Genomic DNA, 230,686 nt, shown 5'->3' on the forward strand with positions numbered 1-230,686 from the left:
GACGTCGGGCTGGCCGAGGACATTCAGCTCACCCTCGTTGACCGCGTCGGTGTAGAACTTCGGGAGGGCGTCGTTGACGGCCTCCTCCAGCACAGCACCACGCCCGAACCGCTGGTCGATGACCCGGGCCGGGATCTTGCCCTTGCGGAAGCCCTTCACCGTGACCTGCTGGTTGATCTTCTTGTACGCCGCGTCGAGGCTGTCCTTGAGCTCCTCGAAGGGCACCTCGACAGTGAGCCGAACCCGAGTCGGGTTCAGGGTCTCCACGGCGCTCTTCACGGTTCGGTCTCCTTGGTGGCTGATTCTGGGGTTCTGCTGCGTCCGCCGCACTGCGGCGGCCCAGCGGATCGGCCCGGTTCTTCAGAGACTCTTCAGACACACAGGCACGCAGTCTGCATAGTAACCGCAAGCAGGAAGAGCCCCACAATGTGATCAAGCGTGGTGGTCGGGGTGGCCGGATTCGAACCGACGACCTTCCGCTCCCAAAGCGGACGCGCTACCAAGCTGCGCCACACCCCGTCGGTGCGACACGTAGGGTACATGCCCACGGACCTCGCGTCCGTCTTCCGGAGGGCGCACGCCGGACCGGTTCCCTCGAAACAGTCCTTATGGGTGTCCGGCCTTCGGGCGGCGGCCCCTTATGGATGGCGCGATTGAATGGCGTGCGCGGACGGTGTGGCGCATACCGCGCGCCGGCCGGGCGCCGGGCACCACTGATGTGCGACCGACGGCCGGGACCCGCTACGATGCTGTTCGTGCCGCGGTCGTACGACCTGCGGCGCGCGCTGTGCGGGCGTAGCTCAATGGTAGAGCCCTAGTCTTCCAAACTAGCTACGCGGGTTCGATTCCCGTCGCCCGCTCCATATGACTCGGGGCCGGGTCAGAGGCATCTCCTCTGACCCGGCCCCGAGTCATTGCCGGTCCGCGATCCGACCCCTGCCGACTCATACGGCCACGTTCCGACGTCCGGGCCGTTCGCACCGCGCGGGCTCCACCTCGACGCCCCGCACCACGCCCGCCCGTGTCCCGGAGCGGCCGGGCTTCCGGCCGGCGAGCCGGTCGGGCCGTCAGAAGGTGATCTGGCTGACGGTGTCGGCTATGGAGTTGAGGAATCGATTCACCGATGGAGCGATGTTGGTGGAGGCCAGGAAGAAGCCGAAGAGCACCGCGACGATCGCAGGTCCGGCCTTGAGCGAGCCGCCGCGGATCAGCACCACGAGGATGACCGCCAACAGCACAACCACAGATAGTGAAATGGCCACAACTGATCACACCCTCGGTCGGTCCGCCTTGCTCTCATGCCCTGCCACGCGGAGACGACACCGCCGCTCACCACGCTCGAACCATCGTGCCATCAACCTCCGCGTGGGTGTGGGCCGGTGACCCATCATCGTCGTCGGATTCTCGCCAATCGCACGCCCCGCGCGCCGGGGCGTGCGCGGCTCCGGCGCTCGGCGTGTCGCAGCGCATTCGCGGGGGAATTCCGCTGCCACGCCCCGATGTTCGGGGCATTTACGCGCGCCGGACAGAGGGAATGCGCATCGCTCGCGCCGTGAAATGAACCGGCGGGCCCAGAGCGAAACGACACGGGGCCTGGGGGGACCATGGATTGACCGTATGACCCCTTTTGTATCGATCAATTGGGGCATAACGCACGGCCGTTGGTATTTACGGCTTCGAATGCGCGCCCGCTCACCAGGTTTTACCCATCGCATTACGCGGCGTCGGGGCGACGCGCGAGTTCCCGGCACCGTCCGGATAGCGGAGATCGCCACTCCCCCCGGCCGGAAAGGCCGGACCCCGGCCAGGAACGCCGGCTCCCCCACTGGCCGACACGCCGTGCCCGACCGGTGGGCGGCCGGCCGGCCCGGACGCCGACCCGCCCTCGGCGTCCACCAGGCGAGACGCGCGCCGCCGACCGGCCTACGCCTGATCCAGGCCCGGCCGTCCGCACACCGTCGCGCACCCCCTCGGGCCCGGGCCGACAGTTGCTCAGTAAACCGTTTGGTAAACTAATTACTGACGATTCCTTGACGATCCCTTGACCCATGCGCCGACAGCCAGGCGCCCCGACGCTTCGATCCAGACGGAGGAACGAGCCCATCGGACACGCGGAAACCCTCATAGCCATGGGCGGCGCCTTCCTCGCCGCCGCCGTACTCGCCCGGCTGGGCAGCCGAATCGAGCTGCCCACGATCCCCCTGTTCATCCTGGCCGGGATCCTTCTCGGCCCGCACACTCCTGGCTTTGTGCTGGTCTCCGACCCGCACGACCTGGAAATGCTCTCGGCCCTCGGGCTGGTACTGCTGCTCTTCTATCTGGGCCTCGAATTCCATCTGGACGACCTCAAGGCGGGTGGCCGGAAGATGGCCCTCGCCGGCGGTACGTATCTGGCGCTGAACGTCGGCGCGGGCCTGGGCTTCGGCTTCGCACTCGGCTGGGGCACGTCCGAGGCGCTGGTGCTGGCCGGGGTGCTCGGCATCTCGTCGTCCGCGATCGTCACCAAGGTCCTGGTGGACCTGGGCCGTATCGGCAATCCGGAGACCAAGCCGATTCTCGGCATCATCGTGGTCGAGGACATCTTCCTGGCGCTCTATCTCGCCGCGCTCCAGCCGATCCTGTCGGGCGCGGACAGCCTCTCGGCGGCTCTGGCGGACGGCGGAAAGGCATTCGGCTTCCTGCTGCTGCTCGCGCTCGCCGCGCGCTTCGGCACCCGGCTGGTCGGCCGGCTGATGTCCACCAAGGATGACGAGCTGCTGGTCATCTCCTTCCTCGGTGTGGCGGTCTTTGTGGCCGGTGTGTCGGAGTGGTTCGGAGTCGCGGACGCCATCGGCGCGTTCATGGTCGGCCTGATGCTCGGCAGTACGTCGTCGGGCGACCGCATCCGCAAGCTGGTCCACCCGCTGCGGGACGCCTTCGGCGCGATCTTCTTCTTCGCCTTCGGAGTGTCGATCAATCCGGGTGATCTGCCGACCGTGCTGTGGCCGGTGCTCGCCGCGGTCGCCGTGACACTGCTGATGAACGTCGTCGCCGGTCTCGCCGCCGCTCGTGTCTTCGGCTTCGGCGCGGGTCCCGCGGCGAACATCTCGACCACCCTGCTGGCGCGCGGCGAGTTCGCCCTGATTCTCGCCACGATGGCGGCGGGAGCGGCTCTGGACCAGCGGCTCGCTCCGTTCATCGCCGGGTATGTGCTGGTGCTCGCGGTCCTCGGACCGCTGGCCGCCGGGCGGTCGCACTGGCTGGCGCGAGTGCTGCCCGGCGGCAGGCGCGACGGTGACGGGCCGCCTCCGGACGGGGCGGGACCCGTACGCGAGCCGGCCTCAGCCACCGGCTGAGGGCCCGGGAAGCTCCGCGCCCGGCCCCTTCGTCTCGCACTCGAACCACACCGTCTTGCCGCCGCCCGGCTGCGGTCGCACGCCCCACCGGTCGGTGACGGCGTCGACCAGCAGCAGGCCCCGGCCGTCCTCGGCCAGGTCGTCCGGGTCCTGGCCCATGGTGAGCTGCGGCAGCCGCGGCTCCCTGTCCGTCACCTCGACACGCAGGGAGCCCGGCTGCCGCAGGATCAGTACGGAGCAGCCACGGCCCGGCACATGGCGCACGACGTTGGCGAGCAGTTCGGTCAGTGCCAACTCGGCCGCGTCGCAGAGCTCCTCCAGATTCCAGACGGAGAGATACGTACGCACGATGCGGCGCAGATGCCGGGCCGAGTGCTCACCTACGGTGAAGCTCATGCCGTAACAGGTGGGCGGGCACTCTCCGCTGTTCAGCACGTCGACTCCAGCGTGATGGGGACGGGTTGTCGTATTCACCCACCAAGAGTGCAACGGTATGACTACGCTCGGCTACGAACTACAGGCAACGCTCCGTAACGTTGGAGGCCGTCGTGTCAACCATCCGCGACCTGGACCCGAGCGCGTCACCGCTCGACTACTTCGGCGCCGAGCTTCGCCGCCTGCGCGAAGCCGCCAACCTCAATCAGAAGCAGTTAGGCGCGATCATCTACTGCACCGGCTCGCTGATCGGCCAGATCGAGACGGCTCGCAAGGTGCCGACCAGGCAGTTCTCGGAGCGCGTGGACGCGGCGCTGGGCACGGGAGGCACGCTGAGCCGGCTGGTGCCGCTGGTGCTCCGTAGCCAACTGCCGCCCTGGTTCCAGCAGTACGCGGAGATGGAGGCGCGGGCGTCCTACATCAGCGCCTTTCAAGCCCAGTTGGTATACGGCCTGCTCCAGACCGAGGAGTATGCACGAGCCGTTATCAGCGCCCTGACGACGGACAAACTCGAAGAACGAGTCGCGGCCCGGCTGGAACGGCAGCGCATTCTCAAGCGGGACAACCCTCCCCTGGTATGGGCGGTCCTGAGTGAAGCGGTGCTGTGCCAGGAGATCGGCGGTCGGGAGGTAATGCGGAACCAACTCGCCCACCTGTTGTCCCTCCGGGACGCTCAGTGGGTGCAGATCCAGGTGCTGCCGTTCTCGGCCGGCGCGCACGCCGGGCTGATGGGCTCCTTCAATGTGCTGCGCTTCGATGACGACCCGGACATCGCCTACACCGAGGGATACGAATCCGGGCATCCAACGGCCAATCCACAAGAAGTCAAGGCTCGTTCACTCCGTTACGATCATTTGCAGGCCGCCGCACTCTCCGTGGGGGACTCGGCGGCATTGATCGCCCGCGTAATGGAGGAACGCTATGGAGAGCAACCCGAACCCGACGGGCGCACGCTGGCGTAAGTCGAGCTACAGCGGAGACACCGGCGGCCAGTGCATGGAGTGCGCGCCGATCGGTGACGCCGCCTGGCGTAAGTCGAGCTACAGCGGAGACACCGGCGGCGACTGCATCGAATGCGCGCCGATCGGTGACGCCGCCTGGCGTAAGTCGAGCCACAGCAGCGACACCGGCGGTAATTGCATCGAGGTCGCCGCCTGCACCGCCGCCGTCGCCGTACGCGACTCGAAGGACCCCGAGGGGCCGGTCTTCGCGGTCGCTGCGGGCGCCTTCACCACCTTCGTCACAGCCGCCGCATCCGGCGAGCTGATCCCGACTCCTGCTTAGAGCTGTTCGTGGCACAGCCCCTTTTCCGGCCCCCGGGCCGGAAGAGGGGTCCCGACGCATAAGCGTCGCCAGGGCCGCCGCTCATGGTTGATTTATTCGCTTTTCAGCCGCGTTGAGTCACCCTTGATGGATGCCATGCCAACACGGGGCAGAGACGGACGCGAACGCGCCTCGCACCGGCTCGGTGATGACCGACGACGGTGTGCGTCTGCACTATCTGGAAGCCGGGGCCGGGCCTGATCTGCTGCTCGTGCCGGGCTGGTCGCTCACCGCGGAGCTGTGGTGTCACCAGATCGCGGAGTTCTCGCGCACGCACCATGTCGTCGCGGTGGACCACCGCGGACAGGGGCGGTCGGAGAAGCCGCCGTACGGATACCGCGTAGCTCGGCTGGCCGCCGACATGCGCGATGTCATCGGCGCGCTGGATCTCTCGGACATCACCTGGATCGGCCACTCCATGGGCTCGGCCGTCTCCTGGGCGTACTGGGAACTCTTTCGCGGGCATCGGCTGCGCCGCATGGTCGTGATCGACCAGCCCGCCGTCGTGGCCGCCCCACCGCACTGGCCGGACGGGCTCGCCGAGAAACTCGGCGTCATCTTCCGGGTGGGCGACTTCGCGGACCTCACCTCCCGCCTGGCGGGACCGGACGCGGAAGCCGCCACGGCCGCCGTGATCGCCTCGCTGGCGACTCCGCTCCTGCCCGACGCGGACCGGGCATGGATCGTCGAGCAGAGCATGCTCATGCCCCGGGAGGCGGCCAGGGCGCTGGTCTTCGACAACGGGGTGCAGGACTGGCGGGGGCTGCTGCCGCGGATCTCCGTTCCGGCGCTGGTCATCGGCGGTGACGCCAGCCTGTTCCCGGCCTCCGCGATGCAGGAGGTCGCCGCCCTCATCCCGTCGAGCACGCTGCGGATCCTGTCGGCGGAGGAGCGCGGAAGCCATCTGTCGTTCTACGAGAATCCGCCGGTGGTCAACGGCGCGATCCGGTCGTTCCTGCGGGAGTCGGCGTAGCCCGATGGTGTCCGGGGCCCCTGCCGCCGCCCGCGCCGGAGGCCCTCAGCCCTCGCGGCAGATCAGCAGCAGCGCCCGGTCGTCGTTCACGTCCTTGGCGACCGCTTCGATCAGATGCCAGGCCGCCCCCTCGAAGCCCGGAGAGACATAGCGGTCGGCTTCGCCGGTGAGGCGGTCGATGCCCTCCGCGATGTCCCGGCCCGGCGCCTCGACCAGACCGTCCGTGAAGAGCATCAGGACATCGCCGGGCCGCAGCGCGCCCTTCACCGGGTCGAACTGAGCGCCGTCGTAGACGCCGAGAAGAGGCCCCTCGCCGGATTTCTCCTCCCAGCGACCGCTGCCCGCGTGAAGCTGGAGCGCGGGCAGATGCCCCGCCGAGAGCAGCTCGTAGTCGCCCGAGTCGAGATCGAGGACAAGGTGGATGGAGGTGGCGAAGCCCTCGTCCCAGTCCTGGCGGAGCAGATAACCATTCGCGGCCGGAAGGAAGCCGTGGGACGGGAGCGAGCCGAGGAGGCCGCCGAAGGCGCCGGACAGCAGCAGGGCGCGTGAGCCCGCGTCCATGCCCTTGCCGGAGACATCGGTGAGGACGACTTCGAGCGTGCGCCCGCCGTTCGTACGGGCCGCGACCACGAAGTCGCCGGAGAAGGACTGGCCGCCGGCCGGACGCAGCGCCATCTCGTGGTGCCAGCCCTTGGGCAGCCGGGGCAGAGCGCTCTGCACGCGGATGCGTTCGCGCAGGTCGAAGAGCATCGTCCCGCCGCGCCGCCAGGGCACCCCGACCCGGGCCCGGAATTGCGCGATCAGCAGTCCGAAGAGGCCGCAGGCCGCCACGACCAGCACCGTGCCGGGGGTGACCCGGCCCGAGCCGTCCGCGTACGGGCCGAGGACTATCGACTCGACGATGAGCGCGGCGGCCCCGGCCGCGTACAGGCCGAGCAGGCTCGCCGGCCGCAGCAGCAGACCGCCCGCCACGATCGGCAGGACCAGCGCGGAGGGCGAGCACCAGACGGGGATGGCGATGGTGGTGAAGGCGATGGCGGGGATGGTGAGCAGCAGACCGACGAACGCGATCCAGTCGGAGCCGTCACCCCGGAAGTAGTCGACACCGGATTTGCGCACGGCGTTACGGACCCGGTGCAGCGTCCTGCGCATCCGGGCCGAAGAGGACTCCGCTCGCGCGACACCGGCCATTGTTGTGGACCCTATCGATCCACCGGCCCGTCGTGCAGGGGGACCCCCATGACATTGCGTTCGAAATCGGGTCGCCTGATCGACGTCCCCCCTGGTACTGATGGCGCATGACGACTGAACCGCGCGTGCTGCGCGCAGCCGAATGGGACCGCTGGTACGGGGCGTTGGAGCTCGCGTTCGGTGGGGTCTCCGACTCGGAGGGGGTGCGCGCGCTGTGGCGGTCTCTGACCGAATATGAGCGGTCCATCGGCATCTGGGAGGGTGACGACTGTGTCGGCACGGCCGGTGCGTTCAGCTTCCGGCTCTCGGTGCCCGGCGGAGCGCTGGTGCCCGCGGCCGGTGTGACCATGGTGAGCGTGGCGCCCACACACCGGCGGCGCGGTGTGCTCACCTCGATGATGCGGCGCCAGCTCGACGACGTCCGGGAGCTGGGCGAGCCGCTGGCCGTGCTGACGGCGTCCGAGCCGGCGATCTACGGACGGTTCGGCTACGGCATCGCCTCCCAGCAGCTCTCCGTCGAGATCGAGACGGCGTCGGCGCGGATCGAGCTGCCCGACGGCGTGGACGAGGTACGTCTCCGGCGGGTGGACCCGGACGATCCGGCCGTACGCGCGGCGTGCGAGGCGCTGTTCGCCGCCGAGGTCGCGGCGCGGCCGGGGATGCCCGCCCGCTCCCCCGGCTGGGACAGGCTGCCCGTGGTCGACAGCGGTCTGGAGAAGGACGGCATGTCGCGGCTCCAGTGTGTGCTGGCGGAGCGGGACGGCGAGACCGTCGGATACACGCACTTCCGCAACAAGCCGGAGTGGAGTCTGTCGGGTCCCCGGGGCACGATCGAGCTGCGGGACGTCTACGCGCCGGACCCGGTGGCGTACGCGGCGCTCTGGCACTTCCTCTTCGGCATCGATCTGACGACGACGATCCGGGCCCGCAACCGGCCCGCTGACGATCCGTTCCTGCATCTCGTCACCGATGTCCGGCGGTGCAATGTGCGGCTGCGTGACGCACTGCATCTGCGGCCGGTGGAGGTGGGGGCGGCGCTGGAGGCCCGTACGTACCGGACGCCGGTGGATGTGGTGTTCGAGGTCGAGGACAGCTTCTGCCCCTGGAACGAGGGCCGTTGGCGGCTGATCGGGGACGCCAAGGGCGCGTCCTGCGAGCGCACCCGGGACACGGCCGATCTGGCTCTCTCCGTCCGGGAGCTGGGCGCCGCCTATCTGGGCGGGGTGACCCTGGCGGCGCTGGCGCGCGCCGGGCGGGTGAGGGAGCTGCGGCCCGGTGCGCTGGCGGAGGCGTCCACCGCCTTCGCGTCGGACATCGCGCCCTGGCTGCCTCACGGCTTCTGAGGCCGGTACCCCTCACTCCCCGGACGGGGCGGCTGGCATCCTGGGCACCAGAACAGATTGCGGGCGGCGAGCGGTGCGGTGCGGATCCCGGCGCCGCACAGCAGGCACGGCATCAGCGCCCGGCGGTACACATAGACCTCACCGCCGTGGTCGTCGACGCGCGGCGGGCGGCCCATCGCCTCCGGGGTGTGCTCGGGACGGACGGTGTCGATGCGGTTGTTCCGTACGCCCTCACGCATCAGCGCCACCAGGTCCGTCCAGACCGCGTCCCACTCGGCGCGGGTGAGGTCCCTGCCCGCGCGGTACGGGTCGATGCCGTGCCGGAAGAGCACCTCGGCGCGGTAGACATTGCCGACTCCGGCGATGACCTTCTGGTCCATGAGCAGGGCGGCGACGGTGGTACGGGAGCGGGATATCCGGGCCCATGCCTTCTCGCCGTCGTCCCCGGGCCGGAGCGGGTCCGGGCCCAGGCGGTCGTGTATCGCCCGCTTCTCCGGCTCGGTGATCAGCGCGCAGGTGGTGGGGCCGCGCAGATCCATGTACGCCGCCTCGCCGGTGAGCCGCAGCCGGACGGTGTCCACCGGCGGCGGCGCGGGCGCGCCACCGAAGCCGACCTTGCCGAAGAGGCCGAGATGGATATGGATCCAGCCGGTGTCCGCGAAGCCGAGGAAGAGATGCTTGCCATGGGCGTCGACGGCGGTGAGCACCTGTCCGTCGAGCAGGGCCGCGCTGTCGGAGAACTTGCCCTGCGGGCTGCTGACCCGTACCGGCCGGCCGCCGAAACGGTCGAGATGGTCCTCGGCGAGGCGGTGGATCGTATGCCCCTCGGGCACGGGGTCTCCTGATGGCGGGAACGGCGGGGCGGTACGGCCCGGCCCGGGACATGCCGGACGGGACATGGCCCTGCCGCCGGGGCGGGCCCGGCGGCAGGAGGCCCGGCGGCAGGGAGGAACAGGCGGCCTCAGCCCTGCTGGGGGTGGTGGGCCGGGACGGGCGGCAGCTCGTGGGTGGCCTCGTAGGCAGAGAGCATGCCGATCCGGCGCGCGTGGCGCTCCGCGCCCGAGTACGGCGTCTTGAGGAAGACCTCGATGAAGGAGACCGCCTCGTCGCGGGTGTGCATCCGGCTGCCGACGGAGATGACGTTCGCGTTGTTGTGCTCCCGGCCGAGCGCGGCGGTGTCCTCGTTCCAGGCGAGAATCGCCCGGACGCCCTTGACCTTGTTGGCGGCGATCTGCTCGCCGTTGCCGGAACCGCCGATCACGATACCGAGGGCCTCCGGGTCCGCGGCCGTACGCTCGGCGGCGCGCAGGCAGAACGGCGGATAGTCGTCGTCGGCGTCATAGATGTGGGGACCGCAGTCGACGGGCTCGTGGCCATGGGCGGTGAGCCACTCGACCAGGTGGTTCTTGAGTTCGAAGCCGGCATGGTCGGAACCGAGATACACGCGCATGTTCCGAGTGTGGCACGCGTGTCGCTGGGTAGCGGCCAGCGGGGTCGGGCGGTCGCACGCGGACGTTCGACACCCGAGCGGACCGCGGACGTAAGGATTCCTGCATGACCTCCCTGCCCAGCCCCACAAAGGAAGACGGAAAGCCCGGCGAGCCTGGCGGTCCACCATCGCCCGGGGGACTCCAGGCCGGGCTGAAGAACCGTCACCTCTCCATGATCGCGATCGGTGGTGTGATCGGCGCCGGTCTGTTCGTCGGCTCCGGATCCGGTATCGCCGCCGCGGGTCCCGCCATCCTGCTGTCCTACGCGCTGGTCGGCCTGATGGTCGTGCTGGTGATGCGGATGCTGGGCGAGATGGCCGCGGCGCGGCCCACCTCCGGGTCCTTCTCCGCCTACGCGGACCGCGCGCTGGGCCATTGGGCCGGATTCTCGATCGGCTGGCTGTACTGGTTCTTCTGGGTGGTGGTGCTGGCGGTCGAGGCGACCGCGGGCGCGGTGATCCTGGAGAGCTGGGTCCCGGCCGTGCCGCAGTGGGGATGGGCGCTGATCGTGATGGTCGTGCTGACGGCCACCAACCTGGTGTCCGTCGCCTCCTACGGCGAGTTCGAGTTCTGGTTCGCCGGGATCAAGGTGGTGGCGATCGGGGCCTTTGTCGTCATCGGTCTGCTGGCCGTGTTCGGCGTGCTGCCCGGCTCGGACAATCCGGGGGCGGGCTTCGCGCATCTCACGGACTCCGGCGGTTTCCTGCCGAAGGGGCCGGGCGCGATCCTGACCGGCGTGCTGATGGTCGTCTTCTCGTTCATGGGCAGTGAGATCGTCACGCTCGCCGCCGGCGAGTCGAGTGACCCGCAGCGGGCCGTCTCCAAGGCGACCAACAGTGTGATCTGGCGGATCGCGGTCTTCTATCTGGGCTCGGTCTTCGTGGTGCTGACGCTGCTGCCCTGGGACGACCCGTCGATCGTCAAGGACGGCTCGTATGTCGCGGCGCTGAACTCGATCGGCATCCCGCACGCCGGGCAGGTCATGAATGTGATCGTGCTGACGGCCGTCCTGTCCTGTCTGAACTCCGGCCTGTACACCGCGTCCCGGATGGCCTTCTCGCTCGGCCGGCGCGGTGACGCGCCGGGGGCGTTCGCCCGGACGAACGCGCGGGGCGTGCCGCGCGCCGCGATCCTGTCGTCCGTCCTCTTCGGCTTTGTCGCCGTCTTCTTCAACTACGAATGGCCCGACACGGTGTTCGCCTTCCTGCTGAACTCGTCGGGCGCGGTGGCGCTGTTCGTCTGGCTGGTCATCTGCTGCACCCAGCTCAGGATGCGCGGGATCATCCAGCGCGAGACGCCGGAGAAGCTGGTCGTGAGGATGTGGCTCTTCCCCTATCTGACCTGGGCGACGATCGCGATGATCTCGTTCGTCCTGGTGTACATGCTCACCGATGACACCGGTCGGGACCAGGTGCTGCTGTCGCTGCTGGTGGCGGCGGTCGTGGTGGCGGTCGCGCTGGTGCGGGACTCGCTGCGGCGACGGAGCGCGTGAAGAAGCCGGGGACATCACCGGAACGGGACCACCGGGCCCGGCTCGCGGAGTAATTTCGATGGCTCGGACCGGGCCGTGGATACGTGAGCCGGACAAGCCCGCTGGGGGAACCATGCAGGTGGTCTTAGTTTCGAACTTCTGTTTCCACTGTGTGGATGTCGCCGAGTTCACCGGCGCGCAGCAGGTCGCCGACCGGATGTCGACCCTGGTCGGCACGCCCTGCCCGCTCTGCGAAGCGCTCATCCGGCACGGCGAGATCGATATCGCGGTGGACAGCCAGGAGCTCGACCTCATCGAGGACAAGAGGTCCCTCTGGAACACGCCGGACCGGACGGTGCGCGGCTACGAGGGCTTCGCCCGGAACGAAGCGCGGCCGGAGCGTTCCTCCAGTGCCGTGGCGAGGAAGCTGCTGGGCCAGGTGTCGGACTCCGCGACGGCGCGGCGACGGGAACTCTGCGCAGCCGGCACCCGGGCCGTACTGGCGATGGCGGCCGACCATCTGGGTGACCTGACCATGACGGAGGCTCCGGAGCGCGCCAGGAACGCCCTGCGGGCCATCGCGTGGTACGGCGATACCGACACGGCCGCCGCGGCGGCGATCCGACTGGGCATGTTCGAACAGTCCGACGGACATCTTGACGAGGCCCTGCGTCTCTTCCGGAGAGCGGCCGAGACCGCCGACGGAGCGTTGCGGCCCCTCGCCCATTGCTCTCTCGGCGCGATGCTGGACCACCTCGGTGACACGGAAGGAGCGAAGGACGCCTTCCGCCGCTGTGTGGAGTGCGGCGAGAGTTCCTCGCTGGCCGAGGCGGCCTACCGGCTGGGCACTCTGCTCCGGCTGACGGACCCCTCGGAGGCGCGTGCGGTCTATGACGTGGCGGTGCGGACGGGCCGCAGGCCGTACGCGGCCTCGGCGGCCGTGAACATCGGAGTGATCGAGGAGGACGAGGGAAATCAGCGGGAGGCCAAGCGGAGGTGGACCTACGCCTTCGCCCATGGCGAGCCGCTGGAGCGGACGGTCGCCGCGTTCAATCTGGCCCGGACCTGGGAGGCGGAGGGCAGGATCCGGAAGGCGCGGACGTACTACCTCATCGCCGTGGACTCCCCCGAGCCGGAGACGGCGCGCCGGGCCAGGGAGTATCTGGCGGAGCGGGGCTGAGCGTCAGCGCCTGTCTCCAGGCCGCGGTCTCCGGCCCGGACGGATTCGGAGGCCCGCGTCACCCGCGCGGCGGTCTTTCCTCGGTGATCACACGAACGGCCTTGTCGGCGGCCTGCACCGTCCACCCGTCGTCGTGCACAGCCAGGACCGTACCGGGCACTCCGCCACGGGGGACCACGCCGGAAAACACCGGCTCCACATGGCGGATGATGCCTTCCCCGTCCGGCAGACGTACCGTCGCACGGCTGGTCAAGACGTTGAGAGCCGCCACCTTGCGGCTGATCACCGCCGCCGGCTCGGTGAAATCGATGATCTGCTCTTCCGCGCTGAACGCCGGCACATAGGAGGCGCCGGCGGACTCCTGGGGGATGCCGGGCTCCCCTCTGAGTGCTTTGTCGGTGCCCTCTTCGATGACCTCGGTGAACATGTCGAGCCAGCCGGCCATGAGCGCCGGCCCGCTGAGATTTTCCGGCAGAGGCCGCTCACGCTGGCTGAGGACGGCACCCGTGTCGAAGTCGGCCTCGGTCCTGTGAAGGGTCGCGCCGATGGTCTCGGCCCCTTCGTACACAAGCCGCATCGGATTCGGCCCCCGGCCGACAGGAAGTACCGAAGGGTGCAGGTTCACCGCGCCACAGGCGGGGATGTCCAGGATTTCCCGCGGTATCAGACGCGCGAACGCCGCGGAGATCACCAGATCAGGAGCCAGCGCACGGATCAGCGGCGCCGCCACCGTCCGCAACATGTCCGTGGCCAGCAGGCTCACGCCCTTCCCCAGACCGCTCGCCAGGTCGCTCCCGCCGTAACGGCCCGCGCCGCCCGGGAGCGTGACGACCAGTGCGATCTGGTGATCATGCCGTTCTGCCCAACTGGCCAATAGCTGATAGTTGGGCAAAAACGAAGTAAAAACAATCACTCGTGCATTTCGACTCGACATGCGACTACTCTGCCACGTCGCCCCAAAGCCCCATATGGCGGCCCTGACCTGCGGAAACAGCGTCTCAGCCGGTCAACTGGCTCCGGGCGGCGCCAACGATGCCGTCCTCAAGCCAGGACAGCCACTGCACGCAGGCGTCGGCCATCTGCAGCACCACGGGACCGTGGACGTCCGTCAGCAGCCCGCGCAGCGCGGCGCCGCGCTCGTCCGAACCAGGATGGCCGGACAGCCGCATGCCCTGCGGAATGTCGTCGATCTCGTTGCGCACCCGGGTGATCAGATGGTCGATCGCGAAGAAGAAGAACGGCCCGGCCACGGCGAGATACCGAGCGATCTGCTCGTCGGGGCCGTCCGCCAGAGCCCGCAGCAGAAGCAGCAGGCCGGTCTCGTCGGCCTGGAACTCCTGCTCACGGGTGCGGTGCAGCCACTCACCGGTCCGGTGCTGGGCCGGCGTCGCCAGATGGCCTTCGAGCAGATGGGCGAACTCGTGCGCGACCACGAACCGCTCGGTGGCCTCGGTCAGCGCCCGGGCCATCCCGGCGGAGTCGGAGTGCGGCGGCTGCCGGCCGCCCTGGGCCGCGTCCCCCTGGAACAGATAAGCGAGTACCGAGCGAGCCATCGCGCGCTCAGCCGTCCGTCTGCGCTCGCGCACGGCCGGGGTCGCGGCCTCCAGCGTGATCCCGCCGTCCTTTTCCCGGGTGAAGAGTCCCAGCGAGGCCGCGAACGCCTTGCTCATCTCCAGCACCAGCAGGGAGAATCCGGCGTTGACCAGGATCAGGGTGCCGCCGTGCACCGCGCGGGCCCGGGCGTTGAACGATTCGTGCGGATATGTCGTGACGAGGACGGGCTCCGGCAGCGGAATGCCGGCCTCGGCCAGGGTGTGCTGGAAGTCCGACGAGATCCGCGCGTAGAGATCCGCCGCTCCGGACGCGTGCGCCTCCCCGCCGTCGGGGCCGCGCGGGCCCGCCCGGCCCTCCGCGCGCAGCAGGTCCGCGTATTGCGCGCGAAGCGTGTCCCGGGCCATACGGTCAGCTTTGCCCTAGCTTTCGGTACGCCAGGTGCCGGTGCGCTCGTCCCAGTACACGCGGACCCTGGCCGGCTCCCCGCGCCGGGCGCCGGCGATCTCCTCGCCGATGTCGAGCCGCTCCAGGGCGCGCAGCGCCTCGTCCGACGCGTCCGTCGGCAGATAGAGGGACGCCTGGAGCTTCGGGTCGAGGTCCTGGACGATGAGCAGTTCCCGGTGCCGCTCGCCCGGCGGGACGCGCTTGGCCTCGGCGCCCCGGAACACCTCGCGAAGCCAGCCCCGGACCGCCGTATAGGTGTCCTCGGCGGCCTTCTGGGCCAGCGTCTGCGCGAACGGGACAAGCGCCGAGGTCACCACGGCGGTGGCGATGATCTCGCCGAGGGCGTGCCCGGAGCTGCCCGGTATGCCGGGCCCGCTTCCCACGGGCGTATCAGCGCCGCGCTCCGGGGTGGAGAGTGGATCCGTGCTCATTCGGCCGCCCATTCCCTCGTACGGTCCGTCGGATCATACCGTCGGCGCGGGGGCCCCGAGATGCGATGCGGGACATCGCCAGCCAGGCTGGTGAGCGTGAGCGACGGCGGATACAGCAGCGAGAGTACGGCTCTGCTTCTCATCGACCCGTACAACGATTTCCTGTCCGAGGGCGGCAAATTGTGGCCGGTCGTCAAGGAGACGGCGGAGGGGGTGGGGCTGCTCGACCATATGCGGCAGGTGCTGGGCGCGACCCGTCGCCGGGGCATCCGCACGATCGTCGTACCGCACCACCGCACGGAGCCGCAGGACTACACCACCTGGCGGCATCTGTCGCCGACCCAGCGCAATGTGGTCAGGAGCCAGACCTTCGCCCGGGGAAGCTGGGGCGGTGAGTTCCATCCGGATTTCACGCCGGTCGAGGGTGAGCTGGTGGCCCGGGAACACTGGGGGTCGAGCGGATTCGCCCACACCGATCTCGATCTGCTGCTCACACAGCACGGCATCTCACACATCGCGCTCATGGGGATGAGAGCGAACACGTGCGTGGACACCACGGCCCGGTACGGGCAGGAGCTCGGCTATCACGTGACTTTGATCAGGGACGCCATCGCCTCCTTCTCCTGGGACGAGCTGCACGCGACCTTCGAGGTGAACGCGCCCGCCTACGCGCACGCGATTCTCTCCACCGGCGAATTCCTCGCGGAGCTGCCGGCGGCGGCCGGTGCGACGTCCGCACCGGCCGGCTGAGGCGCGGGACAGCCGGTGTCAGCCGCGGCGTCCGACGAGCTTCCAGGCGGCGGGCAGCGCGCCCATCGCCAGCGCGGCCTTCAGGGCGTCGCCGAGCAGGAAGGGCACCAGGCCCGCGCTGATCGCGGCGCCCGCGGAGAGGCCGGCGGACAGCGCCAGATACGGGACGCCGATCGCGTAGACGAGGGCGGAGCCCAGCACCATCGTGGCCGCCGTGCGCGGTACGGATCGGTCGCCGCCGCGCCGGGCCAGCGCGCCCACCACGGTGGCGGCGAGCAGCATGCCGAGGACATAGCCGAAGGACGCGCCGCCGGGGCCTGAGGACCCCGCGGAGAACCACGGCACCCCGGCCATGCCGACCAGGGTGTAGACGGCGAGCGAGAGGAAGCCCCGGCGGGCACCGAGGGCCGTGCCGACCAGCAGCGCCGCGAAGGTCTGCCCGGTGACCGGGACCGGAGAGCCGGGGACCGGTACGGAAATCTGCGCCGCTATGCCGGTGAGGACGGCGCCACCGAGGACCAGGGCCATGTCCCGGGTGCGGGTGGCGGGGAGCAGATCGGCGAGGACCGCTCCGGTACGGGGGGCTGCGGCAGCAGTGCTCATCAGGGACTCCGCGGTCGTGAGGGCAGTTCGGGACAGCCCGACGTTAACCCACCCGTCCAGGCCGGATCACCGTCAGTCGCCCACAAAGCGGAGGTCAGGGCGTTGTCGGAGGTGTCCACAAAAAGAACCGGCTCCTGTTGCTGTTAGCATGCACTTGCATAAGATGTGCAACAAGAGGGTCGGAGGGCTCGGACATATGGCCATGTACACGCTTCCTGAACTTCCGTACGACTACGCGGCGCTCGAACCGGTCATCAATCCGCAGATCATCGAGCTGCATCACGACAAGCACCACGCGGCCTATGTGAAGGGCGCGAACGACACTCTCGAACAGCTCGCGGAGGCACGCGACAACGAGTCCTGGGGCGCGATCAACGGCCTGGAGAAGAGCCTCGCGTTCCATCTCTCCGGCCATATCCTGCACTCGATCTACTGGCACAACATGACCGGTGACGGCGGCGGCGAGCCGCTCGCGGCGGACGGTGTCGGCGAGCTGGCGGACGCCATCGCGGCCTCCTTCGGCTCCTTCGCCGGATTCAGGGCCCAGCTCACCAAGGCCGCCGCGACCACCCAGGGCTCCGGCTGGGGGGTGCTCGCCTACGAACCGGTCAGCGCGCGGCTGATCGTCGAGCAGATCTATGACCACCAGGGCAATGTCGGCCAGGGATCGGTCCCGATCCTGGTCTTCGACGCCTGGGAGCACGCCTTCTACCTCCAGTACAAGAACCAGAAGGTCGACTTCGTCGAGGCGATGTGGCGCGTCGTCAACTGGCAGGACGTGGCCAGGCGCTACACGGCCGCCAAGGAGCGGGCGAACAATCTGCTGCTCGCTCCCTGAGCGCCGTCCACAGACGTCCGGTTCGTGATCGTCTTCTCACCCTTCACGTGCGGACGGAACAACGAGGGGCCCCCGCGAGAACATGACTCGCGGGGGCCCCTCCTTGACGGTCGGGTCACATCGGAAGGCGCGGATCAGTCGAAGATCGGGCCCTGGGTCCTGGTGCGCTTGATCTCGTAGAAGCCCGGGATGGACGCGACCAGCAGGGTGCCGTCCCAGAGCTTCGCCGCGTCCTCGCCCTTGGGCGCGGGGGTGACGACCGGACCGAAGAAGGCGACCTGCTCGCCGTCAGCGCCGGGGACGGCGATGACGGGAGTGCCGACCTCCTGGCCGACCTTGTCGATGCCCTCCTTGTGGGAGGCGCGCAGCTCGGTGTCGTACGCGTCCGAGTCGGCGTACTCGATCAGGTCGGCCGGCAGCCCGACCTCGTCCAGAGCGGCGGAGATCGCCTCGCGGGTGGGGCCCTCGCCGCCGTTGTGGAAGCGGGTCCCGAGCGCGGTGTAGAGCTTGCCGACGACCTCGTCCCCGTACTTCTGCTGAGCGGCGACCACCACACGGACCGGGGCCCAGGCCTTGTTCGCGAGCATGTCGCGGTATTCCTCGGGAAGCTCGTCGATCCGGTTCTCATTGAGGACGGCCAGGCTCATGACATGCCAGCGCACCTCGATGTCACGGAGCTTCTCCACTTCGAGGACCCAGCGGGAGGTCATCCACGCCCAGGGGCACAGCGGGTCGAACCAGAAGTCGACGGGGGTCTTCTCGGACATGTCTCTCCTCATGACGGGCAGCGAACGCACCTCAGAGTGAAAACGCACCGGCCGCCGCAGGCATTCCCGGCTGCTGTACGCCGGTGGCACATGGGAGGATCGTTCCTGTTTCGAACGAGCCACGAAGGAGTGACCGTGCCCGGTGAGAATCTGTCCCGCGACGAGGCCCGCGAGCGGGCCGGCCTGCTGTCCGTAGACGGGTACGAGATCGCACTCGACCTGCGCTCGGCGGTCGGTGAGGCGTCGGACGGGCCGCGGACCTTCCGCTCGGTGACCACGATCCGGTTCCGCTCCGTCCGGACGGGAGCGGCCACCTTCGCCGATCTGATCGCGCCGAGCGTGTCCGCCGTGACGCTGAACGGCCGGAAGCTGGACCCGGCGGTGGTGTTCGACGGCTCGCGTATCGCGCTGGACGACCTCCAGGCGGAGAACGTGCTGGTCGTGGACGCGCAGTGCGCGTACAGCCGGACCGGCGAGGGCATGCACCGCTTTGTCGACCCGGAGGACGGCGAGGTCTATCTCTACACGCAGTACGAGCCGGCCGACGCGCGCCGGGTCTTCGCCAACTTCGAGCAGCCGGATCTGAAGGCGCCGTACCGCTTCGAGGTGACCGCGCCCGAGGGCTGGCGGGTCTGGAGCAACGGCGAGGGAACACTGGCCGAGGGGGTCTGGCGGTTCGCGGAGACCAAGCCGATCTCGACGTACATCACGGCCGTCGCCGCCGGTCCTTACCACTACGTCACCGACTCCTACCGCCGTACGTTCGACGACGGCACGGTGCTGGAGATCCCGCTCGGCGCGATGTGCCGCAAGGGTCTCGCCCGGTACTTCGACGCGGACGACGTCTTCCTGATCACCAAGCAGGGGCTGGACTTCTTCCACGACCACTTCGACTACCCGTACCCCTTCGGGAAGTACGACCAGGCGTTCGTGCCCGAGTACAACCTGGGCGCGATGGAGAACCCGGGCCTGGTGACCTTCCGCGAGGAGTACATCTTCCGCGGCAATGTGACACAGGCGTCCTACGAGCGCCGCGCGAACGTCATCCTGCACGAGATGGCGCACATGTGGTTCGGCGACCTCGTCACCATGGGCTGGTGGGACGACCTGTGGCTGAAGGAGTCCTTCGCCGACTTCATGGGCACCTTCTCGCTGGCGGAGGCCACCCGCTTCACCAACGGCTGGATCACCTTCGCCAACAACCGCAAGTCCTGGGCCTACCGCGCCGACCAGTTGCCGTCCACCCATCCGATCACCGCGGACATCCGTGATCTGGAGGACGCCAAGCTGAACTTCGACGGCATCACGTACGCCAAGGGCGCCTCGGTGCTCAAGCAGCTCGTCGCCTACGTCGGCCGGGACGCGTTCCTGGAGGGCGCCCGGCGCTACTTCAAGCGGCACGCGTACGGGAACACCAGCCTCGGCGATCTGCTCTCCGTACTGGAGGAGACGTCCGGGCGGGACATGGCGGGCTGGTCGCGGTCCTGGCTCCAGACCGCGGGGGTCAACTCCCTGACCCCGCAGGTGCTTTACGATGCCCAGGACCGGATCACCGAGCTGGCCGTGGTGCAGGACGCGCCCGAGTCGCATCCGGAACTGCGCCCGCACCGGGTGGCCGTCGGGCTGTACCGGCGCGAGGCCGGCGGCGACCTCGTACGGTACGCACGGGCCGAGACCGATGTGAACGGGCCGCGCACGGTGGTGACCGAGCTGGCCGGAGCGGAACGGCCGGAGCTGGTCCTCGTCAACGACGACGACCTGACGTATTGCAAGATCCGCTTCGACGCGGGCTCGCTGGACACCCTGCGCGCGCGTCTCGGCGATCTGGCCGACCCGCTCGCCCGCGCGCTGTGCTGGTCGGCGCTGTGGAACCTGACCCGGGACGCGCTGATGCCGGCCAGGGACTTCATCGGTCTGGTGCTCACTCACGGCGGCCGCGAGACGGACATCGGTGTGCTCCAGATGCTGCACGCCTGGGCACGGTCGGCGCTCACCCACTACGCGGCGCCGACGTGGCGCGAGGAGGGCGGGCGGCTGCTGGCCGAGGGAGCCCTGCGCGAGCTGCGGAACGCCGAGCCGGGCAGCCAGCACCAGCTCACCTGGGCCCGCTTCTTCGCCGCGGTCGCGTCGGCCGAGGCGGACTTCCAGCTTCTGGAGGGCCTGCTCGGAGGTACGGCGAAAATCGACGGCCTGGAGGTCGACCAGGAGCTGCGCTGGGCCTTCCTGGAGCCGCTGGCCGCGCACGGGATCGCGGACGAGTCCGTCATCGGGGCCGAACTGGCCCGGGACGACACCGCGTCGGGCAAGCGCCATCAGGTGCGCTGTCTGGCGGCCCGGCCGTCGGCGGCGGTCAAGGCACAGGCGTGGGCGCAGGTCGTCGAGTCGGACTCGCTGTCGAACGCGCTGGTCGAGGCGACGATCGCCGGGTTCGTCCAGCCCGGTCAGCGGGAACTGCTCGCTCCGTACGCCTCCGCGTACTTCGAGGTGATCGAGCGGGTGTGGGCGGACCGCTCGATCCAGATCGGCATGCACGTGGTGCGCGGGCTGTTCCCCGTGTTCCAGGACGGCCGGCCGACGCTGGACGCCACCGAGGCGTGGCTGGCCGCGCACCCGGACGCCGCTCCGGCGCTGCGCAGGCTGGTGCTGGAGGCCGGGGACGACCTGGCGCGCGCCGTGCGCGCGCAGGAGTGCGACGCGCCGGTGGCCGGCTGACGGACCGTCCGGAAGGAAGGTCCCTGATCGGCAGTCGAACGCCCGTACTTTAGGGCGAACATGTCCACATTTGTCGACAGATTTGTAACAGCGGGTTAGAGAGAGGACACAGGACGGGGAGACCCCGGGACATGAACAACAACACTCCCGTCACCCCCCGTCCCCTCAGCCACCTCTCCAACAACGCTCAGCGCCGTGTGCTCTCGCTCGCACAACTGCGCGAGCACGGTGTGTCGGCGTCCCGCGCCGCCGCGCAGTGCGGTGCCGACGGCCCCTGGCAGCAGTTGCTGCCGGGGGTCTATCTGTTGCATCAGGGGTCACCGACCAGCGAGGAGCGGCTGCACGCGGCGCTGCTGTACGCGGCCCGGCCCGGCACGGAGGGCGGCGGAGAGGTGCCGGAGCAGCCGGGCCCCGGGCCGTCCTCGTACGGCGGTGTGATGATCACCGGTCTGGCGGCACTGGCGCTGTACGGATTCACCTCCGCCCCCACGCTCCGCTCCCTGGACCAGATCGACGTACTCGTACCGCGCACCCGGCGGCTGCGCTCCGCCGGGTGCGCCCGACTGATCCGCGCCCACGCGCTGCCCCGCCCGGAGCAGATCACCGGCGTCCCGGTCGCACCGGCGCCCCGCGCGGTGGCCGACGCGCTCGCGGAGGTGTCCGACCCGGACCTCGTACGGGCGCTGCTGGCCGAGGCGGTGAGCGGCGGCCACTGCGAGCCGGCCGACCTGGTGCGGGAGTTGACCCAGGCCAGGCTGCTGGCGCGGCCGAACGTGGTGGACGCGGTGAACTCGCTGCTCACCGAGGGCCGGGCGCTGTCCGAAGGACGGCTGTACGAGATGGTCAGGACGTACGAACTGGCAGAACCGCTCTGGAACGTGGATCTGCGGCTGGCGGAAGGACCGCATCTCGGCGGGGTGGACGCCTACTGGCCGGAGCAGGCGGTCGCCGTCGAACTGGACACCAGGGCACCTCGGGAGGGCGCCGCCGGAACGGCCGGTGAGGACGCGGTGTGGTCGGAGTGCGTGCGCAAGCGCGAGCGGCTGGAGCGGCTGGGCATCACCGTCGTCCACCTCACCCCCAGAAAGCTCCGCGAGGCGCTGGAGCAGCAGGCGACCGTGGTCCGGACGGCGCTGCTGGCGGCGGGTGACCGGGATCCGGCGGCGTATGTGGTGATCCTGCCGAGATGACGGCACGGAGATGAGGTCCCGTCAGCGGCGGTGGGAGCGGCGCCGGTGACGGGAGGGGGCCGATCAGCGGGCTGGTGAGCGGGGCCGCCGGTCCGCGCTGGACCGCGCCGGACTGCGCCGTTACGCGCTGGACCGGGGTGGCGGCGCCTTTCGCCGGTATCGGCTGTTTGATCCCCTGTGGCGCAAGTCGAGCGGTGGCGGATGTCCGCCATGACTGGATCACGCCCCGGGCAGCACTCCACAAAACCCTGTCACTTAGGTAAAGCTGAGCGGTCATCCGGTATCGACATCCGGACTGTTCCTTTCACAAAACAGGGATGCTGATGACCCCCGAATCCGATAGCTCCATATCCGGGCCGAGACGCGTGGCCAGGGTCGCCGCGGCGGCCGGTCTGGTGGCCGCGCTTATAGCCTCCGGCGTGGTACCCGCCTTCGCCGCCACGGGCGCTGACGACCCGGCCGCTCCTGCCGCCGTCAAGACGTCGACCGACAAGCTCGGCGCGGCCGACGCGGACGCGCTCGCCAAGGCCAAGGCCGAGGGCGAGAAAAGCATCACCATGATGGTCGCCACCGCTCCCGGTGCGACCGAGCAGGTCGCCGGCCAGCTCGACGCCGTCGAGGGCGCCACGGTCGGCAAGACGTACGACAAGCTCGGCTATGTGCGGGCCACGCTTCCCACCGCCAGGGCGGACGCCGCCATCAAGGCGGCCCAGAAGCTCTCCGCCGTCCACGGCATCGATCTCAAGCAGGAGATCAAGCTGGACGACCCGACGCCCGCGGCGGACACCGTCCAGCACGGCAAGGGCTCCCAGGGCTCCGGCGCCGAGAAGTTCCCGGCGCCGGGCAAGAAGACCCCGGCGAAGAACCCGTACAACCCGTCCTTCGAGACCGGTGCGGTCGACTTCGTCAAGCAGCACCCCAAGGCCGACGGCCGCGGTGTCACCATCGGCATCCTGGACTCGGGCGTCGACCTGGGCCACCCGGCCCTCCAGAAGACCACCGGCGGCGAGCGCAAGATCGTCGACTGGGTGACGGCCACCGACCCGGTGTCCGACGCCGACGGCACCTGGCGGCGGATGGACGTCGGTGTGTCCGGCCCGTCCTTCACGGCGGACGGCCGCACCTGGACGGCGCCCGCGGGCTCGTACAAGTACCGCGCGTTCGCCGAATCCGCCACCCTCGGCGGCGACATGGCGGGCGACCTCAACCGCGACGGTGACACCACCGACGTCTGGGGCCTGCTCTACGACCCGGCCAAGGGCACCGTCCGCGTCGACCTGGACAACGACGGCGACTTCGGCGACGAGGTCGCGATGAAGCCGTACAAGGACAACTTCCAGATCGGCTACTTCGGCAAGGACAACCCGGCCACCCCGGTGGTCGAGCGCATCCCGTTCGTCGTCGAGATCCGCAAGGACGTCGTCTACAACGCGGCCGGCGCCACGTCCGACTTCGTCAACATCGGCGTCATCCAGGGCGAGCACGGCACGCACGTCGCCGGTATCACCGCCGCCAACGGCCTCTTCGGCGGCAAGATGAACGGTGCCGCGCCCGGCGCCAAGCTGGTGTCCTCCCGCGCGTGCAGCTGGAGCGGCGGCTGCACCAACATCGCGCTCACCGAGGGCATGATCGATCTCGTCGCCAACCGCGGCGTGGACATCGTCAACATGTCCATCGGCGGACTGCCGCCGCTCAACGACGGCAACAACGCCCGCTCCGAGCTGTACACCCGGCTCATCGACACCTACGGCGTCCAGCTCGTGATCTCGGCCGGCAACGACGGCCCCGGCACCAACACCATCAGTGACCCGGCCCTGGCCGACAAGGTCATCTCGGTCGGCGCCTCGATCTCGAAGGACACCTGGGCCGCCAACTACGGCTCCGGTGTGCGGACGAAGTACGCGATGATGCCGTTCTCCGCCCGCGGCCCCCGCGAGGACGGCGGCTTCGCGCCGACCATCACCGCGCCCGGCGCGGCCATCAACAGCACGCAGACCTGGATCCCCGGCGCTCCGGTCGCCGAGGCGGGCTACCAGCTTCCGCCCGGCTACTCCATGCTCCAGGGCACCTCGATGGCCTCTCCGCAGGCCGCGGGCGCGAGCGCGCTGCTGATCTCGGCCGCCAAGCAGAAGCGGATCGACCTCACCCCGGCCGGCCTGCGGACGGCGCTCACCAGCACCGCCGAGCGGATCCCCGGTGTGCAGGCGCACGAGCAGGGCGCGGGTCTGATCGACGTCGTGGCCGCGTGGAAGTCCATCGAGCACGGCGCGACGGCCCACGAGTACACGGTCAAGGCCCCGGTCGACACCGCGATCGATGAGTTCCTGAAGACCCCGGGCTTCGGCACCGGGCTGTACGACCGTGAGGGCGGCCTCCAGGCCGGCAAGAGCCGGACCTACGACGTCACCATCACCCGCACCACCGGCTCCAGGGGCGCGGTGGAACACCGGCTGGACTGGAAGTACAACGACGGCACCTTCCGGCTGCTCGGCAGCGACAGGATCAAGCTGCCGCTGAACCAGCCGGTCACCGTCACCGTGCAGGCCAGGCCCGGTTCCGCCGGTGTCCACAGCGCCATCCTGGAGGCGGACGACCGCCGTACGGAGGGCGTGGACAAGCAGATCCTCACCACCGTGGTCGTCTCGAAGGAGCTGGCGAAGCCCGCGTTCTCGACCTCCGCGTCGGGTTCGGTGCAGCGCAACAGCTCGACGTCGTACTTCGTCACGGTGCCGCAGGGCTCGAAGACGCTGGAGGTGGCGCTGGGCGGGCTCGCCCGGGGCAGCCAGACCCGCTTCATCTCCATCCACCCGTACGGCGTGCAGATGGAGGACAGCTCGACGCCCTTCTGCTACCCGAACTACGAGAACCCGAGCAACACGTGCCGCCCGGATCTGCGCTCGTACACCGCGCCGCAGCCGGGTGTCTGGGAGATCGAGGTCGAGGCGCGCCGTACGTCGCCGCTGCTCGACAACCCGTACAAGCTGGACGTGACGCTGCTGGGCACCACCTTCGACCCGGCGGTCACCACGCTCCCCGCGGCGAAGATCGGTACCCCCGCCCCGGTCTCGTGGAAGGTCACCAACGACTTCGGCGCGATCGACGGCAAGGTCAGCGGCGGTTCGCTGGGCTCGGCGAAGGTCGAGCGCCCGACGATCGGTGACGGCGAGCAGCAGCAGACCACCCTCACGCTCGGCGCGGGTGTCGAGCGTCTGGACGTCGCCATCGGCGGCAGCGCCGACACGGGCGCCGACCTGGACCTGCTGGTCGCGCGGGACGGTGTGGTCGTCGGCCAGTCGACGAGTGCCTCCGCCGAGGAGGCCGTCAGCCTGACCAACCCGCCGGCCGGTACGTACACCATCATCGTCGACGGCTACTCGGTCCCGGCCGGGACCACCGCCTACGACTACCGCGATGTGTACTACTCGGCCTCGCTCGGTTCCATCAGGACCGACGCGTCGCAGACGGTGAAGCTCGCCAGCGGTGCCTCGGCGCAGATCTCGGCCGAGGTGCTGGTGGCCGCGGCGGCGCCGGCGGGCCGGCAGTTCTTCGGCGAGGTGCAGTTGCTGAACGCGCGCGGCACGGCCGCGGGCACCGGCAGCGTCATCATCCAGAGCGTCACGCCGTAACCGTCCCGGAGCGACGGGCGGCGGCTGACGAGTAACGCGCAACACGAGGGGCGGGTGTCCGTGAGGGCGCCCGCCCTTCGGCGTACGTTCCCGGGGTGGCCCGGGCGGTCCCCCGCGCCGTCCCGGGGCGTTCCCGTCCCGTTCCCGTCCCGTTCCCCGGACAATGGATTGGACAAAGCGGTCCTGGTGGCACGCATCATGGAGCGGCGACCGCCGGGCGGTCGCACGCTCACCCCGCGACACGCGCACGTACAGACGGAGGAGTCCCCGTGAAGGTCGGAATCGTCGGAGCCACCGGTCAGGTCGGCACAGTCATGCGCAGGATCCTGGCCGAACGGAGCTTCCCCGTCACCGAGCTCCGGCTCTTCGCCTCCGCCCGCTCCGCCGGTTCCGTCATCGAGTGGCAGTCCACTGCGGTCACCGTCGAGGACGCGTCCACGGCCGACTACTCCGGGCTCGACATCGTGCTCTTCTCGGCCGGCGGCGCCACCTCGAAGGCCCTCGCCGAGAAGGTCGCCGCGCAGGGCGCCGTCGTGATCGACAACTCCTCCGCCTGGCGCCGGGACCCCGAGGTCCCCCTGGTCGTCTCCGAGGTCAACGCGCACGCGATCACGGACCGGCCCAAGGGCATCATCGCCAACCCGAACTGCACCACGATGGCCGCCATGCCCGTGCTGCGTCCGCTGCACGAGGAGGCGGGGCTGACCGCGCTGGTCGCCACCACCTACCAGGCCGTCTCCGGCTCCGGCCTGGCCGGCGTCGCCGAGCTGCACGGCCAGGCCCAGAAGGTGATCGCCGACGCCGACAAGCTCACCCACGACGGCGCGGCCGTCGACTTCCCCGAGCCCGCCGTCTACCAGCGCCCCATCGCCTTCAATGTGGTGCCTCTCGCGGGCAACCTGGTCGACGACGGCTCGTTCGAGACCGACGAGGAGCAGAAGCTCCGCAACGAGTCCCGCAAGATCCTGGAGATCCCGGAGCTCAAGGTCTCCGGGACCTGTGTCCGGGTGCCGGTCTTCTCCGGCCACTCGCTCCAGGTCAACGCCCGCTTCGAGCGGCCCCTCAGCGTCGAGCGCGCCTACGAGCTGCTGAAGGACGCCCCCGGCGTGGAACTCTCCGAGATCCCCACTCCGCTCCAGGCCGCCGGCCGGGATGCCTCGTACGTGGGCCGGATCAGGGCCGACGAGACGGTGGAGCACGGCCTGGCGCTGTTCCTCTCCAGTGACAACCTCCGCAAGGGCGCCGCGCTCAACGCCGTCCAGATCGCGGAGCTGGTCGCGGCCGAGCTGACGGGCTGAGCCCTCCCGCCGACGGCAGAGCGGAAGAGGGCGGGCGCCCCGGACGTGGTGTCCGGAACGCCCGCCCTCCTCCGCTGTTCACCCGCTCACAGCGCCAGATGCCGTCGCAGGGCCGCGTCGAGTTCGGTCATCCGCTGCCGGGGCACCACTCCGATCCGTTGCAGCACCCGGTCCGGCGACACCGCGCGGACCTGCTCGCACTGCGCCTTGGAGTCCTTGGCGAGCCGGCATTCGTCCGCGGACAGGGCGACCTGGAAGGGAAAGACCCGGGAGGTGTTCGAGGTGACGGGGACGACGGTCAGCACGCCCCGGCCGCTCCGCTCGACCGTGCGGTTGGCCGCGTCGTTGGAGACGATCACGGCGGGCCGGGCCTTGTTCGCCTCGCTCCCGCGCACCGGCTCGAAGTCGATCAGGTAGATGTCACCTCTGCGCATCGAGTCCGTCTCCCGCGGCCCGCTCCCAGAGCGCCGCGTCCTCGCTCGTGTGCCACTCCTCGAACGCCGCCGCGTAGTCCGTCTCCAGTTGCGAGGCGCGCAGCAGCTCGATCGCGGCGTGTATCACCGCGGACCGCGACTCCGCCTCGGACGCGGCCGCGTACTGGTCGACAAAGGCGACGTCCTCCTGCGGCAGGCTCACACTGATCTTCATACTCCCTATGCTACCCGGGTAGGAACAGGGGTGCTACCCGGTGCGATATTGCGTCCTCACGCGGGACACCGACGTGGAAGGATGACCAGAAACGTCACATACCGAGGAGATGACCCGGGTGCCTGGCACAAATCTGACCCGCGAAGAGGCGCAGCGGCGTGCGCGCCTTCTCACCGTGGACTCGTACGAGATCGACCTCGATCTCAGCGGCGCGCAGGAGGGCGGTACCTACCGGTCCGTGACCACGGTGCGCTTCGAGAGCACGGAGGCCGGGGCGGAGACCTTCATCGATCTGGTGGCTCCCACCGTGCACGAGGTCGTGCTGAACGGCTCGCCGCTGGACGCCGCCGCCGTCTTCCAGGACTCGCGGATCGCGCTGGCCGGGCTGCACCAGGGCCCGAACGAGCTGACGGTCGTCGCGGAGTGCGCGTACACCAACACCGGTGAGGGCCTGCACCGCTTTGTCGACCCGGTCGACGAACAGGCGTACCTGTACACCCAGTTCGAGGTGCCGGACGCGCGGCGCGTCTTCGCGTCCTTCGAGCAGCCGGACCTGAAGGCGACCTTCCGGTTCACCGTGAAGGCCCCCGACGGCTGGACCGTCGTCTCCAACTCGCCGACGCCGGAGCCCAAGGACAATGTCTGGAGCTTCGAGCCGACCCCGCGCATCTCGTCGTACATCACCGCGCTGATCGTCGGTCCGTACCACTCGGTGCACAGCTCCTACGAGAAGGACGGGCAGTCCGTGCCGCTGGGCATCTACTGCCGTCCTTCGCTCGCCGAGTACCTCGACTCGGACGCGATCTTCGAGGTCACCCGGCTGGGCTTCGACTGGTTCCAGGAGAAGTTCGACTACGCCTATCCCTTCGCCAAGTACGACCAGCTCTTCGTGCCGGAGTTCAACGCGGGCGCGATGGAGAACGCCGGCGCGGTGACCCTTCGCGACCAGTACGTCTTCCGCTCGAAGGTGACGGACGCGGCGTACGAGACGCGGGCCGAGACGATCCTGCACGAGCTGGCCCACATGTGGTTCGGCGACCTGGTCACCATGGAGTGGTGGAACGACCTGTGGCTGAACGAGTCGTTCGCCACGTACACCTCGATCGCCTGCCTGTCCGACGCGCCGGGCTCGCGGTGGCCGCACTCCTGGACGACGTTCGCCAACTCCATGAAGACCTGGGCGTACCGGCAGGACCAGCTTCCGTCGACGCACCCGATCATGGCCGACATCCGTGACCTCGACGACGTGCTGGTCAACTTCGACGGCATCACCTACGCCAAGGGCGCGTCCGTACTGAAGCAGCTTGTCGCCTATGTCGGGAAGGACGAGTTCTTCCGGGGCGTGCAGGCGTACTTCAAGGCGCACGCCTTCGGCAACACCCGGCTGGCCGATCTGCTGGGCGCGCTGGAGGAGACCTCCGGTCGCGATCTGAAGACCTGGTCGAAGGCGTGGCTGGAGACGGCGGGCATCAATGTCCTGCGCCCGGAGATCGAGCTGGACGAGTCGGGCCGGGTGACGTCGTTCGCCGTCCGGCAGGAGGCGCCCGCGCTGCCCGCGGGCGCGAAGGGCACGCCGGTGCTGCGTCCGCACCGGATCGCGATCGGCTGCTACGACCTCGACGAGAACGGCAAGCTGGTCCGTACGAGCCGGATCGAGCTGGACGTGGCCGGGGAGCTCACCGAGGTGCCGTTCCCGGCGAACACTCCGCGCCCCGCGGTCGTCCTGCTCAACGACGACGACCTGTCGTACGCGAAGGTCCGCCTGGACGAGGAGTCGCTGCGGGTCGTCACCGAGCACCTCGGGGACTTCACGGAGTCGCTGCCGCGCGCGCTGTGCTGGGCGTCGGCCTGGGACATGGTGCGGGACGGCGAGCTGGCGACCCGTGACTATCTGGAGCTGGTGCTGTCCGGCATCGCCAAGGAGTCGGACATCGGCGTCGTGCAGTCGCTGCACCGCCAGGTGAAGCTGGCGCTCGACCTGTACGCGGCGCCGGAGTGGCGCGAGACCGGGCTGACCCGGTGGACGGACGCCACGCTGGCGCATCTCCGGGCGGCCGATCCGGCCGGGGACCACCAGCTCGCGTGGGCGCGGGCGTTCGCCGCGACGGCGCGCACGCCGCAGCAGCTCGACCTGTTGCAGGGACTGCTGGACGGCACGGAGTCGGTCGAGGGCCTGGCCGTCGACACCGAGCTGCGCTGGGCCTTTGTCCACCGGCTCGCCTCGATCGGCCTGCACGACGAGGAGGAGATCGCGGCGGAGTACGAGCGGGACAAGACGGCGGCGGGCGAGCGCCACGCGGCCTCGGCCCGCGCGGCACGTCCCTCGGCGGAGGCCAAGGCGGAGGCGTGGGCGTCCGTGGTGGAGAGCGACAAGCTGCCGAACGCCCTTCAGGAGGCGGTGATCGGCGGCTTCGTCCAGACCGACCAGCGTGAGCTGCTCGCTCCGTACACGGAGAAGTACTTCGCGGTGGTGGGCGACGTCTGGGAGTCGCGCTCGCACGAGATGGCGCAGCAGATCGCGGTCGGGCTCTACCCGTCGCTCCAGGTCTCACGGGAGACGCTGGAGGCGACGGACGCGTGGCTGGCCTCGGCGGGACCGAACGCGGCGCTTCGGCGGCTGATGTCCGAGGCGCGCTCGGGTGTCGAGCGGGCGCTGAAGGCGCAGGCGGCGGACGCGGCGGCAGCGGACGCGTAACGGCGGTGGGGGGAGGGACCGGGCACGGCCCGCTCCCTCCCCGGCCCTGCCGCCGTCGCCCTGCCGCTTGCCCGGCGGGCCGGAGCCGGACGCACAGAAGCGCCGCGCGGCATCATCTGCCGTGCGGCGCCTCCGGAAGACCGGCGAGATCCGAGCGGGAGGCTCTGGGTCAGACCTGCTTGCGGGACTTGTCGAGCGCGATCACCAGACCGGCGATGACCCCGAAGAGCACCAGCGGCACCGCCACATACAGACCGAGGGTCTCGGCCACACTCAGGCCCGGACCCGGGTCGTCGCCGTCGTCACGGGTCAGCGCGAGCGCCGGGGACGTCATGAGCAGCATCATCAGCGTCGTACCGGCCGCCAGGGCACCGGCGCGCAGAGCGTTCTTCTTGTCCACGGTACAAACGTAGCGAACGCCTAGGCGGGCCGCGCGCGCGGGGGTGCCGTCGGCGGTCTCAGCACATCCATCAGCGCGTGCAGCCGGGGCGAGGCCGCCAGTTGCTCCAGGGTCATAGGCCGCCCCTCGGCGTCCGCGACGGGCAGCCGCCAATTGGGGTACTGGTCCCAGGTGCCCGGCAGGTTCTGCGGCCTGCGGTCACCGACCGCGTCCGGCAGCCAGACACCGACCATGCGCGCCGGAGTGCGCAGCAGGAAGCGGTAGACCGCGCGGATCTCCTCCTCCTCGCCGCCCCCGGACAGCAGGCCCAGGCGGGCGAGGCAGTCGAGCCATTCGGTGACCTCGCGCCGCACCTCGGCCTGTTCCTGCTCCAGCGGGTGGGTGAGCAGGCCGAGCCGGTGGCGCAGTCCCACATGCTCACCGGTGAGTCTGGCGGCGGTGGACGGCAGATCGTGGGTGGTGGCGGTGGCCACACAGCCCTCGCGCCAGCTCTCCGGAGGCAGCGGACGGCCCGTACCGGCCCAGTCGCGCTCGAACCAGAGCACGGACGTGCCGAGCACCCCGCGCCGCTCCAGCGCCTCACGCACACCGGGCTCGACGGTGCCCAGATCCTCGCCTATGACGACCGCGCCCGCGCGGTGCGCCTCCAGGGCCAGCACGGCGAGCATCGCCTCGGCGTCGTATCGGACATATGTGCCACGAGTGGGTGCCTGTCCCTCGGGCACCCACCAGAGCCGGAACAGGCCCATCACATGATCGATCCGCAGCGCTCCCGCGTTGCGCAGCAGCCCCTGGAGCAGACCCCGGTATGGGGCGAAGCCGGACGCGGCCAGCACATCGGGGCGCCAGGGCGGCAGGCCCCAGTCCTGGCCCAGCGCGTTGAAGGCGTCCGGCGGGGCGCCGACCGACATGCCGGCGGCGAAGGCGTCCTGCTGCGCCCAGGCGTCGGCGCCGTCGGGATGGACTCCGACGGCGAGGTCGTGGACGATCCCGACGGCCATCCCGCTGTCCTCGGCCGCCCGGGACGCGGCGGCCAGTTGCCCGTCCGTCAGCCAGACGAGCCGGCAGTGGAAGTCGATCCGGTCGAGCAGTTCACGGCGAGCCGCCGCCGTCTCGTCGGAACGCGGGTCGCGCAGCCCCTCCGGCCAGTCGCGCCAGCGCGGGCCGTGCACCTCGGCGAGGGCGTACCAGGTGGCGTGGTCCTCCAGGGCCCGGCCCTGCGCGGCCAGGAAGTCGCAGTACTCGGCCCGGCGGCCGGGCCCGAGCGGGACCCCCGCCAGGATGTCGAGGGCGGCGCGCTTCAGCTCCCACACGGCGTCCCGGTCGATCAGCGCGCCCTTGTCGAGGACGGACTCCCGGAGGGCGGCGGCCTGTTCCACGAGCGCGTCGAGCCGCGCGCGGTCGGGTCCGAGGACGTACGCGTACTCGGGCACGGCCTCGATCCTCAGATGGACCGGGTCCGGGAAGCGGCGCGAGGAGGGCCGGTACGGCGAGGGGTCGGTCGGGGCGCCGGGCACCGCCGCGTGCAGCGGGTTGATCTGGACGAAGCCGGCTCCGAGGGCCCGGCCCGACCAGGTGGCCAGCTCGGCGAGGTCTCCGAGGTCGCCCATGCCCCAGGAACGCCCGGAGAGCAGGGAGTAGAGCTGCACCAGAAAGCCGTGGGTGCGGGCGGGCGGCGCGGGCAGCCGGCCGGGCGCGACGACCAGCGTGGCGAGGGCGGTACGGCCGTCGGGGGCGCGGGCCTCCAGCCGGTGCACGCCCGGCGGCAGCAGTGTCCAGGTGGAAACGGCGGAGGCCGGCCGGTCGGAGCGCCCGGCGGCCACTGCCGCCGCGGCGGAGCCGGCGGCCGGCAGGTCCAGCGACTCGCCCTGTTCCGTCGCCAGTCGGAGCGTCGTACCGGTCGGGAGGGCGGCCAGGGCGGGCGGCAGCTCGGCGGCCTCGGCGCCGTGGGCGCTCCACAGCACCAGGGTCGGGGGCAGCAGACGGCTCGCCGCGGCTGACTCGGCGCGGCTCAGCGCCTCATCCACCGACGCGGGGGTGGAGGCGTCGACGCCCAGCGCGGCGAGCACCGAGACGACCGTGTCGTCGGGGACCAGGACGGTGACGTCCGGCGAGGGGGCGTACGAGGTGGCGACACCGTGCAGCTCGGCGAGCCTGGCCAGGCTCATTCAGACTCCAGGGGACTCCGTGCCGCCGGCCGTACCGGGCGCGGTCGGCTCACTGGTCAGCGGGGCGGTGTCGGCGAGCGGGGGCTCGCTGGTGAGAGGGGCGGCGTCGGCGAGCGGCGGCTCACTGGTCAACGGCCCGCCGCCGGCCTCGGCGAGGGGAGGCTCGCTGGTCAGCGGGGCGGGCTCCGTCTGTTTGGAGAGGGCGGAGAAGAGAAGCTGGGCCGATGCGGCCATGGCGGCGCCTCCAATGGACGGGAAACAGGACACAGCAGCCCTACCCAGCGGGCACGGGCGCAGACGCGTACTTCCGGTAAACGTGTGTCGAGTCACGATCCATTTCCCGTAAGGGAGTTGAAGTTACTACCTATCACAACGCTCAAATGCGACACAACGGCCACGCACGTTGACACGTTCACCACGGGGGTGGTGGGCTCATGCCGCTCCGTGAGCGCCCGTTGGGGCGCTCCGCGGGACTCCGGCGGGACCAGGAAGCACGAGGGGAGCAGGGCGTGCAGCTCGGGCGCAGAAAAGGGACCGCGACCGCCGTCATGGTCGCGGTGATCGGCGGACTCCTGGGCACCGCTCCCGGTGCGTCGGCCGCGCCCGGCGACCCCGGGACCCCGGCGGCCACCACGCCCGACCGGGAGGGCCGGCCGGCGGTGCCCGCGGTCTGGCCGAGGCCGCAGACGATCCGCGCGGCCGGCAGCGCGGTGCCGCTCGGCGACGAGGTGACCGTCGTCACGGACGCGGGCGCCGACGCGTACGCGGTGCGGGAGCTGACCGAGCTGCTGCGCGGGGCCGGTGTCCGGACGGTGCGCGAAGTGTCGTCCGCCGCCCTCGCCGGGGGCGCGCCCGCCGGTACCGGACCGGTGGTGCTGGCCGGTGGCACCCGCGCGCAGGACGCGCTGCGCGCCCTCGGCGCACCCCAACGCGCCGACCTTCCCTCCGGCGGCTACCGGATCGCGGTGGGCGCCGTGGGCGGCCGGGACACCGTGGCGCTGGACGGCGTCGGCGACGACGGCCTCTTCCACGCCGCGCAGACCCTGCGCCAGCTCGTCGTACCGCGGGGAGGGCGGGCGGACCGCCCCACCGTCCCCGGAGTGCTCGTGCGCGACTGGCCGGGCACGGCCGTGCGCGGTACGGCGGAGGGCTTCTACGGCCGGCCCTGGGACCAGCGTGACCGGCTCTCGCAGCTCGACTTCATGGGGCGCACCAAGCAGAACCGCTATCTGTACGCGCCCGGCGACGACCCGTTCCGGCAGGCGCGCTGGCGCGACCCCTATCCCGCCGCGCAGCGGGCCGGCTTCCGTGAGCTGGCCGAGCGCGCGCGCCGCAATCATGTGACGCTCGCCTGGGCCGTGGCCCCCGCGCAGGCCATGTGCATGGCCTCGGACAAGGACCTCAGGGACCTCACCCGCAAGATCGACGCGATGTGGGCGCTGGGGGTGCGCGCCGTGCAGCTCCAGTTCCAGGACGTCAGCTACAGCGAATGGCACTGCCGGCAGGACGAGGAGACCTTCGGTTCCGGGCCGGAGGCGGCCGCGAAGGCGCAGGCCCGGGTGGCCAACGCGGTGGCGGCCCATCTCGCGGACCGGCACGCCGGGGCCGAACCGCTGACGGTGATGCCCACCGAGTACTACCAGGACGGCGTGACGGACTACCGCGAGGCCCTCGCCGGCGCGCTCGACCAGCGCGTCCAGGTGGCGTGGACGGGTGTCGGGGTCGTACCGCGCACCATCACGGGCCGGGAACTGGCCGGCGCGCGCGCCGCCTTCGGCCACCCGCTGGTCACCATGGACAACTATCCGGTCAACGACTACGAGCAGGGCCGGATCTTCCTCGGCCCGTACACCGGCCGGGAACCGGCGGTCGCCGGCGGGTCCGTCGCGCTGCTCGCCAACGCGATGGAGCAGCCGTCCGCGTCCCGCATCCCGCTGTTCACGGCGGCGGACTACGCCTGGAATCCGCGTGGCTACCGGCCGCAGGAGTCCTGGCGGGCGGCGATCGACGATCTGGCGGGCGAGGACGCCGGGGCCCGGGAGGCGCTGCGCGCGCTCGCCGGCAATGACGCGTCGTCCCTCCTCGACGCCTCGGAGTCCGCGTATCTGAAACCGCTGTTGAAGGACTTCTGGGAGTCCCGTTCGACCACGGACGCGCGGGCCAGGAGCGCGGCGGCGAGCAGGCTCAGGGCCGCCTTCACGGTGATGCGGGAGGCGCCGGGGCGGCTCGCGGGCACCGCCGGGGGCCGGCTCGACGACGAGGTGCGGCCGTGGCTCGACCAGCTCGCGCGCTACGGCGAGGCGGGCGAGCTGGCGGTCGACATGCTGCGGGCCCAGGAGCGTGGCGACGGGGCGACGGCCTGGCGGGCCTCGCTGGATCTGGAGCCGCTGCGCAAGGCCGCCGCGGCGAGCCGGGTCACGGTCGGCAAGGGGACGCTGGCCCCCTTCCTCGACCGGGCCGTCAGGGAGTCCTCGGCCTGGACGGGCGCGGACCGCGTCCGGGGCGAGGCCGTCACCGAGGACGCGCGGACGTACACCATGAATCTGGCCAGGGCCCGTCCCGTCGAGGCCGTGAACACGATGACCGAGCCCGGCACCGGCGCCGGCTCGGTCGTCGAGGCGCATGTCCCCGGCGAGGGCTGGCGCACGCTGGGCCCGCTCTCGATGAGCGGCTGGACCGAGTCGGACGCGAAGGGGCTGCTCCTCGACGCGGTACGGGTCGTCTGGCCGGGGGCGGGACACGGGGCCGGTGTGGTGGGACCGGGCGGCTCCGCGCCGGCCGTGCGCCATGTCGTGCCGTGGTTCGCCGACGAACCGCAGGCCCGCCTCGATCTGGTGCGCGACGAGGCGAACGCCCAGATCGGCGGCGAGCCGCAGCGGGTCCAGGCACGGCTGGCCGCGCAGCGCCCGGGCGAGGTGCGCGGCGCGCTCACCGCGAAGGCGCCGTCCGGGATCCGGGTGAGGGTGCCCAAGCAGACCACACTGCCGCGCGGCGCTCGCACAGATGTTCCCGTCGAGGTCAGTGTCCCCGCGGGCACACCGGCCGGAACGTACGAGGTGCCGCTCACCTTCGGCGGCGAGGAACGCACCCTGACCGTACGGGCGTCGCCCCGCACCGGCGGTCCCGACCTGGCCCGTACGGGGATCGCCGCGTCCTCCGGCGACGAGACCCCGGACTTCCCCGCGTCCGCCGCGGCCGACGGCGATCCGGCCAGCCGCTGGTCCTCGCCCGTCGAGGACGGCGCCTGGTGGCAGCTCGAACTGGCGCGGCCCGCGAGGATCGGCCAGGTGGTGCTGCACTGGCAGGAGGCGTACGCGAGCCGCTACCGCGTCCAGGTCTCGGCCGACGGGCGCACCTGGCGGACCGCCGCGACGGTCGACGAGGGCAGGGGCGGGCGCGAGGAGATCGGGATGGACGCGAAGGACGCCCGTTTCATCCGGGTCCAGGGCGACGCGCGCGCCACCCAGTACGGCTATTCGCTGTTCTCGGTGGAGGTCTACGCCGTCGCGGAGTGAGCCGCGGGCGGGGGTGCGGTGCGGGCACGCCGACGCACCCCCCGGTCCCGGCCCGGCCGGGACCCCGGAGGACGACAAAGGCCCGGATCCTCAGGCGGAAATGCCGTCGATCCGAGCCATCGCGTCCTCCGCGCCGTACGGTTGGAGATACGGCAGCCAGCGCGGGTCCCGGTGTCCGGTCCCGATGATCCGCCAGGCCAGCCCGGAGGGCGGGGCCGGCTGCTGGTTCAGCCGCCAGCCCAGCTCCCGGAGATGCCGGTCGGCCTTGACGTGGTTGCAGCGGCGACAGGCCGCCACCACGTTCTCCCACGCGTGCTGCCCGCCACGGCTGCGCGGAATGACGTGGTCGACGCTGGTTGCGACGCCACCGCAGTACATACAGCGACCACCGTCGCGGGCGAAGAGCGCGCGTCGGGTCAGCGGAACGGGCCCCCGGTAGGGGACCCGCACGAAGCGCTTCAGCCGTACGACGCTGGGTGCTGGAATGACACGGGTGGCGCTGTGCATGAAGGCGCCGGATTCCTCGAGGCTGGTGGCCTTGTTCTCCAGGACGAGGACGAGCGCGCGGCGGAGCGGTACGACGCCGAGCGGCTCGTACGACGCGTTGAGGACCAGGACATGCGGCACGGATGCCTCCTATAACGCCGGCGGCGCGTGGCTCGCGCCGGGACGATCTGCTCCAGTCTCTCCTCATGCCTGGTCGAAACGCCACCACGTCCGGGTAACGGGCTCGGAGTGTTTTCGACCACACAGGGGCGCTTCCAAGGTTTGAAAGGGGTTGAGAGCGGCTGACGGGAGGATTGAGCCCGGTTTCAGGGGCCCGTACGGCTGCCCTGGGAAGACGTGAGGAGGGTCTCTCGCCGGAACGGAGCGCCGGAACGCGCGCACTGCCCCGTTAGTGTGGTTGGTCCGCCCCGATGCCTGGAGGTCTCCGCCGTGTCCTGGTCCGCCCCGCCGGCCGCAGCCCCGCCGTCCGACCCCGCCACGCTCGACGAAGCGGCGAGCCGGGCGAACGACGCCGCGAGCTGGGTGGAGGAGAACTGGTCCGCCTGGCTCGGCACGGGCCTCCGCATGGTGCTGATCCTGGTGATCGCGCTCGTCCTGCGCCATGTGCTCCGCCGCGCCCTGACCAAGCTCATAGAGCGGATGAACCGCAGTGTCCAGGCGGTGGAGGGCACCGCGCTCGGCGGTCTGCTGGTCAACGCCGAGCGGCGCCGGCAGCGGTCGGAGGCCATCGGCTCCGTACTCCGTTCGGTTACTTCTTTCCTGATCCTGGGCACCGCGGCGCTGATGATCCTGGGAGCGCTGAACATCAATCTGGCGCCACTGCTGGCCTCGGCGGGCGTCGCCGGTGTGGCACTGGGCTTCGGCGCCCGCAATCTCGTCACCGACTTCCTGTCCGGCGTCTTCATGATCCTGGAGGACCAGTACGGCGTCGGGGACAGCATCGACGCGGGCGTGGCCTCCGGCGAGGTGATAGAGGTCGGCCTGCGCGTGACGAAGCTGCGCGGCGACAACGGCGAGATCTGGTACGTACGCAATGGCGAGGTGAAGCGGATCGGCAACCTCAGCCAGGGCTGGGCCACGGCGGGCGTCGATGTGATGGTGCGGCCGACGGAGGACCTGGAGAGGATCCGTGCGGTGATCACACAGGTCGCCGAGAAACTGGCCAAGGACGACCCCTGGAACGAGCGCCTGTGGGGCCCGGTCGAGGTGCTCGGCCTGGACGCCGTGCTGCTGGACTCGATGACCGTACGGGTCTCGGCGAAGACGATGCCGGGCCAGGCACTGGGCGTGGAACGCGAGCTGCGCTGGCGGATCAAGCGCGCCTTCGACGAGGCCGGCATCCAGATCGTCGGCGGCCTCCCGCCGGTGCCGGACGAACAGGCCGCCGCCGATCCGACGGCCGGGGTGTCGGCCCCGTCGGCGCTGGCGAACCCGGCGTCCCCGCAGTCCCAGACGGCGTTGCCGCTGGGCCCGCAGAACACCTCGAAGTGACGCCTCGGCGTGGCGCGGTGATGTGATCCGTCGCCGGCCTCCGCGGACAGAACACCTGGGGCGGCAGCGTGTACGCGGGGGCATGGGCGGGCTTGACGACGCTGATGCTGCCGATCAGCGCGAGCAGCCCCTCCGGGACCGCCTCCGCCTCGGACGACTCAAGGACGGCCGCGCGCTCTGATCAGCCCGATCGGGCACAGGTTGCGCCCGGGGACCGGCCGGCTGCGGCGGCGTGCACGACGAGCGTGTGGTTCAGCTCTGCGGCCGCGCCCGGTCCCATGCCGCGTAGTAGGTGAGGGTGTCCTCCAGGATTCCGGGATGGCGCGGCTTCCAGCCGAGCAGGGTGCGGGCTTTCGCGCTGTCGACGAGTTCGTCGCGGTCGGCGCAGCTTTCCAGCATGCCTCCGGCGTCCGCGCTCTGGAAGGTGATGCCGGCGGTGCAGCCGGCGGCGTCCAGGCATGCCTGCTGGACGGAGAGGAGGGTGGGCCGGTGCTCGTCGCCGAGCATGAAGGTCTGGCCGTCGAACGCGCCGGGCTGCCGGAGGACTGCGACATAGGCGGTGGCGAGGTCGTCGACGTGGACCCAGGTGTAGCGCTTGGTGGTGTCGCCGTAGAAGACCGGCTCGCCCGTGCGGGCGGCGATGAACCACTGAGCGGACTTGGAGCTGCGGCCACTGCCGCCGTAGATGAAGGACGGGCGCACCACGGTGTGGGGCAGGCCGCTGTCCTTCAGGTCCTGTTCGGCCTGGGCGCGCAGGTAAAGCGGGTTGCCGGGGTCGGCCGGGGTCTGCTCGTCCCAGACCTCGCCGGTGGTGGTGAGGAAGGTGATGCCGGTGGTGAAGACCAGGTGGCGGCTGCGCCCGGTGCGCTCCCGCGCTTCGCGGAGCGTGCGGAAGAGGAGCCGGTCGCTGCCGAGCGGGTCGTTCATGTCGAGGGCGGCGCACACGACGGCATCCGCCCCCTCCAGGGCCGCCCGGTAGGTCTCGGGGTCGGACATCAGGCCCTCGACGGGGCGGACCTCCTCCACGAGGAGTTCCCTGGCCCGGTCGCCGGTGGCGTCGCGGGTGAGGCCGAGGACGGTGTGGCCCTCCTGGCGCAGGGCGCGGGAGATGTGGAAGCCGGCGTAGCCGGTGGCGCCGAGGACGAGGATCTTCACGGGGATTCCGTTTCTGACGGACGAGGTGCTTGTTCAGGCAAGCAACAGCTTAACTTGCTCAGGCAAGGACATGACACACTGGGAGTATGACGAAGTCCGCAGAGGCGAAGGATTCGGTGCTGTCGGCGCGGGAGGCGGAGGTCTGGCGTGAGCTGGGGCGTCTGGTCCATGCGCTGCCTCGCTTGCTGGAGGAGGACATGTTGCAGGCGACGCGCCTGCCGCTGACGGAGTTTTCCGTCCTCAGCGTGCTGAACGAGGCGCCAGGGCGTCGGCTGCGCATGTCGGAGATCGCGGTGCGGACGGGGCTGACTCCCAGCCGGATCACCCGGCTCGTCACCGCGCTGGCGGCCAAGTCGCTGGTGGCCAAGGAGCGGGACGGCTCCGACGGGCGCGGCAACGTCACCGTCCTCACGGAGGAGGGTCTGGCGTGTTGGGAGAGTGCCCGCTCCGCGCACCAGGCCAGTGCGCGCCGGCGCTTTCTCGACCACCTGCCCGAGGGCTCGGCACCGGCTCTCGCCGACGCTCTGCGTGCCGTGACCGCCTCGCTCATCCCCGACCGCTCGTGCACGGCCGACCAGGGGCGTGACTGACCGCCCGCGGCGCGGCACGGCCCGCGCGAGGCGTGCCGCGCGTCGTCGGCGCGACGAGTACGGGGGCGGTCATGCAGGTCTCCGGGCATACGGGGGGCGGTGGGTGGGCGCGTCACGCGTCTCCGCCGGCCCGTGCGCGGTGAAGGTCAGCCGCGGAAGAAGCGGTCCAGGCGGGACGCGTACCAGGTGGGGTTGTCCTCGCCCAGGGTGTGGCCGCTGCCGGGAGCGATGTCCTGCTCGAAGCGGGAGGGATCGGCCACCCGTGCCACGCTGCCGGCGGTCTGGGCGGCGGGGATGCCGTGCTCGCCGTTGACGGTCAGCACCGGCATGGCCAGTTTGCTCTCGCCCAGGAGAGCGCGGGACTCCTCAATGTCTTCCAGGAGCGTGCCGTAGTGCTGGAAGCCGCCGCGCATACCGCCCGGGGCCTGGAACGCGGCCAGCAGTTCCCGCGTCCAGGACCTGTCCTCGCTCACCGACATCATGTCCCACACAGGGGTGAGGAACGCCTCTTCCCGGCCCTCGGTCTCCCGGGTGGCCAGGTCCACCCGCATGTGGTGGGCGAAGTGGCCGTAGCCACCGGTGGCGGGGTCCAGGTAGTCCTCCAGGCCGTAGCCGGGGATCAGCGCCTCCCCCAGGACGGCCTTCTTCACCAGATCGGGGCGGGAGGCAGCCAGGGCGAAGGCGACCATCATTCCGATGTCCTGCCCCACCAGGTTGACCGGCCCGAGACCGAGCCGCTCAATCAGCTCGGCGATGTCCCGGGCGACGTTGGTCTTGCGGTACCCGCTCTCCGGCTTGCCGGAGAAGCCGAAACCCCGCAGGTCCGGAGCGATGACCCGGTAGCCGGCCGCCGCCAGCAGAGGCATGGTGCTGCGGAACTCCCGCCAGGTGAACGGCCAGCCGTGCAGCAGCACGACGGGTGCCCCGCTGCCGCCGTCCACATAGTGCAGGCGGACCCCGTTCACCTCGGCGTAACGGTGGTTGAAGCCCACGAGGCCGTCGGCTTCCCGGCCGTCGGCGGGCGGGACGGGCGAGATCGGCTCACTGGTCATACGGATCCCTCACAAGGCGGGGCGCACCGTCACAAAAATTCGCACGCCAAGAATTGATTGCTTAGGCAAGAAACAACAGCAGTGTGCATCTTATTGCCGAAGCAAGCAAATGCCTTGACGCCGGGTGCCGGGTGCCGGAGGACCGGACGCGTTCTCCGACTCCGCAACCCCCATGGCGTCCGCCTCCCGCGGGGCCCGGCTTGCCGGTCTCCGCCGCCATCAGAACCCGCGCGCCGGGCACGAAGCTGTCGCACGTCTCGCCCTCGGCACTCCCCCGCCGCCGCTTCCGCCGTCCCGCCGCGCGTGACGTCCCGGTTTCCGGAATACACCCACCGCACCCCCACAGGTAACGCTTTGGTTGCCGCGGGGGTGTGGTGCCCCGGGAGGTATTGACGGCCTCCTGACGCCCGGCCTACTTTCCTCGCACCCGAATAGGAAACTTTCCTAACAGTGTGTCGGGGGGAGCGAGCAGCCGAGAGGCAGGTGGCCACGTCATGACCGGAGCGGGCGGTTCCAGCACTCCGTCGCCGGGGACGCCGCGCGTGCTGCGCGCCATGAACGACCGGGCGGCGCTCGATCTGCTGCTGGCCCACGGACCGCTGTCCCGCACCCGCATAGGGAAGCTGACCGGCCTCTCGAAGCCGACCGCCTCGCAACTGCTGGCCCGGCTGGAGGCGGCCGGACTGGTCGTCGCCACCGGCACCACCACGGGCCGGCCGGGCCCCAACGCGCAGCTCTACGCGGTCAACCCGCATGCCGCGTACGCCGCCGGGCTCGATGTGAACCCGCAGCGGATTCTCGCCGCCGTGGCCGATGTCACCGGGGCCACGGTCGGAGAGTTCGAGCTGCGTACGCCGGGCCGGCGCGCCGGAAGTGTCGTCCAACAGGTTTCGGACGCCCTGGACGGGGCAGTGAAGGCCGCCGGGCTGACACGCCCCGAGGTACGCCGGCTGGTGATCGGTACGCCCGGCGCGTTCGCCCCGTCCACCGGACGCCTGCGGTACGCCTCGCACCTCCCCGGCTGGCACTCCCCCAGCCTGCTCGACGAACTGGCCGCCGCCCTGCCGATGCCCGTCGAGTACGAGAACGACGTGAATCTGGCGGCGGTCGCCGAACAGCGGCTCGGAGCGGCCCGGGGGCACGACGACTTCGTGCTGCTGTGGAACCAGGAGGGCCTGGGCGCCGCCCTGTTCATCGGCGGCCGGCTGCACCGGGGGTTCACCGGCGGCGCCGGTGAGGTCGGCTTTCTGCCGGTCCCCGGGACCCCGCTGGTACGCCAGGTGGTGAAGGCCAACAGCGGCGGCTTCCAGGAGCTGGCGGGCGCTCAGTCCGTGCCCCGGCTCGCCAGATCGCTGGGCATCGAGACCGCGGAGCAGCCGTACGCCGAGGTGGCGGCCGGGCTGCTGGCCCGGGCCGCCGCCGGGCACCAGGAGGACGACCGGCTGGCCGAGCTGCTGCGGCTGTTCGCCCAGCGCGTCGCCACCGGTCTCGCCTCGGTGACCGCCGTACTCGACCCGGAGCTGATCGTCCTCGCGGGCGGGGTGACCGCCGCCGGCGGCGAACCGCTCCGCGCACTCGTCCAGGCGGAACTCGCCGAGCTCGCCGCGGCCAGTCCGAGACTCCTCATCGGCGAGGTGCGACACCACGCCGTCCTGCGAGGCGCCCTCGAAAGCGCCCTCGCCACCACCCGCGACGAGGTCTTCGACACCTCCCGCTAGCCCGCCCCCGTCACCGGACCGCCCGCCCCGCCTCGTACCGCCGTAGCCGCAGCACCGCCGTACCCGCACAACAGCCCCACCGACCCCCAAGCCCCCGGGAGAATCACATGCTCGGAAACCGCCGTCTGACCGCCTCCGCCGTGGCGGTCGCCGCGATATCCGTCCTCGCCACCTCGTGTACCGGCCAGTCCGGCAACGCCGCGTCCGACGACCCGAACGCGAAGACCACGATCACCTTCTGGCACGGCTGGAGTGCCCCGGCCGAGGTGAAGGCGATCCAGGACAACATCGACCGGTTCGAGAAGAGCCACCCGAACATCACGGTGAACGTCGTCGCCAACATCAACGACGACAAGCTCAACCAGGCGCTGCGCGCGGGCGGTTCCAAGGGCCCGGACGTCGTCTCCTCCTTCACCACGTCCAGCGTGGGCAAGTTCTGCTCGTCCGGCGCCTTCGCCGATCTGAAGCCGTTCATCGAGAAGTCGAAGCTGGACCTGGAGAAGACCTTCCCGAAGGTGCTGCTGGAGTACACGCAGTTCGAGGGCAAGCGCTGCGCGCTGCCGCTGCTGAGCGACGCGTACGGGCTGTACTACAACAAGGACGCCTTCAAGAAGGCCGGCATCACGGCGCCGCCGAAGACCATGTCGGAGCTGGCCGAGGACGCCAAGAAGCTGACGAAGACCAAGGGCGACAGCTACGAGCAGGTCGGCTTCATGCCGACCTACCACGGTTACGAGACGGTCGTCGACCACTACATGTCGAGCTGGGACCACGCGTACTTCGACAAGGACGGCAAGTCCAACGTCGCCAAGGACCCCGCCTTCGCCAAGATGTTCACCTTCCAGAAGAAGCTGGTCGACGACCTCGGCGGATACGAGAAGCTGGAGCGGTTCCGGTCCACCTTCGGTGACGAGTGGGGTGCCAAGCACCCGTTCCAGACCGGTCAGGTCGCGATGCAGCTCGACGGTGAGTGGCGGCTCGGGATGGCCGAGGACGCCAAGGTGCCGTTCGAGATCGGCGTGGCGCCGATGCCCGTCGCCGACGACGAGGCCGACAGCTACGGCAAGGGCTTCCTGTCCGGCACGATCATGGGGATCGCACCGCAGAGCACCAAGCAGAACGCGGCGTGGGAGCTGGTGAAGTACATGACCACCGACACCGAGGCGGTCGTCCAGTTCGCCAACGGCATCCGCAATGTGCCGTCCACCTTCGACGCGCTGAAGTCGCCGGACCTGAAGTTCGACCCGCGCTTCAAGACGTTCCTGGAGATCGCGCAGAACCCGAAGTCGAACACCCCGCCCGCGGCCGTCAACGGCTCGGCGTACCAGCTCACGCTCCAGGACTTCGGCTATCAGTACGAGAAGGGCGCCGTGAAGGATCTCCAGGCCGGTCTGGAGAAGACCGCCCGGCAGATCGACCGTGACATCGAGCAGGCCAAGTAGCGGGCCGGGCACCACCCGATGTCCACGTATCCGGAAGGAAACGCGCTCCGCGCGAAGCGCCGCAGGTCGGCGCTGCGCACGGCGGCGTTCATGTCGCCCTGGTTGATCGGCTTCAGCGTCTTCTTCGCGTATCCGCTGATCTCGACCGTCTACTTCTCCTTCATGAAGTACGACGGCTTCAACACCCCGGTCTGGAACGGCCTCGGGAACTGGTCGTACGTCTTCAGCGACTATCCGATGTTCTGGCCCTCGCTGCGCAACACCCTCTGGCTCGTCGTCATCATGGTGGCCTGCCGGGTGCTGTTCGGCCTGGGCATCGGCCTGCTGATCACCAAGATCAAGACCGGTACCGGGATCTTCCGCACCCTCTTCTACCTGCCCTATCTGGCGCCGCCGGTCGCCGCGACGCTCGCCTTCGTCTTCCTGCTCAATCCCGGTACGGGGCCGGTCAACACCATCCTCGGGGAGCTGGGACTGCCGGCACCCGGCTGGTTCAACGACCCGTCCTGGTCCAAGCCGGCCCTCACCGTGCTGGCCGTCTGGGGCATCGGCGACCTGATGGTGATCTTCATGGCCGCGCTGCTCGACGTGCCGAAGGAGCAGTACGAGGCGGCGGAGCTGGACGGCGCCTCCGCCTGGCAGCGCTTCCGTTTTGTGACGCTGCCGAACATCTCGCCCATCGTGATGTTCGCGGTCGTCACCGGCGTCATCTCGGCGATGCAGTACTACGCGCAGCCGCTGGTCGCCGGGAAGGTCGCCTCCGGCATCATCGGCGGCTCCGGCCAGCAGTTCGAGCCCGGCTATCCGGACAAGTCCACGCTCACCCTGCCGCAGCTCGTCTACAACCTCGGCTTCCAGCGCTTCGACTACGGCTCCGCCTGTGTTGTCGCCCTGGTGCTGTTCGTGCTGGCCATGGCCTTCACCGCCCTGCTGATGCGGCGGCGCGGCGGCCTGATCGGAGCGGGTGACTGATATGACGCAGCTTCTCGACCGGGCCGGGACGGCCGCGCCGGCCCAGCCGTCCGGCCGTACGCCCGCCGCCCGCGCGGCGCGCCGCAGGGCGGGGTTGCACTGGATCGGCGTGCACGCCCTGGGGGTGGCGGCGGCGCTCTTCTTCGTCCTGCCCTTCGTCTTCCTCTTCCTGACCTCCGTGATGAGCGACCAGCAGGCGCTCACCCGCGATCTGACCCCCGACAGCTGGGAGTGGGGCAACTACGCCAAGGTCTTCGACACGCCGGGCTTCCTGACGTGGTGGAAGAACACCCTGCTGTACGCGGGCCTCGGGACCGTCCTGTCGGTGGTGTCCTCCATCCCGGTGGCGTACGCCCTCGCCAAGTTCCGCTTCCGGGGCCGGCGGCTGTCGCTGATGCTCGTCATCTCGATGATGATGCTGCCGCCCCAGGTGATCATCATCCCGATGTATCTGTTCTGGGCGAAGCAGCTCGATCTGTCCGGCACGCTCTGGCCGCTGATCATCCCGATGGCGTTCGGCGACGCGTTCTCCATCTTCCTGCTGCGGCAGTTCCTGCTGACCATCCCGGACGAATACCTGGACGCCGCGAAGGTGGACGGCTGCGGCGAGTTCCGTACGCTGATCCGGGTCGTCCTGCCCATGGCGAAGCCGGGGATCGCGGCGGTGGCGCTGTTCCAGTTCTTCTACGCCTGGAACGACTACTTCGGACCGCAGATCTACGCCTCGGAGAACCCGGCCGCCTGGACGCTCAGTTACGGCCTGGAGTCCTTCAAGGGCGCGCACCACACCGACTGGAATCTGACCATGGCCGCGACCGTACTGGTCATGGCCCCCGTGATCCTCGTGTTCTTCTTCGCCCAGAAGGCGTTCGTCGAGGGAGTCACCCTGACCGGAGTGAAGGGCTGAGAAGAATGAAGCTCGCCGTAGTGGGCGGTGGATCCACCTACACCCCCGAACTCATCGACGGGTTCGCCCGGTTGCGGGACACCCTGCCGATCGAGGAACTCGTTCTGGTCGACCCTGCCGCCGACCGCCTGGACCTGGTCGGCGGGCTGGCCCGGCGGATCTTCGCCAAACAGGGCCACCCGGGCCGTATCACCACCACCTCGGACGTGGACGCCGGTGTCGCCGGTGCCGACGCGGTGCTGCTCCAGCTCCGCGTCGGCGGCCAGGCAGCCCGCGAACAGGACGAGACCTGGCCGCTGGAATGCGGCTGCGTCGGCCAGGAGACAACGGGCGCCGGCGGCCTCGCCAAGGCGCTGCGCACCGTACCGGTCGTCCTCGACATCGCCGAGCGGGTGCGCCGCGCCAACCCCGACGCGTGGATCATCGACTTCACCAATCCGGTGGGGATCGTGACCCGGGCGCTGCTCCAGGCCGGCCACCGGGCCGTCGGTCTGTGCAATGTGGCCATCGGCTTCCAGCGCAGATTCGCGAAGCTGCTGGAGGTCGCTCCCTCCGAGGTGTACCTGGAGCATGTGGGGCTGAACCACCTCACCTGGGAGCGCGGGGTACGCCTCGGCGGCCCGGACGGCGCCGACATGCTGCCCAAGCTGCTGGCCGAGCACGGCGACGCCCTCGCGGACGATCTGCACCTGCCGCGTCCCGTGCTGGACCTTCTCGGCGTCGTGCCCTCGTACTATCTGCGCTACTTCTACGCGCACGACGAGGTCGTGCGGGAGCTGAGGACCAAGCCGTCCAGGGCCGCCGAGGTGGCCGCGATGGAGAAGCAGCTCCTGACGATGTACGGCGACCCGGCGCTGGACGAGAAGCCGGAGCTGCTGTCCAAGCGCGGCGGCGCCTTCTACTCGGAGGCGGCGGTGGATCTGGCGGCGTCGCTGCTGCGCGGCGGCGGCAGTGAGATCCAGGTGGTCAACACGTACAACAACGGCACGCTGCCGTTCCTGCCGGACCACGCCGTGATCGAGGTGCAGGCGCGGGTGGACAGGTCCGGCGCGGTGCCGCTGGCGGTGCCCGCGGTCGAGCCGCAGTTCGCCGGTCTGATCGCGCATGTCACGGCGTACGAGGACCTGGCGCTGGAGGCCGCGCTGCACGGCAGTCGCGACCGGGTCTACAAGGCGCTGCTGTCGCACCCGCTGATCGGCCAGTACGAGTACGCCGAGGCGCTCACCGACCGGCTGATCGCGCACAACCGGGAGCATCTCGCGTGGGCGTGAGCGTGGATACGGGCACGGCCGGTCCGGCGGCGGGGCGCGCGAGCGTCCTCGCCGTCGACGCCGGGAACAGCAAGACCGATGTGGCCGTGATCGGCGCCGACGGTTCGGTGCTGGGCACGGCCCGCGGCGGCGGCTTCCAGCCGCCGGTCGTCGGGATCGAGGCGGCCGTCGACGCCCTGGCGGTGGCGGTCGCCGAGGCCGCCCGGGCGGCGGGGCTGCCGGCGCGGGACCTCGTCGGCCATGTGTCGGCCTGTCTCGCCAACGCCGATCTCCCCGTCGAGGAGAGGGAGCTGGCGGCGGCCGTCCAGGCGCGGGGCTGGGGCCGTACCACCGACGTGCGCAACGACACCTTCGCGATACTGCGGGCCGGGCTGCCGAGCGGCGCGGAGCCCCGGGGGGTGGCCGTCGTCTGCGGCGCGGGCATCAACTGCGTGGGTTTGCTGCCGGACGGCCGTACCGCCCGCTTCCCGGCGATCGGCCGGATCTCCGGTGACTGGGGCGGCGGTTCCGGCCTGGCGGAGGAGGCGCTGTGGTTCGCGGCGCGGGCCGAGGACGGCCGCGGTGAGCCGACGGAGCTGGTGCGTACGCTGCCGGGCCACTTCGGTCTGGGCTCGATGTACGAGCTGATCGAGGCGCTGCATCTCGGGCATCTCCCGTATGCCCGCAGGCATGAGCTGACGCCGGTGCTGTTCGCGACGAGCGCGGCCGGCGACGCGGTGGCCCGCTCGGTGGTGGACCGGCTGGCCGAGGAGGTCGTCGCGCTGGCGACGGTCGCGCTCGGCAAGCTCGGGCTGCTCGACGAGGAGGCGCCGGTGCTGCTGGGCGGCAGCGTGCTGGCGGCCCGTCATCCGCAGCTCGACGACCGGATCGCCGAACTGCTGGCGGCCAGGGCGCCCAAGGCCGTCATCGCGGTGGTGACGGCCCCGCCGGTGCTGGGCGCGGCTCTGCTGGGCCTCGACCGGGTGGGCGCGGACACGGCGGCCCACCTCCGGCTGGGCGCGTACTACGCCTGACGCGCCGCCGCCGCCGGCTCCCCCGAAAAGCGGATGCGGAAGGGGGCCGGCGGCGGCACGATCGGTCCATGGCTGACGCACCGGTTGTACCGGACCCACGGGACGCGCCGACACCGGATCCGCAGGACCCGGGGGAGGCACCGGGGCTCCCGGGCCCGCGGAGCGCGCCCGATCCGCTGGCCGAACGCTTCGGGACGGACGGGTTCGTCAAGCTCGAAGGCGCCGTGCCGCCGGAGGTCGCACGGGAGTGCGCCCGGCTGCTGTGGACCGAGACCGGCTGCGACCCGGCGGATCCCGGCACCTGGACGCGGCCGGTGCGCTGGGTCTGGAACATGGCGCAGGAGCCGTTCGACCGGGCCGTCAACACACCGGTTTTGCATGACGCGTTCGACCGGCTGCTCGGGCCGGGACGCTGGACGCCCCGGCACTCGCTCGGTTCGTTCCCGCTGCGCTTCCCGCACGAGGAGGAGCCGGACGACGCGGGCTGGCACATCGAGGGCAGCTATCTGCCCGAGGGCGCGCGCACCTACCACGCCAACCACCGCTCCCGGGACCGCGCGCTGCTGATGCTCTTCCTCTTCAGCGAGGTGAGCGAAAAGGACGCGCCGACCCGGATCCGGGTGGGCTCGCACCACGACATGCCGGCCCTGCTCCGGCCCTACGGGGAGAAGGGCGCCTCGATCATGAGGATCGGTCCGGCGATCGACGCGGCGTCGGCGCACCGTCCTGTGGTGTACGCCACCGGGAGCCCGGGGGACGTCTATCTCTGCCATCCCTTCCTGGTGCACGCGGCGCAGCCGCATCACGGCAGCCGGCCCCGGCTGATGGCGCAGCCGGCGCTGTCTCCCGCCGCCGGATGACTCATACGAAGGTGTACGAACACCCGTGAAGGGGAACCGATCACCGCTTCCCGGCGTATTCATGAGGGGGAGTCCGGACGGCGCCGAGGCGCGCCGGTGCGGGAGCGGCCAGGCATGGTGTAGTTCAGGCATGGTGCGGTTGCCGGGCCCCGCGGCCATACTGCTGGCCCGGGAGTCGTCCACCGGCCCGCCGGGGGCGGGCCGCCGCCGTCAGATGACCCAGGGGGAGGTCACGTGACATATCCGCCGAGTACGCGGGCCACGCCACCACCGGCTCCGGCACACGCTCCGGCGCGGCCAGCCGTGCCGCCGCCGGTTCCGCCGCCCGCGCCGGACGGCGCGTGGACGGAGACCAGGGAGCGGCTTCGCGAGGCGGCGACGACGGAGCCGGGCCGGCTGAGAATCATCGGCGCGGCCCTGGCGCTGCTGGTCGTGGCGTTCGGGGCGGTGACGGCGTGGCAGGCCGCCGACCGGTTCTCCGCCGCGGACGGTGTGGTGAGCCGCAGTCAGCCGCTGAGCGCGGACGCCGCGAACATCTACCGTTCGCTGGCCGACGCGGACACGGCGGCGGCGAGCGGCTTCCTGGCGGGCGCGCAGGAGCCCCGGGAGGTGCAGGACCGGTATCAGAAGGACATCGCCACGGCGTCCAGGCTGCTGATCAAGGCGGCCACCCACACGGACAGTTCCAGCGATTCCGGCAGGCAGATCGCCACGCTCAATGAGCAGCTCCCGCGCTACACCGGTCTGATCGAGCGTGCCCGTGCCAACAACCGGCAGGGGCTGCCGCTGGGCGGCGCCTATCTGCGCTACGCGAACCAGCAGATGTCCACCGAACTGCTGCCGGCGGCCGAGAAGCTGTACCAGGCGGAGACGGCGCGGCTCGCCCGGGACAACGACGACGCGCGGCTGTGGCCGTTCGCCTCGCTGGCGATGGGCGTGCTGGCCTTCGGCGGCCTGTTCTGGGCCCAGCGGCGCACCTACCTCCGGACGAACCGGGTGCTCAACCACGGTCTGCTGGCCGCGACCACCGCGTCCACGGCCCTGCTGCTCTGGCTGGCCGTCGGACAGACAGTCGCGCGGGCGGAGCTGAATGGCGCGCAGGTACACGGGCAGAAGTCCCTCAAGGTCCTCAACGACGCCCGGATCAACTCGCTGAAGGCCCGCGCCAACGAGAATCTCACGCTGGTGGCGCGGGGCGCCGTCCTCACACCGGACGGCAAGCACGACAAGTACGAGACGGACTACACCACGGGCATGGACAGGCTCAGCACGGCGCTCGGCGAGGCGAAGCGGCTCGCCGACGACAGCGCGGGCGGGAAACCGGTCGACGACGCCATCGCCTCGGTCGCGCAGTGGCGGGAGCGGCACGCGTCGGCCAGCAGCACCGACAAGGCCGGTGACTACAACGGCGCGCTGGAGAAGGTCATCGGCGGGGAGAACTCCACCGGCCAGTCGTTCGACCGGGTGGACTCGGCTCTCCAGCAGGCACTCGCGCAGGAGCAGCGGGAGTTCACCAGATCGGCTTCGGACGGCCGCGGCGCGCTGACCGGACTGGCGGTCGGTGCCGGCGTGCTGGCGCTGGTGGGCGCGGTGGGCGCGATCCTCGGCATCGGCCGCAGGCTTTCGGAATACCGGTGAGAGGGGACGGGATGACTTTTATGGACAGGCCCCGCCGGTTCCGCGGGCCCCGCCCGTCCGGCAGGCTCCGTGGCTGGGGCGGGGTGTCGGCGATGGCCGGTGCCTGTGTGCTGACGGCGGCGCTCACCCTGCTCCCGCTGTCCCACGCCGTCGACGCGGGAGGGAGCCGGGACTCGCAGCGGGCGGCCACGGCTCTGCCCGCCAAGGCCGACGAGTGCGAGGACCCGGAAGCCAGTCTCCGGCCCTCCGCGGGCGACGGCCCGACCATCGAGAAGATCAAGAGCCGCGGCCATCTGATCGTCGGTGTCGACCAGAACAGCTACCGCTGGGGCTACCGCAATCCGGCCACCGGCGCCATCGAGGGCTTCGACATCGATCTCGCCCGTGCCGTCGCCGCGAACATACTCGGCGATCCGAACGCCATCAGCTTCCGCGCGATCCCCACCAACCAGCGGGTCGGGGCGCTGGAGAACGACACGGTGGACATCGTCGTCAGGACGATGACGATCAACTGCGACCGGATCAAGCAAGTCGCCTTCTCCACCGCCTACTTCCAGGCGGGTCAGCAGGTGCTCGCCCCCCGGGGCTCGTCGGTCACGGGGTACGACGCGTCGCTCGCCGGGAAGAGAGTGTGCTCCGCCGAGGGTTCCACGGCGTACGAGGCGCTGCTGGTCAACTCGTTCGGCGCGAAGTTCGAGGACGAGCACGACAGGCAGCCCGGCGACGAGGACCGGTTGACGGTGCCCAACCAGCTCGACTGCCTGGTCAGGCTCCAGTTGGGCGAGGTCGACGCGGTGGTGACGGACAACGCCCTCGCGGCCGGCCAGGCGGCGCAGGACCCGGCCGTCGAGCTGCGGGGCGAGCCGTTCACGACCGAGTACTACGGCGTCGCCGTCAAGCTGGGCAACGACGACCTGGTGCGCCGGGTGAATCATGTGCTGGAGAGATATCGCGCGGGCGGGGCCGACAGCCCGTGGATGGAGGCGTACAGGAAGTGGCTGAGGGCGGGGCTGCCCGGGATAACGGGGCCGCCCGCGCCCACGTACAAGGACGGCTGACGTCTTTCGTTCGCCTCAGTGCGGGAGCGGGTCGCGGTGCCGCGGGCCGCGAGGCGGCCGGGGTACCTCGCACCGGGACCACCAGGGCTTTTGCCCAGGGCGGTGATCGCGCGTGCGGGGCGCCGCGACAGGGCAGCCTTTGCCGGGAGGGCGCCGGTCCGCCGGGCCGGCCAGTCCTTCCAGCAGTCTCACGGACAAGAGCGGAGAGGTGATCGATGGGCGCCGCGGGCTCCTTCCCCGACTCGACGAGGAGGCCACCGGGACCGGCCATGGACCGGGACGAGGTGGACCGGGCCCTGGCACGCCTGGAAGCCGAGCACGAGGCGATCGAGACCTCGCTGCTCGCCCTTCAGGACCACGCCGGCCGCAGACTTCTCGAAGGAGCCGAGCTGACCGGGGTCACCAAGGACCGCTGGGCCGCCGCCGAGCGGTCGATCACCCTGCTGTGGACATACTTCGACAGCTACACCGCGGCGCTCACCGGGGCACGGGAGGCGCGTGCCAGGCGCCGCTGGCCGAACCGCGACGATCTGGCGGAGCTGACCGAGACGCTGCGCGGCCACTGCGTGACCGTCGCGGGCGCCGCGGGGCATCCCGCGCCGTCCCTCACCGGACCCGCCAGGCTCTCCGAGCACTTCACGCTCGCTGAGCTGGTGACCAGGATGAACGAGCTGTACGCGGCCTCGCTGGACATGGTCGTGACCGCCGACGCGGTCTGGTCCGCCCTGCCGGCCAGGATCGATCTGCTCTCCGCCGAGCTGCGGCGCACCCGGTCGCTGGCGCAGTCCGTCGGCGTACGGCCCGGAGAGCATCCGGCCGGCGACGACCTGGAGTCGATCACGCGGGAGCTGAGCACGCTGCGCGAACAGGTGATCTCCGACCCGCTGGCCTTCTGGCGTCCGGCGCCCGGCAGTTCGGCGCCGGGCGGCGGCCGTCCCGACACCGAGCGCTACGACCGGGCGGCGCGGGCCCTGGAGGACGTACGGCGGGAGATCGAGGCGGTCCTCGCCGTCCGCCAGGACTCCGAGGAGCGGCTGATGCGGCTGCGCGATGTGCTGTCCCGCGCGGACCGCACCCTCGCCGAGGCGCGGGTGGCGCGCGGTGAGGTACTGGCGAAGATCGCCGCGTCGGAGGTGCCGGCGGTCAGCGGCCCGCCGACCGCGCTCCAGGAGCGGCTGTCGACAGCCGCCGAGTACCGCAGGCATGCCCAGTGGAATCGCCTCTCACCGCTGCTGGAGTCGCTGGAGCGGGACGCCGAGGACGAACTGCTGCGGGCCCGTGAGTCGCTGACGGCGGTCACGGCGCCGCTGGCGGTCCGCGCGGAGCTGCGCGGCCGGCTGGACGCGTACAAGGCCAAGGTCGCCCGGCACGGCATGGCCGAGGACCCGCTGCTGGTCGAGCGGTACGACGCGGCCCGCCGGATGCTGTGGAGCGCGCCCTGCGATCTGCGCGTGGCCGAACAGGCCGTGCTGCGCTATCAGCAGGCCGCGGCGGATGTGCTGGTCCCGCGCGGACGGGGCCCCGCCGACCGTCGGGGAGACGGGTGAGAGCGACAGCACCACGCGCGGCCACGGGGCGCGCGGCCGGAGGAACAGAAGGCGAACGGGGGGACAGATGAGCGGGAACGACGCATGCCGGCGCCCCGGCTGCGAGGGACGTTACGAGGACATGGGCGGCGGTGAGCTGTACTGCGACACCTGCGGTCTGGCGCCCGATGTCGCACCCAACGGCGTGCTGTCCTCGCCGCCCACCGGTGTGGCGGGCGGCGGCAGGGGCGCCGGCGGCCGCTCGGGGCGGAGCGACTCCACGCGGGCTTCCGCAGGCTCGTCGCGCTCGTCGCGTTCCTCGACGTCGCGCCGTTCGGTCTCCGGCCGGCTCTCCCGCGCGGTGTCCGGGCGGCCGTCCTCCCGGCTGGTGTCGGTGCGCAGTTCCGGTTCCGCCACGGCCGCGTCGGGACGCAACCGGCTGGGCGCCGGTCTGGTCTCCGTACCGGATGTGCCGCGTCCGGAGCCGCGGTCCGCGGTGATGGCGCGCCCCGAGGTGCCGGAGCGCAAGCGGTACTGCTCGCGGTCCGACTGCGGGGCTCCGGTGGGCCGCGCCCGCGGTGACCGGGCGGGCCGTACGGAGGGGTTCTGCACCAAGTGCGGACACCCGTACTCGTTCGTACCGAAGCTGCACGCGGGCGACATCGTGCACGGGCAGTACGAAGTCGTCGGCTGCCTCGCGCACGGCGGCCTGGGCTGGGTCTATCTCGCGATCGACCGTGCCGTCTCGGACCGCTGGGTGGTCCTCAAGGGCCTGCTCGACACCGGCGACCAGGACGCCATGGAAGCGGCCATCTCCGAACGCCGCTTCCTCGCCGAGATCGAGCACGCGAACATCGTGCGCATCTACAACTTCGTCGAACACCTCGACCAGCGGACCGGCTCCATGGACGGCTACATCGTCATGGAGTACGTCGGCGGCAAGTCCCTCAAGGACATCGCCAACGACCGCCGGACCGGCGCGGGCAAGCGCGATCCGCTGCCCGTCGAACAGGCGTGCGCGTACGGCATCGAGGCACTGGAGGCGCTCGGCCATCTGCACAGCCGGAATCTCCTGTACTGCGACTTCAAGGTCGACAACGCGATACAGACCGAGGACCAGCTCAAGCTGATCGACATGGGCGCCGTCCGCAGGATGGACGACAGCGAGTCGGCGATCTACGGCACCGTCGGATACCAGGCTCCGGAGGTCGCGGAGACCGGCCCGTCGGTGGCCTCCGATCTGTACACGGTGGCCCGCACCCTGGCGGTGCTGACCTTCGACTTCCAGGGCTATACGAACGTCTTCGCGGATTCGCTCCCGGATCCGGACAACATCGATGTCTTCCGGAGGTACGAGTCCTTCTACCGGCTGCTGGTGCGGGCGACGGACCCGGATCCGGCGCGTCGCTTCTCCTCGGCGCAGGAGATGGCGGAGCAGCTCACGGGCGTGCTGCGGGAGGTCGTCGCGCTCCAGACGGGACGCCCCCGGCCCTCGCTGTCCACGCTGTTCGGTCCCGAACAGCGCGTCACGGACACGGAGCTGTTCGCGGAGCTGACGGAGGACGTGTCGCGGCTGGGCGTCCGCGAACGGCCGGCGGGACGCGGCGGTCTGTTCGGCCGCCGCGGCAGGGCGGTCCCCCCGGCGCTCCCGGCCCGGGCCTCCGGGCCGTACCCGCCCCAGCGGGCCCCCGAGCCGGCGGCCCGTACCGGAGAATCCGCCGTCGCCTCCGTACCGGCCGTGCCCGCGGACGGCGGCCCCCGGCTCGCGGCGCTGGACGTCCGGGCGACCGCGCTGGCCCTGCCCGTTCCGAGAGTCGATCCGAATGACCCGAACGCGGGATTCCTGGCCGGTCTGATGGCTTCCGCCCCCGCCGAACTGGTTTCCGCACTGGCCTCGGCTCCCGCCGACTCGGTGGAGCGAAGACTGCGCGAACTGCGCGCCCGGCTGGAGATGGGAGAACTCGTCACCGCCGTCGCTGCACTGGCCGCCCTGGAGGCCGACCAGCCTGACGACTGGCGGGTCGTCTGGTACCGCGGTGTCGCCTCCCTCGCGACCGGCGACCACGAGAGCGCCGCGCTCTCCTTCGACGCGGTCTACGACGCGTTCCCCGGCGAGCCCGCCCCGAAGCTGGCGCTGGGGCTCTGCGCCGAGGTGCTGGGCCAGCTCGACAACGCCGCCGAGTACTACCACCTCGTATGGACGACCGATCCGAGCTATGTCAGCGCCGCGTTCGGGCTGGCCCGGGTGCGGCTGGCGGCCGGCGACCGGACCGGCGCCGTCAGCACCCTGGAGTCCGTGCCCGAGGCGTCGATCCACTACACGGCGGCGCGGGTCGCGGCCGTGAGAGCCCGGCTGCGGGAGCGCGATCCGCACGCGTCCGCCACCGGCGCGGAGCCCCCGCTGATCGACGATCTGAGGGCGGCGGCGCACCAGGTCTCGGCGCTCCGGCAGTTCGGTCTGGACGCGGTACGGCGTGAACGGTTGTCGGCGGAGGTACTGGGCACGGCTCTGGACTGGGTACTCTCCGGTAGTCCCGGGTCCCCACCCGTACAGACCGCGCTGCTGGGCAGCGAACTGGACGAGCGCGGCCTGCGTTTCGGACTGGAACGCTCGTACCGGGTGCTCGCCCGGCTCGCTCAGCGCGGCGAGGAGAGGATCGAACTGGTGGAGCGCGCAAACCGCTTCCGCCCCCGGACGTGGGTGTGATTGATGTCCCAGATGCACCAGTCGGCCGCTCTGCCGACCTGCCCCAGTTGTGCGGAGCCGCTGGAGTCCGGCGACCTGTTCTGCGGTGCGTGCGGCTATGACCTGTCGGTCGTGCCTCCGCGCCCCGAGGACCAGCCCACCGTGGTCATGAGCAGCGCCGTACGCACGGAACCCGGCGCTCCGGTCGCCGGTGTGGAGTGGCCCGTGGCCGCCGGCGCGGACGCCCCGGAGGCCGCGGCCCCCGTCCATCTGCCCGGCGAACTGCCGGGCGTGGACTCGTCGGGCAAGGAACTGTCCGGGCACGAGGGCGACTTCGAGCTGCCCGCACCGGCGGTGGCCGCCCCCGGGCACCTCCCGGACGCTCCGGCCGGCCAGATCCGGGACGCGCCGGTCCTGGACCCCGCGGGCCCGGCCCCGGCCGGTGTCTCCGCCGATCCGCGCACGACGGACCCGGCGGCGGGACCCGGCGCCAAGCTCTGTGTGGCCTGTCGCGCCGGCCGTGTGGACCTGGACGGCTACTGCGAGAACTGCGGCCACGCCCAGCCGCGCGAGCGCGACCATATGGAGCAGGAGCTCGGCGCGGTGGCCGCGGTCAGCGACCGCGGGCTGCGGCATCACCGCAACGAGGACGCCTTCGCGGTCTCCTCCGCCGCCCTGCCGGACGGTTCGCCCGCCGTGGTCGCCATCGTCTGCGACGGGGTGTCCTCGGCGACCCGCCCCGACGACGCCTCGGCCGCCGCCGCCGCGTCGGCCAACGAGGCCCTGCTGGAGACCCTGCCGCGGGGCACGCATCCGCAGCAGGCCATGCACGAGGCGATCGTTGTCGCCGCCGAGGCCGTCAACCGCCTCGCCCCCGTCGCGAGCAGCACCGCGGACACCGAGCCGCGGCGCCACCGGAACGCTCCCGCGTGCACGATCGTCGGCGCGGTGGTGGCGGGCGGGCTGCTGGTCGTCGGATGGATCGGCGACAGCAGGGCGTACTGGGTGCCCGACGACCGTTCCGCCGCGCCCGCCCGGCTCACCGAGGACGACTCATGGGCCGCGCAGATGGTCGCGGCCGGGCTGATGAACGAGGCGGAGGCATACGCCGACGAGCGCGCCCACGCCATCACGGGCTGGCTCGGCGCCGACGCGTACGAGCTGGAGCCGCACACGGCCTCCTTCAAACCCGACCGCCCCGGCGTGGTGGTGGTGTGCACGGACGGCCTGTGGAACTACGCGGAGGGCGCCGAGGAGATGGCCAGGGCCCTGCCTGCCGACGCCGCCGGGCGTCCGCTGCACGCGGCGCGGGTGCTGGTGGGCCATGCCCTGGACGGCGGGGGCCACGACAACGTAACAGTGGCCGTAGTGCCGTTCGCCGTACCGCCACAAGGGGCAGGATCCGCCTACAGCGCGGCTTGAGTCCCACTCTGATCGTTCTCGACCGTCAATGCCCGTTTCGGGGAGCCTGTTTCACTGTTTCAGCGTTTTGGTGTTTTGGTGTTTTGGTGTTGCACCGTTTTGGTGTTGCACCGTTTCACAGTTTCACTGTCTCTGCCGTGTGGAGCGTCAAGGAGCCGATACAGATGGCGAACTTCTCCAAGTCGAACGTGCCGCAGTTCTCCGTCGACGTCTACCAGAACGAATACCTGCCCGAGGGCGGCCGTGAGGTCAACGCGATCGTCACGGTCACCTCCACCGGAGGGGGCACCACCGGCGGTGTGCCGCTCGTCGGAACATCAGCGGGGCCGCCCGGCCAGGGCTCCCACGCCGCTGTGGTGATCATGGTCGACTGTTCCGGTTCGATGGACTACCCGCCGACGAAGATGCGCAACGCGCGGGACGCCACCGCCGCGGCCGTCGACACCCTGCGCGACGGGGTCGCCTTCGCGATCGTCGGCGGCACGCATCTGGCGAAGGAGGTCTTCCCGGGCAACGGGAGACTCGCGGTGGCCGACGCGGCCACCAGAGCCCAGGCCAAGGAGGCCCTGCGCCGGCTCGGCGCGGGCGGCGGCACGGCGATCGGCACCTGGTTGCGGATGACCGACCGGCTGCTGGCCTCGGCCGATGCCCCCATCCGGCACGGCATCCTGCTGACCGACGGCCGTAACGAGCATGAATCCCCGGAGGACCTGAAGGCGGCGCTCGACGCCTGCGCGGGCCGCTTCACCTGTGACGCCCGGGGCGTCGGCACGGACTGGGAGGTGAAAGAGGTCACCGGCATCGCCTCCGCGCTGCTCGGGACCGCCGACATCGTCGCCGATCCGGCCGGGCTGGCGGCGGACTTCACCCGGATGATGGAGAAGACGATGGGCAAGGAGGTCGCGGATGTGGCACTGCGGCTCTGGACGCCCGTCGGGGCCGAGATCGGCTTTGTGAAGCAGGTGGCGCCCACGGTCGAGGAGTTGACCGGCCGGCGCACGGAGGCGGGGCCGCGGGCCGGCGACTACCCGACCGGTTCCTGGGGCGACGAGTCACGCGACTACCACGTGTGTGTCACGGTCCCGGAGGCCGGAATCGGGCGCGAGATGCTCGCCGCGCGGGTCTCGCTGATACGTCCGGCGCAGGGCGGCGGCTCTCCCGAGGTGCTGTCCCAGGGGCTGGTCCGGGCCGTGTGGACGGACGACATGGCGGCCTCCACCTCGATCAACCCCCAGGTGGCCCACTACACGGGCCAGGCCGAACTCGCGCAGGTCATCCAACAGGGCCTGGACGCCCGCAAGTCGGGTGATTTCGACGGGGCGACCGCGAAACTGGGGCGTGCCGTGCAGCTCGCGGCCTCCTCCGGCAACGCGGATACGGCGAAATTGCTTTCGAAGGTGGTGGACGTGGTCGACGCGGCGGCAGGTACTGTGCGACTGAAGGCGAAGGTGGCGGATGCGGACGAGATGACCCTCGAAACACGCTCCACCAAGACCGTTCGCGTCAAGAAGTAACAGCATCAGCGCTGAGCAGCGGCCTGCGGGCCGGACGAGGAGAGGGGGAAGCGCCGACATGCCGACCTGCCCGAACGGACACCAGTCGGGTTCCGACGACTGGTGCGAGGTCTGCGGCCATCGCATGGCCGGTCCCGGTGCTCCCGCCGGCGCCGTACCGCCGTCTCCCCCGCCACCGCCCGGCTACGGCTACCCGCCGCGCCCCGGCTCCGAGGCCACGGCCCAGGCCGAGCTGTGCCCGCAGTGCCGCACTCCGCGCGAGCCGATGGCGCCGTTCTGCGAGGAGTGCCGCTGGAACTTCCTCACGAACACGGCGACGTCGTACACCCCGCTGGCTCCGCAGCACCCGCTGCCCGGTGGCCCCGGACCGGGCCCCGGTGCTCCTGTCCCCGGGCTCAATCTGCCGCCGGGCTTCCACCAGCGCCAGCCGCCCCGGCCGCCGGACCCGTACGAGTACCAGGGCTCGCGCCCGTCCCAGCTGAACCGGCCCGCCGAACCGCTGGCGCCCGAGGGGCCCTCGGCGCCCTCCCGGCAGAGCCCGCCGCAGCAGGGACAGAACCAGGGCCCGCAGCAGGGGCCGCAGCAGCACGGACCGCTGCCCCCGCGCGCCTTCCTCCAGCAGCCCCCGGCCACGGGGGCACCGCCCGGACCGGCGCGGACCGGCGACGACGACTGGACGCTGCCGCCGCCGTCCCATGCCCAGGCCCCCCGCCATCAGGCCCCGCCGCAGCCTCCTCAGCAGCAGGCGCCGCCCCTGCAGCAGACTCCTCGGCGTCAGGTACCGCCGCAGCAGCAGGACCCGCTGCGTCAGTACCAGGCCCCGGCGGCCTGGACGGCGGTCATCGGTCCCGACCGTGAGTACTTCATGGCGATGATGCAGCGCAGCGGTCCCGAGGCCACCGGGCTGAATCTGCCCGCGTACTCCCCGGAGCAGCGCCTTGAGCTGTCCGGGAACCAGGTCACCATCGGCCGCCGCCGGCACTCCACCGGTGAGTCCCCCGACATCGATCTCTCCGTCCCGCCGGAGGACCCGGGTGTCTCGCACCAGCACGCCGTCCTGGTCCACCAGCCGGACGGAAGCTGGGCCGTGGTCGACCAGAATTCCACCAACGGCACCACGCTCAACGGCGCCGAGGACCCGATACAGCCCTATGTCCCCGTCCCGCTGAAGGACGGCGACCGGGTGCATGTGGGCGCCTGGACGACGATCACGGTCCGCCGGGGCTGAGCGGCCAGACATACGGCCCCTCCGGATCGTCCAGCCAGGCCCACTGCTGGTCACCGGCGATGGTGACGCCGTAGCGCTCCCTCTTCGGGCGCCGTTCGCGTTCCCAGAGGGAGAGCGCCTCGTGCGGGTCCAGGCTGCCCTCGGTCAGCGCGAGCAGGAAACGGAAGAGATCGTTCTCGGCCGCGCGCCTGGGCAGTCCGCCGACGGGCCGCCGGGTCAGGGGACCGCCACCGGGCACCCCGCGCAGTGGCACGAAATACGCGGCGGTGTGCAGAAAGCGTCCCTCGGCACGGTCATGGCGGGCGCCGTCGCCGACCCGTAGAACGATCAGGCCCGTGGCGAGCGGCGCCAGGATCCGGGCCCCGGGGCCGCACTGCGCCAGCCAGCCCCGGGGCACCGACGGCAGCGTGCAGGTCGCGATGATCCGGTCGAACGGCGCGCGCTCCGGGCAGCCGCGCGCGCCGTCGCCCGTCACCACGGCGGGCCGGTAGCCGGCCGCCGCGAGATGCGCCCGGGCCGACTCCGTGATCTCCGGGTCCAGATCGATGGTGGTGACCAGTTCCTCCCCCAGGCGGTGGGAGAGAAGTGCGGCGTTGTAGCCACTGCCCGCACCGATCTCCAGGACCCGGTCCCCGTCGCGCACGTCCAGCTCGGCCAGCATGCGGGCCATCAGGGAGGGCTGGCTGCTGGAGGAGATCAGTTCGCCGTCGCGCACCCGGGTGGCGAGCGGCCCGTCCGCGTACGCCCCCCGCAGCCAGCGCCTGCGCCGCACGGGGTCGGGATCCCCGCCCCACAGCCGGTCGTAGCCACCGGGACGGCTGACGAAGTAGTACGGCACGAAGATATGGCGCGGCACCTCCTCGAACGCGGCCAGCCAGGCCGGATCCTCCAGCGCTCCGCTCGCCGCGATCTCCCGTACCAGCGCGGCGCGCGCCTCCGCGGCGGCCGCTTCGTCCGGCCACTGCGCGTCGTCCCGGTGTGCGCCCATGTCTCCACTGTCCTGGCAGAGCAGCCAGGAAGCGAACCGGTCGCAGCGGGCCGGGTCACCCGCGCGGCCGCGGAGACGGCGCGACAGCCTGGGGTCTTTCGTTACGAGAGGCCCTAGGCCAAAAGTCCTCGGCCGAGGTGTCTGAGACGATGGACGGGTGAAAGAGATTCCGCACGGCACGCTTCAGGAGCAGACCTTCTACGAGCAGGTCGGCGGCGAGGAGACCTTCCGGCGCCTGGTCCACCGGTTCTACCAGGGGGTCGCGGAGGATCCGCTGCTGCGGCCGATGTACCCGGAGGAGGATCTGGGCCCCGCCGAGGAGCGCTTCACCCTCTTCCTGATGCAGTACTGGGGCGGTCCGCGCACCTACAGCGAGAACCGGGGCCATCCCCGGCTGCGGATGCGCCACGCCCCGTTCGCGGTCGACAGCGCCGCGCACGACGCCTGGCTGAAGCACATGCGGGTGGCGGTCGACGAGCTGGGGCTATCGGAGAAGCACGAGCGGCAGCTCTGGGAATACCTCACCTACGCGGCCGCCTCGATGGTGAACACCGCGGGCTGAGCGCGCGGGCGTGCGCCCGCCGCCGCGCCCGCGCTCAGACCGGGGAGACCGTGAGGCCGCCGAGGCCGGCCCGGCGTACCGCGATCGAGCCGTACGGCGTACGCAGCCGGAGCCAGGCCCCGGACTCCAGCAGCGCCAGCGGCTCCTCGGTGGTCGCCGAGGCCGGCACCAGCACCCGTACGGGGCGCAGGAAGCCCAGCGACTGGGCCGCGTGGACGGCCCGCAGCGGCAGCCCGGTGTCGCCGAGGGTCCTGGACCAGATCTCCCGGCCGATCCGGTCGCGCTCCGCCCTGGTCCGGTCGGCCGGCGTCAACCGCTCGTCGCGGGCGCGGAATTCGGCGACCGCGGCGGTCAGCGCACCTCGGACGGCGTCCTCGGCGGGCAGTCCCGGCACCTGCCGCCAGCCACCGCGTGGCGGCAGCACGCCGGCCCACGGCGGACCGGTGACGGCAGCCGGGACAGCCGCGCTGCCCGCGGATTCGTCGACGGATTCGAGGAGTTCACCGGCGGAGACGGTGACGTCCAGGGCGTACGGAACGGCGAGCCGCGCCGTACGGATGGCCAGCACCTCGAAGGACGCCGGCCTGCCGAACACGGCGAGCGCGCCGCCACCGGCCTGGAGCCGAACGGCGGCGGCGCGGTCGTAGTGGATCAGCCGCGCGAGGAAGGCGCCGAGATCGGCCGCCTCCCGCGCGTCGGCGAACTCCAGTGTCTGCACCGGTGCTGTCATGCCGCGAGAGCGTCCTTGTCGTCATCCACGTACTTCTGGAGGAAGGACCGCTCCTCCTGGGTGATCCGGCGCGGCCGCGCCGCTCCCAGGTCGTACGGCACGACAACCGTCGACGCCCGCACATACACCAGTTCGGCGTCCTTGATCTCGTACGCGATGGTCAGCGACGCGGCGCCGATCTTCGTCACCCAGGACTCGACGGTCACCGGCTCGTGCCGGTGGACCAGCGGCCGCTTGTAGTCGATCTCGTGGCGGGCCACCACCGACCCGCCGGAGAAGGACGGCGAGCCGTCCCCGGGCGCCAGCCGGAACATGAAGTCGATGCGGGCCTCCTCCAGATAGCGGAGGAAGACCACATTGTTGACATGCCCGAAGGCGTCCATGTCCGACCAGCGCAGGGGACAGCTGTAGATGTGCCGGGCCATGTCAGCCCCGGGTGAGCTTCTTGTAGGTGGCACGGTGCGGGCGGGCGGCGTCGGCGCCCAGCCGCTCGATCTTGTTCTTCTCGTACGACTCGAAATTGCCCTCGAACCAGAACCACTTGGAGTCGCCCTCGTACGCCAGGATGTGGGTGGCGACGCGGTCGAGGAACCACCGGTCGTGGGAGACGACCACGGCCGCCCCGGGGAACTCCAGCAGCGCGTTCTCCAGCGAGGACAGGGTCTCGACGTCGAGGTCGTTGGTCGGCTCGTCGAGGAGCAGCAGATTGCCGCCCTGCTTGAGCGTCAGCGCCAGGTTGAGCCGGTTGCGCTCACCGCCGGAGAGCACTCCGGCCGGCTTCTGCTGGTCCGGGCCCTTGAAACCGAACGCGGAGACATAGGCACGCGAGGGCATCTCGACCTGGCCGACGTTGATGTAGTCCAGCTCGTCGGAGACGACGGCCCACAGCGTCTTCTTCGGGTCGATGTTCCCGCGGGTCTGGTCGACGTAGCTGATCTTGACCGTGTCGCCGACCTTGATGGTCCCGGAGTCCGGCTCCTCGAAGCCCTGGATCATCTTGAAGAGCGTGGTCTTGCCGGCGCCGTTCGGACCGATGACACCGACGATGCCGTTGCGCGGCAGCGAGAACGACAGGTCGTCGATCAGCACCTTGTCGCCGAACGCCTTGGAGAGGTGCTCGACCTCGACGACCACGCCGCCCAGCCGGGGCCCCGGCGGGATCTGGATCTCCTCGAAGTCCAGCTTGCGCATCTTGTCGGCCTCGGCGGCCATCTCCTCGTAACGCGCCAGCCTGGCCTTGGACTTGGCCTGCCGCCCCTTCGCGTTGGAGCGGACCCATTCGAGCTCTTCCTTGAGCCGCTTGGCGCGCTTGGCGTCCTTCTGGCCCTCGACCTTCAGCCGGGACTGCTTGGCCTCCAGGTAGGTGGAGTAGTTGCCCTCGTAGCCGATGGCACGGCCGCGGTCGAGCTCCAGGATCCAGCCGGCGACGTTGTCCAGGAAGTACCGGTCGTGGGTGACGGCGACGACGGTGCCGGGGTACTTGGCGAGGTGCTGCTCCAGCCACTGCACGGACTCGGCGTCCAGGTGGTTGGTGGGCTCGTCGAGCAGCAGCAGGTCGGGGGCTTCGAGCAGCAGCTTGCAGAGCGCGACGCGGCGGCGCTCACCACCGGAGAGGTTGGTGACGGGCCAGTCGCCGGGCGGGCAGCCCAGGGCGTCCATGGCCTGTTCGAGCTGGGTGTCCAGGTCCCACGCGTTGGCGTGGTCGAGGTCCTCCTGGAGCTTGCCCATCTCGTCCATCAGCGCGTCGGAGTAGTCCGTCGCCATCAGCTCGGCCACTTCGTTGAAGCGGCTGAGCTTGCCCATAATCTCGGCGGCGCCGTCCTGCACGTTCTGCAGCACGGTCTTGGACTCGTCCAGCGGCGGCTCCTGGAGGAGCATGCCGACGGTGTAGCCCGGAGAGAGGAACGCGTCGCCGTTGGACGGCTGTTCCAGGCCCGCCATGATCTTCAGCACGGTGGACTTACCGGCGCCGTTCGGACCCACCACACCGATCTTCGCGCCCGGCAGGAAGCTCAGCGTCACGTCATCGAGGATGACCTTGTCGCCGTGCGCCTTACGCGTCTTGCGCATCGTGTAGATGTACTCAGCCAAGAGAAACCGTCCGGCAATCGAGAAGGGCCAATGTGCGGCTCCGCCGCGTGAGGGCAGATACACCCCATCTTGCCTGACGTCCACCCCTGGGTGGTAACCCGTCTCGTCAGGGGGCTGTGACCTGGGCGTTGGCGACTCGGCCACGTAGTTGATCTGTCACTAGCTGTCGTCTGCGGTCGCTCACGGCCGACCTCGCACGGCCCAGGGACGGCCCAGGAACTCGCCCTGCTGGCCGCCGCTGGCGGGGTCCGCACAGCCCGGTGGATCGCAGATGCTGCCCGGCAGCATCTCTTGCTGTTGATGTCAAGAGTAGATGTCAAGGCGAGCCGCCCCTGCTCAGGCATAGGCCGGAGGCACACCAACCTCGGCCAGCTATCGCACCGTTGGCGAGTTGGGCGAAATGAGAGAATTTTACGCTTCATTGCACTTTTCGCCGCGCAGTCAACAGAAACTAGCGAGTCGAATCGGCCCAATCTGTGAAAATTTCCCACCATGCATCACTCGAACCCATATCCTGACTATCGAATGCAGAGACTGGAGAAGTAGTGACCGACCTTGAGCAAAATCCTGACGCCCCCTATCGAAAGTTGCGGTCGCTGGCTGATAGCGCACCGTCAGAGCTGGCGATATGGAAGGCGGGCAGTGCATGCCTGCATGCACTGCTGCTATCTGTTGCTGTTCGGTATCTGAGGGAGGTACGCAAAGACCCTGACAGGAATTCTGGGAACCCTGGTAGCGAACCAAGAAATTGGGCCAACGTAACAGCTCGATTGATCGAATGGAGCTACCTATACGGCAACCAGACCGCAGTCGGCTCTCTTACTAAGAAGGATGTCGAGGACGCGGTCTCAGCCGCTCAGGATTGGGAAGTTGTTGAGATTGGCCTCCAGGGCGGGCGAGCCGACCGAGTGCGCATCTTTGAGGACAAGCAGGGGTTGGCGATAGACCCTATATCAGATCCCAGCATTGAGGTTGTTGACATGATGCTGGAGAAAATCGATACAGAGAATCCGGAGGAGAATGATAGGGGTCCCAGCCTGGAGCCCGCGTATGCCTTCTTTCGCTCTTTGCAGGGGCGCCGTAACGTGCATGCGCATATACCCCAGTGGATTGGCGGACTATATGTGCAGCACATGAAGAACTACGTTGCCGGCCGCCGCTGGGAGGTACCTACAGATACAGACCTAGGAGGAATCACAGTCGGCGAGGCCATTCCATTGATAGGCACGCTGAAGGGGATGTCACTGCTCCAGCTTTCCCTTTTCAGGGGGGAGCCGACTCCAAATACTGCCTACCTCGGCATGTCTCCGGATACTCTGAAACGGACTCTACGTCGCTATAACCCGAAGAGTTCGGCAATCGATAAGTTTATCGAGATGCTGACTTACGACGGACCTGGAGGGAAAACCGCCTTTTCTTCACCGATCATCCCGTGGGACGGTCAACTACTAATGCCGTTTCCGCTACTGTCGGATGGACTGGAAGAGAGAATGGTCCTTCGCGCTGCGGCATCCAATCCAGCAACTTCCGGGAAACTAGGCGGATCCCTTGGCGATCTGTGCACGAAATGGCGCAGTCGACTTGAGACCGTTCCTGGCGTTCGGGTGGCATCTGAAGTAAAAGTCCTAGCGCAAAATCGTCGAAAAATTGGCGACCTTGACATCGTCACCCTAGACGCAGACAGAAAAACAGGACTGATAGTGGAGGCTAAGTGGCCGATCGATGCACGAGTACTCTCGGAGACTTGGAAGCAAGAAGATGCAATCGATAAGGGTAGGGAGCAGATTCGTCGCCTCAAGCGGGAGATAGCGGACGGGGCAGTGGTCAAACTTCCCCCCGACTGGCCGCCGTTCGATGACATCCAGTGGGAATGGATGGTTGGAACTCCTAGATTCCTTGATTCACGAATAGTCGCAGATGGGGAAATTCGAACTACGAGCCTTAGATTTGTGGAGCAACTCCTTCCAGTCAATTCAACCGGCGAGTTGCTTCAAAAGCTCGACACGTTTCCCTATCCGGTCCAAGGGCGAGAATTTGAACTGGCATGGAAACGCGTCAAGGTGAATGGCACAGAAGTACGATGCAGGGTTATCGAGATATACCATCCGGCCCCAAGCCCACCTGCCGACAGAAAGCGCTCTAAGGGATGGACGTGAGCGCACCGTCCGGCTGCAGCTGCTCCACCCACCACTCACCCCGGCTCCCATCCCGTCCGCCTTCGACCCACACTCCGTGGAGCGGTCGTGGTTCAGGGCGTCAAGGTGGAGCGCGCCACTGTACGAACGACCTTGACGCCCTGGGCCGCGACTGCTCGGCTCTGCCTGGGTCGAAGGTGGTCGGGATGGGAGCCCCACGACGCTCGCCCCGCTCCGGCCGGCACTCGCGAACGGTGCCCCGTCCCATCCCGGAGTCTGAGCGCCCCCGCCGGAGGCATCGTCGTGAAGCCGCGGGCTTGGTTCTCGTCTCATGCCCCCGGGCCTATCCAGTTGTGGGCGCGCGTCGGCGGCGGCAGCGCCGAGCGGGCCGAAGGCAGGAGCGCGGGCGCAGCCAGAGCCGGGAAGGGGACTGTCAAACGATCGGTGTAACTCGGGTTGTTGAGGGTTACTGACGCGCTGCGGAGAGCCGGCCGTCGAAGGTGATGTCGAAGGCGTTCAAGCCTGTCTTCCAGCGCATGGTCCAGCGGGCCTGGCCCTTGCCGGTCGGGTCAAGCGACATGATCGCCATGTAGACGCACTTCAAGGCGGCCTGCTCGTTTGGGAAGTGGCCGCGGGCTTTCACCGCCCGTCGGATCCGCGCGTTCACGGACTCGATCGCGTTCGTGGTGCAGACGATGCGGCGGATCTCCGTGTCGAAGCGGAGGAAGGGAGTGAACTCCTCCCAGGCGTTCTCCCAGAGCCGGACGATCGCCGGATACTTCTTGCCCCACGCGTCGGCGAACTCCGCGAACCGCTCGAGTGCGGCTTCCTCGGTCGCCGCGGTGTAGACGGGCTTGAGTACCTTCGCGATCTTGTCCCAGTCCTGGCGGGCGGCATAGCGGAAGGAGTTCCGCAGCAGGTGGACCACGCAGGTCTGCACGACGGTGCGGGACCAGACGGCCTCGACGGCGTCGGGCAGGCCCTTGAGCCCGTCGCAGACGAGCATGAGAACGTCGTCCACGCCGCGGTTCTTGATCTCGGTGAGGATGTGCATCCAGTGCTTGGCGCCCTCGCCGCCATCACCGGCCCATAGCCCGAGGATGTCCCGCCGGCCCTCGCTCGTGACCGCCAGGGCGACATGGATGGGCCGGTTGGCAACCGCGCCGTCGCGGATCTTCACGTGAATGGCGTCGATGAAGACCACTGGATAGACCGCGTCCAGGGGCCGGTTCTGCCATTCGGCCATGCCTTCGAGGACCTTGTCGGTGATGGTGGAGATCGTCTGACGGGACACCTCGGCGCCATAGACCCCGGACAGGTGAGCCTGGACCTCACCGGTCGTCAGGCCCTTCGCGGCGAGCGAGATGACCATCTCGTCGACGCCGGACAGGCGCTTTTGTCGCTTCTTGACGATCTTCGGCTCGAAGGAGCCCTCGCGGTCACGGGGCACGGCCATCTCGACCGGGCCGACGTCGGTCAGCACGGTTTTGCCACGGGTTCCGTTGCGGCTGTTCCCGCCGTTCTTCCCGGCGGGATCGTGCTTGTCATGGCCGAGGTGGTCGGTGATCTCGCCCTCGGGAGCGGACTCCAGGAGCCGCTTGGTCAGCTGCTGCAGCAGCCCGCCCTCGCCGGTCAGCTGAAGGCCCTCGGCCTGAGCCCGACCCACCAGTTCATCAATCAGTCGGTCGTCCACAGACTTCGGCAGCACGGCCTCAGATGGCTCGGCCGTCTCAATCTCGGTCACGTCGTCGCTGGTCATCGATGCATCTTCCATGATCGGGAGTTACACCGAACGTTTTACAGTCCCAACCCGGGCCCACCGGCAAGCCCATAAGCGTCAAGACCGACCGCTACGGGATCGGCCTGCGCTACCGCGCCCGCTACATCGGCCCGGACGGCACCGAGAAGTCCAAGAGCTTCCCAGACCGGCAGAAGCGCAAGGCTGAGGAGTGGCTGACCCGCACGGAAGCGGACATGGATGCGGGACAGTACATAGACCCGAAGGCCGGGCAGATCGTCTTCCGGGACTACGGCGAGAAGTGGCTGGGCGGGCTGACGACCGATTTGGGCAGTCAGGAAGTCGTGTGCAGGCGAATCCGGTTGCACGCGTTTCCCTACCTGGGCACGCGCCCCATGGGGTCGTTCAAGCCAGAGCACATGCGCACCTGGTTGAACGCTCTGCAATTGGCCGTGCCCAACGGCACCTACCGCCGCGCGATCTACGACTCGGTGTCGTCCCTGTTCAACGCTGCGGTAGACGATGGCGTCATCAAGTCGAACCCCTGCCATGCCCAGTCGGTGAAGCCTCCGACCCCGGAACAGCGGCTGATTGTGCCCTGGACCGAGGACCGCGTGCTGACTGTTCGTTCAGGGATGCCTGACCGGTACGCGGCCACCGTAGACGCCGGCGGGGGTTGCGGTCTGCGGCAGGGGGAGGTGCTGGGTCTCGCGGAAGACAACCTGGACTTCAAGACGGGGTGGGTGCACGTCCGTCAGCAGATCAAGCGCGTTGGCGGCACCCTCGTGTTCGCCCCGCCCAAGCGTGGCAAGCTGCGGGATGCCCCTCTCAGCGACGCGGTGGGAACCGGCTTGCAGGAGCACATGGACTCGTTCCCACCCGTCGCTGTGACTCTGCCGTGGAAGACTCCGAACGGCCCCCTGGTAACACGGAAGCTGGTCTTCACCAGTGCCGTCGGCAAGGCCATCTGGCGGAGCTACTTCGATGACTACGTCTGGAAGCCCGCTCTGGCCCACGCCGGCGTGATCCCGCCCAGGGAGTCAGGGAAGCGCTATGCAGCCGCTCCTGACGACGGAATGCACGCGCTGCGGCACTTCTACGCGTCGGTGGTCCTGGAAGCCGGAGGGAGCATCAAGGCGCTGAGTACCTACCTGGGGCACTCGGACCCCGGGTTCACGCTCCGGATCTACACTCATCTTCTGCCCAGCAGCGATGAAAAGGCCCGAGCCGCTATGTCGTCCGTGTTCCGGCGGGTCCACTCGTTGGAAGACCTCGCGGCGGCGGCCTGACGGCCCACAGACGGCCCACGGCCCCGATTCGGCCCCTACCTGGCGGTTATATCCCAGGTCAGGGGCCGAATTGCGTTCTGGAGCCGCCAGAAACACCCCATCTTGCCTGACGTCCACCCCCCGATGGAAACCAGTACCGCTCACCGGACCACTCCGGGCCACCGGAGACAGCGATGGCCCCCGGCACGCTTCCGCGTCCCGGGGGCCATGGCGGCGCCGTGTCACTCAGCGCCGGGGATCACTCACTCTCCGGAGGTCGCGGCGTTCTTCCTGCGGAGGAAGAAGACCGCGGCGCCGCCGAGGACCACGAGCGCGATCGCGATGCCCGCGATGATCGGCGTGGCGCTGGAGGAACCGGTCTCGGCCAGGTCGCCCGTGCTGCCCGCGGAGGAGCCGCCGGCCGAGGCCGGGCTGGGCGCGGAGGAGGGCTGCTCGGTCGCCGGGGGCGTGCTGCCGGCGGTCTTGCAGTCCAGGACGCCCTTGAAGTTCTGCGAGAACCCGCCGGGGCCGGTGATGGTGAAGTCGTACGCCTCGTCCTCGCCGACCGGGACCGTGATGGTCTCGGAGCCGCCGGGCGCGATCGAGTGCTCGGTGCCCGCGAGTTCGAAGGTGAACTCCTCGTCGCCCTTGTTGCTGGCGGTGATGTCCACGCCGCCCTTGGCGCAGTTCTTCTCGGCGGTGAGCGCCGGGATCGGTCCCTGCTTGGCCCAGTTCGCCGTCGCCGTCGCCGAGACGGTGGAGTCGCTGGAGCCGGCCAGGATCTGCGTCTGGCTCTTGGTCACACCCGCGAAGGCGCGGCCGACCGGGACGGAGGTGGTGGCCTGCACACCGAGCGAGGCGGCGCCGTCGGACGCGCCGCTCGGAACGTCGAAGTACAGCTCCGTGCCGTTGACGGCGGCGGTGACCGGCTTGCCGTCCTTGTCGGTGATCTTGACGCCGCTGGCGGCCGCGTCGGCCGGCGGGGTCACCGTGACGCTGTCGGCGTCGGTGCGGACCGTGACCGGGCCGAGCTTCTCGCCGGCCTTGCCGGAGACCGCGCCGGGCTCCAGGGTGAGCGACGCCTTGGGCTCAGAGGCGTCCTGCGCGCTCTTCTCCAGCCACTCGGCGAGCTTCTCGGCCTGGGCGTCCTTCGCGTCGACGTCGGCGCCGTCCGAGTAGCGCCAGATCGCGACCTGCGTACCCGCGGCGGCCGTCTTCTCGGTGAGCGGACCGGTGCCCGCGGCACTGGCCAGCGCCGAGAGGTCGTCGATCTGCGGGTAAGAGTGCTCAAGGATCCAGCGGATCTTGCCGGCGTTCTTGTTGGCGCCGAGCGAGGTCTGGTCCCAGGGGGTCTCCAGGTACTTCGCCTGCTCCTGCGTCGGGTTGTGGATGTCGATGCAGTACGTCTTCAGCTTGCCGCCGCCGTCGACGGTCATCTCGAACAGCCCGGCGGCCAGTTGCTGGTCCTTGCCGTCCGCGTGGAGGACGGCGCCGTCATAGGTCTTCAGCCCGTCGAGGGTGGCGGCCGCGCCGCCCTGGTGCTGGGGAGCCTCGTCGGCCGCGGCCGCACCGGTGACGCCCAGCGAGCCCATCGCGACCAGGCCCGAGACGAGGACCGCGGAGGTGAAACGGGAGACGCCTCGCCTCCGTACGGATGACGCAGATATCGAAGAAAACACAGAATTCCCCTTCGGGCGAGGGTTCTTTCGCGTGCGGACGCGTGGGGGGTATGCCTCGCCGGCAGACTCAAGTGCCCCGTGAGTACTCGGGAATCCTATGGACGGCGGGAAGCCCCAGTGCCCTCTCATGCGATCAGATAACCGTTCCGAATCGGAATCGTTATCGACACCCGGCCGGTCATCCGGAATACGAGTGGCAATATCGACAAATCTCCTCAACTGCCGGTCAGGTGAGCCCCGTCGGCGCCGCCCGCGCCCGCCCCCCGGCGGGCTCCGGGTCCGGGCGCGCGGCTGCCACCACGTCCGGAACGGCGGGCGGGGACGCGGCCCCGGCGCCGTCCGGTCCACCGCCGGAGACCCCGGCCGGTACGGGAAGCCGCCGCTGGGCCGGGCGCTCCCGCCCCCGAGCCGTCGCCCGCGCCGGGACCCGGGCCGCCTCCCGCACCGGCCCGTCATCCGGCCCCTGGCCCTGCGTGGCGCGCTGATGGCGCTCCGTCAGATGCGGAGTCGCCCTGGCCACACGTCGGAACGCGGAGGTCCCACGGGTCAGATCGTGTCCGATCGCCACCGCGTCGATGTCCACCGACGTGCGGCGCTGACCGCCCCGCTCCTCCTCGCGCACCCGCAACCGCCCGTGCACCACGAGCGGCTCACCGACCGAGACCGACGCGGCCAGATTCGCTCCCAGCGTCCGCCAGGCCCACACCGTGTAGAAGCTCGTCGGGCCGTCCGCCCACTCCCCCTTCTCCCGGTCCCAGCGGCGCGCGGTCACCGCGAATCTGAACCGCGCCACCCCGCCCGTGGCCGACTCCCTGAATTCCACACCTGTTGCGACATTCCCCACCACGGTCACCACGGTGTCGTTCATAACGGCCCTCCCGTCCGGCTGCATTGACTGATCTCATGCTGGACCGGACGGAAAGAATGTGCCGCCGCCTGTGGAATACCCGCGAGTTGTGGAAAAGTCCGTCACCCTCGCGCCTCGGCCCGATCGCGCCGGGGCGCCCTCACATCCGCAGCCTGGAGACGGTCACGTACTGATCCCGCACCTCCCGGTACCGCATGAGCTCGGCCGAGACGGGATCCAGCACTCTCGCCCGCCCACAGCCCGCGGCGGCCTCTCGCAGCCGCCGTTCGGCGTCCTGTCCGTACCGCCGCGCCGGCCCCCGGGCCGCCGCCGCGCAGGACCACTCCACGAGCGGCCCGCCGATGATCCCGGCGAGCATCACCAGCACGGGCGGGAGGAGCCCCGGCTCCAGCACGCCGACGATCTGGCCCACCAGCCAGAGCGCGCCGAAGATCTGAAGCAGCGTCATGCACGCCTGGGTCACCACGGCCGCCGGCCACCAGGCCGGCCGCGGCGGCCGGCCCGGCGTGCCCGCCGCCACCGCCAGCTCGTCCAGCGCCTCCGGCAGCCCCTCGGCGCCCCGTACCGCCGCCTCGCGGACGGCGTGCGCCCAGGGAGCCGGCAGTCCCGCGGTCGCCTCCTCCACCACCGTCCGTACGGCCTGCTCGACCCTCTGCCGGGCCGTCAGCTCCTCCTCCGGGGCGACCGGAGCCCGCGGCTTCCCCAGGCCCGGCATCCGCGTGCTCTCGTACCAGCGCCACAGCCGCAGCCACGGCGTCCCGCACGCCCGCCCCGCGTTCCTGAGCCACGCGCGCTCCGCCGTCTCACCCGCCGCCACCGCGCCGACCGCCCAGGCCAGCCGGTCCGCGAACTGCTCGCGGGAGCGCTCACCGAGACCGGGATGCCCTGTCGCGACATAGGCGGGCCGCAGGCGCCCCGCCGCCGCGTCCACGTCGGCCGAGATCCGCCGCGCCGGCGCGTTCCGCTCCTGTACGAACCGTCCGAGCAGCTCACGCAGCTCCCCCACGCCCTGTCCGCCGAGCGCGGAGAGCGCGAGCACCGTGGCGCCCGGTTCGCCGTGTTCGCCGAGGGCCATGCCGTCCTCGTCGAGCAGCCGGCGCAGATCGTCGAGCACCTGGTCGGCGGCGTCACCCGGCAGCCGGTCGATCTGGTTGAGCACCACAAAGGTGATCTCGGCGTGTCCCGCCAGCGGGCGCAGATAGCGCTCGTGCAGCGCGGCGTCCGCGTACTTCTCCGGATCCACCACCCAGATGACGGCGTCCACCAGCGCGAGCACCCGGTCGACCTCGTCGCGGTGGTGGACGAGGGCCGAGTCGTGATCGGGAAGATCGACCAGGACCAGCCCGTGCAGCTCCTCGTCCCCGTCCCCGCCGGCCAGCGGTTTGCGCCGCAGCCGCCCGGGGACGGCGAGCCGGTCGAGCAGCCCCGCCGCGCCGTCCGACCAGGTGCAGGCGATGGGCGCGGACGTGGTGGGCCTGCGCAGCCCGGTCTCCGAGATCGGCACCCCGGCGAGGGCGTTGAACAGCGTCGACTTACCGCTGCCGGACGCCCCCGCGATGGCGACGACGGTGTGCCGCGTGGACAGCCGCTGGCGGGCGGACGCCTCCTCCAGCACGCGCCCCGCCTCTTCGAGGATGGACCCTTCCAGGCGCGCCCTGGACAGTCCGATCAGCTCGCGCAGCGCTTCGAGGCGTGCCCGCAGCGGGCCGCCGTAGGCACCGCCCTCGGCCGGGCGCGGCTCCGATCCCAGAGCGCTCCCGACGCCGTCCAGCGCGCCGGTCAGCCCCTTCACGCCATGGAGGGCGTCCAGGCCGTCGAGACCGTCCAGCTCCTCCAGGGCGTCCTTCTCACCGGCCCGCCGGGCGATCAGTCCGTCGTCCCAGCCGCCGGCGGACCCTTCGGACGCGCCTGCCCGCTGGGCCCCGTCGGACGACGCCGGCCCCGTCGACGCGGAAGCCCCTATGGCCTTCTTCGAGCCTCTGGCCCCTCCGGCCTTTCCGGCATCGTCGGTCGCACCGGTTTCATCCGTCACAGCGGTCACCTTGGTCGCATCTCCCTCTGCAGTACGGACAGCGCGGCGATCAGTTCGGCCTGCGGTGCCGGGTTCACATCAAGGGCGTCAAGGGGCGCCAGCCGCCGGTCGCGTTCCGCGTTCAGGACGCGATCGATGTATGTGGTCATCAGCTTGCCGCCCCGGTCTCGCAGCCGGAGCGCGCCCTGCGCCCCGATTTGCTCGGCGAGCCGCTCTCCCGCGGCCCGCGCCCGCCGCCCGCCGAGCAGGGCCGCCGCGAGCAGGGCCGCCACCGCCTCGGCGTCCGGCGCGGTGCTCCGCTCCAGTTGGCGCACCTCTTCCTCGGCCATCTCCTCAAGGACACGCCGCAGCCTGCGTACGGCCATCCCGACCCGCTCGGTCACTTCCCTGTCGGAAGCGGACATCTTGAGGCCTCCGGCCGCCGGTTCGCGCCGCCAGGTCTCGTCCACCCGTTCGTCGGCGGCGGCCACCGCGCACTGGAGCAGCGCGCCCAGGCTCTCCACCAGCGAATCGAGCAGTTCCCGCGCCGAGCTGTCGCGCGGATAACCGCGCCACCGGGCCCGCGCGTCCCCGGCGAGCACCCCGCCCCGCTGAAGCTGCCGGCGCAGCCGTTCCGCCTCGGCCGCGTAGCACTCCTCCACCGCGGCCGTCAGCCGCACCGAGGCGGAGTACTGCGCCGCCACCGCCCCGGCCAGCTCCGGCATCCGTACATTCAGCGAGTCGATGACCCCGGCCGCGGTGCGCACGACGGCCTGCTGACGGGCCGCCGGGTCCTGTACCCGGTGGGTCAGCCAGGCCAGCAGCGGCGCGACGGCGGTGGCGGGCAGCAGCCCGCTGCCGCGGCCGGCCGACTCGGGCAGTTCCGGGATGGTGAACCGGGGCACATGCCCCAGGCCCGCTCTGGTCATCAGCGACCCGTACCGCCGCGACACCTCGTCGATCATCTGATGCGGCACCCGGTCGAGCACGGTCACCAGCGAGACGTCGTACTCCTTGGCGGTGCGCAGCAGTCGCCACGGCACCGCGTCCGCGTACCGGGAGGCGGTGGTCACCATGACCCACACATCGGCGGCGCACATCAACTGGGCGGCCAGCAGACGGTTCACCACCACGAGCGAGTCGATGTCGGGGGCGTCGATCAGCGCGAGCCCTCGGGGCAGGGTCGCGGCGGTGTCGATGCGCAGCGCGTTCTCCTCGACGACCTGCGCGCCACGGCCGCCGGGGCTCCGCTCCTCCTCCTGCTGGGGCAGCCACACCCGGGTGAGGTGCGGCAGCACCCGTACCCCGGCGAACCAGTGGTGGTCCTCGGGGTGGCACACCAGGACGGGGGTGCGCGTGGTCGGCCGCAGCACCCCCGCCTCGCTGACCCGCCGCCCGACAAGCGAATTGACGAGCGTGGACTTCCCGGCCCCGGTGGATCCGCCGATGACCGCGAGCAGCGGCGCTTCGGGATCCCGGAGCCGGGGCAGCAGATAGTCGTCGAGCTGCGCGAGCAGCTCAGCCCTCGTCTGCCGAGCACGCGGTGCCCCCGGAAGAGGCAGTGGAAGCCGCACGGCAGCGACACAGTCGCGCAGTGCGGAAAGTGCGTCGATCAGCTGGGGCCGTACGTCCATGGTCACCACATGCGAAGAATGCCCAATTTTGGAGTCTTTTTGAAGCGTATGGACATCTCTGCGCGCCGATTAAGTCACAGGACAGACGGGACGAGTGGGGCACAGGCATAACGAGTGCACAACACCCGGTGCGCTGAAGGCGAAAAGCGATGCACGAATCGCACCTGCCTGCGATTATCGGTTCGCTTCACCGAACCTCCACATCGTGCCACGCACGTGAAGCAACCGGGTCAAGGCGATCGGAGCCCTATCCTTGTCCCGGCAAGGTCGCGGAACCACCCACCCGGGGCTCCAGGTCACCGAGGCCACCATCCGGCCCCCGTAGCTCAGTGGATAGAGCAGGTGCCTTCTAAGCACTTGGCCGCAGGTTCGAGTCCTGCCGGGGGCGCACTTCTACGCGCGATGCGAAACCCTCCCTCCCGGAGGGCTTCGCCGCAGGTCAGAGCGGTCCGGCGGGGCCATCGCCCAGCGGCGCGGACGCCCTGGCCCCACCACTCCGGAAGGGGCCGCTCCGGTTGCGGCCGGCCGCGTACGGCCTCCGGCGGGCGGGTCCTCGCGGGGCCACGGCGTCCTCGCGGGGGCACGAGCCGGGCCGATCTCGGCCCAGCCGGCGCCCGGGGACGGCGGGATGCCGCCCCGCGACAGGTGAGGGGTTTCCGCCGGACGGCCTCCTCCCCGGCGTGTATCCGGTCCACCGGCGCCCGGCCCGCCGGACACGCGGTGGTTCCTGATCCGTGCGGCGGCGCGCCGGGCGCGTGGCGGGAAACCCGTCCCGCGCCGCCTCACACTCACGGCGTTCGGCGCAACCGCGAGGCGGCCCCGCCCCGGACCGGCTCCGCCATCCGCGACCGCGCACCACCGGCGCTTTTCAGGGCGCGGAATGTCCGTGACCGCTCCAGGGAAACCGTGCGGTGTGATCATTCGCCCCCCTTTCCGACGGGCCGGGTGCCCATTTCGGCCAGCGAACAAACACTTGAAAGGCACCTTTTCGGCTCATTATTACGACCGGTTACCGGCGACGGAAACATGACGGTCAACGTCCCGGCGCCTTGAAAGAGACACGGAATCCGGGAAAGCGCACAAGGGCCCCCGTCACCCCGGTCACCCGGCACGTCGAAACACCGGGGAAACCCCTCTGACCAGCCACGCGACCGGCCGCGCACGCCTCGGGGGCCAGCACAGTCGCACTGCCGACCGGTGCCCTCACCCTTTCTGATGAATGCTCATCATTTTACGGACAGGCAGACTAACTTCTCGCATAGTGAAAACGTCTACCGCTCTCCGGCGGAACCAAGAGGGATCGCGGCCGCGATTCCCCGTGATCCCCTCCACCGTATTTTCCGGCGCCACGTCGGCGCCCAATATTCCGGTACGACAACAGAATAAGCATGACAGCAAAAGGCGCTTCACCGCGCCGGCCAGGGTCTGACGAAAGGTGATACACCAATGCGAGCGGAAGCGCTCAACCGAGTCAAGCTGGTGTTCTCTCTGTTCGACGCCGACGGCAACCAATACCTTGAGCCCGAGGATTTCGAGCTCATGGCGAAGCGCGTCATCCAGGCGGCACCCGATGCCGACGACGCGGAGAAAGACGCGATGCTGGCCGCGTTCCGGAAGTACTGGACGACGCTGGCCACCGAACTGGACGCCAATCACGACGGCCGGATCAGCTTCGAGGAGTTCGCCGCCTGCGTCCTCACCCCGGAGCGCTTCGACGAGACGGTCGGCGACTTCGCCGAGTCACTCGCCGCCCTGGGCGACCCGGACGGCGACGGCTTCATCGAACGGCCCCTCTTCGTCGCGCTCATGACGGCCATCGGCTTCGAACTCGCCAATATCCACGCCCTCTTCGACGCCTTCGAACCCACGGATTCAGACCGGATCACGGTGGAGACCTGGGCCTTCGGCATCAAGGAGTACTACCGCCCCGACAAGGCGGGCGTGCCGGGTGACCAACTGGTCGGAGACCTCGCGGCCTGACGACCGGCCGGCAGCGCCCCGGGACGGACACATGTGGTCCCGCCGGTGTGCCTGTCGTCGACGAGCGGACAACAGCCGACGACAGCCACACCGGCGGACACTCCGCCGCGCCGCCAGGCCCGGGCGCCGTCACCCCGCCCTGCGGCCCCATGCCGTGAGTACCGCGAGGGAGAGGTCGTGAAAATCGGGCGAGGCCAGCTCCCGGTACGCGGCCTCGAAGTCGTTGTCGTCCGCCAGTCCTGCGGCCACGACGGCCGGCCGTGACTGCTCCAGATTCAGCCGCCACCACTCCGCCTCGTCGTCGCCGCCATGGACGAGCTGAATGCGGGCGTCGTGCCCGATGTCGACGAGCCCGGCCTTCTCCAGCGGCACCGGAAGCGTGCGGGCCCAGCGGGTGTCCGAACCGACCGACTGCTCAAGGTGCGTACGGAACGCCCGCATGATGGTGCGATAGGCCGGATGCGGGGAGTCCAGAAGCGGGAAGGACGCGGGCTCCTCCACCAGCAGCATCCCGCCCGGCTTGAGCCACTCGACGAGCCGGGCGACCGCCCTGTCCGGGTCGGGCAGATGGATCACCACATACCGGGTGTGGATGAAGTCGAACGATCCGGGTGGGAAGTCCTCCGTGTACATGTCGTGTCGCAGCACCCGGACACCGCGCCCGGCCAGCTCGTCAAGGAATGTGGTGTCCAGATCGGTCACGGTCACCCGGGCATCCTGTTCGGCCAGCCACCGGGCCACCGATCCTCCGCCGCCGCCGACCTCCAGGACCTGGTCCCCCGGCTTCAGCCCGAGCGACGTGAAACGCGAGCGGGTATGCGTGTCCAGGACGGACTGGAGCAGGCCGAGCCGCCGCCGTTCGCTGCTGATCGCGTGGCTGAACATCCCGTCGCGGTAGCGCTCCTGTGTCCACTCCCATCGCTCTCCCGACGGCCGCTTCTCAGGAGTTACGGGTGCGTTCATGCGGTCTCCTCAGCGTCCCGGCGGCAAGGCGGCGGGCCGGACGCGCACGGCGGCGGGCTGGTCGGGACCGGCGCGCCGCGACCCTGCCGAGCCGGTCACGACCACCGGGGGTGGAAGCGGTGTCACGGTGGCAGTCCCGGCCGGGGAACACGCACGTTTCCCCACCAATTGGCCGAATATGGCGATTCCATGGCCCTGGACGCTCTCTTGCGGAACCGGGCCTTCCCCGTCGAGCCGACCGGATGTCCTGAAGCGTGTCCGGGAGCGGCGGCAGGAGCGCGGCCCGTCAGCCGCCGTCGGTCAGCCGTCAGCAGCGCCGTCAGCCCGCCTTCAGCACCGCCCCGACAATGACGGACCGTGCTCCACCTTCACGACGTCGGGCGGCTCTCCGGCCCGGGGATTTTCACACTGATCTCCGCTGCCCAGGAAGGATCGAGTTCGCCGAGGATGGACAGCGCGACCTCCCAGTGCCGCCGGGCGGTCTCGTCGTCACCGGCACGCTCATAGCTGTCACCGAGGCGGCTGTGGCTTCCGGCCCGGTTGTAACTGTCCTCGTGCTCCTCGAAGAGGGCGACGGCCTGCTGGTAATACCGGATGGCCATCTCGTGGTTGCCCAGATGGTCGTGGGCAAATCCCAGGGTGTCCAGGACACGGGCCTCTCCGAGACCGTCGCCCAGCGTGCGATGCAGAACAAGAGCCTGGTGGGCGCGGGTGACGGCGCACTCGCCCTGTCCCGACAAGGTGAGAAACCAGCTAATGGAATTCATCGAGTCGGCCTGTCCGCCGAGATGTCCGACGGACCGGTACAGGTCCAGCGCGGCCTCCGCGTGCCGAAGCGCGGCCACCTGTTTGTTTTTGCGGGTCATCACCCAGCTCAGCGCCCGGTGCGTATGCGCCTGCCCGCGCGCGGATTCCAGCTCCGTGAACAGGCGCAGCGCACGCTCAAGATGACACAGTGCCTGGTCGTATCTGCGCAGCAGTGAATACGCGCGGCCCAGCCCACGATGTGAGTAGGCGCGGGCATTGAGGTCCTCCGACGTGCCCGCCGCTTCCAGGGCTTCACGCTGTACGGCGGCCCATTCGTGCCAGTCACCGCGCAATTCCTGGAAGCGGTCCAGGGAATGGGCCAGTTGCCATGCGTGGTCCGGCAACTCCGCCTCGGCCGCCCGGTGTACGGCCGCCGCCAGGACATGTCGCTCGGCGACGAGCCAGTTCATCGCGGCCGCCTCGGCCGGGAACAGGGCTGGCGGCGGATCCTGGCTGAAGGCACTCTCCGGGTCGATGAGCGCGGCAGCGGCCTTCGCGTGCAGGACGTAGTGGTTCAGTACCCGCCGGGTCGCCGTTCGCCGGGCGGCCTCGGTCTCATGGATACGCGACAACTCGGAGGCATAGGCGTGCAGAAGATCGTGGTAGGTGTACCGGCCCGGCAGGTGTTCGGAGACCAGCCGGGAAGCGGTCAGTTCGCCCAGCGCGACCCGTGCGTCGGAGACCGGCAGGTCCGCGAGCGCAGCCGCCGCCGCGAGGGTGACGTCGGGTCCCGGGCGAAGGGCCAGCAATCGGAACAGCCTGGCGGCCCGTGGCGAGAGTCCGGTGCAGGACCAGGAAAACACCGTGCGCACATCGACAGCGCCGTCAGGTCCGGCGAATCCGTCGAGCGTGCCGTCGGTCTGCCGCAGACGCTCGGCGACAGAGGCCAGGGAAAAGCCCGGGTGTGCCGCGGCCCGCGCCGCCACGATCGCCAGGGCCAGCGGCAGCTTCGCGCAGAGAGCGATGATCTCCAGCACCGCCTCGGGTTCCGCGGCGACACGGCCGGCGCCGAGGCGGCGAACCATAAAGTCCTGTGCGTCGTCCGGAGTGAGCACGTCCAGCGCCAGCGGATAGGCGCCTTCCTGGGCCACCAGGCCGAGCAGTTGATTACGGCTGGTGACCAATACCAGGCAATTGGGGGTGCCGGGGAGCAGCGGCCGTACCTGACGGGCGTCCGCGGCGTTGTCCAGCACCACCAGAAATCTTTTCCCGGCGAGCATGCTGCGATAGAGCGCGGACTGGCCCTCGATGTCGCCCGGTATGCGCTGGGGAGCGACTCCTATCGCGTGCAGAAAGTAGTGCAGCACCTCCTGGGGGCCGAGCGGCGGGCGGGTCGGATCGTAGCCCCGGAGGTCGATATAAAGCTGTCCGTCCGGGAACCGGTCGGACAACAGGTGTGCCAGATGCACTGCCAGAGTCGTCTTACCGATCCCGGCCGTACCTTCGATGGCGCTGATCACCAGGGTCTTTCCGGGACCGTCGTCGCGCCGGCCGACCAGAGCGAGGACGCGGTCCAGCTCGGCCTGCCGGCCCACGAACGACGGTGGGTCGAGCGGTAGCTGGGCCGGTTTCGGCGCCGCCCGGCCGAAGGAGGCCGGAGTGTCGCCCTGGTCGGCGAGATGTCCCGCCGCCGTGCCGGATGCTTCGGCGTGGGTGTCACGCGCGGCGTGGGCGCCCGGCGGGAAACCAAGTCCGCCCACGATCCGCCGGTGTGCCGCGCGCAGCTCCGGGCCTGGCTCGATGCCGAGTTCCTCCAGGAGTTTCTCGCGTATCTCCTCGTACTCCGCGCATGCTTCCGCCTGATGTCCCGCGCCGGCCAGGACCAGCAACTGCTGTGCGCGCAGGGCCTCGTCCAGCGGGCGGTGAGCCACGGCACTCTGCAGTGCGGGAAGCACCCGATGAGGCGCGCCCGCTCGCAGGGCGATGGCCCCGGCTTCACAGAGTGCCGCCGTGATCTCGCGGTCCAGCGAGGCGAACAGCGGATTCCGGCGCACCTCGTCGGGGATGCCCTGGGCGACCGGACCGTGCCAGAGGTCCAGTGCCTGTGTCGCGCGGCGCAGCGCCCGCGTCGGCTCCCCGGCCTGACGAGCCTGTTCCATCAGCCCCCGGAATTTCAGCAGGTCGAGGGTGTCCGCATCCACACGCAGGCAGTAACCGCCGCCGCTGGGGAGAATCCATCGGCCCGTGGCGCGGCGTGGAAGTCCGGGCTGCAACAGCCGGCGCAACTCACCGATGTGCCGGTGCACCACATTGACGGCGCTGTCCGGTGGCCACTGCCCCCAGAGCGCGTCCACGATCTCGGCCACACTGATCGGTGATCCGGCACGGACGAGCAACGCGGCGAGCAGGGCACGCCGCCGTGGCGGCCCCAGCGGGAGCCGCGTCCCGTCGCGGAAACCCTCCAGCGGACCGAGCAGTGTCCAGCGGACGGCATCCGCTGTCAGAGTCTCAGGCACCATCAAAACCTTTGGTCGTCGCGGCGGAACCGGTCCCGGAGACCCCACGCCGCGAGGCATCGCTCCTCGTCGCTGTCCGGACGGCTCCACTCCCCGCCCGGCTCCGCGCGAGAGTCCGCCGCCGCCCCGGCGAAAGCATTTTACGCGACTGAATTGTGCACCATGTTCCTGGGTCGGCACACCGCCTCCCGCTCCACGGTACGACGTCCCGCCTTTCCCCAAGGGCGCCTCCGATCACGGATGGCATTCCCCGAGTCACCGAGCGTTCCGTCGTCCATTCGCCGTCCGCCCGTCGGGAGCAAATGACCGTCGCTCGCCGTGCGGCATTCCGGCGCAATTCATTTCGCCGGTCCGCCCGCCCGTCGCGATGCCTTCAAGGGCAACATCGGGGCGTGGACAGGCAATTCGCTTCCGGAGTTCATCGATCTCCGGCGGCAGGGCGCGGGTCATATCGTCCAGGTCTCGTCCATCGCCGGACTCACCGCGTTTCCCACCCTTGGGATCTACCACGCCTCCAAATGGGCCGTCGAGGGTTTCGCCCAGTCGCTCTCCCAGGAAGTCGCCGGCTTCGGCATCCGCGTCACCCTGGTGGAGCCGGGCCGCTACGCCACCGACTGGGCCGGGTCCTCAGCCGTCCACGCCGAGCGGCTCCCCGCCCACGAAGCGCTGCATGAGGCGATCGCCGCCGCTTACGCCGACACGCTCCCGCCGGGCGACGCGGCCGACACTCGGGACGCGATCCTCCGTATCGTCGACGCCGAAGAGCCGCCCCTGCGGGTCTTCCTGGGCGAGGGGCCGCTTCAGATGATCACCAGCGACTACACCGCGCGGCTTGCCCAGTGGGCCGAGTGGGACGACATCATCCGCGCGGCCACTCAGCGGACCGTCTGACACCGGCGGCGTCCCGGAGACCGGTGACCACCGGTCGAAGCCCGGGCGGGCGGCTCCTGGGAGAGCCCGCTCGCCCGGGCTTCGCGCTCCGGCACCGGGGGCGTGTACGCGGTACGGCGTCCGCCTCCGCGCTCTCGTAGTCTCCGGCGCGCGCTCCGGTACACGGCTCCGGTACACCGCTCCGGTACAGGAAAAACGAGAGCCGGCCGGCTGTCCGCCGGCACATCCAACGCGCTGCTACGAGATGTCCACCACGCGTACCGCCGCGGTGCCGCCGCCGGTCGAGTGCATGACGATGTCGAGCAGATAGCGGTCGCTTCCCGGTGACACCACGGTGCGGGCTCCCGGCCGCAGTCCGGGGCTCAGGGTGACATTTTGTTCGCCCGGCTCCGTGCCGCTGACGGACTCGATGGTGACCGTTTCGGTACCCACGTTCACCAGGGTCACGGCTGCGACCTCGGGGCATCTTCCGCGTGTGACAGCCGAGCAGTTGAAACGGACGTCTCCAAAACCGGCACGGTCGCAGGAGATTTCTGTATCAAAATCAAAGTCCACCGTACACACCTGTCCCACGCGCAGGACCTCGAATTGGGCAGAGGGTGCGGGCGCGTCCCGGAGGCCGCCCGCACCGACAACAATTCCCAGGACGACCCCGGCCAGGGCAGCAGCGGCGAGAAGGCAGAGAACAGGTCTGAACACAGGAAACCTTTGAAAACGTGCGGCCATATACGCAGCACGGCCGAAAAGTCATGCCCGATGTGAAAGTCTCGTCCAGTCAACCAGACGGCAGGAATGAACACTTCACGCAGGCGTATCTCTTCCCTTTGGGGAAGGGGCTCTGCCTGTTGAGGCAAAAAGCCCTCCCGGACCGCCGGACCGTGCCACACAGGACTCGGACACACACGGCCGGTGTGGCGCCGTGGCGGGCGAGCCCTGAACAGTGTTCCGTCCCTCACCGCGAATGGAATCCCTGGCGTGGCGTGGCGGGATATGTCGACGCGGAGGTGGTCGGAGCACGAACACGGACGGATGGCCTGGTCAACCGCTACCTGGACCGGTCAGACGAGCCGCCTCCGTCGATCCGGGGCTGGGCACAGCGCTTCTGCGTGTGATCAATCTGGTGGATCCGCCGAGTCGGCTTCTCACGCCTCGGAATGTGTATCGCGTGTTCCGATCGAGCGCCTGCGCGGCGAAGAAAAAGTCTGTCCGATAGCTCCGGATGCGGAGTGGAGCGGGACGGCTCCACTCCGCCGCCTTCCCGGCGCGGATATCAGCGGCCGGCTCATCACCACAGTTCATAGCTTGAAACTGGCCCGTTCGGCGCATGCTGCCGCAATCCTGTGATTTCTGGGCCAGGAGGGATCTGTACTGCCATGCAAGACTTCGAAGGGCCCGTTTCCCTGGGTGTCGTGGCAAGCGACCCGATCACCAATGCCGGGGTTCGCGCCTATCTGCGTTCACGCACGGACATGTATCTGGTCCCGGAATCCCAGTCCTGGGAGGCGGATGTGATCATAGCGCTGGAAATGGAGGTGACCGAAGAGACACTGCGCCGCATGGAGAGCTCGGTGAAGGAGCGAGCCGAAAGGCATATCGGCATCATGCTCGTCACGGACTCGATCCAGGAGAAACATCTCGTACGAGCCATCGCACTGGGGCTGGTCAGTGTTCTTCCACGCTCTTCTTCGACCCTTGCCCATATCGGCCAGTCCCTGCTGCGCATCAGCGGCGGCGAGGCCGACCTTCCCGCACCCCTTGTGCGTTCTCTCATCCAACAGGTGCAGGCGATCAACGTGAATATTCTTGAGCCTCCTGGGCTGACACCCAGCGGTCTGACCAGAAGAGAGGCCGATGTTCTGCGACTGCTCGCCGACGGATACGACACCGCCGCGATGGCTGAACGGCTGCGCTATTCCGAGCGCACGATAAAAAATATTCTCCGCGGCGTGATAGAGCGTCACAACCTGCGCAACCGGACGCATGCGGTGGCCTATGCCCTGCGCTCCGGAGCTCTCTGATCCGAAGACGATCGGGTGCCAGGGGTGCCAGGGCTACATCGCGGCGGGGGAAGCCGCCGGCAGCAGCGACGCGGTCGGCGTGAGCGCCGGGCTGACCAGGAGGTCCAGGGCCTCGTCCGCGCCGGACGCGACCTGGATGACCACGCGCTCCTCCGGACTGATGAAGCCGTCGGAGACCATGTTGTCCAGAAGCGTCAGCAGCGGATCGAAGAATCCGCCCTGGTTGACCAGCACAAGCGGCTTGTGATGGATGCCGAGCTGATTCCAGGTCGCCACCTCCAGCAGCTCGTCCAGAGTGCCGAGGCCGCCGGGGAGCACCGCGAATCCCGTCGCGAGCCGGTACATCAGCGCCTTGCGTTCGTGCATCGTCTCCACGACGATCACCTCGCTGCGCGACTCGTCCGGCTGCTCGCGTTCGTACAGATGCCGTGGAATGACCCCGGTGACAGGGGCACCCGCGTCCAGGGCGGCGTCCGCGACCGCGCCCATGATGCCGATTCCTCCGGCGCCGTATACCAGTCCTGTCCCCCGCTGTGCGAGCGCGCCGCCGAACTCGGCCGCCAGTCGCAGGTGCTGAGGCCGGGCCCCGGGGCGGGCGCCACAGAACACCCCGACGTGTTCCACCCGCGCCGCCGGCACGGGCCGATGCGTCATTGCCTCTTCACCGGCCGGAACGTCCGTCATACGACCCACCGCTGGTCCCCTCTCGCCGCCATTCCACTTGATCACCACACAACGTATCGGACCGATTACGCTTCGTGAAGAACGGCCCTTCCGGGGCCCGTCCGACGCGTCCCGCCGTCCGGGGGCCCCGGCTGCCGGGTCCGGCGGCGAACCCGGCACGACCGGAGCGCGGCACGCCCGTATCCAGGGAGGCCATGACCGAGGGGGCGGGGCGGCGCGGGCCATGCCCCGGAATGGACGGGGAAAACAAATAAAATACGTACGTTTCCCGCGCATGACCGGAAATACCGAGGGCACACGGCTGCTCGGAGGTTGATAACTATGGTTCCCCTGATACTGGTTCTTCTGCTCGCCCTGATTCTCTTCGGTGCCGGTTTCGCACTGAAGGCATTGTGGTGGATCGCGATCATCGTGCTGGTTGTCTGGCTGATCGGATTCGTCGTGCGCCCGACCTCGGGAGGCGGCAAGCGCGGCCGGTGGTACCGCTGGTAGACCGATCGCGCTGAAAACAGCGGCGAAGTGGGCGGGGCCCGGACGACATCGTCCGGGCCCCGCCCACTTCGTCCACCGGTGTCCCGTGGAGGTGTCCACCGGGTGTCCCGCAGAGACGGCCCCCAAGGCCGGGCAGGTGTCCCCGCCGCTTTCGCCCCGTCTGTTTCGCCGACGAGGCCCGCGCCGTCCCCGGGGTCCCGTACCCTCGCCTCACCGCTCTCCTGCAATCCCCCGATCGAGTGACCACCCACCCCACGAGTGGTTCGAACGCTCCATCACAGCCCACGGACCCCGCCGCGCACGGCTCTCACGTCAGGCTCGAACGTTTGTTCTATGATTCCCTCCGCGTGCCCCGTTACAGGCCCTTGATCAGGTCCGTTGTCCGGGCGCCCCACCAGACCACCGCGCACTTCGGAGGAATCATGCGTCCTGTCCCCGCTCCCACTCGCGTCGTCGCCGGCCATCCCGTGTTCGAGAGCGGCGGCGCGACCGTCCTGGTGGGCGCTCGCCCGGTTGACGCCCTCGGCCGCCGCGCCGGCATGTCATCACGACCGTCACCGAGGTGGGGTGCATGAGTCACGCCACACCCCTGCCGGCACCGCTCCGGACGTGGGCGGAGCGGTTGATCGGACCGCTCCACGCCGTGCACGACGCGTCGCACGCGCGGGAGAACTCACGGGTATGGGGCATCACCGGAGCCCATGACCGGCGCTTCTTCCTCAAGCAGGCACCGACCGCGAAGTTCTACGAACGCGAGACCTTCGGATACCAGTCGGCTGTACCCGCCCTGGGATTCGGCAGCGCCCCACGGCTCGTGGACACCGACGCCCGGCAGTTGGCGCTGCTCCTGACCGCGGTCCCCGGCGCACCCGTCTCACGGCTCGCCCCGGGCGGTGCGCAACGCCGCACGGCGCACCGGCAGCTCGGGGCGCTCCTCCGCCGTCTGCACGGGACGGAGAGGATGCCCGCCTCGGGTGCCAGGGAAGCGGTGGCGGCGGCCGAGCGCACGGCCGCCGACGTGGAGAAACACCTCGCGCGCGCCGGGGACCTCCTGACCGGCGACCGCCGCGCACGCGCGCGCCGCGCGGCGGGGCATGTGCTCGCGCTCACCGACCGGCTGACACCCGGCCATATCCACGGCGACGCCCAGGAACGCAATGTCCTGTGGTCGGGGCAGGCGGCGGTCATCGACTTCGAGCGGTCCCGGTACGCCCCGGCCGTACAGGACTTCGTACGGCTGGCCTGCGGGCCGTGGCAGGAACGCGCCGATCTGCGCGCCGCGTTCTTCCAGGGCTACGGCCGCTCACTGACCGACGCGGAGCGCCAGGTGCTGCCCTCCCTGGCGGCGCTCGACGCCGTGAGCTGTCTGGCGTACGGGCCGGCCAACGGCGACGACGAAGTCACTGAACGCGGCCTGCGCACACTGGCCCGACTGGAGCGGGGGACCTTCGGATGAGCGATCACTGTGTCTGCGTCGTCGAGGAGCGCGACGAGGCCGGCGGATGCCTTGTCCTCGATCTCCGGGGCGGGGCCGGGCGCTGCGGCGCCCACGCCGATCCGCCCCGGCTGCCGGCGTCTCTCACGGAGCAGGTCCGGCCGGGCGGGCGGCTCGAACTCGCCGTACGGACCGGGGATCTCACACCGGAGCTGTGGGAGGACCTGCTCGTCGAGGCCGGCTTCACCGTCGAGGAGATCCTTCCCCTCGGCGGCGGGGCACCGGGAGGGCCCGTTGACGGCCGGCTCATCCGGGCTCGACGGCGCGCGACCCTGCCGCGCCCTCGCGTGACCAGCCGGCCCCGCGGCGCCCGGCCGCCCGCTGCTCATGCCACGATCGGCGTCGGGGTGATCGTGCGGGACGGCGCCGGCCGTATCCTGCTCGGCCTGCACCACGGAGGCACGTGGGAACTGCCCGGGGGCAAGATCGAACCGGGCGAGTCCGTCGGCGCCGCGGCCGTACGCGAACTGCTTGAGGAAACCGGCCTGCGCGCTTCCGAGCAGGACGTGACCGTGTTCGCGATGCTGCACGACACGGTCACGGGCCTGACGCGCGTGACCATGGCGGCCGTACTCACGGTGTACGAAGGCGTTCCTGTGGCGGCCGAGCCGGAACTGGTCGGCGAGTGGCACTGGACCGGCACCGATGAGCTGCCGAGCCCGCTCTTTGTGCCCTCCGCGCAGATCCTGACCGCCTGGCGGCCGGATCTCGACATCGACCATCCACCGGCCCACCTGCTGGGCATCGCCGGTCCTTACGGTCGGGGAGCGGCGCCCGCGTAGCGGCGACCGCCGTGTCGCCGGCCGCACCGCGAGGCCCGGGACCGCCGGGGCCCGGGACCGCCGGGGCCCGGGACCGCCGGGGCCCGGGACCGCCGGGGCCCGGGACCGCCGGGGCCCGGGACCGCCGAAGAACGCGGCGCGTCTCCGACGGTCCCGGGTCTGTCCCGCGAGGACGTCCGGGTCAGGACAGCGTGGCGCTGACCACCAGGACAAAAGCGGCCACGGAGAACAGGGTGCGGATCCGGTGGCAGGCGTTCCAGCGGGACTCGAAGGCCGCGCGCGCGACGCTGTCCGGTGAGGAAGTGGAGGCGGCCAGCGCGTTGTTGAGCGGGACATTGCCGCCGATGGTGATCAGGTGGTTGACGACGGCGCAGACCAGTCCCGCCACCAGGAGCCACCGCTGATTCTCCGAGCGTCCGTCGACGGGCACGGCGAGGGCGGCGGCCGGAAACGCCACGATGGCGAAAAAGGTCAGGAGGAAGACGGGACGGGGCACAAGCTCGTTGATCCTGCGCATGGCCGGTACGAATTGCGCGTCCGTCAGCCGGCCCAGGGCGGGCATTATGCCGACCTGGAAGATAAGGAAGTAGCCCGCGTACAGACCCGTGGAGATCGCGGCGAGAGCGAGCAGCAAAGTGGCCATGCCGAACATCATGGCGCACTACATACCCTGCGTGGACCGGTTCTTGAGCGGTTGTCGATCAGGCCCGGACGATCGATTCCAGGGGGCCGGCTCCCCCGGTGGCCGGGCGTCCGGGGCCCCCAGGAGCCTCCGGTCAGCCCTCCTGCCAGCTCACGCTGCCGACGCCGGAGCCGCCGCCGCAGGTCGCCGACGACCAGCCGGACCAGCCGGGTCGCAGGGTCTGCCAGGCCCCGTAGGCGTCCGGCCACCATCCGCAGACCACAACCGCCCGGAAGGCGACCACCTGCCCGCTGTGGTTGGTGCAGTCCGCCCTGCCGGTCCAGCCGTCCGTGCTGGTCGAGCAGTTGAGGAGTCCGGCCGGGCCGACCCGGTCCGCCGCCTGGACGCTTCCCGTGGCCGGCGACAGCACCACCAGGGAAAGCGCCGCCGACGCGGCCAGGAACGTGCCGGTCAGTCGCTTGTTCATCGTGATCTCCCCATCGTCTCGCGCGTCTTGGCCCGTCTCGTGCGGGTCGAACACCAGAGTGCGGGAGAAAAGACCCATTTGCTGAGCGTCTGGCATGGAGTCGCCACACTCTGAACTGGCACTTGTCACAGTGTGCAGTCGTGTGAGTACATGGAGTGGCGTACGGCTCCGAGGGGATGGCGGGGGTGGTCAGCCGTGGCAGAAGTCTCAGGTTCTGTGCTCAACAGGTCGACGCTGTCGGTGGGCGTGGTGCGGGAGGACGTGGTGGACACGCTCCATCCGCCGGGCCGGCCCATCCGGGGAGTCCGGCAGGTGATGGCGACGCTCACCGCCCTGATCCGCTCCACTCGGCGCGAAATACTCGTCTTCGACGACCCGGGCAGTTGTCTGGGGCAGGCCATCCCGGAGCAGTTCCTCGAGTTCGCGGGGGCCTGTGTGCGCGCGGCGGGCGAGCGGTCCGGCCCGAGCCACAGCGGTGGTGGCGGCGGCAGAGCGCGGGGGCGCCCTTCGGCGATCAGCGTCCGCAGGATCGTGCCCCGGCACGGGCTGGCAGGGCTGCCGTCTCCGCTGCCCCGGCAGTTTCCCGGACGGGTCAGACAGACGGACTCCATTCCGTTCAAGATGGTCCTGGTGGACCGTGCGGTCGCCGCGGTCCCGCTCGATCTCCAACTCCACTACCACGGGGTGTTGCTGATCCGCGATCAGGCGGTCGTCCAGGCATTGGTCCGCACCCATCAGACATGGTGGGAGACGGGTGAGGAGCTTCCCACGGCCATGGTCCCCGCGCCCGGAGTCATGCCGGGACAGCTACGGCCCGTGCTGGAGGCGCTGCTGGCCGGGCTCACCGACGAGGCGGCCGCGACAAGGCTGGGCATGTCCAGCCGGACCTACAGCCGCCGGGTCGGCGACCTGCTCACCGCTCTCGGCACGACAAGCCGCTTCCGGGCGGGCGCGGAAGCGGCTCGTCGTGGCTGGATCTAAGGCGTGCTTCGAAAGTCCCGGCGGGCGCGCGACGGCGGCTGCGTCGCTCGCCACGGCGTCGGAACGCCCCGGGCGCGCTACGACACGATGTCCTTGCGGGAGAACCCCCGGAAGGCCAGCGCGAAGAGCACCACGGCATAGGTCACCGACACGGCTGTGCCCTTCACCATGCCGCCCCACTCCATCTGCGGCTGGAGTGCGTCCGCCCACGCGAACTGCCAGTGCGCGGGGAGGAATTCCCGCCAGGAGCCGAGCGCCGTCACAGCGTCCAGCACATTGCCGATGATCGTCAGACCGACCGCGCCACCGACCGCGCCCAGCGGGGCGTCGGTCTTGGTCGACAACCAGAAAGCGAGCGCAGCGGTGACCAGTTGGGAGACAAAGATGAAGGCGACGATCAGCGCCAGCCGCGGCACGGTGTCGGCGGTGGCCAGAGAGCCACCCGTCGGCAGTTCGAGCGGGCCCCAGCCGTAGGCCGCCGTGCCCGCCGCCAGCGCGACCAGCGGCAGCAGCACCATCGCCGCCGCGCTCATCCCGAGCGCCACCGCCAGTTTGCTCCAGAGCAGCCGGGTCCTCGGCACGGGCGCCGCGAGGAGGTAGCGCAGGGAGGACCAGCTCGCCTCGGAGGCGACGGTGTCCCCGCAGAACAGCGCCACGGGCACCACCAGCAGGAAGCCCGCCGAGACAAAGAGACAGGTGGCGGCGAAGTTGGCGCCGGAAGCGGTCGCGGTGTCCATCAGGCTCAGCCGGTCGTCCCCCTCGCCTCCGGGGGTGCCCCCGATCGCGAAGGCCACGATCAGCACAAAAGGCAGGACGGCCAGTACCGCGCCCATGGCCAGCGTCCGCCTGCGCCTGAGCTGCCGCAGCGCCTCGACCCGCAGCGGCAGGGTGTGCCGCGCCCGGTAGCCGGGGGCCGACTCGGTCAGCGTGCTCATGCGGAGCCTCCGGAGATCAGGGTGAGGAACGCGTCCTCCAGGCGGCGGTGCGGTCCGACACCCGTCAGCGGTACGTCCAGCCGTACCAGCTCGGTGATCAGTGCGCTGGTGCTCGCGCCGTCGAGCTGGACCAGCAGGCCGTCGTCCGTGCGGACGGCGGAGCCGACACCCGTCAGCGCGCCGATCTTCTCGACGACGGGCTCCGGCACCTTCTCGGCGGTGGTGATGAGCAGGGTGTCGCCGGAGCCGGTGATCTGGGCGACCGGACCGGCCTGGACGAGCCGGCCCCGGTGCATGACAACGAGATGTGTACAGGACTGTTCGACCTCGGAGAGGAGGTGGCTGGAGACGATGACGGTCCTGCCGCCGGCCGCGTATCTGATCATCACGTCCCGCATCTCGCGGATCTGGGGCGGGTCGAGACCATTGGTCGGTTCATCGAGGATCAGCAGATCCGGCATACCGAGCATGGCCTGTGCGATGGCCAGCCGCTGCCGCATGCCCTGGGAGTAGGTGCGTACGGCCCGCGCGAGGGCGTCACCGAGGCCGGCGATCTCCAGGGCCTCCTCGATATGGGAGTCCTCGGCGGGCCGGCCGGTCGCCTGCCAGTACAGCTCCAGATTGGCCCGGCCCGACAGATGCGGCAGGAAGCCCGCTCCCTCGACGAACGAACCGACCCGGGAGAGCACCGGCGCGCCCGGCCGGATGGCGTGCCCGAAGACCCTGATCTCCCCCGCGTCGGGGCTGATCAGCCCCATCAGCATGCGCAGGGTGGTGGTCTTGCCGGCACCGTTCGGACCGAGCAGCCCGAGCACCTGTCCCTTTTCGACCCGGAAGGAGAGATCGCGGACCGCATAGCGGTCGGCGGACGCGGAGTAGCGCTTGGTCAGATCCGTGATCTGGAGCGGTACCCCGGCGAGTGCGGGATCGGGCGCGGGTGCGACGGTACGGCGCCGTGCGGTGAGGAGCAGTGCGGCCGCGACCAGTACGCCCATGGCCGGAAGCCCCCAGGTCCACCAGGGCAGCGCGGTGGAGCCGGTGGTGAGAGCGGGCATCGTCGGCACGGTCAGGGCGCCGTCCACGGTGACGTGGTAGGTGGCCGGAGCGACCGGAGAGGCATAGCCGAGGTCGGTGGCGGCGAGGACGACCCGCAGCCGGTGTCCGGCCTCCACGAGGTGGTCCACGGCGGGCATCGTCAGCTCCACGGTCCTGCCCTGTCGCGCGTCCTCGACCCTGACGGGGGTGACGAGTTGCGAGGGCAGCACCTGGCGGCGGCCGTCGGGGCCGACGTCGTAGACCTTGCCGAAGAGCACCGCGTCACCGCTGCTGGAGGTGACGGTCACCCGGACGGTGGGCGAGCCGGTGATCCGCAGCGGTTCACCGAGCGGACGGGAGTCGAAGTGGGCGTTCTGTCCCGGGAAGTCGACGGAGAGCCCGACGCCGAGCGAGGAGAGCTGGGAGAGCCCGCCGGCGACGCCCGGTACGGCGGAGATGGCGGGCGGCGCCGCACCCGCGGGGTTGGCGAAGGCCGCCGTGCCGCCGCTGAGCGGGACGCGGGTGGCGCCGCTCGCCAGGCCGGGATAGCGGTCGCTGCTCGCGCCGCGGAGCTGGGTGCGGCCATCGGTGGAATCGACGCCGCCGGTCCTGCTCACGCGGAACGCGGGCCCGGTGTCCGCGGCCTTGTCGTCCTTGAGATAGCGGTCGAACCACGAGGAGATCCGGCCCTGGACCCGGTCCGCCTCCTGGTCGCCGCCGTCATGGCCGCCGGCCGCCCAGTCGACGTCGACGGGAGCGCCGTTGCCGCTGATCGTCTTCGCCATGGCGTCGGCCTGGCCGAGCGGGAACAGTGAGTCGGACTGACCCTGGACGATCAGGGCGGGCACATCGATACGGCTGCCGACGGCGGACGGGCTGCGCTGTTCCAGCAGCTCACGGGCGGCCGCGTCGGGTCGTCCTGAGACGGCGACCCGCTGGTACATCTCGCACAGCCGCTTCTCGAACGTGGTGCAGCCGCCACCGGTGGAGAAGAAGATCCCGGCCCAGAGCTTTTTGAAGACGCCGTTGGGAAAGAGCGCGTCGGCGAGGTTCCAGTAGGTGATCTGCGGGGCGATCGCGTCGACCCGCTTGTCGTATCCGGCGGCGAGCAGGGAGATGGCGCCGCCGTACGAGGCACCCGTCACGCCCACCCGGGGATCGCCCGTGCCGTCGAGCCGCACCTCGGGGCGGCGGGCCAGCCAGTCGATCATCCGGGAGACGTCCTTGACCTCGTGGTCGGGGTCATTGAGCCCGATCTCACCGGTGGACTTCCCGAAGCCCCGCGCGGACCAGGTCATCACCGCGTATCCGTCACGCGCGAGCTTCTCCGCCTGGGCCCGCACATCGGTCTTGCTGCCGCCGAACCCGTGCCCGATCAGCACGGCGGGCCTGCGTCCGCTGCCCGCCGTGAAATAGGAGGTGTCGATCCGGGCGCCCGGCATCGCCAGCACCTGGTCCTTCCGCTGGACCGTGGGCGCGCCGTCCGAGGCGACGGCGGTCCAGGTGCCCGCCCCGGCGAGCACCAGGACGGCGGCGGTGCCCGCGAGCCAGCGTGTTCTCAGCCGGGACCGCCGGGGGGTTCGGATCTCCATGCTTGAACCCTAAACGGGTAGCGGGCCCGGTAACGCTGACACCAGTCGGAACTCGGGGGCCTCCTCGGGTAGTACGGCATGGCGCCGCCGTACACCAGACGCGGTACGCCGGGCCGCGCGGAGCCGCCGCCTTGATCCGGCCTTGATCCGCCGGGAGAGGTGTTCGCCGGGCCGCTCAGGAGAGCGAGACCTCCGGGTGGTAGAGGTCCAGCCAGACCGCGAGGTCCAGGGTGCGTTCCAGGCCGTAGCGCGAGGCCATGGTGATCTGCGGGATGTGCCGTTCCGCCGCCCGCCTGAGCCTGTCCGGGTCCACCAGCCCGAAGACCGGATGAGAGGGGTCGGCCAGCAGGTCCTTGACGTGTTCCTGGAGGGCGACCGCGTACTTCGGGTCCTGGGTGGAGGGATAGGGGCTCTTCACCCGGTCGTAGACCGACTTCGGCAGGACATCGGCGGTCGCCTCCCGCAGCAGGCTCTTCTCCCTGCCGTCGAAGGACTTCAGGGACCACGGCGCGTTGTACGCGTACTCGACGAGCCGGTGATCGCAGAAGGGCACCCTGACCTCCAGGCCGACCGCCATGCTGGCGCGGTCCTTGCGGTCCAGCAGCACCCGGACGAACCGGGTCAGGTGCAGATAGCAGATCCGGCGCATCCGGTACTCGAAGTCGCTCTCGCCACTGAGGCGTTCGATGTCCGCGACGGCCGTCTTGTAGCTGTCGTTGATAAACCCGGGCAGGTCCATGGCCCTGTTCACCTCCGGCCGCAGCACATCGGCCTCGTCTCCGAAGTACTGGTCGGAGCGCACCAGCCAGGGGAACATGTCGGCCCGTCTGGCCTCCTCGTCGAAGAACTGGAGGTATCCGCCGAAGACTTCGTCGGCCGACTCGCCGGAGAGCGCGACCGTCGAGTGCTCCCGGATGGCCCGGAAGAGCAGATAGAGGGAGGCGTCCATGTCTCCGAGACCCATGGGAAGGTCCCGGGCCCTGATCATGCGGGCCCGGACCTCCGGGTCGGCCAGTTCACTGGAATCGAGCACGATGTCCTGGTGCTCGGTGCCCGAGGCGCGCGCAACGTCATGGACGAAGGGTGTGTCAGGGGTGCCGCGCAGGCCGTCGGCGACGAAGTGCTCCGTCTGGCCGACGAAGTCGACGGCGAAGCTGCGGACGGTCTCCCCGGTCCCGGCCAGTTGCCGGGCCGCCAGCGCGGTCATGGCGGAGGAGTCGAGGCCGCCGGAGAGAAGCGTGCAGCGCGGCACGTCGGAGACGAGCTGACGGTGCACGATGTCTTCCAGCAGCGTGCGCACACGCGCCACCGAGGCCGCCTTGTCATCGGGGTGGGGCCGGGTCTCCAGGGACCAGTAGACGTGCCGGCGCGGGCCGCCTCGGTCCACGGTCACCACGGTGCCCGGCTCCACCTCGTACATGCCGTCCCACACCGCGTTGCCGGGCGTCTTGACGAAGGCGAACACCTCGCGCAGCCCGTCCAGGCCGACACGGGCGCGGGCGAGCGGGTTCGCGAGGATCGCCTTGGGCTCGGAGCCGAAGAGCACTCCGTCGGGGGTCGGGTAGTAGTAGAGCGGCTTGATGCCCATCCGGTCGCGGATCATCACCAGCTTCTGGTCCCTGCCGTCCCAGACGGCGAAGGCGAACATCCCGTTGAGGCGTTCGGCCACGGCCGCGCCCCACTCCAGATAGCCGTGCAGGACGACCTCCGTGTCGGAGTCGGTGAGAAACCGGTGGCCTCGGCCGGTCAGTTCGCGGCGCAGTTCGGTGAAGTTGTACGCCTCGCCCGAGTAGACCAGCGCGACGGTGCCCCGGGGGGTCTCGAAGGTCATCGGCTGCCGGCCGCCCGGCAGGTCGATGATCGCCAGCCGCCGGTGTCCGAGGGCCGCCGGGCCCTCGGTCCAGGTGCCCCGGGCGTCGGGGCCCCGGCAGGCCATCGTCTCCGTCATCGCGTCCAGGGTTTCGGACGCGGCGCGCAAATCACGGTCGAAGGAGATCCATCCAGTGATGCCGCACATATGTGCCCTCCTGCTTCCGATCGGAGGCCGAGGTGCAGGTCGGGGGCCATGGACGGGCAGCGCGTCCACGGGCAGGACGCCGCACCGGGGCGGATCAGTTGTATGTAACATCTATATTACGACAGTGGCTCAAATGACTCATTCTTAGCCAATACCGTTAATGCCACCGAAACATTCGGAATCGGGCAGCACGCCTACATGGACCGGCCGCGCCGAGGAGCCTGCCCGAACCGGTCCGGGTTCGCTCGAACCGGCAAACCGGCACGAACCGCCGCATACCACCGTACGACTACGGCCCGTACGGATGCGAGAAACCGTACGGGCCGTAGTCGGCCTGCCCCACGAGGAGGCGGGAGGGTCAGTGGTTGCGCGGGAAGCCCAGGTCCACGCCCGTGGGGGCCTCCGAAGGGTCCGGCCAGCGGGTGGTGATCACCTTGCCGCGGGTGTAGAAGTGCACGCCGTCGTTGCCGTAGATGTGGTGATCACCGAAGAGCGAGTCCTTCCAGCCGCCGAAGGAGTGGTAGCCGACAGGAACCGGGATCGGCACGTTCACCCCGACCATGCCCGCCTGGATCTCCAACTGGAAGCGGCGGGCGGCACCGCCGTCGCGGGTGAAGATGGCCGTGCCGTTGCCGAACGGCGAGGCGTTGATCAGCGCGACGCCCTCCTCATAGGTGTCCGCGCGCAGCACACACAGCACGGGCCCGAAGATCTCGTCGCGGTACGCGTCGGAGTCGGTGGAGACCTTGTCGAGGAGCGACAGGCCGATCCAGTGGCCGTCCTCGAAGCCGTCGACCGTGTAGCCCGTACCGTCCAGGACGACCTCGGCGCCCTGGGCCGCCGCGCCCGTGACATAGGTGGCGACCTTGTCCCGGTGGGCCCTGGTGATCAGCGGACCCATCTCCGAGGCCGGGTCGTCCCCCGGACCGATCTTGATCTTCTCGGCGCGCTCGCGGATCCTGGCGACCAGCTCGTCGCCGATCGCGCCCACGGCCACGACCGCCGAGATCGCCATGCAGCGCTCACCGGCGGAGCCGTACGCCGCCGAGACGGCCGCGTCCGCGGCGGCGTCCAGGTCGGCGTCCGGCAGCACCAGCATGTGGTTCTTGGCGCCGCCGAGTGCCTGGACCCTCTTGCCGTTGGCGGAGGCCGTCCTGTGGATGTGGCGGGCGATCGGGGTGGAGCCGACGAACGACACCGCCGCCACATCGGGATGCGCGAGCAGCGCGTCCACCGCGGTCCTGTCACCGTGCAGGACATTCAGCACGCCGTCGGGCAGGCCCGCCTCGGCGGCCAGCTCGGCCAGCAGGACCGACGCCGAGGGATCCTTCTCGCTGGGCTTGAGCACAAAGGTGTTTCCGCAGGCGATCGCCAGCGGGAACATCCACATCGGGACCATCGCCGGGAAGTTGAACGGCGTGATACCGGCGACGACTCCGAGCGACTGCCGGATCGCGGACACGTCCACCCGGCCGGAGACCTGCGTGGACAGCTCGCCCTTGAGCTGTGTGGTGATCCCGCAGGCCAGCTCGACGATCTCCAGACCGCGCGCGACCTCACCGAGCGCGTCCGAGTGCACCTTGCCGTGCTCGGCGGTGATCAGCGCGGCGATCTCGTCGCGGTGCGCGTCGAGCAGGGCGCGATAGCGGAAGAGAATGCCGGTGCGCTGGGCGAGGGACGAGGTGCCCCAGGTGGCATAGGCGGCTTTCGCGGCGCCGACGGCCGCGTCGACCTCCGCCTCGGAGGCCAGCGCGACCCGGGTGGTGACGGCGCCCGTCGCCGGGTCGGTGACCGGTCCCCAGTTGCCCGACGCGCCCTCGACGGTCTTGCCACCGATCCAGTGGTTGACGGTCTTCATTGCGTGCTCCTTCACAGATGGCGGCGCCGGGCAGTCACGTGCCGGTCGTACTCCTCGCGGGCCTTGACCGCGGGCGCGCGGCCGGCGGTCTCGGCCACGGGAACATCCCACCACGCCTGGGCCGGAGGCACGCCGGACACAGTGTCTGCCGTTTCGGTCTCCACATAGACACATGTGGGGGCGTCCGCCGCGCGCGTCTCGGCGAGGGCCTCACGCAGGTCACGAATGGTCTTGGCGCGGATCACCCGCATGCCGAGAGACGCCGCGTTGGCGGCCAGGTCGATGGGGAGCGGGGCACCGGTGTACGCGCCGTCGGCGGCCCGGTAGCGGTAGGCGGTGCCGAAGCGTTCCGCGCCGACCGACTCGGAGAGCCCGCCGATGGACGCGTAGCCGTGATTCTGGAGAATCACGACCTTGAGGGGTAGCCGCTCCTGGACGGCCGTGACGATCTCGGTGGGATTCATCAGATACGTACCGTCCCCGACGAGCGCCCAGACGGGCCGGCCGGGGGCCGCGAGCTGGACGCCGATGGCGGCCGGGATCTCGTAACCCATGCAGGAGTAGCCGTACTCGACGTGGTACTGGTCCCGGGCGCGGGTCCGCCACAGCTTGTGGAGATCGCCGGGAAGCGATCCGGCGGCGTTGATGACGATGTCCTCACCGGTGACGAGCGCGTCGAGTGCTCCGAGGACCTGTGCCTGGGTGGGGCGTACGAGATCCTCGTCGTCGACCTCGTCGGCCGTGAACGCGGCCTCGACGCGATACTCCCAGCGCTCCTTGTCCCCGGTGTACTCGGCCACGTACTCCGGTGCGACCTGGTGTCCGGCGAGCCCGGCGGCCAGTCCTTCCAGCGCCGTGCGGGCGTCCCCCACCAGCGGCTGGGCCGCGAGCTTGTGGGCGTCGAAGCCGGTGACATTGACATTGAGGAAGCGGACGGCGGGATGGGCGAAGAGCGTGGCGGACGCGGTCGAGAAATCCGACCAGCGGGTGCCGACGCCGATGACCAGGTCCGCCGTCCTGGCCAGTTCGTCGGCGGTGGCGGTGCCGGTGTGACCGACACCGCCGACATCGCAGGGATGGTCGTACGGCAGCGATCCCTTTCCCGCCTGGGTGGAGGCGACCGGGATACCGGTCGCCCCGGCCAGCGCGGCGAGCGTCTCCTCGGCCGCGCTGTGGTGCACACCACCGCCCGCGACAAGCACGGGCCGGCGCGCCGCGCGCACCAGCCGTACGGCCTCGGCCAGCTCGTACGGATCGGGCGGCTGACGGCGGACGCGCCAGACCCGCTCGGCGAAGAACTCCTCCGGCCAGTCGTGTGCCTCGGTCTGCACGTCCTGGGGCAGCGCGAGCGTCACGGCTCCGGTCTCGGCCGGGTCGGTCAGCACCCGCATCGCGGCGAGCGCGGCCGGGATCAGCGCCTCGGGGCGGGTGACCCGGTCGAAGTACTTCGAGACGGGCCGCAGGGCGTCATTGACGGAGACATCGCCCGCGGAGGGAACTTCGAGCTGCTGGAGGACCGGATCGGCGGGGCGGGTCGCGAAGGTGTCGCCGGGGAGCAGCAGCACCGGGAGGCGGTTGATGGTGGCGAGGGCGGCACCGGTGACGAGATTGGTGGCACCGGGGCCGATGGAGGTGGTCACGGCATGGGTGGACAGGCGGTTGCTCTGGCGGGCGTAGCCGACGGCGGCGTGCACCATCGCTTGTTCGTTGCGGCCCTGCAAGTACGCCATGTCCGCGCGGGATTCGACAAGGGCCTGGCCGATGCCCGCCACATTGCCATGGCCGAAGATGCCCCAGGTGGCGTTGATCAGCCGCTGTCTGCGGCCGTCCCGCTCGGTGTACTGCCGGGACAGGAAACAGATCAGCGCCTGGGCGACGGTGAGGCGGCGCGTGCTCATCGGGGGCCCTCCTCGGCTCCGTACAGCGGCAGGCGCGGGTCGACGGCCTGCCCAGGCCAAGTGTCCCGGATCCAGCCGTGGTCGGGATGGTCGCGGATCAGCCACTCCCGGGACGCGCCGGGTCCCGCCATCACATTGAGGTAGTACATGTCCCGGCCGGGCGCGGCGATGGACGGGCCGTGCCAGCCGTCGGGGATGAGGACGGTGTCACCGCTGCGGACCTCGGCGAGGACGTCCGTACCGCCGGGGCGCGACGGCGAGACCCGGTGGTAGCCGAGGCCGTCGCCGGCGATCTCGAAGTAGTAGATCTCCTCCAGCTCGGACTCCACGCCCGGCTGGTGCTCGTCGTGTTTGTGCGGGGGGTAGGACGACCAGTTTCCGCCGGGCGTGAGCACTTCGACCGCGATGAGCCGGTCGCACTCGAAGACACCGGCGGCGGCGAAGTTGTTGACCTGGCGCGAGCAGCCGCCCGCGCCGCGCAGTTCGACCGGAACCTCCGGCGCGGGGCCGTAGCGAGCGGGGAGTCGTCGCTCGCACTTCGCTCCTGCCAGGGCGAAGCGGCCTCCCGCACCGGAGGCGATCTGTGCATGGGCGTCGCGCGGGAGGTACGCGAAGTCCGTGACTCCGCTGAACACGCTTTCCCTGCCCAGCAGTTCAAAGAAATCGCCGTGCGTGTGCACCGTACAACCGCCGGTGAGCGGGAGTACGATCCACTCGCTGTCGCCGGTGGCCAGCGCGTGGGTACCGCCGGGCGGGAGATCCAGGACGCGCAGACTGCTGTGGGACCAGCCGGCCCGCCGGGGATCGATGTCGAGGGTGTACGGTCCCGCCGCGGCGCTGCCCGCGGGCACATGGCCCTCGTACGGCTCACTCCGCTCACGCTGCTCGTCGTCGGTCGTCATGATGTGTCCGTACCCCCTAGAGCAGACCCACGGCGGTGTCGACGGCTTCCGCCACGTCCCCGCCGACCGGATAGAGCAGCGAGCGGCCCACCACCAGCCCCTGGACGGTGGGCAGTCGCAGCGCCTTGCGCCACTTCTCGTACGCGCCCTCCTGATCGCCCCCGGTCTCGCCGCCCAGCAGGACGGCCGGGAGCGTCGAGGTCTCCAGCACCCGGGCCATATCGTCGGGGTTCCGGGTAACGGGAAGCTTCAGCCAGGTGTACGCCGAGGTACCGGCGAGTCCCGAGGCGATGGCGATCGAGCGCGTCACGGCCTCCGCGCCGAGGTCGGTGCGGAGCCGGCCCTCGACGCGCTGGCAGATGAACGGTTCCACGAAGACCGGGAGACGGCGCTCGGCCATGGCGTCGACGGCGCGGGCCGCGGAGTGCAGCGTGTCCAGGGAGCCCGGGTCGTCGTAGTCGATACGGAGCAGCAGCTTGCCCGCGTCGAAGCCGAGCCGGGTCAGGTCCTCGGGGCGGTGGCCGGTGAAGCGGTCGTCGAGCTCGAAGGCGGCGCCGGCCAGACCGCCCCGGTTCATCGAGCCGACGACGACCCGGTCCTCCAGGGCGCCGAGGAGCAGCAGGTCGTCGAGGATGTCCGCGGAGGCCAGGACCCCGTCCACGCCGGGGCGCGACAGGGCCAGACAGAGCCGCTCCAGCAGATCGAGGCGGTTGGCCATGGCGAGGCGGCGGTCGCCCACGGCGAGGGCGCCCCGGGCCGGATGATCCGCGGCTATGATCATCAGCCGCCCGCCGGAGCGCACCAGGGGCCTGCGGACCCGGCGCGCGGCGGCCTCCGCGACGGCCTCGGGGTGGTGCGTACGCAGCCGGACCAGTTCGGAGACATCGACGCGGGTCATGAGGCGGCCCCGGGAGCCGTCATGGAAGCCCTCGGCGGCTCCTGACCAGGACCGGACGGGACGCTGGGATCCCGCGCCGGCACCGGGCCGCCGGCCAGGACCCGGAGGACCTCGCTGTCGTACGGCATCGCGGAGGAACAGGCCAGCCGGCCGGCCACGATGGCGCCCGCGGCGTTGGCGTACCGCATGACGCGCTCCAGCTCCCAGCCGGCGAGCAGCCCGTGACAGAGGGCGCCGCCGAACGCGTCCCCCGCGCCGAGGCCGTTGACGACCTCGACCGGCACGGGGGGCACTTCGGCCCGGCTGCCGTCGCGGTGGACGGCGAGCACGCCCTTCGGGCCCTGTTTGACGACGGCCAGCTCGACCCCCGCGGCGAGCAGCGCCCGCGCGGCCGCGTGGGGCTCACGCTCTCCGACGGCCACCTCGCACTCGTCGAGATTGCCGACGGCGACGGTGGCGTGGCGCAGCGCCCGCGCGTACCACTCCTTCGGAGCGGCCGGAGCGGCGCCGCCGGAGGCGGGTACGCGGCTCCCGTCAGCGGGAGCGGTGGCGGGGGACGGCCAGAACATGGGGCGCCAGTCGAGATCGAAGACGGTGATTCCGGAGCGGCCACGGGCCTCCAGCGCCGCCAGGGTCGCCGAGCGGCTGGGCTCCGCGCACAGGCCCGTGCCGGTCATCCAGAAGATCCGCGCGGACCGGATCGCGTCCAGATCCAGCTCGTCCGTGCGGATCTCCAGATCCGGGGCCTTGGGCTGCCGGTAGAAGTAGAGCGGGAAGTCGTCCGGAGGGAAGATCTCGCAGAAGGTGACCGGGGTCGGGTACCGCTCGACCGCCGTCACCCAGCGGTCGTCGACCTCGAACTCCCGCAGTGCCTGGTGGAGATAGGTGCCGAAGGCGTCCCGCCCGGTGCGGGTGATGACCGCGGCGCGGCGGCCCAGCCGGGCCGTCGCGACGGCGACATTCGTCGGTGAGCCGCCGAGGAACTTCCCGAAGGTGTCCACCCGCGCCAGGGGGACGCCGCTCTTCAGCGGATAGAGATCCACCCCGATCCGGCCCATGGTGATCACGTCGTACGGCTCGGGCATACGTGTCCCTTCGGTTGGGTGGCCATCCCCAGGTCTAGCCCCGCCGCAGTAACCCTGTCAACGTTTTGTCCTGACATTCGGACCAAGTCTTGACACTCTTTCCGAGCGGCCTGAAAGCTGACGCACATGACCTCCTCTGCACCCGCACCCCACCGCATCCGGGTCGGATCGGCCCCTGATTCCTGGGGCGTGTGGTTTCCCGACGACCCTCTGCAGGTCCCCTGGCAGCGCTTCCTCGACGAGGTCGCCGAGGCCGGTTACGAGTGGATCGAGCTCGGCCCCTACGGCTATCTCCCGACCGATCCCGGCAGGCTGGGCGAGGAGACCGCGCGGCGCGGGCTCAAGGTCTCGGCCGGGACCGTCTTCACCGGGCTCCATCACGGGCCCGCCGTCTGGGAGGAGACCTGGGCGCATGTCGCGGACATCGCGGCGCTCACCCGGGCGATGGGCGCGGACCATCTGGTGGTCATCCCCTCCTTCTGGCGCGACGACAAGACCGGCGAGGTGCTGGAGGACCGGGCCCTCACCCCGGGGCAGTGGCGCGATCTGACCGTCCAGACCGAGCGGCTGGCGCGGGAGGTCCGGGACCGCTACGGGCTGCGGATCGTCGTCCACCCGCACGCCGACACCCATATCGACAGCGAGGAGAACGTCAGCCGCTTCCTCGACGCCACGGATCCCTCGCTGGTCTCGCTCTGTCTGGACACCGGGCATTACGCGTACTGCGGCGGCGACAGCGTCAAGCTGATCGAGACCTATGGCGAACGGATCGGCTATCTCCACCTCAAGCAGGTGGATCCGGAGATCCTCGCCGAGGTGGTCGCGGACGAGGTGCCGTTCGGGCCGGCCGTCGGGCGCGGAGTGATGTGCGAGCCGCCGGCGGGGATCCCGGCGCTGGAGCCGGTGCTGGCGGCAGCGCGGCGGCTGGACGTCGATCTCTTCGCCATCGTCGAGCAGGACATGTATCCCTGTCCGCCCGACAAGCCCTACCCGATCGCCGCGCGTACCCGCCGTTTTCTGCGGAGTTGCGGCGCCTGAACCGGAGGGCCCCGGAGCGGACGGGGCCCCGGACGGCGGGGCTCGGCGGTTTTCCTGGATCCGGGTGACCCGACCCGCCCAGCATCGAACATATGGGCCGCACACGCACCCATGAGTCAATAGGTGAAGTGTCTCGCATGTGTCACAAGAGTCCCTCTACCGTCACGCATATCTCCATTACGCGGGTCTTCCGTCACGGGGGAGCGACAACGTCGGTCTCCCCATCACTCTCCGTCGCACAAGAGGCACAGGCTGGTGATCACCAGCGCTTCGCCACAGCTCCCTCGACGGCCCACAGGCCGCCCCTGCGGCGGGTGCGGGGAGGTGCATTCATGACAGACAAAAGGCTCTGGTCCTACAAGGAGATCGCAGCGCACATCCGCGTACAGCCGGACACGGTCCGCTCGTATCGCAAACACGGGCTGCTCCCACCGCCCGACCATGTGGAGAACGGCAGGCCCTACTGGTACGCGGACACCGTGCGCGCCTGGGTGGCCAAGCGTCCCGGCAACAGAGGCAGCCGGCGCTGACGTCCCGGCGATGACCGGGAGGTGACCATGGGACCGGGCGCGAGGCCCCGTGCCGATCGAACCGATCAAGTACGGGGCCTCCACCCTGCTCCTCCGCGAGGCGGCCGGCGGCCGGCACGGCATGCCGGATCCACCGCCGCCCCGTGACCCGGATGCGCGCTCAGACGCGTGCCCTGTCTCCTCCCGTGACCTCCCCGGGCTTCTCCGTCCCCTGCGTGGCGGGGTACTCCCGCGCGGCCCGTCCCGTGCCGTTCCCTGGGGCGTCGCCCTCGGGGGCCCCGGTGGCCCGGGCGGCCGGCGCCGACTCGCCCTCGCTCAGGCCGAACCGGTCGTGGAAGCGTCGCAGCGGACCAGGGGCCCACCACGTCGCCCTTCCCGTCAGCTTCATCACCGCGGGGACGAGCAGACTGCGCACCACCATCGCGTCCATCAGAACGGCGAGCGCGATACCGAGGCCCAGCATCTTGGTGTTGGTCACCCGCGAGGTGCCGATGCCCACCATGACCACGGCGAGGATCACCGCGGCCGCGGTGATCAGCCCGCCGGTGCGCCGCAGCCCGAAGGCCACCGCCCGCTCATGGTCACCGCCGCGGTCGTACTCCTCCTTGATCCGGGAGAGCAGGAAGACCCCGTAGTCCATGGAGAGGCCGAAGGCCACGCAGAACATCAGGACCGGCAGGGTCGTCTCGATGTCGCCCGTGGAGATGAAGCCGAGCAGTCCGGAGAGATGGCCGTCCTGGAAGACCCAGACCACCGCTCCGAACATCGCGGTGAGACTCAGGGCGTTGAGCACGACCGCCTGGACCGGTATCAGCACGCTGCCGGTGAGCAGGAACACCAGCAGCAGCGTCACCACCACGATGATGCCCGCCGCCCAGGGCAGCCGGTCGGCTATCGCGTCCTTGGAGTCGACCAGTACGGCCGCGGGGCCCGTCACCGAGGCGCCGAACCCGGCGGGCTCCGCGCGGACTTCCCGGATCTCCCGGACAAGCCGCTGTGCGTCCTCCCCGGCCGCCTCGCCCCGGGGCAGCACGGTGAAGTACGCGTCCCCGCCGGAGGTGCCGGAGATGACGGGCCCGTCGACCCGCGCCACCCCCGGGAGACCGGAGATCAGGCCGCGGTAGTCGGCGTACTCCGCCGCCGAGACGGTGCCTTCCGTGAAGATCTGGAGGGCGCCACTGGGGCCGCCGGGGAAGGCGTCCCGTATCTCCTCCTGCACCACCCGGGACTCGGCACTCGACGGGAGCTGCCGGTAGTCCGCCGTGCCGAACTTGACTCCCAGGAACGGAAGTCCGAGCAGCACCAGCCCCGCCGTCGTCGCGAAGGCGAAGAGCGGGGCCCGGCGCATCACCAGCGCCGCCACCCGGCCCCAGCCCGCCCCCTCGGCCCGGGACTTCCCGGAGGCGCCGGACAGCGCCGTCCGCTCCGCCGCCCCGGACGTCCGCCGCCCGCGCCCCGGGGAGCGCCACAGCCGCCTGAGATCCAGGGCGTTGACCCGGTGGCCCAGCAGCATCAGCGCGGCCGGCAGCAGGATCAGCGCGGCGGCCGCCGCCAGCAGCACCACCGCGATGCCCGCGTAGGCGAAGGACCGCAGGAAGTACTGCGGGAAGACAAGCATGGCGGCCAGCGACACCGCCACGGTCAGCGCGGAGAACAGCACCGTGCGGCCCGCGGTCCGCAGCGTGATACCCACCGCCTCGCGCACCTCGGCCCCTCCGGCCAGTTCCTCGCGGAATCGGCGCACGATGAACAGGGCGTAGTCCACGGCCAGTCCGAGCCCGAGCGCCGTGGTGAGGTTCTGCGCGAAGACCGAGACGTCGGTCAGCTCGGTGATCCCGCGCAGCACCGCGTCGGTCCCCAGGATCGCCACGATCCCGAGGCCCAGCGGCAACAGGGCGGCGACCGCGCTTCCGAAGACCATCACCAGCAGCACCAGGGTCACCGGCAGGGCGATCAGCTCGGCACGCACCAGATCCTCCTGGATGATGCTCTGCATCTCGTGCTGCACGGCGACGGGCCCGCCGACCGAGACCCGCAGCGGCCCCCGCGCCCCCCGGAATTCGGGCGCTATCCGGTCCAGAACGGCCGCTGCGGTCTTCTCGTCCCCCTCGATCCGCACCGCGATCAGCGCCCCATGGCCGTCCTCGGCGCGCAGCGCGGCCGATCCCGTCTGCCAGTAGGACCCGACCCCGGTGATCCCCCGCTCGGCCGCGAGACGGCCGGTGAGGCGCTTGGCCTCGGCGGCCACCGCGGGGTCGTCCACGCTCCGCCGCCCGGTGTCGACAAGCAGCAGCAGATTCCGCTGGGAGGCGGGGAACTCCCGCTCCAGCGCCTTGGTCGCATAGGTCGACTCGGCGTCCGGGTCCTGCCAGCCGCCGCTGCCCATGCGGTCCCCGACCCCGCTCCCGGCGACCACCGCCAGCGCCGTGATCACCAGCGCGACCAGCAGCGAGAGCCTCGGGCGCGCGGTGACGAACCGGGTCCAGCCCCCCTGGCGCCGGTCAGTGTTGACTTCGGACATGGTGCGGTGTCCCCTTCACCGTGACCCGTGGCACGGGTCAGCCATTGCCATAGACTGGCAAACACGAGTCATCACTCGCATTAGCCAAGAATGCGAGCGACCACTCGCGTTTGTCAACCGAGCCAGAAAGCCGGGGATTGACATGCCGGAGGCGAAGAGCGACAGCGGTGAGGTCGCGACGGGCGGCGTCCCGGACGGCGCGGCCCCCCAAACGGCCACGGCCACGGTCACGGCCGCGACCCCGGACAACACCGCCCCCGACCCGGATCCCGGGAGGGGGAAGCCACGCCGCCGCCAGGCCCGCGGGGAGCGCCGCATCAGCCAGCTCCTCGACGCCGCGGCCCGCGTCTTCTGCACCACCGGCTACACCGCGGCGAGCACCAACTCCATCGCCCGGGAGGCCGGCGTCTCCCCCGGCACGCTGTATCAGTTCTTCCCGAACAAGGAGGCCATCGCCGTCGAGCTGGGCGACCAGCTTCTGCGGCGGTGGCGCGAGACCTACGGCCAGGCGTTCCTCCCCGCCCACCTGGACCTGCCGCTGGACCGGCTGCTGGACGCCGTCCTCGACCCGCTGATCCGGTTCAACGTGGAGAATCCGGCCTTCGCCGTCCTGATGCACGGCCCGGAGGCCCCCGGCCAGGTCGCCCAGGAGCACGAGGTCCTGCACTCCTCCATGCTCACCCGGGTCGAGGGGATCCTCGGCGGCTATCTCCCCACCGCCTCGGAGGCCGATCTCACCAGGATCGCGAGCACGGCCTTCGCCGTGTTCAAGGCGGGCCTCACCCTGATCCTGGCCCGGGAGGGCGCCGAGCAGGCCGCGTACATCGCCGAGCTGAAGGCCGTCCTCTACCGGTACCTCGCCCCGTTCGCCGGAGAGACCGCGTGCGACACCGGGGCCGGCCTCACCGCGGCCCCGCCCCGCTGAGGCGAGACCCAAGCCACCGCTCTCATACCCCCTAGGGGTACAGTTTCGGATAACGGGAGCCGCGGCGTCACCGCGACCCCCGATACACCATGGATTCCTACGCAGTACTCGAAGAGGAGAACGCCATGACCACCCAGACTCAGGCCCAGTCGACCGAGTCCACCGAGGTCACCGCCGTCTACCAGGTCTCCGGCATGACCTGCGGACACTGCGAGGGCGCCGTGGCCGGCGAGATCTCCGGGATCGAGGGCGTCACCTCCGTGCAGGCCGCCGCCGCCACGGGACGGGTGACCGTCGTGTCCCAGGCACCCCTGGACGAGGAGGCCGTACGCGCCGCCGTCGACGAGGCCGGTTACGAGCTGACCGGACAGGTCTGAGAAAGCCGGCCGGAGGCCGCGGTGAGCCCCCGGGCCGCCCGTCCGGATCAGGGCGTTCCGGGGCCGGAGGGAACGGCCCGGCGCCATGGTTACCAATTCTTTGCGTCGAGGCTCCTTCACATGAGCCACAGGACCTTCACAAAGAGATCTAGATCACATAGATTTAGGGGTAACCATCCGGGCAGCTCGCGTGTCTAAGAGGACGATGCCAGAGAACGTCTTGGGGGACGTTCATGGGATGTCTTGGGGGACATCCCAGGCAAGCGATTGGCCGGGGCGCGTGCACCGGGGAGCTTTGAGCGGCCCTCCCGTACGTACCCCGGTCAGACCGCGCGCGAGAAGCTTCTGCTGGTGACGGCAGATGCCCGCCCAGGCGCCCGGCCGGATCCCGTGGGGGGAATCCGCTCCGGGGATATGGAAAGCGCCCCGTTCGCCGACCCGTGGGGGGATCGGCGGCGGGGCGCTTTTCGCTTTGTACGGCGCGGTGCGCGAGCGTCAGCGGGACTCGACCGGGACGAAGTCGCGCAGGACCTCGCCGGTGTAGATCTGGCGCGGACGGCCGATGCGGGAGCCGGGCTCCTTGATCATCTCGTGCCACTGGGCGATCCAGCCGGGAAGCCGGCCGAGCGCGAACAGCACGGTGAACATCTCCGTCGGGAAGCCCATGGCCCGGTAGATCAGACCGGTGTAGAAGTCCACGTTCGGGTAGAGCTTGCGCTCGACGAAGTAGTCGTCGGCCAGCGCGTGCTCTTCGAGCTTCAGCGCGATGTCGAGCAGCTCGTCGGACTTGCCGAGCGCCGAGAGGACATCGTGCGCCGCCGCCTTGATGATCTTCGCCCGCGGGTCGAAGTTCTTGTAGACGCGGTGCCCGAAGCCCATGAGCTTCACGCCGTCTTCCTTGTTCTTCACCTTGCGGATGAAGGTGTCCACGTCGCCGCCGGACGCCTGGATGCCTTCCAGCATCTCCAGCACCGACTGGTTGGCGCCGCCGTGCAGCGGGCCCCAGAGGGCGCTGATGCCCGCGGAGATCGAGGCGAACATGTTGGCCTGCGAGGAGCCGACCAGCCGCACGGTGGAGGTCGAGCAGTTCTGCTCGTGGTCCGCGTGCAGGATCAGCAGCTTGTCGAGGGCGGAGACCACGACCGGGTCGGGCTCGTACTCCTGCGCCGGGACCGAGAAGGTCATCCGCAGGAAGTTCTCGACGTACCCGAGGTCGTTGCGCGGGTAGACGAAGGGGTGGCCGATCGACTTCTTGTAGGCGTACGCCGCGATCGTCGGCAGCTTGGCGAGCAGCCGGATCGTGGAGAGGTGACGCTGCTGCTCGTCGAACGGGTTGTGGCTGTCCTGGTAGAACGTCGACAGCGCGCTGACCACGGAGGACAGCATCGCCATCGGGTGGGCGTCACGCGGGAAGCCGTCGTAGAACCGCTTGACGTCCTCGTGCAGCAGCGTGTGCTGGGTGATCTCGTTCTTGAAGGAGGCCAGCTCGTCGACCGTCGGCAGCTCGCCGTTGATCAGCAGGTACGCCACCTCGACAAAGCTGGACCGCTCGGCAAGCTGCTCGATCGGATAGCCGCGGTAGCGCAGGATGCCCTGCTCGCCGTCGAGGTAGGTGATCGCGGACTTGTACGCGGCGGTATTGCCGTAGCCGCTGTCCAGGGTTACCAGACCGGTCTGGGAACGGAGCTTCCCGATGTCGAAGCCCATATCGCCGACGGTGCTGTCGATCACCGGGTAGGTGTACTCGCCGTCGCCGTACCGCAGTACTACCGCGTTGTCGCGTTTCTCGCTCACGTCATCCCTCACGACGTAGTGCCTCTTCTTCGAGGTGCCCTGACTGTCTCTACCATCCCCCATTTGGCTCAGGAGAGTGCACTCGGGGTCGGCCATTAGACCTATCGGCGGCACTCAGTGCCGCCAACCTGCTCATCCTGCCCCGTTCGCCCCGGTTCCGAAAGTCCCCGGTGACGATTCACACGGAGCCTCCACCAGCCAGCCGATGGTCCACCGCGGTGAATCGCCGGCCGGCGGAAACGGTGCGCACCGCCTGTCCTATGGCCCTGCGGGAGCCGACCAGCACCACCAGCTTCTTGGCGCGGGTGACCGCCGTGTACAGCAGATTCCGCTGGAGCATCATCCAGGCGCCGGTGGTGACCGGAATGACCACGGCCGGATACTCGCTGCCCTGGGAGCGGTGGATCGTCACGGCGTACGCGTGCGCCAGCTCGTCCAGCTCGTCGAAGTCGTACGGCACCTCCTCGTCCTCGTCCGTCAGCACCGTCAGCCGCTGGTCGTCCAGATTGAGCGAGGTCACCACCCCGACCGTGCCGTTGAAGACCCCGTTCTCGCCCTTCTCGTAGTTGTTGCGGATCTGGGTGACCTTGTCCCCGACGCGGAACACCCGGCCGCCGAGCCGCTTCTCCGGAAGCTCCGGCCTGGCCGGTGTGATGGCCTGCTGGAGCAGCGCGTTCAGCGCGCCCGCGCCGGCCGGGCCGCGGTGCATGGGCGCGAGGACCTGTACGTCCCGGCGTGGATCGAGACCGAATCTGGCGGGAATCCGGCGGGCCGCGACATCGACCGTGAGCCGTCCGGCGTCCTCCGTCTCCTCCTCGACAAAGAGGAAGAAGTCGCTGAGGCCCTGGGTGATGGGCTGCACCCCGGAGTTGATGCGGTGCGCGTTGGTGACCACCCCCGACTGCTGGGCCTGCCGGAAGATACGGGTGAGCCGCACACGCGGCACCGGACCGCCCTCGGCGAGAAGATCCCGCAGCACCTCTCCGGCGCCGACCGAGGGAAGCTGGTCCACATCCCCGACCAGCAGCAGATGGGCGCCCGGCGCGACCGCCTTGACCAGCTTGTTCGCCAGCAGCAGATCCAGCATCGACGCCTCGTCCACCACCACCAGATCCGCGTCCAGCGGCCGGTCCCGGTCGTATGCCGCGTCCCCGCCCGGCTTGAGCTCCAGCAGCCGGTGCACGGTGGACGCCTCGGCGCCCGTCAGCTCGGCGAGCCGCTTGGCCGCCCGGCCGGTCGGAGCGGCCAGCACCACCTTGGCCTTCTTGGCCCTGGCCAACTCGACGATCGAGCGGACCGTGAAGGACTTTCCACAGCCGGGGCCGCCGGTCAGCACGGCCACCTTCTCCGTGAGCGCGAGCCGTACCGCCTGCTGCTGCTCGGGCGCCAGTTCGGCGCCCGTGCGGCCGGCCAGCCAGCTCAGCGCCTTGTCCCAGGCCACGTCCCGGAAGGCGGGCATCCGGTCCTCTCCGGTGCGCAGCAGCCGCAACAACTGCGCGGAGAGGGACAGTTCGGCGCGGTGGAAGGGGACCAGATAGACGGCGGTGACCGGTTCGCCGCCGTCCGGACCCGGCACCTTCTCCCGTACGACCCCCTCGTCCTCCGTGGCCAGCTCGGCGAGGCACTCGATGACCAGCCCCGTGTCGACCTGGAGCAGCTTCACCGCGTCCGCGATGAGCTGCTCCTCGGGCAGGAAGCAGTGGCCCTGGTCGGTGGATTGCGACAAGGCGTACTGGAGGCCGGCCTTGACCCGCTCCGGGCTGTCGTGCGGGATGCCGACGGCCTGGGCGATCCGGTCGGCGGTGAGGAAGCCGATGCCCCAGACGTCGGCGGCCAGCCGGTACGGCTCGTTCCTGACGACCGAGATCGAGGCGTCGCCGTACTTCTTGTAGATACGGACGGCGATGGAGGTGGAGACACCGACACCCTGGAGGAAGATCATGACCTCCTTGATGGCCTTCTGCTCCTCCCAGGCGGCGGCGATCAGCTTGGTGCGCTTGGGGCCGAGCCCGGGGACCTCGACGAGTCTGCCGGGCTCCCGCTCGATGATGTCGAGGGTGTCGAGGCCGAAGTGCTCGACGATGCGGTCCGCGATCCTGGGGCCGATGCCCTTGATCAGGCCGGAGCCGAGATAGCGGCGGATGCCCTGGATCGTGGCCGGGAGGACCGTGGTGTAGTTCTCCACCGTGAACTGCTTGCCGTACTGCGGGTGTGAGGCCCAGCGCCCCTCCATGCGCAGCGACTCGCCCGGCTGCGCGCCGAGCAGCGAGCCCACCACCGTAAGGAGATCGCCGCCCCGGCCGGTGTCGACCCGGGCGACCGTGTAGCCGTTCTCCTCATTGGCGTACGTGATCCGCTCAAGGACACCTTCGAGCACTGCGGGATTGGACATGATCCGACGCTACCGCCGGGCTCCGACATCGCCGTCGCCGGTGGACGGCACGGGCCCACGGGTCCGTTGCGGGCTCTCGGCGCGGCGGGCCTGCCCCGGCCGGCTCACGGGCGGGCCGGACCGCGGGCCGGGAGCGACTCAGGGGCCCGGTCCAAGGACCGGGCCCCACGCGCTCCCCCCACTGTCAGGGCCTTCCCATCCCCCCGGATCCCCACCCGAACGCCCTGATGCCCTGTACGACTCACGTCATCGCGGAAGGGTTGCACGGCTTCGCCGAGTTGTTTCCGGCGTCCCGGCCGGTAGCGGGCGGGCCGCTCGCCGCTGCCGCGTACCGTTCCGCCACCTCCGCGAGCAGTGCCACGCCGTCCCTCGTCCACAGCTCGTCGTTGAACAACTCCACCTCGACCGGCCCCGCGTAGCCCGCCGCGTCCACTCGCTCCCACCAGGCGCGCAGGTCGATCGCGCCCTCGCCGGGCAGGCCCCGGCCGTTGAGGACGCCGGCCGGGAGCGGCGTCGTCCAGTCGGCGAGCTGGAAGGCGAAGATCCGTCCGGCCGCCCGCGCGAGGGCGGCGGGCGCGCGGTCGTCCCACCAGACGTGGTAGGTGTCGACAACAACGCCGACCTGGTCGGCGGGGAAGCGTTCCGCCAGGCCGAGTGCCTGGTCCAGCGTGGAGACGACACAGCGGTCGGCCGCGTACATCGGGTGCAGCGGCTCGATCGCCAGCCGGACGCCGCGTTCGCCCGCGTACGGCGCGAGTTCGGCCAGGGCGTCCGCGACGCGCTCACGGGCGGCGGGCAGATCCCGGTCGCCGGGCGGGAGTCCGCCGGACACCAGCACCAGGGTGTCCGTGCCCAGTGCCACCGCCTCGTCGATCGCGAGGCGGTTGTCAGCCAGCGCCGCGGCCCGGCGGCCAGGGTCGGTGGCGGTGAGGAAGCCGCCCCGGCAGAGCGTGGTGACCGCGAGTCCGGCGTCGCGTACGAGCCGGGCCGCCGCCTCGACTCCGTACTCCTGGACGGGCTCGCGCCACAGGCCCACCCCGGGCACTCCGAGCCGTACGCACGCCTCGGTCAGCTCGGGCAGGGCGAGCTGACGGACCGTCATCTGGTTGATGCTGAAGCGGCTCAGATCCGTCATCGGCCGGCTCCGTAGACCGTGAGCAGGGACGCCATCCGGGCCTCGGCCAGCTCGGGATCCGGAAACAGGCCGAGCCCGTCGGCGAGTTCGTACGCCCGCGCGAGATGCGGCAGCGAGCGCGCCGACTGGAGGCCGCCGACCATCGTGAAGTGGCCCTGGTGACCGGACAGCCAGGCGAGGAACACCACGCCCGTCTTGTAGAAGCGGGTGGGCGCCCGGAAGAGATGGCGGGACAGCTCGACGGTCGGGTCGAGCAGCTCGCGGAAGCCCTTCACGTCACCGGAGTCCAGGACGCGTACGGCCCGCGCCGCCAGCGGCCCCAGCGGGTCGAAGACGCCGAGGAGCGCGTGGCTGAAGCCCTGTTCGTCACCGGCGATCAGCTCCGGATAGTTAAAGTCGTCGCCCGTGTAACAGCGCACCCCGGCGGGCAGCCGGCGGCGCAGCTCGACCTCGCGCCGGGCGTCCAGCAGCGAGACCTTGATCCCGTCGATCTTGTCCGGGTGCGCGGAGAGGACCTGGAGGAAGGTCTCGGTGGCAGCGTCGAGGTCGGTGCTGCCCCAGTAGCCGTCCAGCGCGGGATCGAACATCGGGCCGAGCCAGTGCAGTACGACCGGTCCTGCGGCCTGTCGCAGCAGATGGGCGTAGACGCCGAGATAGTCGTCGGGGGTCTTCGCGGCGGCGGCGAGAGCGCGGGAGGCCATCAGGACCGCCCCGGAGCCGGTCTCCTCGACCAGCGCGAGCTGCTCCTCGTACGCCGCGCGGACCTCGGCCAGGGAGTGCGCGCCCGGCGGGAGCTGGTCGGTGCCGGCGCCGCAGACGATCCGGCCGCCGACCGCCCTGGCCTCGGCGGCCGAGCGGCGGATCAGCTCGGCCGCGGCCGGCCAGTCCAGACCCATGCCGCGCTGCGCGGTGTCCATGGCCTCGGCGACCCCGAGCCCGTGCGACCAGAGGTGACGCCGGAAGGCGAGAGTGGCGTCCCAGTCGACGGCGGCGGGCCCGTCCGGGCCGGTGTCGGCGGCCGGATCGGCCACCACATGGGCCGCGGCGAACACCGTACGGGAGGCCGGCGGCGGGCCGCCCGGGTCATGGCGGGCGGGTGCCGGGCGCGGTGTGTAGGGCCGTGTTCCGCCGCCGGGCGACGGGAGCCGGAGCGTCACAGCGTCAGCTCCGGTACGTCGAGGCGGCGGCCCTCCGCCGAGGACCGCAGGCCCAGCTCGGCGAGCTGCACACCGCGCGCGCCCGCGAGCAGGTCCCAGTGGTACGGCTCGCCCAGCGCGACATGGCGCAGGAACAGCTCCCACTGCGCCTTGAAGCCATTGTCGAACTCGCCGTTGTCCGGCACCTCCTGCCATTGTTCGCGGAACGGCTCGGTCACCGGCAGGTCCGGATTCCAGACCGGCTTGGGGGTGGTGCCGCGATGCTGGATCCGGCAGCGGCGCAGCCCGGCGACGGCCGATCCATGCGTGCCGTCGACCTGGAATTCGACGAGTTCGTCGCGGTGGACACGGACCGTCCAGGAGGAGTTGATCTGGGCGACGGCCCCGCCCTCCAGCTCGAAGATGCCGTACGCGGCGTCGTCCGCGGTGGCCGCGTACGGCTTGCCCTGCTCGTCCCAGCGCCGCGGGACATGTGTGGTGATGTGCGCCTGGACGCTGGTGACCCGCCCGAACAGCTCGTGCAGGACGTACTCCCAGTGCGGGAACATGTCGACCGTGATGCCGCCGCCGTCCTCGGCCCGGTAGTTCCAGGACGGACGCTGCGGCTCCTGCCAGTCGCCCTCGAAGACCCAGTATCCGAACTCTCCCCTGACGGAAAGGATCTCGCCGAAGAAGCCGCCCTCGACCAGGCGCTTCAGCTTGAGCAGACCCGGCAGGAAGATCTTGTCCTGGACGACGCCGTGTCTGATCCCGGCGCTGTCGGCGAGGCGCGCGAGATCGAGGGCGCCGGCGAGGTCGGTCGAGGTCGGCTTCTCCGTGTAGACGTGTTTTCCGGCGGCGACGGCCTTCCTGACGGCCTCGACGCGGGCGGAGGTGACCTGGGCGTCGAAATAGATGTCGACGGTGCCGTCCGCCAAGACGGCGTCCAGGTCGGTGGACCACTCGGCGAGGCCGTGCCGCTCGGCGATCTGCCGGAGCGCGGGCTCGCGCCGGCCGACAAGGACGGGCTCGGGCCACAGCACCTCACCGCCGCCGAGATCCAGCCCGCCCTGCTCGCGGATCGCGAGGACGGAACGCAGCAGATGCTGCCGGTACCCCATCCGCCCCGTGACGCCGTTCATGGCGATCCGCACTGTCCTGCGTGTCACGAAGTTCCCTCCATACGGACCTAGCAAGCGCTTTCTATGAGGTATGAAGCTAGCCTGCGACAGCGGCCCGGACAAGAGCCGGTCCCCGGCCTCCGTCGTGGGCCGCCCGCGCAGAAACCCCGTACTCCCGGAGGAACCGATGACAGTCACCCTGGCTGATGTGGCGGCCCGCGCCCGGGTGTCACCCGCCACCGTCTCCCGCGTGCTGAACGGCAACTATCCGGTCGCCGCGGCCACCAGGGAACGGGTGCTGCGGGCGGTGGACGAGCTGGACTACGTGCTGAACGGGACGGCCAGCTCGCTCGCCGCCGCCACCTCCGACCTGGTCGGCATCCTGGTCAACGACATCGCGGACCCGTTCTTCGGGATCATGGCAGGAGCCGCGCAGACCGAGATCGGCGGGCAGGAGGGTACCGGCCGGGCGGGCGGCGAGAAGCTCGCCGTCGTCTGCAACACGGGCGGCTCGCCCGAGCGCGAACTGACCTACCTCACCCTGCTCCAGCGGCAGCGGGCGGCGGCGGTCGTCCTGACCGGCGGGGCGCTCGAAGACCCGGACCACATCGCCGCGATGTCCGGCAAGCTGGCGAGGCTCGCGGACGCGGGGACCCGGGTGGTGCTGTGCGGACGTCCTCCGCTGCCGGGCAGTGAGACGGCGGTGGCGGCGCTGGCCTTCGACAACCGGGGCGGCGGTCGGCGGCTGACGGAGCATCTGCTCGCGCTCGGCCACCGCAGGATCGGCTATGTCGCGGGTCCGCCGGAGCGGACGACGACCCGGCACCGGCTCGAAGGACACCGGGCCGCGCTGGAGGCGGCGGACGCGGCCGAGGGCCAGGACCGGCTGACCGTGCACGGTCCGTACACCCGGCGCTCCGGTTACGAGGCGACGCTGGAGCTGCTGCGCCGCGCCCCGGATCTGACGGCCGTGGTCGCCGCCAATGACACGGTGGCGCTGGGCGCGTGCGCGGCGGTGCGCGACCGGGGCCTGCGCATACCGCAGGACATCTCGGTGGCCGGCTTCGACGATCTGCCGTTCTCGGTGGACGCGGTGCCCGCGCTGACGACCGTACGGCTGCCGCTGTACGAGGCGGGCGCGCGGGCCGGCCGGCTGGCGATGGGCACCGAGGCGCCGCCACCGGGCGGGATCGCCACGATCGCGGCGGAGCTGATGGCACGAGCCTCGACGGCCCCGCCCCGGGCCGCCTGAACCGGCGCTCTCGCGCGGCCCCCGGTCCCGCTCGGCCGCCCGATCGGCGCGGACGGGGATTTCGCGCGCCGGGCGGGGTACCGGGAACTGGTGTTATGGACTCTCGGCGGAGCGCCCGGCCGGCCAGGACCGGCGGCTCCCCCTCAGGAAGGAACAGCCACGTGAAGTTCGCCTTCTCCACCCTCGGAGTGCCGGGCATGCCCGTCTCCGAGGTCGTCACGCTCGCCTCCGCGACCGGTTTTCAGGGGGTGGAGCTGCGGGCCCATCCGGAGGAGCCCGTACACCCCGGCATCGGGGTGGCCGAACGGGCCGCGGTGGTCGACGACTTCAAACGCGCCGGAGTCGAGATCCTTTCGATTGCCGGATACGCGCGGGTGGCGGACGCGGAGGCCGACGAGGACGAGCTGCGCCAGGAGCTGGAGGGACTCCTCCGGCTGGCCGGGGACCTGGGCGCGCCGTACATCCGCGTCTTCCCCGGCGGCGGCGACCAGGAGCGGGCGGACGCCGACGCGACGGCGGCACGGCGGCTGGGCGCGGCGGCGGAGTCGGCGACGGACTTCGGCGTCCGGATCCTGCTGGAGACCCATGACTCGCACCGCACGGGCACGGACGCGGCCCGGGTGCTGGGGCCGGTGGGCCACCCGCAGGTGGGCGCGGTGTGGGACGTGATGCACACCTGGCTGGGCGGCGAGGACCCCGCCACGAGTCACGCGGTGCTCGCCCCGCACCTCGGCTATGTCCAGGTGAAGGACATCGCCTCGGCCGACGACACGACGCCGCTGGCCCTGGGCGCGGGGGTGCTGCCGCTGGGCGAGTGCCTGGCGCTGCTCGACGACGACATCTGGGTGTGCTGGGAATACGAGAAGCGCTGGTATCCGGCGGCCGACGAGCTGCCGGGGCTGCTGGAGGCCGGACGGGGCTATCTGGAGGGGCTGACCGCGCGGAACCGGTGAGGGAGCGCCCCCGAGGGCGCCCGCTCCACCGGTCCGCGCCCGCTGCCGCGAGCCGTCGTACGCCGGTCCCCGGGGACCGCTGTCACGCGCCGGTCGTCGAACCGGGTCGTACGATCATCAGCACGGTGACCGTGGCCCACAGGATGTTGAAGAGGCCCGTGTACATGGCGAGCCGGGCCGTCGCCCCGGCCGGCACCGGCTCCGCCGCCGCTCCCACGGCCTGCAGCAGAGCGCCCTGACGCGGCAGGATCAGCGCCGCCAGGATCACCGCGGCCACCGCCGTCAGCACCATCGAGACGATCAGCCAGGTGTCGCCCAGGACGCCCATCTCCTTCGCCGTGGCGAGGCCGAAGACGGGAACGGCCACGCCGACCACGGCGTAGACCCGGCAGATACGGTGCAGCGTCCCGACGCTCGTCCGGGCCCCGGCGGCGTCGGCCGCCGCTCCGGCGCCCCGGACGGCCGCGGGGAACATACTGGCCGCCACCGTCACCGGACCGATCGCGACGACGGCCGCGAGGACATGGACGGCGAGAAGGAACTTCGTCATCTCAGCGGCCGCCCGTCGCGGGCGAAGTCATCGGCGGCCGGCCGGCGGTCCCGGCCGGGCCGAAGCCGTCGGACAACACGATCTGGGCGGACACGCGGCACCAGCCTTCTCCTGCGCACAGGGGTCGAGGGCGCCGGGAAAGAGCGCCGGGGCTGACGCTAGCGAGCGTGCCGGGCCCCCAGTAGTGGCAGGATTGCCAGGTCTCAACGGATTCCCGCCAACCGTCGCCCACCGCCCCTGATCTGCGGCTGTCGCACTCCACCCGGCCGGATACGGGCGCCGCCGCCCTGGCGGCAATCCGGCACTGCCGGCTTTCTCGCCATGGACACCGCCGCCTGCCGGAGCCGGAAGACGTATTAGCTTGGCGCCATGCACACCCTCGCCGTCCTCGCCCTCGACGGAGTCATCTCCTTCGATCTCGCCACCCCGACCGAGGTCTTCTCCCGCACCCGGCTCCCCGACGGCCGCACGCCCTACCGGGTCAGGATCTGCGCGGCGACCGAGGAGGTCGACGCAGGCGCCTTCACCCTCCGCGCGCCGTGGGGGCTGGAGGCCCTCGCCGAGGCCGACACGATCATGCTGCCCGGCCTCGCGGACCCCGCCGCTCCGCTCCCGGCCGAGGTCCTCGACGCGCTGCGCCGGGCCGCCGCCCAGGGCACCCGTATCGCCTCGATCTGCACCGGTGCCTTCGTCTTCGCCGCCACGGGACTGCTGGACGGGCTGCGGGCCACCACCCACTGGGTCGCCGCGCCCCAACTGGCCGAGATGTATCCGGCCGTCGAGGTGGATCCCGATGTGCTCTATGTGGACAACGGACAGTTTCTGACGTCCGCGGGCGCGGCGGCCGGACTCGATCTCTGTCTGCATATGATCCGGCGCGACCATGGCTCGGCGGTGGCCGCCGACGCGGCCCGGCTGTCCGTGATGCCTCTCGAACGGGACGGCGGCCAGGCCCAGTTCATCGTGCACCAGCAGCCGCCCGCGCCACGCGGTTCGGTCATGGAGCCGCTGCTGCGCTGGCTGGAGGAGAACGCGCAGCGGGATCTGACGCTCGACGACATCGCCGGCCGGGCGGGCATGAGCACCCGTACTCTCAACCGCCGGTTCCGCGAACAGACCGGCACCACGCCCCTCCAGTGGCTGCACCGGGTCAGGATCCGCCAGGCGCAGTATCTGCTGGAGACGACGGCGCACCCCGTCGACCGGATCGCCGCGCGGGTCGGATTCGGCTCCGCCACCGCCTTCCGCGACCGTTTCAAGCGCCTCGTCGGGACCAGCCCGCACGCCTACCGGCACGCGTTCCGCGGGGCGACGGGGGTCCGACATCACGGAGGACCCTCTTGACTGGCAGTTACTTTCCGGATATCCGTGAGTCTTTGGCAGTTTCCTTCACCCGCTCGCCCCCTCGCCGCTCCGCCGCTCCGGCATTCGGCACCCCTCGCGTTTCCTTCGACCTCCCCCCAGCGCACGGCCGGAAGGAGCACCAGTGCACGACCGGATCATCTCCAGACGCGCTCTCCTCACCGCGACAGCCGTGGCGGCGGCAGTCACCGCCGTCCCGGCAGCCGCCGTCCCGGTGTCCGCCTCCTCGCCCCGCGACCGGCTCCGCCGGCTCATCTCCCGTATGAGCCTGGAAGAGAAGGTCGGCCAGCTCTTCGTCATGCGGGTGTACGGGCACTCCGCCACCGACCCGGACCAGGCCGACATCGACGCCAACCTCGCCGAGATCGGGGTGCGCACGGCCGCCGAGCTGATCGCCACCTACCACGTCGGCGGCATCATCTACTTCGCCTGGGCCCACAACACCCGCGATCCGCACCAGATCGCCGCCCTCTCCAACGGCATCCAGCGGGCGGGCCTGGCCCAGGACACGCCCGTCCCCCTGCTGATCTCCACCGACCAGGAACACGGCATCGTCGCCCGGGTCGGCAAGCCCGCCACACTGCTGCCGGGCGCGATGGCCCTCGGCGCGTCCCGCTCGCCCGCCGATGTCCGCGAAGCCGCGCGGATCGCGGGCGCCGAACTGGCCGCCATGGGCATCAACCAGAACTACGCGCCCGACGCGGACGTCAATGTCAATCCCGCCAACCCCGTCATCGGCGTCCGCTCCTTCGGCGCCGATCCGGCGGCCGTCGCCGGTCTGGTCGCCGCGCAGGTCCGGGGCTATCAGAGCGCCGGGATCGCCACCGCGGCCAAGCACTTCCCGGGCCACGGGGACACCCAGGACGACAGCCACTACGCCCTGCCCACCATCCACCACACCACCGAGCAGTGGACCGCGCTGGACGCGCCTCCGTTCAGGGCCGCGATCGAGGCCGGGATCACCTCGATCATGACCGCCCATATCGTCGTCCCCGCCCTCGACCCGAGCGAGGACCCGGCGACCCTCTCGCATCCCATCGTCACCGGCGTACTGCGCGAGCGCCTCGGCTACGACGGCGTCGTGATCACCGACGCGCTCACCATGGAGGGCGTACGGCAGAAGTACGGCGACGACCGCGTGCCCGTGCTGGCGCTCAAGGCGGGCGTGGACCAGCTCCTCGATCCGCCGGATCTCCGTGTCGCCTGGAACGCGGTGCTGGCGGCGGTGCGGAGCGGCGAGATCAGCGAGCGCCGCCTCGAACAGTCCGTCCTGCGCGTCCTCGAACTCAAGGAGCGCCTCGGCCTGTTCCGCGATCCGTTCGTCACCCGGCGGGACGTGGACCGTACGGTCGGCACCCGGGCGCATCTCGCCGCCGCCGACCGGATCGCCGACCGGACCACGACCCTGCTCGTCAACAGGGACGGACTGCTGCCCCTGAACCGCCACCGGCAGCGGAACCTGCTGGTCGTCGGTGCCGATCCGGCCTCACCCTCCGGGACCACCGGGCCGCCGACCACCGTCCTCGCCACCGCGCTGACGGAGCTGGGCTTCAGCGCCACCGCCCTGTCGACCGGCACGGCCCCGACGGCGGCGGGGATCGACGCGGCGGTGGCGGCGGCGCGCGGCAAGGACGCCGTCGTGGTCGCCACGTACAACGTCTCCGCCACCAGCTCACAGCTCACGCTGGTCGGCGCGCTGGTGGCGAGCGGGGTGCCGGTCGTCACGGTCGCCATCCGCAATCCGTACGACATCGCGCGGCTGCCCGGCGTCGGGGCGTCCCTCGCCGCGTACTCCTGGACGGATGTCGAACTGCGCGCCGCGGCCCGGGTGATCGCGGGCCGGGTCCGTCCGAAGGGCCGGCTGCCGGTGCCGGTGCAGCGCGTGGACGATCCGGCTCAGGTGCTGTACCCGATCGGCCACGGCCTCACTTATTAGGGCGTGTTGCGAGAGCCCCCGGTCCGTACCCGCCACCAGTGGTGGCGGGTACGGACCGGGGGCCTGCCGGACAGGTCGTCCGGCGGGCCGTGGCCGGGAGGCTACGGCCGCAGCGCCGGCTCGCGCTCCAGCTTCCGCTGGTCGAGCTTGGCGTCGAACGCCGCCAGCGGCTTGGCCTTCGCCTCGTCCTTCCGCACGGCCGCCGGAGCGACGCCCGCCCAGTCCAGGATCCGTGCCGTGGCCTTCGCCGACTGCTCCGGAGAGAGGCCCGCGACATTGGAGCCGTGGTTGCCGCCCGGTGCGACATACACATAGCTGTCCCGCGCGCCGTGGCCGAGGCGGAAGGGCTCCGCACCCCACGGGTCGTTCTGCCCGTAGACGAACAGCATCTGGTTCGCGTGGTGCCGGACCCAGTTGTCGACGTCCGGCATCTCCCCCGGCTTGAACGTCATGGGGATGTCACGCGGCACGAAGTTGCGCGGCGGCTGGTAGCCGTAGCGGCTCAGCTTGCCCAGGTGCGGCAGCTTGATGTCGGGCGAGCCCAGCTCCGTGCCCGCCTGGTAGTAGTACGGCGTGTAGGTCTCCAGGCCCTGGTCCGTGTAGGCGGAGAAGCCGGAGATCGCGTCGATGGTGTCGTAGATCTCCTGGTCGGAGACGGTGGCCGCCGGGATGCTGTCGCAGTCCGCGAGCAGGCTGTACTGCCAGAAGGCCCAGACGAAGTCGAGGACGACGGCCTCGTACGCCTTGTCCAGCGATCCGACCGTGTGGAAGGTCGCGCCATTGGCGTCGGCCCACTCCCGGTACGTCTTCTCCAGCGGCTCCCGCCGGATCAGCGCCTCGCGCTGGACCGCGTTGAGCTTGTCGCGGCACTCCTTGGTGCCGACCCGCTCGAAGAACCGGTCGTACGCCGAGTCCTCGTTGTTCACCACGTCGTTGGGCGCCACGTACGCGACGACACCGTCCATGTCGCGCGGGTAGAAGCGCTCGAAGTAGGTGGCGGTCATGCCGCCCTTGGAACCGCCCGTGGAGAGCCACTTCTTGGGGTAGATCTTCTTCAGCGCGCTGAAGATCCGGTGCTGGTCGCTGGCCGCCTGCCAGATGTCCAGCTTCGACCAGTCCGCCGGCTGCGGCCGGGACGGGGTGAAGAAGCGGTACTCCATCGAGACCTGGTTGCCGTCCACGATCCGGGTCGGCTCACTGCGGCTCGGGTTGGTGGAGACGTTGTAGCCCCCGGTGAAGAACACCGTCGGCCGGCTGGTGTCCTTGTGCAGCAGCGTGATCCGCTGCTGGAAGGTGCCCTTGGACGGGTGACGGTGGTCGACCGGCTGCGTGTAGTTGAGGACGAAGTAGCGGTAACCCTCGTACGGCTTCTCCTGGATCAGGCTCATCCCCGGGATCGCGAGGATTCGGTCCTTGATGTCGGTGGCGGTCTGGTGATCCGCACTCCGGTCGGCGGCGGTGGCCGCACCGGCCGTGGCGACCGTGCCTATGACCAGCACGAGCGACAACAGCCATCTCAGCGCCTTGCGCATGCACTCTCCCTGTGTTCATGACAGACGCCGTGAACCTAGCGGGGCAGCACCCGTACCGCCAGACCCGGCCCCTGCCGGCACAGGACCGGGAGCACACGACCGCGAGCACGGGAACAGCGCCACAGCCCCCCGGGACGCTCGGCACGGGACGCTCGGCGACAGGACCGTCAGCACAGGATCCAGCCGGTCGACCTCTGTTCGCCCGAGATCACGCCGGTGGCCCGTACACAGCGGTGCAGGGCGTGCACCGTGACCGGCCCCGCCCGGTGAGCGAAGTTTCCACCGCCGCCGACCGGATGGCCACCGCGCGGCTGGAGGCTGACGGACGCGGCCCGCCTCGCTCCCGGGTCCCCGGCGACGATCAGCGCGCACACATAGTGGCGGGCCTGGTAGATCCGCAGCTCGCCCGAGGCGAACGCGAGCGTCTCGCGGGGCCGTCCGGAGCAGACCGACGCGGCCTCGGCCGCCGGGGCGCCGGGGCCGGTCAGGACCAGCGCGAGCGCGGCGATCAGCACCGCCAGACAGTGCGCGGGTGCTCGTCCTCTTCCGCCGCCCGCACCGCGCCCGGGGCCGATGTCCGGCTCGCCGCCGGTACGGACATCAGCCCCGGCCCGAACTTCTCCGAACACACGCGCCCCCTACGTCCACCCGGGTGTACATGCGTACGACGCGTGGGACGGCGGGACGGTTGCGGCCCGGACGCACTCTCGCGTCCCACCCACCACACCCCCTCACACCACCGGGGCGCGCTCACACCGCCGCCGGCTCCTCCTCACCGATGAAGCTCCGCCACAGCCGGGTGTACCGGCCGTCCAGCGCCAGCAGTTCGTCGTGCGTGCCGTCCTCCACGACCCGGCCGTGGTCCATCACGACCACCCGGTCCGCGCGGGCCGCCGTGGTCAGCCGGTGCGCGACCACCAGGGTCGTACGGCGTCCCGCCAGCCGGTCGGTGGCCTGGTTGACCAGGGCCTCGCTGGCCAGGTCCAGTGCGGCGGTCGCCTCGTCGAGCAGCAGGATGTCCGGGTCGACCAGTTCGGCGCGTGCCAGCGCGATCAACTGCCGCTGCCCCGCGGAGAGATTGCGGCCGCGTTCGGCGACCTCGTGCAGATAACCGCCGTCCAGCGTGGCGATCATCTCGTGCGCGCCGACCGCGCGGGCCGCGGCCTCCACCTCCGCGTCGCTCGCCTCGGGCCGCCCGTACGCGATGGCGTCCCGGACCGTGCCGGCGAACAGATACGCCTCCTGGGGCACCACACCGAGCCGGTGCCGATAGGCCGTCAGATCGAGCGCGCGCAGATCGGTGCCGTCCGCGGTGACCCGGCCGCCGGTCGGGTCGTAGAACCGCGCGACCAGCTTCACCAGCGTGGACTTGCCCGCTCCGGTCTCGCCGACGAAGGCGACGGTCTGGCCCGCCGGTATCCGCAGGTCGACGCCGGTGAGCGCGGCCTCTCCGGCGCCCTCGCCGTCTCCGTCGTAGGCGAAGCGCACATCCTCGAAGGCGATCTCGCCGCGCAGGGACAGCACGTCCAGCGGCTCCTCCGGCGCGGCCGTCGAGGTCGGTTCCCGCAGCAGCTCCTGGATCCGGCCGAGTGAGACGGTCGCCTGCTGATAGCCGTCGAAGACCTGCGAGAGCTGCTGCACGGGCGCGAAGAACAAATCGATGTACAGCAGGTACGCCACCAGCGCGCCGGTGGTCAGGGTCCCGGCCTCCACCCTTCCCGCGCCGACGATCAGCACGGCCGCCGCCGCGACGGACGAGAGGAGCTGGACGAAGGGGAAGTAGACCGAGATCAGCCACTGGCCGCGCACCCGGGCCGATCGGTAGTGGTCGCTGCGCGCGGCGAAACGCTCGGCACCGTCCTTCTCGCGCCGGAACGCCTGCACGATCCGCAGCCCGGACACGGACTCCTGGAGGTCGGCGTTGACCACGCTGATGCGCTCGCGGGCCAGTTCGTACGCCCGCACGCTCCTGCGGCGGAAGAAGTAGGTGCCGACGACGAGGACCGGCAGGGTCGCGAAGACCACCAGCGCGAGCTGGATGTCGATCACCAGCAGTACGGCCAGAATGCCGAAGAACGTGACCACGGAGACGAACGCGGTGACAAGTCCGGTCTGGAGGAAGGTGGACAGCGCGTCGACGTCCGTGGTCATCCGGGTCATGATGCGGCCGGTCAGCTCACGCTCGTAGTAGTCGAGTCCGAGCCGCTGGAGCTGCGCGAAGATCTTCAGGCGCAGCGCGTAGAGGACACGTTCGCCGGTGCGGCCGGTCTTCCGGGTCTCGGCGATCTGCGCCAGCCACTGGACGAGCACCACCAGCAGTCCCAGCGAGGCGGCCACCCACACCGCGCCGAGTGCGAGCTGTTCGACGCCCTCGTCGATGCCGTGCCGGATGAGGACCGGGAGCAGCAGTCCCATGCCCGCGTCGACGGCGACGAACAGCAGGCTGACGAGCAGCGGCAGGCCGAAGCCGCGCAGCAGCCGGCGCAGCCCGTACGACTTCTCGGCGGCGACGGCGCGCGCCTCGTCGATCCCGGGGACATCGGTGGCCGGCGGGAGCGCCTCCACCTGGGCGAGCAGTTCGGGGGTCGCGCCCGGTGCGGCGGATTCGGCCGTGGCCGCCTCGTCGCGTTCCCACAGGGCGGGGGTGATGCCGCGCTCGGCGTCGAACTCGGCGTCGATCTCCTCGTGGAGCGTGCGGTCGTCCTCCAGGGATTCGGCCAGCGACTCCGCCAGGGACTCGGTCAGGGGCACGCTCCGGGTCCCGGCCAGGGCCTTCGCCGGCGCTCCGGCGGACGGACCACCGGGCGAGGCACCGGCGCCCAGCGCGTCCGGGTCGGTCAGCAGCCGCCGGTAGAGGGCCGACCGCTGCTGGAGCTCCTCGTGCGTACCGATGTCGGCGAGGCGTCCGCCGTCCAGGACGGCGATCCGGTCGGCCAGGCCGAGGGTGGAGCGGCGGTGTGCGATGAGCAGGGTCGTACGGCCAGCCATCACGCCGCGCAGCGCCTCATGGATCTCGTGCTCCACGCGCGCGTCGACGGCCGAGGTGGCGTCGTCGAGAAGCAGCAGCCGGGGGTCGGTGAGGATGGCCCTGGCCAGCGCGATGCGCTGGCGCTGTCCGCCGGAGAGGGTCAGGCCCTGCTCCCCCACCTTGGTGTCGTAGCCGAGTGGCAGTTCGCTGATGAAGCCATGGGCCTGGGCCGCGCGGGTGGCCCGGAGGATCTCCTCCTCGGTGGCGTCCGGCTTTCCGTAGGCGACATTGGCGCGGACGGTGTCGGAGAAGAGGAAGCTGTCCTCCGGCACGAGTCCGATGGCGGCCCGCAGCGAGTCGAGGGTCAGCTCGCGTACGTCGTGTCCGCCGACGAGGACCGCGCCGTGCGAGACGTCGTAGAAGCGCGGCAGCAGCAGCGAGACGGTGGATTTTCCGCTGCCGGACGATCCGACGACGGCGACGGTCTCACCGGGCCGCATCTCCAGGGAGAAGCCGTCGAGGACGGACCGCCCGTCGTCGTAGGAGAAGGACACGTCGTCGAACTCGACCGATGCCTCGGCGTCCGCCGGCAACTCCTTCGTCCCGTCGCTCAGGGTCGGCTCGGTGTCGATCAGCTCAAGCACCCGCTCCACCCCGGCCCGTGCCTGCTGGCCGATGGTCAGCACCATGGCCAGCATCCTGACCGGTCCGACAAGCTGGGCGAGATAGGTGGAGAAGGCGACAAAGGTACCGAGGGTGATCTGACCCCGGGTGGCCAGCCAGCCGCCGAGGGCGAGCATCGCGACCTGCCCGAGCGCGGGCACGGCCTGGAGGGCGGGCGTGTAGCGGGCGTTGAGCCGGATGGTGCGCAGCCGCCCCGCGAACAGCTTGCGGCCGGCCTCGCGGAGCTTTCCGGTCTCCTGGTCCTCCTGCCCGAAGCCCTTGACGACGCGCACGCCGGAGACGGCGCCGTCGACGACACCGGCGACCGTCGCGGCCTGCGACTGGGCGTACCAGGTGGCCGGGTGCAGCCGGGTGCGGCTGCGGCGGGCGATGAACCAGACGGCGGGGGCGACGGCCAGGGCTATCAGGGTGAGCGGCGGCGACAGCCAGGCCATGATCCCGAGCGAGATCACGAACAGCAGGATGTTGCCGATGGTCATCGGCAGCATGAAGAGCAGACCCTGGATGAGCTGGAGGTCACTGGTGGCGCGCCCGATGACCTGCCCGGTGGACAGCTTGTCCTGCCGCCGTCCGTCGAGGCGGGAGATCGTGCCGTACATCTCGGTACGGAGGTCGTGCTGTACGTCGAGGGCGAGCCGCCCGCCGTAGTACCGGCGGACGAACGTGGTGGCGTAGACGGCCAGCGCGGCGAGTACGAGCAGGCCGGTCCAGAGGACGAGCGAACGGTCACCGTCGCCGATGACATCGTCGATGACCACCTTGGTGATCAGCGGGACGAGCGCCATCACCGCCATACCGGCGAGCGAGGATCCGAGCGCGAGCACCACATTGCGGCGGTATCGCCACGCGTACCCGGTCAGACGCCGTGCCCAGCCGTGTTCCGCTGCCGCCACTGATGCCTCCCGATCGTCCTGACCTGCCGGAAGGCACCAACGCGGGCGACCGCGGATTTCATCCCTCCGCACCACATCCTGCTCCGGTGCGGGCCCGGCCGCCGCCCCCGGCCGTCAGAGATGGGTCGGCGCGAACATGCGGAGCAGCGCGGGCAGCACCACCACCGAGGGTCCGGGGCCGGCGAGGGACCTGGCGAGGTCCTCGCGCAGGGATTCCGGGGTCGTACGGACCGCCGGGACGCCGAAGGACTCGGCGAGGGCCACGAAGTCGGGGCGGGCCAGCTCCGTGCCGGTGGTCTCGCCGAAGGCGTCGTTCATGTACTCGCGCAGGATGCCGTAGCCGCCGTCGTCGACGATCAGCCAGGTCACCGGCAGGTTGTACTGGCGGGCGGTGGCCAGCTCCGCGATCGAGTACATCGCGCCGCCGTCGCCCGAGACCGCGAGGACGGGCGTCGTACGGTCCGCCGCCGCGGCCCCGAGCGCCGCCGGGAAGCCGTAACCGAGGCCGCCGGAGCCCTGCGCCGAGTGCATCGGGCCCGGCCAGGCCGACCAGGCCCAGTAGGCGAGGATCGTCATGTCCCAGAAGCTGGGGGACGCGGCGGGCAGCGCCGCGCGGACGGCGGCCAGCACCTGCCGCTCCAGGGTCAGACCCTGGGCGTCGATACGCTCCCGTACCTTCGCCAGCAGCGCCCGGACCCTCCCGGCCACCGCCGGATCGCGGCGCTCGCTCACGGACTCCAGCAGCGCGGACAGCGCGATCCTGGCGTCGGCGTGGATGCCCAGGGCGGGATGGTTGGACTCCAGCTTCCCCAGATCCGCCTCGATCTGGATCACCCGGCCGCGCGGGGCGAACGTGTGGTAATTCGAGGACAGCTCGCCCAGCCCCGAGCCGACGACCAGCAGGACGTCCGCGTCCTCCAGGAAGTCGGTGGTGTGGCGGTCCTCCAGCCAGGACTGGAGGGACAGCGGATGCTCCCACGGGAACGCGCCCTTGCCGCCGAAGGTGGTGACGACCGGCGCGTCCAGCTTCTCGGCGAGCGCGCGCAGCTTGCCTGAGGCGTCCGCGCGGACAACGCCGCCGCCCGCGACAATCACCGGACGGGCGGCGGAGGACAGCGCGTGCGCCGCGACGGCGGTCAGCTCGGGACGCGGCGGCAGCTCGCGCGGGCTCGCGTCCATCGCCATGACCACCGGCAGCGTGGTCTCCGCCAGCAGGATGTCCTGCGGGATCTCCACCCAGACCGGGCCGTGCGGCGCCGTGAGCGCGGACTCCCAGGCGGCGGCGATCGCGGACGGGATCTGGGAGGCGGCACGGACGGTGTGGACGGACTTCACGATGTCGCGGAAGGACGCCTGCTGGTCACGGAGTTCGTGCAGATAGCCGTGCCGGCCGCCGCCGAGGCCCGCGGCCGGCACCTGGCTGGAGACGGCCAGTACCGGTGCGGACGCCGCGGCGGCCTCCTGGAGCGCGGCCAGGGAGGTGAGCGCGCCGGGTCCGGTGGAGAGCAGCAGCGTGGCGACCTCGCCGGTGACCCGGCCGTACGCGTCGGCGGCGAAGCCCGCGTTGTTCTCGACGCGCAGCCCGAGATAGGTCAGACCGGACCGGCGCAGGGCGTCGAACATCCCGAGGGCGTGCTGGCCTGGCAGCCCGAAGACGGTGGTGGCGCCGAGGCCGCGCAGCGTCTCGACGACCAGGTCACCGCCGATCCGGCCGGCGGGCGGAGCGAGAGCCGCCGCCGTCTGCTCGGGGGTGAGCGGGGGAGTCTCGTGGTCGTGGTCGTGCGTCACTTGGCTCCGGCCTCCGCACTGTGCGCCCGCGCGGCCGGATCCGCCGGGCTCCCCTGCCACGCCTCCGCGATCTGGCGGGACATGATCGTCGTCAGCTCGTACGCGGTGTGGGACGCGGCGACCGAGGTGATCTCCGCGTGGTCGTACGCCGGCGCGACCTCGACGACATCCGCCGAGACCAGCCGGCAGGAGGCCAGTCCCCGCACGATTTCGAGGAGTTCGCGCGAGGTCAGCCCGCCGGCCTCCGGGGTGCCCGTGCCGGGCGCGTGCGCCGGGTCGAGCACATCGATGTCGACGGAGATGTACAGCGGGCGGTCCCCGACACGCTGCCGGAGCTGGTCGGTCACCTCGTCCACACCGCGGCGCATGACATCGGCGGAGGTGACGATGCCGAAGCCCATCTTCGCGTCGTCGTCGAGGTCCTTCCTGCCGTACAGCGGCCCGCGGGTGCCGACATGGGAGAGCGCCTCGGTGTCCAGGATCCCCTCCTCGACGGCGCGGCGGAACGGCGTGCCATGGGTGTACGCCGCGCCGAAGTAGGTGTCCCAGGTGTCCAGATGGGCGTCGAAGTGGAGCAGGGCGACCGGGCCGTGCCTCTTCGCCACCGACCGCAGCAGCGGCAGGGCGATCGTATGGTCACCGCCGAGGGTCATCAGACGGGCGCCGGACCCGAGCAGCCCGTCCGCCGCGGCCTCGATCGTCTCGACGGCCTCGTTGATGTCGAACGGGTTCGCGGCGATGTCTCCCGCGTCCGCGACCTGCGCGAGCGCGAACGGCGAGGCGTCCTGCGCCGGGTTGTAGGGCCGCAGCAGGCGCGACGCCTCACGGATCGCGTTGCCGCCGAAGCGCGCTCCCGGCCGGTACGAGACGCCCGCGTCGAAGGGCACCCCGACCACGGCGACCTCGGCGCTGCCGACCTCGGCGAGCCGGGGCAGCCGCGCGAAGGTGGCCGGGCCCGCGTACCGGGGGACCCGGGACGAGTCGACGGGTCCGCGCGGGCCGCCGTCGGGGCCGGTCGGCGGGGTCTCGTGTCCGTTGCTGCTCATGGTCGGGCCTCTCCGGGTGTTGCTCGTGCGGCTCTGGGTCACGCTGGGTGGCGCCGTGTGGCGCTGTGTTCGCTCTGTCAAGGATGGACCGGCCCACTGACAGCGGGCCGGTCCGGGGATCTATGCCACGGGAACGGCGGCCCCCTCGGTGGTCTCGTCCGCCCGCTCCCCGGCGAGGCGCCGGCGCCAGGCGGCCAGCACCTCTTCGTCCGTGGGCTCGGTGGCCAGGCTGACCACCAGGTACGCGGCCAGTGAGGCGAGCAGTCCGTAGTAGATGGGCTGGTTGGCGAGGATGCCGTACGCCGCCATCAGGCCGATGACCGCCCCGCCGCCGACGATCACGGCGGCCAGCGCGCCGTACACCGTGCCGCGCCTCCACAGCAGCCCGCCGATGATCGGCACCAGCAGTCCGCCCACCAGCAGGTTGTACGCGACGGTCAGCGCCTCGACGACGTTGTTCAGCGCGATCGCGATGGCGATCACACCCACCCCCATGATCAGGATGAAGAGCCGGTTGCCCCTGACCTCGTCGCCCTCGCCCGCCCGGTGGCCGGCCCCGCGCAGCCGTGCCCAGATGTCGTTGTTGGCGACGGTCGCGCAGGCGATCAGCGCGCCCGACGAGGTCGACATCACGGCCGCGAGCGCGGCGGCCAGCACCAGCCCCCGGACGCCCATGGGCAGTTCCTGCTTGACGATCGTCGCGAACGCGTCGTCCGCGCTCGCCAGGTCCGGATAGAGCACCTTGGCCGCCGTCCCGATGACGGCGCCGGCGAGCGCGTAGGCGAGACAGTACGTACCGGCGACGGTGCCGCCCCAGCGCGCGACCTTGTCACCGCGCGCGGTGAACACCCGCTGCCAGATGTCCTGTCCGATCAGCATGCCGAAGGTGTAGATCAGCACATAGGTGAAGATCGTCTCGCCGCCGATGCCGAGCGGCGCGAAGTAGTCGTCGGGCAGCCGGGCCCTCATCTCGCCGAAGCCGCCCGCCTTCACGACCGCGACGGGCAGCAGGAGCAGCAGCACACCGATGGTCTTGACGACGAACTGCACCATGTCGGTGAGCGTGATGGACCACATGCCGCCGAGCGCCGAGTACGCGACGACGATCGCGCCGCCCAGGATGATCGCGACGGTCCGGTGCAGATCGAAGAGGACGTCGAAGATGGTGGCGTACGCGATGGTCGAGGTGACCGCGAGCATCAGTGTGTACGCCCACATCACGATGCCCGAGATGACCCCGGCCCGGCCGCCGTACCGCAGATCGAGCATCTCCGAGACGGTGTAGACCTTCAGCCGGGCGATCCGCGCGGAGAAGAAGACGGAGAGCGCCAGCAGCCCCAGGCCGATGGTGAAGACCATCCAGGCGCCCGACAGGCCGTGGGTGTAGCCGAGGCCGACACCGCCGATCGTCGAGGCGCCGCCGAGGACGATCGCGGCCATCGTGCCGGAGTACATCCAGGGGCCGAGCCTGCGCCCCGCGACGAGGAACTCGCTCTTGGACCTGGCGCGGCGCATGCCCCACCAGCCCATGGCGAGCATCCCCGCCAGATAGACGACGATCACCGCGTAGTCCACAGCCATGGGCTTCCTCCGCTTCGTCCGATGTGCCGCGCCGCCCGCGAACCGCGCCGCGCTGACGGGCTCTCGTCGGGAGTCGACGGTAGGTGGCCGGAAAGCAACCATGAAGTGTACGTTTCATCCGTTCTTTCCACCGCCAATGGATGGACCATCCATGCCGGACCCCGCAGCCTCCCCGCCGACCCCGCCCACTCCCCCCGTCCCCCTGGCCGCGCTGCTCGCGGACACCCGTCTCGGGCTGCGCCGGATCGCGGGCCCGCCGGACGACGAAGCCGGGACGGCCGGGCCGATCGCGGTGCACTGGGTGCACACCTCGGAGATGGCCGACCCGTATCCGTATCTGCTCGGCGGCGAACTGCTGCTGACCGCGGGGGTGCAGCTCACCGACGCGCACGCGGACATGTATGCGGCGCGGGTGGTCGAGGCGGGCGCGGCGGCGCTCGGTTTCGGGGTGACTCCGGTGTACGACACCGTCCCGGCCGCCCTGGTCGAGGCGTGCGACCGGCATGGCCTGCCGCTGCTGGAGGTCCCGCCGCGCACCCCCTTCACGGCGGTCGCGCGCGGCGTGTGGCGGCTGATGGCGGAGGCACGCCACCGCGAGCTGCGCCGGGTGACCGAGGCCCAGCAGGGCCTGGCCGCCGCCGCGGCCCGCCCGGATCCGGTGCCCTCGGTGCTGCGCCAGCTCGCGGTCCGGCTCGGCGGACGCGCGGTCCTGTTCGCCCCGGACGGCACGGAACTGCACACCACGGGCCGTGCGCCGACCCCGGCGGCACGTGCCGCGCTCGCCCGCCTGGCCGGGGTGGTGAGCCCGGCGCCGCGCGCCGCGCCGTCCGGGGCCGCCGCCGCCCGGCGGCCCGCGACCGCTCCCGCCTCCGCCACCGACACGGCCGACGGCGGCCGGCTCGCCGCCTTCGCGCTCGGCGGCGGCCAGGGGCTGGTCCTCGGCGTCGCCACCGAAGGCAGGGAGGCCGGGGACCACACGATCACCGGCGTCGCCGTCGTCCTGCTGTCGCTGCTGACCGCGCCCCACCAGGGCGCGCCCGAGGCCGGCCGCTCGGCCGCACTGGTCCGGCTGCTCCTCGGAGCCACGCCCGAGGAGACCGCGCCGCTGCTCGGGCCCGGGCCCTGGACGGTGGTCCACGCGCGGGGCGGCGGAACGCCCTTCGCGGCGGGAGCGCTCGCGGCGGCCCTGGGCAGCTCGCTCTACGAGTCGGACGGCGGAGCGGTCCGTGTCCTCACCGACCGCGAGGTCACGCCCCAGCCCGGCTGGACCCTCGGCGTCGGCGGACCGGCCCCGGCGGCCGAGCTGGCCGCCGCCGACACCCGGGCGGCGCACGCGCTGCGCCGCGCCGAGGCCACCCGCGCGGATCTCGTACGGCATCGCGAGGCGGCAGCCGGGACCGGGCTCGGCGGTCTGTTCGACCCCGACGAGGCGGCGGCCCACGCCCGGGCCAGACTGGCGCCGCTGGCCGGCTCCCCCGCTCTGGTCGAGACGCTTCGCGCCTGGCTCTCGCTGCACGGCGGCTGGGACCGTACGGCGGTGGCGCTGGCCGTCCACCGCAACACCGTCCGCCAGCGGATCGCCCGCTGCGCGGCCCTGCTCGACGCCGATCTGGACGACGCCGACGTACGGATGGAGCTGTGGTTCGCGCTGCGCCAGGTGTGACGCGCGCGACCGCTCCGCGCGCCGCGGGCCCCTGGACACCCGTGCGAACCGCCGGGTAACTTAGCCCTGAGCAAGCGCTTAGATTTATGCCGTAGCCATCATCCGAGCCACCCCGATGGCGAGCGACCACCTCCGCGGGAGCGGGGGCGGTCCAGCCGTAAAGGAGCCCGCGTCGTGCGCCGTACCGTCTACAACGAGGACCACGAGGCGTTCCGGGAGACCATCCGCGCCTTCATCGAGGCCGAGGTCGTCCCCGTCTACGACGAGTGGTACGCGGCGGGCCAGGCACCCCGCGACTTCTACGACAAGCTCGGCGAGCTCGGCGTCTTCGGGATCGAGGTGCCGGAGGAGTACGGCGGCGCGGGCGAGGAGTCGTTCAAGTTCCAGGCGGTCATCACCGAGGAGTCGGCCCGCGCCGGTGTCTCCTTCGGCGGCTCCGGCGTCCATGTCTCGCTCTGCCTGCCCTATCTGAAGGCGTACGCCACCGACGAGCAGAAGAAGCGCTGGCTGCCCGACTTCGTCAGTGGCCGCACCATGTACGCCATCGCCATGACCGAGCCGGGCACCGGTTCCGACCTGGCCGGGATGAAGACCACCGCCAGGCTCTCCGAGGACGGCACGCACTACGTCCTGAACGGCGCCAAGACCTTCATCACCGGCGGTGTCCACGCGGACCGCGTCATCGTCTGCGCCCGCACCGCCGCCCCGACCCCGGAGGACCGCCGCTTCGGCATCTCCCTGCTGGTCGTGGACACCTCGTCCGAGGGGTACGCGGTCGGCCGCAAGCTCGACAAGCTGGGTCTGAAGACCTCCGACACGGCCGAGCTGTCCTTCACCGATGTCCGGGTCCCCGTCGAGGACCTGCTGGGCGAGGAGAACAAGGGCTTCTTCTACCTCGGCCAGAATCTGCCGCAGGAGCGGCTGGGCATCGCCGTCGGCGCCTACGCGCAGGCCGCGGCGGCGGTCCGGTTCGCACAGAGCTATGTCCAGGAGCGGACGGTCTTCGGCAAGACCGTCGCGTCCTTCCAGAACACCAAGTTCGAGCTGGCCGCCTGCAAGGCGGAGGTGGACGCCGCCGAGGCGGTCGTCGACCGCGCGCTGGAGGCGCACGACCTGGGCGAGCTGACCGCCGCCGAGGCCGCCTCCGCGAAGCTCTTCACCACCGAGGTCGCGCATCGCGTCATCGACAAGTGCCTTCAGCTCCACGGCGGCTACGGCTATATGAACGAATACCCGATCGCCCGGCTGTACGCGGACAACCGCGTCAACCGGATCTACGGCGGCACCAGCGAGGTCATGAAGGTGATCATCGCCAAGTCGATGGGCCTGTAGGACCGACCCGGCGGCCCGGCCGGACGTCCCGGGCCGGGCCCCCGGGACGGACCGCGCCGGGGACACCCGGGGCCCGGCGACCACGCGTCAGCGCAGGCCCGCCTGGTCCAGCAGATAGGCCGTCATCGGGTCGTAGAAGCGCGGGTCCGTGACATGGTCGTCCAGCGGGACGGTGACCTCCAGAGTGCCCTCCGCCTCGGCGAGGAAGAGCGCGGGGTCGTTGCTGTCCGCGTAGCCCACGGCGTCCAGCCCGCGCTGTCCGGCGCAGCCCGCCCAGCCGTGATCCGCGACCACCAGATCCGGCTGTGGTCTGCCCTCGCGCTCCAGACCGTCCAGGATCGCCCGCATGGGCTCCGGCGAGTGGGTGTGCCAGAGGGTGGCACCGCGCTCCAGCATCGCCACATCGGCGAACTGGAAGACCATGCCCTCGTCCGCCGTGAGCCCGCCGGGGATGCGGACGATCTCGCACCCGGCGGCCCGCAGGGCTTCCGCGGTCTTCCGGTGGACGTCCAGCAGCCCGCCCGGGTGGCCGGTCGCGAAGAGTACGCGCTCACCGCCGGCGGCGGCCTTGCGCAGTCTGGCCGCCATCCGCTCCAGCGCGGCGACGGTCAGCTCGGGATCGATGGTGTCCTGGCCGGTCCGGTGATCCGGGTCGTCGCTGACCCCGCACCGCTCGGCCATCACGGCGAGCACATCCTGCTCGTCGGTCCAGCGGTCCCCCAGCTCCAGGCCCAGCCAGTAGTGGCGGTCGCCGTTGGCGAGCTTGCGGTAGTGGGAGAGGTTGTTGTCGCGGGGCGTGGCCACGTCCCCGGCGATGCGGCTACGGACGAGATGGTCGACGAGTGCGGCTCTGGTCGGTATCGGCATGAGCCCATTGTGCCGTCAGGTGTGCGCGCCGTGCCGCTCGTCCCGGTCGCCGGACGGGCCCCGGGAGCGATCCCGGGCCGCCCGCCCGCCGGAAGCCGCCGGGCGGCCGTCCCCGCCGTCGCCTGCGTATCCGCCGTCACACCGGCCCGGACACCTCGCCTCCGGTCGGGTCGCTCCCGTCCATGAAGGTGTCACCGCCGCCGTCCCCGAGCGCGGCGAAGGCGCCGTGCGCCAGCCGGCGCAGCAGGGACTCCGTCGCCGCCCGCCCCGGCAGGCCGCTGCCGTACGAGCCCAGGTGCGGCGTCGAGTTCAGCAGGCCGAAGACGGCGTGCACGGCGCCGCGCGCCTGCGACTCCGGTACGTCCGGATACAGCTCCCGCACCACCCCGACCCAGAGCTCCACATACTGCCGCTGGAGCTGCCGCACCAGTTTGCGGTCGCTCTCCCTGAGCCGGTCCAGCTCCCGGTCGTGCAGCGTGATCAGCGGCCGGTCGTCGAGGGCGAAGTCGATGTGTCCGTCGATCAGCGAGGCCAGTACGGCGGCCGGACCGCCGGCCGCTCCCGCGCCGCGCACGCGCAGTCTCCCGCCGTCCAGCAGCCGGCCGCTGATGCCGACCAGCAGCTCCGCGAGCATCGCGTCCTTGCCCGCGAAGTGGCGGTAGAGGCCCGGCCCGCTGATGCCGACGGCCGCTCCTATCTCATCGACACCGACCCCGTGGAACCCGCGCTCGGCGAAGAGGCGGGCGGCCTCGCTGAGGATCTGCTCGCGGCGGGTCGGGGCCGCGGTCCTGGTGCTCATGGGAAATCATTCTAGACAGGGCCGTTAGCGATCGTTAACCTGGAAGCGGTGACGTTAACGCTCACTAACCCGGCGAGCCCAGCGAGGGAGCTACGAGCTATGCGGCAGGCACCAGTGCTGGCGAGCGCCGCCGACCCGGCGTCCGAGGCATGGCGGGCCAACGAAGCGGCACACGAGGAGCTGGCCGACGGCCTGCGGGCCCGGCTGGCCGCGGTGCGCCTCGGCGGCGGCGAGAAGGCCCGCGCCCGGCACACGGCGCGCGGGAAGCTGCTGCCGCGTGACCGCGTGGACACCCTCCTCGACCCCGGCTCGCCCTTCCTGGAGCTGGCGCCGCTGGCGGCCGAGGGGATGTACGGAGGCTCGGCCCCGGCCGCCGGAGTGATCGCCGGTATCGGCCGGGTCAGCGGCCGCGAGGTGGTGGTCGTCGCCAATGACGCCACGGTCAAGGGCGGCACGTACTACCCGATGACGGTGAAGAAACATCTCCGCGCCCAGGAAGTGGCCCTGGAGAACCGCCTCCCGTGCCTGTATCTGGTGGACTCCGGCGGTGCCTTCCTGCCGATGCAGGACGAGGTCTTCCCCGACCGGGACCACTTCGGGCGGATCTTCTACAACCAGGCCCGGATGTCCGGCGCCGGCATCCCGCAGATCGCCGCCGTGCTCGGTTCCTGCACGGCGGGCGGGGCCTATGTCCCGGCGATGAGCGACGAGGCCGTGATCGTCCGCGGCCAGGGCACGATCTTCCTGGGCGGTCCGCCGCTGGTGAAGGCGGCGACCGGCGAGGTCGTCACGGCCGAGGAGCTGGGCGGCGGCGAGGTGCACTCCCGTACGTCCGGAGTCACCGACCATCTCGCGGAGGACGACGCGCACGCCCTGCGGATCGTCAGGACCATCGTCTCCACCCTGCCCGCGCGGGGCGCGCTGCCCTGGTCCGTGGAGCCGGTCGAGGAGCCCAAGGTCGATCCCGCCGGGCTGTACGGCGCGGTGCCGGTCGACTCCCGCACCCCCTACGACGTCCGTGAGGTCATCGCGCGGCTGGTCGACGGCTCGCGGTTCGCGGAGTTCAAGGCCGAGTTCGGTACGACGCTGGTCACCGGCTTCGCCCGGGTGCACGGCCATCCGGTCGGCATCGTGGCCAACAACGGCATCCTGTTCTCCGAATCCGCCCAGAAGGGCGCGCATTTCATCGAGCTGTGCGACCAGCGCGGTATCCCGCTCCTCTTCCTCCAGAACATCTCGGGCTTCATGGTCGGCCGGGCCTACGAGGCGGGCGGCATCGCCAAGCACGGCGCGAAGATGGTGACGGCCGTGGCCTGCGCGCGTGTGCCGAAGCTGACGGTCGTGGTCGGCGGTTCGTACGGCGCGGGCAACTACTCGATGTGCGGGCGCGCCTACTCCCCTCGCTTCCTGTGGATGTGGCCCAACGCCAAGATCTCGGTGATGGGCGGGGAGCAGGCCGCCTCCGTGCTGGCGACCGTCAAGCGCGACCAGATCGAGGGCCGCGGCGAGGAGTGGGCGCCGGCGGACGAGGAGTCCTTCAAGGACCCGATCCGCGCCCAGTACGAGACCCAGGGCAACGCCTACTACGCGACCGCGCGGCTGTGGGACGACGGCGTGATCGACCCGCTGGAGACCCGTCAGGTGGTGGGCCTGGCCCTGACCGCGTGTGCCAACGCCCCGCTGGGCGAGCCCGGCTACGGCGTCTTCCGGATGTGAGGGTGGGAATGTTCGACACGGTTCTGATCGCCAACCGCGGTGAGATCGCGGTCCGCGTCATCCGCACCCTGCGGGCGCTGGGAGTGCGCTCGGTCGCAGTGTTCAGTGACGCGGACGCGGACGCCCGGCATGTACGGGAGGCCGACACAGCGGTACGGATCGGGCCCGCGGCGGCGGCGGAGAGCTATCTCTCCGTCGACCGGCTGCTGGCGGCGGCCGCCCGGACCGGCGCGCAGGCGGTCCACCCGGGTTATGGCTTCCTGGCGGAGAACGCGGCCTTCGCGCGGGCCTGTTCGGAGGCGGGCCTGGTCTTCATCGGGCCGCCCGCCGGCGCGATCGACCTGATGGGCGACAAGATCCACGCCAAGGAGACGGTGCGGGCAGCCGGGGTCCCGGTCGTCCCCGGATCCTCCGGCAGCGGGCTGAGCGATGCCCAACTGGCCGCCGCGGCGGCGGAGATCGGTATGCCCGTGCTGCTGAAGCCCTCGGCGGGCGGCGGCGGCAAGGGCATGCGGCTGGTGCGCGCCGAGGCCCTGCTCGCCGAGGAGATCGCGGCGGCCCGCCGGGAGGCGCGGTCCTCCTTCGGGGACGACACACTGCTCGTCGAGCGCTGGGTGGACCGCCCGCGCCACATCGAGATCCAGGTCCTCGCCGACAGCCACGGCAATGTGGTGCATCTCGGCGAGCGCGAGTGCTCGCTCCAGCGCCGCCATCAGAAGATCGTCGAGGAGGCTCCCTCGGTCCTGCTGGACGAGGCGACCCGGGCGGCGATGGGCGAGGCCGCGGTGCGGGCCGCGCGCTCCTGCGGCTACACGGGCGCGGGGACGGTCGAGTTCATCGTCCCGGGCCGCGACCCCTCCTCGTACTTCTTCATGGAGATGAACACCCGCCTCCAGGTCGAGCATCCGGTGACAGAGCTGATCACCGGCCTGGACCTGGTGGAGTGGCAGCTCCGGGTGGCCTCCGGCGAACGGCTGCCCTTCGCCCAGGCCGACATCACGCTCACCGGACACGCGGTCGAGGCCCGGGTCTGCGCCGAGGACCCCGCGCGCGGCTTCCTGCCCTCGGGCGGTACGGTCCTCGCGCTGCGCGAGCCGGAGGGCGACGGCGTACGGACCGACTCGGGGCTCAGTGAGGGCACCGAGGTCGGCAGCGCCTACGACCCGATGCTCTCCAAGGTCATCGCCTACGCCCCCGACCGCGCCACGGCCCTGCGCAAACTCCGTGCCGCCCTGGCGGAGACGGTCACCCTCGGAGTCCCGACGAACGCCGGCTTCCTGCGCCGTCTGCTGGCCCATCCGGCGGTGGTCGCGGGCGAGCTGGACACGGGCCTGGTCGAGCGCGAGGCGGCGGATCTGGTGGACGACACGGTCCCGGACGAGGTCTACGCGGCGGCGGCCGCGGTCCGCCAGGCGGAGCTCCGGCCGTCCCTCGCGGAGGGCTGGCTGGACCCGTTCGCCGTCCCGAGCGGCTGGCGCCTCGGCGGCGAGCCCGTCGCGGTGCGGCATCCACTGCGGGTGGCGGGGCACGAGCCGGTGACGCGGGAGGTGCGGCAGCGCGACCGGTTCCGGGTGGAGCCCGCTCGTGTCACGGTCACCGTGGAGGGGGTCACGCACACCTTCCACCGGGCCGGCACCTGGCTCGGCAGGGACGGCGAGAGCTGGAACGTCCAGGACCACGACCCGGTCGAGGCCGCCCTGCTCGGCGCCGCGGGCATGGGCGGCGTGGACGCGCTGACCGCGCCCATGCCGGGGACCGTCACCGTGGTCAAGGTGGCCAGGGGGGACGAGGTGACGGCCGGTCAGAGCCTGCTGGTCGTCGAGGCGATGAAGATGGAGCACGTCATCTCCGCGCCGCACGACGGCACCGTCACCGAGCTGGAGGTGACGCCCGGCGCCACCGTCGCCATGGACCAGGTGCTGGCGGTCGTCACCCCGGCGGACACCGGCCCGGAGACCCGTCCGGAGACCGCGCGGGAGACCGCTCAGGAGGCGTCATGACCGACGGACTGCCCATGGCCGTGCCCGCGCGGGACCTGCCGGCCCGGGTCCGTATCCATGAAGTGGGCGCGCGCGACGGACTGCAGAACGAACGGACCGTCGTACCGACCGAGATCAAGGCGGAGTTCATCCACCGGCTCGCCGGCGCCGGGCTGACCACCATCGAGGCCACCAGCTTCGTGCACCCGAAATGGGTCCCGCAACTGGCCGACGCCGAGGCGCTGTTCCCGATGCTGGACGGGGTGGAGGCGGACCTTCCCGTCCTGGTGCCGAACGCCCGCGGACTCGACCGCGCGATCGCCCTCGGCGCCCGCCGTGTCGCCGTGTTCGGCAGCGCCACCGAGTCGTTCTCCAAGGCCAATCTCAACCGGACGGTGGACGAGTCGCTCGCCATGTTCGAGCCGGTCGTCAGCAGGGCCCGCGACAACAGAATGCATGTCCGCGGCTATCTCTCCATGTGCTTCGGCGACCCCTGGGAGGGGCCCGTCCCGGTCCACCAGGTGGTCCGCGTCGCCAGGGCCCTGAGGGACATGGGCTGCGACGAGCTGAGCCTCGGCGACACCATCGGCGTCGCCACCCCTGGACATGTGCGGACGCTGCTGACCGAGCTGAACGAGGCGGGCGTGCCGACCAGCGCCCTCGGCGTGCACTTCCACGACACCTACGGCCAGGCCCTCGCCAACACCCTCGCCGCGCTCCAGCACGGAGTGACCACCGTGGACGCCTCCGCCGGCGGCCTGGGCGGCTGCCCGTACGCGCGGAGCGCCACCGGAAACCTCGCCACCGAAGACCTCGTGTGGATGCTCAACGGCCTCGGTGTGGAAACCGGCGTCGATCTCGGCCTGCTCACCGCCACCAGCGTCTGGCTGGCCGAACGGCTGGGCCGCCCCAGCCCTTCCCGTACCGTCCGAGCCCTCTCCCACAAGGAGTGACCTCCGCCATGTCCCTGGACCACCGGCTCTCCGCCGAGCACGAAGAACTGCGCCGCACCGTCGCGGAGTTCGCCCGCGACGTCGTCGCGCCCAAGATCGGGGACTTCTACGAGCGGCACGAGTTCCCGTACGAGATCGTCCGCGAGATGGGCCGGATGGGCCTGTTCGGGCTGCCCTTCCCGGAGGAGTACGGCGGGATGGGCGGCGACTATCTCGCGCTCGGTGTCGCGCTCGAAGAGCTGGCCCGGGTGGACTCCTCGGTGGCGATCACCCTGGAGGCGGGGGTCTCGCTGGGCGCCATGCCCGTCTACCGCTTCGGTACGGAGGAGCAGAAGCGGGAGTGGCTGCCCCGGCTCTGCTCGGGCGAGCTGCTCGGCGCGTTCGGTCTGACCGAGCCGGACTGCGGTTCGGACGCCGGAGGCACCCGCACCACCGCCGTGCGGGACGGCGACGAGTGGGTGATCAACGGCACGAAGTGCTTCATCACCAACTCGGGGACGGACATCACGGGCCTGGTCACGGTCACGGCGGTGACCGGCCGCAAGGCGGCGTCCGGTTCCTCCGGCGAGCGGCCGGAGATCTCCTCGATCATCGTCCCGTCCGGCACTCCCGGCTTCACGGTCGCCGCCCCCTACTCCAAGGTCGGCTGGAACGCGTCGGACACCCGCGAGCTGTCCTTCTCGGACGTACGGGTCCCGCTGGCGAATCTGCTCGGCGAGGAGGGGCGCGGCTACGCCCAGTTCCTGCGCATCCTGGACGAGGGCCGCATCGCGATCTCCGCGCTGGCGACGGGTCTGGCCCAGGGCTGTGTGGACGAGTCGGTGGCGTACGCGAAGGAGCGGCACGCCTTCGGGCGGCCGATCGGCGACAACCAGGCGATCCAGTTCAAGATCGCCGACATGGAGATGCGCGCCCATATGGCGAGGATCGGCTGGCGGGACGCGGCCTCCCGGCTCACCCACGGCGAGCCGTTCAAGAAGGAGGCGGCGCTGGCGAAGCTGTACTCGTCGACGGTCGCGGTGGACAACGCCCGGGAGGCCACCCAGATCCACGGCGGCTACGGCTTTATGAACGAGTATCCGGTGGCCAGGATGTGGCGCGATTCCAAGATCCTGGAGATCGGCGAGGGCACCAGCGAGGTCCAGCGGATGCTGATCGCCCGGGAACTGGGCCTGACGGGCTGAGACCGGGTCCGGTCGATCGGCGGCCGGGACGGCGGGCCACGGGCGGGTGGCGTCACGCACCGCCCGCCCTCGTTCTTCCCTCCGGCCACCCGGCGAGCGGACCGGCTACAGGGCGGCGCCTCTCGCCTATTCGCTCAGCCGCCACGAGTGGCCGTCAGGAGTTTCGAACCAGAGCCGGTGCTCTTCGGATGTGGCGCTCAGGCCGTACCGGTCGGAAGCGGGCCTGCCGTTCTCGGCCCAATGGGTGAGCAGGGGCTCACGCTCGGCCCAGAGGTCGCGAGGGCCGCCGTGTTCGAGGTGCGCCATTTGAACGTCGAGCGAGGTGATGCGTGCCCAGGAAGAGGTGCGCGACTCGTAGAGACAGAGCATGTGCTGGTTGTCGTCGCCGGTGAGAGTGAAGTCGATAACCGTCGGATGTACGAGAGCCGCGAAGAACTGCGGCATTTCGGTATCGAGCCGGGTGGGAGGCGCGATCTCCCGCGTATTGCCGGTCCGGGAGAGAAACGTCTTCGTCAGGCCCCGGGCCGTGGTGCCGACTGTGTCCGGAGTCGGCCGGGCCGCCATGAAGGTCGCCAGATCCGGGAGAAACGGGCCACGGGCGTCGTGGTTGGCATCGACCCTCAGGCGGACGATGCCGCAGCCCACGTTGGCCACGATGACGCCGCCGGGGCGTACCTGCTCCCGCCATGAGTCCGGGATACGGCCGACCCCGCACGTCGCCAGGAGTCGAGCATACGGGGCGTGTCCCAAACAGCCCTCCATGCCGTCACCGGCCATGAGCGTGGGGTTGTATCCGGCGCCGCGGAGCCGATCCCGTGCCGCGTTCACGAGGTCAGGATCGATATCGAGTGACACAACGCGATCACTGCCGAGTCGGTGACACAACAGAGCGGCGTTGTAGCCGGTGCCCGCGCCGATTTCCAGCACAGCGTCCCCGTCCTTGACGTCCAGGGCTTCGAGCATCCGGGCCATGAGAGAGGGCTGTGTCGACGAGCTGGTGGCCGTGCCGCCGACGTCGAACTGGGTCAGCAGCGACACGTCCCCGTAGACGGCGGCCAGCCAGGCCGGGTCGTCCTGGTCGTATCCATGCTTGCCACCTCGGGCCCGCACAGTGAACTCGGGCACGAACACATGGCGGGGCACGCTGGAGAAAGCGTCACGCCAGGGCCCGGACCGCAGAGCGCCCGAGGAGATGAGTTGCTCTGTCATCAGCCGACGCAGTTCGTCAGCGGGCGGTGTCGTGGTTGCCATGCGATGATCCCTCCAGTAGGTCAGCCAGCGCTCGGGCGATGGGGCTACGCAACTCCGGGACAAAAGCCCACTGTCCGTTTGGATTCACGTCAATCAGATACCAGTCCCCGGCCTGACCAACGATGAAGTCCAGCGCCGCGTAACGAAGTTCGAAAGTGCTCAGCAGCCTTCGAACTCCCGATGCCACTGTTGAGGGCACCGTGGAAATCTTGTACGTAAGGCTGTCGTAGTCGGTGCGGAAGTCGACGCGGCTCGCGGCCGACCCCGCGTGGAATTCGGCCGCGAACATCCGGTCGGCCACTACCGTGAGTCGAACCTCGTAGGCCTTGGGTACCCACTCCTGAAACTGGTGGGCGGTGAAGCTGACGGAATCATCGATGTCAGCCGCGCGGACTTTGGTCGTCCACAGCGCATAAGGCACTCCGTCCACATCGCTGGGGGGGTACGAGCCCAGCGCCTTGTAGGCGGCCACACGACCCGGCAGCGCTTCTACGAAGCTCCGTGCCTCGTCGGCGTCATTAGTGATCAGAGTCTCGGGAACGCTCAGGCCGCAGTTGACAGCCGCGGAGAGAGTGACGGGGCCGAATCCGGCGGCGGCGTTTCGGTGTGGGTGATTCACCCATGTGCAGTCCAATGCGGTAAGCACGCCGCCGAGGCCGGCACGGGCCTCGGCGGCTGCCCACTTCGCATCCTGCTCCGACAAACCGGGGTGGAGACGGAACACCGACGGACGCCGGTAGTAGACGGAACGGACCTGATCGAGATCCAGGTTCCGGTGCCCACCGCGTAAGTCCCCGTTCCAAGTCCTCCGACGGGGCCAATGCGAGCCGCAAAGCCCAGTTCCTCAGGGAAACCTCCCGGATCGAGCCGGTGCACGGGCACGGCACGCTCGTTGAGTTCCGCAATCACCAGGTCAGCGGTCGAATCATGGGGACGGGTCAACACCAGGACAGTCATCGATCAGTTCCTCCGTTCAGCCGTCCGGTCAGTCAGTGTCGTTTTCCTTGTCGTCGGCGAGCTGGCTGTCCTCCTTTGTCTGGCTCGTAGTCTCGAACTTGGACTTCATTGAGGGAGCGTGGATGAAGGGCTCCCCATCCACGGTCACGCCGATCTGCCGTTCCGGGCAGAGGACCAGGGCGGGCCACACGTCTGTCTCGGGGCGGACAGGAACAGCCCTGGCCAATCCGAACGGCCGCACGACGGACGTCACCGGACCGGCCTCGGAGGTCGGGCCCGGGTAGGGAAACAGGGGTGGCGCCAGTGTCCCGCCGAGCAGACTGCTTGGTGTCATCTCGCATACTCCTTCGTTTCGCGATCTGTTGGTGGCATTGCGCACCCGCCCCTTCGGCCCAGTCGAGGCATGTCCAGGAGGGTGTCTCGCCCGCGCCTCGCCGTGACTCCGGGTGGAAACACACTTCGTCGGTGATCGGCGAGGGGCGGAGTCATGGGTTGTCCTCCACCGGTAGGTCAGGGCGGTGCTGTTGCTCACGCCCTCTCATGGCACGGCGGCGCAGCGTAGAAATCGCTTGTCATTGACGGGCCTTGCGCTCCATGCTCGGACATTTGTTGTGCGTCGATCATCGCCAGTTCGTCCGACCCGACGGAGAGTGTCGGATTTCGCGGCCGTGGACACCCGAAGCGACACCGTATGCGGAGAAATTCCCGGTTCCATTCCACCCCTCAGACCGAAGGATGGAGGCCGAAGACGCATCCGTGAAGGTTCAATCGGTTCACCGCCTTGTTCATCCATTCTCTTGGGTTCAAAGACCCTTGTAACGCTGCCGGTGCAGCGCGGCGATTACTCTTAGCTGTCGACGTTCGTATTCCGTCCCAGGACGCACGGATACCCAACGACTCTGCCACGTAAGGCCAGTGGGACGCGAGAGATGCACCAGCGATCCGACGAAACCGTCAACCACACCAACCATTTCACAGGATCGGTCGTAAACGACCATTCCGATGCGCAGGGCGACCGGCGGCAGATACCGTCGGCGCTTTCACAGCCCCTTCCCCCAGTTGCGGGAGTCCCGCCCTGGTAAGCGCGCACCGATCCCTTCGTCCGCCGGCTCGGCGGAGACGTAATCGGGACACAGTGAATGCCCGCACCTGCACGGCGGCCATCGAAGCGCCGAACCCGGGACGAGGTCAGCACCATCCCCCTCGGGTTCGGACTTCTGAATGGCAAGAGCGCTCTCCGTACCAATCCCCTCTCTGAGCTGAGACAGAAGGCGCCACGCCCCGCTGTCTGTCATTCCGTCCACCGCCTCAATTTGGAGTAGCCGGCAACTCTTCGAGCTACCCGGGTACGCGTGCCAGGTGTACCGTCCGACTCCAACACCTGACCGCGCGAAAATGTGGGCTTCACATGACAAGACGGGTGCCCCTCGCAGGCATGTGAGGTGTTACGCAGCCGCGTTGTCACGTGTCATGCTCCGCGTCTGTTCGCGCTCCGAAGTAACCGTCTCCCTCTAAGTAACCGCGCGAGCACGCAGAGCGGTACCGTTGTGACTGCGGCCGGACTTGAAAGCCTTGAAAATCCGCAAGGGGGAGTGAGGCATGGGGAAGCGTCTGCGAAACGAGGGGTTGGCACGCCTGCTTGCCGAGGCGGGTTGGATGCACGCGCAGTTAGCCCGCGCCACGAATCAGGTGGGCACGGAGAACGGAACCCCGTTCCGCTATGACGAGTCGTCAGTAACTCATTGGCTCGGAGGCACAGTCCCAAGAGAAGCGGCGCGACCGTGCATCCTTGAGGCACTGCGGCGGAAGCTGAATCGGCATGTCACCTACACGGAAGCCGGTCTTCTGCCACCCGCGCAAGATCAGCCGGTCGGCAGCGCCGGAACGGTGGAAGAGTTGATCGAGCTGGGCAGGCAGGACATGGATCCTTCGCGGCGGAGCGTGCTCGGTGCCGGGCTGTTCTCCGTCGCCATGACCATCCCCGGATGGCCGGATGTGCTCGGGCGGATCGAAGCCGTCCAGAGCGGGCGGACGACCCGCATCGGCATGGCCGAGGTACGGATGGTCACCGCCATGACGGAGCGGGTCTCCGACTTGGACGACCAGTTCGGAGGGCGGCACGCTCGGCCCATGGCGGCGGCGTTCATGGTCAACACGGTCGCCCGGTATCTGCACGCGGACGCTCCGGACGACGTGCGGAAAGCGATGATGGCCGCCGCGTCGGACCTCTGCTACCTCACGGGATACATGGCAGTGGACGAGGGCCTGCACGGACTCGCGCAGCGCTACTACCTCAAGGCGCTGGAGCTTGCCGGTGCCTCGGAAGATCACCTCACGTACTGCACCACCCTGCGCGGCATGAGCGTGCAAGCCGTCGACCTGGGGCACGGCACTCAAGCCATGCGGCTAGCCGACGCCGCCGCAGCGGCCTCACCACAGGCCGGCCCCCGGATGCGCGCGTTCCTCGCAGGTCAGCAGGCACACGCCGCCGCACTCATCGGCGACCGGGCGAAGTCGCTGCGTTACATCCGCGAAGCCGAAACAGAGATGGACCGCGCCGAGTCTCGCAGTCAGCCTTTCGGCTCCTACGATCCCTCATCCCTGAACTACCACGTGAGCCAGGTGCGTTATGAGCTGCGCGATGTCGCCGGATCCGTCCGGGCCATGGAGCAGTCCGATCAACTGCGCTTCGACGTCTACCGTCGCGCACGTGTGCGTCACCGGGCCACGCTCGCCGAACGACAGTTGGAGCTTGGACACTTGGAGGCAGCGTGCGCCACATGGAGCAACGCTCTGGATGAGTGGCCGATGATTCAGTCGGGCCGCGCCGACGACCGGATGCGCACCATGGTGCGACTGGTACGCCCTCACACAAAGAACTCCCATGCCCGCGCGCTCTTCGAACGGACGAGGGCGGAACTGCCCAGGAGCATGCACACGTGACCGCCGGTTCCATCGTCCGCCCGGTCCCGTCCTGTCTCCGCGCCCCTCCCGCCCAGGGCCCGCCGGGCCGCCTCCACAGCGATCGGTGGGTAAGGTTAGGCTAACCTTGCTAAGCTCATCGATCGTACGGAAGCGGATCCGCCATGCCCCACGCCCGAACACTCCCTCTCTCCCGTCGCGGTCTCCTCGCCGCCGGTGGCGCCGTCGGGCTCGGCGCCTTCCTCGCCGCCTGTGGTGAGGGCGACGCGAAGGGCGGCTCGGCCACGGGCACGGACGCCGCGAAGCCGGGCCCCTGGTCCTTCCGGGACGACCGCGGCCAGACCGCGCGGGCCGACGCCGTCCCCAAGAACATCGTCGCCTTCACCGGCACGGCCGCCGCGCTGCACGACTACGGCATCGAGGTGAAGGGCGTCTTCGGCCCGACGAGGACGAAGGACGGCAAGCCCGACGTCCAGGCCGGCGACCTCGACATCGACAAGGTCGAGATACTCGGCAATGTCTGGGGCGAGTTCAATGTCGAGAAGTACGCCGCGCTCAACCCGGAGCTGCTCGTCACCGCGCAGTGGCTGAAGGGCGAACTCTGGTACGTGCCCGAGCAGTCCAAGGACAAGATCCTCGCGCTGGCCCCGAGTGTGGCCCTGTGGGCGGCGGAGACCACCATCCCCCAGGCGATCCGGCGCCATGCGGAGCTGGCCGAATCACTCGGCGCCGATCTGGGGTCCTCGAAGGTGACGGACGCCAAGGCGCGCTTCGAGAAGGCCGCGGAGCGGCTGCGCCAGGCGGCCAAGTCCAAGCCGGAGATCAAGGTGCTGGTCGCCTCGGCCAGCCAGGACCTCTTCTATGTCTCGCTCGCGAAGATGTCCGCCGACACGCTCTACTTCCAGCAGCTCGGTGTGAGGTTCGTCGAGCCCAAGGTGAACGCGCAGGGCTTCTTCGAGGAGCTGAGCTGGGAGAACGCCGGGAAGTACGACGCCGACATCATCATGATGGACAACCGTTCCTCGGCGCTCCAGCCCGCGGCGCTGGGCTCCAGGCCGACCTGGGCCCGGCTGCCGGCGGTCAAGGCGGGCCAGGTCGTCCCGAGGGTCACCGAGCCGATCTTCTCGTACGACAAGTGCGCCCCGATCCTGGACGATCTCGCCGCCGCCATCGAAAAGGCGAAGAAGGTCGCCTGACGGAGGCGCGCCGGCGGAACCGCGCCGGCGAGGGGCGCGGGAGGTTCCGGAGAACCTCCCGCGCCCGTCGCGTCCCTCACCCGTGCCGCCCCGGGGTCAGCCCGCCGGCCAGGGCACCAGCGGCGAACGGTAGTAGTCGATCCCGAGCGCCGTCATCCGGGGCCCCTGCGCCGCCAGGCGCGCCTTGTAGGTGTTCCAGTCGTGCGTGGCCGCCGGTGACCAGCCGAGTTCCGCGACCCCCGGCAGCCGTGGGAAGGCCATGGCTTCGAGCTGGTCGCTCGTCACAAGGGTCTCGGTCCACAGCGGCGCTTCGACACCGAGCACCGCGTCCTCGGCCACTCCCGCGTCGGCCAGATAGGTCGCCGGGTTCCAGTCGTACGCCCGGTCGACCTCGGTGTAACCGGCCCACGCCTGCCCCAGCACGGTGTTCCGGTCGTACTTCATGTCGAGATAGACCCGGTCCGCCGGGGAGAGCACCAGCCGGGTGCCCGCCTTCGTCGCCGCCGCGACCTGCTCACGCTCCTCGGCGCCCGTCCTGTCGTAGCCCCAGTACTGGGCGACGGCGCCCTTCACCGGTGCGGCCCCGGTGAGCTGGTGCCAGCCGAACACGGTCTTCCCGTACTTCCGCACAATGGCCTGCGCGCGGTCCATGAAGGCCACATAGTCCTCATGGCTGGTGGAGTGCGCCTCGTCGCCGCCGATGTGGAGGTACTTGCCGGGAGTGAGCGCGGCCAGCTCACGGACCACGTCGTCCACGAAGTCGTAGGTCACCTCCTTGCCCGCGCACAGCGAGCTGAAGCCGACCGCCGTGCCGGTGTACAGCGGCGGCGCGACTCCGTCGCAGTTCAGCTCGGCGTACGAGGCGAGAGCGGCGTTGGTGTGGCCCGGCAGATCGATCTCCGGGACGACCTCCAGGTGGCGCGACGCCGCGTAGCTCACCAGATCGCGGTACTGGGCCTTGGTGTAGTACCCGCCGGGACCGCCGCCGACCTGGGTGGATCCGCCGTAGGTCGCCAGCCGGGGCCAGGAGTCGATCGCGATCCGCCATCCCTGGTCGTCGGAGAGGTGCAGATGCAGCTTGTTGATCTTGTACAGCGCCAACTGGTCGATGTAGAGCTTCACCTGACTGACCATCATAAAATGGCGCGAGACATCCAGCATCGCTCCCCGGTAGGCGTACCGGGGAGTGTCGGTGATGGTGCCGCCCGCGATCGTCCAGGGACCGCGCTGTCTGCTCCGCTTCTCCACCGAGGCGGGCAGCAACTGCCGCAGGGTCTGGACGCCGTGGAAGAGTCCCGCGGGCTCGCGCGCGGTGATGGTGACACCGCCGCGTCCGGACTCCAGCCGGTAGCCCTCCTCGCCCAGGCTCCGGTCGGACGAGCCGAGCCGCAGCCGGATTCCGCCGTCGCCACGGCCCTCGGTGACCGGCAGGGCGTAACCGGTGGAGGGACGCAGCAGACCGGCCAGATAGGAACCGATCCGCCGCGCCTCGCGCGAATCCGCGCGCGAGGCGTCGACCCTGATCCGGGTGCTCGCGGTGACGGCGTACGGCGATCCGCCCGGCCGCACCCGCTCCGGCGCGGGCACGACCTGCCCGAGCGGGCGGGCCTTCACCTCATGGGCGGGCGCCGGGCGGGCATGCTCCGGCGCGGCTCCGACACTGGAGATGCCTGCCGCCACGACAAGCAGCAGCGAGCCGAACAGGCGGGGAAACGATCTGTGCTGTCTCACAAGGGTGTCCCTTCGACGGGTTCTCACTTGTGGTGCCGAGCGACCGAGCCCTCCCATGGGACCCGTGCGCCCCACCGGCGGTCAAGGTGTAGACCAATTTCCGCCCTCTTGACGGATGGATCCCGGCTCCCCTCGCCACGTGTCTCCCTTCGCGCACCCTTTGTGCTCCGTTCCCGTTCAGTTTCGCGCCCACTTTCGCGCTCGTACATGATCGCGGAGCTTGCCGAGCCCGACTTTCCCTCTTTCGGCCCTGGATATCGAGGAACTCTGCCCGATATCGGGCAGATTTCTTGCGAAGACCACCAGCTACCCCGCAATATCAACACGTGCTCGAACGCCGTCCGTCCTACGACGACCTCATCGACCATCTCGTGCGCAGCACCGCGCTCCAGCGCGGTGAGGCCGCCCGGGTGGTACTCGACGTGCTGGCGTACTTCGACGAGACGACCGAGGAGTTCGTCCGCCGCCGCCACCGGGAAATGCAGTCCGGCGGGGACACCAACGCGGAGATCTTCGAGCGGATCGCGGCCGAGCTGCCGCATCGCGCGGTGGCACCTCCGGAGCTCTCCCTCCGGCAGTTGCGCCGCATCGTCTACGGCTGACTCGTCGGCGACCGACTCGTGCGCGGCCGGACCGGCCGGTACGGACCCGTAAATCAGAGGGGCAGAGACTGTATGTGCGGAATCGTCGGATACATCGGAAAGCGGGACGTCGCTCCCCTGCTGCTTGAGGGCTTGCAGCGGCTGGAGTACCGGGGGTACGACTCCGCCGGGATCGTGATCACCGGCAAGCCGGCCGCGGGCAAGGCGGCCACGCTGAAGATGGTCAAGGCCAAGGGCCGGGTCCGTGAGCTGGAGGCGCGGGTCCCCAAGCGCTTCGCCGGCACCACCGGCATCGCGCACACCCGCTGGGCCACCCATGGCGCGCCGAGCGACGAGAACGCGCATCCGCATCTCGACCCGGAGGGCAAGGTCGCGATCGTCCACAACGGCATCATCGACAACGCCTCCGAGCTGCGCGTCAAGCTGGAGGCGGACGGGGTGGTGTTCCTCTCCGAGACCGACACCGAGGTGATGACCCATCTCATCGCCCGCTCCCAGGCGTCGACGCTGGAGGAGAAGGTCCGCCAGGCGCTCCAGCTCATCGAGGGCACCTATGGCATCGCCGTGCTGCACGCCGACTTCGCGGACCGTATCGTCGTCGCCCGCAACGGCTCGCCGGTGGTCCTCGGGATCGGCGAGAAGGAGATGTTCGTCGCCTCCGACGTCGCCGCGCTGGTGTCCCACACCCGCCAGGTCGTCACGCTCGAAGACGGCGAGATGGCCACCCTCAAGGCCGACGACTTCCGTACGTACACCACCGAGGGCTCACGCACCTCGGCCACGCCGACCACCGTGGAGTGGGAGGCCGAGTCGTACGACATGGGCGGCCACGACACATATATGCACAAGGAGATCTCGGAGCAGCCGGAGGCCGTGGACCGGGTGCTGCGCGGCCGGATCGACGACCGGTTCTCCACCGTGCACCTCGGCGGCCTCAACCTGGACGCGCGGGAGGCGCGCGGGGTGCGCCGGATCAAGATCCTCGGCTGTGGCACCTCGTACCACGCCGGCATGATCGGCGCCCAGCTCATCGAGGAGCTGGCGCGGATCCCGGCGGACGCGGAGCCCGCCTCGGAGTTCCGCTACCGCAACCCGGTCGTGGACCCGGACACCCTCTATGTGGCGGTGTCGCAGTCCGGTGAGACCTATGACGTGCTGGCCGCCGTCCAGGAGCTGAAGCGCAAGGGCGCGCGCGTGCTGGGCGTGGTCAATGTCGTCGGCTCGGCGATCGCGCGGGAGACCGACGGCGGTGTGTACGTGCACGCGGGCCCGGAGGTCTGCGTGGTCTCCACCAAGTGCTTCACCAACACCGTGGTCTCGTTCGCGCTGCTCGCGCTGCACCTCGGCCGGATCCGCGATCTGTCCGTCGCCGACGGCAAGCGGATCATCGAGGGGCTGCGCAGGCTGCCCGCGCAGATCGCCGAGATCCTGGCGGCGGAGGACGACATCGCGAAGCTGGCCGGGGAGTACGCGGGGGCCAAGTCGATGATGTTCATCGGCCGGGTGCGCGGCTATCCCGTGGCCCGTGAGGCGTCGCTCAAGCTCAAGGAGGTCTCGTACATCCACGCCGAGGCCTATCCGGCCTCCGAACTGAAGCACGGTCCGCTCGCGCTCATCGAGCCGGCGATGCCGACGGTCGCGATCGTCCCGGACGACGACCTGCTGGAGAAGAACCGCGCGGCGCTGGAGGAGATCAAGGCCCGCAGTGGCCGGATCCTGGCGGTGGCGCACCAGCCGCAGGACAAGGCCGACCACACCATCGTGGTGCCGAAGAACGAGACCGAGCTGGACCCGATCCTGCTGGGCATTCCGCTCCAGCTCCTCGCGTACCACACGGCGCTGGCGCTGGGCCGGGACATCGACAAGCCCCGTAACCTCGCGAAGTCCGTCACGGTCGAGTAAGGGCTGTCCCGTACGGCGAGAGCGCCTCCAGCGCGGGCCACCTGCCGCACTGGAGGCGCTCTCCGGAGGGGCCGGCGCCGCCCACGTACACCGACCCGCGGCTGCCCGGGTCCTGACACCCGTGGCGGAGAGGTCCTACTGCGCCGTCACACCCCGGCCGGCGACGCGGCGGCCGGACAGCGTGGCCGGCCAGTGGGCGAGCGCGGCCGTCGCCCCGTACCAGGAGGCGGCGCCCGCGACGACGGCGAACCAGCCGCCCACCTTGGTGATCCCCGAGCTGTCGGCGAACTGCCCGATCGCGAGCAGCACCAGCGCGACGCAGAGCAGCGCGTAAGTGCCCTGGACGACCGGCCCGGCGCCGGTGGCACCGACCGTCAGGCTCAGCGCCAGCAGCGCCCACAGGATCAGAAAGGATCCGGCCGCGTCGGTGCTGACCTGCTGGCCGGCTCCGGTGCCCCAGGTGAACCAGAAGGCGCCGAGGGCCGCGAAGGCCGTACCGGTGAATGAGTGGCCCGCCCGGAATTCGAGCAGTCCGGCGACGAACAGGCCGATGCCCCCCACGTACAGCGCGAGGGTGACGGCGTCGAGCGGCGTCACCCCGTCGAGGACGCCGGTGTGGCCGATTCCGAATGCGAGCAGAGTGAGGCCGAGAGCGAGATGGCCGAGCACGGAGGCCGAAAAGACGCTTCCCGCGGAGACGTCGTTGTCCACGGCGGGCTCCCTTCATGGAGTGCGATGGTGCTGTGTCCCAGCGACCTTTATGTACCCTTCACAAGCGCACAACCCACCTCTGAGTGCGGGAAAATTTGCCGATTCACCTCAGACCACCGGGAATTGACGGCGGATCAGGGTGGTGGCGCGCTCTACCGGCCGCCCGCGCCGGGTACAAACTCACCGGCCCGCTCGGCCCCGCCGGACGGCTTGCCCTGCTCCGCGATCAGCCGGCCGCGCAGATAGGTCCGGACGACTCTGCCGCGCACCCGGCGGCCGTGAAAGGGCGTCCAGCCGGCCTTGGAGAGCATGTCCTCGTCCCGCAGGGTCCGTTCGGCGTCCGGATCCACCAGCGCCAGGTCGGCGTCGGCTCCGGCGGCGAGCCGCCCCTTGCGCGGCCAGAGCCCGTACATCCGCGCGGGCGCCTCGCTGTAGACCCGTGTGACGTCCTCGTACGCGAGGTGGCCGCGCGCCGCCGCGTCGAGCAGCAGCGACATCGTCGTGTCGAGACCCGGCAGGCCGAAGGGGACGTCCCAGATGTCACCGGCCCGCTTCTGCCGGAGCGTCGACGGGGCGTGGTCGGTGGACATGTGCGTCAGCGTCCCCCGCCGGAGCAGCGCCCACATCTCCTGTTCCTCGTCGTCGCCCCGCATCCGCGCCGGCGGCGTGAACTTGCGCAGGGCGCCCTCTTCCAGCACCTCGTTCTCGCGGAGCAGGAAGTACTGGGGGCAGCCCTCGGCGGCCAGCCGCGCGCCGGCGGCCCGCTCCCGCGCCACGTACTCGGCCACCTCCGGGTGGCTGACATGCGCGATCGTGGCGCGGGCCCCGGTCCGTCGTACGAGCAGCGCCGCGACGGCCGCCGCCACCAGTTCGGCATCGCGTCCGCGCCACTCCGGCAGCAGCCCGCCGTCGGTGCGGCCCTCGGCCCTGAGCAGCTTCTCCGCCGTGTCGACGAGCGACTCGTCCTCGCAGTGCAGCAGGCTCACCCCGCCGCACAGCGCGGTCCGGGTCAGATGCTCCTTCAGGGCGCCCGCGCCGTGTCCCGGCACCCCATGCGTGGAGGCCGTGAAGACCTTGAAGAACGCCACGCCGTCCGCCCACAGGCCGGGCACGTCGGCGGCCCGGCCCGGCCACGCGTGCGCGGCGAGGCCGTAGTCCACATGGGAGCGCCCGCGCAGGTACGCGCGCTTGTCCCGGAGGTCGCCGGAGGTCCTGACCGGCGTTCCGTGGCTGTGTTCGAGGATCGTGGTGACACCGGCGGCCGCGGCGGCCGAGGTCCCGGCCGGGAAGTCCTCCCGGTCGGTGCTGCCCGGGTCCATCAGGTGTACGTGGGTGTCGACGCCGCCGGGGAGCACCAGCAGGCCGGTGGCGTCGACGGAATCCGCGGCCGAGGGCCGGTCCTGGCCCACATAGCCGATCCGGCCGTCCCGTACGCCGACATTCGCGCGGCGGCGGCCCAGCGGAGTGACCACCGTGCCGCCGGCGACCAGCAGATCCATGTCCGTCATGGCCTCGTCACTCTCCTCAGGAGTAGCGCAGATCCTCCGCGGTGGCGTACCAGTCGAACGGCAGGCCCGAGGAATTGATGATCACGCTCTTGGCCCTGGTGTACGCCCGGTGGGCGTCCAGGCCGTTCTCCGAGCCGATGCCGCTGTCCTTCGTGCCGCCCCACGGCGAGCTGGGATCGATCCGGTGATGGTCGTTGACCCAGATGATCCCGATGTCCAGCCGGTCGGTGACCCGCAGCGCCCGGCCGGCGTCGGCGGTCCAGACCGACGCGGCGAGGCCGAACGGGCAGTCGTTGGCCTTCGCCGTGGCGTCGGCCTCGTCGTCGAACGGTACGACCACGGTGACCGGGCCGAAGACCTCGTCGTACCAGAGCTCGTGGGCGGGGGTGACGTCGGCGACGACGGTCGGTTCGTAGTACCAGCCCCGGTCGAACTCGGTGCCTTCCGGGATCCGTCCGCCGCAGAGCACGGTGGCGCCCTGCTCCCGGGCCCGGTCGACGGCGACCGCGGTCCTGTCCCGCTGGGCGCCCGAGACCAGCGGCCCGACCTGGGTGCGGGCGGCCAGCGGGTCACCGAGCCGCAGCGCCCTGGTGCGTTCGACGAACCGGTCCACGAACCGGTCGTACACCGTGCGCTGTACGAGCAGCCGCGCGCCCTGTACGCAGGTCTGGCCGGTGGCGATGAACGAGGCGAACATCGCGCCCGCCACCGCCTGTTCGAGCTCCGTGTCGTCGAAGACGATCACGGGAGCCTTGCCGCCCAGTTCCGCCGTGACCGGGATCAGCGAGCGGCCCGCGTTGCCGGCGACGACCCGGCCGGTCTCCGTCCCGCCGGTGATGTCGAGTTTGGCCAGCCCGGGATGTTCGGACAGGAACCGCCCGGTGGTCGGGCCGAGCCCGGTGACCACATTGACCACCCCGGGCGGTACACCGGCCTCCTGAAGCAGTCCCGCCAGCGCGACCGGCACGGCGGGGCCGAGTTCGCTGGGCTTGATGACCAGCGAGTTGCCGGCCGCGAGCGCGGCGGAGAGCTTCTTCATCGTGATGAGCAGCGGGTGGTTCCACGGTGTGATCAGCCCGGCGACGCCGAGCGGGACGCGGTGGACGACATTGAGATATCCCTCGCCGAAGTCCGGGACGGTCCCCTCCGCCGAGTGCGCGACGGCGCCGAAGTACTCCAGCCACTCGGGCAGCCGGCTGAGCTGGGCGCGCATCTCCCGCAGCGGGCGGCCGATCTGCAGAGTCTCCAGGCGGGCGAACTCGTCGATGCGGTGGTCCAGTTCGGCAGCCGCCCGGTTCAGTACGCGGGCCCGGTCCCGGGCCCGCATGCCCTGCCAGCGCCGGTCCTCGAAGGCGGTCTTCGCGGCGGTGACTGCCGCGTCGACGTCCGCCGCGGTGGCGTGCGCCACGTCGTAGAGGTGGTCGCCGGTGGCGGGGTTGTGCACCGCGAAGGTGGCGCCGTCCGACGCCGGGACGTCCTTGCCGTCGACGCGCAGCGACAATGTGTCAGGCATGTCGTTCTTCTCCGATCCCTCAGAGCCGTTCACTGCTGGTGCGGGCGGCCCGCTTCCGCGTCGCCGAGGACGGCGGGGCGCGGCCGGGTCTGCGCCGGGGGCGCTCATCGCCGGTCCGCCTCCGGGCGGCCGGGCCGGGCGGTCTCCTTCGGATGGGGCCGCCGCTCCAGCCGGCCGGACGGCAGCACCACGTCGACGTACTCCTCGGCCGGCAGCCCGTTGACCCGGTCGAGAAGCCAGTCGGCGGCGTACGTCAGCCAGTTGGGGCCGAGGGCCACCGACGAGGTGGGCAGTGACAGCGCGTGCCGTCCCTGCCGGTAGACGAGCATCGGCGCGGGCGCCGGACATCGCGCGGCCAGGTCGTAGCTGTACTCGACCGGTGAGAGCTCGTCCTCGTCCCCGGCGATGATCAGCCAGGGCGCGCGCATGCCGGACATCAGCGGAGCCAGGTCGATGTCCTCGGCCATGCGGTCGAAGGCCGCCTCGTCGTCCGTCAGCCCCGACATCCACATGAAGCGGGCCTTGAAGGAGGGGGAAGCCGTCCCGAAGAGCGTGTGGGCGCCCGGTTCGTGGCAGACCAGCCCTACGGCGCTGCCCCGCAGTCCCGGCTGTGTCGCGGCGATCTGTGACATCCAGTACGAGCCGAAGGACAGCCCGAAGCCCACCACCCGCCCGGAATCGACCTCGGCGCGGCGCTCGCACCAGGAGAACAGCGCCGCGCCCGCCGCGACCCATGCCTCCGGCGTGAATTTGACGCCGCGGACCGATGCCTCGCCCTGCCCGGGACCGTCGAATGCCAGCACCGCGAATCCGCGCTCCAGGAATGTGTCGCCGTAGAGACTGACATTGAGTTCCTTCGGTGCGTCCATGCCTCCGCAGGAGAGCACCGTGGGCAGCGGGCCGCCCTGATAATCACGCGGCAGATGGAACCAGGCGGGAAGGTGGCCGTCGCCGAAGGGAATGTCGACGCGTTCGACATGATGGTCGGCCAGCCGCGCGTACGACGTGTAGCAGGCGTTCTTGCGGTCGTCGAGACCGACCAGCAGCGCGCCGTCCTCCCAGACGGGCCATTCCGCGGTCGCGTAGAGCAGCGCGGCGTAAAAGAAATGCTCACGGGACGCCACCGGGCGCCGGGCTTTCTCCGCCTCCTCCCCGAGCGTCTCGCGGCGCTGGGCCAGCTCGGTGAAGACAGGGCGGAGATCGGCGAACTTATGAATGCGGGACCGGGCCACCTGGAAGTCCGGAGCGGCATCAGGTCCCATGGGCCGCTGGGTGTAGACGATCCTCGGCTGGTCCCATTCCAGCCCGTCCGTGCGCAGCACGGAGTCGATGATCCAGCGTTGTTCCCGCCACCGGCGTGGCCCTGCTGTTCCGCTCATATGTCAGTTTCCTTCCGCGTCGCTGAGGGGATTTCTCCCCGATCCACCGCCGGACAACGTCGTCCGGGCCAGTTCCCGGGTGTTGACAAAGAAGAGGGCGACCACACCGGCCAGCGGCATCACCGTCAGCTCCCAGAGGCCCGCGCCGCCCCATCCGACGCCGTCCACAAAAGCGGAGAACAGATATCCGGAGAATGCGGCCGGGAGGTAGAAGGCGGCGACGAACAGACCGGAGACCCGGCCGATCATGCGCGGCCGGACGGCGCGCTGCATCGCCGAATAGATGTTGACGAACAGGAAGCCGCTGGCGATCGCGCCCTCCGCGATCGAGAGCGCGTACTGCGGACCCGGTGTGGTCGGCCCGTTGAACAGCAGATAGCCGACGACACAGCCGGCCAGCAGCGCGACGATCATGACGGTCCGCTGGTTGAGGCGGTCACCGAGCCAGCCGGCCGGTATGCCGAGCAGGGCGCCGAGGCCGAACATGCTCGCCGCCAGCGCGGCGTGTCCGCTGCTGAATCCCAGCCGGCTTTCGAGAAAGGTGGGATACAGGCCGATGTAGCCGTACATGGATATGCCCACCACGGCGGCGGTCAGCCCGAGCAGCAGGACATTGCGGTTGTACAGCCGCCCGGGTACGTGACCGGCGTCGAGGCGCGGCCCCGCCGGCACCGCGGTCTCTTTCCGTTCGGTGAACGACCTGCGGATCACCAGCGCGATGATCCCGATGAATACGAGGCCGATCAGGCCGAACGTCCAGAAAGGCGTCCGCCAGGCGCTGCCGCCGTCCGCGAGTTTCGAGCCGAGCACCGGTCCGAGGAATCCGCCGATACCGTAGGCGCAGTTGAGCGTGCCGAGCGCCATGGCGCGGTTGGCGAAGAAGTAGGCGCCGACGGCGGCGAACAGTGCGCCGTTCTGCATCGCTTCGCCCACTCCGGAGAAGGCGCGGTAGGCGAGCATGTCCGGAAAGCCCGTGGCGACCGTGGTGAGGATGGTGAAGAGTGAGTAGATCGCGATCCCGAGCAGAATGACCGACCTTCGTGAAAGGTGGTCGAGCAGATATCCGGTCGGCACCCCGGCCACACCTATGCCCAGCGTAAAGATCGTCGCGAGCAGTCCGCCCTGAGTCAGCGAGAAACCGAATTCGTCACGGATACCGGGCAGCAGAACGGAGAACACCTGCCGGTCCATCGCATTGACGACATAGGAGAGTGCGAGGACGAGCAGACTGATCAGGGCCACTGTCCTGGTCAGCCGTGGGCCATTGGCAGGTGACAGGCTCTGGCGACCAATCTGTGCAGTGGCCACGACGCCGCCTCTGATTCACTCGGGTCGATCCGCTTTGACTTTCTTCAAGCTATAAAATGCAAACTGTCGAGCGTCAAGTAACTGAGAGTGAGCCATGCCAGCGCCTCTTGTGGCCGTCGCCTCTCTGGGCGGGACGATCACCATGACGGCGGCCGACGGGCCGCACGGAGTGACACCGTCCCTGACCGCGCGGGACCTCACGGCCTCCGTCCCCGGGCTGGCACGTATCGCGGACATCCGCGCCGAGACCCTCTTCAGCAAACCCGGGGCCTCGCTCGGCTTCGGCGATCTGCTCCGGGCGCTCGACTGGTCACGCCGGGCGGCGGCGGACGGCGCGGCCGGGATCGTCCTTGTCCAGGGCACGGACACTCTGGAGGAGAGCGGCTACTTCCTGGACCTGCACTGGGACAGGCCGGAGCCGCTGGTGGTCACCGGAGCCATGCGGCCGCCGCAGCAGCCCGGCGCCGACGGGCCCGCGAATCTGCTGGCGGCCGTGCTGACCGCGACCGCCCCGCGCTCACGCGGCCTGGGGGTGCTGACCGTGCTGAACGACGAGGTGCACGCCGCCGCGCGCGTACGCAAGGACGACACGACGGCGCTCGACGCCTTCGGCTCCCGGCCGTTCGGCCCGCTCGCCAGGATCCACGAGCGGTCCGTCCACTACGCGGCCCTGCCCTTGCGGCAGCCGCCGGTCCCCCGTCCCCGCGACGGCGGCGGCCACCCGAGAGTCGCCCTGCTCGAAACGTTCCTCGGCGACGACGGCGAACTGCTCCGCCTGGCCCTCGACGCCCGTTTCGACGGGCTCGTGATCTCCGCCTTCGGCGCCGGTCATGTGTCCGCCGCGATGGCGGCGGTGGTGTCCGAGGCGGTGGAGAAGGCGCCGGTGGTGCTCGCCAGCAGGACCGGATCAGGCTCGGTGCTCAGCGACACCTACGGCTTCCCCGGCTCGGAACAGGATCTGCTGCGGCGCGGCGCGGTCCCGGCCGGCTGGCTCGACGGGCGCAAGGCACGCCTCCTGCTGTGGTCCCTGCTCGCGGCGGGAGAGCAGGGGGACCGGATCCGCGCGGAGTTCGCCGCCCGCGCGGGCGGTACGCCGTCAACCGTTCTCTGAGGCCCGTCGGGCACCACAACTGAGGGGCCGGTGGCCGCGTTTCTCCGCGCGGCCACCGAAGCGGTCCATGGCCCGGCGCCCTTCAGGACGTCCGGCGAGAGATCGTCGCGTCGTCAGGAGATCAGTGGGCGTCAGGGGACAGCGCGTTGTCAGGGGATCACCACGACGGGCCGCTGCGCCCGGCGTGCGAGCCGTCCCGCCACCGAGCCGAAGATCCTCCCGACGATGCCGTGCGTCGAACCGACGACGATCGCGTCGGCCGAGTACTCCTGGCCGACCTCTTCGAGTTCGTGGCAGATGTCACCGCCACGCTCGACCAGGATCCACGGCACTTCGGTGAGGTAGTCCGCACAGGCCAGTTCCAGCCCGAGCACCTCGGTGCGGTGATCGGGGACATCCACGAAGACCGGAGGTTCGCACCCCGCCCAGACCGTGGTGGGTAGTCGGTTGGCGACATGGACGATAATCAGGCCGGAGCCCAGGCGCCGGGCCATGCCGATGGCGTAGGCGAGTGCCCGCTCGCTGGAGGTCGAGCCGTCGAAGCCGACGACCACCCCGTGCTGGAAGGCGGGATCGCAGGAAGCGCGCGTCTGTTCCGCCGCTCGCAGGCCCGACAGCGGGTCGGCTACCTGCTTGCGGTCAGCGGGTTCAGGGATTTCGTGACCGGCCATTGATGTCTCGGCGAAGGAAGTCCTCGTGAGAAGGAGCGACAAGTGGCGTGGCGGCGGAGCTGTGTCCGGGAATCATCTTCCCAACCCCATACCCCGAAGGGTACGGCGACACACTTTTCATGCCCGGTGCCGACCGCCCCACACACGGCGTTCCAGGGAGCATGCACGAGGCCGCCCAGGATGGCAATGCCGGATGGCATCTACAGCAGTCCCGCGCGGTGACCGGAAGGCTCCGCTCCGCGCCGGCCCCCGGCCCCGCCACCGCCACCGGGGAGCCCCCGCACCCGCATCACCGAGCGCTCGGGTCCCCCCGGACGCACCGCGGCGAGGACGCCGGGCGGCGCGGCACCGGCCCTTCCCGGCGCCCGCCGTGCCCGCCGCCCGGACTGCCCCGGCGCCGCCGGGGCAGGCGCTCCGACGGACCGCGTTCAGTGGTCCGCTGGTCCCCGGCGGTCCTCTCGGTGCCCGGCGCGGCGGGAACCACCGCAGGGGGACGCGGCGCCGTGGCGGCCATCCGCCAACCTCTGCCGCTCCGGTCGCCGGGCGCGGCGGCTCACGACCGCGCGCGACGGTGGCGCGGACACGCCGAACGAACGGAACATCACCGAGCCGGCGCGCCCGGAAGTGGCCGGGGAGCGCGCCTCGGCTCACGCGTGCGCGAGAGTGGTGCGCCGGGAGATTAAGAGCTTCGTACAGACGCACCCATCGCTTTTCAGCCAACTTCTGACGCGCGTGGCACCCTTGGCGAAATGGCCTGCCAACCCCCTTGCCACCAGGGAAGAAAGGACCGCCCCGGTCCTCCGCACCCTACGGGGACGGGCCATGCGCGTGAGGCCCACTTCCACTCTCGGCTCCCGAGTGGAACGCTTCGTGATCGAATGCTTCGCGCCAAGTTGCCTTGTCGACATAGCGGCGGATGGAGAACTTGTCACGCCGGCACCACGGGACACAGTAGATTCGATCATGAGTATCGAAGGCTGGGGACCCGTGCAAAACCGAGGGGAATCGTGCAGGAGCGAGAGGCCCGACAAGAACGGGGAGACGCGAACACCGAGGGGGGCTTAGCACCATGAGCCAGGACTCCACCACCGCACCGGAGTCAGCACGAAAGCTTGCCGGGCGCCGCCGCCGGGAAGTCGTCGCTGTGCTGCTCTTCAGCGGCGGCCCCATCTTCGAGAGCTCCATCCCGCTCTCCGTGTTCGGAATCGACCGCCAGGACGCCGGGGTTCCCCGCTACCGCCTGCTCGTCTGCGCCGGGGAAGACGGACCGCTGCGGACCACCGGCGGTCTCGAACTCAGCGCGCCGTACGGCCTGGAGGCGATCAGCAGGGCCGGCACGGTGGTCGTACCGGCCTGGCGGTCGATCACCTCGCCGCCGCCGCCGGAGGCACTGGACGCGCTGCGCCGCGCCCATGAGGAGGGCGCGAGGATCGTCGGCCTGTGCACCGGCGCGTTCGTCCTGGCGGCGGCCGGTCTGCTGGACGGCCGGCCGGCCACCACACACTGGATGTACGCACCGACACTCGCCAAGCGCTATCCGTCCGTCCATGTGGATCCGAGGGAGCTGTTCGTCGACGACGGCGATGTGCTCACCTCGGCGGGCACGGCGGCCGGAATCGATCTGTGTCTGCATATAGTCCGAACGGACCACGGCGCGGAGGCCGCGGGGGCGCTCGCCCGCCGGCTGGTCGTACCGCCGCGGCGCAGTGGCGGCCAGGAACGCTATCTGGACAGGTCTTTACCAGAGGAAATCGGCTCCGACCCGCTTGCCGAGGTCGTGGCCTGGGCGCTGGAGCATCTGCACGAGCAGTTCGACGTGGAGACGCTCGCGGCCCGCGCGTACATGAGCCGCCGCACCTTCGACCGGCGGTTCCGCTCGCTCACCGGGAGCGCGCCGTTGCAGTGGCTGATCACCCAGCGGGTGCTGCAGGCGCAGCGGCTGCTGGAGACCTCCGACTACTCGGTCGACGAGGTCGCGGGCCGCTGCGGCTTCCGCTCTCCCGTGGCGCTGCGCGGCCACTTCAGGCGGCAGCTCGGATCCTCTCCCGCGGCCTACCGGTCCGCCTACCGGGCACGCCGCCCGCAGGGCGATTCCATGCCGCCGGGAGTCATGGAGCCGGTCGTGCCCGCCCAGGCGTCCGCGCAGTCCAGGCGGGCCGCCGCGACGGCGGGCCCGCCCGGTCAGGCGGCGGCCTCGTCGGCGCTGCCCGAGCACGGCAAGCCGGGTTCGGACGTGTACGCGGCAGGTCCGGGCCGTCCGAGTCTGCCCGGCCAGCGGAGCGCCCCGTAGGGTAAGGCGCATGAACGATCGCATGGTGTGGATCGACTGCGAGATGACCGGGCTCTCGTTGGCGGACGACGCACTCATCGAGGTGGCCGCGCTGGTCACCGACTCGGAACTGAATGTGCTCGGTGAAGGGGTGGACATCGTGATCCGCCCGCCGGACGCGGCGCTGGAGACCATGCCCGAGGTGGTGCGGCAGATGCACACCACCTCGGGCCTCCTCGACGAGCTGGCGGGCGGCACCACGCTGGCCGCCGCCGAGGAGCAGGTCCTGGCGTATGTACGCCAGCACGTCAAGGAACCCGGCAAGGCGCCGCTCTGCGGGAACTCGGTCGGCACCGACCGCGGCTTCCTGTTCCGGGACATGCCGGACCTGGAGGGTTACCTCCACTACCGGATCGTCGATGTCTCCTCGGTCAAGGAACTGGCCCGCCGCTGGTATCCCCGGGCCTACTTCAACAGCCCGGCGAAGAGCGGCAACCACCGCGCGCTCGCCGACATCCGGGAATCCATCGCGGAGCTGCGCTACTACCGCGAGGCGGTCTTCGTCCCGCAGCCGGGTCCGGACTCCGACACGGCCAAACAGATCGCCGCGAAGCACGTGCTGCCCCCGGAGTAGACCGGGCCGAGGCCCGGACGCACCCCGGGTGCCGCCGTTCCCCGGGTGGTCCGGCCGAGGTCGGGCGGGGCCAGGGGGCGGGGGGGCCGCAGCCGTGGCACGCGGGGCGGCGGGTGCCGGGCCGTAGAGCCTCCGCACGAACCGGACGAGAGGCCCCGGTCACGGGCCGGGCCCCGGTCGGCGCCGCATCAATACGGGCGCGAGCACCCTCGCGGACCCTGTACACTTTTTCTCGGCCGGTCAGGGAAAAGACCGGTCATGGTGGGTATAGCTCAGCTGGTAGAGCACCTGGTTGTGGTCCAGGATGTCGCGGGTTCGAGTCCCGTTACTCACCCTTCCGGATTCGCCCTCGTACCTGTAGGAAAAGGTACGAGGGCGAATCTGTTTCTGTGACCGGCCCGCCCGGGTCCCCCCTGCCCGGTCGGCCCCCCGCTCGGCCTGCGCCGCGCCGTCTCCGGCGGTTCCGTCAGGACGAATCCCGTATCACCAGTCGCGTCGGGAGCACGATCTGGTGCGGCCCGGGGGTCGTCCGACCCTGGCGGGACGCGATCTCCGAGAGGACGAGGCCGGCCATCGCCCGGCCCATCTCCGCCGTCGGCTGGCGGACGCTGGTCAGTGGCGGATCCATGTGGCGGGCGGTCGCCGAGTCGTCGAAGCCGACCAGGGCCACATCGTCCGGCACCCGGCGGCCCGCCGCGCGCAGGGCCCGGCGGGCGCCCGCCGCCATCACGTCGGACGCCGCGAAGACCGCGTCCAGAGCGGGTCTGCGGGCCAGCAGTTCGCACATGGCGCGGCGGCCGCCCTCCTCGGTGAAGTCGGCCACGGCCGTGAGCTGCTCGTCGGGAGCGAGGCCCGCCTCGGTACGAGCCCGGCGGTAGCCGTCGAGGCGGCAGGCCGCGCCGTAGACCTCCAGGCTGCCGGTGATGGTCGCGACGGTGCGACGGCCCCGCGCGTGCAGGTGGGCCACGGCGCTGCGGGCGCCCTCGGCGTTGTCCGAGTCGACGGAGGGCAGCGGCTCGTCGGCCGACCTGCGACCGCTGATGACGGTCGGTATGCCGAGCCCGCCCAGCAGTTCCGGCAGCGGATCACCGGCGCGCGCCGACACGATCAGCACACCGTCGGTGCGGTGCGAGGCCAGATAGCGCGCGAGACGGCCGCGCTCGCGGTCGCCGCCCGCGAAGGTCAGCAGCAATTGCATCCCGCTGTCGGCGAGAGCCTCGCCGATTCCATGGACGATGTCCGAGAAGTACGGCTCGGCGAAGAACCGCGCCTCGGGCTCGGGCACCACCAGGGCGATGGCGTCCGAGCGGTTGGCGGCGAGCGCGCGGGCAGCCGGATTCGGTACGTATCCCAGCTCGGCGACGGCGGCCTCCACCGCGGCTCTGGTCCGCGTGCTGACCCGGGGCGAGCCGTTGATCACCCGCGAGACCGTGCCCCGGCCGACCCCGGCGCGGGCCGCCACCTCTTCGAGTGTGGGGAGCCCGCCGCCGCGCCGGCGCGCCGTACCGGATGTCATCTGTGCCTCCTCGCCGGATACCGGACAACATTAGACATCGGGCGACAGACACCCCGTTCCAGGGTGCGCCGAGATCGCCGTATATCAGGCCATACTCTGACAAGCGGATAAACGAGTCATCTCCCACTGTCCGATTCCTTGCGCCTCCGGGGCCCGGACGGCGCTTCACAGCGCTTGGGAGCGCTCCCAAATCACCGGCCGTCCCTGCCCCGCGTACCCTGGCCGCGCCCGGCGGCGTGCGGCGCACCGGAGCGGGCCCGGACAGGGCCCGAGGAGGACGTCATGCGTTCAGTCACCCGCATCTCCCTCCGGGTGGTGGTCCTCACGGTCGTCGCCGCGCTCGGCGCCGGTGGTCTGGCGGGCTGCGGGCAGGACGGGGACTCCGGTGACGGCAGGACGACGCTCACCATCGGCGTCTTCGGTGCCTTCGGCCTGAAGGAGGCCGGGCTCTACGACCAGTACATGAGGCTCCACAGGGACATCGTCATCAAGCAGACCTCCATCGAACGCAACGAGAACTACTACCCGCAGCTCCTCACCCATCTCGGCAGCGGCAGCGGACTCGCGGACATCCAGGCCGTCGAGGTCGGCAATATCGCCGAGATCACCGCCACCCAGTCGGACAAGCTGGTGGACCTCGGCAGGGCCGAGGGCGTACGGCGGGAGAGCTTCCTGCCCTGGAAGTGGGCGCAGGCGACCGGCGCAGACGGCAGAACCACGGGGCTCGGCACCGACGTCGGACCGCAGGCCGTCTGCTATCGCAAGGATCTCTTCGCCAAGGCCGGTCTGCCCACCGGCCGCGAGGCGGTCGGCAGGCTCTGGGCGGGCGACTGGCGGAAGTATCTGGCCACCGGCCGGCGCTACCAGGCCAAGGCACCGGCCGGAACGGCCTTCGTGGACTCGGCGAGCGGCGTGCTGAGCGCCATGAGCGGCAGCGGCGCGAGCCGTTTCTACGACCAGGACGGCCAGGTCGTCTACAAGACCAGCCCGGCCGTACGGCGGTCCTGGGACACCGCCGCGCGGTTCGCGAGGGCGGGTCTGACCGCCAGGCTCCAGCAGTTCACACCGGCCTGGGACCAGGGATACGCGAACGCCGCCTTCGCCACCGTCTCCTGCCCGGCGTGGATGCTCGGCTACATCCAGGACAAGGCCGGCCCGGCGGGCCGAGGCAGGTGGGACGTGGCCGCCGCGCCGAGGCCCGGCAACTGGGGCGGCTCCTTCCTGGTGGTGCCCGAGGCGGGCAGGCACAAGAAGGAGGCGGCCAGGCTCGCCGCCTGGCTGACGGCGCCCGAGCAGCAGGCGGCGCTGTTCGCGAAACGCGGCAGTTTTCCCAGCTCCCGGGCCGCGTACGCGCTGCCCGCGGTGTCCGGCGCCACCCATCCGTACTTCGGCGGCGCGCCGATCGGCGAGATCTTCTCGCGGGCCGCCGAGGGCGTACCGGTCCAGATCGTCGGACCGAAGGATCTGATCATCGCTCAGAACCTGGCCGACGTCGGCATGCTCCAGGTCGACCAGAAGGGCACCTCGTCGCAGGACGGCTGGAACGCCGCGGTCAAGGCGATCGACAACGCGCTGGACCACTGACCGATGGCCAGTGACGCGCCCGCCGCCGCGCCCTCCGAGGAGGAAGGCGCGGTCCCGGCACCGCGAACGGCGGCCGGCCGGAGGCCCGCGGGCAGGACGGCGGAGGAACGCCGCCGGGAGCGGCGCAGCCGGCGCTACCGCCGTGATGTGCGGTGGAGCCCGTACGCCTTCGTCGCGCCGTTCTTTGTCTTCTTCCTGGCCTTCGGGCTCTTCCCGCTGCTCTACACCGGCTGGGCGGCGCTGCACCGGGTGGAGCTGACCGCGCCCACCGAGATGGAGTGGGTGGGGCTCCGGAACTTCTCCCGGCTGCTGGGCGACGACTTCTTCTGGAACGCGCTGAGGAACACCGTCACCATCGGGCTGATGTCCACCGTGCCCCAGTTGGCGATCGCGCTGGGGATCGCGCATCTGCTCAACTACCGGCTGCGCGGCTCGACGTTCTTCCGGGTCGCGGTGCTGACGCCGTACGCGACGTCGGTGGCCGCCGCGACGCTTGTCTTCGTCCTGCTCTTCGGCCGCGACTACGGGATGATCAACTGGGCGCTGGGGCTGCTCGGTCTGGATCCGGTCGACTGGCAGAACGGCGCCTGGACCTCGAAGCTCGCGGTCTCCGCCATCGTCGTCTGGCGGTGGACCGGTTACAACGCGCTGATCTATCTGGCGGCGATGCAGGCCATCCCCGAGGAGTTGTACGAGTCGGCGGCGCTGGACGGCGCTTCGCGCCTGCGGCAGTTCATCCATGTGACCGTGCCGTCGCTGCGGCCGACGATTCTGTTCACCTGTGTGGTCTCGACGATCGGCGCGACGCAGCTCTTCGGCGAACCGCTGCTGTTCAACAGCGGCGCGGGCGCGACGGGGGGCGCGAACCATCAGTTCCAGACGCTCGGGCTCTATCTGTACGAGCAGGGCTGGGTGAATCTGCATCTCGGCCGGGCCTCGGCGATCGCCTGGGCGATGTTCCTGATCCTGCTGGTCGTCGGCGCGGTGAACTGGGCCGTCGCACGTCGTCTGCGCAAGAGCTCATGAGGCCCGTCACGTTCGCGCGATCCGGAGGGAGCGATATGACGGCGATTCCGGAGCCGGCCGCGCGCGCCGCGCGGCGGGGGGCGGCGGGGCGGCAGTCGTACGGCGGCCGGTTCACCAGCGCCGTACTGGTCCTGTTCACCGCGGGCTCGCTGTTCCCGCTGGTGTGGACGGCCGTGGCGGCCTCCCAGAGCAACAGCAGGCTCGCCCGGACTCCCCCGCCGTTCTGGTTCGGCGGCAATCTCCTCCGGAATCTGGAGATCGCCTGGACCGAGGCCAACCTCGGTACGGCCCTGCTCAATACGACGGTGGTCGCCGGTGCCGTCACGGCCGGCACGGTCCTCTTCTCGACGCTCGCCGGCTTCGCCTTCGCCAAGCTGCGTTTCCGGTTCCGGAATCCGCTGCTGCTGCTGGTGATCGGCACGATGATGGTGCCGCCGCAGCTCAGCGTCGTACCGCTGTACATGATGATCGCCGAGCTGTCCTGGACCGACCGGCTCCAGTCGGTCGTCCTGCCCACCCTCGTCAGCGCCTTCGGGGTGTTCTTCATGCGGCAGTACCTCGCGCAGGCGCTGCCCACCGAGCTGATCGAGGCGGCGAGGGTGGACGGCGCGAACAGTTGGCGCGTCATGTGGCATGTCGTCCTGCCCGCCGCGCGGCCCGCGATGGCGGTGCTGGGGATGCTGACCTTCGTGATGGCCTGGAACGACTTCTTCTGGCCGATCATCGCCCTCACCCAGAGCGGCAACCCCACCGTGCAGGTGGCGCTCACCGGTCTCGGCCGCGGTTATGTCCCCGACCAGTCGGTGATCATGGCCGGGGCGCTGCTGGGCACGCTGCCGCTGCTGCTGGCCTTCGTGGTCTTCGGCAGACAGATCGTCGGCGGCATCATGCAGGGCGCCGTCAAGGGCTGAGCGCTCTCACCGCCGGGGCGGCGCGCGGCGGGGACCTCTGTACACGCGCGCCCCGGCCGGATGGGGAGTGAACCGGCCGGGACGGCGCGTGGCGGCTGGTGGGGGCAGCCGGTGGGGGGTGCGGCTCCTGCGACGGGGACGGGTGGGGGGCTCGCAGGAGCCGAGGTCCTGGTGGGCGCGATGGCGCTCGGGGCGGAGGTGAGGGGCGAGTACGGGGACGGGCAGTACGCTAGCCGCCGCCATCCGGGCAAACAGCCCGTTCCGGACGGAGACTGAGCTTCTTAGGGTGCGCTTAAGGAGCGCATCGGCCGGACGAAAGGTTCGGCCCCCGGACCTCAGCCTTGCCCCCGGGCCTCAGCCTCGCGCCCGGACCTCGGCGGCGGCCCCGCGTCCCGTCGCGCCCCGCTTGCGCCGGCCCAGCCGGTGGCCGCCGGACCCGCCCGGGGAGCGCCATCCGTCCAGTCCGATCCAGATGCGTACCTCGGTGCCGCCGAGCACCGAGCGTCCGATCCGGACATCGCCGCCCGTCGACTCCGCGACTCTGCGCACGATGTCGAGACCCAGCCCGGTCGAGCCCTCCCGGCCCCCGCTGTTGCCCCGGACGAGGGCGGCCTGCGGATCGGCGATACCGGGGCCCGCGTCCGAGACCAGGACGATCACGGCGTCCTCGCCGTTGTGCACATCGACGGAGAAGGCCGTGCCCTCCGGGGTGTGGCGGAAGACATTGCCGAGCAACGCGTCGAGCGCGGCGGCCAGTTCGGCCCTGCCGACCGGGATGCGTACGGGCCTGCCGACGCCCGCGAGCCGTACCGTACGGCCCTCGTCCTCCGCCAGCGCCGACCAGAAGTCCATCCGCTCCCGGACGACTTCGGAGACGTCGCAGCCGCCGGCCGCCCCCGGCGAGGTGTGCGACTTGGCCTGCCTGGCGGTACGGATGATGGTGTCAACCTCCCGCTCCAACTGCGCGACGGCGGCCCTGGTCTGGTCGGCGGCCGGGCCCTCGCCCAGTGAGGCCGCGTTGAGACGCAGGACGGTGAGCGGCGTACGCAGCCGGTGCGAGAGGTCGGCCGCGAGCTCGCGCTCATTGGCGAGGAGCTGTACCACCTGGTCGGCCATGGAGTTGAAGGCGATCGCGGCCGACCGCAGCTCGGGCGGCCCCTCCTCGGGGACACGGACCCCCAGCTTTCCCTCGCCCAGGGCGTGCGCGGCGTACGCGAGCCGCTGCGCGGGCTCGACCATCCGCAACCCCAGCCGGTCGGCGACGGCGACCGAGCCCACGACCAGCGCCAGGCCCACTCCGGCGAGCACCAGCCAGGCGGTGGTGATCCCGTTGGACACCTCATCGTCCGGGACGTACACCTCGACGATCGCGATCTGCGGCGCGCCGAGGGACCGGCCGGAGCCGATCGCGGTCGGCTGGAGCAGCGCGAAGCCGCCGGTGACCTTGGTGATGGAGGCACGGCCCAGCCGCTGGACGGTCCGCAGGTCCTTGCCGGCGGCCCGGCGCGTGCCGATCTCCAGCGGGCGGCCGTCCACCTCGTCGACGGGCGGGACATGGACGGCCATCCGTCCCGCGGCGCCGGCCTGGGTGGAGGCGATGGCCCGCTCCAGCTCACCGCGTTCGGTGGTGATGGAGAGGGTGGGGCCGATGGCGGCGGCCTGCCGTTCGGCGTTGGTGAAGGCCCGGTCCCTGGCCATCTCCTTGACGACCAGCCCCAGGGGCACGGCGAAGGCCACCACGACCATCACGGTGACGGCCAGGGCCACTTTGACCAGGGCCCATCTCATGCCGGCGGCTCCAGCTTCACGCCGACGCCCCGCAGGGTGTGCAGATAGCGCGGCCGGGCCGCCGTCTCCCCCAGCTTGCGGCGCAGCCAGGACAGATGGACGTCGATCGTCTGGTCGTCGCCGTACGACTGCTGCCAGACCTCGGCGAGCAGCTCCTTGCGGGGTACGACCACACCGGGGCGCCCGGCGAGAAAGGTCAGCAGGTCGAACTCACGCCGTGTCAGGTCCAGTTGCCTGCCGTCCAGTTCCGCCTGACGGCGCAGCGGGTCGATGGCGAGGCCGCCGACCCGGATCACCCGCGGCGGCGCCGCCCCGTCGGAGGTGGTGCGCGAGCGGCGCAGGACGGCCGCCATCCTGGCCGAGAGATGCTCCACCGAGAACGGCTTGGTGAGGTAGTCGTCCGCGCCGTCGTTGAGCAGCCGTACGATCTCGGTCTCGTCGTCCCGCGCGGTGGCGATGATCACCGGTACGTCGGTGATGCCGCGCAGCATCTTCAGCGCCTCGGCGCCGTCGAGATCGGGCAGGCCGAGGTCGAGTATGACCACGTCGAACTGGAAATGGGCGACCTCGCGCAGGGCCTCCAGGGCGGTGCCGACGCTCCGTACGGTGTGGGAGGCGTCGGTCAGGTGCCTGATGAGTGCGGACCGCACGAACTGGTCGTCCTCGACCACGAGCACACTGGGCATGGGCGGCACCGTACGCCATCCGGGCGCCGGAGAAGGCCCGTCCGCCGGGTCCCGTCCGGTCCGCGCCTCCCCGGGGACTCGCGGGACAGGTGTGGCGGGCGTGGTGCACTATGGCCCCGATGCGCAGAGGACTCGTACATGCCGTGGCATGGTCGCTCGCCACCGGCGCCGCCGTCACGCTGTCCTGGTGGGGGGTGCACACCGTCATGGCCGGGACGGCGTACGACCCGCCGCGCGCGCTTCCGCTCCCGGCCGACGGGGCGTCGGCGCGGGGCGTGGTGCCCGTCGCCTCCTCGACGCGGCGGCCACCGAGCCCGTCCGCGAAGCCGGCTCCGTCCGCCCCGGCGGCTTCGCCGGGCAGAAGCCACCGTCCGTCGCCGACGCGGTCGGCGCCGAAGCCGGAGCGCAGCCCGGCCCGGAGCGCGCCGCCCGCCGCCACCGGCCAGGTGCGGAGCTACGCGGTCGACGGCGGCCGGGTCGTCTTCGACATCGGCGCGGACTCGGCGGAGCTGGTCTCGGCGACGCCGGACGCGGGCTGGCAGATGCAGGCGTGGACGCAACCGACCTGGATCCGGGTGACGTTCACCCGGAACGGCCGGGAGGTCTCGGTGTTCTGCACCTGGAACGGGCATCCGCCGATGGTGCAGTTCGACGACCGCTGAGCCGGGACCGGACAGCCCTTAGGTGAAGGCGTCGGCCGGGGGCGCCGGCGACGGCTTGGCGCTCGCGTCGGTGACCGGGAGCGCGCCGCCGGTGAAGTCGGCCAGCGCCCGGCCGTGTTCCACCCGCCCCGGGTGCGGATCGCCCGCGACCCTGCGGGTCAGTTCGGCGACGGGCAGGTCGCGGTCCGAGGCGAGCAGCACGGCGTTGCCGAAGCGGCGGCCGCGCAGCACGGTGGGGTCGGCGGCGAGCGCGAGCCGCCCGAAGGCTGCTGCGGCGGTGGCGATCTGGCCGCGCAGATGGCCGAGCGGCGGGCCGTCGGCGAGATTCGCGACGTAACAGCCGTCCGGCCGCAGGACCCGGCGTACGTCCGTCAGGAACTCCGCGCTGGTGAGATGCGCCGGGGTGCGGGCGCCGCCGAACACATCAGCGATCACCAGATCCGCCCAGCCGTCGGGCACCTTGCCGAGACCCGCGCGGGCGTCGGCCGAGCGGACCCGGATACGGGCGCCGGAGTCCAGCGGGAGCCGCTGACGGACGAACTGGACGAGGGCCGCGTCCAGTTCCACGATCTGCTGCGTCGAGCGCGGGCGGGTGGCGGCGATGTAGCGGGCGAGGGTGAAGGCCCCGCCGCCCAGATGCACCACCCGCAGTGGCTGGTGCGCGGGCGCCACAAGATCGATGACATGGCCGAGTCTGCGCTGGTACTCGAAGGACAGATACCCGGGGTCGTCGAGGTCGACAAACGACTGCGGGGCGCCGTCGAGCAGCAGCGTCCAGGCCCGGGGCCGCTCGCGGTCCGGTATCAGCTCGGCGGTCCCGCTGTCGACGGTCTCAGTCACGGCCCGGGCCGCGCTCCGCGAGCCTCGTCTGTTCTTTGCCACCGGGCCATTATCGGCCGCCGGGCCGTCCGGCCGTCACCGGCCGCCGGGCCCCCGGCGCCGGACTACCTGCACCGGTCGGCCGCCTCGATCATCCGTGCCGCCTCACCCAGCGCCTCCCGCAGCACCGCCGGATCCGTGACCGGGCCCGTGTCGTCGGGCGGCAGCAGCCAGGCCGGGCCCGAGCCGGGCGGGCCGGCGGGCAGCCGCAGGCCGCGCCCGTTCGTCCGCGTACAGGCGCTGCCGGGCATGTCCCACTCCTCCGCCGTACCCGGCGGGACGAGAAAGCCGAGGGTGTCGCAGGAGCCGTCGTGGAGCACGGGGCCCACCACCGGCGTGGCGCCGCGCCGCAGGATGTCCACCGCTTCGAGCCCCTGCCGGGCCGGAACCGTCACCAGGTCGGGGGCGTCTCCGGCGTCGCCTGGCGGAGCGCTGAACCCCTGGTCGGCCGTGCGCCGAACAGTCGTCCGAGAGCCACCGCTGGTCTCCATACCGACCTCCAACTGCAACAAGGGAATCCCTCCTCGTCGAGCGCGGACACATAGAGCGTCCGCGCAAGGTTCAACGCGGAAAGGCGTCAACAGCTACGGCGGCACGCCGCCGCAAAGGATGGCAGTTCATGGCAGATCGTGGGTGAGATATCCGTTATGTAGCCAAACCAAGCGTGTGCACCCCATCACAACCGGTACGTTCTTGCTCCGCCGGATCCACCGGAGTTGGGCACCACAGGACACCGGCGGTCACACCGGCTGCACCAAGAGAGGGCTCGGCCATGGCGTCGTCTCGGACGGTTCCCAACCTCGCCTTCCGTCGGCTGCGCGCACAGCGCTCGCCGGGGGAGTTCGCCGCCGCCGTACGCAGAGCCGCGCGGGAGATCGGTGAACAGGTCGCCTGCGACGCACGTTACATCGGACGGGTGGAGGCGGGCGAGATCCGCTGTCCCAACTACGCGTATGAACGGGTCTTCCTTCATATGTTCCCCGGCCGGACCCTGGTGGACCTGGGCTTCTCGGCACGCGAAGACGTACGCGGCCGGGCGGCGCGGCCCACGCCCGGCACACCCCCCGCCTTCCCCGTTCCCTCCCCAGCGGCCCCGACCCCGGCCCCCACACCGGCTTCCGTCAAGAACCACAGCGACACCAGCGAGGAGAGCGACGTGCAGCGTCGCGCATTCATGACCGGCGGCCCCACCGTGGTGGCGACCGTTTCCCTCGGTCTCGGCGGGGCGCCCGCCGCGGCCGTGCCCGGGCCGCGACGGGTCGGCGAGGCCGAAGTGCGCGCCGTCGAAGAGGCGGTACGCCGCATCCGGCTGCTCGACGACCGGCACGGCGCGGACGGGCTCTACCGCGGCGCCGCCCAGCCGCTGCGCGCCGCCTACGCGCTGCTCGACACGGGCACGCCCACCCGCAGGTCGACCGCGGAGCGGCTGCATTCGGGCGCGGGCGAGCTGTCGATCTCGGTGGGCTGGCTCGCGCACGACTCCGGCCGTTTCGACGACGCCCGGTCGCACTACGCGGAGGCGCTGGCGACCGCGCGGGTCGCGGGCGATCCGGCGCTGGAGGCCCACGCCTTCTGCAACACGTCGTTCCTGGCACGGGACTCGGGCCGCCACCGGGAGGCGGTGCGCGCCGCGCAGGCCGGCCGGCGCGCGGCCAGGCAGCTCTTCTCGGCCCGGCTGCTGTCGCTGCTCGCCCTGCGGGAGGCGGGCGGCTGGGCCGGGCTCGGCGACCGAACGGGCTGTGAGCAGGCCCTGTCCCAGGCCCACAGCCTCTTCGAGCAGGGCGCCTCGGAGGCGGACCCCGAGTGGATGTCCTTCTTCGGCGAACCGGAGCTGGAGGCGCAGGAGGCGCTGTGCCACGCGGCGCTGGGCGACTGGGTCCGGGCGGCCCGCCACGCGTACCGGGCGACGGTCCTTCAGGATCCGCACTTCGCCCGCAATCTCGCGCTCTACCGGGCGGAGCTGGCCACCGACCTGGCCCGCGCGGGCCGGCCCGACGAGGCCGCCGCGGCCGGCCAGCAGGTGCTGGACCTGCTGGACGAGGTCCAGTCCTCGCGCATCCACGCGCGGCTCGCCACGGCGGCCCGGGTCCTGCTGCCCCAGCGGCGGCTGCCGGAGGTGGGGGCGTTCCTGGACCGCCACACCTCGACGGGTGTCCGCCCCTGAACCCGAACCGCAGGAGCGTGCTGAGCGGCGGCGCCGTCTCCGTACCGCCGGGGCACCCGGGACGTCAGGACACCAGGTGTCCGGTGTCGTTCCAGACCTCGATCGCCGGCATGTCGTACGCCCAGCTCAGCACCGACACCGAGGTCGGATCGAGCCGGACGCGGGCCGCGAAGGAGATGTCCTCGCCCAGCCAGCGCGCGCCGATCGAGCGCAGGATGTGGCCGTGCGCGAAGAGCAGGACGTCACGGTCAGCCGAGCGCGCCCAGGCCACGACCTCGTCCGCGCGCGCGGAGACCTGGGCCAGGGTCTCGCCGTCCGGGACACCGTCGCGCCATATCAGCCAGCCGGGACGGCCGGCCTTGATCTGCGCCGGGGTCATGCCCTCGTACGCGCCGTAGTCGAACTCCATCAGCGCGTCCCACTCCTCGGCCCGGTCACCGAACCCGGCGAGCTCGCAGGTCTCGCGCGCGCGGGCCAGCGGACTGGTCCTGATCTCGGCGCCGGCCAGCCCCGCCCAGGGCTCCCGGTGCAGCCGTTCACCCAGCAGCTTCGCGCCGCGGCGGCCCTCGTCGAGCAGCGGAATGTCCGTCCTGCCGGTGTGCCGGCCGGACAGCGACCAGGCCGTCTGGCCATGCCGGGCGAGCAGGATGCGCGGTGCCATGGGGGCTCTCCCTGAAGTTCACAACGGGTGCCGTTCCATCATCGCGTACCTGAACGCAGGGCAACCCGCAGGGGGATATCGGCGTCCCTCTGTGCGTCAGGGGGTGAATGTTGTGAAAGGCGAATTCGGGGGTACACCCGCCCGAGGGCTCGACCACGTACACCGTACGGTTGACTCCCGGCCGAAAGCCGCGTGAACACAGGATGGAGACTGCCCGAATGCCGCACAGCTCCAGCGCGACAGAGGGGTCGCGCCCCCGGCCTCAGTGGTGGGCGGAGCTGACGCTCATCGTCTTGGTGTACGCCGCGTATTCGGGCGGCCGGCTGCTGGCACGCGGCGACGTACCGGCGGCTGTCGACCACGGGCTGGCGATCCTGCGCATAGAGAAGGCGCTCTTCCTCAACGCCGAACACCCGCTCAACCGGCTCTTCACCAGTACCCCCGCCCTCGGCATACCCGCCGACTTCGCCTATGCCTCGCTCCACTATGTCGTCACCCCGGCCGTGCTCGTCTGGGTCTTCCGCCGCCGCCCGGCCGGCTACCGGGCCGCCCGCACCTGGCTGATGCTCGCCACTCTGCTGGGCCTGATCGGCTTCACGCTGCTGCCCACCTGCCCGCCGCGGCTGCTGGCGCCCGCGCACGGTTTCGTCGACACGATGGCCCAGTACAGCTCGTACGGCTGGTGGGGCGCGGAGGCCAGCGCGCCGCGCGGCCTGGGCGGGATGACCAACCAGTACGCGGCGATGCCGAGCCTGCATGTCGGCTGGGCGCTGTGGTGCGGCGTGATGCTGTGGCGGCACGCGCGCACGCCGCTGGTGCGATGGCTGGGGCTGGCCTACCCGCTGGTGATCACCGTGGTGGTGATGGGCACGGCCAACCACTACTTCCTGGACGCGGTCGCGGGCGCCGCCGTGATGGCCGCCGGTGCGCTGATGACCAGGCCGGCGCTGCGCGCCGCCGACCGGATGCGGGACGCGGCGGCCCGCCTCCCGATGCCGTCGCCGGAGCCGTCCCGCACCACGCCGTTCCCCCGGCCGTCCCCGATTGTCAGCAGCGGGTGCGAGACTTCCGCGGGTGAGCGATTCCCCGGGCAGCGGACCCGTACCAGTACCTCCTCCGCGGACGACGCTCCGGCGACGGCTCGCTGAGCTGCGCGGGCCGGCCGTCGTGCCGCACCCGCTCGACGCCCGCGCGCTGGCCGCCCTCGCGGCCAACCCGGGCTGCCGGCGGCGCGCCCTGCTCGACGGCGCCGGGGTCGACAAGGCGGCGCTCGCCACGGCGCTCGGCTCGCCCGCTCCGTTCGGCCAGTCGCAGTTCGCCTTCATGCGGGGCAACGCCTTCGAGGCCAGGGTGAAGGCCGACGGCGGTACGGAGCTGCTGCGGCTGCTGCACGACCGGCTGGGCGGGCAGGCTCCGGCCCCCGTCCCCGGCGAGGTCCTCGTGCCCGATCTGTCGGCGGCCGGTCCGGAGGGCCGCACCGCGCGCACGGCACTGGCGCTGCGCGAGGCGACGGAGGCGGGAGCCTGGGCGCTGCTGGACCATCCGCTGCTCGCCCTGGAGGTGGCCGGTTCGCCGGCCTATCTGGAGCCGGACGCGGTGGTGGTGCGGCCCGACGGCCGGTGGACGGTCGTGGAGATCAAGTCCTTCCCGATGATCGACGGTTCCGCCGACGCGGCGAAGGTGGGCGCGGCGGCGCGCCAGGCGGCGGTGTACGTACTGGCGCTGGAGCGGGTCGCGGCCCGCACGCCGGGCGCGGAGGTGAGCGACCGCGTGCTGCTGGTCTGCCCGAAGGACTTCTCCAATCTGCCGGCCGCGTCCGTGGTCGATGTGCGCAAACAGCTTTCGGTGACGCGCCGTCAGCTCACCCGGCTGACCCGGATCGAGGACATCGCCGCGGCCCTGCCCGAGGGCACGACCTTCGACCTGGAGCGGTGCTCGGGCGAGGAGCTGACGGCGGCGGTCGAATCGGTCTCCGCCGCCTACGCCCCCGAGTGCCTGGCCGCCTGCGAGCTGGCCTTCCACTGCCGGTCCCGGACGCGCGCGGCGGGCGCGGTGGAGGCGCTCGGCCGGAGCGTACGGGGCGAACTGGGCGCGCTGACCACGGTCGGCGCCGTTCTGGCGGCGGCTCATGGCGAGGCCGGGGATCCGGCGGACCCGACGGTCGCGGCGCTGCGCAGGGCGGCGGAGCTGCGCGCGGAGGCACTGGCGGGCGCGGGCCTGCCCGCTGCCCGCGGCGCCCGGGCCGGGGCCGGTGGCGGTGGCGGCGGGACGGCGCTGTCACCGGCCGGGGTCCCGGCGGGGGACGGCGGGCCGGGCCCGGACGGCGTGAAGAGCCCGGACGGCGTGGAGAGTGAGGGCTGATGTCGCTGATCAGTACGCTCGCCCGGCTGGAGGCCGTGGCGAGCGGCCGGGCCCAGCCCCTGGCCACCGTCCGGCACCGCCGGATCTCCGGCCGGCCGCTCGTGCTGGTGCCGCTCACCACCTCGGGCGAGGCGGGCGCCCCGCTCGGCGCGCTCGTGGGGACGGACCGGGACACGCCCCGGCTGCTGACCGTCGCGCAGCCGCGCGACCGCGATCTCCGGTTCGCGTTCCTCGGTGAGCTGGCCGAGGCCGTGCTGCCGTACCTGGACGCGTACGCCGACGTCGTCGAGCCCGCCGAACGCAACGAGACCGACCCGGAGACCGGCAAGCGGGTCAAGGTCGAGGTCGAACTGTGCGTGGACGCGCCGCAGTTGATCGTGCCGAGCCGGCCCGGCATCGATCTCGTACGGCTGCTGGGACGGTCGACGCGGTTCCGGCGGACCGCCGAGGAGGACCCGGACGCGCCCTATCCCGCGCCGCCGCGTGTGCCGCTGCTCGGCCGCTGGCTGACGCACTTCGGCGAGCGGGCCCGGGTGCCCGGCTCCTCGCTGCTGCTCGCGATGACCGATGTGCTGAACCGCCACTGGGCGACCGGCCAGTCCAGCCTGGAGGACCAGCACCTCGGCGCGCTGCTCGCCTGGATCGATCCGCGGGACGGCTCCTCGGGCGCCGAGGCGGCGCTCCGGGCGGAGCTGGAGCGGGACCGGGGCGGGCAGTTGGTGTGCCCGCCGGCCGGTCCGGCGACGGATCCGGCGTTCGACAACAGGCTGCTCGCTCCCGCGATCGAGCGGTACGACCTGGCGCGTCAGGCGCTCGCCGCGGCCGAGGACGGGCCCGACGCCGAGGAGCGGCTGGCCCGGCTGACCGCCGCCGAGCAGGAGATCCGGGCGCTGCTCGGCGGTGTGCTGCGGCCCACCTGGGACGCCGTGTGGCGGGGCCTCGACCTGCTGCGCGAGTTGCCCGAGGGCGCCAGGGTGGCCGACCGCTGGACACGCGACCGCTGGTCGTTCACCGGCCACCGGGACCGGGTCCGCGCCGGTGAGCCGCCGCAGCCCCGGCGGGACGACGCGGTGACCGCCGCGCAGAAGCTGGCCGCGCGCGAGACGGCGCAGGGCCAACTGGAGGCGCAGGAGGCCCTCGACGACCCGCTGGTGCTCGCGGGACGCAGGCTGTCCGGCGAGGCGTTCCTCGGTGAGGTCACGGAGGTGGTGATGGCCTACAGCGAGAGCAAACGGCCGAGCCCGCGCCCGCTGGTGACCGTGCGCACCGACGACCGTCCGCATCTCGACGCGGGCACCAAGGTGTACCGCTCGCTGGACGGCAGGCCGCAGTCGGCTGAGTTCGTGCGGTACATCCCGGGCGCCGACGGCGGTGAGGAGGCCCTGCTGCTGCGGCTGACGGACCGGATGGGACGGAGCAAGGAGCCGGCGCCCGGCTCCGTACCGGAGAAGGGCGACCGTATCGCCTGGACCCTCTTCGAGCACGACCAGCGAGGTGGTCCCAGGCTGCCGGACCCGGAAGAGACACCCTGGACCCATGGCGGTCCTCCGGGCGCGGAGGACCTGGCCGTTGGGGCGGGGGCTGCCACGGGACCGGTGAGCGATCCCGACCCGGTGACCGAGGAGGACTTCCTGTGACCCGCACCCGTCCCGCACCACCGTCCGCTCCCGGAGCCGCCCGATGACCGCGCCCGCCGCTTCCGGACAGACCGCGTCCGGAGCCGCTCCCTTCCGCCCAGGTGTCCCCGGCGCCCTCGGTGCCGGGGGCCCTGGTGCCCGCGACGCCGGTGCCTTCCAGGACGGTGGCTCCCATGACGGTGCCTTCGATCCCGGCGCCGAGGCCACCCGCGCCACCGACGCGATCCTGCGCGACACGCTGCACGGTGCCCACCGGGGCGTTGTCGTCGACTCGCCGCCCGGCGCGGGCAAGTCGACACTCGTCGTACGGGCCGCGCGGGAACTGGCCGCCGCCGGGCGGCCGTTGATGGTCGTCGCGCAGACCAACGCCCAGGTGGACGACCTGGTCGCGCGGCTCGCCGAGAAGGATCCCGGGCTGCCCGTCGGCCGTCTGCACAGCAATGACCCCGATCCGTACGACAAGGCGCTGGACGACTTGCCGAACGTCAGGAAGTCGGCGAAAGCCGCGGATCTGGCGGGCCTCGACGTCGTGATCTCCACCGCCGCGAAATGGGCGCATGTGCAGGGCGTGGAGCCCTGGCGGCACGCCATCGTCGACGAGGCGTACCAGATGCGTTCTGACGCGCTGCTCGCCGTCGCCGGCCTCTTCGAGCGCGCGCTGTTCGTCGGCGACCCCGGCCAGCTCGACCCGTTCAGCGTGGTGGGCGCCGACCAGTGGGCGGGGCTGTCGTACGACCCGTCCGCGAGCGCGGTCTCCACGCTCCTCGCGCACAACCCCGAGCTGCCCCAGCACCGGCTGCCGGTCTCCTGGCGGCTGCCCGCGTCGGCCGCGCCGCTGGTGTCCGGCGCGTTCTACCCGTACACGCCGTTCCGCAGCGGTACGGGCCCCGGCGACCGCCGGCTCACCTTCGGGATCGCGTCCGGCGGATCGGGGCCCGACCGGGTGCTGGACGAGGCCGCGGAGTCGGGCTGGGGGTTGCTGGAGCTGCCCGCCCGCCGTACGCCCAGGACGGATCCCGAGGCGGTACGGGCCGTGGCGCTTGTCGTCCGCAGGGCGCTGGACCGCGGTGGTGCGGCCGTCAGCGAGCGCTCCCCGGAGCCGGTGCCGCTGACGGCCGACCGGATCGCGGTCGGTACGGCCCACCGCGACCAGGCGGCGGCGGTCCGCGCGGCCCTCGCGGAGCTGGGCGTGAGCGGGGTCGCGGTGGACACCGCGAACCGTTTGCAGGGCCGGGAGTTCGATGTCACGGTGGTGCTCCACCCGCTCTCGGGCCGGCCCGACGCGACGGCGTTCCATCTGGAGACGGGCCGGCTGTGTGTGCTCACCTCCCGGCACCGGCATGCCTGTGTCGTCGTGTGCCGCGCGGGCGTGGCGGAGCTGCTCGACGAACACCCGTCGACGGAACCGGTCCAGCTCGGGGTCACGGTGAAGTTCCCGGACGGCTGGGAGGCGAACCACGCGGTCCTGGCCCAGCTCGCGGAACACCGCGTGAGCTGGCGCCCCTGAAGCCGGGCGGGGGCCCGGCGTGGGACCCGCGCGCGTGGGGCGTCGCGGGCCGCTCGAAGGCCCACTTGCGCCGGGCGGGAGAATGGACGGTGGCCCAATGGCCCGTACACGCACGAGCAGGAGGAAAGTGATGGCGGATCCCGAGCGGAGTGAGCGGCGGCTGCGTCCCGCGCCACTGCTCTTCGAGCCCTCGGAGGCGGTCGCCGACCCCGAGCACTTCTTCGACCTGGAGTCCGTCGTCGACCCCGCGGAGCTGCTGGCCAGGGCCACCGAGCTGACGCTCGCCTTCCGGGCGGCGACCGACCGGGCCGTCGAGTTCCAGGCGATCGCCGCCGCCCAGCTCGCCGATCCGCGCCGCTTCGACCGGCTCACGACCGCGGACATCGCAGAGCGCGCGGAGTGGACCGAGGACTATGCCGCGAAGATGGTCGAGTTCGGCCGGGATCTGCTGCGCGGCGACGGCCTGGCCGGGCAGTGACCCGGCGGGCCCCGGCGGGCCCCGGCGGGCATGCCTCCGCCGGGGACGGCGCGCCCGCTGCCGGGCGCATCCGGCACCAGCCGTGTGGCATATGCCGGGGCGCACGGTACCGCTCTTCGTGCGGTCCTGTCCCGTTTTCCGCGAACTCTCGGGAACGACTCCGTTACTCCCGGTAGACCTGACCGTCATGAGCGCATGGCCACGAAATGAATCGCCCCTGAGTTCCGGCTTGACCGACGAAGAGCGCCGCTCCGACATCCTCGGCCTCCTCCGCGACGAGGCCCGTCACCAGACCGCGCGGGTCACCTCGTCCGGCGCGGACTGGCTCGCCTCCGCAGGACCGTTTCCCCGCTCGACGCTCTCCCGCTGGACCGCCCTCCCGACCGCACCGGCCGTCCTCCCCTGCGGTTCCGTCTTCGACGTCGTGAACGCTCCCGCGATCTTCGGCCGGCTCATGCTGAACCGCCTGTGGTCGGAGGGGCCGGGATCGGGCCCGGTCGCCGCCCACCGCGGCCGGACCCTGCTCTTCGCCGCGCCCGGCACCGCCCAGCGGCTGCCGTCCCTGCTGTCCTGGGAGGAGTGGGGCGGCCCGGGGTCCGGCGGGCGGGCCGGCGCCGTACCGCCGCTGTTCTGCCACGGCGCCGGCGACGCGGTGACCGTACCGCCGCTCGTCCCCGGCGCGTCCTCGGCGCCGCGCTGGCTGGTCGCCCCCGACACCCGCGACCCGTGGCTGCCGGGGCCCGACGTCCTGCTCTGGGCCTGTGTACGGGTGGCCCGCGCGACGGCGCGGGCCACCCGTGCCGGAGCCGGGGCCGTACCGCTGCCCGGGGCAGCCGGTCACGGTGACCGGCTGCCCCAGTCGTGCTCCTGACCGGTGGCCCTCAGGACGCGCGCGCCCCGAGGGTGTGCGGTCAGCCGAGACCGAACGCGCGCGTGATGGTCTGCGTCACGGTGTTGCCCCGGGCGTCGGAGGCGTGGACCCGTACGGACACGAACTCCGCCCGCGCCGGAGCGTCCAGGTGCGTGAGCGCGCCCTTGGCGGAGCTGCTCAGCGTCGCCTTCCGCCAGGTCCTGCCGTCGTCGTACGACAGCTCCACCCTGTCGGTGCGCACCGCGGCGTTCGACGCTCCCGGGATGTGCGAGGGAGTGACAAGGAACGCCGCCCTCCGGTCGGCGGTGCCGTCCTGTCCGGTCGTGATCCCGTAGTCGATCTGCACCAGCGGGAGCTGCTGGGTCACGCCCTCCTTGGGGGTCGCCGAGGTGAAGCCCCATTCGGTCCGGGTGGCGGTCGAGTAGGGGTGCCCCTCGGTACGCCCGGTGGTGGTCACCAGGCGGTAGTCGCCCTTGCCCGCGGGGACATCGGCGCCGAGCACATAGCCCGGCGTCCCGGCGACCAGGGTGTCGCCCCGGTACAGCTCCGTCTCCTGGGAGATGGTGCCGGGGCCGACGGTCCCGGCGTGGTTGACGCCGCCGTCGCCGAAGCCGGGCACGGTGACCGTGACGGAGTCACCCGTACGCTGCGGCACCGGCTGGCTGCGGTTGATACGGGGCCGCTCCACGGGGCCGAACCACTGGACGTCCGTGGTCTTCCCGGCCGGATAACCGACCAGATCGGAGAATTGGAACGACTGGATCCCGGCGCTGGCCTCCTCCATCCAGGCGACGTTCCGGTCCGGGGTGACCCAGTCGGTCCTGTGGCTGCCGGCGAGCGACAGGCGGGGGCCGCCGATCTTCACTCCGAGGTAGGGCTGGATGTCGTAGCGGAACTCGTCGACCTCCAGCGCCGGGTCGTTGCGGAACCCGACGTCGACCCGGGCGAGCTGCTTCTCCGTCGGCGCGTACACGAGGTCCCGCGGGATCGTGCCCTGCCACGAGCGCACCAGGTCGTAGAGGTACTCCGACTTCGCGTGGGTGACCAGCCGCGCCGGGACGGACCCGGTGCGGCCGGCCTCGATACGGGCGATGAGCTTCTCGCCCTCGGTCCGCGACACGCCCACGACGGTGATCGGGGTCCGGCGGATGGGTTCGTAGAGCCGCCCATTGAGGTCGTTGACCACCACCAGCAGCGCGACTCCGGCGCTCTCGGCCGCTTTCACCTGCGCGTCGCTGGGTGACGGGGCGTCTTCGTCGTCGTCCTCGCCGGCCGGTACGTAATGGATCACCGACACCTTGCCCCTGGCGTCCAGGGCGGCGTAGTCGTCCGCCATGCCGTCGCCCGCGTAGACCGCGTCCAGGGTGCGGTCCCCGTCGGGCTGTCGCGCGGATCCCGGCTGGATCCAGAGGTCGTCGAAGTCCTGGCCGCCGGAGGTGAGGCTGAGCAGGGGCTGCTGCATCCGCCAGCGGGCCGTGTAGACCAGGTCGCCCGAGGCGGGCTTCGCCGTGGGCAGGGCCCAGAGGCTGTCAAAACCGTTGCCGACGGTATGGGCCTCGGTGGCCGGCGGCGAGCCGTCGGCGTAGGACCGGCTGAAGTCGACGCGGATGTCGCTGTCCGTGCTCTTCCTGGGGGTCACGAGCCGTGTCTGCCGGACCTTGCTGCCGTCCAGCACCACCTCGGCGTCCTCCGTCACAACCTCGACGGTGGGAGCGGTCAGCAGGGCCAGGCCCGCCGAGGACTCACCATGGGTGCCCTCGACCACCACCCAGGTCCAGACGGTGTAGGTGCCGGACGGCACGATGGCGTCGAACACACCGCCCTGGCTGTAGGCGGACAGGGCGTACTCGTCGCCCTGTCGCTGGTAGCTCACCAGAACACTGACCGGGACGCCTCGGTCGTCGGTGACACGGGCCCGCAGGTGGTGGTCCTCCTCGCGGGTGCTGACGGACAGCAGCGTCCTGGTGAGGGTGGCGCCGCCGGCCGAGGCGACGATCCCGCCGGAGTAGCGGTTGCCGTCCGGAGCCCGGTCGAGGTGCGCGGTCACGGTGGTGGTGGCCGTACCGCCGGCGGGGACCACGAGCTGCCGGTCCGCCAGGGTGAACACACCGCCCGGCGCGCCGGGCGCGTCGACGGCGAGGTCCAGGGTGACGGCGGCGGGGCCGTCATTGCGCCACTCCACCGTCCTGTCGACATTCCGGTCGGCCCCGGTGCCGGACTCGGCGTCCGGCGAGTGGATGCCGAAGTCGGCGGTTCCGTCGGCGACGACCGTCGCGCCGGTGGCCGCGACGGCGTCCACCCGCCCGTTGCCGCCGGCCTCGACCGGGTTGGCAGGAGTCGGAACGGCCGTGCTGACCAGGGCGTCCTTGATCCTGTCCCCCGTCCAGTCGGGGTGCCGGGCGGCGACCAGCGCGGCGACACCGGCGACATGCGGGGTCGCCATGGAGGTGCCGCTCATCGTCGTGTACGAGCCGCTTCCGGACGGGTAGTACTGAGAGCGCGCCGCGAGGATGTCCACACCCGGCGCGGTGATCTCCGGCTTGATCGCGTCGTCACGCAGCCGGGGCCCCCGGCTGGAGAAGTCGGCCGACGCGTCCTGGGAGTCCACCGCGCCGACCGTGAGGGCGCCGGTGGCGGCCCCGGGTGACGCGACGGTGTAGTTGCCGGGGCCGGAGTTGCCCGCGGCGATGGTGAAGAGCGTTCCGGTCTCCGCACTGAGCTCGTTGACCGCCTGGCTCATCGGGTCGGTGCCGTCGGACGCCTCGGTGGAGCCGAGGCTCATGCTGACGACCCGGGCCTTGGCGTCCCGGGCGGCCCACTCCATGCCGCTGATGATCCATGAGTTCTGCCCGCTGCCGCGGTTGTCCAGGACCTTGCCCACATGCAGGTTCACACCGGGAGCGACACCCTGCTCCGATCCGCCGGACGCGGCGCCGCTGCCGGCGATGGTGGAGGCCACATGGGTGCCGTGGCCGGCGTGGTCAGTGACGTCCTCGCCGGGTACGAAGGTGGCGGACGAGGTGACGACGGCCGCCAGGTCCGGGTGCCCGGTGTCGTAGCCGGTGTCGAGCACGGCCACGTCGACGCCCTTGCCGGTGTTGCCGCCGGCCCACACCTCCGGCGCGCCGATCTGCGCGGTGCTGTCCGCGAGGTCGGCCCGCACCTTGCCGTCCAGCCAGATCTTGGCTATCCCGCCGGTGAGCGCGGGCCTGGAGTCTTTCGTACGGGAGGCCGCGCCGCCCGCAGGAGCGGTCAGGGCCGACCAGAACCCCTCGGCGCGGCTGTGGTCCGCGACGAGCGCGGTGCTGTCGATGCTGGTGAGCGCGCGGACCTCGCTCGCGCCGTCGGGCAGGGACGCGGTCGCGGACACACGGCGGGCCTTCGAGCCGTAGCTGAAGATCATCGGTATGCCGTCGGCGCGGGCGTCGTCATAGCCGTCGGCGATCAGCCGGGTGACATTGAAGAGGTTCGTGTCCAGCAGTCCGGCCGCCACATACGGGTCGGTGGCCGACGGATAGACATAGGTGTCGCCGCCCCGGGTGGTGACACGGGCGTCGGCGCGGCCGCCGTCCGGGCCCTCCACGGTGACGGTGTCCGGGCCCGCGCCGCCCGGCGTGACCGTCACACGGTCGCCCGTCAGCAGGGTGACGGTCCTGGCGCCGGACCCGGCGGTGGTGGCCGCCTTGGCAACGTTGTCAAGATCCGCGGTGGTACTGCGGCCGGTCGCGAAGGCCGACGGGGTCGCCGTCAGCACCGCCAGAGCCGCTCCGAGAGCCAGCAGTCGGTGTCTGCCGGGATATCTCTGTCTCAAGGGGTCTTCCTAGCGTCGAAAACCTGTAGGAACGCCTGGACACTAGCCAGCGATCACTCATCGGGACAGGGATCTTGCGAAAGATCAGCGCGGGAAACGCGGGGGCAACACGGGGGCAATACACGGACTGCTCCGGCCCCCGCACCGCGCGGGCCTCCTCCTTCACCCGAATATCGATTTTTCCTCGCCCTGAAACGGGTGCTAAGGTCTACGACGTCAGCAGGCGCCGCTAGCTCAGTTGGTTAGAGCAGCTGACTCTTAATCAGCGGGTCCGGGGTTCGAGTCCCTGGCGGCGCACAGACAAAGGAAGGGCCTCTCGCGCAAGCGGGAGGCCCTTCCTTCTGTATCCATGCCCTGCATCCGAGTCCCGTTCGGCTACACACCCGTGGTGATCTTGACCGTCCAGGCGCCCGTCGGGGTGCGGTCCGCCACCTCCACCCTTGTCCGCTCGCCCGGCACCGTGAAGGTCTCACCGATCCCCAGCGGCGCGTCCGCCAGCGGCGGGTACACCGACTGCTCCCAGCAGGCCTCGCTGCGCGGATGGGTGTCCACCACCTCGACCGGCCCGCGCCCCGACGCGGCCTCGCTCCGCACCCGGTAGATCAGCACGCCCTCGGTGCAGGTGTGGCCGTCGTTGCCGGTCGCCCCGCGCGCCTCGATGGCCAGGGAGGTGTGCTTGCCGGTCCGCACCACGGCGAGCCTGGTCCCCGCGCTCCCGCCGACGTCCCGCTCGGCGGCGATCGGCTCCAGCGTGAGCAGGCTCGTGCCGGACGGCGCCACACAGCGCACCTGCCGCCGGTCCAGCCATCCCAGCTTCCACTTGTGCCAGCCGAAGAGGTCGGGCGCCAGGCCGAACTGACTGCCCATCACATCCCAGTCCCCGACATAGGTGTCCCAGTCCCCCTTGCCGTCCACGGGCCGGTGATAGAGGTCCGGGAGGTCGAAGACATGTCCGGTCTCGTGCGCCAGGACGTTCCGGTCCGGCGGATGCCGCTCGAAGACGGTGACAACACGGCTGATGTCCGTCTTGTCCGCGCGCAGCGGCCGGTCGAAATTCACCACCTTCGTGGCGTCCGAGTCCACACCCGGGGCGTCCGGGTCGGCGACCAGATAGACGACGTCGTACTGGGAGAAGTCGACCAGCGGATCCGCGACGCTCAGGGCGTCCCGCATATACGCCTTGCGCCGCTTGGGGTCCCAGTCACGCCGCATCCCGTAGGCGGTGGAGGCGTACGGCATTTCGAGCCACCGCAGCTCGGAGTGCTCACGCAGCCTGAACTTCCCGTACGACGCCCGCTCGTAGAAGCCGCTGGTGGCGGGGAAGTGGTCGGCCGCCAGCTCCGCGGGGCTGGTCAGCGGCCGGGAGTCCGGGAAGGACAGGAAGATCATGACCGCGTCGAGGGCGTGGTCCGGACGCGGATAGGAGGCGTTCCAGGTGTCGAGGCCGAGGGAGTGATGGGCGGGTGTACGGGGCAGGGCACAGGGCCCTTCGGGGGCCGCGGCCACGGTGGGCCCTGCGACCAGGGACGTGGCGGCGAACGCCATCAGGGAGGTGAAGGCGGCCGCTGTACTGCGCAGGCGAGGCCGTTCCACTCCCCCGGGTGGCTGCTGAGGCTCCACATAGACCTCCGGCTGCGGAATGCGGGACACCTCACCCACCTTGTGCTGTTTTAAGGTGGTACGCCCTGTTCCACTGCCCCACACGGGTGAGAAGCCCGACACCCCGGTGACTTACTGAAAGTCACAACTGGTCACATCAGCGCCCTACAGGGCCACCCACGTGCAGAAACGATCGCCTGGCGACAACTCCCGGCCTTCCGCGATCCCGTTCCGCGTCCGGGAGCTGGAACGGTTACCCGGCCTGCCTCTATGATCGGCACACTTTCCCTGGCCAACCGTCGCGACCACCCCTGTACGACACGACAGCACCGCGGGAGCGAGCCGTGAGCGGAACCTCCGAAGGACCGCGCCCACCGGCCGTCGCGGCGTCAGGCACCGTACGGCCACCGGTCACGGAGCGTCATGGCGCCGACCGGGCCGCCGCCGAAAGCGTCGCCAGGACCGCCGCCGGCCCCCGCGACTACCGCGGTGTCTTCCAGGCCGCCCATCTCGCCATGGCAGTCCTCGACCACCAGGGCGCCGTCATCAGCGCCAATGACGCGCTGGCCGAGCTGCTCGGCACCGAGCCCGCCCGTCTGTTCGACCGGACCGCCGCCGACCTGGTCGACCTCGCCTCCGACATCCGCACCTGGCACGCCTACCGCGAGGTACTGGAGGGCCGGCGCTCACGCCTGCGCTGCACCCGCCGCCTCAAGCACCCGGACGGGCGCACCCTCTGGGCCGAGGTCAATCTCTCACCCGTGCCGGAGAGCCGCAGTGTGCTGCTGTCGATCGCGGACATCAGCGACCGGCGCGAGCTGCAGGCGCGGCTGCGCCACCTGCAGATGCACGACCCGGTGACCCGGCTGCCCAACCGCACGCTCTTCTTCGAGCGGCTCACCTCGGCCCTGGAGGCTTCGCCGTACAACGGCGGCGGCCCCTTCGGCAAGGGCAGGCCCTACGGCGGCGAGAGCGGCCCGCTGGGCGAAGCCGGGCCCCGGGGCCACGACGGCCGGTCGTACGGCCATGGCGGCACCGGCCGGATCGGCCTGTGCTACCTGGATCTCGACGGCTTCAAGGCCGTCAACGACACCCTCGGCCACCGCACCGGCGACCGGCTGCTGGCCGCCGTCGCCACCCGGCTCACTGAGTGCGCCGACCAGGACGGCTACACGCGCAGCGGCGGTCATCTGGTGGCCCGGCTCGGCGGCGACGAGTTCGCGATTCTCGTCGAGGACTCCACCGGTACGGAACAACTCGCGGATCTCGCCCGGTCGGTGCTCACCGCGCTCCAGCTTCCCTTCGATCTGGCCGGGCAGCGGCTCTCGGTCTCGGCCTCGATCGGGGTCGTGGAGCGGGCCGTGGCCGGCACCACTCCGACCGGTCTGATGCAGGCCGCCGACACCACGCTGTACTGGGCGAAGGCCGACGGCAAGGCCCGCTGGACCCTGTTCGACCCCGAGCGCAACGCCCACCGGATGACCCGTCAGGCGCTCACCTCGGCGCTGCGTCCGGCCATCGAGGACGACGAGTTCGTCCTTCAGTACCAGCCGCTGGTGGGAATGGCCGACGGGGTCGTACGCGGTGTGGAGGCACTGGTCCGCTGGAACCACCCGCAGTTCGGCACCCTCTCGCCCAACCGGTTCATCGGGATCGCCGAGGAGGACGGCTCGATCGTGCAGCTCGGCCGGTGGGTGCTGCACACGGCCTGCCGCCAGGCACGCCAGTGGCAGCGGGACCATCCCGGGGCGCGGCCGCTCTTCGTCAGCGTGAATGTCGCCGTACGCCAGGTCTGGGACTCCGATCTGGTCAGCGATGTCGCCGAGATCCTGGCGGAGACCGGACTGGCCCCGCAGCTCCTGCAACTGGAGCTGACGGAGTCCGCGGTGATGGGGTCGGCGGGCCGGCCGCTTCAGGCGCTCCAGGCGCTGAGCGACATGGGTGTGCGGATCGCCATCGACGACTTCGGGACCGGCTATTCGAATCTCGCCTATCTCAGCAGGCTGCCGGTCTCCGTCCTCAAGCTGGACGGCTCGTTCGTCCGCGGCTTCCGGTACGACGACGGCGTCCACCCGAGCCCGGCCGACGAGACGATCGTCGAGGCCCTGGTGCAGCTCGCGCACCGGCTGGGGCTGACGGTCACCGCGGAGTGCGTGGAGACCTCGGGCCAGGCCGCCCGGCTCCAGCGGATCGGCTGCGACACCGGGCAGGGCTGGCTGTTCTCCCGCCCGGTGGCGCCGGAGCGGATCGCCGAGATGATCGCCGCCACTCCGCCGCCGTCCTGACGCGCTCAGACCAGCCGCCTGATCTCGCCGCGGACCCGGTAGAAGCCGGCCTGGGCCGGGTGCAGGGCCTCGACGACATAGCGGGTGCCCGGCTCCCGCATGCCGCGCGGGAACTGCACGTTCCATGAGGGCTCGAAGCCGTCCGAGACCACATGGACCCGCAGCCGGCCGCCCTCCCGGACGCATTCCACGACCACTCCGCCCGCTGGTACCGCCGCCGACGAGACCGTCCGCACCGTGGCCGCCGGGGTGTACGTGGGCAGCGCCGCGGCGAGCTTGACGTCCACCGTGGCGGGGACGGTGCCCTGCTGGGCGGCGGCGATCCCGGCCTCGCTCGCGTCGACGCACACCAGGGAGCCGTCGGTGGTGACCATGTACAGCTTCTCGTCGAGGTACTGCATGGACAGCGCCGAGCCGCTGCCCGTGCCCAGCTTCCACAGCCGTGTGCCGTCCGCCGCGAAGCAGTAGACCGACGAGGCGCTGTCGCCCGCGAAGACGAACCGCCCGCCCGGCGCGGTCGCGCAGGAGTACACGGCGGTGTCGGCGCGGTACGTCGCCTCCACCGAGCCCGTGGCCTTGGACAGGCGCTGTACGACATGGCGGCCGGTCCCCGCGTACACCGACTCGTCCTCCTGCCAGCCGAACAGCACCCCGCCCGCCGTCGGGGTGTGCCACAGCTCTCCGGCGCCGCCGGGCTCGTACGCCGTCACCCCGCGCTGGTGCCCGTGGTACACCGCGCGGTCGTCGGCCCGCACCATCCAGCCGTGCCCACCCTGGGACTTGCGCGCCCACTGGTATTCGTCCTCGTGGTCGATGACCGTCAGACCGCCGTCGCGGTCCGACACGTTCAGCACGCCCTCGCGGATGTCCAGCCAGAAGATGTCGACGTCCGCCGCGATGTCGTACGCCGCGAACGGCAGCTTCGACGACAGGTCGTACACCGTGCCGTCGTCACAGCCCGCGTATATCCAGAAGTCGTCCGCCACCAGGCACTTGACGCCGTCCGGCAGCGCGTACCGCGCCAGGACCTCGCCGCCGTGGCTGAGCGTGTAGACGTCGCCCGCCTGATTGCCCACCCAGCAGCGGTCCTCGTCGATATGGATCCCGAAGGCCGCGGAGCCCGTACGGAACCGCCACAGCACCGGCGCGACGGCGCGGGCGGTGGACGGCGCCGACGTCGCCTCCCGGCGCGTCACCGGCCGCGCCGCCCGCTGTCCCCGGACCGCGGGAGCGTATCCCTTGCGGACCTTCTCGCCGATCTTCTTCGCCGCGGCGGCCCGCGCCTTGGCCTCGGTCGGGAAGGTCGTGGTGCCCGACTGGCCGCTCGCGCCGATCCGTCCGTAGCGCACCGAGACGGCCGTCCCCTCCACGGTCACCTCGTAGAACTTGTGCGCCCCGGCGCCGTCCTGCGACAGCTCCAGATACGTCGTGGCACGCGGCATGGCAGACCCCTCCCCGGGAGGACGCGGCATCCGTTGCGCCGCGTCCAACTGCCTCCAAGCTACGAGTCACCACTGACAATCCGGTGGCGGCGGACGTCAGGCGCCCGGCAGGCCGTACGCGTCCGCGATCAGTTCGTAGCTGCGCAGCCGGGCCTCGCCGCCATGGGCGTTGGCCGTGATCATCAACTCGTCGGCGCCGGTGCGCTTCTGAAGGTCGTTGAGGCCCTCGCGGACCGCGTCCGGCGTCCCGTGGACGATGTTCGAGAGCCAGGTGTTCACGAACTCCTGCTCCGTCGGGCTGTACTGGTACGCCTCGGCCTCCTCCGGCGTGGGGACGAGCCCCGGGCGGCCGGTGCGCAGACGGACCATCGAGAGCGCGCCGCTCAGCACCTGGCGGCGGGCCTCGCGTTCCTCGTCACTGGCGAGGGCCGCGACGCCGATCAGGGCGTAGGGGGCGTCGAGGACCGCCGAGGGGCGGAAGGACTCGCGGTAGAGGTCCAGCGCCGGGATGGTGTTCTGCGCCGAGAAGTGGTGGGCGAAGGCGAACGGCAGACCGAGCACACCGGCCAGCCGCGCGCTGAAGCCGGACGAGCCCAGCAGCCAGACCGGCGGACGTCCGGTGGGCCCCTGGACCGGGCCAGGGACGGCGTGGATCCGGGAGTACGGATGGCCGTCGGGGAAGTCGTCGTCCAGGAAGCGGGTCAGCTCCGCGAGCTGCTGCGGGAAGTCGTCAGCGCCTTCGTTCAGCCGGTCCGTACGGCGCAGCGCGGCGGCGGTCGCCCCGTCGGTGCCGGGCGCGCGGCCCAGGCCCAGGTCCACACGGCCCGGGGCCAGCGCCTCCAGGGTGCCGAACTGCTCGGCGATCACCAGCGGGGCGTGGTTGGGCAGCATCACGCCGCCGGAGCCGAGACGGATGCGCTCGGTGTGGGCGGCGAGATGGGCGAGGATCACCGCCGGTGAGGACGAGGCGACCCCGGGCATGGAGTGGTGCTCGGCGACCCAGTGCCGGTGGTAGCCCCGGCGCTCCGCGAGCCGCGCCAGCGCGACGCTCGTCTCCAGGGAGCGGGTGGCGGTGGAGCCGCTGCCCACGGTGACGAGGTCCAGCACAGACAGCGGTACGGGGGCCGTACCGGCCACCGTGCCCCGGATCGCGTCCGCCGTCTCCGGAATCGCGTCCTGTGTGTCCCGGCTCGCGTCGTCCACTGGTCAATCCTCCCGCGCGTGAAAGCTGTACGAGACAGCTTCAACAGGAGGGGCTCTCCGTTTATTCCCGGCCCGCGTGTTCCGGCGTACCGGAAAGCCGTCGTCCGGTCCGCGGTGTCGGACCGGGCAGCGCCTACTCCCGGCTCGCGAACAGCGTGCCCAGCTTCGGCGCCCACGCCCGGCGCTCCGCCAGCCGCAGACCTTCCCAGACCGTCACCTGGTTCGCCGTGAGCACCGGCTTGCCCAGCGCTTCCTCCAGCTCCGGCAGGTGGGCCGCCGTATGGAGGGCCGTGTCCGGCAGCAGGACGACCTGCGCGTCCGGGTGGTCTCCCGCGCGGGCCAGCGCGAGCACCTGCTCCCACTCCCAGGTCCCGACCTCGGCCGCCGTGATGATCCCGCTCGCGCGGTCGGAGACGACCTCGATGCCGGCCGACTTCAGAAAAGCGGTGAAGTACGCGGTGACGTCCTCCGGATAGGTGGCGGCGACCGCGACCCGCTCGGCGCCCAGCTCCCGCACGGCGTGGGCGAAGGCGAACGACGTGCTCGACGCCGGGAGCCCGGCCGACGCGGCCAGCCCGCGCGTCTGCTCGTGCGCGCCCTCCCAGCCGTAGACGAAGCTGCCGCTCGTGCAGGCCCAGACCACGGACTCGGCACCGGCCAGCCTGAGCTGCTCCACACCAGAGGCGAGCCGCTCCGCCGCGCCCATCCGCAGCAGCGCGTCGACGCGGTGGGCGTCCTCGCCGATGTCGGTGTGGACGACAGGCAGTCTGATGTCGCTGCCGAGCAGCATCTCCATGCGCGGGTAGTCGTCCTCCGCGGAATGTCCGGGGTAAAGGAGTCCGACGGTCGTCATGTCCAGCCTTCCTGGTCTTCCGGCACCGATTCCACCGCCAGCGCTGCCGGCAGGGCCTCCGCCGGCGGGACCGGAGGCGCCGGCACGACCGCCTGCGCCGGAGGCGGGTCGAGCAGCGCCTGGTACGGGCCGACGGCCTGCGCGCCGAGCCTTCGCAGCGCCGCCCACATGGTGACCTGGTTGGCGGACAGCACCGGCATCCTCAGCTCGGCCTCCAACTGCGGAATCGCGTCGTACGTCGGCAGATTCGTACAGCTGATGAAGAGCGCGTCGGCCGCCCCGACGACGGCCTGCCGCGCCATGTCCACGACCGAGCGGTACGGCACCTTCCAGATGTGCCGGGTCAGCCCCAGAAAAGCGCGGCCAGTGACCGTTACCCCGACGTCGGCGAGGTACTCCTCCAGCGACTGGGTGACGGACTCCGTATAGGGCGTGACCAGCGCGATCCGGCTGGCGCCCAGCTCCGCCAGCGCCTCGACCAGCGCGCCGGAGGTGGTCAGCGAGGGCACCTCGCCGGCCCGGGTCATCGCCTCGCACATGGCCCGCTCTCCGGCCGGGCCGCCGACAAAACTGCCCGAGGTGCAGGCGTACGCGATGACCTCGGGCTCGGACGCGCCCAGCGCCCTGACCGCCTCGCCCAGCGTTTCGTGCTCGCTCACCAGCCTGGCGAGGTCCAGCGAGACCTCGACCGGCACATACGGCGTCCTGGTCACACGCAACGAGATGTCGTCGGGCACCCAGCGCCACAGCTCACGGTCGAGCGCGAAATCAAAAGGGGCGACTACGCCGACTCCACGCTGCGGCTGCGGTCCACCCAGAAAGGAGACTTGCAAGACGGGCCCCCTTAGCCTGTTATTGACGACGGTAGGGACCGGGTGCGAGCGTGGTCAATCCGTACATCTCAGACGTTGCACGGAATTTTCCTCGGGGAAATACGCCTCCGCGGCACCGGCCCGGCTGACGCACACCGCCGGCCGCGCCCCGTCAGAAGGGCTCCTCCTCATGCCAACGCCCACCCTGCTCGTCCTGGAGGCGGACCCGCCGCCGCGGCTCGGACGGCTCGCGGGCCGGGTCCGGATCCGCTATGCGGACGAGGACAGCCTCGCCGCCGAACTCCCCTCCGCCGACGCCCTGTTGGCCTGGGACTTCACCTCCGACGCGATACGGAACGCCTGGCCGGGCGGGGGCCGGCGGCCCGGCTGGGTGCACACCGCGAGCGCGGGCGTGGACCGGCTGCTGTGTCCCGAGCTGATCGCCTCCGACACGGTCGTCACCAATGCCCGGGGCATTTTCGAGGAACCGATCGCCGAATATGTGGCGGCGCTGGTGCTGGCCATGGCCAAGGACCTCACCGGGACGCTGGAGCTGCAGCGCCAGCGCCGCTGGCGGCATCGCGAGGGGCTGCGGGTCGCGGGCAGCCGGGCGACCGTGGTCGGCGCGGGCCCGATCGGCCGCGCCGTCGCCACCACGCTGCGGGCGCTCGGCGTGACCGTCGCCGTCACCGGCCGTACGGCACGTCCCGGCGTGCACGGCGCCGACCAGCTCGACCGGCTGCTGACCCTCGCGGACTGGGTGATCTGCGCGGCGCCGCTCACGGACGCGACCCGCGGGATGTTCGACGCGCGGCTCTTCGGGCTGATGCGGCCCTCCGCCCACTTCATCAATGTGGGCCGCGGCCTGCTCGTCGTCGAGCCCGATCTGGTGGCCGCGGTGTCCAGGCGCTGGATCGCGGGAGCGGCCCTCGATGTCTTCGACCAGGAGCCCCTCGGTCCGGAGAGCCCGCTGTGGGACGTCCCCGGCCTGATCGTGTCCCCGCACATGAGCGGGGACACGGTCGGCTGGCGCGACCGGCTGGCGGCACAATTCGTCGACTTGTATGAACTTTGGGCCGCCGGAAAGCCCCTGCCGAACGTGGTGGACAAGAAACGTGGGTACGTCCCCATGCATGACTGATCCCACGTTCCTGACCGACCTGACCGCGCGGCAGCTCCTGTCCGGTTACGAGAAGGGCGACTTCTCGCCCGTCGACGTGACCCGCGCGGTACTGGAACGGATCGAAATGGTCCAGCCGCTCGTCAACGCCTTTGTCCGGGTGACCGCCGAGGAGGCGTTGACCAGGGCCGAAGCGTCGGCGGGACGCTGGAGCAGAAGGGAACCGCTGGGGCTGCTCGACGGGGTGCCGGTCTCGGTGAAGGACCTCTTCCTGCAACGGGGCGTGCCGACCCTGCGCGGCTCCAGGGCCGTGACGGCCGAGGGGGTCTGGGACGTGGACGCCCCGGCGGTGGCACGGCTGCGTGAGCACGGCGCGGTCCTCGTCGGAAAGACGACAACCCCCGAATTCGGCTGGAAGGGTGTCACGGACTCGCCGCTGACCGGGGTGACGCGCAATCCCTACGACCTGTCCCGGACGGCGGGCGGGTCCAGCGGCGGCAGCGCGGCGGCGGTGGCACTGGGCGCGGCTCCGCTGTCCCTCGGCACCGACGGCGGCGGTTCGGTCCGTATCCCGGCCTCCTTCTGCGGGATCTTCGGGCTCAAGCCGACCTACGGCAGGGTGCCGCTCTATCCGTCCAGTCCCTTCGGCACGCTCGCGCACGGCGGGCCGATGGCCCGGGACGCGGCGGACGCCGCGCTGCTGCTGGACGTGATCAGCGGCCAGGACCCCCGGGACTGGTCGCAGCTCCCGCCGGCGCGGCCCGTCAGCGACTCGCTGACGGAGGGTGTCAAGGGCCTGCGGATCGCGTACTCGCCCTCCTTCGGCGGCCAGGTCGCGGTGCGCCCGGCGGTCGCCTCGGCCGTACGGGACGCGGTGAGCCGGCTGGCGGAGCTGGGCGCGTACATCGAGGAGGCCGATCCGGACATCGCGGATCCGGTGGACGCCTTCCACACCCTGTGGTTCAGCGGTGCGGCCCGGCTGGTGGAGCCGTTCGGCCCGGCCCAGCGGGAGCTGCTCGATCCGGGGCTGCGGGAGATCTGCGAGGCCGGCGCGCGTGACAGCGCACTGGACTATCTGGCCGCGGTGGACGCCAGGATGGAGCTGGGCCGGCGCCTGGGCCGTTTCCACACCTCGTACGACCTGCTGGTCACCCCGACACTGCCGATCACCGCGTTCGAAGCGGGCCGGGAGACACCGAGGGGCTCGGGCCTGCGCCGCTGGACGGGGTGGACGCCGTTCACCTATCCCTTCAACCTGACGCAGCAGCCCGCCGCGACCGTGCCCTGCGGCGTCGACGAGGACGGGCTGCCGATCGGGGTCCAGCTCGTCGCCGCCCGGCACGCGGACGCGCTGGTGCTGCGCGCGGCGCACGCGCTGTACGAGTCGGGCGCGGCGCGCGTCCCGGCACCCGCCGGACGCTGAGCGGCCCCCGCCGTCAGGCCCTGCGGAAGCTGAGCGTCTCGCCGACGGCACCCGCTCGCCACAGGTCCTGGCATGCCTCGGCCATCACGTCGAGGCCCTCCACGACCGCGCCCCAGACAATGCCCGGGATCCAGCCCATGTCGCCGTTGATCAGGAGATTGTTGCGCTCGTAGAAGAGAGCGAGGTCCACGACGGTACGGCGGCCGCGCACGGCCTTCTCGTCATAACCGTAGGAAGACGTGCCCAGCTCGGTGTCCGAGAAGGTGAAATAGCAGAGATCGCCGGGGATGGGCGTCACGGTCGGATTCTCCAGCGGCGGCTCCTCGGCGGCGAAGGCCGGAAAGAGCGCGTAGATCTCATTGCGCGCGTATTTGGCGTGATAGACGTCGGAGCCCAGCGGCAGCGCCTCCCACACCGCCGCGCAGGCGACCGGAGCCCGGTCGTCCAGGAGTTTCGCGGTGCACCGCACTCCGCGTTTGTCGAGCGACACAGTGACAAATCGGTCGGTCATCCCCTCATGGTCCTCGTCCGGGCCACCGAGTCAAGGATGCGTGATCGTCTGAAAATGACGCGCATGACCCGAATGGACTCGGGTAGCCGCGCGCCCATGGCTCCACCACCTGTACAGAACAAAGAAAGAGCAACAAAAACACCCATAGGCCGCCGCTCGCTGCTGCTGAGCACGGTGGCACTGGGCGCCGCGGGGGCCCTCGGCGCCACGGGCTGCGGCAGGGTCCCCACCGGTGACACCCTCGCCCGGCTGACGTCGCAGCGCACGGTGCGGCTCGGCATCGCGGGCGAGGCGCCGTACGGATACATCAACGACCGGGGCGACTTCACCGGTGAGGCGGTGGAACTCGCCAAGGTGATCTTCAAGCGGCTGGGCATCAACAGTGTCCAGCCGGTGGCGACCGATTTCTCCTCGCTGATCCCCGGCCTCAATTCACAGCAGTTCGACGTCGTCTCGGCCGGGATGTACATCAACAAGGAGCGCTGCGCCCAGGTCATCTTCGCCGATCCCGAATACCAGATGCTCGACTCGTTCATCGTGCGCAGGGGCAATCCCAAGGGCCTCCACTCGTACCAGGACGTGGCGCGGGCCGGGGCCAGGATCGCCACGGGCGCCGGCTACGCGGAGATCGGCTACGCGACAGCCGCCGGAATCCCGGAGAAGGAGATCGTCATTCTCCAGGACCCCGTCGCGGGCCTGAACGCCGTCGAGTCCGGGCGGGTCGACGTATTCGCCGGGACCGCGCTCACCGGCCGTGCCGTGGTGAAGAAGAGCCGGAAGGCCGAGGCGACACAGCCGTTCGCGCCGCTCGTCGACGGCAGGAAGGTGATCGACGGCGGCGGCTTCGCCTTCCGTCCCACCGACACCGGACTCCGTGACGCCTTCAATGTCGAGATCCACCGGATGAAGCAGAGCGGTGAACTGTTCCGCCTGCTCAGGCCGTTCGGCTTCACCGAGTCGGAGATGACCACGCTCACCGCAGAGGAGCTGTGCTCATGACGGCCGGCCTCTGGACCCACTGGGTGCTTCCCGGTATCTGGGTCACTCTTCAGCTCACCTTCTACAGCGCGGCCCTGGCCACCGCCGTGGCCTTCGCCGTGGGGACGGCACGCACCCACCGCTCGCGCCTCGTGCGGTTCGCCGCGGGCTTCTACACCGAGGTCTTCCGCGGCACCTCGGCGCTGGTGCTGATGTTCTGGCTCTTCTTCGTGATGCCGGGCCTGTTCGGCTGGGCGCTCGTGCCGATGTGGGCCGCCGTGCTGGCGCTGGGCCTCTCGTACGGGGCGTACGGCGCCGAAGTCGTACGCGGCGCGCTGAACTCCGTCGCGCCGGCGCAGCGCGAGGCCGGTATCGCCCTGAACTTCACGCCCTGGCAGCGTATGCGGCTGATCCTGCTGCCCCAGGCGGTACCCGAGATGATCCCGCCGTTCAGCAACCTCCTCATCGAACTGCTGAAGGGCACGGCGCTGGTCTCGCTGCTCGGTGTGGCCGATGTGTCGTTCGCCGCGTATCTGGTGCGTCTGGCCACCCAGGACAGCGCCCGGATCTACTCGGTGACGCTGGTGATCTACTTCGTGATCGCGTTTGTCCTGGCCCGCGGTATGCGCGCGCTCGAACGCAGGGCCAAGGCCGGGATCGGCATCGCCACGACATCGGGAGGTGTCCGGTGAACACCTGGGACTGGTCCGCCGTCGCGGACTTCATGCCACGTTTCTGGGACGGGCTGCTCCTCACCCTCCAGGTGCTGGTGCTGGGCTCGCTCCTCTCCTTCACGCTCGGCCTGGTCTGGGCGATCGGGTTCCGGGCGCCGGCGCGCCTGGTCCGCTGGCCGGTCAACGCCGTCACCGAGTTCATCCGGAACACGCCCCTGCTGGTGCAGCTCTTCTTCTTTTTCTTTGTGCTGCCCGAGTGGGGCGTGCAGTTCTCCGGGCTGACCACCGGGACGATCGCGATCGGTCTGCACTACTCGACGTACACCGCGCAGGTCTACCGGGCGGGCATCGACGCGGTGCCGGCCGGGCAGTGGGAGGCGGCCAAGGCGCTCAGCCTCCCGGCCGGCCGGACCTGGCAGGTGGTGATCCTCCCGCAGGCGATCCGCCGGATCGTGCCCGCGCTGGGGAATTACGTCATCTCCATGCTGAAGGACACGCCGCTGCTCGCCGGGATCAGCGTGCTGGAAATGCTCCAGCAGTCCCGGCTGGAGAGCGCGTCCACCTTCCAGTACACCGAGCCGCTGACCGTGGTCGGTGTCGCCTTCATCCTCATCGCCTACCCGGCTTCTCTTCTCGTGCGAGCCCTGGAGCGTCGTCTTGTCCGCTGACAGCCCTACCGCCGAAACCACCGGCACCGCGGCCGCCGAGCCGGCCGAACTGATCCGCTTCGACAGGGTGACGAAGCGGTTCGGTGCGAACACCGTCCTGGACGATCTCTGCTTCTCGGTGCGGCCGGGCAAGCACGTCACCCTGATCGGCCCGTCCGGCTCGGGCAAGACGACGATCCTGCGACTGCTGATGACGCTGGTGCAGCCGGACGAGGGCACCATCACCGTGAACGGCGAGCAGCTCTTTCCCGCCGGTGAGAAGCGGGTGCGCGAGGTGCGCAAGCAGATCGGCATGGTGTTCCAGCAGTTCAACCTCTTCCCCAATATGAGCGTCCTGCGCAATGTCACCGAGGCGCCCGTCCGGGTGCTGGGCCTGAGCAAGGACGAGGCCGAGCAGCGCGGTCGTGAGCTGCTCGACCTGGTCGGCCTCGGCGACCGCTGGTCGGCCAGGCCGACCCAGCTCTCGGGCGGTCAGCAGCAGCGGGTGGCGATAGCCCGGGCGCTGGCGATGCGGCCCAAGGTGCTGCTGCTGGACGAAGTCACCTCGGCGCTGGACCCCGAACTGGTCGCCGGGGTGCTGGACGTACTGCGGGACATCGCCCGCACCACGGACATCACCATGCTCTGTGTCACCCACGAGATGAACTTCGCCAGGGACATCTCGGACGACGTCCTGATGTTCGACTCCGGGAAGGTCATCGAGTCCGGTCCGCCGGAAAGAATCTTTTCCGCTCCGGAACACGAACGCACGCGCGAATTCCTTGGCGCGGTGCTCTGACCTGTCACTCTGCCAGTTAAGTGTGCCACTGGCATATGCCACGGTGGCGCGGTCCAGCGTATGGCCCTGGACCGCGCCTTCCGTGTCGTCAACTGCACGCCCCATACGGGTCCTTGGCGGCTATCGTGGTGCGTGAGCTTGCGGTCACAACCTGCTAGGGGGAACCGTGGTGCTGAAGCCGGAACCGACCGTGCCGTCCCACTCGGTGCACAGCGTGCTCCGTGTCCTGGAGGCCGTCTCCAAGTACGGCGGCGGCGTCACCGACCTCCAGATCGCCCGGGAGACGGGGCTGCCGGCCGGGTATCTCACTCCCCTGCTGTCGATGCTGCGGCGCGAGGGATATGTCCAGCAGATCGCGGACGGCGCGTATGTGATCGGCGACTCCCTCCTGCTGCTGCTCGGCTCCGGCGCCGCCCGGCAGCGGGCGGTCGAGGCGAAGCTCAGGGAGACGCTCACCGAGCTGCGCGACTCCGTCGGCGCGGCCGTCTACATCAGCCGGTACATCGACGGCGAGATCAAGGTCACCCAGGTCGCCGACGGTCCGCACACACCCGCGGTCCATGAGTGGGTGGACTTCCGCTCCACGGGTCATGCCAGCGCGATCGGCAAGTGCCTGCTGGTCCAGTTGGACCAGAACGGCCGCCGGGACCATCTGGCCCGCCACAAGATCGCCCGTTTCACCTCCCGGACGATCACCAGCGAGCGCCTGCTGTTCTCCCGGCTGGACAGCCAGCCGCCGACGGTGCCGGTGCTCGATCTCCAGGAGTACGCCGTGGGCACGGTCTGCGCCGCGGTGCCGCTCACGGCCGGTGCCGCGACGGGCTGTCTCGCGCTCTCGCTCCCGGTCGAGCACGCCCACCGGCTGCGCTCGGCGGCGGACACCCTGAACCGCGGGGCGGCGCCGGTGGCGCTCTCGCTGACCATCTGAACCACCGGCGGGCCCGGTCCTGAGCATCCCCGAGCACCGGGTATTATTTTCGAGTCAGCAGGCGCCGCTAGCTCAGTTGGTTAGAGCAGCTGACTCTTAATCAGCGGGTCCGGGGTTCGAGTCCCTGGCGGCGCACAGACGGGGCAGGGGCTCCTCGCGGAAGCGAGGAGCCCCTGTTCGTTTACGCGGACATGCCAAGCGGCCACGGGTGGGGCGTGCCGCTGAGGAGCCGGTGCCGGTACGGCGCGTCTCAGGCGACGGACCGCTTGCCGTCCACCGCGGCGGTCAGGCCGAAGATGTCGACCGCGTGGTAGTACGTCCACGCCGTGGCGTCGCAGGACGCCTTCGTCGCGCCCGAGTACGCCGAGCACACCCGCTTCAGGTCCGCGTAGAAGGCGGAGTCGATCCGTGCCTTGTTGGCGCTGAAGGTGCCGGCCGCCTTGTAGTTGCGGTAGCCGAAGTCATGGCGGGCACAGGGGGTCTGGAACGGGAAGCCGAAGGGGTTGTCCGGCGAGGTCGAGCAGTAGTCCGTGGACCAGTCGAAACCGTAGGCCGACCAGGAGCCCTGGTTGCTCCGGGCCGCGAGCCAGGAGTTGTAACTGGCGGCGGACTCCTGGGTGAAGCCGCTGAGGACCTGCGGTTTGTCGGCGGGCGCCGCCGATGCCTGGGTCGCGGTCAGCAGTGCGGCGGGCAGGGCGAGTATGGCCGCGGCGAGCGGAAGTGCCAGACGTCTGCGCATTGCGGAATACCTCCGACAGGAATGGGGGGAGTCGCTCCCTGCCCGGTGGCACGGAGCGCCCTCAGCGTGAGCGGCACGGCTGTCGCACGGGTCTACGCGCGATGACCACCGCGGGAATCGTCCCCCAAATCCCGGCGCCGGAAAACCCCCGCGGCAGCGAACGGCCCTCCCGCGGAGGGCAGTTAGGGGGCCATTGACGGGTCTGTCCACAGGTGACCGGTACGCTCCGGCCGGCGCGCCGCCGCCCGCCCGGCGGGATCGGCCGGCGGGATCGGCGGAGAAACAGCTCGGGGAGCGCGGGCCCCTGGCGCCGCGCTCCCCGAGGGTCAGGCGATCACTGACCGGCCGTCACCGCCGAGTCAGTGAGAAATACCAGAACCCGAACTCCGGGCCCTGGCGCCCGTACCGGACGTCAGAACTGCACGTCCGAGCACGAGTAGAACGCGTTCGCCGTGTCCGCGATCGTCCAGACCGCCACGATCATGTGCCGGCCCGACTTCGAGGGCAGAACACCCGAGTGCGACAGCGTGGCCGGCGGCTGCTGGTTGTTGTACGGCACCGTCAGGAACGGCTGGGAGTCCAGGGCCGCGCGAGTGAGCGGCTGGGAGGGGTTCCAGCCGTTCTTGGTGACGTAGTACTTGAAGTCGGTCGTGGCATGCCGGGCGGTGAACTGCCACCGGAAGGTGTAGTTCTGGCCGCCGTTGAGCTTGGTGGTGGGCCAGGAGCCGCCGCGCTGGTCGTCGAGCTGCGCGAACTGGCTGTTGCCGCCCGAGCAGATCCTGCCGTCTGCGGGACCCGACGCCGGGAAGCCCTTGGGCCCCTCGACGCTCTGCGGTTCCCACTGGATGTTGCCGCAGTTGCTCACCGTGCCGTTGGCACAGAGCTTCTGACGGCTGATGGGGGTGTCGGTGTAGCCATGGCTGCTTGCGCTGCCGGTGGCGAGCAGGGAAACGCCCGCGACCGCGAGGCCGACCACGGCCGCGCCAATCTTCTTTCGCATGCTTCGCTCCAGAGAACGTGGGGAGTTCGGTGAGCCGTACTGCACGCGTGCAGGGAGAACAATCCGCCGCTTTGTCAATCTGCGGTCTAGACCAAGTCCTAGAGTATTAACGGAACTTGACCGTGTCCATAACACGTGCGGTCCAGACCAATCACGATCTCTCGCCGGTTCCCTGCCTGCCGGTGTAGAAGGCGACGGTCAGGTCCTTGACCAGCGCCGTGCGCTCGTCGACGTCCAGCTCGACGAGTCCACGCGAGGTCAGCCGGTTCACCGCGTCGTCCACCGCGTCCACCACGGCGGTCAGCACTCCGTCCCGGTGCTTGGCGTCGATGGCGGCGATCCGGCCGCGCCGCATCGCCGCGGCGATCTCCGGCGCGTACTCGATCCGGGTCGGCTGAGCGGAGAAGACGTCCACGCCGATGGGCCGGCACTCCGCCGACAGCATCCGGGTCAGCGCGTCACCGACCGCCTCGGCGTTGCGCAGGGTCGGCGCCTCCTCGTGGAAGGCGTCGCTGGGGAGTTGCGAGAGCACCCGCGCCATCGCCGCCTCCACCTGCTGACGCAGATACTCCTCGTGGTTCTCGACGCCCAGGGCCGCGCGTACGGTGTCCCGCACCCGCCAGACCACCAGGACGACGACGCGCAGCTCTGTGCCGTTCGAGTCGACGGCCGGCATCGGCTCACTGCGCCAGTGGCGCAGCCGCACATCCACCTTGCGGCGCACCAGCAGCGGACTGACCCAGAGCAGCCCCGTACGGCGCACACTGCCCCGGTAGTCGCCGAAGAGCGTCAGCACCCATGCCTGGCCGACCCGCCCCCGGCCGAGCCCGCCGAAGGTGAAGAACGTGACGATCACACCGAAGGCGAGCAGGGCCCACTGTCCGATCCCGATGCCGTGGTACGGATTCGACGGCAGCCCGAGCACCCCGGTCACCATGTCGGGCACGGCCCCGATCCACCACACCGCCGCCACGCACACCAGGAGTGCCCCGAGCCCGACGATCACGACGGCCCAGCCGGGCAGCGCGGGCCCGGGCCGTTCGGCCAGCCTGGGATCACCGGGCGGGGCCGCGCGCGACGACCCGGCGGGCGCGGCCGCCCGCCGGATCCGGGGCTGCTCCCCGGTCCCCCACCGCCGCGCCGCCGGGGCCGGTCTGACGGGGCCTCCGGCGTCCTCCAGGGCCTCGGCCTCGTCGCGGAAGAGAAGGTGGACGGGGATCTCCTGGGTGTTCTCACCGACGATGAGCGGAGTCCACCGGGGAAGCTCCCCCGTCCCTCCCGCAGGGGCGGGGGCCACGGTGTCCGCCCGTACGAAGGCGTCCCAGCCGGCGGACTCCGACTCCATGTCGGTGGCGCCCATCGGTCCGGAGACATCATTGGCGCCGGAGGCCGGCGCCGCGCCGGCGCGATCGGTGTGCTCGTCGCCCCCGGCGCCCTCGGCGCCCTCGTTGTCCTTTTTGTCCTTGTTGTTCTCATTGTTCTCGTTGTTCTCGTTGTTCTCGTTGTCCTGATCCGGCGGCCGAGGTCCGGACGTCTCGGGCGCCGGCTCCGCGTCGTCGAGCGCCGTCGGAGCCGTCTCCGGCGCCCGCGCCTCCCGGTGCGGCCCGCCGGAGGGGCTCATCATCTCGGCGCCGAACACGGCGCGCGCCGACCGCTCCGGGTGCGCGTCCTCGCCCCAGCCGTCCCCGGCCGCCGATTTCTCCGGGCCGGGAGCGGGGCCGGCGGACCCCCCGGGCCGATCGGTGTCAGGGCGGGCACCCCCGCCGGGCGGCTGATGCCCCGGGTCCGTACGCACCGGGCCCGCCGCGGCCGTATCGCCCGGCACGGGTGCCGGTTCCGCGCCCTCCCGGCCGGAACGTCCGGGCCGCACCGGTGTCTGTCCGCCGGAGGCCACCCGCGCGGGACCGACGGGCGGCTCCTCACCGGTCCAGGACGAACCGGACAAGTCCCCGAGGACGGGGCCCAGCGGGGCGGGTGCCCCCGGCTCCGCGACCGGCACCGGTGCCCGCGGCCCGTACTCGCCCGGCGCCGGGAGCGCGTCGGGCGCGGTGGACGGGAGGGGCGGAGGCGCGTACGCGTAGTCGGCCGTGACCGGCTCGGGCGGTACCCCCGGCGTATCCCGCCGCGGCGTTCCGTCGTCGTCCGGCCGCGAGGTCGGTGTCGTCATCCTTGCCTCCGTCGTGCGAAGAGTCGCCGCCAGGTCCGCGGGCCCGGGCAGGAGTCGATACCGGCGGGGACGGAGACGGGCACCGGCACGGGCACGGGCCGGATGTCCCTGCCGGGAGCGTCCACCGGATACCGCCGGTGCCGCCGCTCGGCGCAGCCGGCGCGGGGGCGGTCGAGAGCGGGCTCGTACTCCTCGAAGACCGGGACGGCCATGTGATCCTCTCCACACTCAACAAGATCCTCCGACGCGGCCGCACGGCGCCGACGTCCCAACTGTCCGGGCAAATCACATTTTGACGGATCAACGGTAAGAAAGGACAATCCGACAGGCCGCAACGCTCACCGAATGGTGGGGACCACTCATCCCGATCGGGTAGAGTTCTCCAGGTCAGCAGGCGCCGCTAGCTCAGTTGGTTAGAGCAGCTGACTCTTAATCAGCGGGTCCGGGGTTCGAGTCCCTGGCGGCGCACGCACAGTCGAAGCCCCCTCACTCCAGGTGAGGGGGCTTCGCTCGTTCGGGCGGAGACCCTCCGCCAGGGAAAGCGGCCGGGCCCGGCCGGCGTCCGTCAGCCGGCGCGTGACCCGGTCACGCCGGTCAGATACGCCGACACCACCACGTTCGCCGTGTAGGCACGGGACTCCCGGTCGAAGGTGCCGCCGGAGGTGATCAGCCGTAGTTCCGCGCGGGAGTTCTCCCTGGTCCCGTAGACCTTCTCCGCGTCGAACCGGTCCCGGCTGACGACCTGGACATCGTTGATGGTGAATTCCGCGACCGAGCCGTCGGCCCTGCTCACCCGGACCTTGCCACCGGGCCGGGCGCCGCTCAGCCCGTAGAAGACGGCCGGTCTGGTCTCGGTGTCGACATGGCCGACGAACAGGGCGGTGCCCGCGGCGCCCGGCCGGACACCGCCGCCGTACCAGCCCACCGCGTGGGGCGTGGCGTACGGCGGCGGCGCGACCGCGCCGGTGTCATCGAGCCCGCGGACCACGACGGGCGCCTCGATCCCTATCGACGGCACCTCCACCCGCCGCGGTTCGGCCGGCTTCAGCGGGGCCCGGGCCGGCGGCAGCGCCACGCCCAGCGGCCGGCCGACAGCCGCCACATCACCGGTGGTGGGCGCTGACAGACGGGCCGAGCCCTCGACTCCGCCGCGCCCCCACAGCGCCAGCCCGAGCAGCAGGACGGCCCAGGCCACGCCGGTGAGAAGCCTGCCGTTGCCCGCCGCGCCGTGCCGTTTCCCCGAGAACGAGAACATGTCAGTCCGAGTCCCGCGGGGCCCTGCGCTGCCGCCGTGCGCTCCGCAGGGCCACGGCGACGGCGGCCACACTCGCCAGGACCAGACCGATCACGGCCTGCGAAATGCCGGGGCCGGTCTCCTCGACGTCGGCCTTCCGGTCCGCGGCGAGCGTCGCCGCACCGCCGCCGCCGGCCCGTACCGGCGCGAACGGTGTCGGGCGGCCGTGATGAAGGACCCGGGCGTCGCCCGCGCCGGAGCGACCGCGCCCCCGGCCGTGTCCCTGCCCGTCGCATCTGACGTTGACGCCGTGGTTGCCCGCGACGGCGGACGACCTGTTTCTCGTGTCCCGGGAGGAGGGCGTGTCCCGCCCGCCGTCGCCGTCCCGGCCCGAAGGCCCCGGCCCGGCGGCGAGCGCCTGGGACGAGGCGAGGATCGGCGAGCTCTCGCAGCCGCTGGCCTGGATCCCGGCCGTGTCGTCCTGGGTCAGGGCGGCGGGAGCGGCCGGGCCCCGCTCGGATGCACGGTCCTGCGCGTGGGCGAAGCCGGGACCGCCGAGGGCGAAGACAGGCGCGGCCACGAGGACGGCAGCCGCTCCTGCCGCACGGAATGCGAGCAAACCTGTACGCATCGTGAACCTCCTGATAACAAGAGACTCACTCGCCCCACCGCTTCTCGCATCCGCAGAGACCGATTACTGACCCGTACGCCGCTCTGACGTGCTCAGACGCGGTCCACAAGATCGGCGATCGAGTCAACGACCGTGGAAGGACGGAAGGGATAGCGGTCGATCTCGGCCTCCCCCGTCACGCCGGTCAGCACCAGGATGGTCTCCATCCCGGCCTCCAGACCGGCCAGCACATCGGTGTCCATACGGTCACCGATCATGGCGCTGGTCTCGGAGTGCGCGCCGATGGCGTTGAGTCCGGTCCGCATCATCAGCGGGTTGGGCTTGCCCGCGAAGTACGGATCCCGGCCGGTCGCCTTGGTGATCAGCGCGGCCACCGCGCCGGTGGCGGGCAGCGGGCCCTCCGTCGAGGGGCCGGTCTCGTCGGGGTTGGTGCAGATGAACCGCGCGCCGCCGTTGATCAGCCGGATCGCCCTGGTCAGGCTCTCGAAGCTGTATGTACGGGTCTCTCCGAGCACCACATAGTCCGGCTCGTGGTCGGTGAGGATGTAGCCGATGTCGTGCAGGGCAGTGGTCAGCCCGGCCTCACCGATGACATACGCCGTACCGCCGGGCCGCTGGTCCTCCAGGAACTTGGCGGTGGCGAGCGCCGAGGTCCAGATGTTCTCCACGGGTACGTCGAGACCCATCCGGGCCAGCCGGGCCTGCAGATCGCGGGGCGTGTAGATGGAGTTGTTGGTGAGGACGAGGAAGGGCTTGCCCGACTCCCGCAGTCGCTTGATGAACTCGGCGGCGCCGGGGATCGGAACCCCTTCGTGAACGAGGACACCGTCCATGTCGGTGAGCCACGATTCGATCGGCTTGCGCTCTGCCACTGGACTGTTCTCCGCTCTGCGGTGGCCAATAATCCGCTGTCCGGATCCGCCCGACACCGTGCGGGTCGGGCCGGACACGCCCAGCCTAACCAGGGCGTGCCCCGGGCGGCGGAGCCGTACACGGCACGGGGAGACCCCCCGGGGGTGTCACCTCGGGGGGTCTCGTACCGTACGGACGGCTCGCCGCTCGCCGGGCGGCCGGGGCCTTCGCCCAACTCCGTTGGCAGCAGGGCGACATGGCCGCCGGGGCGTTCCGGCGGTGGCGCTCAGTGGCGCCCGCCGCGCAGCCTCCGTACGCCGAGGAACAGCGCGGTCCCGGCCACGACCAGGAGTCCGGCGGCGGCCGACCGGCCCATGAGGCCGTCGAAACCGGTGCGGGCGAGTTCGCCGGGCTTGGCGGCGCGTGAGGTCGTGTCGCGGGCCGCGCGCTCGACGGCGCGCGGCTTGGGGGCGTCATCCGGTTCCGTGGCGGCGGGCTCCTCCCCGGCCGGTTCCTCGTCGAGCGGCTCCTCCTCGACAGCCGGCTCCTCGGCCGCCGCTTCCTCGACGGCCGGCTCCGCTGCGGTGGTGTCGGCGGCGGCGCTGTCGGCGGCGGGAGCGCCGGGGGCCGTCGGCGTGGCGGAGGCCGGCGCGTCCGGGTTCCCGGCGGTGGCGCCGGGGAGGGCCGACGCGGCGTCAGGCGCACCCGACGCCGTGGGAGCGGACCTCCCGGCGGCGGCCTGGCCGGTGGCCGCCGAGGGGGCGGCGGAGGGCGCGCTGGTGCGGGCGCCGCCTCCGGCGCCGTTCGTGGTCCCGCCGTCGACGGCGAAACGGTAGTCGTTGGAGACGCCGACCCAGTCGCCGTCGGCACCCCGGCGCTGCACGGTCGCGGCGCTGACCACGATCTCGTTGGAGCGCGTGCCCGGTGCGAAGGAGAGCCGCGCCCGGACGGTGACGGTCCGGCCCGCCGGTACGGCGAAGCCCGGCGAGCCGTCGTCGAGCACCCCGATGACCTCGTCCTCGTCGGACTTCTCCAGCGACATCGTCCGCCAGCGCCGTTCGTCGTCCGAGATCTCCAGCTTCACCTGGGAGGTGCCGAGCACCCGGTCCCGGTCGGTGAGGACGACAACGGGATGGATGTCACGGCACGCCTCGGCGCTGGTGTTGGTGAGATCGAGATACCAGTGCCCGGCGTCGCCGCCGGGCCGATAGGCGACGGGGCCGCCATGGATACGGGTCTCGATCGGAAAGCCGCGGGCCGGCGCCTTGCCGCACACCGGCCGGACCTGGGCGCCCGGCACCGGTCCTGACAGGGCCGCGCGCCCGGCATCGGCGCCGCCCGCCCGCCATCGGACGTCCACGGCCTCGGGAACGGACGTCGCGGGCGCCGCCGGGGCCGCCGACGCCCGCGCGAGCAGCGCGGCGGGCAGTACCACCGGCGCCAGGGTGGTGACCGCGGTGGCTCCGATCACCAGAGCATGACGAAGTCGCATGTTCGCTCGGCCTTTGCTGGTCGCGGAAGCGGGAGGGCGTTTTCCGGTGGGGCCGGAAGAGCCGCACCGGACTCACGACACTGGCACGCGTGGACGGCCGTCGCAGGGGACCATGGACTCGAATGGTCTAAAAATCAGATGAATGCACCCCATTGGCGGCAGCGCCCGACCGTGACCGGGTCCCCCGGCCGGGCTCACCGCCTCAGCCGCCCGGCCCGCCCGGTAGCCCAGTTGGTTCGCGTCAGGCCGGCTCGTCAGGCGGGCTCGGGGCCCCGCCGGTGGCCGAACACCGGCGCCAGGACCAGTTGCGCCGCGCCCTCCGCGACCACATGCGCGCCACCGCCGACCGCGGTCACCGGGACGACCGCGTCCGGGGCGCGCGCGGCGACCTCGGCGCCCACTCCTCGTACAAAACACTTCTCGTGCGCGGCGATCGTCCGCCCGCCGAGCAGCACCCGGTCGATGTCGAGCAGGCCGACGAGGTTCGCGGCCCCGGTGCCGAGCACCCGCGCCGCCTCCGCCAGGTCGCCACGGGCGACCGCCGCCAGACAGAGCGCCTCGACACAGCCCCGGTTGCCGCAGTCACACTCGGGCCCGTCGAGCTGAATGACCTGGTGGCCGAACTCGCCCGCTCCGGTGCGCTCGCCGCGGTGGAGGGCGCCGCCGAGGACAAGTCCGGCTCCCAGTCCCGTACCGAGGTGGAGATACGCGAAGGAGTCGCCGGGATCGCGCAGGGAGAGGCCGAGGGCGGCGGCGTTGGTGTCCTTGTCGAGTACGACGGGCAGGCCGAGGCGGGCGGCGAGGGCATCACGCAGCGGGTACCCGTCCCACTGCGGAAAGCCGGTGACCCGCCGGGGCACACCGGTGGCATGGTCGAGCGGACCCGGCATCGCGACACCGACGCCGAGAAGTCCGCCGGTGCCCGGGGCCGTGTCCTGGGGCACCGCACCCGCCCGCGCCCCGTCCGACCCCGTGCGCACCGCCGCCACGTGTGCCGCCGCCGCTCCGACGACCCGCTCGGCCCCCGCACCGAGGTCGAGCGGCGCGGTCCGTACGGCCACCGCGGCGCCGGCCAGGTCCACCAGGACCGCCGTCAGCTCGTCCCGGTCGAGGTGCAGGCCCACGGCGTGCGCGGCCGACGGGACCAGCTTCAGCACCGTCCTGGGTTTGCCGCCCGTGGAGGCGCGGCGCCCGGCCTCCGCCGCCAGCCCGTCCGTCCGCAGCCGGGCCGTGATCTTGCTGACGGCCTGCGGGGTGAGCCCGGTGCGCTCGGCGAGCTCCAGCCGGCTGATGCCGCCCTCACCCGCCGCACGCAGCAGATCGAGCACGAGTGCCGCGTTGTGTCCGCGCAGCACCGGGAGATTGGCCCCCGCCTGCGCCGCTCGGCGCGCCTGCCCTGCGTTGCTCCTGTACAGATCCGCCATGTCCGCCATTCTCCACCGCTCTTGCACTTTGGCAACAGCGTTGCTTAAGTGGACGTATGACTGATACCGGAACCCCTCTGCGCGTCGGGCTCGTGGGCTACGGCCTCGCGGGTTCCGTCTTCCACGCCCCGCTGATCGCCGCCACCGGGGGCCTCGCTCTCGACACGGTCGTGACCTCCGCCCCGGAGCGCCGGGAGCAGGCGCGGGCCGAGTTCCCCGACGTGCGGTTCGCGGCCTCGCCGGACGAGTTGTGGGAGCGGGCCGGCGAGCTCGACCTGATCGTCGTCGCCTCGCCCAACAAGACGCATGTCCCGATCGCGACGGCCGCGCTCAGGGCCGGTCTGCCGGTGGTCGTGGACAAGCCCCTCGCGGGCAGCGCCGCCGAGGCGCGCGAACTGGCCGCGCTCGCCGAGGAACGCGGGCTGCTGCTCTCCGTCTTCCAGAACCGCCGCTGGGACAACGACTTCCGCACGCTGGCCCGTCTCGTCGAGACCGGCCGGCTCGGCGACGTACAGCGCTTCGAGTCGCGCTTCGAGCGCTGGCGTCCGCAGCTCAAGGGCGGCTGGCGCGAGTCGGGCGCGGCGGAGGAGATCGGCGGGCTGCTGTACGACCTCGGCAGCCATGTCGTCGACCAGGCGCTGGTGCTGTTCGGCCCGGCGGTGCGGGTCTACGCGGAGACCGACGTACGCCGTCCGGGCGCCGAGACCGACGACGACACCTTTGTCGCGATCACCCACGCGAACGGCGTCCGCTCCCATCTCTACGCCAGCGCCACCACCGCGCAGCTCGGCCCGCGCTTCCGGGTGCTGGGCTCGGCGGCGGGCTATGTGAAGTACGGCCTGGATCCGCAGGAGGCGGATCTGCGCGAGGGCAAGCGGCCCGGCACGGAGGCGCGCTGGGGCGTGGAGCCCGAGTCGCTGTGGGGCCGGATCGGCGCGGGCGAGTCGCCGCTGACGGGGGGCGGCAGCCCGGTCGAGACGGAGCCCGGCGACTACCCGGCCTACTACGCGGGCATCGCCACCGCGCTGCGCGAGGGCACCGCGCCGCCGGTGACGGCGCACGAGGCCGCGGCGGCCCTCGATGTCCTGGAGGCGGCGAAGCTTTCGGCCCGCGAAGGCCGCACGGTCACTCTGGAGGTCCTGGCATGAGCGTCCCGGCGGTCAGTGTGGCCGAACTCGAAGCGCAGGAAGCACGGTTGGTCCTGAGCCACTTCAGCTACGACGACGCCTGGACGCTGGGCGGTCTGCTGGTCGAGCTGGCGCGCGAGCGGCGGGCACCGGTGGCGATCGACATCCGCCGCGGCGGACAGCAGCTCTTCCACTGCGCGCTGCCGGGCTCGTCGGCGGACAACGACGCGTGGATCGACCGCAAGCGGCGGGTCGTGGAGCGGTACGGCGAGAGTTCGTTCCTGGTCGGCAGCCGCTTCCGCGCCAAGGGCACCACCTTCGAGGAGTCCTCGCGCCTGGACCCCGATGTCTTCGCGGCCCACGGCGGCTCGTTCCCGATCGCGGTGGAGGGCGCGGGAGTCATCGGCACGGTCACGGTCTCGGGGCTTCCGCAGGCCGAGGACCACGCGATGGTGGTCGAGGCGCTGGAGCGGCTGCGCGGCTGAGGTCCCGTCCGGTCGGTCGGCCCGGGCCGCGACGACCGACCGGACAGGGGCCAGGGGCCGGGTGGTACGGCCGACGGCCCGTACCACCCGGCCCGCTTCCCGGCGAGAGCTACGCGTCCTTGAACTCCTGGCGCTGCGCGCCGAGTCCCTCGATCTCCAGCTCGACCACGTCGCCGGCCCGCAGATAGGGCTTTGGCTCCGGCTGGCCCAGGGCCACCCCCGCCGGCGTACCGGTGTTGATGACATCGCCCGGATACAGCGTCATGAACTGGCTGACGTACCGCACGAGTTCACCGACGCCGAAGATCTGGTCGGCGGTCGTCCCGTCCTGCTTGACCTCGCCGTTGACCGTCAGCTTCAACGACAGCGCCTGGGGGTCCGGCACCTCGTCCGCCGTCACCAGCCAGGGGCCCAGCGGGTTGAACGTCTCGCAGTTCTTGCCCTTGTCCCAGGTGCCGCCCCGCTCGATCTGGAACTCCCGCTCGGAGACATCGTGCGAGATCGCGTATCCGCCGACATGCGCGAGCCCGTCCGCCGCCGAGTCCAGATAGCGGGCGGTGCGCCCGATGACCACCGCGAGCTCGACCTCCCAGTCCGTCTTACGGCTGTTCCTGGGCACCAGAACGGTGTCATCAGGTCCGACCACTGTGTCCGGAGCCTTAAAGAAAATGATCGGTTCGGTCGGAATCTCCGCACCGGTCTCCGAAGCATGGTCGTGATAGTTCAGACCGATACATACGATTTTGCCGATCCGGCCGAGCGGCGGGCCGATCCGGGACGCGGCCCCGTCGAGCACGGGCAGCTCACCGGCGACGGCAGCCGCCCTGATCCGGTCGAGGGCCGCATCGTCGGCGAGCAGGTCGCCGTCGATGTCCCTGACCAGCCCGGACAGGTCCCGGACGGTCACCCCGTCCTCGTCGAGCAGCGCGGGGCGTTCCGCCCCCGCCGTACCGACACGCAACAGCTTCATGGTCTCTGTCTCCCTCTGGATCGAGCGTGGGCCGGCCGATGGGCGCGGCCATCGGGAGCCTTGGCGATCCTCCAAGACATCGGATCACTCTGCAAGCCCCGTTCACTTCGTGGATCCTCAGGCGGCCGTCGCCAGTACCCCGGCGACCGGCAGGTCCCGGTAGAGGAAGTAGCGCTCGGCCGCCGTCCAGGTCGTGCTGGTCACCACGTACAGCGCGGCTGCCAGCGGCACCACGGCGACGGTGAACAGCGTGGCGAAGGAGAGCAGCGGCATCATCTTCGTCATCGCGCCCATGCCCGGCATCTGCTGTCCGTCGGGGCCCGGGGGCATCGCGGGCGCCGCCGCGAGCTGCCGCTTCGTGCGCCGGAAGTTGAAGGTGGCGACGCCGGCGACGATCGCGAAGAGCGCCACATACACGAGCCCCGCGCCCCCGAAGACCCCGCCGTGCGCGAGCGCGTCCGTCCAGCGTTCGCCGAGCGGCGCGGCGAACAGGGAGTGGCCGAGAAGCTGGTTCTGCTCGCCGCCGATCCGCCGGCTGGAGAACAGGTGGTACATCAGGAAGAACGCGGGCATCTGGAGCAGGCTCGGCAGGCAGCCCGACAGCGGCGAGACCTTCTCCGCGGCGTGCAGCTCCATGAGCGCCTTCTTCATGCGCTCGGGGTTCTTGGCGTGCTTCTCGCGCAGTTCGGCGATCTGCGGCGCGAGCCTGGTACGGGCCTTCTGGCCGCGGGCCGACGCCCGGGAGAGCGGGTGGATCGCGAGCCGTACGCAGGCGGTGAAAAGGATGATCGCCGCGGCTGCGGCGCCGTTGTGGAACAGCGGCTGGAGCAGGTCCGCGAGGTTGCCGACCAGGTTGGCGAAAACGGACATGGTGAGCCCTCCGTGGGTCTCGTCGTGCCGGATCGGCCGCGGCGGACGCGGGGGCACGGCGGTGGGAACCGCCGGCCCGCGCCGGGAGCGCGGCCGGGAGACAACGCGGCGTGACGGCCCGCGCGGGGCACGGAGAACCAGGCGTACGGAGTACGGGGCTCCGGGAACGGAGAGGAGTGCCCCTACGCGGCCGTCGGCAGCCGACGGCCGGGCGCTCGGGGCCTGGTGCGGCCCGATGCGTCGGGATCTCGCTGGGGCAGGAAGGCGGTGCGCTGCTCGCGGTCGCGGATGGCCGTCCGTACCCGGTGATGCGGCACAGCGGGCACGGAGCGCGCGATGATGACGGCGCAGACGCCGAGCGCGGAGCCCGCGGCGGCCGTGGCGGCGAGCGCCACGGCGGCGGAAAGGCTGCCCGCGTCGATCAGCAGGACCTCGGTGAGCAGGAAGAGCAGCAGCCCGACCGGGCGCAGCAGGCGCAGCGCGCTGCGGACCATGGCCTGCCCCTCCTGTCGCTGTCGTGCCTCGCTCGTCGGTGCCGGGGCCGCGTGCTGTGGTGCTCCCGGCGTGGCTGCCGATACTTCTGTACGACAAAAGCCACTTCAGCCGTTATACACGATCGCTCTCCGCCCGCTGTAGGGGCCGCGGGCGCGGGAGGCGGCGGGATACGGCCCTGAGCGTGGCCGGGGACGGATCAGGCCGGGGACGGATCAGACCGTCGCCGGGCGGACACCGCCCACCGGATCGTCGCCGTCCGGATCGTCGCCGTCTGGAGCACTGCGGTCCGGAGCGCCGCCGTCCGCGTCACCCCCTGCCGGAGCAGCGCCGGGCAGATCGCCGTCGGGCGGGTTTCCGTCGGGCGGGTTTCCGTCGGGCGCATCGTCGAGGAGCGGATCGCGCGCCAGCACGTCCCGGTCCGGCCGGGTGTCGCGGTCGGCAGGTCCCGCGTAGGTCACCGCCAGCGCCACCACCAGATTCGCGGCGAGCGCCACGATCCCGGCGTTTATGCCCCACACCGGGTCGTGTCCGGTGAAGACCAGTGCGCACACCACACCCACACCGACCGCGAGCCCGCTCAGCGCCCCGGCGAGGGTGAGCCGCCGCCACACAAGACCAAGCAGCAGTATGGGGAGAAGCTGCGCCATGCCCTCGTACGAGATGAGGGAGAGCCGTACGAGGGTGTTGGGCGCGGCGTACGTCAGTATCAGCGCGATCGTGCCGGCGGCGACGACCACCACCTGCGCGGCGCCCTTCTGCCGTGTCTTCCAGCGCGGCACGAGCGAGAGCACACTACGGCCCCACATCGTCCCGATCACCAGCATGAACACGGCCATCGGCACCACCGAAGAGAGCGCCGCGGCGACCCCGATGATCCCGACCGCCCAGGCGGGCAGCGAGTCGACGACAAGCGTGAAGAGGGCGAGGTTCGAATCGGCGCCGGCCAGGCCCGGGACGACGAAGAGCGCCGCCAGGCCCAGCACCATCGGCACAAAGAGCAGCACGTTGTAGGCGGGCAGCCAGATCGCGTTGCGGCGCAGCGCGTCGGCGCTCCGCGCGCCCAGATACCCGGCGACGGTGGTCGGGAAGATCACGACCGTCAGCGCGTTCAGCAGCGAGGTGGTGACGAACCACGCGCCGCCGAGACCACTGCCGCCATGGCCTGGCAGTGTGAGCCACTCGCGCTTCTCCGCCACCAGCCGGTCGAGCAGGGGCCCGTAGCCGTCGAAGTAGTGCAGCGGCACATAGACGGCCAGGAACCCCAGGGTGCCGATCACCAGGACGTCCTTGAGCACCGACACCCAGGCACTGCCCCGCAGTCCGCTCACCACCACAAAGCCGGTGGTCACCGCGAAGGAAATGAAATATCCCCAGTTGAGGCTTATCGCGCCGTACGAGATGGTCGAGACGACCACACCCATGCCGGTGATCTGGAGCTGGATGTACGGCAGCAGAAAAACGGTCGTGAGCAACGCCACCACGGCGCCGAGCCAGGGCCGGTCGAAGCGGTGGGCGACCATATCGGTAATCCCCACAAGATTATGGCGCCGTGCATAGCTCCACACCATGGGTCCGACCACATAGCCGACCGCGTAGCCGCAGGACATATAGGCGACCACATAGAGCACGGGCGCGCCATAGTTGTAGCCCCAGCCGGCCGCGCCCAGATAGCTGAAACTGGTGTAGCTCTCGCCCGCCATCAGCACCCAGATGAAGACGGCGCCAAGGCTGCGCCCGCCCACCGACCACTCGGCGAGTCCGCCTCCGCCGCCACGTCCGCGCACCGCGAACAGCCCGAGTGCGACGGTCCCCACCATGAAGACGCCGAAGATCGTCGTCGCGACCGCCGCGTTCACCCCGCGCCCTCCCGCCGCCGGGCCGACAGCCGCCGGTCGCCGCGGTAGGCCAGCCACACCGCGGCCGGGGTCACCAGCGTCGCGCCGAGCAGCCACAGGGAGAGGAAGGGCAGCCCGAGGACGACGGGCTCCACCCGGTTCACCCAGGGCGGCGCCACCAGGAACAGCACGAAGGGCAACAGCAGCCAGAGCAGATGGGGTCGGTGTCTGAGCACACCAGGACCCTAAGCGCTGCCCCGTGATCGCCGCGGGCGAGGCGCACCGGCCGGGGGTGCTGGCCGGAGGTGCCGGAGCGGGCCGCGCCACCCTCACCCCGTACGGCCCGGACCGTAACCCACCGGAGCCGAAGCAACCCCCCGCCGGGGCCCCCGTACAGCAGTACGGTGTGCATCATGCGCCCCGACATGCCTGCCGACCACACCACGGAAGCCGAGCGCCTGCTGCGCACCGCGGCCCAGTACCCGGAAGATCGCGAGCCCCTGCTCCTCCAGGCCGCGGCCCATCTGGAACTGGCCGGCGCCCGCGACCGGGCCACCGGCCTCTACGACACCCTCCTCGCGGCCTCTCCCGAACGCCCCCATCTGGTGAAGGCGCTGAAGGCGGCCAACCTCTGGGAGTACGGCCACGAGGCTGAGGCACACGCGATCATCGACGGGGTACGCGCCGCGGCCCCGCTGGACCCGGCCCCGTGGGAGATCGTGGCGGAGACCCTGGAGTCCCACGACGAACTGGAAGCCGCGCACGACTCCTTCACCACAGCCCTGGACCTGCTCCTCTCGCCCGACGAGGAGGTCTCGTACCCGATCCAGTCCCTCCTCGCCGGCCGCCACCGCGTCCGCCGTCTGCTCGGCCTCGACCACGACGCCCGGGACGGCCTCGCCGACCGCCTCCACAAGGCGGATGTGCCGCTGGACGAACTCCACGACCCGAAGCGCCTCTGGGCCCTGGGCTCCGACAACCCGGCGGAACTCCAGGCCGAGATCACCCGCCTCCGCGCCGAACTGGGCTCCTACCGCACGGCCCTGTCCCGCCCGTTCCCAGTCGCGGTGCTCCACTGGCCGGAAGCGGAGCTGAGCGAACTCCTGGCCGCGTACCCGGCCCTGGCCGCCGAATATCCCTCGCACGAGGCGCACCTGACCCAACTGGAGGCGTCCCTGCGGGACCTCGCCTCCACGGGCACGCCCAACCTGGGCGTCGTCACGGGCACCGTCCCCTCGTACGAAGCCTTCGCCGCCTCGGAGGCCACCACCCCCTCCGACGCCAGCCTGCTCCCCCAGTACGCCACCACCCTCGCGGCCCGGGGCCGGGCCACACCCTGGCCCCCGTCCCGCAACGCGGCCTGCTGGTGCGGCTCGGGCAAGGCGTACCGGGAGTGCCACGGGGTGGCGTAGAGCAGGTGTGAGTCCCGCCGGGCGTTCCGGGAAGCAGCACTGGGGGGCGAGTTAGTTGTATTCAGCCACCTATCCGCGCCCCCCTGCAGCACTCGGATTGGAAGCTCCACACTTTTCCTTTGCCATCCGCCCAACCTCGGCTATCGCAGAAAACGCGCACAATAACTCAATCGATTCCTAAGTCACCAATTTCACCCGTTCCGGGCAGTTACCGTTCCGGGCAGTTACCGTAACCGAATTTCCATCCACATGAGGTTCCCCCTTGCTTCCTTTGGATTTTTCTGCAGCCGCCAATATTTCATCGGAAGCGGCTGCAGCAGAAGACGACGAGCTCAAAATCGTGCGTGAATACTTGTTGTCGCTCGACCCGACGGGAAGCCGTTTCGCTGCAGTACTGCGGGACACCATCGACCAGCTACTCAACGGGGAGGCCACAGGTAGGTATGACTGGAAGGATCTACGGCAGACAGAGAAGACTCACGCAGGCTCTCTGGTGGAAATCAACCTGCATAGAGAATTTAACTTCGCCGATGGCAAAGCAATGGACTACCAAATCGGCGGCATCGAAGTCGATTGTAAATTCTCCCAAGATTTTGGCGGCTGGATGATTCCACCCGAAGCGATAGGTCACCTGTGTCTGCTCGTCACCGCTGACGACTATGCCAGCAGCTGGAGTGCGGGCCTGCTCCGCATACAAGAGGACTGGCTGAATCAAGGGTCCAATCGCGACAAAAAACTGACCGTCAAGGCCAGACATCGGCATAGAATTTCCTGGCTCTGGCACAAAGCCGAGCTTCCCGAGAACGTACTCCTGCACCTTCCGCCCGCCATACGCTCTCAGATCCTCATTAAGGGGAAGAACAAAGGTCAGGCCCGGGTAATCGAACTGTTCCGGAGGATTCAGAACAAACCCATCGGGCGCGGCGCGGTCCGTACAGCAGCGCAACAGCTCGACTACATGGCCCGCCTCCGCGAGGGAACGGGCCGGGCGCGCACAGTGCTTCGCGAAGAGGGCATTCTCATCGCTGGTCCTTACAGTAAGCACCAGGATATAGCGCGACGGCTTGGAGCGTGCGTTCCTCGGAGAGGCGAGTTCGTCAGCTTCCGCGTGGCCGAGCTCAAGCCCCACCATGCCAACCGCCCGAGCGTTGAACTCGACGGCAGATCATGGGTTCTAGCCGAACCGAAAGATCAGCACGAACCGGGACCGCGTCTCCCCAGACTCACCGGAGAGACAGAGTCCTGATAAGTGACCGCTGAAGATAAGGAGAGGCGCATGACGGACGACGCAGCCTGGGTGGCACCGGACGGATCGTGGGCGTCTTCGGCTGCACGACGACGCAACATGCAAGCGATCCGGAGCAGGGACACTAAGCCTGAGAGGCTGATCCGGCGGCTGGTACATGCACAAGGGCTGCGCTACAGAGTCGCCGCCAAGCCGCTTCCAGGTCTTCGCCGGACGGCCGATATGGTGTTCCGTCCGGCGAAGGTTGCAGTGTTCATCGATGGCTGCTATTGGCATGGCTGCCCTGAGCATTACGTGCCACCAAAGACTAACTCGGGCTACTGGTCAGAAAAGGTGGCAGGAAATATCGCCCGCGATCGTGATACCGATCGCCAGCTCACTGAGGCCGGATGGATAGTACTTCGTTTCTGGGAGCATGAGCCTCCAGAAGATTGCGCCCTTTCCATCGAGAACTCTGTGCGCCTAAATAGACCGAGCAGGGATCAATCGGCCATAACCTAGCTAATCTTGGCGCGCATTTCGGCGAATTTCAGGTGCCGCTCATGGTCTTCCTGTCCGACGAATCCCTTGAAACCGGCGAGACGATATGCTCGACTTTCTCCCTGCTCTACGTGCTCGATAACGAAGTCACGCGCCAATTGCGCCAGGCGGCGCTCAAACTCTTCGGGTTCCAGTTTTTCGCCGGCCGCCTTCTGGAGCTGAGAAACCGTCGCAAACTTGCCTACGTTACGCAACGCCCGGTAAAGAGTATCGTGCATAACCTCGGATTCCACGGTCTCCCGGTCGCGTTTCAGGCCCTCATGTTTCAGCGCATTAGCAATGCTCGTTCCGACAGCGCGAGCCACAGGCGGCGGAAAAGCGTTTCCGATTTGCCGGTATTTACTTGTCTTACGGCCATGGAATTTCCACTCATATCCCTCGGCCGGATCCCAGCCCTGCAATACAGCAACCATATCGGCCGTCAGCCTGGGGGGCTTATCCTCGGCAAACTCCGGTCCGGGCGCTTCGTCCCAGACGCCCATGGCGTCAACCCCTAGCTCCAACCAGGCGCGCTTAGCGCGCGTTGGGCCAAGGTCTGCGCCGCCATGCTTCTTTGAACCCCCGACAATTGTCGGGGCAATATCATTCGCTTTATCCGCCCACGCGTCGGCGCCCGGCCATCCGTTCTCCGCCATCATTTTGCGCAGAACAGATCCGACTGTTTTATCCGTCCTCTTCTCTTCAGGCCAGTGGAACCATGGGACATCTTCATCTTTCAAAGCGACGAGGACAAACCGAGGCCGCAGCTGCGGAACCCCAAAGTCCGCCGCGTGCAGGAGGCGCCAGTCCGACCAATAACCCAGCTCTTCGAGACGGTCCTTCACGTGTTGGCGATAGGCGGAGAAGCGTGGAGCGGAAAGCCCCCGGACGTTCTCCAGCATGAGTGCCCGCGGCTGCATTTTTCCAGCGAGCTCCACGGCCCACGCAAAGAGATCACGCTCATCGGTCGCGCCTAGCTGCTTGCCCGCAATAGAAAACGGAGGGCATGGCACACCGCCAGCGAGCAGAGAAAGGTTCTTATACTCGGGAAGCGTGTGGTCCCACGTGTCGGGATCGGCGACGTCGCCGCGCTTCACCTCCCAGGACCTATTCAGCTCCAGCGTCTTCGCAGCATTCTCATCGATCTCAACTGCGACAAGATGCTCAAAGCCTGCCTTCTCCAGTCCGAGAGCCTGACCGCCCGCTCCGGCGCAGATCTCGATCACGGTCAACTCGTGATGACTGGAACCCATCGGCTTCTCCTGGCTTGACTCAAAACGAACACGTAAGTGTCGCAGAGTTGCTGAGGAACCAGCCGAGGGGCTGGCCTCAGCACACACTACCGACATCAGAAAGTATCCCAGGCACCGCTGACAGTCGGCGTTCACCTGCCATTTGAGTCGCCAACACCGATTTTCGGCCCCCTGCCGCCCTCGGCGGTCAGGACTGAAGCAGCTCTCGAAGGTCGCGCTTCATCTCGTCCCGCACCGCCGCCGGTAGCTGCCGGTACATGCCCCACGCCTGCTCGGCCGGGCTCAGCGGCCGGACATCGCCCGTCATCCACGCCAGCAGCTCGCGTTTGTTCCGGACGGGGAGTTCCCTCACCCGGTCCCACACCTGCGTCCGGCTCATCTGGACACCGGTCAGGTTCCGCACCGTCTCATTACACCGAGAACACTCAGTAACGAGGTCTTCCGCGTTGGCACCGCCGCCTGAAGCGTGGGGGTTCACATGACCAAGAGTGAGCCGGGCATGCGAGCCGGGGTCGTCAGCATAGGCCTCGGCGGCACCGATACCGCAGCGTCGGCACATGTGCCCGTCCCGCTCATAAACGAAGCGCCGGGTCCTCGCACTGATCTGACGCAGACCGGCGGCCCGGTGCTCCTGGTCCCAGACGGGAAGTCCCATCTCCTCCAGATACAACTGGTCCGGCTGAAGGCTCGGCATGTCCCGGTTCGTCCTGATGACCCAGCCTGCCGGCCGCAGATCACGCATACGGCGGTCGACTTGCTCAGCCCCGCTGACGGCCGCACGCAGGGCCGCCTTGGAGAAAGTTCCGCCCACGCCGATCTCATCGCGAAGCCACAACGCCACGCGGACCCGCGTACCCAGCCCGGTGTCGCGCCAGTCCAGATCAGGGGTCGACATCAAGTACTCCACTCGAACACGTTCGCTAGCAATGATCAATTCGAGGGGGAACAGTAACTTGCCGCCACATGCCGCGGCAAGTGGCGGCAAGCTGCAGCCGACGTCATTCGTCGCCCACAGTCTGATAACGGGAGGCACCTACACGATGCAATCAGCCACTCATCTGCTCCGCGTCCCTAGCCTCACCAGCATTGAGCTCTGTGCCGGAGCAGGAGGCCAGGCGCTGGGGCTTGAGCGCGCCGGCTTCAGACACACGGCTCTCGTCGAACTGGATACCGACGCTGTCCACACCCTTCGCACAAACCGCCCCAACTGGAACGTTGTACCGGCAGATGTGCGGGACCTCACGGAAGGCGGTCTCCGCTCCACTGACAAGACCGTCGGGCTGCTGGCCGCGGGGGTGCCCTGTCCACCGTTCTCCCTGGCGGGCAAGCAACTCGGCGCGGTCGATGAACGCGACCTTTTTCCCACCCTGTTAAATCTTTCCGCACGTCTTCAGCCGACGGCGGTCATGGTAGAGAACGTCAAGGGCATCCTGCAGGGCAAGTTCGCGTCTTACAGGGGGGAGGTACTCGGCAGACTGGCAGCCCAGGGCTACCGCACGAGCTGGCGCCTGCTTCGTGCTTGCGACTACGGAGTTCCGCAGCTACGGCCGCGTGCAGTCCTCATCGCCATGCGCCCTGACGCCTTCGCGGCTTTCCGCTGGCCCGAGCCGACCTCCTGCCCCGAGACAGCCCCCGGGGTCGGCAGCGTTCTGTACGAGTCGATGGCCTCAAAGGGCTGGGAACTCGCCCGTCAGTGGGCGGACGAGGCGATGCGTATCGCACCGACCCTCTGCGGCGGGTCGCGCCGGCACGGCGGCGCGGACCTGGGGCCCTCCCGCGCGCGCCGCGCCTGGGCACAGCTCGGCATCAACGGTTCCAGCGTCGCTGATGAACTACCACTGCCGGGGGCATCGCTGCCTGTGAGGCTGACCATCGGGCAGATGGCGCTGCTTCAGGGTTTCCCATCCGACTGGAGATTCTCCGGCCGGAAGACATCGGCGTACCGGCAAGTGGGCAACGCGTTCCCGCCGCCAGTGGCCGAAGCAGTCGGCCGGAGCCTCGCCCATGCACTGACTCAGGCGGAGACCACGGCGGAGGACCGCATCCCCCACACAGACCGGGTGGAGACCGAACGGGCCGGCAGCAGCCTCCGTCCATGACCTGCGTCCAAGCCTGCTGTCAGCGCATGAGGCGGCACAACGAGCCGGGCGGATTCCCAGCGGCCGTTCCTGGACCGGTCCTCAGGGACAGCTGAAAGCAGCCACTCGCGACAGACGTCCGCCACACTCAGCGCGCACTCGTCGCAGCCGACAAGGACGGCAACCATCGCCCACTCAGGATCGGTCCGCATCACCTCATACTCATGTCGCGTGAGGTGAACAAGCAGGCGAGTTGGATCCGTAGTGGACTTGACCTCCACGTGCATGGATTTGGCGGTGGCCAGAACGGCTTCAACGTCATATCCAAAGGCATCCGAAATCGACGCGACATGCCGGACCATCAGTGCTCCACTGCTTCGCAGCAAATCCAGCACAGCCCGTTCCCCGGCCGCCCCGATTCGCGCTTTGACCTCTTCGGCAGCCTGGCTCCAGAGAATCCGGGGCACGGCAAGGGCCGCTGTCCCGTCGCCTAACTCGCTCCCGGTGATGTCCACCGCCGGCCGGCCCGAGGGCGTCACCATCCCGGTCCGTCTCAGCCACTCCAGCCCCTCAGAGTACTGAGCAGGTGTGAGGTCCGCGTATCGGGGGTGATGAGTGAAAAGCGCCCGCGCGCGGGTAACGCTGGCTATACGCAGATGCGCAAGCCAGCGCAGTGCCGCGCGGCGGGTGCCTTCACCGAGCGGCGATGGCATCGATATGACCCAGCAGTGCACGGACGTCCGCCATATCCATGCCGGCTGCGGCGGAGGGCTCTTCCTCAAGATCCGCCAGTTGCTGCACGGACGGATCGTCGAGAATCCGTCCCATGAATTCCAGCTTTTCCTCAAGCCTCAGTGCCACGACTTCGTCAATGGTGCCCTCGACCGCCAGAACGGTGACACGTGTCTCTGTACCGGGCGCGAGTCCCAGCCGGTGGATGCGGTCCAGGCTCTGGAGAAAGCGTCCCGCCATGAAGTCCCGGTCCACGTAGACCGCATCGTGACACACGTGATGCAGGCTGATCCCCTCGCCCAGGGTGGCGGGGTTGGACAGCATGACGTGGCAGTCCGGGTCTTCCCGGAAGCGGCGGATCTGCTCCTCACGGTCGAGCGTGCCACCGTGGACAACAGCGGGCTGGTACGCCGCGAACATGCGCTCCATTGTCGTGAGACTGCGGACGAAGGTCGTCCAGACCAGGGTCTTGCGGCCAGCCGCGGCGTTCTCTCCAACGATCTTGACGGCTTCCATGTACTTCGGGGACAGCTCATGCTGCGGAAGATTCCTCATGAGCGAGTACAGCGACTCGTTTTCGGGCACCTCAAGCGGCGGCACCTGGTACGTCAGGGGTTCGTACCTGCTCCCTCCCTCCACCAGCAGCGCGGGACTCGTAGCCGCCATGAGCAGGCGCAGCATCGCCTTGCCCAGGGCATCGAAATCTGAGCGCGAAGCCTCGGCCCGCGCGGTGAAGCGGCCCACCAGGGCGTCGTAAACCTCGCGATGCAGATCCGGCAGCTTCAGATACCTGATACGCGTCTGAAAGGGCGGCAGACCCAGTTCGTTCTTGGTTGTCCTGGTGAAAAGCGGACGCAGTACGGAACTGGCATGCGCAAGGTCTCCGCCGTCGACAGCCTGTGTAACAACACGGCGGCCATGGCCAGGCCACACGAACGACAGCAGGTTCTCCAGATCCTTTGCCCCGTTCGGGGCTGGCGTGCCAGTAAGGATGAGCCGACGCCGGCTCAGCGGGCCGAGGGCCATACAGGCGCTGCCATAGATCCCCCGCGCCCCGAGCTTCATCCGGTGGGCCTCATCGAGAATGATCATCGAAGGTACAGCGCGCAGCCAGGAGGCAAGCGCAGTGAGCGACTTGTCCAGACGCTCATAGTTCACGACGAGAATCTCAGCCCGGGGATCAGGGCTCTTTTCCATCACTGTCGTCAGCGGCGGCTCTTTGAAACACTGGCCACTCTCGAAGAGCCAGGACTCATAGGCAGACTTCGGGCTGACGACTAGGAGCCGACGGACCTCTCCCCTCTCCCGCATGGCCGCATAGACCGCCAGTCCGACACGTGTCTTCCCTGCTCCAGGGACGCTGAAATTGGCACCGTGCTGCATGGAGAGGAGCCGGGCGATATCCCTTCGCTGGAAATCGGTGAGGTCTGCCGACCAGCCCACGCCTAGCGCCTCTACGACCGCGCCATCGTCCAGAGCTGTGGCCGTGCTGGGCTCTTGCAGAAGCCGCTGCTCGGCCTGGTCCGCATCATCAAGGACGCTGGTGACCAGCGCAAGGAGCTCGTCCTCCCAGGCGACAGACTCCGGGTATGGCCAGTCAGCGAGGACGTCGATACCGACCAGAAAGTCGTCAAGGGACAGTTCAAGGGTGAGCGGGCCACGCTGGCCGCCCGCGGGGAAGCGGGCGGCCAGGCGGGTCAGTTCCATCCGCAATGGCTCATCGGCGCGCAGCACGGCCTTGGTGCGCGACACATCGAAGCCAATCCGCAGCGACGGTTCTGCCGACAGGGTCACGACTCCTCCGGACGCAGTGCATCCAGCAGCCAGGCAACGCCGTCACCAGGCACTTCAATACTCTGGGCAGCAGCGTGAGCCAATTTGTCCAGGCTGGCCTTCAACTTGAGTACAGCCTCGTCAAATGTCTCTTCGTCAAGGCTGCGTGATGCACGGGCGAGCGCCATGTCCGTAATGCACTGATCGATGTCCTGACAGGCATCATTGAGGCGATCGGGCGCGGCCTGCTTCCTCTTGCGTACGCGGGCGTCCTTGCCCGCTGGTTCAAGCGCGTCTTCAAGTGCACGGTGGGCCTGCTGGAATACCGCTGCGGCCTGCTGGTGCTCTGCGGCGGAAACAATATCGACGGCTCGTTCAACTGCTTTGGCCCGGAGGACTGTGTCGGTGAACGCACGGGCAGCTGCTACCCCGGGCACAGCAGGCCTGACCGCCCGGTTGATACCAGGAATCTTGCGCTCAGCAGTCTCCCCGGGCGCAGCCTTGAGGTCTTCCGGCAGTCGCTGCTCCAGGTAACGTGTCCGGAAGTCAGCCTCAATAAGACGCAGGTCTGTCTTGGAGAACTCCAGCACAATCGCGGCCAGCCGGCTCTCCTTCAGCAGGTCTGCCTTCTCCATGCTGACCTTTGACATCTTGCTGTACGCACGGTGCAGTTCCCTGAGCCTCTCCTGAGCGCCCTCGAAGTCCATCAGCCGGAGCTGCGCCTGCCCCGACTTGGACCGCTCAGTCAGATCCTGGAGGCATGAAAGGACCCACAGGTCCTGTGCTGCGGTGTCCTTGCGGATCCGGAACCCCCTTGCGATGTCCGCCAAATCACGCCCGGCACCCACTTCCTCCTCGATCGTCAGCAGCCGGTTGATGTAGGAGTAGGGACGACGCGTGTCGTGCCTCAGCTGCAGAGAGAGTTCGACCGCGTTGACGTCAGCCCAAGTGCAGTCATCTGGCAGCACGCCCACCCTGATGTAAGCGACGCCCAGTTCCCGTAGAGCTGCCGCACGGGTGTTGCCATTGACAAGAATGCCGTCCCGCGTAATGAGGCCGGGATCGTTCTGCTTGAAATCCTTGAGGCTCGACTTGAGTTCTTCGAAATCCTTATCCCGTTTGGCCGGATCGGACGGATCGGCCTGGAGCAGGTGGCGCAGGTAGTCCTGGCTCTCGTCCGTCCAGGGGTCGGCATCCAGAAGCTGATCCCTCGCCGGGTCAAAGGTCCGCTGCGCACGGATGCGATGCGTCCCCGGGTTGTAGTAAAGAGACTCCACCGGCATATCAATGACCTGGACGACCAACGGCCGTGTACGCCACTCGACTGTCAGGGTCTCCTGGAGGCCCGAGCCCGCTGCTAGCTCCTTAAGGCGCTGCTCGACCAGTTCCTTGTTCTCGGCCGCGAGCGGCGGCCGGCCGAAGGTGTTACTCATTGTGTGTTCGTTCTCCTCAGACTGCGTCAAGGGCAACAGATGGCGCGGTGGGGCCGCGGCGAAGCGCGACCCCACCTCATGGGGCCGGTTCAGGAAGCGGGAAGCCCGAGAGCCTCACGGACCTTGGCCCGCGACTCCGCCGGCAGCAACCGGTACTCAGCCCACAGCCGTTCGACGTCACTGAACTCACGCTTGTCTTTGGACACCCACTCGGCAAGCATCTTCTGCTCAAGCCCGCCGAGGTCCGCGATGCCTGCCAGCACAGCTCCGAGGTCTGTTGACTGCCCCCGTCCTCCCACACGGCAGCGATTGCACTCGGCCACCAGCTCCACCTTCTCGCCACCCGAGGGCTGCTTCACCGTGCGGCGGGCGATGTCCAGCTGAGCAGACTCATACGAGCCGGCGTAGGTCTCGCCCGGAGCGATCCCGCAGGAGCGGCAAAGGTGTCCGTCCTTCGCCAGCACGTCGCGGCGCTGCGTCTGAGTCACCGTGACGCCCGACTTAGTGGCCTTCCCTGGCTCCCACACTGGCGCGCCCTGCTTCACGAACCGCTGCTCATGCTGGCCAAGCGTCAGGTCTTCCCTGTGAGTGTCGATCTGCCAGCCGTAATCGCGCAGGTCGCGCACGCGGCGGTCAGCCTGGCTGATCCCAGGGAAAGCCGCCTTGACGTCTTCCTTCGTGAAGATATTGCCCTCACCGATGACAGTGACCAGCCACAGGGCAGCGCTCTTCATCGTTCCGTACTTCGGATCCGTCCACGACGGCAGTGCCATCACGTTCCCCTTACGTCAGGCGACAGGTATAGGTGCCACACCAGAACGAGAGGGTCCCCCCACGGAAGCTGCTCCGGCGAGCACCTAACCATTGCCCGGGAGCGGGCATTAACGCCAGTGTTCAGCGGGTTTCGAGGGGGAATGGAAAACTTCCGCATCTACCGGGAGGTCACGGACTGACGCAGAATCAGAGGTGCGTATCGCTGCGCCTCCGCCTGCCCAGAGGGATCACAATGCCGCCCAGACCACGCCGGAACCGCAAAGATCTCCCGCCAGATATCACTGAGCCTCACCGGAAGTTCGTGACGGCGCTGCGGGAGGTGTGCGAGTGCAGCAGCCGCACCCAGGCTGACATCGCTCGACGCGCGAACCAGGCGCCGACGACGCTCTCCAACCATCTCAACGCTGGACGAGTGCCCGAGCCCCACCTCCTTGAAGGTTTCTACAAGGTGGTTCAAGAGGATGCCCTGGAGACCGGGCGCGTTCTGCCGTACCCCCTCAGCGCGTTGCTGGAAATGCGCGCAGATGCCCTGAAAAAACACTGTGTGTGCTGCACCGTTGGCTACCCCGCTGGTGACCAGCAACCTGAAGAGCCGGCTTCACACACCGTTCAGCCTTCCTTCCGCAAGCCGCAGCAGACCGACCACCATGCCGACGCACGCCAGATTTCCGGCGCCCAGGCGCAGACGAGGGTGCCGGTCCCCCTCCAGGACGGGGACCGGCACCCCAAAACACATCTTGAGGAAAGGATTGAGGAGACGTGGGCCGAACTCGGCACCTTGCGCCGTTACCTCTCGGAAGGCCGTGACCGGGACGCGTTCATCGTCCTGTGGAGTGCGGCCACAACACTCCCCTCACGCGATCTCCCGGCGGTCGTCACCGCTTGCCGCACGGCAGGACTCAACGAGGAGGCCGACACCGTCCTTGCCAGCGCCGGCAGGCGCGACGCCCAGGCCGTGCTCAACATCGCGTCCGTCTTCCATCACAGGCATCTGTATGAGGACGCGGGTCTTATCCTTACCGCCGCCGCCGAGTGGCAGCGGAAGCAGAGCTGATCAGCTCATACGATCCCGGCTTCCGCCTCAAAATGCATCCGCGCTCTGCCGAGCAAACCGTCTGGGTCGCCACCCTGAGCAGCGACCCAGTGCAGCAAGTCCGCGATGAGGTCGGATGCCGAGTCTTCGAGGAGCTGAGCGGAGCAGCCCTGGAGTAACGCCGGCGCACCGATCGCACTCCGGTACCGCGCCAGGACTGCTTCCGCCCGCACTACTCGCCGGCGATGTTCCTCCGGGTCGGCGGAGAGTTCATACCAGACGGCTTTCCCCGACGCGGTGAGCACCGCCCCCAAGTCGACGGCCATCCCAGCGAGGAGGTGCAGCCCACGACCGCATTCTTCGTCGCACCCCGCAGAGATCTGCGCCGGCAGCTCACCGCTCTTGTCATGCACTTCGATCCGCAGACGGTCTCCGGCCGCCTCCAGTACGAGAGTTGCCGCCGCCCCTTCCCCCACATGCTTGATCACGTTGGTCGCCAGCTCGCTGACGACCAGCTCGGCTTCTCCGGCAAGTACCTGCAGCGCCCACTCCGTTAGCTGTTTCCTGACCATTCCCCGCAGTCCGCGCACCACCGTCGGCACGGCCTCAAAT

Annotated in this window: 189 protein-coding genes and 7 tRNA genes (2 of these 196 only partly in view); 94 read left to right on the forward strand and 102 right to left on the reverse strand. The window is 70.5% G+C overall.

Features of this window, described 5'->3' with window-relative positions; all coding sequences use genetic code 11:
* Nucleotides 1-279, reverse strand: the start of a protein-coding gene (gene tig / locus ABZ707_RS15950) for a trigger factor (protein WP_360174032.1). 1,170 nt of this gene lie to the left of the window's left edge; the window shows 279 of its 1,449 coding nt (coding positions 1-279); the start codon lies at nt 277-279; its stop codon lies beyond the left edge, outside the window.
* A 163-nt stretch (nt 280-442) separates the two neighbouring features.
* Nucleotides 443-519 (reverse strand) — tRNA-Pro (locus ABZ707_RS15955).
* A gap of 270 nt (nt 520-789) precedes the next feature.
* On the opposite strand from ABZ707_RS15955, the gene ABZ707_RS15960 reads away from it, so the two are divergent.
* Nucleotides 790-863 (forward strand) — tRNA-Gly (locus tag ABZ707_RS15960).
* Between the two features lie 204 nt (nt 864-1,067).
* On the opposite strand, the gene ABZ707_RS15965 is transcribed toward ABZ707_RS15960, so the two are convergent.
* The gene (locus tag ABZ707_RS15965) at nt 1,068-1,262 is read right to left on the reverse strand and encodes a hypothetical protein (protein ID WP_360174035.1); all 195 of its coding nucleotides are present in this window, start codon (nt 1,260-1,262) and stop codon (nt 1,068-1,070) included.
* An 867-nt stretch (nt 1,263-2,129) separates the two neighbouring features.
* Here ABZ707_RS15965 and ABZ707_RS15970 point away from each other — a divergent pair.
* Complete coding sequence (locus tag ABZ707_RS15970) at nt 2,130-3,335, forward strand: cation:proton antiporter (protein ID WP_360174037.1); 1,206 nt, start codon at nt 2,130-2,132, stop codon at nt 3,333-3,335.
* On the opposite strand, the gene ABZ707_RS15975 is transcribed toward ABZ707_RS15970, so the two are convergent.
* Nucleotides 3,321-3,731 (reverse strand): ATP-binding protein, encoded by a 411-nt coding sequence (locus ABZ707_RS15975; protein ID WP_360174039.1) that lies wholly within the window; start codon nt 3,729-3,731, stop codon nt 3,321-3,323. The two genes, ABZ707_RS15970 and ABZ707_RS15975, sit on opposite strands and share 15 nt — an antisense overlap.
* Nucleotides 3,732-3,883: 152 nt before the next feature.
* On the opposite strand from ABZ707_RS15975, the gene ABZ707_RS15980 reads away from it, so the two are divergent.
* From ABZ707_RS15980 to ABZ707_RS15990, 3 genes are all read left to right on the forward strand, one after another.
* Complete coding sequence (locus tag ABZ707_RS15980) at nt 3,884-4,732, forward strand: helix-turn-helix transcriptional regulator (RefSeq protein WP_360174042.1); 849 nt, start codon at nt 3,884-3,886, stop codon at nt 4,730-4,732.
* A complete protein-coding gene (locus ABZ707_RS15985; RefSeq protein WP_360174045.1) occupies nt 4,692-5,054 on the forward strand; it encodes a DUF397 domain-containing protein in 363 nt (120 codons plus the stop codon). The genes ABZ707_RS15980 and ABZ707_RS15985 overlap by 41 nt, the downstream gene beginning before the upstream one ends.
* Nucleotides 5,055-5,184: 130 nt before the next feature.
* Nucleotides 5,185-6,066, forward strand: coding sequence for an alpha/beta hydrolase (locus tag ABZ707_RS15990; protein ID WP_360174048.1), 882 nt, complete (start codon nt 5,185-5,187; stop codon nt 6,064-6,066).
* A gap of 45 nt (nt 6,067-6,111) precedes the next feature.
* Here ABZ707_RS15990 and ABZ707_RS15995 read toward each other — a convergent pair whose 3' ends face one another.
* The gene (locus tag ABZ707_RS15995; protein WP_360174051.1) at nt 6,112-7,257 is read right to left on the reverse strand and encodes a PP2C family protein-serine/threonine phosphatase; all 1,146 of its coding nucleotides are present in this window, start codon (nt 7,255-7,257) and stop codon (nt 6,112-6,114) included.
* A gap of 107 nt (nt 7,258-7,364) precedes the next feature.
* Between ABZ707_RS15995 and ABZ707_RS16000 the strand changes: the two genes are divergently transcribed.
* The gene (locus ABZ707_RS16000) at nt 7,365-8,600 is read left to right on the forward strand and encodes a GNAT family N-acetyltransferase (RefSeq protein ID WP_360174054.1); all 1,236 of its coding nucleotides are present in this window, start codon (nt 7,365-7,367) and stop codon (nt 8,598-8,600) included.
* On the opposite strand, the gene ABZ707_RS16005 is transcribed toward ABZ707_RS16000, so the two are convergent.
* Nucleotides 8,588-9,433, reverse strand: coding sequence for a DNA-formamidopyrimidine glycosylase family protein (locus ABZ707_RS16005; protein ID WP_360174056.1), 846 nt, complete (start codon nt 9,431-9,433; stop codon nt 8,588-8,590). The two genes, ABZ707_RS16000 and ABZ707_RS16005, sit on opposite strands and share 13 nt — an antisense overlap.
* A 128-nt stretch (nt 9,434-9,561) precedes the next feature.
* Nucleotides 9,562-10,050 (reverse strand): ribose-5-phosphate isomerase, encoded by a 489-nt coding sequence (locus tag ABZ707_RS16010; protein ID WP_360174059.1) that lies wholly within the window; start codon nt 10,048-10,050, stop codon nt 9,562-9,564.
* A 104-nt stretch (nt 10,051-10,154) separates the two neighbouring features.
* Here ABZ707_RS16010 and ABZ707_RS16015 point away from each other — a divergent pair, with 104 nt between their 5' ends.
* Both ABZ707_RS16015 and ABZ707_RS16020 read left to right on the forward strand, forming a co-directional pair.
* Entirely contained in the window at nt 10,155-11,582 is a 1,428-nt protein-coding gene (locus ABZ707_RS16015; RefSeq protein WP_360174062.1) for an amino acid permease, read from the forward strand.
* Between the two features lie 151 nt (nt 11,583-11,733).
* The gene (locus tag ABZ707_RS16020; protein ID WP_360174065.1) at nt 11,734-12,741 is read left to right on the forward strand and encodes a tetratricopeptide repeat protein; all 1,008 of its coding nucleotides are present in this window, start codon (nt 11,734-11,736) and stop codon (nt 12,739-12,741) included.
* Nucleotides 12,742-12,799: 58 nt separating this feature from the next.
* On the opposite strand, the gene ABZ707_RS16025 is transcribed toward ABZ707_RS16020, so the two are convergent.
* From ABZ707_RS16025 to ABZ707_RS16035, 3 genes are all read right to left on the reverse strand, one after another.
* A complete protein-coding gene (locus tag ABZ707_RS16025; RefSeq protein ID WP_360174068.1) occupies nt 12,800-13,471 on the reverse strand; it encodes a formyltransferase family protein in 672 nt (223 codons plus the stop codon).
* Nucleotides 13,472-13,739: 268 nt separating this feature from the next.
* The gene (locus tag ABZ707_RS16030; RefSeq protein WP_360174071.1) at nt 13,740-14,699 is read right to left on the reverse strand and encodes a hypothetical protein; all 960 of its coding nucleotides are present in this window, start codon (nt 14,697-14,699) and stop codon (nt 13,740-13,742) included.
* 15 nt (nt 14,700-14,714) lie between these two features.
* Nucleotides 14,715-15,170: a hypothetical protein gene (locus tag ABZ707_RS16035; protein ID WP_360174074.1), complete on the reverse strand. Its 456-nt coding sequence runs from the start codon at nt 15,168-15,170 to the stop codon at nt 14,715-14,717.
* Nucleotides 15,171-15,266: 96 nt separating this feature from the next.
* Here ABZ707_RS16035 and ABZ707_RS16040 point away from each other — a divergent pair, with 96 nt between their 5' ends.
* Nucleotides 15,267-15,920, forward strand: a complete 654-nt coding sequence (locus ABZ707_RS16040) for an isochorismatase family cysteine hydrolase (protein ID WP_360174077.1) — start codon at nt 15,267-15,269, stop codon at nt 15,918-15,920.
* 18 nt (nt 15,921-15,938) lie between these two features.
* On the opposite strand, the gene ABZ707_RS16045 is transcribed toward ABZ707_RS16040, so the two are convergent.
* Nucleotides 15,939-16,523 carry a biotin transporter BioY gene (locus ABZ707_RS16045; RefSeq protein ID WP_360174080.1) on the reverse strand — a complete coding sequence of 195 codons (585 nt, stop codon included), beginning with the start codon at nt 16,521-16,523 and terminating at the stop codon, nt 15,939-15,941.
* Nucleotides 16,524-16,719: 196 nt separating this feature from the next.
* Here ABZ707_RS16045 and ABZ707_RS16050 point away from each other — a divergent pair, with 196 nt between their 5' ends.
* The gene (locus ABZ707_RS16050) at nt 16,720-17,361 is read left to right on the forward strand and encodes a superoxide dismutase (protein ID WP_360174909.1); all 642 of its coding nucleotides are present in this window, start codon (nt 16,720-16,722) and stop codon (nt 17,359-17,361) included.
* A 134-nt stretch (nt 17,362-17,495) separates the two neighbouring features.
* Here ABZ707_RS16050 and ABZ707_RS16055 read toward each other — a convergent pair whose 3' ends face one another.
* Nucleotides 17,496-18,128 (reverse strand): DsbA family protein, encoded by a 633-nt coding sequence (locus tag ABZ707_RS16055; RefSeq protein WP_360174083.1) that lies wholly within the window; start codon nt 18,126-18,128, stop codon nt 17,496-17,498.
* Nucleotides 18,129-18,263: 135 nt separating this feature from the next.
* On the opposite strand from ABZ707_RS16055, the gene pepN (ABZ707_RS16060) reads away from it, so the two are divergent.
* From pepN (ABZ707_RS16060) to ABZ707_RS16075, 4 genes are all read left to right on the forward strand, one after another.
* Entirely contained in the window at nt 18,264-20,840 is a 2,577-nt protein-coding gene (gene pepN / locus ABZ707_RS16060) for an aminopeptidase N (RefSeq protein ID WP_360174086.1), read from the forward strand.
* Nucleotides 20,841-20,971: 131 nt separating this feature from the next.
* Nucleotides 20,972-22,030 (forward strand): hypothetical protein, encoded by a 1,059-nt coding sequence (locus ABZ707_RS16065; protein WP_360174089.1) that lies wholly within the window; start codon nt 20,972-20,974, stop codon nt 22,028-22,030.
* Nucleotides 22,031-22,347: 317 nt separating this feature from the next.
* Nucleotides 22,348-25,656, forward strand: a complete 3,309-nt coding sequence (locus tag ABZ707_RS16070) for a S8 family serine peptidase (RefSeq protein ID WP_360174092.1) — start codon at nt 22,348-22,350, stop codon at nt 25,654-25,656.
* A 269-nt stretch (nt 25,657-25,925) separates the two neighbouring features.
* Entirely contained in the window at nt 25,926-26,954 is a 1,029-nt protein-coding gene (locus ABZ707_RS16075; protein WP_360174095.1) for an aspartate-semialdehyde dehydrogenase, read from the forward strand.
* 86 nt (nt 26,955-27,040) lie between these two features.
* On the opposite strand, the gene ABZ707_RS16080 is transcribed toward ABZ707_RS16075, so the two are convergent.
* Both ABZ707_RS16080 and ABZ707_RS16085 read right to left on the reverse strand, forming a co-directional pair.
* Nucleotides 27,041-27,388, reverse strand: coding sequence for a type II toxin-antitoxin system PemK/MazF family toxin (locus ABZ707_RS16080; protein WP_360174098.1), 348 nt, complete (start codon nt 27,386-27,388; stop codon nt 27,041-27,043).
* Nucleotides 27,375-27,602: a ribbon-helix-helix domain-containing protein gene (locus ABZ707_RS16085; protein WP_319678311.1), complete on the reverse strand. Its 228-nt coding sequence runs from the start codon at nt 27,600-27,602 to the stop codon at nt 27,375-27,377. The genes ABZ707_RS16080 and ABZ707_RS16085 overlap by 14 nt, the downstream gene beginning before the upstream one ends.
* 118 nt (nt 27,603-27,720) lie before the next feature.
* Here ABZ707_RS16085 and pepN (ABZ707_RS16090) point away from each other — a divergent pair, with 118 nt between their 5' ends.
* Complete coding sequence (gene pepN, locus ABZ707_RS16090) at nt 27,721-30,297, forward strand: aminopeptidase N (RefSeq protein ID WP_360174101.1); 2,577 nt, start codon at nt 27,721-27,723, stop codon at nt 30,295-30,297.
* Between the two features lie 169 nt (nt 30,298-30,466).
* On the opposite strand, the gene ABZ707_RS16095 is transcribed toward pepN (ABZ707_RS16090), so the two are convergent.
* The 3 genes from ABZ707_RS16095 to ABZ707_RS16105 are packed head-to-tail and all read right to left on the reverse strand — an operon-like array spanning nt 30,467 to nt 33,099.
* On the reverse strand, nt 30,467-30,697 hold the full coding sequence (locus ABZ707_RS16095; RefSeq protein WP_360174104.1) for a hypothetical protein: 231 nt from the start codon (nt 30,695-30,697) through the stop codon (nt 30,467-30,469).
* Nucleotides 30,698-30,717: 20 nt separating this feature from the next.
* On the reverse strand, nt 30,718-32,865 hold the full coding sequence (malQ, locus tag ABZ707_RS16100) for a 4-alpha-glucanotransferase (protein ID WP_360174107.1): 2,148 nt from the start codon (nt 32,863-32,865) through the stop codon (nt 30,718-30,720).
* Nucleotides 32,866-33,099 carry a hypothetical protein gene (locus ABZ707_RS16105; RefSeq protein ID WP_319678307.1) on the reverse strand — a complete coding sequence of 78 codons (234 nt, stop codon included), beginning with the start codon at nt 33,097-33,099 and terminating at the stop codon, nt 32,866-32,868.
* A gap of 275 nt (nt 33,100-33,374) precedes the next feature.
* Here ABZ707_RS16105 and ABZ707_RS16110 point away from each other — a divergent pair, with 275 nt between their 5' ends.
* On the forward strand, nt 33,375-36,380 hold the full coding sequence (locus ABZ707_RS16110; RefSeq protein WP_360174110.1) for a beta-N-acetylglucosaminidase domain-containing protein: 3,006 nt from the start codon (nt 33,375-33,377) through the stop codon (nt 36,378-36,380).
* Nucleotides 36,381-36,470: 90 nt separating this feature from the next.
* Here ABZ707_RS16110 and ABZ707_RS16115 read toward each other — a convergent pair whose 3' ends face one another.
* Nucleotides 36,471-37,007 carry an HNH endonuclease gene (locus ABZ707_RS16115; RefSeq protein WP_360174113.1) on the reverse strand — a complete coding sequence of 179 codons (537 nt, stop codon included), beginning with the start codon at nt 37,005-37,007 and terminating at the stop codon, nt 36,471-36,473.
* A 309-nt stretch (nt 37,008-37,316) separates the two neighbouring features.
* Between ABZ707_RS16115 and ABZ707_RS16120 the strand changes: the two genes are divergently transcribed.
* Complete coding sequence (locus ABZ707_RS16120; protein ID WP_360174116.1) at nt 37,317-38,378, forward strand: mechanosensitive ion channel family protein; 1,062 nt, start codon at nt 37,317-37,319, stop codon at nt 38,376-38,378.
* 252 nt (nt 38,379-38,630) lie between these two features.
* Here ABZ707_RS16120 and ABZ707_RS16125 read toward each other — a convergent pair whose 3' ends face one another.
* A complete protein-coding gene (locus tag ABZ707_RS16125) occupies nt 38,631-39,533 on the reverse strand; it encodes an NAD(P)-dependent oxidoreductase (protein WP_360174119.1) in 903 nt (300 codons plus the stop codon).
* An 86-nt stretch (nt 39,534-39,619) separates the two neighbouring features.
* Here ABZ707_RS16125 and ABZ707_RS16130 point away from each other — a divergent pair, with 86 nt between their 5' ends.
* The gene (locus ABZ707_RS16130; RefSeq protein ID WP_360174122.1) at nt 39,620-40,123 is read left to right on the forward strand and encodes a MarR family transcriptional regulator; all 504 of its coding nucleotides are present in this window, start codon (nt 39,620-39,622) and stop codon (nt 40,121-40,123) included.
* Nucleotides 40,124-40,269: 146 nt separating this feature from the next.
* Here the strand turns inward: ABZ707_RS16130 and ABZ707_RS16135 are convergent, their stop codons facing one another.
* The gene (locus tag ABZ707_RS16135; RefSeq protein WP_360174124.1) at nt 40,270-41,175 is read right to left on the reverse strand and encodes an alpha/beta hydrolase; all 906 of its coding nucleotides are present in this window, start codon (nt 41,173-41,175) and stop codon (nt 40,270-40,272) included.
* Between the two features lie 494 nt (nt 41,176-41,669).
* Here ABZ707_RS16135 and ABZ707_RS16140 point away from each other — a divergent pair, with 494 nt between their 5' ends.
* The 14 genes from ABZ707_RS16140 (at nt 41,670) to ABZ707_RS16205 (ending at nt 60,430) form a co-directional block, all read left to right on the forward strand.
* Nucleotides 41,670-42,893, forward strand: coding sequence for an ROK family transcriptional regulator (locus ABZ707_RS16140; protein WP_360174128.1), 1,224 nt, complete (start codon nt 41,670-41,672; stop codon nt 42,891-42,893).
* A 107-nt stretch (nt 42,894-43,000) separates the two neighbouring features.
* Nucleotides 43,001-44,335, forward strand: a complete 1,335-nt coding sequence (locus tag ABZ707_RS16145; protein ID WP_360174131.1) for an ABC transporter substrate-binding protein — start codon at nt 43,001-43,003, stop codon at nt 44,333-44,335.
* Nucleotides 44,336-44,353: 18 nt separating this feature from the next.
* Nucleotides 44,354-45,307: a sugar ABC transporter permease gene (locus tag ABZ707_RS16150; protein ID WP_360174134.1), complete on the forward strand. Its 954-nt coding sequence runs from the start codon at nt 44,354-44,356 to the stop codon at nt 45,305-45,307.
* 1 nt (nt 45,308) lies between these two features.
* Nucleotides 45,309-46,214 carry a carbohydrate ABC transporter permease gene (locus tag ABZ707_RS16155; protein WP_360174137.1) on the forward strand — a complete coding sequence of 302 codons (906 nt, stop codon included), beginning with the start codon at nt 45,309-45,311 and terminating at the stop codon, nt 46,212-46,214.
* A gap of 5 nt (nt 46,215-46,219) precedes the next feature.
* Entirely contained in the window at nt 46,220-47,485 is a 1,266-nt protein-coding gene (locus ABZ707_RS16160) for a 6-phospho-beta-glucosidase (protein ID WP_360174140.1), read from the forward strand.
* Entirely contained in the window at nt 47,482-48,498 is a 1,017-nt protein-coding gene (locus ABZ707_RS16165) for a BadF/BadG/BcrA/BcrD ATPase family protein (RefSeq protein ID WP_360174143.1), read from the forward strand. The genes ABZ707_RS16160 and ABZ707_RS16165 overlap by 4 nt, the downstream gene beginning before the upstream one ends.
* A gap of 68 nt (nt 48,499-48,566) precedes the next feature.
* Entirely contained in the window at nt 48,567-49,358 is a 792-nt protein-coding gene (locus ABZ707_RS16170) for a phytanoyl-CoA dioxygenase family protein (RefSeq protein ID WP_360174146.1), read from the forward strand.
* Between the two features lie 303 nt (nt 49,359-49,661).
* A complete protein-coding gene (locus tag ABZ707_RS16175; protein WP_360174149.1) occupies nt 49,662-50,996 on the forward strand; it encodes a hypothetical protein in 1,335 nt (444 codons plus the stop codon).
* A 20-nt stretch (nt 50,997-51,016) separates the two neighbouring features.
* Nucleotides 51,017-52,054 (forward strand): glutamate ABC transporter substrate-binding protein, encoded by a 1,038-nt coding sequence (locus tag ABZ707_RS16180; protein WP_360174152.1) that lies wholly within the window; start codon nt 51,017-51,019, stop codon nt 52,052-52,054.
* A 215-nt stretch (nt 52,055-52,269) separates the two neighbouring features.
* Nucleotides 52,270-53,601 carry a hypothetical protein gene (locus ABZ707_RS16185; protein ID WP_360174155.1) on the forward strand — a complete coding sequence of 444 codons (1,332 nt, stop codon included), beginning with the start codon at nt 52,270-52,272 and terminating at the stop codon, nt 53,599-53,601.
* A gap of 67 nt (nt 53,602-53,668) precedes the next feature.
* The gene (locus tag ABZ707_RS16190) at nt 53,669-56,287 is read left to right on the forward strand and encodes a tetratricopeptide repeat protein (RefSeq protein WP_360174158.1); all 2,619 of its coding nucleotides are present in this window, start codon (nt 53,669-53,671) and stop codon (nt 56,285-56,287) included.
* 3 nt (nt 56,288-56,290) lie between these two features.
* Nucleotides 56,291-57,688: a PP2C family serine/threonine-protein phosphatase gene (locus tag ABZ707_RS16195; protein WP_360174161.1), complete on the forward strand. Its 1,398-nt coding sequence runs from the start codon at nt 56,291-56,293 to the stop codon at nt 57,686-57,688.
* A 164-nt stretch (nt 57,689-57,852) separates the two neighbouring features.
* Nucleotides 57,853-59,202, forward strand: a complete 1,350-nt coding sequence (locus ABZ707_RS16200; protein ID WP_360174164.1) for a VWA domain-containing protein — start codon at nt 57,853-57,855, stop codon at nt 59,200-59,202.
* Between the two features lie 58 nt (nt 59,203-59,260).
* Nucleotides 59,261-60,430 (forward strand): FHA domain-containing protein, encoded by a 1,170-nt coding sequence (locus ABZ707_RS16205; protein ID WP_360174167.1) that lies wholly within the window; start codon nt 59,261-59,263, stop codon nt 60,428-60,430.
* Here ABZ707_RS16205 and ABZ707_RS16210 read toward each other — a convergent pair.
* Entirely contained in the window at nt 60,411-61,418 is a 1,008-nt protein-coding gene (locus tag ABZ707_RS16210; protein ID WP_360174170.1) for a methyltransferase domain-containing protein, read from the reverse strand. The two genes, ABZ707_RS16205 and ABZ707_RS16210, sit on opposite strands and share 20 nt — an antisense overlap.
* A 157-nt stretch (nt 61,419-61,575) precedes the next feature.
* Between ABZ707_RS16210 and ABZ707_RS16215 the strand changes: the two genes are divergently transcribed.
* The gene (locus tag ABZ707_RS16215; RefSeq protein ID WP_360174173.1) at nt 61,576-61,980 is read left to right on the forward strand and encodes a globin; all 405 of its coding nucleotides are present in this window, start codon (nt 61,576-61,578) and stop codon (nt 61,978-61,980) included.
* Between the two features lie 34 nt (nt 61,981-62,014).
* Here ABZ707_RS16215 and ABZ707_RS16220 read toward each other — a convergent pair whose 3' ends face one another.
* Genes ABZ707_RS16220 through ettA form a run of 3 tightly spaced genes read right to left on the reverse strand, consistent with a single transcriptional unit; the run spans nt 62,015 to nt 64,801 of the window.
* Nucleotides 62,015-62,710 (reverse strand): hypothetical protein, encoded by a 696-nt coding sequence (locus tag ABZ707_RS16220; RefSeq protein WP_360174176.1) that lies wholly within the window; start codon nt 62,708-62,710, stop codon nt 62,015-62,017.
* Nucleotides 62,707-63,135, reverse strand: a complete 429-nt coding sequence (locus ABZ707_RS16225; RefSeq protein ID WP_360174179.1) for a thioesterase family protein — start codon at nt 63,133-63,135, stop codon at nt 62,707-62,709. The genes ABZ707_RS16220 and ABZ707_RS16225 overlap by 4 nt, the downstream gene beginning before the upstream one ends.
* Nucleotide 63,136: 1 nt before the next feature.
* The gene (gene ettA, locus ABZ707_RS16230; RefSeq protein ID WP_360174182.1) at nt 63,137-64,801 is read right to left on the reverse strand and encodes an energy-dependent translational throttle protein EttA; all 1,665 of its coding nucleotides are present in this window, start codon (nt 64,799-64,801) and stop codon (nt 63,137-63,139) included.
* A gap of 545 nt (nt 64,802-65,346) precedes the next feature.
* Between ettA and ABZ707_RS16235 the strand changes: the two genes are divergently transcribed.
* A complete protein-coding gene (locus ABZ707_RS16235; protein ID WP_360174185.1) occupies nt 65,347-66,957 on the forward strand; it encodes a hypothetical protein in 1,611 nt (536 codons plus the stop codon).
* A gap of 445 nt (nt 66,958-67,402) precedes the next feature.
* Here the strand turns inward: ABZ707_RS16235 and ABZ707_RS16240 are convergent, their stop codons facing one another.
* The gene (locus ABZ707_RS16240) at nt 67,403-68,710 is read right to left on the reverse strand and encodes an IS256 family transposase (RefSeq protein WP_360174188.1); all 1,308 of its coding nucleotides are present in this window, start codon (nt 68,708-68,710) and stop codon (nt 67,403-67,405) included.
* A gap of 200 nt (nt 68,711-68,910) precedes the next feature.
* On the opposite strand from ABZ707_RS16240, the gene ABZ707_RS16245 reads away from it, so the two are divergent.
* On the forward strand, nt 68,911-69,963 hold the full coding sequence (locus ABZ707_RS16245; RefSeq protein WP_360174191.1) for a tyrosine-type recombinase/integrase: 1,053 nt from the start codon (nt 68,911-68,913) through the stop codon (nt 69,961-69,963).
* 242 nt (nt 69,964-70,205) lie between these two features.
* Here ABZ707_RS16245 and ABZ707_RS16250 read toward each other — a convergent pair whose 3' ends face one another.
* The 4 genes from ABZ707_RS16250 to ABZ707_RS16265 form a co-directional block, all read right to left on the reverse strand.
* Nucleotides 70,206-71,621 (reverse strand): LAETG motif-containing sortase-dependent surface protein, encoded by a 1,416-nt coding sequence (locus ABZ707_RS16250; protein ID WP_360174194.1) that lies wholly within the window; start codon nt 71,619-71,621, stop codon nt 70,206-70,208.
* Between the two features lie 226 nt (nt 71,622-71,847).
* Entirely contained in the window at nt 71,848-72,489 is a 642-nt protein-coding gene (locus tag ABZ707_RS16255) for a single-stranded DNA-binding protein (protein ID WP_360174197.1), read from the reverse strand.
* Between the two features lie 139 nt (nt 72,490-72,628).
* On the reverse strand, nt 72,629-74,359 hold the full coding sequence (locus ABZ707_RS16260) for a GTPase (RefSeq protein WP_360174912.1): 1,731 nt from the start codon (nt 74,357-74,359) through the stop codon (nt 72,629-72,631).
* 167 nt (nt 74,360-74,526) lie between these two features.
* Entirely contained in the window at nt 74,527-76,134 is a 1,608-nt protein-coding gene (locus ABZ707_RS16265; RefSeq protein WP_360174915.1) for a dynamin family protein, read from the reverse strand.
* Between the two features lie 315 nt (nt 76,135-76,449).
* On the opposite strand from ABZ707_RS16265, the gene ABZ707_RS16270 reads away from it, so the two are divergent.
* Both ABZ707_RS16270 and ABZ707_RS16275 read left to right on the forward strand, forming a co-directional pair.
* Nucleotides 76,450-76,522: transfer RNA gene (locus ABZ707_RS16270), tRNA-Arg, on the forward strand.
* Nucleotides 76,523-77,580: 1,058 nt separating this feature from the next.
* Nucleotides 77,581-78,114, forward strand: coding sequence for an EF-hand domain-containing protein (locus tag ABZ707_RS16275; RefSeq protein ID WP_360174200.1), 534 nt, complete (start codon nt 77,581-77,583; stop codon nt 78,112-78,114).
* A gap of 129 nt (nt 78,115-78,243) precedes the next feature.
* On the opposite strand, the gene ABZ707_RS16280 is transcribed toward ABZ707_RS16275, so the two are convergent.
* Both ABZ707_RS16280 and ABZ707_RS16285 read right to left on the reverse strand, forming a co-directional pair.
* Nucleotides 78,244-79,077: a methyltransferase domain-containing protein gene (locus ABZ707_RS16280; protein ID WP_360174203.1), complete on the reverse strand. Its 834-nt coding sequence runs from the start codon at nt 79,075-79,077 to the stop codon at nt 78,244-78,246.
* A 368-nt stretch (nt 79,078-79,445) separates the two neighbouring features.
* Nucleotides 79,446-82,343 carry a BTAD domain-containing putative transcriptional regulator gene (locus ABZ707_RS16285; RefSeq protein WP_360174206.1) on the reverse strand — a complete coding sequence of 966 codons (2,898 nt, stop codon included), beginning with the start codon at nt 82,341-82,343 and terminating at the stop codon, nt 79,446-79,448.
* Nucleotides 82,344-82,658: 315 nt separating this feature from the next.
* Between ABZ707_RS16285 and ABZ707_RS16290 the strand changes: the two genes are divergently transcribed.
* Nucleotides 82,659-83,231, forward strand: a complete 573-nt coding sequence (locus ABZ707_RS16290; RefSeq protein WP_360174209.1) for an SDR family NAD(P)-dependent oxidoreductase — start codon at nt 82,659-82,661, stop codon at nt 83,229-83,231.
* A 237-nt stretch (nt 83,232-83,468) separates the two neighbouring features.
* Here the strand turns inward: ABZ707_RS16290 and ABZ707_RS16295 are convergent, their stop codons facing one another.
* The gene (locus ABZ707_RS16295; protein WP_360174212.1) at nt 83,469-83,663 is read right to left on the reverse strand and encodes a hypothetical protein; all 195 of its coding nucleotides are present in this window, start codon (nt 83,661-83,663) and stop codon (nt 83,469-83,471) included.
* 941 nt (nt 83,664-84,604) lie between these two features.
* Between ABZ707_RS16295 and ABZ707_RS16300 the strand changes: the two genes are divergently transcribed.
* A complete protein-coding gene (locus tag ABZ707_RS16300; RefSeq protein WP_360174215.1) occupies nt 84,605-85,249 on the forward strand; it encodes a LuxR C-terminal-related transcriptional regulator in 645 nt (214 codons plus the stop codon).
* Between the two features lie 33 nt (nt 85,250-85,282).
* Here ABZ707_RS16300 and ABZ707_RS16305 read toward each other — a convergent pair whose 3' ends face one another.
* Entirely contained in the window at nt 85,283-85,903 is a 621-nt protein-coding gene (locus ABZ707_RS16305) for a TIGR00730 family Rossman fold protein (protein ID WP_360174218.1), read from the reverse strand.
* A 351-nt stretch (nt 85,904-86,254) separates the two neighbouring features.
* On the opposite strand from ABZ707_RS16305, the gene ABZ707_RS16310 reads away from it, so the two are divergent.
* From ABZ707_RS16310 to ABZ707_RS16320, 3 genes are all read left to right on the forward strand, one after another.
* Nucleotides 86,255-86,425 carry a hydrophobic protein gene (locus ABZ707_RS16310; RefSeq protein WP_360174221.1) on the forward strand — a complete coding sequence of 57 codons (171 nt, stop codon included), beginning with the start codon at nt 86,255-86,257 and terminating at the stop codon, nt 86,423-86,425.
* A 571-nt stretch (nt 86,426-86,996) separates the two neighbouring features.
* Nucleotides 86,997-87,881 (forward strand): aminoglycoside phosphotransferase family protein, encoded by an 885-nt coding sequence (locus ABZ707_RS16315; RefSeq protein ID WP_360174224.1) that lies wholly within the window; start codon nt 86,997-86,999, stop codon nt 87,879-87,881.
* Nucleotides 87,878-88,702 carry an NUDIX domain-containing protein gene (locus ABZ707_RS16320; protein ID WP_360174227.1) on the forward strand — a complete coding sequence of 275 codons (825 nt, stop codon included), beginning with the start codon at nt 87,878-87,880 and terminating at the stop codon, nt 88,700-88,702. Before ABZ707_RS16315 ends, ABZ707_RS16320 begins: the two co-directional genes overlap by 4 nt.
* Nucleotides 88,703-88,883: 181 nt before the next feature.
* Here ABZ707_RS16320 and ABZ707_RS16325 read toward each other — a convergent pair whose 3' ends face one another.
* Together ABZ707_RS16325 and ABZ707_RS16330 are read right to left on the reverse strand one after the other, a co-directional pair.
* Nucleotides 88,884-89,345 (reverse strand): anthrone oxygenase family protein, encoded by a 462-nt coding sequence (locus ABZ707_RS16325; RefSeq protein ID WP_360174230.1) that lies wholly within the window; start codon nt 89,343-89,345, stop codon nt 88,884-88,886.
* 133 nt (nt 89,346-89,478) lie between these two features.
* A complete protein-coding gene (locus tag ABZ707_RS16330; RefSeq protein WP_360174233.1) occupies nt 89,479-89,811 on the reverse strand; it encodes a hypothetical protein in 333 nt (110 codons plus the stop codon).
* Between the two features lie 195 nt (nt 89,812-90,006).
* Between ABZ707_RS16330 and ABZ707_RS16335 the strand changes: the two genes are divergently transcribed.
* Nucleotides 90,007-90,792 carry a DNA-binding response regulator gene (locus ABZ707_RS16335; protein ID WP_360174236.1) on the forward strand — a complete coding sequence of 262 codons (786 nt, stop codon included), beginning with the start codon at nt 90,007-90,009 and terminating at the stop codon, nt 90,790-90,792.
* 77 nt (nt 90,793-90,869) lie between these two features.
* Here the strand turns inward: ABZ707_RS16335 and ABZ707_RS16340 are convergent, their stop codons facing one another.
* The 8 genes from ABZ707_RS16340 to iolC form a co-directional block, all read right to left on the reverse strand.
* Nucleotides 90,870-91,727: an ABC transporter permease gene (locus ABZ707_RS16340; RefSeq protein WP_360174239.1), complete on the reverse strand. Its 858-nt coding sequence runs from the start codon at nt 91,725-91,727 to the stop codon at nt 90,870-90,872.
* Nucleotides 91,724-94,354, reverse strand: a complete 2,631-nt coding sequence (locus ABZ707_RS16345; protein ID WP_360174242.1) for an alpha/beta fold hydrolase — start codon at nt 94,352-94,354, stop codon at nt 91,724-91,726. The genes ABZ707_RS16340 and ABZ707_RS16345 overlap by 4 nt, the downstream gene beginning before the upstream one ends.
* Before the next feature lie 175 nt (nt 94,355-94,529).
* Nucleotides 94,530-96,371 carry an asparagine synthase (glutamine-hydrolyzing) gene (asnB, locus tag ABZ707_RS16350; protein WP_360174245.1) on the reverse strand — a complete coding sequence of 614 codons (1,842 nt, stop codon included), beginning with the start codon at nt 96,369-96,371 and terminating at the stop codon, nt 94,530-94,532.
* Between the two features lie 358 nt (nt 96,372-96,729).
* The gene (locus ABZ707_RS16355) at nt 96,730-98,229 is read right to left on the reverse strand and encodes a CoA-acylating methylmalonate-semialdehyde dehydrogenase (RefSeq protein WP_360174248.1); all 1,500 of its coding nucleotides are present in this window, start codon (nt 98,227-98,229) and stop codon (nt 96,730-96,732) included.
* 11 nt (nt 98,230-98,240) lie between these two features.
* Entirely contained in the window at nt 98,241-100,127 is a 1,887-nt protein-coding gene (gene iolD / locus ABZ707_RS16360) for a 3D-(3,5/4)-trihydroxycyclohexane-1,2-dione acylhydrolase (decyclizing) (RefSeq protein WP_360174251.1), read from the reverse strand.
* Nucleotides 100,124-101,029 carry a 5-deoxy-glucuronate isomerase gene (iolB, locus tag ABZ707_RS16365; RefSeq protein WP_360174254.1) on the reverse strand — a complete coding sequence of 302 codons (906 nt, stop codon included), beginning with the start codon at nt 101,027-101,029 and terminating at the stop codon, nt 100,124-100,126. Before iolB ends, iolD begins: the two co-directional genes overlap by 4 nt.
* 16 nt (nt 101,030-101,045) lie before the next feature.
* Nucleotides 101,046-101,927 (reverse strand): deoxyribose-phosphate aldolase, encoded by an 882-nt coding sequence (locus ABZ707_RS16370; RefSeq protein ID WP_360174257.1) that lies wholly within the window; start codon nt 101,925-101,927, stop codon nt 101,046-101,048.
* Nucleotides 101,924-103,012, reverse strand: coding sequence for a 5-dehydro-2-deoxygluconokinase (gene iolC, locus ABZ707_RS16375; protein ID WP_360174260.1), 1,089 nt, complete (start codon nt 103,010-103,012; stop codon nt 101,924-101,926). Before iolC ends, ABZ707_RS16370 begins: the two co-directional genes overlap by 4 nt.
* 126 nt (nt 103,013-103,138) lie before the next feature.
* Here iolC and ABZ707_RS16380 point away from each other — a divergent pair, with 126 nt between their 5' ends.
* Nucleotides 103,139-104,050, forward strand: a complete 912-nt coding sequence (locus ABZ707_RS16380) for a sugar phosphate isomerase/epimerase (RefSeq protein ID WP_360174263.1) — start codon at nt 103,139-103,141, stop codon at nt 104,048-104,050.
* 332 nt (nt 104,051-104,382) lie between these two features.
* Complete coding sequence (locus ABZ707_RS16385) at nt 104,383-104,580, forward strand: MerR family transcriptional regulator (protein ID WP_360174266.1); 198 nt, start codon at nt 104,383-104,385, stop codon at nt 104,578-104,580.
* Between the two features lie 160 nt (nt 104,581-104,740).
* Here ABZ707_RS16385 and ABZ707_RS16390 read toward each other — a convergent pair whose 3' ends face one another.
* A complete protein-coding gene (locus tag ABZ707_RS16390; protein ID WP_360174269.1) occupies nt 104,741-107,101 on the reverse strand; it encodes an MMPL family transporter in 2,361 nt (786 codons plus the stop codon).
* A gap of 142 nt (nt 107,102-107,243) precedes the next feature.
* Between ABZ707_RS16390 and ABZ707_RS16395 the strand changes: the two genes are divergently transcribed.
* Nucleotides 107,244-108,026 carry a TetR/AcrR family transcriptional regulator gene (locus ABZ707_RS16395; RefSeq protein WP_360174272.1) on the forward strand — a complete coding sequence of 261 codons (783 nt, stop codon included), beginning with the start codon at nt 107,244-107,246 and terminating at the stop codon, nt 108,024-108,026.
* 125 nt (nt 108,027-108,151) lie between these two features.
* Complete coding sequence (locus ABZ707_RS16400; protein WP_360174275.1) at nt 108,152-108,403, forward strand: heavy metal-associated domain-containing protein; 252 nt, start codon at nt 108,152-108,154, stop codon at nt 108,401-108,403.
* Nucleotides 108,404-108,898: 495 nt separating this feature from the next.
* On the opposite strand, the gene ABZ707_RS16405 is transcribed toward ABZ707_RS16400, so the two are convergent.
* The 5 genes from ABZ707_RS16405 to ABZ707_RS16425 form a co-directional block, all read right to left on the reverse strand.
* The gene (locus tag ABZ707_RS16405) at nt 108,899-110,197 is read right to left on the reverse strand and encodes a citrate synthase (protein WP_319678256.1); all 1,299 of its coding nucleotides are present in this window, start codon (nt 110,195-110,197) and stop codon (nt 108,899-108,901) included.
* Between the two features lie 178 nt (nt 110,198-110,375).
* On the reverse strand, nt 110,376-112,589 hold the full coding sequence (locus ABZ707_RS16410; RefSeq protein ID WP_360174279.1) for an ATP-dependent RecD-like DNA helicase: 2,214 nt from the start codon (nt 112,587-112,589) through the stop codon (nt 110,376-110,378).
* Between the two features lie 241 nt (nt 112,590-112,830).
* The gene (locus tag ABZ707_RS16415; RefSeq protein WP_360174282.1) at nt 112,831-113,724 is read right to left on the reverse strand and encodes a sugar phosphate isomerase/epimerase family protein; all 894 of its coding nucleotides are present in this window, start codon (nt 113,722-113,724) and stop codon (nt 112,831-112,833) included.
* Nucleotides 113,721-114,881 carry a dihydrodipicolinate synthase family protein gene (locus tag ABZ707_RS16420; protein ID WP_360174285.1) on the reverse strand — a complete coding sequence of 387 codons (1,161 nt, stop codon included), beginning with the start codon at nt 114,879-114,881 and terminating at the stop codon, nt 113,721-113,723. The genes ABZ707_RS16415 and ABZ707_RS16420 overlap by 4 nt, the downstream gene beginning before the upstream one ends.
* Nucleotides 114,878-116,029 (reverse strand): Gfo/Idh/MocA family oxidoreductase, encoded by a 1,152-nt coding sequence (locus ABZ707_RS16425; protein WP_360174288.1) that lies wholly within the window; start codon nt 116,027-116,029, stop codon nt 114,878-114,880. The genes ABZ707_RS16420 and ABZ707_RS16425 overlap by 4 nt, the downstream gene beginning before the upstream one ends.
* Nucleotides 116,030-116,168: 139 nt before the next feature.
* Here ABZ707_RS16425 and ABZ707_RS16430 point away from each other — a divergent pair, with 139 nt between their 5' ends.
* Together ABZ707_RS16430 and ABZ707_RS16435 are read left to right on the forward strand one after the other, a co-directional pair.
* Nucleotides 116,169-117,233 (forward strand): LacI family DNA-binding transcriptional regulator, encoded by a 1,065-nt coding sequence (locus tag ABZ707_RS16430; RefSeq protein ID WP_360174291.1) that lies wholly within the window; start codon nt 116,169-116,171, stop codon nt 117,231-117,233.
* A 161-nt stretch (nt 117,234-117,394) separates the two neighbouring features.
* Complete coding sequence (locus ABZ707_RS16435; RefSeq protein ID WP_360174294.1) at nt 117,395-118,186, forward strand: sugar phosphate isomerase/epimerase family protein; 792 nt, start codon at nt 117,395-117,397, stop codon at nt 118,184-118,186.
* An 82-nt stretch (nt 118,187-118,268) separates the two neighbouring features.
* On the opposite strand, the gene ABZ707_RS16440 is transcribed toward ABZ707_RS16435, so the two are convergent.
* Entirely contained in the window at nt 118,269-118,736 is a 468-nt protein-coding gene (locus ABZ707_RS16440; protein WP_360174297.1) for a hypothetical protein, read from the reverse strand.
* Between the two features lie 369 nt (nt 118,737-119,105).
* On the opposite strand from ABZ707_RS16440, the gene ABZ707_RS16445 reads away from it, so the two are divergent.
* Together ABZ707_RS16445 and ABZ707_RS16450 are read left to right on the forward strand one after the other, a co-directional pair.
* Nucleotides 119,106-120,080, forward strand: coding sequence for a helix-turn-helix domain-containing protein (locus ABZ707_RS16445; protein ID WP_360174300.1), 975 nt, complete (start codon nt 119,106-119,108; stop codon nt 120,078-120,080).
* 142 nt (nt 120,081-120,222) lie between these two features.
* Nucleotides 120,223-122,034: a glycoside hydrolase family 3 protein gene (locus ABZ707_RS16450; RefSeq protein WP_360174303.1), complete on the forward strand. Its 1,812-nt coding sequence runs from the start codon at nt 120,223-120,225 to the stop codon at nt 122,032-122,034.
* Nucleotides 122,035-122,135: 101 nt separating this feature from the next.
* On the opposite strand, the gene ABZ707_RS16455 is transcribed toward ABZ707_RS16450, so the two are convergent.
* The 6 genes from ABZ707_RS16455 to ABZ707_RS16480 form a co-directional block, all read right to left on the reverse strand.
* Entirely contained in the window at nt 122,136-123,566 is a 1,431-nt protein-coding gene (locus ABZ707_RS16455; RefSeq protein WP_360174306.1) for a S28 family serine protease, read from the reverse strand.
* Nucleotides 123,567-123,733: 167 nt separating this feature from the next.
* Nucleotides 123,734-124,087: a hypothetical protein gene (locus ABZ707_RS16460; RefSeq protein ID WP_360174918.1), complete on the reverse strand. Its 354-nt coding sequence runs from the start codon at nt 124,085-124,087 to the stop codon at nt 123,734-123,736.
* Between the two features lie 229 nt (nt 124,088-124,316).
* On the reverse strand, nt 124,317-128,111 hold the full coding sequence (locus ABZ707_RS16465) for an ABC transporter ATP-binding protein (protein ID WP_360174309.1): 3,795 nt from the start codon (nt 128,109-128,111) through the stop codon (nt 124,317-124,319).
* A gap of 114 nt (nt 128,112-128,225) precedes the next feature.
* Complete coding sequence (locus tag ABZ707_RS16470; RefSeq protein ID WP_360174312.1) at nt 128,226-129,899, reverse strand: thiamine pyrophosphate-binding protein; 1,674 nt, start codon at nt 129,897-129,899, stop codon at nt 128,226-128,228.
* Nucleotides 129,896-130,945, reverse strand: coding sequence for an agmatinase (gene speB / locus ABZ707_RS16475; RefSeq protein ID WP_360174315.1), 1,050 nt, complete (start codon nt 130,943-130,945; stop codon nt 129,896-129,898). Before speB ends, ABZ707_RS16470 begins: the two co-directional genes overlap by 4 nt.
* A gap of 120 nt (nt 130,946-131,065) precedes the next feature.
* Nucleotides 131,066-132,526 (reverse strand): sodium:solute symporter, encoded by a 1,461-nt coding sequence (locus tag ABZ707_RS16480; RefSeq protein ID WP_360174318.1) that lies wholly within the window; start codon nt 132,524-132,526, stop codon nt 131,066-131,068.
* Between the two features lie 151 nt (nt 132,527-132,677).
* Here ABZ707_RS16480 and ABZ707_RS16485 point away from each other — a divergent pair, with 151 nt between their 5' ends.
* Entirely contained in the window at nt 132,678-134,189 is a 1,512-nt protein-coding gene (locus ABZ707_RS16485) for a PucR family transcriptional regulator (protein ID WP_360174321.1), read from the forward strand.
* Between the two features lie 174 nt (nt 134,190-134,363).
* A complete protein-coding gene (locus tag ABZ707_RS16490; RefSeq protein ID WP_360174324.1) occupies nt 134,364-135,521 on the forward strand; it encodes an acyl-CoA dehydrogenase family protein in 1,158 nt (385 codons plus the stop codon).
* 87 nt (nt 135,522-135,608) lie between these two features.
* Here ABZ707_RS16490 and ABZ707_RS16495 read toward each other — a convergent pair whose 3' ends face one another.
* Nucleotides 135,609-136,388 (reverse strand): phosphatase, encoded by a 780-nt coding sequence (locus ABZ707_RS16495; RefSeq protein WP_360174327.1) that lies wholly within the window; start codon nt 136,386-136,388, stop codon nt 135,609-135,611.
* Between the two features lie 136 nt (nt 136,389-136,524).
* Entirely contained in the window at nt 136,525-137,187 is a 663-nt protein-coding gene (locus tag ABZ707_RS16500) for a TetR/AcrR family transcriptional regulator (RefSeq protein ID WP_360174330.1), read from the reverse strand.
* 99 nt (nt 137,188-137,286) lie between these two features.
* Between ABZ707_RS16500 and ABZ707_RS16505 the strand changes: the two genes are divergently transcribed.
* From ABZ707_RS16505 to ABZ707_RS16520, 4 genes are read left to right on the forward strand one after another with little or no spacing between them, the layout of a single operon-like run.
* The gene (locus tag ABZ707_RS16505; RefSeq protein ID WP_360174333.1) at nt 137,287-138,903 is read left to right on the forward strand and encodes a carboxyl transferase domain-containing protein; all 1,617 of its coding nucleotides are present in this window, start codon (nt 137,287-137,289) and stop codon (nt 138,901-138,903) included.
* A gap of 8 nt (nt 138,904-138,911) precedes the next feature.
* Nucleotides 138,912-140,903, forward strand: a complete 1,992-nt coding sequence (locus ABZ707_RS16510) for a biotin carboxylase N-terminal domain-containing protein (RefSeq protein ID WP_360174336.1) — start codon at nt 138,912-138,914, stop codon at nt 140,901-140,903.
* Nucleotides 140,900-141,835, forward strand: a complete 936-nt coding sequence (locus ABZ707_RS16515) for a hydroxymethylglutaryl-CoA lyase (RefSeq protein ID WP_360174338.1) — start codon at nt 140,900-140,902, stop codon at nt 141,833-141,835. The genes ABZ707_RS16510 and ABZ707_RS16515 overlap by 4 nt, the downstream gene beginning before the upstream one ends.
* Nucleotides 141,836-141,843: 8 nt before the next feature.
* Nucleotides 141,844-143,019 carry an acyl-CoA dehydrogenase family protein gene (locus ABZ707_RS16520; RefSeq protein ID WP_360174341.1) on the forward strand — a complete coding sequence of 392 codons (1,176 nt, stop codon included), beginning with the start codon at nt 141,844-141,846 and terminating at the stop codon, nt 143,017-143,019.
* 126 nt (nt 143,020-143,145) lie between these two features.
* Here ABZ707_RS16520 and ABZ707_RS16525 read toward each other — a convergent pair whose 3' ends face one another.
* The 3 genes from ABZ707_RS16525 to tgmA form a co-directional block, all read right to left on the reverse strand.
* Nucleotides 143,146-144,270 (reverse strand): methyltransferase domain-containing protein, encoded by a 1,125-nt coding sequence (locus ABZ707_RS16525; RefSeq protein ID WP_360174344.1) that lies wholly within the window; start codon nt 144,268-144,270, stop codon nt 143,146-143,148.
* Nucleotides 144,245-144,973 carry an ATP-grasp ribosomal peptide maturase gene (locus ABZ707_RS16530; RefSeq protein ID WP_360174347.1) on the reverse strand — a complete coding sequence of 243 codons (729 nt, stop codon included), beginning with the start codon at nt 144,971-144,973 and terminating at the stop codon, nt 144,245-144,247. Before ABZ707_RS16530 ends, ABZ707_RS16525 begins: the two co-directional genes overlap by 26 nt.
* 282 nt (nt 144,974-145,255) lie before the next feature.
* A complete protein-coding gene (tgmA, locus tag ABZ707_RS16535; protein ID WP_360174350.1) occupies nt 145,256-145,561 on the reverse strand; it encodes a putative ATP-grasp-modified RiPP in 306 nt (101 codons plus the stop codon).
* 1,265 nt (nt 145,562-146,826) lie between these two features.
* On the opposite strand from tgmA, the gene ABZ707_RS16540 reads away from it, so the two are divergent.
* Together ABZ707_RS16540 and ABZ707_RS16545 are read left to right on the forward strand one after the other, a co-directional pair.
* Nucleotides 146,827-148,170 carry a tetratricopeptide repeat protein gene (locus ABZ707_RS16540; RefSeq protein ID WP_360174353.1) on the forward strand — a complete coding sequence of 448 codons (1,344 nt, stop codon included), beginning with the start codon at nt 146,827-146,829 and terminating at the stop codon, nt 148,168-148,170.
* Between the two features lie 143 nt (nt 148,171-148,313).
* Complete coding sequence (locus ABZ707_RS16545) at nt 148,314-149,345, forward strand: ABC transporter substrate-binding protein (protein ID WP_360174356.1); 1,032 nt, start codon at nt 148,314-148,316, stop codon at nt 149,343-149,345.
* A 96-nt stretch (nt 149,346-149,441) separates the two neighbouring features.
* Here ABZ707_RS16545 and ABZ707_RS16550 read toward each other — a convergent pair whose 3' ends face one another.
* The gene (locus tag ABZ707_RS16550) at nt 149,442-151,076 is read right to left on the reverse strand and encodes a beta-N-acetylhexosaminidase (RefSeq protein ID WP_360174359.1); all 1,635 of its coding nucleotides are present in this window, start codon (nt 151,074-151,076) and stop codon (nt 149,442-149,444) included.
* A gap of 326 nt (nt 151,077-151,402) precedes the next feature.
* Here ABZ707_RS16550 and ABZ707_RS16555 point away from each other — a divergent pair, with 326 nt between their 5' ends.
* Both ABZ707_RS16555 and glmS read left to right on the forward strand, forming a co-directional pair.
* On the forward strand, nt 151,403-151,678 hold the full coding sequence (locus ABZ707_RS16555) for a hypothetical protein (protein WP_319678232.1): 276 nt from the start codon (nt 151,403-151,405) through the stop codon (nt 151,676-151,678).
* 72 nt (nt 151,679-151,750) lie between these two features.
* The gene (gene glmS / locus ABZ707_RS16560; RefSeq protein WP_360174362.1) at nt 151,751-153,580 is read left to right on the forward strand and encodes a glutamine--fructose-6-phosphate transaminase (isomerizing); all 1,830 of its coding nucleotides are present in this window, start codon (nt 151,751-151,753) and stop codon (nt 153,578-153,580) included.
* A 135-nt stretch (nt 153,581-153,715) separates the two neighbouring features.
* On the opposite strand, the gene ABZ707_RS16565 is transcribed toward glmS, so the two are convergent.
* The 5 genes from ABZ707_RS16565 to ABZ707_RS16585 form a co-directional block, all read right to left on the reverse strand.
* Nucleotides 153,716-154,291 carry an acetate uptake transporter gene (locus ABZ707_RS16565; RefSeq protein WP_360174365.1) on the reverse strand — a complete coding sequence of 192 codons (576 nt, stop codon included), beginning with the start codon at nt 154,289-154,291 and terminating at the stop codon, nt 153,716-153,718.
* 152 nt (nt 154,292-154,443) lie between these two features.
* Entirely contained in the window at nt 154,444-155,799 is a 1,356-nt protein-coding gene (locus tag ABZ707_RS16570; RefSeq protein WP_360174368.1) for a dihydroorotase family protein, read from the reverse strand.
* A gap of 16 nt (nt 155,800-155,815) precedes the next feature.
* Nucleotides 155,816-157,312: an aldehyde dehydrogenase family protein gene (locus ABZ707_RS16575; RefSeq protein ID WP_360174371.1), complete on the reverse strand. Its 1,497-nt coding sequence runs from the start codon at nt 157,310-157,312 to the stop codon at nt 155,816-155,818.
* Nucleotides 157,313-157,416: 104 nt separating this feature from the next.
* Nucleotides 157,417-158,691, reverse strand: a complete 1,275-nt coding sequence (locus tag ABZ707_RS16580; RefSeq protein ID WP_360174374.1) for an alpha/beta hydrolase — start codon at nt 158,689-158,691, stop codon at nt 157,417-157,419.
* Nucleotides 158,692-158,694: 3 nt separating this feature from the next.
* Nucleotides 158,695-159,999: an MFS transporter gene (locus ABZ707_RS16585; RefSeq protein ID WP_360174377.1), complete on the reverse strand. Its 1,305-nt coding sequence runs from the start codon at nt 159,997-159,999 to the stop codon at nt 158,695-158,697.
* A 94-nt stretch (nt 160,000-160,093) separates the two neighbouring features.
* Between ABZ707_RS16585 and ABZ707_RS16590 the strand changes: the two genes are divergently transcribed.
* Entirely contained in the window at nt 160,094-161,110 is a 1,017-nt protein-coding gene (locus tag ABZ707_RS16590; RefSeq protein WP_360174380.1) for an asparaginase, read from the forward strand.
* Nucleotides 161,111-161,259: 149 nt separating this feature from the next.
* On the opposite strand, the gene ABZ707_RS16595 is transcribed toward ABZ707_RS16590, so the two are convergent.
* Nucleotides 161,260-161,781, reverse strand: coding sequence for a universal stress protein (locus ABZ707_RS16595; protein ID WP_360174383.1), 522 nt, complete (start codon nt 161,779-161,781; stop codon nt 161,260-161,262).
* Between the two features lie 1,069 nt (nt 161,782-162,850).
* Here ABZ707_RS16595 and ABZ707_RS16600 point away from each other — a divergent pair.
* The 3 genes from ABZ707_RS16600 (at nt 162,851) to ABZ707_RS16610 (ending at nt 165,018) form a co-directional block, all read left to right on the forward strand.
* Nucleotides 162,851-164,071 carry a helix-turn-helix domain-containing protein gene (locus tag ABZ707_RS16600; RefSeq protein WP_360174386.1) on the forward strand — a complete coding sequence of 407 codons (1,221 nt, stop codon included), beginning with the start codon at nt 162,851-162,853 and terminating at the stop codon, nt 164,069-164,071.
* Between the two features lie 10 nt (nt 164,072-164,081).
* Nucleotides 164,082-164,684: an oligoribonuclease gene (gene orn, locus ABZ707_RS16605; RefSeq protein ID WP_360174389.1), complete on the forward strand. Its 603-nt coding sequence runs from the start codon at nt 164,082-164,084 to the stop codon at nt 164,682-164,684.
* 261 nt (nt 164,685-164,945) lie between these two features.
* Nucleotides 164,946-165,018: transfer RNA gene (locus tag ABZ707_RS16610), tRNA-His, on the forward strand.
* 132 nt (nt 165,019-165,150) lie between these two features.
* Here ABZ707_RS16610 and ABZ707_RS16615 read toward each other — a convergent pair.
* Nucleotides 165,151-166,200, reverse strand: a complete 1,050-nt coding sequence (locus ABZ707_RS16615; RefSeq protein ID WP_360174392.1) for a LacI family DNA-binding transcriptional regulator — start codon at nt 166,198-166,200, stop codon at nt 165,151-165,153.
* Nucleotides 166,201-166,482: 282 nt separating this feature from the next.
* Between ABZ707_RS16615 and ABZ707_RS16620 the strand changes: the two genes are divergently transcribed.
* The 3 genes from ABZ707_RS16620 to ABZ707_RS16630 are packed head-to-tail and all read left to right on the forward strand — an operon-like array spanning nt 166,483 to nt 169,721.
* Nucleotides 166,483-167,784, forward strand: a complete 1,302-nt coding sequence (locus tag ABZ707_RS16620) for an ABC transporter substrate-binding protein (RefSeq protein WP_360174395.1) — start codon at nt 166,483-166,485, stop codon at nt 167,782-167,784.
* A gap of 3 nt (nt 167,785-167,787) precedes the next feature.
* Entirely contained in the window at nt 167,788-168,810 is a 1,023-nt protein-coding gene (locus tag ABZ707_RS16625) for a sugar ABC transporter permease (RefSeq protein ID WP_360174398.1), read from the forward strand.
* Nucleotides 168,811-168,845: 35 nt separating this feature from the next.
* Nucleotides 168,846-169,721, forward strand: coding sequence for a carbohydrate ABC transporter permease (locus ABZ707_RS16630; protein ID WP_360174401.1), 876 nt, complete (start codon nt 168,846-168,848; stop codon nt 169,719-169,721).
* A gap of 354 nt (nt 169,722-170,075) precedes the next feature.
* Here ABZ707_RS16630 and ABZ707_RS16635 read toward each other — a convergent pair whose 3' ends face one another.
* Together ABZ707_RS16635 and ABZ707_RS16640 are read right to left on the reverse strand one after the other, a co-directional pair.
* Nucleotides 170,076-171,509: a HAMP domain-containing sensor histidine kinase gene (locus tag ABZ707_RS16635; protein WP_360174404.1), complete on the reverse strand. Its 1,434-nt coding sequence runs from the start codon at nt 171,507-171,509 to the stop codon at nt 170,076-170,078.
* A complete protein-coding gene (locus ABZ707_RS16640) occupies nt 171,506-172,195 on the reverse strand; it encodes a response regulator transcription factor (RefSeq protein WP_360174407.1) in 690 nt (229 codons plus the stop codon). Before ABZ707_RS16640 ends, ABZ707_RS16635 begins: the two co-directional genes overlap by 4 nt.
* Nucleotides 172,196-172,314: 119 nt before the next feature.
* Between ABZ707_RS16640 and ABZ707_RS16645 the strand changes: the two genes are divergently transcribed.
* On the forward strand, nt 172,315-172,857 hold the full coding sequence (locus ABZ707_RS16645) for a hypothetical protein (RefSeq protein ID WP_360174410.1): 543 nt from the start codon (nt 172,315-172,317) through the stop codon (nt 172,855-172,857).
* Between the two features lie 18 nt (nt 172,858-172,875).
* On the opposite strand, the gene ABZ707_RS16650 is transcribed toward ABZ707_RS16645, so the two are convergent.
* The gene (locus ABZ707_RS16650; protein ID WP_360174413.1) at nt 172,876-173,739 is read right to left on the reverse strand and encodes a fused MFS/spermidine synthase; all 864 of its coding nucleotides are present in this window, start codon (nt 173,737-173,739) and stop codon (nt 172,876-172,878) included.
* Nucleotides 173,740-173,801: 62 nt separating this feature from the next.
* Nucleotides 173,802-174,227 carry a hypothetical protein gene (locus ABZ707_RS16655; protein ID WP_360174921.1) on the reverse strand — a complete coding sequence of 142 codons (426 nt, stop codon included), beginning with the start codon at nt 174,225-174,227 and terminating at the stop codon, nt 173,802-173,804.
* 281 nt (nt 174,228-174,508) lie between these two features.
* On the opposite strand from ABZ707_RS16655, the gene ABZ707_RS16660 reads away from it, so the two are divergent.
* Nucleotides 174,509-175,900: a tetratricopeptide repeat protein gene (locus ABZ707_RS16660; RefSeq protein WP_360174416.1), complete on the forward strand. Its 1,392-nt coding sequence runs from the start codon at nt 174,509-174,511 to the stop codon at nt 175,898-175,900.
* Nucleotides 175,901-175,964: 64 nt separating this feature from the next.
* Here the strand turns inward: ABZ707_RS16660 and ABZ707_RS16665 are convergent, their stop codons facing one another.
* Nucleotides 175,965-176,561 carry a histidine phosphatase family protein gene (locus ABZ707_RS16665; RefSeq protein WP_360174419.1) on the reverse strand — a complete coding sequence of 199 codons (597 nt, stop codon included), beginning with the start codon at nt 176,559-176,561 and terminating at the stop codon, nt 175,965-175,967.
* Nucleotides 176,562-176,779: 218 nt separating this feature from the next.
* Here ABZ707_RS16665 and ABZ707_RS16670 point away from each other — a divergent pair, with 218 nt between their 5' ends.
* The 6 genes from ABZ707_RS16670 (at nt 176,780) to ABZ707_RS16695 (ending at nt 183,415) form a co-directional block, all read left to right on the forward strand.
* Complete coding sequence (locus ABZ707_RS16670) at nt 176,780-177,709, forward strand: phosphatase PAP2 family protein (protein WP_360174422.1); 930 nt, start codon at nt 176,780-176,782, stop codon at nt 177,707-177,709.
* Nucleotides 177,636-178,922: a hypothetical protein gene (locus ABZ707_RS16675; protein WP_360174425.1), complete on the forward strand. Its 1,287-nt coding sequence runs from the start codon at nt 177,636-177,638 to the stop codon at nt 178,920-178,922. The genes ABZ707_RS16670 and ABZ707_RS16675 overlap by 74 nt, the downstream gene beginning before the upstream one ends.
* A complete protein-coding gene (locus ABZ707_RS16680; RefSeq protein WP_360174428.1) occupies nt 178,922-180,559 on the forward strand; it encodes a hypothetical protein in 1,638 nt (545 codons plus the stop codon). Before ABZ707_RS16675 ends, ABZ707_RS16680 begins: the two co-directional genes overlap by 1 nt.
* Before the next feature lie 43 nt (nt 180,560-180,602).
* Nucleotides 180,603-182,066: an AAA domain-containing protein gene (locus ABZ707_RS16685; RefSeq protein WP_360174431.1), complete on the forward strand. Its 1,464-nt coding sequence runs from the start codon at nt 180,603-180,605 to the stop codon at nt 182,064-182,066.
* Between the two features lie 130 nt (nt 182,067-182,196).
* Nucleotides 182,197-182,544 carry a hypothetical protein gene (locus tag ABZ707_RS16690; protein ID WP_360174434.1) on the forward strand — a complete coding sequence of 116 codons (348 nt, stop codon included), beginning with the start codon at nt 182,197-182,199 and terminating at the stop codon, nt 182,542-182,544.
* A 187-nt stretch (nt 182,545-182,731) separates the two neighbouring features.
* Complete coding sequence (locus ABZ707_RS16695) at nt 182,732-183,415, forward strand: hypothetical protein (RefSeq protein ID WP_360174437.1); 684 nt, start codon at nt 182,732-182,734, stop codon at nt 183,413-183,415.
* A 40-nt stretch (nt 183,416-183,455) separates the two neighbouring features.
* On the opposite strand, the gene ABZ707_RS16700 is transcribed toward ABZ707_RS16695, so the two are convergent.
* A complete protein-coding gene (locus ABZ707_RS16700) occupies nt 183,456-187,226 on the reverse strand; it encodes a S8 family serine peptidase (RefSeq protein WP_360174440.1) in 3,771 nt (1,256 codons plus the stop codon).
* 223 nt (nt 187,227-187,449) lie between these two features.
* On the opposite strand from ABZ707_RS16700, the gene ABZ707_RS16705 reads away from it, so the two are divergent.
* Nucleotides 187,450-187,523, forward strand: a tRNA-Lys gene (locus tag ABZ707_RS16705).
* Between the two features lie 78 nt (nt 187,524-187,601).
* Here the strand turns inward: ABZ707_RS16705 and ABZ707_RS16710 are convergent.
* Nucleotides 187,602-188,846, reverse strand: a complete 1,245-nt coding sequence (locus ABZ707_RS16710) for a M6 family metalloprotease domain-containing protein (protein WP_360174924.1) — start codon at nt 188,844-188,846, stop codon at nt 187,602-187,604.
* 323 nt (nt 188,847-189,169) lie between these two features.
* Between ABZ707_RS16710 and ABZ707_RS16715 the strand changes: the two genes are divergently transcribed.
* Nucleotides 189,170-191,110, forward strand: coding sequence for an EAL domain-containing protein (locus ABZ707_RS16715; RefSeq protein WP_360174443.1), 1,941 nt, complete (start codon nt 189,170-189,172; stop codon nt 191,108-191,110).
* 5 nt (nt 191,111-191,115) lie between these two features.
* On the opposite strand, the gene ABZ707_RS16720 is transcribed toward ABZ707_RS16715, so the two are convergent.
* From ABZ707_RS16720 to ABZ707_RS16735, 4 genes are all read right to left on the reverse strand, one after another.
* Entirely contained in the window at nt 191,116-192,552 is a 1,437-nt protein-coding gene (locus ABZ707_RS16720; protein ID WP_360174446.1) for a WGR domain-containing protein, read from the reverse strand.
* Between the two features lie 96 nt (nt 192,553-192,648).
* On the reverse strand, nt 192,649-193,755 hold the full coding sequence (locus ABZ707_RS16725; protein WP_360174449.1) for an LLM class flavin-dependent oxidoreductase: 1,107 nt from the start codon (nt 193,753-193,755) through the stop codon (nt 192,649-192,651).
* A gap of 133 nt (nt 193,756-193,888) precedes the next feature.
* Entirely contained in the window at nt 193,889-194,608 is a 720-nt protein-coding gene (locus tag ABZ707_RS16730; RefSeq protein WP_360174452.1) for a decarboxylase, read from the reverse strand.
* A complete protein-coding gene (locus ABZ707_RS16735; RefSeq protein WP_360174455.1) occupies nt 194,605-195,441 on the reverse strand; it encodes a decarboxylase in 837 nt (278 codons plus the stop codon). Before ABZ707_RS16735 ends, ABZ707_RS16730 begins: the two co-directional genes overlap by 4 nt.
* A 169-nt stretch (nt 195,442-195,610) precedes the next feature.
* Between ABZ707_RS16735 and ABZ707_RS16740 the strand changes: the two genes are divergently transcribed.
* Together ABZ707_RS16740 and ABZ707_RS16745 are read left to right on the forward strand one after the other, a co-directional pair.
* Nucleotides 195,611-196,561 (forward strand): D-2-hydroxyacid dehydrogenase, encoded by a 951-nt coding sequence (locus ABZ707_RS16740; RefSeq protein ID WP_360174458.1) that lies wholly within the window; start codon nt 195,611-195,613, stop codon nt 196,559-196,561.
* Nucleotides 196,554-197,963 carry an amidase gene (locus tag ABZ707_RS16745; protein WP_360174461.1) on the forward strand — a complete coding sequence of 470 codons (1,410 nt, stop codon included), beginning with the start codon at nt 196,554-196,556 and terminating at the stop codon, nt 197,961-197,963. Before ABZ707_RS16740 ends, ABZ707_RS16745 begins: the two co-directional genes overlap by 8 nt.
* Nucleotides 197,964-197,976: 13 nt before the next feature.
* On the opposite strand, the gene ABZ707_RS16750 is transcribed toward ABZ707_RS16745, so the two are convergent.
* Nucleotides 197,977-198,474 (reverse strand): DUF3830 family protein, encoded by a 498-nt coding sequence (locus ABZ707_RS16750; RefSeq protein WP_360174464.1) that lies wholly within the window; start codon nt 198,472-198,474, stop codon nt 197,977-197,979.
* A 96-nt stretch (nt 198,475-198,570) separates the two neighbouring features.
* Here ABZ707_RS16750 and ehuB point away from each other — a divergent pair, with 96 nt between their 5' ends.
* From ehuB to ABZ707_RS16780, 6 genes are all read left to right on the forward strand, one after another.
* Nucleotides 198,571-199,473, forward strand: a complete 903-nt coding sequence (ehuB, locus tag ABZ707_RS16755) for an ectoine/hydroxyectoine ABC transporter substrate-binding protein EhuB (protein ID WP_360174467.1) — start codon at nt 198,571-198,573, stop codon at nt 199,471-199,473.
* Nucleotides 199,470-200,144 carry an ectoine/hydroxyectoine ABC transporter permease subunit EhuC gene (gene ehuC, locus ABZ707_RS16760; protein ID WP_360174470.1) on the forward strand — a complete coding sequence of 225 codons (675 nt, stop codon included), beginning with the start codon at nt 199,470-199,472 and terminating at the stop codon, nt 200,142-200,144. Before ehuB ends, ehuC begins: the two co-directional genes overlap by 4 nt.
* Before the next feature lie 32 nt (nt 200,145-200,176).
* On the forward strand, nt 200,177-200,794 hold the full coding sequence (gene ehuD, locus ABZ707_RS16765; RefSeq protein WP_360174927.1) for an ectoine/hydroxyectoine ABC transporter permease subunit EhuD: 618 nt from the start codon (nt 200,177-200,179) through the stop codon (nt 200,792-200,794).
* Nucleotides 200,784-201,572 (forward strand): amino acid ABC transporter ATP-binding protein, encoded by a 789-nt coding sequence (locus ABZ707_RS16770; protein WP_360174474.1) that lies wholly within the window; start codon nt 200,784-200,786, stop codon nt 201,570-201,572. Before ehuD ends, ABZ707_RS16770 begins: the two co-directional genes overlap by 11 nt.
* A 166-nt stretch (nt 201,573-201,738) precedes the next feature.
* Nucleotides 201,739-202,500, forward strand: coding sequence for an IclR family transcriptional regulator C-terminal domain-containing protein (locus ABZ707_RS16775; RefSeq protein ID WP_360174477.1), 762 nt, complete (start codon nt 201,739-201,741; stop codon nt 202,498-202,500).
* A gap of 61 nt (nt 202,501-202,561) precedes the next feature.
* A tRNA-Lys gene (locus ABZ707_RS16780) sits at nt 202,562-202,635 on the forward strand.
* A gap of 115 nt (nt 202,636-202,750) precedes the next feature.
* On the opposite strand, the gene ABZ707_RS16785 is transcribed toward ABZ707_RS16780, so the two are convergent.
* The 4 genes from ABZ707_RS16785 to ABZ707_RS16800 all read right to left on the reverse strand — a co-directional run bounded on the left by ABZ707_RS16785 (nt 202,751) and on the right by ABZ707_RS16800 (nt 206,618).
* Nucleotides 202,751-203,239, reverse strand: coding sequence for a phospholipase (locus ABZ707_RS16785; RefSeq protein WP_360174480.1), 489 nt, complete (start codon nt 203,237-203,239; stop codon nt 202,751-202,753).
* A 412-nt stretch (nt 203,240-203,651) separates the two neighbouring features.
* Nucleotides 203,652-204,239 carry a lytic polysaccharide monooxygenase gene (locus ABZ707_RS16790; protein WP_360174483.1) on the reverse strand — a complete coding sequence of 196 codons (588 nt, stop codon included), beginning with the start codon at nt 204,237-204,239 and terminating at the stop codon, nt 203,652-203,654.
* A 151-nt stretch (nt 204,240-204,390) separates the two neighbouring features.
* Entirely contained in the window at nt 204,391-206,406 is a 2,016-nt protein-coding gene (locus ABZ707_RS16795; protein WP_360174486.1) for an SPFH domain-containing protein, read from the reverse strand.
* Nucleotides 206,403-206,618: a hypothetical protein gene (locus tag ABZ707_RS16800; RefSeq protein WP_360174489.1), complete on the reverse strand. Its 216-nt coding sequence runs from the start codon at nt 206,616-206,618 to the stop codon at nt 206,403-206,405. The genes ABZ707_RS16795 and ABZ707_RS16800 overlap by 4 nt, the downstream gene beginning before the upstream one ends.
* Nucleotides 206,619-206,800: 182 nt before the next feature.
* On the opposite strand from ABZ707_RS16800, the gene ABZ707_RS16805 reads away from it, so the two are divergent.
* Nucleotides 206,801-206,874: transfer RNA gene (locus ABZ707_RS16805), tRNA-Lys, on the forward strand.
* A 97-nt stretch (nt 206,875-206,971) separates the two neighbouring features.
* On the opposite strand, the gene ABZ707_RS16810 is transcribed toward ABZ707_RS16805, so the two are convergent.
* The 5 genes from ABZ707_RS16810 to ABZ707_RS16830 form a co-directional block, all read right to left on the reverse strand.
* Entirely contained in the window at nt 206,972-207,661 is a 690-nt protein-coding gene (locus ABZ707_RS16810; RefSeq protein WP_360174492.1) for a class F sortase, read from the reverse strand.
* Nucleotide 207,662: 1 nt separating this feature from the next.
* On the reverse strand, nt 207,663-208,271 hold the full coding sequence (locus ABZ707_RS16815; RefSeq protein ID WP_360174495.1) for a hypothetical protein: 609 nt from the start codon (nt 208,269-208,271) through the stop codon (nt 207,663-207,665).
* Nucleotides 208,272-208,363: 92 nt separating this feature from the next.
* Nucleotides 208,364-209,143, reverse strand: coding sequence for an HAD-IIA family hydrolase (locus tag ABZ707_RS16820; RefSeq protein WP_360174498.1), 780 nt, complete (start codon nt 209,141-209,143; stop codon nt 208,364-208,366).
* Between the two features lie 266 nt (nt 209,144-209,409).
* Nucleotides 209,410-210,615, reverse strand: a complete 1,206-nt coding sequence (locus ABZ707_RS16825; protein ID WP_360174501.1) for a hypothetical protein — start codon at nt 210,613-210,615, stop codon at nt 209,410-209,412.
* 254 nt (nt 210,616-210,869) lie between these two features.
* Nucleotides 210,870-212,039 carry an ROK family transcriptional regulator gene (locus ABZ707_RS16830; RefSeq protein WP_360174504.1) on the reverse strand — a complete coding sequence of 390 codons (1,170 nt, stop codon included), beginning with the start codon at nt 212,037-212,039 and terminating at the stop codon, nt 210,870-210,872.
* A 56-nt stretch (nt 212,040-212,095) separates the two neighbouring features.
* On the opposite strand from ABZ707_RS16830, the gene ABZ707_RS16835 reads away from it, so the two are divergent.
* A complete protein-coding gene (locus ABZ707_RS16835) occupies nt 212,096-213,187 on the forward strand; it encodes a Gfo/Idh/MocA family oxidoreductase (RefSeq protein ID WP_360174507.1) in 1,092 nt (363 codons plus the stop codon).
* The gene (locus tag ABZ707_RS16840) at nt 213,184-213,651 is read left to right on the forward strand and encodes a heme-degrading domain-containing protein (RefSeq protein WP_360174510.1); all 468 of its coding nucleotides are present in this window, start codon (nt 213,184-213,186) and stop codon (nt 213,649-213,651) included. Before ABZ707_RS16835 ends, ABZ707_RS16840 begins: the two co-directional genes overlap by 4 nt.
* A 109-nt stretch (nt 213,652-213,760) precedes the next feature.
* On the opposite strand, the gene ABZ707_RS16845 is transcribed toward ABZ707_RS16840, so the two are convergent.
* The 5 genes from ABZ707_RS16845 to ABZ707_RS16865 form a co-directional block, all read right to left on the reverse strand.
* The gene (locus ABZ707_RS16845) at nt 213,761-214,621 is read right to left on the reverse strand and encodes a fumarylacetoacetate hydrolase family protein (RefSeq protein ID WP_360174513.1); all 861 of its coding nucleotides are present in this window, start codon (nt 214,619-214,621) and stop codon (nt 213,761-213,763) included.
* A 117-nt stretch (nt 214,622-214,738) separates the two neighbouring features.
* A complete protein-coding gene (locus tag ABZ707_RS16850) occupies nt 214,739-215,491 on the reverse strand; it encodes a YidC/Oxa1 family membrane protein insertase (RefSeq protein WP_360174516.1) in 753 nt (250 codons plus the stop codon).
* A 182-nt stretch (nt 215,492-215,673) separates the two neighbouring features.
* The gene (locus ABZ707_RS16855) at nt 215,674-215,985 is read right to left on the reverse strand and encodes a DUF6412 domain-containing protein (protein ID WP_360174519.1); all 312 of its coding nucleotides are present in this window, start codon (nt 215,983-215,985) and stop codon (nt 215,674-215,676) included.
* Nucleotides 215,986-216,198: 213 nt separating this feature from the next.
* The gene (locus tag ABZ707_RS16860; protein WP_360174522.1) at nt 216,199-217,842 is read right to left on the reverse strand and encodes a sodium:solute symporter family protein; all 1,644 of its coding nucleotides are present in this window, start codon (nt 217,840-217,842) and stop codon (nt 216,199-216,201) included.
* Complete coding sequence (locus ABZ707_RS16865; protein ID WP_360174525.1) at nt 217,839-218,057, reverse strand: DUF3311 domain-containing protein; 219 nt, start codon at nt 218,055-218,057, stop codon at nt 217,839-217,841. The genes ABZ707_RS16860 and ABZ707_RS16865 overlap by 4 nt, the downstream gene beginning before the upstream one ends.
* A gap of 177 nt (nt 218,058-218,234) precedes the next feature.
* On the opposite strand from ABZ707_RS16865, the gene ABZ707_RS16870 reads away from it, so the two are divergent.
* From ABZ707_RS16870 to ABZ707_RS16880, 3 genes are all read left to right on the forward strand, one after another.
* On the forward strand, nt 218,235-219,233 hold the full coding sequence (locus tag ABZ707_RS16870) for an SEC-C domain-containing protein (RefSeq protein ID WP_360174527.1): 999 nt from the start codon (nt 218,235-218,237) through the stop codon (nt 219,231-219,233).
* Between the two features lie 262 nt (nt 219,234-219,495).
* Nucleotides 219,496-220,479, forward strand: coding sequence for a NaeI family type II restriction endonuclease (locus tag ABZ707_RS16875; RefSeq protein ID WP_360174530.1), 984 nt, complete (start codon nt 219,496-219,498; stop codon nt 220,477-220,479).
* Between the two features lie 30 nt (nt 220,480-220,509).
* On the forward strand, nt 220,510-220,980 hold the full coding sequence (locus tag ABZ707_RS16880; RefSeq protein WP_360174533.1) for a very short patch repair endonuclease: 471 nt from the start codon (nt 220,510-220,512) through the stop codon (nt 220,978-220,980).
* On the opposite strand, the gene dcm (ABZ707_RS16885) is transcribed toward ABZ707_RS16880, so the two are convergent.
* Both dcm (ABZ707_RS16885) and ABZ707_RS16890 read right to left on the reverse strand, forming a co-directional pair.
* Complete coding sequence (gene dcm / locus ABZ707_RS16885) at nt 220,977-222,251, reverse strand: DNA (cytosine-5-)-methyltransferase (RefSeq protein WP_360174536.1); 1,275 nt, start codon at nt 222,249-222,251, stop codon at nt 220,977-220,979. The two genes, ABZ707_RS16880 and dcm (ABZ707_RS16885), sit on opposite strands and share 4 nt — an antisense overlap.
* A gap of 187 nt (nt 222,252-222,438) precedes the next feature.
* Nucleotides 222,439-223,146 (reverse strand): HNH endonuclease, encoded by a 708-nt coding sequence (locus ABZ707_RS16890; RefSeq protein ID WP_360174539.1) that lies wholly within the window; start codon nt 223,144-223,146, stop codon nt 222,439-222,441.
* Nucleotides 223,147-223,291: 145 nt separating this feature from the next.
* Here ABZ707_RS16890 and dcm (ABZ707_RS16895) point away from each other — a divergent pair, with 145 nt between their 5' ends.
* Complete coding sequence (gene dcm / locus ABZ707_RS16895) at nt 223,292-224,350, forward strand: DNA (cytosine-5-)-methyltransferase (RefSeq protein WP_360174542.1); 1,059 nt, start codon at nt 223,292-223,294, stop codon at nt 224,348-224,350.
* Here the strand turns inward: dcm (ABZ707_RS16895) and ABZ707_RS16900 are convergent.
* The 4 genes from ABZ707_RS16900 to ABZ707_RS16915 form a co-directional block, all read right to left on the reverse strand.
* A complete protein-coding gene (locus ABZ707_RS16900; protein WP_360174545.1) occupies nt 224,266-225,042 on the reverse strand; it encodes a DUF3883 domain-containing protein in 777 nt (258 codons plus the stop codon). The two genes, dcm (ABZ707_RS16895) and ABZ707_RS16900, sit on opposite strands and share 85 nt — an antisense overlap.
* Entirely contained in the window at nt 225,023-226,855 is a 1,833-nt protein-coding gene (locus ABZ707_RS16905; protein ID WP_360174548.1) for a DEAD/DEAH box helicase, read from the reverse strand. Before ABZ707_RS16905 ends, ABZ707_RS16900 begins: the two co-directional genes overlap by 20 nt.
* Complete coding sequence (locus ABZ707_RS16910) at nt 226,852-228,267, reverse strand: transcriptional regulator (protein WP_360174555.1); 1,416 nt, start codon at nt 228,265-228,267, stop codon at nt 226,852-226,854. The genes ABZ707_RS16905 and ABZ707_RS16910 overlap by 4 nt, the downstream gene beginning before the upstream one ends.
* A gap of 89 nt (nt 228,268-228,356) precedes the next feature.
* Complete coding sequence (locus ABZ707_RS16915) at nt 228,357-229,040, reverse strand: hypothetical protein (protein WP_360174558.1); 684 nt, start codon at nt 229,038-229,040, stop codon at nt 228,357-228,359.
* A gap of 302 nt (nt 229,041-229,342) precedes the next feature.
* On the opposite strand from ABZ707_RS16915, the gene ABZ707_RS16920 reads away from it, so the two are divergent.
* On the forward strand, nt 229,343-230,095 hold the full coding sequence (locus tag ABZ707_RS16920; RefSeq protein WP_360174561.1) for a hypothetical protein: 753 nt from the start codon (nt 229,343-229,345) through the stop codon (nt 230,093-230,095).
* Nucleotides 230,096-230,100: 5 nt separating this feature from the next.
* Here the strand turns inward: ABZ707_RS16920 and ABZ707_RS16925 are convergent, their stop codons facing one another.
* Nucleotides 230,101-230,686 carry the 3' portion of an ATP-binding protein gene (locus tag ABZ707_RS16925; protein ID WP_360174564.1) on the reverse strand. 47 nt of this gene lie beyond the right edge of the window, so 586 of the gene's 633 nt are visible here — the last part of the coding sequence; the start codon falls outside the window, past its right edge; the stop codon is at nt 230,101-230,103.

This window comes from Streptomyces sp. NPDC006923, assembly GCF_040635655.1.
GTDB lineage: Bacteria > Actinomycetota > Actinomycetes > Streptomycetales > Streptomycetaceae > Streptomyces.

Bases quoted from the DNA above. Each gene is read 5' to 3' on its own strand.
- ABZ707_RS15970 (WP_360174037.1), top strand. From the start codon at position 2,130: ATGGGCGGCGCCTTCCTCGCCGCCGCCGTACTCGCCCGGCTGGGCAGC.
- ABZ707_RS15975 (WP_360174039.1), bottom strand. From the start codon at position 3,731: ATGAGCTTCACCGTAGGTGAGCACTCGGCCCGGCATCTGCGCCGCATC.
- ABZ707_RS15985 (WP_360174045.1), top strand. From the start codon at position 4,692: ATGGAGAGCAACCCGAACCCGACGGGCGCACGCTGGCGTAAGTCGAGC.
- ABZ707_RS15990 (WP_360174048.1), top strand. From the start codon at position 5,185: ATGCCATGCCAACACGGGGCAGAGACGGACGCGAACGCGCCTCGCACC.
- ABZ707_RS15995 (WP_360174051.1), bottom strand. From the start codon at position 7,257: ATGGCCGGTGTCGCGCGAGCGGAGTCCTCTTCGGCCCGGATGCGCAGG.
- ABZ707_RS16000 (WP_360174054.1), top strand. From the start codon at position 7,365: ATGACGACTGAACCGCGCGTGCTGCGCGCAGCCGAATGGGACCGCTGG.
- ABZ707_RS16010 (WP_360174059.1), bottom strand. From the start codon at position 10,050: ATGCGCGTGTATCTCGGTTCCGACCATGCCGGCTTCGAACTCAAGAAC.
- ABZ707_RS16015 (WP_360174062.1), top strand. From the start codon at position 10,155: ATGACCTCCCTGCCCAGCCCCACAAAGGAAGACGGAAAGCCCGGCGAG.
- ABZ707_RS16030 (WP_360174071.1), bottom strand. From the start codon at position 14,699: ATGGCCCGGGACACGCTTCGCGCGCAATACGCGGACCTGCTGCGCGCG.
- ABZ707_RS16035 (WP_360174074.1), bottom strand. From the start codon at position 15,170: ATGAGCACGGATCCACTCTCCACCCCGGAGCGCGGCGCTGATACGCCC.
- ABZ707_RS16045 (WP_360174080.1), bottom strand. From the start codon at position 16,523: ATGAGCACTGCTGCCGCAGCCCCCCGTACCGGAGCGGTCCTCGCCGAT.
- ABZ707_RS16050 (WP_360174909.1), top strand. From the start codon at position 16,720: ATGGCCATGTACACGCTTCCTGAACTTCCGTACGACTACGCGGCGCTC.
- ABZ707_RS16055 (WP_360174083.1), bottom strand. From the start codon at position 18,128: ATGTCCGAGAAGACCCCCGTCGACTTCTGGTTCGACCCGCTGTGCCCC.
- ABZ707_RS16065 (WP_360174089.1), top strand. From the start codon at position 20,972: ATGAACAACAACACTCCCGTCACCCCCCGTCCCCTCAGCCACCTCTCC.
- ABZ707_RS16070 (WP_360174092.1), top strand. From the start codon at position 22,348: ATGCTGATGACCCCCGAATCCGATAGCTCCATATCCGGGCCGAGACGC.
- ABZ707_RS16080 (WP_360174098.1), bottom strand. From the start codon at position 27,388: ATGCGCAGAGGTGACATCTACCTGATCGACTTCGAGCCGGTGCGCGGG.
- ABZ707_RS16085 (WP_319678311.1), bottom strand. From the start codon at position 27,602: ATGAAGATCAGTGTGAGCCTGCCGCAGGAGGACGTCGCCTTTGTCGAC.
- malQ (WP_360174107.1), bottom strand. From the start codon at position 32,865: ATGAGCCTGGCCAGGCTCGCCGAGCTGCACGGTGTCGCCACCTCGTAC.
- ABZ707_RS16105 (WP_319678307.1), bottom strand. From the start codon at position 33,099: ATGGCCGCATCGGCCCAGCTTCTCTTCTCCGCCCTCTCCAAACAGACG.
- ABZ707_RS16130 (WP_360174122.1), top strand. From the start codon at position 39,620: ATGACGAAGTCCGCAGAGGCGAAGGATTCGGTGCTGTCGGCGCGGGAG.
- ABZ707_RS16135 (WP_360174124.1), bottom strand. From the start codon at position 41,175: ATGACCAGTGAGCCGATCTCGCCCGTCCCGCCCGCCGACGGCCGGGAA.
- ABZ707_RS16140 (WP_360174128.1), top strand. From the start codon at position 41,670: ATGACCGGAGCGGGCGGTTCCAGCACTCCGTCGCCGGGGACGCCGCGC.
- ABZ707_RS16145 (WP_360174131.1), top strand. From the start codon at position 43,001: ATGCTCGGAAACCGCCGTCTGACCGCCTCCGCCGTGGCGGTCGCCGCG.
- ABZ707_RS16150 (WP_360174134.1), top strand. From the start codon at position 44,354: ATGTCCACGTATCCGGAAGGAAACGCGCTCCGCGCGAAGCGCCGCAGG.
- ABZ707_RS16155 (WP_360174137.1), top strand. From the start codon at position 45,309: ATGACGCAGCTTCTCGACCGGGCCGGGACGGCCGCGCCGGCCCAGCCG.
- ABZ707_RS16160 (WP_360174140.1), top strand. From the start codon at position 46,220: ATGAAGCTCGCCGTAGTGGGCGGTGGATCCACCTACACCCCCGAACTC.
- ABZ707_RS16170 (WP_360174146.1), top strand. From the start codon at position 48,567: ATGGCTGACGCACCGGTTGTACCGGACCCACGGGACGCGCCGACACCG.
- ABZ707_RS16180 (WP_360174152.1), top strand. From the start codon at position 51,017: ATGGACAGGCCCCGCCGGTTCCGCGGGCCCCGCCCGTCCGGCAGGCTC.
- ABZ707_RS16185 (WP_360174155.1), top strand. From the start codon at position 52,270: ATGGGCGCCGCGGGCTCCTTCCCCGACTCGACGAGGAGGCCACCGGGA.
- ABZ707_RS16190 (WP_360174158.1), top strand. From the start codon at position 53,669: ATGAGCGGGAACGACGCATGCCGGCGCCCCGGCTGCGAGGGACGTTAC.
- ABZ707_RS16195 (WP_360174161.1), top strand. From the start codon at position 56,291: ATGTCCCAGATGCACCAGTCGGCCGCTCTGCCGACCTGCCCCAGTTGT.
- ABZ707_RS16200 (WP_360174164.1), top strand. From the start codon at position 57,853: ATGGCGAACTTCTCCAAGTCGAACGTGCCGCAGTTCTCCGTCGACGTC.
- ABZ707_RS16205 (WP_360174167.1), top strand. From the start codon at position 59,261: ATGCCGACCTGCCCGAACGGACACCAGTCGGGTTCCGACGACTGGTGC.
- ABZ707_RS16210 (WP_360174170.1), bottom strand. From the start codon at position 61,418: ATGGGCGCACACCGGGACGACGCGCAGTGGCCGGACGAAGCGGCCGCC.
- ABZ707_RS16220 (WP_360174176.1), bottom strand. From the start codon at position 62,710: ATGACAGCACCGGTGCAGACACTGGAGTTCGCCGACGCGCGGGAGGCG.
- ABZ707_RS16225 (WP_360174179.1), bottom strand. From the start codon at position 63,135: ATGGCCCGGCACATCTACAGCTGTCCCCTGCGCTGGTCGGACATGGAC.
- ABZ707_RS16240 (WP_360174188.1), bottom strand. From the start codon at position 68,710: ATGGAAGATGCATCGATGACCAGCGACGACGTGACCGAGATTGAGACG.
- ABZ707_RS16245 (WP_360174191.1), top strand. From the start codon at position 68,911: ATGGATGCGGGACAGTACATAGACCCGAAGGCCGGGCAGATCGTCTTC.
- ABZ707_RS16255 (WP_360174197.1), bottom strand. From the start codon at position 72,489: ATGAACGACACCGTGGTGACCGTGGTGGGGAATGTCGCAACAGGTGTG.
- ABZ707_RS16265 (WP_360174915.1), bottom strand. From the start codon at position 76,134: ATGGACGTACGGCCCCAGCTGATCGACGCACTTTCCGCACTGCGCGAC.
- ABZ707_RS16275 (WP_360174200.1), top strand. From the start codon at position 77,581: ATGCGAGCGGAAGCGCTCAACCGAGTCAAGCTGGTGTTCTCTCTGTTC.
- ABZ707_RS16280 (WP_360174203.1), bottom strand. From the start codon at position 79,077: ATGAACGCACCCGTAACTCCTGAGAAGCGGCCGTCGGGAGAGCGATGG.
- ABZ707_RS16285 (WP_360174206.1), bottom strand. From the start codon at position 82,343: ATGGTGCCTGAGACTCTGACAGCGGATGCCGTCCGCTGGACACTGCTC.
- ABZ707_RS16300 (WP_360174215.1), top strand. From the start codon at position 84,605: ATGCAAGACTTCGAAGGGCCCGTTTCCCTGGGTGTCGTGGCAAGCGAC.
- ABZ707_RS16305 (WP_360174218.1), bottom strand. From the start codon at position 85,903: ATGACGCATCGGCCCGTGCCGGCGGCGCGGGTGGAACACGTCGGGGTG.
- ABZ707_RS16310 (WP_360174221.1), top strand. From the start codon at position 86,255: ATGGTTCCCCTGATACTGGTTCTTCTGCTCGCCCTGATTCTCTTCGGT.
- ABZ707_RS16315 (WP_360174224.1), top strand. From the start codon at position 86,997: ATGAGTCACGCCACACCCCTGCCGGCACCGCTCCGGACGTGGGCGGAG.
- ABZ707_RS16320 (WP_360174227.1), top strand. From the start codon at position 87,878: ATGAGCGATCACTGTGTCTGCGTCGTCGAGGAGCGCGACGAGGCCGGC.
- ABZ707_RS16325 (WP_360174230.1), bottom strand. From the start codon at position 89,345: ATGGCCACTTTGCTGCTCGCTCTCGCCGCGATCTCCACGGGTCTGTAC.
- ABZ707_RS16330 (WP_360174233.1), bottom strand. From the start codon at position 89,811: ATGAACAAGCGACTGACCGGCACGTTCCTGGCCGCGTCGGCGGCGCTT.
- ABZ707_RS16340 (WP_360174239.1), bottom strand. From the start codon at position 91,727: ATGAGCACGCTGACCGAGTCGGCCCCCGGCTACCGGGCGCGGCACACC.
- ABZ707_RS16345 (WP_360174242.1), bottom strand. From the start codon at position 94,354: ATGGAGATCCGAACCCCCCGGCGGTCCCGGCTGAGAACACGCTGGCTC.
- asnB (WP_360174245.1), bottom strand. From the start codon at position 96,371: ATGTGCGGCATCACTGGATGGATCTCCTTCGACCGTGATTTGCGCGCC.
- ABZ707_RS16355 (WP_360174248.1), bottom strand. From the start codon at position 98,229: ATGAAGACCGTCAACCACTGGATCGGTGGCAAGACCGTCGAGGGCGCG.
- iolD (WP_360174251.1), bottom strand. From the start codon at position 100,127: ATGAGCACGCGCCGCCTCACCGTCGCCCAGGCGCTGATCTGTTTCCTG.
- iolB (WP_360174254.1), bottom strand. From the start codon at position 101,029: ATGACGACCGACGACGAGCAGCGTGAGCGGAGTGAGCCGTACGAGGGC.
- ABZ707_RS16370 (WP_360174257.1), bottom strand. From the start codon at position 101,927: ATGACCCGCGTCGATGTCTCCGAACTGGTCCGGCTGCGTACGCACCAC.
- iolC (WP_360174260.1), bottom strand. From the start codon at position 103,012: ATGCCCGAGCCGTACGACGTGATCACCATGGGCCGGATCGGGGTGGAT.
- ABZ707_RS16380 (WP_360174263.1), top strand. From the start codon at position 103,139: ATGACCTCCTCTGCACCCGCACCCCACCGCATCCGGGTCGGATCGGCC.
- ABZ707_RS16385 (WP_360174266.1), top strand. From the start codon at position 104,383: ATGACAGACAAAAGGCTCTGGTCCTACAAGGAGATCGCAGCGCACATC.
- ABZ707_RS16390 (WP_360174269.1), bottom strand. From the start codon at position 107,101: ATGTCCGAAGTCAACACTGACCGGCGCCAGGGGGGCTGGACCCGGTTC.
- ABZ707_RS16395 (WP_360174272.1), top strand. From the start codon at position 107,244: ATGCCGGAGGCGAAGAGCGACAGCGGTGAGGTCGCGACGGGCGGCGTC.
- ABZ707_RS16400 (WP_360174275.1), top strand. From the start codon at position 108,152: ATGACCACCCAGACTCAGGCCCAGTCGACCGAGTCCACCGAGGTCACC.
- ABZ707_RS16410 (WP_360174279.1), bottom strand. From the start codon at position 112,589: ATGTCCAATCCCGCAGTGCTCGAAGGTGTCCTTGAGCGGATCACGTAC.
- ABZ707_RS16415 (WP_360174282.1), bottom strand. From the start codon at position 113,724: ATGACGGATCTGAGCCGCTTCAGCATCAACCAGATGACGGTCCGTCAG.
- ABZ707_RS16430 (WP_360174291.1), top strand. From the start codon at position 116,169: ATGACAGTCACCCTGGCTGATGTGGCGGCCCGCGCCCGGGTGTCACCC.
- ABZ707_RS16440 (WP_360174297.1), bottom strand. From the start codon at position 118,736: ATGACGAAGTTCCTTCTCGCCGTCCATGTCCTCGCGGCCGTCGTCGCG.
- ABZ707_RS16445 (WP_360174300.1), top strand. From the start codon at position 119,106: ATGCACACCCTCGCCGTCCTCGCCCTCGACGGAGTCATCTCCTTCGAT.
- ABZ707_RS16455 (WP_360174306.1), bottom strand. From the start codon at position 123,566: ATGCGCAAGGCGCTGAGATGGCTGTTGTCGCTCGTGCTGGTCATAGGC.
- speB (WP_360174315.1), bottom strand. From the start codon at position 130,945: ATGAGCAGCAACGGACACGAGACCCCGCCGACCGGCCCCGACGGCGGC.
- ABZ707_RS16480 (WP_360174318.1), bottom strand. From the start codon at position 132,526: ATGGCTGTGGACTACGCGGTGATCGTCGTCTATCTGGCGGGGATGCTC.
- ABZ707_RS16485 (WP_360174321.1), top strand. From the start codon at position 132,678: ATGCCGGACCCCGCAGCCTCCCCGCCGACCCCGCCCACTCCCCCCGTC.
- ABZ707_RS16495 (WP_360174327.1), bottom strand. From the start codon at position 136,388: ATGCCGATACCGACCAGAGCCGCACTCGTCGACCATCTCGTCCGTAGC.
- ABZ707_RS16500 (WP_360174330.1), bottom strand. From the start codon at position 137,187: ATGAGCACCAGGACCGCGGCCCCGACCCGCCGCGAGCAGATCCTCAGC.
- ABZ707_RS16505 (WP_360174333.1), top strand. From the start codon at position 137,287: ATGCGGCAGGCACCAGTGCTGGCGAGCGCCGCCGACCCGGCGTCCGAG.
- ABZ707_RS16510 (WP_360174336.1), top strand. From the start codon at position 138,912: ATGTTCGACACGGTTCTGATCGCCAACCGCGGTGAGATCGCGGTCCGC.
- ABZ707_RS16515 (WP_360174338.1), top strand. From the start codon at position 140,900: ATGACCGACGGACTGCCCATGGCCGTGCCCGCGCGGGACCTGCCGGCC.
- ABZ707_RS16520 (WP_360174341.1), top strand. From the start codon at position 141,844: ATGTCCCTGGACCACCGGCTCTCCGCCGAGCACGAAGAACTGCGCCGC.
- ABZ707_RS16525 (WP_360174344.1), bottom strand. From the start codon at position 144,270: ATGGCAACCACGACACCGCCCGCTGACGAACTGCGTCGGCTGATGACA.
- tgmA (WP_360174350.1), bottom strand. From the start codon at position 145,561: ATGACACCAAGCAGTCTGCTCGGCGGGACACTGGCGCCACCCCTGTTT.
- ABZ707_RS16540 (WP_360174353.1), top strand. From the start codon at position 146,827: ATGGGGAAGCGTCTGCGAAACGAGGGGTTGGCACGCCTGCTTGCCGAG.
- ABZ707_RS16545 (WP_360174356.1), top strand. From the start codon at position 148,314: ATGCCCCACGCCCGAACACTCCCTCTCTCCCGTCGCGGTCTCCTCGCC.
- glmS (WP_360174362.1), top strand. From the start codon at position 151,751: ATGTGCGGAATCGTCGGATACATCGGAAAGCGGGACGTCGCTCCCCTG.
- ABZ707_RS16570 (WP_360174368.1), bottom strand. From the start codon at position 155,799: ATGACGGACATGGATCTGCTGGTCGCCGGCGGCACGGTGGTCACTCCG.
- ABZ707_RS16575 (WP_360174371.1), bottom strand. From the start codon at position 157,312: ATGCCTGACACATTGTCGCTGCGCGTCGACGGCAAGGACGTCCCGGCG.
- ABZ707_RS16580 (WP_360174374.1), bottom strand. From the start codon at position 158,691: ATGAGCGGAACAGCAGGGCCACGCCGGTGGCGGGAACAACGCTGGATC.
- ABZ707_RS16590 (WP_360174380.1), top strand. From the start codon at position 160,094: ATGCCAGCGCCTCTTGTGGCCGTCGCCTCTCTGGGCGGGACGATCACC.
- ABZ707_RS16595 (WP_360174383.1), bottom strand. From the start codon at position 161,781: ATGGCCGGTCACGAAATCCCTGAACCCGCTGACCGCAAGCAGGTAGCC.
- ABZ707_RS16600 (WP_360174386.1), top strand. From the start codon at position 162,851: ATGAGCCAGGACTCCACCACCGCACCGGAGTCAGCACGAAAGCTTGCC.
- orn (WP_360174389.1), top strand. From the start codon at position 164,082: ATGAACGATCGCATGGTGTGGATCGACTGCGAGATGACCGGGCTCTCG.
- ABZ707_RS16615 (WP_360174392.1), bottom strand. From the start codon at position 166,200: ATGACATCCGGTACGGCGCGCCGGCGCGGCGGCGGGCTCCCCACACTC.
- ABZ707_RS16620 (WP_360174395.1), top strand. From the start codon at position 166,483: ATGCGTTCAGTCACCCGCATCTCCCTCCGGGTGGTGGTCCTCACGGTC.
- ABZ707_RS16625 (WP_360174398.1), top strand. From the start codon at position 167,788: ATGGCCAGTGACGCGCCCGCCGCCGCGCCCTCCGAGGAGGAAGGCGCG.
- ABZ707_RS16630 (WP_360174401.1), top strand. From the start codon at position 168,846: ATGACGGCGATTCCGGAGCCGGCCGCGCGCGCCGCGCGGCGGGGGGCG.
- ABZ707_RS16635 (WP_360174404.1), bottom strand. From the start codon at position 171,509: ATGAGATGGGCCCTGGTCAAAGTGGCCCTGGCCGTCACCGTGATGGTC.
- ABZ707_RS16640 (WP_360174407.1), bottom strand. From the start codon at position 172,195: ATGCCCAGTGTGCTCGTGGTCGAGGACGACCAGTTCGTGCGGTCCGCA.
- ABZ707_RS16645 (WP_360174410.1), top strand. From the start codon at position 172,315: ATGCGCAGAGGACTCGTACATGCCGTGGCATGGTCGCTCGCCACCGGC.
- ABZ707_RS16655 (WP_360174921.1), bottom strand. From the start codon at position 174,227: ATGGAGACCAGCGGTGGCTCTCGGACGACTGTTCGGCGCACGGCCGAC.
- ABZ707_RS16660 (WP_360174416.1), top strand. From the start codon at position 174,509: ATGGCGTCGTCTCGGACGGTTCCCAACCTCGCCTTCCGTCGGCTGCGC.
- ABZ707_RS16665 (WP_360174419.1), bottom strand. From the start codon at position 176,561: ATGGCACCGCGCATCCTGCTCGCCCGGCATGGCCAGACGGCCTGGTCG.
- ABZ707_RS16670 (WP_360174422.1), top strand. From the start codon at position 176,780: ATGCCGCACAGCTCCAGCGCGACAGAGGGGTCGCGCCCCCGGCCTCAG.
- ABZ707_RS16680 (WP_360174428.1), top strand. From the start codon at position 178,922: ATGTCGCTGATCAGTACGCTCGCCCGGCTGGAGGCCGTGGCGAGCGGC.
- ABZ707_RS16685 (WP_360174431.1), top strand. From the start codon at position 180,603: ATGACCGCGCCCGCCGCTTCCGGACAGACCGCGTCCGGAGCCGCTCCC.
- ABZ707_RS16690 (WP_360174434.1), top strand. From the start codon at position 182,197: ATGGCGGATCCCGAGCGGAGTGAGCGGCGGCTGCGTCCCGCGCCACTG.
- ABZ707_RS16695 (WP_360174437.1), top strand. From the start codon at position 182,732: ATGAGCGCATGGCCACGAAATGAATCGCCCCTGAGTTCCGGCTTGACC.
- ABZ707_RS16720 (WP_360174446.1), bottom strand. From the start codon at position 192,552: ATGCCGCGTGCCACGACGTATCTGGAGCTGTCGCAGGACGGCGCCGGG.
- ABZ707_RS16730 (WP_360174452.1), bottom strand. From the start codon at position 194,608: ATGACGACCGTCGGACTCCTTTACCCCGGACATTCCGCGGAGGACGAC.
- ABZ707_RS16740 (WP_360174458.1), top strand. From the start codon at position 195,611: ATGCCAACGCCCACCCTGCTCGTCCTGGAGGCGGACCCGCCGCCGCGG.
- ABZ707_RS16745 (WP_360174461.1), top strand. From the start codon at position 196,554: ATGACTGATCCCACGTTCCTGACCGACCTGACCGCGCGGCAGCTCCTG.
- ABZ707_RS16750 (WP_360174464.1), bottom strand. From the start codon at position 198,474: ATGACCGACCGATTTGTCACTGTGTCGCTCGACAAACGCGGAGTGCGG.
- ehuB (WP_360174467.1), top strand. From the start codon at position 198,571: ATGGCTCCACCACCTGTACAGAACAAAGAAAGAGCAACAAAAACACCC.
- ehuC (WP_360174470.1), top strand. From the start codon at position 199,470: ATGACGGCCGGCCTCTGGACCCACTGGGTGCTTCCCGGTATCTGGGTC.
- ehuD (WP_360174927.1), top strand. From the start codon at position 200,177: ATGCCACGTTTCTGGGACGGGCTGCTCCTCACCCTCCAGGTGCTGGTG.
- ABZ707_RS16785 (WP_360174480.1), bottom strand. From the start codon at position 203,239: ATGCGCAGACGTCTGGCACTTCCGCTCGCCGCGGCCATACTCGCCCTG.
- ABZ707_RS16790 (WP_360174483.1), bottom strand. From the start codon at position 204,239: ATGCGAAAGAAGATTGGCGCGGCCGTGGTCGGCCTCGCGGTCGCGGGC.
- ABZ707_RS16795 (WP_360174486.1), bottom strand. From the start codon at position 206,406: ATGACGACACCGACCTCGCGGCCGGACGACGACGGAACGCCGCGGCGG.
- ABZ707_RS16800 (WP_360174489.1), bottom strand. From the start codon at position 206,618: ATGGCCGTCCCGGTCTTCGAGGAGTACGAGCCCGCTCTCGACCGCCCC.
- ABZ707_RS16810 (WP_360174492.1), bottom strand. From the start codon at position 207,661: ATGTTCTCGTTCTCGGGGAAACGGCACGGCGCGGCGGGCAACGGCAGG.
- ABZ707_RS16815 (WP_360174495.1), bottom strand. From the start codon at position 208,271: ATGCGTACAGGTTTGCTCGCATTCCGTGCGGCAGGAGCGGCTGCCGTC.
- ABZ707_RS16825 (WP_360174501.1), bottom strand. From the start codon at position 210,615: ATGCGACTTCGTCATGCTCTGGTGATCGGAGCCACCGCGGTCACCACC.
- ABZ707_RS16830 (WP_360174504.1), bottom strand. From the start codon at position 212,039: ATGGCGGATCTGTACAGGAGCAACGCAGGGCAGGCGCGCCGAGCGGCG.
- ABZ707_RS16835 (WP_360174507.1), top strand. From the start codon at position 212,096: ATGACTGATACCGGAACCCCTCTGCGCGTCGGGCTCGTGGGCTACGGC.
- ABZ707_RS16840 (WP_360174510.1), top strand. From the start codon at position 213,184: ATGAGCGTCCCGGCGGTCAGTGTGGCCGAACTCGAAGCGCAGGAAGCA.
- ABZ707_RS16845 (WP_360174513.1), bottom strand. From the start codon at position 214,621: ATGAAGCTGTTGCGTGTCGGTACGGCGGGGGCGGAACGCCCCGCGCTG.
- ABZ707_RS16850 (WP_360174516.1), bottom strand. From the start codon at position 215,491: ATGTCCGTTTTCGCCAACCTGGTCGGCAACCTCGCGGACCTGCTCCAG.
- ABZ707_RS16855 (WP_360174519.1), bottom strand. From the start codon at position 215,985: ATGGTCCGCAGCGCGCTGCGCCTGCTGCGCCCGGTCGGGCTGCTGCTC.
- ABZ707_RS16870 (WP_360174527.1), top strand. From the start codon at position 218,235: ATGCGCCCCGACATGCCTGCCGACCACACCACGGAAGCCGAGCGCCTG.
- ABZ707_RS16880 (WP_360174533.1), top strand. From the start codon at position 220,510: ATGACGGACGACGCAGCCTGGGTGGCACCGGACGGATCGTGGGCGTCT.
- dcm (WP_360174536.1), bottom strand. From the start codon at position 222,251: ATGGGTTCCAGTCATCACGAGTTGACCGTGATCGAGATCTGCGCCGGA.
- ABZ707_RS16890 (WP_360174539.1), bottom strand. From the start codon at position 223,146: ATGTCGACCCCTGATCTGGACTGGCGCGACACCGGGCTGGGTACGCGG.
- dcm (WP_360174542.1), top strand. From the start codon at position 223,292: ATGCAATCAGCCACTCATCTGCTCCGCGTCCCTAGCCTCACCAGCATT.
- ABZ707_RS16900 (WP_360174545.1), bottom strand. From the start codon at position 225,042: ATGCCATCGCCGCTCGGTGAAGGCACCCGCCGCGCGGCACTGCGCTGG.
- ABZ707_RS16910 (WP_360174555.1), bottom strand. From the start codon at position 228,267: ATGAGTAACACCTTCGGCCGGCCGCCGCTCGCGGCCGAGAACAAGGAA.
- ABZ707_RS16915 (WP_360174558.1), bottom strand. From the start codon at position 229,040: ATGGCACTGCCGTCGTGGACGGATCCGAAGTACGGAACGATGAAGAGC.